We start from the raw sequence: 222,009 nt of genomic DNA on the forward strand, positions 1-222,009 counted from the left end.
CCGAATTGCTTGACGACCATAGAGCGTTGGAACCACCTGATCCCTTCCCGAACTCAGTAGTGAAACGACGCATCGCCGATGGTAGTGTGGGGTTTCCCCATGTGAGAGTAGGTCATCGTCAAGCTCCTATCCCCAAACCCCCATCCGCGTAAGCGGGTGGGGGTTTGGCTTTTGTGCGCAAGAAAATATTCAGCAATCCAGTCCGACGCATGCGGTTGACCGCCGCTTGCGTTAGGCTTGCGCCTGCTGTTCGCCATGTTGTTGAACTAGCGTGATAGCGGGCGCTGACCTTGCTGCTGCCGCAAGGAAGCCTTCGGACCCGCTCTGAGGAATGGAGTTTTCCTGCATGACCGAGCTGAACACCGCGAAGACCCGGCGTACCACCAATTGGTCCGCTATCTGGGTGCTGCCCCTGATTGCCTTGCTGATTGGCGGCTGGCTGGCCTATCGGGCCTACAGTCAGGCCGGCATCGAGATTCAGATTTTCTTCCCTACGGGTGATGGCATTCAGGTCAACAAGACCGAAGTCATCTACAAGGGTATGTCGATCGGCAAGGTCATCGGCATGGAGCTGGACGATCACGGTAAAGAGCGCGGTGTGCGCGTCACCGTCGAGATGGACAAGCGTGTAGAGCAGCATCTGCGCAGCAATACGCGCTTCTGGCTGGTCAAGCCCAGCGTCTCGCTGGCCGGTATTACCGGTCTGGAAACACTGGTGTCGGGTAACTACATCACCGCTAGCCCCGGCGATGGCGAGCCGACTCGCAAGTTCGTCGCACTCGGTGAACAGCCACCGTTGGCCGATACGGTGCCCGGCCTGCACCTGACCCTGAAGGCCGACCGCCTGGCGTCGATCAACCGTGACAGCCCGGTGTTCTACAAGCAAATCCAGGTCGGCCGGGTGAAGAGCTACAAGCTCGCGGAGGACCAGAGCACGGTCGAGATTCAGGTATTCATCCAGCCCGAGTTCGCCAGTCTGGTGCGCAAGCACACGCGTTTCTGGAACGCCAGCGGCGTGACCATCGATGCCGGCCTCTCGGGGGTTAAGGTGCGTACCGAGTCCCTGTCGAGCATAGTCGCAGGCGGTATCGCCTTTGCTACCCCGGAACATCGCAAGGATAGCCCGCCCACCGATCCGGCCATTCCCTTCCGCTTGTACGAGGACTTCGATGCGGCCCAGGCCGGCATCAAGGTCACCCTCAAGCTACAGGACTTCGAGGGTATCGAGGCCGGGCGCACGCCCGTGATGTACAAGGGTATCCAGGTCGGCTCGGTGAAGGCCATCAAGGTTGATGAGAACCTGGCTTCTGCTTCGCTCGACCTGACTCTGGATCCCAAAGCCGAGGATTACCTGACCGAGGACGCCGAGTTCTGGATGGTCAAACCTTCCATTTCCCTGGCCGGCATTACCGGTCTGGAGGCACTGGTCAAGGGCAACTATATCGCGGTCAAGCCCGGTGACCGGACCAAGCCGGTGGTGCGCGACTTCGTCGCCCGGCCCAAGGCGCCGCCGCTGGACATCGATGCGCCCGGTCTGCACCTGGTGCTGTTCGCCGACACCCTGGGCTCGCTGGAGGTCGGCAGTCCGATCCTCTATCGCCAGGTCAAGGTCGGTACCATCCAGAGCTTCCAGTTCTCCCGCGACCGCAAGCGCGTGGTCCTTGGCGCTCATATCGAGCCAACCTACGCCAACCTGGTTAACAGCTCCACGCGCTTCTGGAATGCCAGCGGGGTGACGCTCAAGGGCGGCATCTCCTCCGGCATTGAGGTCAAGAGCGAGTCGCTGCAGAGTCTGTTGGCCGGCGGCGTGACCTTCGAGACGCCGGACATGAAGGCGCCGGTGAACCGCAAGATCCAGCGCTTCACGCTGCACGGCGATCGCGACGCTGCACTGCAGGAAGGCGTGGCGATTCAGATCAAGGCGCCCACTGGTGATGGCCTGAACCCTGGCACTCCGGTGCGCTTCAAGGGCATCGAAGTCGGCAAGGTGGAAAGCGTGGAACTGACCGACGATCTGCAGGCTGTGCTGCTCAATGCGCGCATCACCAAGGCAGTCGGGCGCGTGGCTTCCGTTGGGAGCGAGTTCTGGGTGGTCAAGCCCGAGCTGGGCCTGGTGCGTACTGCCAACCTGGAGACTCTGGTCAGCGGCCAGTACATCGAGGTGCTACCAGCGGCCAAGGTGGGCAAGCCGCAGAACTATTTCGAGGTGCGTAAGCAAGCGCCTACCGCCGAGACGCGCGAGGAAGGGCTGCGCCTGATCCTCAGCACGGCGCGCCGTGGTTCGATCAAACCCGGCGTGGTGCTCAGCTACCGCGAAGTTCCGGTAGGCAAGGTCACTCACTTCGAACTGGGCCCGACCTCCGACCGAGTGCTGATCCATGTGCTGATCGAGCCACGCTACGCCCCCTTGGTGCGTACTGGCAGTCGCTTCTGGAATGCCAGCGGCATAGGTGTGGACGCCGGTCTGTTCAAGGGCGTGAAGGTGCGTACCGAGTCGCTTGAGGCGCTGCTGGAAGGCGGTATCGCCTTCGCCACGCCGGACAACGCGGTGATGGGCGGCCCGGCCAAACCCGGCCAGACCTTTGCCCTCAACGACGAGGTCAACGAGGAGTGGCTGAAATGGGCGCCGAAGATCGCTCTGGAGAAATAGGCGGATTCAGCTTGGGTTAAGTCGGCCTGGTTATCTTTACTCCCGTCGAAACCAATCACTCCCGACGGAGAAACGAGATGAACAAGCTGACTGCCCTTTTCGCCATTACCGCCCTCGCCACCACCGCCGGCATCGCCCAGGCCCGTGACCTGGGCCCGGACGAAGCGCTCAAGCTGCGCGACGCCGGCACCATCCAGAGCTTCGACAAGCTCAACGCCGCCGCCCTGACCAAGCACCAGGGTGGCCAGGTCACCGAGACCGAGCTGGAAGAGGAATACGGCCGCTACATCTACCAGGTGGAAGTCCGCGACGCCCAGGGCGTTAAGTGGGACATGGAACTGGATGCCACCAACGGCCAGATCCTCCAGGACCACCAGGACGACTGATCCACTCCCAAGAAAAAGGGCCGCATGAGCGGCCCTTTTCGTTTGCGCGTGAAGATCAGGCCGGCTCGGCCTGTTCCTCCTGCACCTTGGCCGTCTCGCGGCGCTTGATGTACTTCCAGTCCGCCTCATCGATGTAGATGCCGTTCGGCCCGCTGCCACCTTCCAGGTCGATGGCCACAGTGGCCGACACCTGCGGCTTCACCGAGGCGAGGATCGGCACGAAGCCCAGCTGCAGGCTGGTCTCGATCAGCGCCTGCTGGTTGCGCTCGTCGATGTCCGCCGCCTCGTCGAGGTAGTAGGGCAGGCGCACCTTGCCGGCCTGCTCGCGGTCCATCAGGTGCAGCAACAGGTACATGTTGGTCAGCGCCTTGATGGTCATCGTGGTGCCGTTGGAGGCGGCGCCGTCGATGTCGGTATGCATCACCGGCTGGCCGCCGACCTTGGTGATCTCGAAGGCCAGTTCGAACAGGTCCTTGAGGCCCAACTGGTTGTGGTTGGCCGCCACCAGGCGCGCCAGGTACTCCTTGGCTTCCTCGTTCTTCGCGTCCTGATCGCCGCTCTGCTGCAGATCGAACACCGACAGGGTCTCTCCTTCCTCGTACTGGCCGGCGCTGTGGATGATCTGGTCGATGTGCTTGAGCGCGTCCTTGTTTGGCGCCAGCACGATGCGGAAGCTCTCCAGGTTGGACACCTGGCGCTTGTTGATCTCGCGGTTGAACAGGGCCAGCTGATGTTCCAGGTTGTCGTAGTCGCTGCGGATATTGCGCAGGGTGCGGGCGATATCGGTGACCGCCGCGCGGCGCGCCTTGGCCAGCGTGAGTGCCTCGTCCTGGCGGTGCGCATAGGCGTTGACCAGCAAATGCAGACGCCGCTCGACGTCGTCCTCGCTGTCGAACTTGGCAACGCCTTTGAGGCGCACCTGGGCGTACAGCGCCTCGATCTGCCCGTCGATGCGCTGCAGCGCCTGCCAGCTGTCCTGATAGTCGTTGAGCAGCGGCTGCAGGTTGTCCAGCGAGTCGTCGACCGGGTCCATGAACGGCGTGCCGAACGGCAGGTCGGCCGGCAGCAGCTGGCGGCGGCGCAGGGCGTCTTCCAGGGTGCGCTGCTTGGCTTCCAGGTCGGCCAGTTGCCGGCCCACCAGCTGCAGCTTGGCGGAGAGCTGCTGCACGCGCTCGGTGAAGGCATCGGCGGCGCGCTTGAGTTCGTCCTGTGCGGCTTCCAGCTGCTCCAGCTGTTCCAGCTTGCTGGCGTCCTCGGCGGACAGGGTTTGGCAGCGGCGAAAGTCTTCCAGCGCCTTCTGTGCGTCCAGCACGGCCTGGTACAGCTGCTCGGCCTGGGCCTTGCTCGCGGCGCGGTCGTTGGCCACCGCCTGCTGGGTCTTCAGTTGCTTGAGCTCGCGCTCCAGACGATCGCGCTGGTCGCGCAGGGCCGCACGGTCGGCCAGGGCCTGCAGGGCCGGTGGCTCGATGTGCGAGAGGTCAATGGACAGGCCGGGCACTTCGAAGTGGTCGCCTTTGAAGCGATCCAGTACGGCCTCGACCGCCTTGACCCAGTCATCGCCCTCGGCCTGGATGCCTTTCTCGCCCAGCGGCAGGCTGAACAGCTGGCCGTTGAACAGGCGCATCAGGCGATCCACATCGGCCTGGCTGAACTCCTCGCGCAGGCGCGAATAGCTGTTGTTGTCGGCGTGGTCGAGCTGCTGCTTGACCGACTTCAGGCGTTTCTCCAGATCGCGCAGGCGCTCGTCCAGATCCTCGGCGGAGAACTGCCGCGACTGCGCCAGGGCACCGGCCAGTTCGTCGTGGGCGTCCTTGGCGGCGAGCAGCTGGGCTTCCAGCACCTTCACATCGTCGACCAGGGCGAAGCGGTTCTTCAGCACCGCCAGCTCGCCCATCCAGCGCTGGATCTCGCTGATCTCGCGCTCCAGGCGCATCAGCTCCTGGGTGCCCCCGCGCTGTTCGTGCTGCAGGCCGTCCTGCTCGGCGCGGTAGTGCTCGTGCTGGGTCAGCAGCTCGTCACGGCGCGCGCCGGCGTAGTCCTGCCAGGTGCCGAGCAGGTTATCCAGCAGCGGCGACAGACGATGCAGCTTGCCGCGCAGTATTTCGCGCTGGGCCACGCCAGCGGACAACGCCTCGATCAGCGGGCCGGCGGTTACCAGGGCCTGGTAGTCCTGCTCCATGCGGCGCACATCGCGGAAGGCTTCTTCGGTGGCGGCGATGTAGTCGACGCTGCCCGAGCGCAGGCTGTGCTCGAAGGCATCGAGGAACAGCTGCTTGAGCTTGGCCGCAGTGATCTCGCGCATATGCAGCAGGTTGATGAACAGCGCGCGGAAGGTCTTCAGGCTCTGCTCGCTGGTGGAGCGCAGCGGGATCAGGGTCAGGTCCAGCGGGATCGAGGTATGCCCGCCGACCAGCAGGCGGCGCAGCTCTTCCGGCTTCAGCTCGTAGGCGACGATGCCGGCCTGGCCGAGGTTGTTGAACAGCTCGCGCTGGCGCAGGCAGGTGCCGTTGCTCTGGTAATGCTGCAGGTCCAGCTCGCCTTGGTAGGCGAAGAACTGGTGGCCGAAGCCGCCGCCCGGGCCGCGTCCGGCCACGCCGATCACATGGGGGCCGTGGGGCAGGGACACTTCGACGAGGATGTAGCTGGTGTCGCTGGCGAAGTAGAACTTGCGCGAGGCTTCCAGGCTGTACTTGCCGAAGCTCATGTCGGACATGCGCGCGAGGATCGGGAACTGCAGGGCGTTGATCGACGCCGATTTACCCAGGTTGTTGGCGCCGTATACCGACAGCGGGTTTTCCAGCGGGAACAGGCCGAGGCTGTAGCCGGCGGTGTTCAGCAGGGCGAAGCGGCGGATGCCGTAGCGTTCCTGGCTCATGCGTCGATCTCCTGGGCTTCACGTTCTTCGGCCATGGCGCGGGCCAGGGCGTCTTCTTCGCTTTCCTCTACAGCCACGTCAGCGACGGGTTCGATGATCACGATGTCCTCCTCGCTGTCATCGGCAACCAGCACCGGCGTCGGCAGCGGCAGAGCGCTGTGCAGGCTGGCAGCCAGGTCGCGGTCCTGCTGCACGGCCAGGCACACGTCGAGGAAGCGGTGCATCGGTGCGAGGAAGCGGTACACGCCGTTGTCCTCGCTGGCGAAGCCGAGTTGGATCAGGCGGCGCATGACCTTCTCTTCCAGCTCGTCCTGGGTGGTGACTTCGGCCTGCAGGAACAGGTCCTTGTACTTCTCCAGCAGCGGCGGCAGCTCGTCGCGGCCGAGGCTGCCGCCGTCGAGCACGGCCAGCGGGTCGCGGCCCTGGTCGGCGAGGTGCTCGACCAGGATGAAGGTGAACAGCGCCAGGCGCTGGGCGGTCTTGTTGACCTGGGCGCCCATCTGCTCGGGGACGAAGTAGTAGAAGCCGCGGGTGTCGCAGGTCAGCTCGTAGCCGAGCGACTTGAACAGCGCGCGGTACTGGTCCTGCAGGTTGGACAGCTGGGTATACAGCTCAGGGTCGCGGCGGCTGATGTGGTAGCCCTTGAACAGCTCGCGGAAGATCGGCGCCAGCTGGGTCAGTTCTTTCAGGTCGATATTCATGCGGTGGTGGTCCCGGCCGGCTTGATCAGGGCGTAGGAGCTCAGGCTGACCTGATGCTCGCGGGTGAGGTAGTCGCGGCGCTCGAGGCGCTCACGCTGGAAGCGGCTGTCGCGTGACAGGCGCGAGAACCAGTAGAGCAATTCGTCGGTGGCGCCGTTGGGCTCCTGGTCCAGCAGCCAACCCATCAGGTCCGGCAGCGGCAGGGCCTGCTCGCAGCGCTCGATCATCTCGCGGGCGGTGCGTGGCGCGCGTTGCGGCTCGCCCTTGCGCGTGCCGCTGGCCTTGGGGAATTGCGACGGCTTGGGCTCGAAGCGGGCGAGGGCGTAGACGTACGCCTCGACCTGCGAGGCGGTGCCGAGGAAGGTGCTCTGCGGGCGGCTGTGCAGCGGCAAGGATGCCTGCGGCACGGCGTCCAGGCCCTTCTTGCGGATCGCCGCCAGGGCCAGCGCCGCACCACGGGTCACGGCGTTGTGCCGGCGCGCTTCTTCGCGCAGCGGCAGCAGCAGCTCGCGGGCCTTGCGCAGGGTCAGCTGGGCAGTGGTCTGCATTTCCAGGATGCGCGCATGGGTGCGCAGCAGCAGGTCGTCGTCGACCAGCTGGCCGAGGCGCTGCTGTTCGCCGAGCAGCTTGAGCAGCGCCTGTTCGACACGGCGCACGCCCTGTTCGAAGGCGCCATCTGCGGCGACCAGCTGGATCATCGGCTCGACGTATTCGTCCCAGGTCGCCAGTACTTCGGCGTAGCGCTGGCGCAGCGGAATCTGTCGGTCGCTGGTCTTGGCCCTTTCGGCCACGCCGATCAGCGCCTGCTCGTCGTTGCCGAGCTTTTTCAATACATCGCGCACGCGCATGTCGAGCAGGCGCAGCTGGCGCGCCAGGTCGTTGCCGTCACGGACTTCGAAGGCGTCCTGGATATAGCCGGCTAGGCGCTCCAAGTGGCGCAAGTAGGCTTCGATCTCTAGGCACAGGCCGAGGCGGTGCTCGCGGCGCAGGTAGGCGAGGAAGTCGTGGATCTGCGCGTTCAGCTCGAAGCGGTTGGGGCTCTTGGCCACCGGCACCAGGATATCCAGGCGGATCCACTGGTCGAGCAGGGCGGTGATGTCGGCAGGGCTGCCCTCGGGCAGTTGCGCACCGAGCTGGTTGCGCAGCTCGATCAGGCTCAGGGTGCCGGCATCGAAGCGCTCGCACAGCGGTTCGAGCAGCGTCCAGTGCTCGGCGAGGGCGCGCAAGACGCGCTTGGGGTCAATCATTGGGGCATCCGTTCGCTGGCTGCTTTCTTATAAAGCGCGGAATTGTACTGCAAAGGTGCGCAGCTGGCCGTCACGCCCATCGGCCTTTTCCCGGGGGCCGATTCAGGCCACAATTCGTGCCTGATTCCGCCTTGTCTGGAAGCCTCTCTTGATCGAAGAAGTCCGCCGCCGTGCCTATCTGACCGCCATGCAGGTGGCCAGCTGGCTGCCGCGCGTGGGGCTGCCGTTCGCCGCGCCGTCGCGCGCCGAGCTGCTGCAGCCGCAGCCCGAGCCGGAAGTCGCATCCGCCGCGCCCGTGGTGCCCGTGGCAGCGCCGGTGGTCGAGGCCAAGGCGCCGGTCGAGCCGCAGCGCCCGGTCATCGAAGTACCGCGCCCCTCGGCCGCGTCCAAGGTATTCGCCAAGCCGGAGGCCAAGGCCGAGCCGGAAGAGGCGCCGGTCGCCGAGGTCAAGCCGGTGGTACCGCCACCACGCTTCGCCCTGCAGCTGCTGCGCGCCGGCGACTGCGCCCTGCTGGTCGAGCTGGCCACGGGCGAGCCCTTCCAAAGCCGCGACCCTTCCTATCTATTGCTCAAGGACCTGCTGCGCGCCGCCGGCCTGCCGGACGCCCCGCAGCAGGTTGGCGACGGCTCGCCGATCCGCTGGCCGCTGCTGTCGCGCGGCAACCTCGATCAGGGCCCCGAAGCCGCTCGCGATTACGTCCAGGGCGTGCTCGCCGGCCAGCTGGAAAGCCAGCCCTGCAGCTGCCTGTGGCTGATCGGCCTGCCGGCCGTGCGCTTCGCTGGCGAGGCGGACGAGGAGGCCTACAACCGCGAGCTGCAGGTCGAAGGCCTGGGCGCCGCCTGGGCGCTGCCGAGCCTGGAGCTGCTGATGGACGAGCCGCAGCGCAAGGCTGAGCTGTGGCGCGCCATGCGCCGGCTGATGCCGCGCTGGAAAGCCTCGGCATGAGCGGCGCCATCAGCTTCCGCCCGATGACCGAGGCGGACCTGGACCGCGTGCTGCAGATCGAGAACGCCGCCTTCAGCCACCCGTGGAACCGCAACCTGTTCGCCGATGGCCTGAAGTCCTACGACTGCTGGGTGATGTTCGACGGCGACGAACAGGTCGGCCACGGCATCATCCAGGTGATCATCGACGAGGCGCACCTGCTCAACATCACCGTGCGCCCGCAGAGTCAGGGCCGGGGCCTCGGTCTGCTGCTGCTGGAACACCTGATGCGCCGGGCGATGCAGCTCAAGGCCGGCGAATGCTTCCTCGAAGTGCGCGCCAGCAACCAGGGCGCCTACCGCCTGTACGAGCGCTACGGCTTCAATGAGGTCGGCCGGCGCCGCGATTACTACCCGGCCGCCGGCGGCCGCGAAGACGCCTTGGTAATGGCCTGCACCCTGATCGACTAGTGCTTGCTGCGGCGGGCGACAAGGACCACGACATGAGCGACCTGCAGCACCTGTTCGACAACAACGCGCGCTGGGCCGAAGCGGTCAACGAGAAGGACCCGGAGTTCTTCGCCAAGCTGGCCAAGCAGCAGACTCCCGAGTTCCTCTGGATCGGCTGTTCGGACGCCCGGGTGCCGGCCAACGAGATCGTCGGCCTGCTGCCTGGCGATATCTTCGTCCACCGCAACGTCGCCAACGTGGTGCTGCACACCGACCTCAACTGCCTGTCGGTGATCCAGTACGCGGTCGACGTGCTGCGGGTCAAACACATCCTGGTCACCGGCCACTACGGCTGCGGCGGCGTGCGCGCGGCCATGCAGGACCGCCAGTTCGGCCTGATCGACGGCTGGCTGCGCTCGATCCGCGACCTCTACTACGAGCAGCGCGAGCACTTCGCCACGATCGAGAACGAAGAAGACAAGGTCGACCGCCTGTGCGAGCTCAACGTCATCCACCAGGTGGCCAACGTCAGCCACACCACCATCGTGCAGAACGCCTGGCATCGCGGCCAGGAGCTGTCGGTGCACGGCTGCATCTACGGCATCAAGGATGGCCGCTGGAAGAACCTCAACGTCACCGTCAGCGGCCTGGAACAACTGCCGCCGCAGTACCGCCTGCGCCCGTTCGGCCAGTCCTGAGGTGCCACGCGCGCAACTGCTGGCCTGGCTCGGGTTGGCCCTGGCCAGCCTGTTCTGGGCCGGTAACTCGCTGGTAGCGCGGGCCTTCACTGGCGCCATCCCGCCATTCTCCCTGGCGTTCTGGCGCTGGGCCGTGGCCCTGATGATCCTCCTGCCGCTGGTCGGCCCCTCGCTCTGGCAGCATCGCCAGACGCTGCGCAACTCCGGCTGGCGCCTGTGGTTCGCCGCGCTGCTGGCCATCACCCTGTACAACGTCCTGCTCTACACGGCGGCGCTGAGTACTGCGGCGATCAACCTGAGCCTGGTCAGCACCTGCCTGCCGCTGGCCACTTTTATTGGCGCGGGCCTGCTGCTGGGGGAATGGCCGGCGCGGCGCGCCTGGGTCGGCCTGGGATTGGCGCTGGTCGGCCTGCTGTGGCTGATCGCCCAGGGCAACTGGCAGGTGCTGGCCAGCCTGTCCTTCGCCAAGGGTGACCTGCTGATGGTGCTGGCCACCCTCGACTGGGCGTTGTACTCGCTGTTGCTGCGCCGCTGGAGCGCGCATTTCCAGCTGCCGCCCTTCACCCTGCTCGGCGCCCTGGTACTGATCGGTTTGCTGATGCTGGCGCCGTTCTATGCCTGGGAACTCTGGCAGGGGGCGCAATTCGAACCCAGCCTGCCCAACCTCGCCGCCATCGGCTACACCGCGCTGTTCGCCTCGGTGCTGGGCTACCAGTTATGGAACATCGGCCTGCGCGAACTGGGCGCCGCGCGCACGGCCATGAGCAACTACCTGATGCCGGTATTCACCGCCATCCTCGGCTGGGTGCTATTGGGTGAAAGCCTGCAGACCTACCACTGGGTAGGCGGCGCGCTGATCGTCAGCGGCCTGCTGCTGGCCGGGCGCGGGCAGAGCCGCTAGGCGCTCAAGGCGCGGTGATCTGCAGCCCACTCAGGGCCAGCTTGACGAACAACCACCAGCCAGCGGCGCTCAGTACGCCCAGCACCGAGTAGCCGACCACGATGCCCAGGGCGATCTGCTTCCACAGCCCGGCGTAGTTCTGGCTGGGCGTACTGGAGCGGTGCAGCGGCACGTCGCGCTCGGCGCGGATGTTCTCGAAGTTGTCTCTCATGGTGGTGTCCGGGTGTGGGCAAATGCTGGAGTGGTGGCTCAGGCCAATAGAGCAGCCGAATGCGTAGGGGCTATGTAGTCACTCGTCAAGGTGCCTATTGTAGGATGCTGGATTCTACCGCCGCTGGGAGGTGAGTAATGGGGCGAGAAGCAATTCCCGCAGAGATTAGGCGAGCTGTATTGGTCGAGGCTGGGCATCGATGTGCAATACCTAGGTGCGGTGAGACAGAGCTAGATGTCCACCATATTGTTCCTTGGGAAACGTGCCAAAAGCATGAGTATTCTAATCTTATAGCCTTGTGTGTGATATGCCACCGTCGAGCACATAAAGGAGATATAGATCGGAAATCATTATTTCAATATAAGGCCGCTTTGGCATCGAATGCCGGCCCAATGGCAAGAATAGGCTTTGACTCTCCTGTGATAGAGATTCGCAGAAGAATATCTGAGGTGTCCGAGGGGTATAAGTTCGAATTTGATTTCCCAGATTTCCCGGGCCCTGCCCAGAGAGTGGTTTCCAAGAACATTGAAGCATGGGGGAATGAATTATTAGTTCACTTTCGTTCAAGTAGTTTTTTGGAGGATGAGGCTGAGGCAGATTTAGTCGGTGGCGATGTGGAGGCACTTTCTCGCTTGCCGCATCGGCTTACAGGAGGCTATAGAGTTGTTCGAAACGATTCTGGTGTAATTAGCCTCGAATACAAGCTGCACTATTTTTACAGCGGAGCCGCGCATGGTGGAATAGAAACCCGTGTTCAGAATTTTTTGGTGAACCCTTTTCGTCCAATTACTGTTATTGATCTCTTGGCTGATGGAAAATCTATTGAGGATCTGGCCGGCCTTATTCGAGGAAAGCTTCGTGCCACTGGCTACTATGACGAAGAGTGGATGATGGGAGGAACAAAACCTACGGAGGAAAACTATTCGCGATTCTTGATTTGTAATTATGGTATTGAGTTTGTTTTTGAAGAGTATCAGATAGCCTCTTATGCTGACGGCCGGCAAAGTTTGTTTTTGGATTTCTATCAGTTAAAAGAAGTTTGTGATGTTGATCTGCTTGATAGGCTTCAAGATCATGATAATTATGATTGGTAGTGAGGTCGTCAAGGGTCTCGATGAGATAAGCGGTAGTCTGTTCATGAAGTGCACTGCTGTTGCCACTGAGATTCTGAGCTTGCGTTAGTTTATTAAGTCTTTGATCTTGGCTCTTAGGTAATGTTGTGCAGCAGTGACGCACACCTTCGGCAGCCACTACATGATGGCGGGATGCAGCATTCTTGGTTTGCAGCGCATTCTGGGGCACTCCTCAATCGCGATAACTATGCGCTACGCACACTTTTCATCGGATTATTTGGAATCGGCGCTTAGATTGTCTCCACTTCAACAAGCCAGATGCCGGGTTACTTGAAGATCCGGTTGGGGTTCTCTAGCGGGCGGTGTTCTTTGTCAGTGCCCGTAAATGATGAGCGGTACTGGATGTGCTGAACGATATATCCAAAGTGCCATTCGCGGACATAGAGGATATAAGAACCACGGCTGGGGAATTTCGAGAACTCCTCAGGCGTTACGCATATATGATTCGAGAACGCGGGTTTGAGCAGGGGACCGCCCATCCGCTGCTTACATCCTTTCCGTTTAGGAGGCAGTTTCTCGAGCGTTTCGACCCGGGTCCGATCAGTGCCGATGATGAAAGTCGCGATGTAGGGAAGGCCGCTCACTGTGGCGGGCATTATGAATATGTAGCTGATGAACGGAGCGACAAGCCAGTGTGCAAGCTTCTTAATAAATGACTTGTTTGGGGCTCGATAGATCTGCCGCCAGAAGAACCAGACAACGGGAATCGAAGCTAGGAAGGTAAAGGCTTTGCTGAATAGGGACCAGCCACTGGTAGGAATGAAGTCAGCCCATATGCCAACCAAGGCTAGGGCTAAGACGATTACCAGACTAGCTGCTTTGGGCTGCATCCAGCTTCATCCTTGAGTTGCCTTGGGTTTCAGCGGTTTAGGGGGGTAGATGGGGCGTATCTATTGGCCAGAAACGACAAAGGGCTAGCTTTCGCTAACCCTTCGTTTTGTATGGTGGCTACACCGGGACTTGAACCTGGGACATCAGCATTATGAATGCTGCGCTCTAACCGACTGAGCTATGTAGCCGAGTGGCGCGCATTATTCTCTTGTCGGCTTGGGCTGTCAACCCCGTTTGGCGGACAAATTGATTCGTTATCAAGCGCTTAGGCTCGACGGGGGAGGGCGCTTGGCGGATGTGAAAAGCCCCGCGATTGCGGGGCTTTTGAGGGGCTTAGACGTTGAAGCGGAAGTGCATCACGTCGCCGTCCTTGACGATGTATTCCTTGCCTTCCAGGCGCCATTTGCCGGCTTCCTTGGCACCGCCCTCACCCTTGAACTGGATGAAGTCGTCGTAGGCCACCACTTCGGCGCGGATGAAGCCTTTCTCGAAGTCGGTGTGGATCACGGCGGCGGCCTGCGGGGCGGTGGCGCCGATGCGTACGGTCCAGGCGCGGACTTCCTTCACGCCAGCGGTGAAGTAGGTCTGCAGGTTGAGCAGGTCGTAGCCGGCGCGGATAACGCGGTTCAGGCCCGGCTCTTCCATGCCCATGGACTCGAGGAACATCTGCTTCTCTTCGTCTTCGTCCAGCTCGGCGATCTCGGCCTCGATCTTGTTGCACACCGGCACCACGACGGCGCCTTCTTCCTCGGCGATGGCGCGGACCACGTCGAGGTGCGGGTTGTTGTCGAAGCCGTCTTCGGCGACGTTGGCGATGTACATCACCGGCTTGCTGGTGAGCAGGTGGAAGCCGCGGATGACCAGCTTCTCGTCGGCGCTCATGTTCTTCATCAGGCTGCGCGCGGGCTTGCCTTCGCTGAAGTGGGGGATGAGCTTCTCGAGGATGGCTTTCTGCGCCAGGGCTTCCTTGTCGCCGCCCTTGGCGTTGCGGGCGACCTTCTGCAGTTGCTTCTCGCAGCTGTCGAGGTCGGCGAAGATCAGTTCGAGGTCGATGATCTCGATGTCGCGTTTAGGATCGACGCTGTTGGCGACGTGGATGACGTTTTCATCCTCGAAGCAGCGCACCACGTGGGCGATGGCGTCGGTCTCGCGGATGTTGGCGAGGAACTTGTTGCCCAGGCCTTCACCTTTGGAGGCGCCCGCCACCAGGCCGGCGATGTCGACGAACTCCATGGTGGTGGGGATCACGCGCTCGGGCTTGACGATAGCGGCCAGGGCGTCCAGGCGGCTGTCAGGCATGGGCACGATGCCGCTGTTCGGCTCGATGGTGCAGAAGGGGAAGTTCTCCGCGGCAATACCGGATTTGGTGAGGGCGTTGAACAGGGTGGACTTGCCGACGTTGGGCAGGCCGACGATGCCGCAGTTGAATCCCATGGTGTATCCCTCGCGGAGATGAAGTCGTAAAAAGGGTCAGGCTTTCTGGCTGTGCAGCTTTTGCATGGCCTTGGTCCAGTCGCCGGCAAGCATTTCTGGCAGCACGTCGAGGGCGAAGTCGACGCTCTTGTCCAGCAGCTCCTGCTCGCTACGCGGCGCGCGGCCGAGGACGAAGCCGGAGACCAGGCTGGCGTGGCCAGGATGGCCGATGCCGAGGCGCAGACGGTAGAAGCCGTTCTGATTGCCGAGCTGGGCGATGATGTCGCGCAGGCCGTTGTGCCCGCCGTGGCCGCCGCCGAGTTTGAGTTTGGCGACGCCGGGAGGCATGTCGAGTTCGTCGTGGGCCACCAGGATGGCGTCCGGGCTGATCCGGAAGAAATTCGCCAGCGCCGCCACGGACTGGCCACTGCGGTTCATGAAGGTGGTGGGGATGAGCAGACGAACGTCGCGACCCTGATGGCTGAATTTGCCCACCAGGCCGAAATACTTTTTGTCGAGGCTCAGGCTGACGCGTTGCTTGTCGGCCAGGCGCTCAACGAAAAGGGCCCCTGCGTTATGCCGGGTCTGGTCGTATTCGGGGCCTGGATTTCCCAGGCCGACGATCAGTTGAATGGCAGTCACGTCAGGGGCCCTTTTACAGGAGGAGCAGCGTGAGTGATTACTCGGCGCTGTCGTCCTTCACGCGGGAAGCGTGAATGTTGGCAACTGCCAGGTCGTTGCCGTGGGCCAGGGCCACCAGCTCGACGCCTTTCGGCAGTTTGATGTCGGACAGGTGAACGATCTGACCGACTTCCACTTTAGCCAGGTCGACTTCGATGAATTCCGGCAGGTCTTGCGGCTGGCAGGAAACTTCGACTTCGGAGATGGTGTGGGACACTTCGCCGCCTTGCTGCTTCACGCCAACCGAGCTGGCTTCGTTGACGAAGTGCAGGGGAACGTGGGCGCTCAGCTTCTGGCCGGCAACGACGCGAACGAAGTCAGCGTGCATTACGTAGCCTTTGGCCGGGTGACGTTGCAGGGCCTTGATCACGACGTTTTCGGCAGCGCCGTCAACGGTCAGGGCCAGTACGTGGCTGAAGGCAGCTTCGTTTTCCAGCAGCTTGGCCAGTTCTTTGGCCAGCAGGCTGATGGATTGGGCCGGCTTCTCGCCACCGTAGATCACGGCAGGAACCAGGTTTTCGTTACGACGCAGGCGGCGGCTCGCACCTTTCCCCAGGTCGGAACGCACATTGGCATTCAGGGCAAATTCAGTCATTACAGTTCTCCAAATAAACCAAACCGTCCGAAGCGCTTGCGACCAGCGTGCGGACGGTTGGGCAAAAAGCCCCGCACGCGGCGGGGCACTTGTCGCCAGGGAGGTTCCGCTTAGCGGAACATCGCGCTGATCGATTCTTCGTTGCTGATGCGGCGAACCGCTTCGGCGATAACCGGGGCCATGTCCAGCTGACGGATGCGTGGGCAGGCCTGAGCCGCGGCGGACAGCGGGATGGTGTTGGTCACCACCAGTGCGTCCAGCACGGAATTTTCCAGATTCTCGATGGCGCGGCCCGACAGCACCGGGTGGGTGGCGTAGGCGTAGACCTTCGAGGCGCCGTGCTCTTTCAGCGCCTTGGCGGCGTGGCAGAGGGTGCCGGCGGTGTCGACCATGTCGTCGACCAGCACGCAGGTGCGGCCTTCGACATCGCCAATGATGTGCATGACTTCGGACTGGTTGGCCTTCTCACGACGCTTGTCGATGATGGCCAGGTCGACGCCCAGGCTCTTGGCCACGGCGCGAGCGCGGACGACGCCGCCGATGTCCGGGGAGACGATCATCAGGTTCTCGAAGCGCTGATCCTGGATGTCATCGGTCAGTACTGGCGAGCCGTAGATGTTGTCCACGGGGATGTCAAAGAAGCCCTGGATCTGGTCGGCGTGCAGGTCGACGGTCAGAACGCGGTCGATGCCGACCACGGTCAGCATGTCGGCCACGACCTTGGCGCTGATTGCCACGCGGGCGGAGCGCGGACGGCGGTCCTGGCGGGCATAGCCGAAGTAGGGGATCACGGCAGTGATACGAGTCGCCGAGGAGCGGCGGAAGGCGTCAGCCATCACTACCAGTTCCATCAGGTTGTCGTTGGTCGGCGCGCAAGTCGGCTGGATGATGAAGACATCCTTGCCGCGCACGTTCTCGTTGATCTCGGCGCTGATTTCGCCGTCGGAGAACTTGCCTACGGATGCATCGCCCAGGGGGATATGCAGCTGACGCACGATGCGACGAGCCAGATCGGGGTTGGAGTTCCCCGTGAAGACCATCATCTTGGACACGCGCAGTACCTGCCTGTGGTTCCGATGAAAAAAGCTGTTCAAAAAGACCGGCTTTCTGAACAGCTTTCGAGAGTATGGCAGGGGCGGCTGGATTCGAACCAACGCATGGCAGGATCAAAACCTGCTGCCTTACCGCTTGGCGACGCCCCTAAAGTGTTTATCGAATGCTGGGAGGTTATGGCAGGGGCGGCTGGATTCGAACCAACGCATGGCAGGATCAAAACCTGCTGCCTTACCGCTTGGCGACGCCCCTGTATCGGATAACCGACTGTCCCGCATTCACTTCCGAGTTGCCGTTTCGAGCTTGCGATGCAACGGAGACCGATTGCAGCCGCGAGCAACAAAGCTCGGCAGGGTGGCCGGAAGTTGGCGCGAGACTTTATCAGCATCGGCCTGGTTTGGGAAGCTCCCAAACACGCAAGCTCCGGTTCCGGTCATCTTCGCAGCAACAAATTTGTTGAGCGTTTTCAGGGCGTTACGCACTTCGGGGTAACGCTTCTCGACAACCGGTTGGCAGTCGTTACGACCGCCCCCCTCGGGAAGGCTGCGAACTGTAATGGCGGGGGTATCACGTGTCAACTCGGAGTCGGCAAAAACCTCGGCCGTGCTGATGCTCACCTGGGGGATGGCGACCAGGAACCACGGCTCGTCCAATTCCACCGGTTGCAGCTGCTCGCCGACGCCTTCGGCGAAGGCCGCACGACCGCGCACGAACACCGGCACGTCGGCGCCAAGACTCAGGCCCAGGGCGGCCAGGCGATCCTCGTCCCAGCCCAGCTGCCACAGGTGATCGAGGCCGAGCAGGGTGGTGGCGGCATCCGAGCTGCCGCCGCCTATACCGCCGCCCATGGGCAGGCGCTTGTCCAGCCAGATATCGGCGCCGAGGGCGGTGCCGCTCTCGGCTTGCAGCTTGCGTGCGGCGCGCACGATCAGATTGCTGTCGTGGGGGACGCCGGCGACCTCGGTGTGCAGGCGTATTTCGCCGTCCTGACGCAGGGCGAAGCCCAGCTCGTCCCCGTGGTCGAGGAACTGGAACAGCGTCTGCAGCAGGTGATAGCCGTCGGCGCGGCGGCCGAGGATGTGCAGCATCAAGTTGAGCTTGGCCGGGGCGGGTAGGATCAGTTCGGCGTGGGTGGGGATGGCTTGGATTGTCATATGCAGAGCTGGAATGCCGAGTGGGTATGTCCCCTCTCCCGTTTACGGGAGAGGGGTAGGGGAGAGGGTTCTTGGGGCAGCCCCCTCTCCCTGGCCCTCTCCCCGAGGGGAGAGGGAATAATCGGTGCGAGCTGGCGCTTACTGGCCCAGCTGGCGCGGCTGCCAGTCCTTGATCACCAGGGTGATGTCGAGGTCGGTGCCGTGCAGCTTGATGCGTTCGGGCAGGCGATAGCCGTTCTGCTCGACGTAGCTCAGGTACTGCAGCTGCCAGCCGTCCTGCTCCAGGCTGGCCAGGTGACTGTCGGTATCGAGGGTAACGCGGCTCTTGCTGTCCGGCGCCGGCAGGCCACGTACCCACCAGAACAGGTGGGAGACCGGCAGACGCCAGCCCAGCTGCTCCTCCAGCAGAGCCTCGGGGGATTCGGCCTGGTAGCGGCCCTGGTTGGCCACTTCCAGCAGCACGTCGCCCTCGCGTCCGGTCAGGCGCGCGGCACCGCGGCCGAGGGGGCCGGACAGGCGAATGTCGTAGTAGTCCTGGCGCTGTAGCCAGAACAGGGTGCCGCTGCCGGAATCCTTGGGCGCACGGATGCCGACCTTGCCGCTGATTTGCCAGCCATCCAGGGCGGCGACCTTGGCCTTGTGCGCCTGCCACTGCTGCGGGTCGCCCTGGCCCTCGACGGACTCGCGGCTGGTGAGGCCGGCGCAGCCGGCGAGCAAGGTGATCAGGCTGAAAGCGAGGGCGTGGCGAAACATGGGTCAGAGCTTCTCGGAACCGGTCAGGCGCTGGATGGTGGAGCGCAGGATGGGACTGTCGGGCTGGGCTTCGAGAGCGCCGGCCCAGACCTTGCGGGCCTCGCGCTGCTTGCCCTGGGCCCACAGCACTTCGCCCAGGTGGGCGGCGACTTCGTGGTCGGGGAACTTGGCCAGGGCCGCGCGCAGGTGGCGCTCGGCTTCCTCCAGGTTGCCCATGCGGTAGTTGACCCAGCCCAGGCTATCGAGGGTGGCGGGGTCTTCCGGGTTGAGCTTGTGCGCCTGCTCGATCAGGGCGCGGGCCTCGTCGTAGCGGGTGGTGCGGTCGGCCAGGGTGTAGCCGAGGGCGTTGAGCGCCGTGGCGTTGTCCGGCTCGCGCTCGATGATGTTGCGCAGGTCGCGCTCCAGGCCCGGCAGGTCGCCGCGTTTCTCGGCGAGCATGGCGCGGGTGTAGAGCAGGTTGGTGTCGCCGGGGAACTGCTCCAGGGCCTGGCCGATCACCTTCCACGACTCTTCCAGGCGCTGGCGGTTGGCCAGGGCCTCGGACTCGATCAGGTACAGCTGGATCGCGTAGTCCGGCTGGGATTCGCGGCTGCGCGCCAGGCGGCTGCTGGCTTCGTCGGCACGCTGGCCGTCGAAGAGGATCTCGGTCTGGCGCACCTGGGCCGGCAGGAAATCGTCGCCGGGGCCGACCAGGGCGTATTCGATCAGCGCGCTTTCCTTGTCGCCGCGTTGCTCGTAGATGCGCCCCAGGTTGAAGTGGGCGGCATCGACATGGGCGTTGCGCGCCACCAGTTCTTCCAGGTAGACCGCGGCCTCGTCCCAGGCTTCGGCTTCCAGGCAGACCAGGGCCAGCGAGTAGCGCAGGTCATCGTCATCGGGGAAGCGCTGAACCAGGCCGGAGAACTCGCTCTTGGCCTCGTCCAGGCGCTGCAGCTCGACCAGCTGACGGGCATAGGCCAGGCGCACGCGCTTGTCTTCCGGGTGGCGTTCGATGCCGTTTTCCAGCAGCGGCAGCGCTTCCTCGCCACGGTCCAGACCCTGCAGCAGGCGGGCGCGCAGCAGCAGTGGAGGAATCTCTTCCTCGCTGGCGGCATGGCCTTCGAGCAGCTCCAGGGCTTCCTCGGCGCGGCCGTCCTGGTGCAGCAGCAGGGCCTTGCCGAACAGCAGCTGGCCGTTCTCCGGGTATTTCTGCAGCAGGCGGTCGAAGCTCTGCAGCAGGCCGGCGCGGGTGTCCGGGTCGGTCTCGGCGGCGGACAGGGCTAGGAAGTCGAAGTGGGTGTCGCCCTGGCCCTGCAGGACCTTCTCCATATATTGCATGGCGTCGTCGTAGCGACCGGCGCGGGCCAGCTGCACGGCGGCGGCGCGCTGGGCATTGAGGCTGTCCGGGGCGGACTTGGACCAGATCAGCGCGCTGTCCAGCGCGGCCTGCTCGGCGCCCAGATACTCGGCGATGCGGAAGGAGCGCTCGGCCACGCCCGGGTCCTGGGTGGCATTGGCCTGCTGCACGTAGTTGCCGAGGGCGATGTCGAAGCGATTACGCTGGCCGGCCAGTTCGGCGGAGAGCAGCGCGTACAGTGTCTCCTCGCTGAACGAGGCGTACTGCTTGGGTTCGGCTGGGGCCTTGCTGTCCGCTGCGTCCTCGACCGGCGGGGTGCCGTCCGGCGTGGGTGCCAGGGTCTGGCAGCCAGCGAGCAGGAGGGAGGCGGTGAGCAACGCGAGGGATTTGTTCATAGATAAAGCTGCGGTCCGTGGCGTGGCTGCATCATGACACAAGCGACGGCGGCAAGCCCACCGCGCCGCGCGGGTTTGCCGAGCGGGTCAATTTGTCGCGCCAGTTGTTCTCCCATGGGCGACGTAGGACAATCGCCCGCTATCCAGAATTCCCTTAGCGACCCTGCATGGCCTTCCTCGCCCTCGGCATCAACCACAAGACCGCCTCGGTGGACGTCCGCGAACGCGTGGCCTTCACCCCCGAGCAGCTGGTCGAGGCGTTGCAGCAGCTGTGTCGCGTCACACCGAGCCGCGAGGCGGCGATCCTCTCCACCTGCAACCGCAGCGAGCTGTACCTGGAGCAGGACCAGCTGTCCGCCGACGAGGTGCTGCGCTGGCTGGCCGACTACCACCGCCTGAGCCTCGACGAGCTGCGCGCCTGCGCCTATGTGCACCACGACAACGACGCGGTGCGGCACATGATGCGTGTGGCCTCGGGGCTGGACTCCATGGTCCTCGGCGAACCGCAGATTCTCGGCCAGATGAAATCCGCCTACGCCGTGGCGCGCGAGGCCGGCACCGTCGGCCCGCTGCTCGGTCGCCTGTTCCAGGCCACGTTCAGCACCGCCAAGACCGTGCGCACCGACACCGCCATCGGCGAGAACCCGGTGTCGGTGGCCTTCGCCGCCGTCAGCCTGGCCAAGCAGATCTTCGCCGACCTGCACCGCAGCCAGGCCCTGCTGATCGGCGCCGGCGAGACCATCAGCCTGGTCGCCCGCCATCTGCATGACCAGGGCGTGAAGCGCATCGTGGTCGCCAACCGTACTCTGGAGCGCGCCAGTCAGTTGGCCGAGCAGTTCGGCGCGCACGCCGTGCTGCTGGCGGACATTCCCCAGGAGCTGGCCAACAGCGACATCGTTATCAGCTCCACCGCCAGCCAGCTGCCGATCCTCGGCAAGGGTGCCGTGGAGCGCGCGCTGAAGCAGCGCAAGCACAAGCCGATCTTCATGGTCGACATCGCCGTGCCGCGCGATATCGAGCCGGAAGTGGGCGAGCTGGACGACGTCTATCTCTATACCGTCGACGACCTGCACGAAGTCATCGAGGAAAACCTCAAGAGCCGCCAGGGCGCCGCCCAGGCCGCCGAAGAGCTGGTGTCCTGCGGTGCCGATGAATTCATGCAGCGCCTACGTGAGTTGGCCGCGGTGGACGTGCTCAAGGCCTATCGCCAACAGGCCGAACGCCTGCGCGACGAGGAGCTGAGCAAGGCCCAGCGTCTGCTCGCCAACGGCGGCAGCGCCGAAGAGGCTCTGGCCCAGCTGGCCCGCGGCCTGACCAACAAGCTGCTGCACGCACCCAGCGTGCAGCTGAAGAAAATCTCCGCCGATGGCCGCTTCGAAGCGCTGGCCGTGGCCCAGGAACTGTTTGCCCTCGAAGAGGGCCCGAGCAAGACATGAAAGCCTCCCTGCTGAAGAAACTCGACATCCTCCACGACCGCTTCGAGGAGCTCACCGCGCTGCTCGGCGACGCCGAGGTGATCAGCGACCAGACGCGCTTCCGCGCCTACTCCAAGGAGTACGCCGAGGTCGAGCCGGTGACCGCCGCCTACCGCGAACTGCGCAAGACCCAGGACGACCTGGAGGGCGCCCAGGCGCTGCTCAAGGACGGCGATCCGGAAATGCGCGAGATGGCCGAGGAGGAAGTGGCCCAGGCGAAGGAGGCGCTGGTCGAGCTGGAAGATCGCCTGCAGCGCATGCTGCTGCCCAAGGACCCAAACGACGGCCGCAACGTGTTCTTGGAAATCCGCGCCGGCACCGGCGGCGACGAGGCGGCGATCTTCTCCGGCGACCTGTTCCGCATGTACTCGCGCTACGCCGAGCGCCAGGGCTGGCGGGTCGAGATCCTCTCCGAGAGCATCGGCGAGCACGGTGGCTATAAAGAAGTCATCAGCCGCGTGGAAGGCGACAACGTCTACGCCAAGCTCAAGTTCGAGTCCGGCGCCCACCGCGTGCAGCGCGTGCCGGAAACCGAGTCCCAGGGCCGCATCCACACCTCGGCCTGCACCGTTGCCGTGCTGCCGGAGCCGGACGAGCAGATGGCCATCGAGATCAACCCGGCCGACCTGCGCGTGGACACCTACCGCGCCTCCGGTGCCGGCGGCCAGCACGTGAACAAGACCGACTCGGCTATCCGCATCACCCATATTCCGTCCGGCATGGTGGTCGAGTGTCAGGAAGAGCGCTCGCAGCACAAGAACCGCGCCAAGGCCATGGCCTGGCTGGCGGCCAAGCTGCAGGACCAGCAGGACGCCGCCGCGCACAAGGAGATCTCCGACACGCGCAAGCTGCTGGTAGGCTCCGGCGATCGCTCCGAGCGCATCCGCACCTATAACTTCCCCCAGGGCCGCGTCACCGATCACCGCATCAACCTGACCCTGTACTCGCTGAACGAAGTGATCGGCGGCGCGGTGGAGCAGGTTATCGAGCCGCTGCTGCAGGAATACCAGGCCGACCAGCTGGCGGCCCTGGGCGATTGATTTCACCTCTCTCCCGCCGGGAGAGGGGGTGGGGGTGAGGGGCTTTCAGGTTGCTCCGAGTGGCCTGCAACTCCCTTACCCCAGCCCTCTCCCAAGGGGAGAGGGAGCCACAGGCATAGGACCTCGTGCATGGCCTCCATCCAATCCCTGCTCGATAGCGCGACGCTGCCGGACTCGCCGACGGCGCGGCTGGATGCCGAGCTGTTGCTGGCCGCTGCTCTGGGCAAGCCGCGCAGCTACCTGCGCACCTGGCCCGAGCATGAGCCGGGCGCCGAGCAGCTGAGTGCCTTTGCCACCATGCTCGAACGCCGCCGCGCGGGCGAGCCGGTGGCCTATATCCTCGGCCACCAGGGCTTCTGGAGCCTGGATCTGGAAGTCGCGCCGCACACCCTGATTCCCCGCCCCGATACCGAGCTGCTGGTGGAGACTGCCCTGCAGCTGGCACCGGCCGCGCCGCGGCGCGTGCTCGACCTGGGCACCGGCACTGGCGCCATCGCACTGGCCCTGGCCAGCGAACGCGGCGGCTGGAGAGTGACCGGGGTGGACCGTATCGCCGAGGCCGTAGAGCTGGCTGAGCGCAATCGCCAGCGGCTCAAATTGACCAATGCCGGCTTCCGCCTGAGCAGCTGGTTCGACGCCCTGGCCGGCGAACGCTTCGACCTGATCGTCAGCAATCCACCTTACATTGCGACGGCGGACCGCCATCTGGACGAGGGCGATGTGCGCTTCGAACCGATGAGCGCACTAGTGGCCGGCGCCGACGGCCTGGACGATATTCGCCAGATCATCGACCAGGCGCCGCGGCATCTCGAAGCCGGTGGCTGGTTGCTGCTGGAGCACGGCTACGATCAGGCCGAGGCGGTGCGCGGGCTGCTGAGTGCGGCAGGCTTCGCTGCCGTGGAAAGCCGCCGCGATCTCGGCGGCCACGAACGTATTTCCCTGGGGCAGTGGACAGCATGAGCCTGGAACTCACCGACGACGAGCTGCTGCGCTACAGCCGGCAGATATTGCTGCCGCAGATCGACGTGGCCGGGCAGCTCAAGCTGAAACAGAGCCGTGTACTGATCATCGGCCTCGGTGGCCTCGGCTCACCGGTGGCTCTGTACCTGGCCGCCGCCGGTATTGGCGAGTTGCACCTGGCCGATTTCGATACGGTCGACCTGACCAATCTGCAGCGGCAGATCATTCACGACAGCACACAGGTCGGCGTGACCAAGGTCGACTCGGCCATGACTCGTCTGGCCGCCATCAATGCGCAGATCAGGCTGGTGCCGCATCGCGCGGCGCTGGACGAGGATTCCCTGGCCGCCGCCGTGGCAGCGGTGGACCTGGTGCTGGACTGCTCCGACAACTTCACCACCCGCGAGGCCGTCAACGCCGCCTGCGTGGCCGCCGGCAAGCCGCTGGTGTCCGGCGCGGCGATTCGCCTGGAGGGCCAGCTCGCGGTGTTCGACCCACGCGAGGCGGCCAGCCCCTGCTACCACTGCCTGTACGGCCATGGCAGCGAGGCCGAACTGACCTGCAGCGAGGCCGGCGTGGTCGGCCCGTTGGTGGGCCTGGTGGGCAGCCTGCAGGCGCTGGAGGCACTCAAGCTGCTGGTCGGTTTCGGCGAACCGCTGGTGGGGCGTCTGCTGCTGATCGACGCCCTCGGTTCGCGCTTCCGTGAGCTGCGAGTCAAGCGCGATCCCGAGTGCTTGGTCTGTGGAGCGCGCGCATGAGCCAGGCGCCCATCGGTGTGTTCGACTCCGGCGTCGGCGGCCTCTCAGTGCTGCGCGAGATCCGCGCACGCCTGCCTGACGAGTCGCTGTTGTATGTGGCCGACAGCGGTCATGTGCCCTACGGCGAGAAGACCCCGGAATTCATTCGCGAGCGCAGCCAGAAGATCGCCGAGTTCCTCCTGGGGCAGGGTGCCAAGGCGCTGGTGCTGGCCTGCAATACGGCGACTGCCGCCGCGGTGGCCGACCTGCGTGAGCGCTATCCGGAGTTGCCCATCGTCGGCATGGAGCCGGCGGTGAAGCCGGCGGCTGCCGCCACCCGCAGCGGGGTGGTCGGCGTGCTGGCCACCACCGGCACCCTGAAGAGCGCGAAGTTCGCCGCGCTGCTCGATCGCTTCGCCAGCGACGTGCGGGTGATCACCCAGCCCTGCCCGGGGCTGGTCGAGCAGATCGAGGCCGGCGAACTGGATGCCCCGCGCACTCGCGAGCTGCTGCGTGGCTGGGTCGAACCGCTGCTGGCCGAGGGCTGCGACACGCTGATTCTCGGCTGCACCCACTATCCCTTTATCAAGCCGCTGCTGCGTGAGCTGGTGCCGGAATCGATCAGCCTGGTGGACACCGGTGCGGCGGTGGCGCGCCACCTGCAATCGCTGCTCGACCAGCGCGGCCTGCGCGCCACAGGGCCGGCCCAGGGCATCCGCCTGTGGAGCAGTGGCGACGCCGTGGCGATGCAGTCGGTGATGCCGAAATTATTGTTGGAACTCGCAGCGGTAGAGGCGCTCCCTGTGTGATAGGGATGAATGCTTTTTGAGCGGGGTTATACCTTTCTCTAATAAGAATTTTTCCTATACTGCGAGACGATAAAAAACTCCCACCTCCATCGCTACAGGATGTTGTGTATGAAGAAGATACTTTCCCTGGCCGCAGCAGCAGCCCTCGGTCTGAGCAGCCTGACCGCCCAGGCCGTCGACTTCACCGCCGCCATCGGCCAGAGCGGCGACTCCACCATGGTCTATCGCCTGGGCGCCCAGTGGGACTGGGATAAAAGCTGGTGGCAGAGCAATGTCGGTCGCCTGACCGGCTACTGGGACGCCGGCTATACCTTCTGGGAAGGTGACGAAACCTCCAGCAACCACAGCCTGTCCTTCGCTCCGGTATTCGTTTACGAATTCGCCGGCGAGACGGTGAAGCCTTACGTCGAGGCCGGTATCGGTGTCGCGGCCTTCGCCAATACCGAGCTGGAAGACAACGACCTGGGCTCCTCCTTCCAGTTCGAAGACCGCATCGGCCTCGGCCTGCGCTTCTCCGGCCAGGAAGTCGGTATCCGTGCGATCCACTACTCCAACGCCGGCATCAAGCAGCCCAATGACGGTGTCGAGGCGTATACCCTGCATTACCGCACCAGCTTCTAAGTGCTGGGCGCAAAAAAGCCGGGCCTGGTGCCCGGCTTTTTCATGCCCGTTCGCTAGCGGTAGATGCCGTTCATGCCGCCGCGCTCGTCACGGCATTCCGGCGAGCCCATCTCGAACTCGCGGCAGATCAGCGGGCGCACCTCGTAGATGGTGCAGCGCATGCTGTCGCGGTCCAGCGCCGCGCACCAGCCATCGTCCAAACGGCGCATCACTTCGCCACCCCAGTCATCGGTGGCGATGAAGCGCTGCGGCACGCCGGTGTCGGTGATCAGCATCACTTCCAGCTGGCAGCAGCAGGCGGCGCAGTTGCTGCAGCTGATGTCGGCGGCGGGAAGCTGGAGATGGGGGATGGTACTCATGGCGCGCAGTGTACGGCAGGTCGCCGTGGGTGGCTCGCCTGACCGACCGGCGTGCCTCAGGTCGGGCTCGGTCTGCCCATCATCCGGTGCGCCAGCGGCATCACCCCGGCCCAGATCGCGCCGAGCAGGAGCAGCGTCGGCCACAGCCCCAGCGGCAGCTCGACGCCGGCCAGCCGTGCGCCGCCGAGATAGGACAGCGGCGCGCCCAGGGCGCCGAGCAGACTACCCAGCCACCAGGGGCGAGCGGTCCAAGCCAGGCTGTGCCTGAGGGTGCTGGCAAACAGCGCCCAGAGCAAAGCCAGCCAGGCGGGCAGCAGGAGGCTTTCGCCGGCGAAGTCGAACACGCCGAGGTTGAGCAGGACGCTGTCCAGGGCGCAGCCGAACAGCGTGACGGCGAGCAGTCCGCGCCACTCGCCGGGGTGAGCCAGCAGGCGCAGATGCACGGCCAGGCAGAGCGCGGCGAGCGACAGTAGCCAGGGCTGCTGGGCACCGAACACGCAGGCCAGCCAGCCGAGCTGGAACAGCAGGGCGTTGAGCAGCAGCGAGTGGGTTGGACGCATGCAATTGGGCCGAAAGTTCGAGTGGTCTAGAGGGTCCTCACTCCAGCCCCTCTCCCAAGGGGTGAGGGGAGAGGCTCAGGCGCTGAAGCGGCCGAGCAGCGGCGCCGGGCGCGCGGCTTCCTTGGCCAGCAGCAGCTGGGCGGTGCCGATGCTGCGTTCGAGGAAGCCGCCCTCGCAGTAGCACAGGTAGAACTCCCACAGCCGGTAGAAGTATTCGTCGTAGCCCAGCTGCTCCAGCTGGTGGCGGGCGCGGCGCAGGTTGTCGTGCCACAGGCGCAGGGTGCGCGCGTAGTGCAGGCCGAAGTCCTCCATGTGGTGCAGGTTCATGTCCGTTTCCTCTGTCACCACCTGCAACAGCTTGTGCACCGAGGGCAGGGCGCCGCCGGGGAAGATGTAGCGCTGGATGAAGTCCACCGAGCGGCACGCCTGCTCGTAGCGCTGGTCACGGATGGTGATGCTCTGCAGCAGCATCAGCCCGTCGGCCTTGAGCAGGCGGCTGCACTGGCGGAAATAGTCGGGCAGGTAACGATGGCCGACGGCCTCGACCATCTCGATGGACACCAGCTTGTCGTACTGACCCTCGAGGTCGCGATAGTCCTCCAGCAGCAGGGTGACGCGCTGCTGCAGCCCCTGTTCCTCGATGCGCTGGCGGGTGTAGTCGTACTGTTCGCGCGACAGGGTGGTGGTGGTCACCCGGCAGCCGTAGTGGGTGGCGGCGTAGATGGCCATGCTGCCCCAGCCGGTTCCGATCTCCAGCAGATGGTCCTCGGGGCGCAGGGCGAGCTTCTGGCAGATGCGCTCGAGCTTGTTCAGCTGGGCCTGTTCCAGGCTGTCGTCGGCAGCCTCGAACATGGCCGCGGAGTACATCATGGTCGGGTCGAGCATCTGCTCGAACAGCTGATTGCCGAGGTCGTAGTGGGCGGCGATATTGCGGCGCGAGCCCGCGCGGGTGTTGCGATTCAGCCAGTGCAAACCCTGCATCAGCGGGCGGCCGAAGAGCAGCGCCAGGCCACGCTCCATGCCGTCCAGCACATCGAGGTTGGCGACGAACAGGCGGATCACCGCGGTCAGGTCCGGGCTGCTCCAGTAGCCGTGGATATAGGCCTCGCCCGAGCCGATCGAGCCATTGCCGGCCACCAGCGCCCACAGCGCCGGATCGAGCACCTCGATCTCCGCGTGCAGGCTGGCGCCGTCCCGGCCGAACTCCAGGCGTTCGCCATTCTCCAGCACGCTGAGCCGGCCGTGGCGCAGCTGGCCGAGCTGGCGCAGTACCAGGCGGCGCAGCAGCCCGGCGCCCAGGCCGTTGCCGCTGCGTACGCTGCTCTTGGCGGATATCAGGTCAGGACTTTTCATGGCGGGGCTCCAGTAAGGCGGTGGGGCGCTCGTCATCTGCGGCGCGGTGGTCGAACAGCGGCATGCGCTTGAGCAGCAGGCGCAGGGCCTGCCAATAGATGGCCAGCAGGGTCTTGGCCGTCATCCAGGGAAAACTCAGCAGGTGGCGGTGCAGGCTGGCGCGGCTCAGCTCGATGCGGCCCAGGCCGAGGCCGGCCTCGAACAGTCGGTCCGCGCCTTGCCAGTCCTCCATGTGGATGCGCAGGTGCTCGCCGGGCGGGGCGAAGCGCATGCGGTATTCCACATCGCGGGGCAGGAAGGGCGAGACATGGAAGGCCTTGGCCACCCGTTGCCGCGACTCGCCCTCGGCATGTGCCGGCAGCACGTAGTGATAGCGCTGGCGCCAGGGCGTGTTGCTCACTTCGCAGAGGATCGCCGCCAGGCGGCCGTCCGCCTCGAAGCAGTAGAAGAAGCTGGCCGGGTTGAAGGCCAGGCCCCAGCTGCGCGGCTGGGTCAGCAGGCAGATGCGGCCCTGCGGCGCATGGCCCAGGGCCTGTGCGACGCATTGGCGAACCGCCTGCTGCAGCGCCAGGCCGGTGCCGGTGAGGTGCGGCAGGTAATCACTCTCGCGAAACGCAAAGGGCGCCCAGCGCGAGCGGCCGGCCAGGGGCGAGAGCGCGAGCACTTCGTCTTGCTCAGCCAGGTCCAGGTAGAGCATGCCCATGCGATAGCGGAAGCCATGGCCGCGCGGCAGGTGCCGGCGGTGGCTGACCCAGCCCTGGTAGAGCGCGCTGTTCACAGGTGCTCACCGAAGGCTTCGGCCACGCGCAACGCGCTGGCGACGCCGTCTTCATGGAAACCGTTGGCCCAGTAGGCACCGCAGAAGTAGCTGTGGTGCACGCCGTGCAGTTCGCGCCAGCGTTCCTGGGCGCGCAGGCCGGCCAGGCTGTATTGCGGATGGGCGTAGCGGTAGCGCCCGAGGATCTGCGCCGGGTCGATGGCGGCGGTCTGGTTGAGGCTGACGCAGAAGGTCCGCGGCGCCTCGATGCCCTGCAGGATGTTCATGTTGTAGGTCACCGCCGCCGGCTGTTCGGCGGGGCCGCCCAGGCGGTAGTTCCAGCTGGCCCAGGCCAGCTGGCGGCGTGGCAACAGGCGGGTGTCGGTGTGCAGCACCACCTCGTTGTCGGCGTAGCGCAGTGCGCCGAGGATGGCGCGCTCGGCCAGGGTCGGCGAGGCCAGCAGGTCCAGGGCCTGGTCGCTGTGGCAGGCGAACACGATGCGGTCGAAGCGTTCCACCCCCGCCGGGCTGTGCACGGTGACGCCCTCGGCGTCGCGCTGCACGCGCTGCACCGGGCAGTTCAGGCGGATGTGCTCGGCGAAGCCGCTAGTCAGTGGTTCCACGTAGCTGCGCGAGCCGCCTTGGATGACCCGCCATTGGGGCCGTTGGCTGACCGACAGCAGGCCGTGGTTCTTGCAGAAGCGCACGAAGAACTGCAGGGGAAAGCCGAGCATGTCCTGCAGTGACATGGACCAGATGGCCGCGCCCATCGGCACGATGTAGTGCTGGATGAAGCGCTGGCCGTAACCGCGCTGCCGCAGGTACTCACCCAGCGTGGTGTCGCCGGCGATGCGGCTCGCGGCCAGGTCGGCCAGGGCTTCGCGATTGAAGCGCAGGATGTCGCGCAACATGCCCCAGAACGGCGGGCTGAGCAGGTTGCGGCGGCGGGCGAAGAGGCTGTTGAGGTTGTTGCCGTTGTATTCGTCGCCGCTCACCGGGTCGTGCACCGAGAAGCTCATCTCGGTAGGTTGCGAGGCAACCCCCAGCTTGTCCATGAGGCGGATGAAGTTGGGGTAGGTCCAGTCGTTGAACACGATGAAGCCGGTGTCGATGGCGTAGCTGCGCCCCTCCACCTGCACGTCGACCGTATGGGTATGGCCGCCGATCCAGTCGCCCGCCTCGAACACGGTGACCTCGTGCTGGCGCTGCAGCAGGTAGGCGCAGGTGAGGCCGGAAATACCACCGCCGACGATGGCAACTTTCATACGGATTCCTTGCGGGCGAGGCGACGGCCGAGGGCCAGGCGCAGGCGGGCGGGTAGGTGGGCGAGCAGGCGCAGGACGCCGATGAACAGGCCGGGGAAGGCGAGCTCCAGCGGGCGCCGCTCGAGGCGCGCGGCGATATGCCGAGCGGCGCGCTCGACCGGCCACAACATGGGCATGGGGAAGTCGTTGCGGCGGGTCAGCGGCGTATCGACGAAGCCGGGACTGACCAGGGTGATGTCGATCTCCGGCAGGTCCAGGCGCAGGGATTCGGCCAGGTAGCGCAGCGCGGCCTTGGACGCGCCATAGGCCCCGGCACGCGGCAGGGCCAGGTGCGTCACCGAGCTGCCCATCAGCACCAGGTGCGGAGCCTGGCCCAGGCGCAGCAGCGGCAGGGCGGCCTCGATGCAGTAGGCGGCGGACAGCAGGTTGCCGCGCACCACCCGCTCGACCAGGGCGGCCTCGAAATGCTGGGCGTCGATGTACTCGCAAGTACCGGCGTTGAGTATCACCTGGTCCAGGGCGCCCCAGCGCTGGGCGATGCGTTCGCCGATCAGGCGTACCTGGTTGGCGTCGCCGAGGTCACCGGGCACCAGCAGCACCTGCTGCGGGTAACGCTGGGCGATCGCTCCGAGTGCCTCGGCGTTGCGGGCGCTCAGGGCCAGGCGTTCGCCGCGCTGCAGCAGCAGTTCGGCCAGCGCCGCGCCGATGCCGCTGCTGGCACCGGTGAGCCAGATGCGCCGGCTCATGCCAGCCTCCGCTTGAGCCAGGCGATGACCCCGCCCATGAGCGGCAAGTGCTCATAGAGCAGCGCGCCGGCGTCGAAATAGTCGCGGTGCTGGTAGACCTTGTCCCACCACAGCAGGTGCGAGCAGCCCTCCACGGCGATCGGTACGCCGCCGCGCAGGCGCGGGTGACGGAAGGTCATGGTCCAGCGCAGGTAACCCTCGCCGTCGGCGACCTGGTCGAAGCCGTGGAACTCGAAGTGCAATTCCTGCACGTTGGCGTACAGCTCGGCGAAGTAGGCCCGCAGCGCGGGCAGGCCACGTACCTCGTGCAGCGGGTCGCGGAACAGGATGTCGTCGCTGTACAGCTCGCCGAGCCGCTGCAGATTACCGGCATCCAGGGCGGCGAAGCGCTGGGCGAAGTTACGCAGGAAGTCACTCATGGCCGCTCGCCTTCTTGGGTAGGTCGCGGAACGCGTTGAGGGCGCGCTCGCGGGAGGCGCCGAGATCGACCAGCGGCGCCGGATAGCCGGGTACGCCGAACAGCCCGCCACGAGCGGAGGGATCGTGGATGTCGTGCTTGTCCAGCTCCGCCAGCTCCGGCAGCCAGCGGCGAATGAAGCGGCCGTCCGGGTCGAACTTCTGCGACTGGCTGACCGGGTTGAAGATGCGGAAGTAGGGCGCCGCGTCGGTGCCGGTGGAGGCGCTCCACTGCCAGCCACCGTTGTTGGCGGCCAGGTCGCCGTCGATCAGGTGGCGCATGAACCAGCGCTCGCCCTCGCGCCAGTCGATCAGCAGGTTCTTGGTCAGGAACATCGCCACCACCATGCGCAGGCGGTTGTGCATCCAGCCGGTGGCCAGCAGCTGGCGCATGGCGGCGTCGACCAGCGGGATGCCGGTGCGGCCCTGCTGCCAGGCGGCCAGCTCGTCGGGGGCGTGACGCCAGCGCAGTGCCTCGGTCTCCGTGCGGAAGGCGCGATGGCGGGAGACGCGGGGATAGCCGACCAGGATGTGCTTGTAGAACTCGCGCCAGAGCAGCTCGTTGATCCAGGTGACGGCGCCGGGGTTGCCGGTCTCGAACTCGCCCTGGTTGCTGCGCAGGGCGGCATGCAGGCACTGGCGCGGCGAGATCGCGCCGCAGGCCAGGTAGGGCGACATCTGGCTGGTGCCGTCCACGCCGGGGATGTCGCGGCGCTGCTGGTACCCGCTCAGCAGCTCGTCGGCGAACAGGGCCAGGCGCTCACGTGCGGCTTCCTCGCCGGCCGGCCAGTACTCGCGCAGGCTGGCTTCCGGGGTGGCGAAGCCTTCGATCGCGCCGGGAATGGCATCGCTGGCGATCTCCAGCGGTTGCTGCGGTGCAGGCATTGGCACCAGTGCCGGCAGGGCGCTGTGCAGGCGCTGGTAGCAGACCTTACGGAACTGACTGAACACCTGGAAGTAGCCGCCGGACTGGGTCAGCACGCTGCCGGGGCGGAAGAACAGCTGGTCCAGCCAGTGGTGGAAGGCCATGCCATGGCGACGCAGCTCGCGCTCCACCGCCTGGTCGCGGACCTGCTCGTGGATGCCGTATTCCTCGTTGACCCACACCCCAGCGATGTCGTGTTCGCGGCACAGCTCGGCCAGCACGGCGGGAGCGTCGCGCCAGCGTGGCGCCACGCGGATCAGCAACGGCACGTTGAGCGCGGCCAGGCGTGGCTGCAGCTCGGCCAGGTTGCGCAGCCAGAAGTCGACCTTGCACGGCGCGTCGTCATGCTCGCGCCACTGCTCGGGGCTGATCAGGTACACGGCCAGGGTCGGGCCGGCGGCCATGGCGGCGGCCAGCGCGCTGTTGTCGGCTACGCGCAGGTCGCTGCGCAGCCACATCAGCTGGCGCATGGCGCGTCCTCCAGCAGGCCCAGTTCGCGCAGGCGCTGCTCGGCCAGCAGCGGATCGGCGGCCAGATGTAGGCCATGCAGCTCCTCGGCATGGATGGTGGCGGCCGGGCCGGCCAGCAGCACGGGGATGGCGCAGGCCTCGAGCAGGCGCGGCAGCTGGTGGCGCAGCGGTGCGGCCAGGGCCTGGCTGGAGTACAGCAGCAGGGCGCGCGGGGCGATATGGTCCACCGCCTGCACCAGTTCGCTGGTCGGCACCGCCCAGTCCAGCACCTGCACCGGGCAGCCGGCGCTGTTGATCAGCCAGGCGCACAGCCACAGGCCGGGCTCCAGGTACAGGCCGGACTGGCTGGCCAGCAGCAGCGGCGCGCCGTTGTACTGGCGGTTGTCGTGGTACAGGCGCGCACCGAGCTTGCTACGCAGCCAGGAGTGGAAGAACACTTGCTCCAGCTGGGCGCCGAACGGCAGGTCGCGCCAGCGCCGGTCCAGCTCGGCCAGCAGCGGCAGGAGCAACTGGCGGCACAGGATCTGCGGCGGGTACAGCGACTGGGCGCGGTTGAAGGCCTCGTCCAGGCTGCGTTCGGCCTGGCGCGCCACGCTGTTGAGCATGGCCTGGCGCAGTTCGTCCCACACGCCGTTGCTGAGGGTTTCCGGCGGTGTGCTCTGCTCCAGCAGCTCCTTGACCTGGCCGACGGCGACGCCGCGGTTGAGCCAGGTCAGCACCTGCTGGATGCGCTGCACCTGCTCGGGCGCATACAGGCGATGCCCCTTGGGCGTGCGGAAGGGCACCACCAGGCCGTAGCGCCGCTCCCAGGCGCGCAGGGTCACCGGGTTGACCCCGGTGGCGCGCGCCACGTCGCGGATCGGCAGGTAACCCAGGGCCAGGGCGCTGGGGTAGTCGACGGGGGTGTCGCTCAAATCGCATTCCTCAGGCTGAGATCGTCCGGGTACGGCTGCAGGTAGTCCTGGTTGGCCACGTAGGCATCCGGATGACGATTGAAGTGGTGGCGCAGCAGGGTCAGCGGCACCACCAGCGGTATCACCCCGGTGCGGTACTGCTCGATCAGCCGCTGCAGCTCGGTGCGCTCGGCATCGCCGAGGTGCTGCTTGAGATGACCGCTGAGGTGCTGCAGCACATTGCTATGGGTGCCGCGGGTGGCCGGGCGGCTGAGCGCGTCCATCAGCTGACGGAAGTAGCGCGGCGCCAGGTCGACCAGATCCTGGTTCGAGAGGTTGCTGAGCAGCCGGCCGAGGGCCTTCTGCTGCTGCGGGTGGGTCGCCATCAGCAGGTACTTGTGGCGGGCATGGAAGTCGAGCAGGCCCTGTTGGCTCAAGCCGCCGGCGAGCAGGCGCTGCCAGCGGCCGTAGACGAACACCCGGTTGAGGAAGTTCTCGCGCAGCACCGGGTCGTGCAGGCGGCCTTCGTCTTCCAGCGGCAGCTCGGGGCGCTGCTGGTGCAGGCTGGCGGCGAACACGCCGCGGGTGGTGGCCTCGGCCAGGTGGCCGTTGTCACGGTACAGCTTGACCCGGTGCAGACCGCAGGACGGCGACTTGTGCATCAGCACGAAGCCACTGATGTCATCCAGCTCGCGGGCGACGCGGGCGCCCTGGTCGCGCAGCTCGGCGGTCAGGTCGCGACCATGTTCCTGGGGAACCAGCGCGCGGGGTGCATCGGCATCGCCAACCAGGCGGATGGCCGGGCGCGGGGTGCCCAGGCCGATTGCCACTTCCGGGCAGACCGGGACCAGTTCGAAGTGTTCAGTCAGGACCTCGGTGCACAAGGCGGAGCGCTTGTGGCCGCCGTTGTAGCGCACCCGCTCGCCGAGCAGGCAGGCGCTGATGCCGAGCTTGAGACGATCACCCATGCGCACCTCCCATTGAAAACTTGTACAAGGACTATGTGTTGTACAAGTAAACACTGGAATGCATGGTTGTACAAATAAATTGATTTGTACAAGTTTTTGCAAGGGGCGCGAGTAAGGCCTGGAAGGCAGCGCAGCGCTGGCCACCCTAAGAGCGTGGATGCGTGTTTAGTACCCCGGTCGGATCAGGCGGCGCGCTGAGGAGCTGAAGCGGTAGGGCGGCCAGGATGGCTCAGGGGTAGCCGAGCAGCGCCTTGATCTGTGCCAGGTTGGCCTCGACCCAGCTACGGTCGATCGGCCCCCACTCGCGGATCAGGTAGTGGCCGGCATTGTTGCGTTCGCCGTCGTGCTGGACGAAGTCGCAGAGGATATCCAGCTCGGCCAGGGCCGCCAGGGTGTCCTGGGCGGTGCGCCGGGGCATGCCGGTGGCGGCCATCAGGGCCGGCACGCTGGTGGCACCGCCGCTGTCGATCAGCCAGGCCACGTACAGGCGGCGATAGAAGCTGGTCTTGGTCTTGCTCACGTCCACGGGTTTGCTCCTTGGCTCAGCGGGCCTGACGTGCGGCGCGGCGGCGCAGCACGCGGTGGCGGCTGGAGAAGAACAGCTGCAGGAAGGCGCGCACGATGAAGTCTGGCAGCAGCGGGTCGACCGTCAGCTGATCGACCACGCGGGTGCCGCCGTCCAGCGGCTGCAGGGTGCGTTCATGGCGCCACAGGCGCATGCCGGTCATCGGTGACTGTTCGACGAAACCCTTGCCGGGCTTGAGCGTCAGCAGGGTCAGCTTCGAGGTGCCCAGCGGCAGCAAGCCGAACAGCCACAGCTGGCTGGTGAACAGCGGCGTGCCGGGCTGCACCTGCACGTCCTGCAGGTTACGCAGGCCGAGGGGGATGCTCATCCACAGCCAGGGCCGCATCTCCTGGCGCAGGCTGTGGACCTCGGTGATCCAGCCCCAGGCGATCTCGGGCGTGATTGGCAGGGTCGATTCGAAACGTAACTGGATCATCGGCTTTCCTTGGCCAGAAAAAGGCCCGCATGTGCGGGCCTCTTCGTCTTACAGGTTGGCGATCTTCTCGCGCTGCTCGACCAGCTTGGCCAGCGCCTGTTCGGCTTCGGCCAGCTTGGCGCGCTCCTTGTCGAGCACTTCGGCCGGCGCCTTGGCGACGAAGCCTTCGTTGCTCAGCTTGCCGCCGACGCGCTGCACTTCGCCTTGCAGGCGCTGGATTTCCTTGTCCAGGCGCGCCAGTTCGGCGTCCTTATCGATCAGCCCGGCCATCGGCACCAGCACCTGCATCTCGCCGACCAGGGTGGTGGCGGACATCGGCGCTTCCTCACCGGCGGCCAGCACGCGGACCGATTCCAGCTTGGCCAGCTTGTTCAGCAGCGGCTCGAAGTCGGCCAGGCGGCGCAGGTCTTCGGTCCCGGCGTTGGCGACGATGATATCGATGCGCTTGGCCATGGAGATCTTCATCTCGCCACGGATCTGCCGTACGCCGAGCATCAGTTGTTTGACCCACTCGATGTCGCCTTCGGCGGCAGCATCGATGCGGCTCTCGTTAGCCACCGGCCAGGCCTGCAGCATGATGGTCTCGCCGGTGATGCCGGCCTGGCCCTTGATGCGCTGCCAGATTTCTTCGGTGATGAAGGGCATGAACGGGTGGGCCAGGCGCAGGATCACTTCCAGCACGCGCACCAGGGTACGGCGGGTGCCGCGCTGGCGCTCGACTGGCGCGTTCTCGTCCCACAGCACCGGCTTGACCAGCTCCAGGTACCAGGCGCAGTACTCGTCCCAGATGAACTCGTAGAGGGCCTGGGCGGCCATGTCGAAGCGGAAGGCGTCGAGGTGGCGGGTCACGTCCTGCTCGCAGCGCTGCAGGGCGGAGATGATCCAGCGATCCACCGGCGACAGGTCCACTGCTTCGCCGTTGATGCCGGTGTCCTGGCCATCGGTGTTCTCGATGACGAAGTTGGCGGCGTTCCACAGCTTGTTGCAGAAGTTGCGGTAACCCTCGACGCGGCCCATGTCGAACTTGATGTCACGACCGGTGGAGGCCAGCGCCAGGTTGGTGAAGCGCAGGGCGTCGGTACCGTAGGCGGCGATGCCTTCGGGGAACTCGGCGCGGGTCTGCTTGGCGATTTTCTCGGCCAGCTTGGGCTGCATCATGCCGCTGGTGCGTTTCTCCAGCAGGGCGTCCAGCTCGATGCCGTCGACGATGTCCAGCGGGTCGAGCACGTTGCCCTTGGACTTGGACATCTTCTGGCCCTGGCCATCGCGCACCAGGCCGTGCACGTACACGGTCTTGAACGGGATCTGCCCGGTCAGGTGGGTGGACAGCATGATCATCCGGGCGACCCAGAAGAAGATGATGTCGAAGCCGGTGACCAGCACGTCGGTGGGGTGGAAGGTCTTGAGGAAGTCGGTCTGCTGCGGCCAGCCGAGGGTGGAGAAGGTCCACAGGCCGGAGCTGAACCAGGTGTCCAGCACGTCTTCGTCCTGGCGCAGGTTGGCGTCGCCGAGGTTGTGCTTGGCGCGGACTTCCGCCTCGTCGCGGCCGACGTAGACGTTGCCGGCATCGTCGTACCAGGCCGGGATGCGGTGCCCCCACCACAGCTGGCGGCTGATGCACCAGTCCTGGATGTCACGCATCCAGCTGAAGTACATGTTTTCGTACTGCTTGGGCACGAACTGGATCTCGCCGCTCTCGACCACGGCGATGGCTTTCTCGGCCAGCGGCTTGGTGGAGACGTACCACTGGTCGGTCAGCCAGGGCTCGATGACGGTACCGGAGCGGTCGCCCTTCGGCACTTTCAAAGCGTGGTCGTCGATCTTCTCCAGCAGGCCGGCGGCTTCAAACGCAGCGACTATCTGCTTACGGGCGACGAAGCGGTCGAGGCCGGCATATTCGGCCGGCAGAGTGCCGTCGATCTCGGCGTTGACGCTGCCGTCGATGTTGAACACCTGGGCCTTGGCCAGTACGGCGGCGTTCTTGTCGAATATGTTGAGCAGCGGCAGATTGTGGCGCTTGCCGACTTCGTAGTCGTTGAAGTCGTGGGCCGGGGTGATCTTCACGCAGCCGGTGCCGAACTCGGGGTCGCAGTAGTCGTCGGCGATGATCGGGATACGGCGGCCCACCAGCGGCAGCTCGACGAAGGTGCCGATCAGCGCCTTGTAGCGCTCGTCTTCCGGGTGCACGGCCACGGCGCTGTCGCCGAGCATGGTTTCCGGGCGGGTGGTGGCGACGATCAGGTAATCCTTGCCGTCGGCAGTCTTGTTGCCGTCGGCCAGCGGGTAGCGCAGGTTCCACAGGTGTCCCTTCTCGTCGTGGTTTTCCACTTCGAGGTCGGAGATGGCGGTGTGGAACTTGGTGTCCCAGTTGACCAGGCGCTTGCCGCGGTAGATCAGGCCGTCCTGGTGCAGGCGCACGAAGGCCTCTTTAACGGCTTCGGACAGGCCTTCGTCCATGGTGAAACGCTCGCGCGACCAGTCCACCGAGGAGCCCAGGCGACGGATCTGCCGGGTGATGGTGCCGCCGGACTGCTCCTTCCACTCCCAGACCTTCTCCAGGAACTTCTCGCGGCCCAGGTCGTGGCGACCGATGCCGTCGGCGGCCAGCTGGCGCTCGACCACCATCTGCGTGGCGATGCCCGCGTGGTCGGTGCCCGGCTGCCACAGGGTGTTGCGGCCCTGCATGCGGCGGAAGCGGATCAGGCAGTCCATGATCGAATTGTTGAAGCCATGGCCCATGTGCAGGCTGCCGGTGACGTTCGGCGGCGGGATCATGATGGTGTAGGGCTCGCCGGAACCTTGCGGGGCGAAGTAGTTGTTCGCCTCCCAGTTCTCGTACAGGGCGGTTTCGATGGCGTGGGGCTGGTAGGTCTTGTCCATGGGTGCGGCGGGACCGTATTGGCAACTGAGCGGGAAAGCCGCGAAGTATAACGGCTGGCACCCACCCGGGGCCACTGGCCGCCGGCTGGCGTCCAGAACAGGGCGGTGCTAGGGCTTGGGCTGCTTGATCAGGCGGTCCAGGCGGGCATCGAGACGGCGTTTGAGCTCGGCCTCGATCTGCGGCACGAAGTCGTCGATCACGTCCTGCAGGATCAGCTGGGCGGCAGCGCGCAGCTCGGCATCCAGGCGGTTCTGGATCAGGCCGCTGTGCGCCAGGCTGGCGCTGGCTTGGGGCTGTGGCGGTGTCGCTCTGGGCGTCGCCGCGGCGGTAGGGGCAGCGGGCGCCGGGGCGATGGCCGGCTGTACCGGGTAGGACAGCGGCACGCTGGCAACCGGAGTGGCAGGTATCGCTGGTGCAGGGGCTGACGCGGGAGTGCTCGGGCTGGGCTCGATGATTTCCGACAGCAGCGGAATCTGCAGATCGTCGTCCAGGGTTTCGGTCAGCAGCGGCGGCTCCAGCTGCTCCTTTTCCAGCAACTGGCGGATGGCTTCCAGATCGTCCAGCAGGAGATCGGACTTGGGCGGTTTGGAGCTGTCCATGGACGTTGCGAGCAAGGAGAGGTGGGCGGGGTGGCAGATTCTACGCCGAGTCTAGGCCTATTTCGACCTCGGTGACCTTCAGAGTTCCACGCGTTGCGGGTCGTGGCCCAGCTGGCGGTACTGGCGGAAGCTGTCGCGGCATTGGGCGAGCAGCGCCGGTTCCTGGTTGACGATCTCGATCACCCGGCTGAACTGGGCCAGGTGCGGCGACAGCTGCGGATGCAGATTGAGCAATACGCCGCCGGCCTGGCTCGGCGCCTGGTCGAGGCCGATCACCACCGGGGCCTGCGAATCTTCCTCGTGCAGGTTGTGGGGGATGAACGACTCCGGGCGGAAGCTCCATAGCAACTGGTCCAGGGCGGCGCACTGGGCTTCGTCGGCGCCGCGCAGGAATACCGGCAGGCCGGCCTTCCAGGCCTTGCTCGCCAGCTGGCAGGCCGCGCGCAGGCGGCCTTCCGGCGTGGCGGAGGAGAGGACGTAGAACTCGACCTTCACTTGACCCTGTCCAGCAGATATTGGGTCAGCAGGGGTACCGGGCGGCCGGTGGCGCCCTTGTCCTTGCCACCGCTGATCCAGGCAGTGCCGGCGATGTCCAGGTGCGCCCAGTGGTAGCTCTTGGCGAAGCGCGACAGGAAGCAGCCTGCGGTGATGGTGCCGGCCTTCGGTCCGCCGATGTTGGCGATGTCGGCGAACGGGCTGTCCAGCTGCTCCTGGTACTCGTCGTACAGCGGCAGTTGCCAGGCGCGGTCGTCGGCGCTCTCTCCGGCCTTGAGGATCTGCTTCACCAGCGCATCGTTGTTGCCCATCAGGCCGGAAACATTGGCGCCGAGGGCGACCACGCAGGCGCCGGTGAGGGTGGCGATGTCGATCACCGCCTGCGGCTTGAAGCGCTCGGCGTAGGTGAGGGTATCGCACAGCACCAGGCGGCCTTCGGCGTCGGTGTTGAGGATCTCGACGGTCTGCCCGCTCATGGTGGTGACGATGTCACCCGGGCGGGTGGCGCGGCCGCTCGGCATGTTTTCGGCGCAGGCCAGCAGGCACACCAGGTTGATCGGCAGCTGCAGTTCCAGTACGCCGCGCAGGGTGCCGAGCACGCTGGCGGCACCGCACATGTCGTACTTCATCTCGTCCATGCCGGCGGCCGGCTTGATGCTGATGCCGCCGGTGTCGAAGGTGATGCCCTTGCCGACCAGGGCGAAGGGTTGTTCGTCCTTCTTGCCGCCGGTGTAGTGCAGCACGATCATCCGCGGCGGCTGCTCGCTGCCCTGGGCCACGGCGAGGAAGGCGCCGGCGCCGAGCTCCTTGAGCTTCTTCTCGTCGAGGATGTCGACCTTGAGGTTCTTGTGCGCCTTGGCCAGGGCCTTGGCCTCTTCGGCCAGGTAGCTGGGGTGGCACAGGTTCGGCGGCAGGTTGCCGAGGTTCTTGGTGAAGGCCATGCCGCTGGCGATGGCCTGGGCGTGCAGGCTGCCGCGCTCGGCGTCGGCCAGGCCGGCCTTGTCGACCAGCAGGGTGATTTTCTTCAGCGCCCGGGCTTCCGCCTTCTTGCTCTTGAACTGGTCGAACACGTAGCCGCCATCGGCAAGGGTCTCCACCAGCAGACGGGCCTTGCCGTAGGCATCGCGGCCCTTGACCTTGAGCTCGTCGAGGGCCAGTACCGCGTCCGTGCCGGCAAGGTTCTTCAGCGCGCCATGGGCGGCTGCAACCAACTTGCGGAACTGGCGGTCGGATAGCTCGCCCTTGCCGCTGCCGACCAGCAGCACGCGCTCGGCCTTGAGGCCCGGCAGGCTGTGCAGGAGCAGGGTCTGGCCCTGCTTGCCGGCGATGTCGCCACGCTTCAACACGGTGGAAATGGCGCCGCTGCTTGCCTCGTCCACGGCCTTGGCCGCGACGCCGAGCTTGCGGCCCTCACCGAGGGCGACCACCAGGGTGGCGGTCTTCAGGGTTTCCGGGCGGGTGCTTTTGACGAGGAATTCCATGGTGAGCTGTCCCCAAGACAAAGAGTCGGGTTTGCAGGATAATGCCGGCTATTTTTTCGAGGCCTGCTGCTGCGGGCCGTGTAACCGAGTGCGGCTAGTGTGAGCGTTGCCGCCTGAGCCTGACAACCCTGGAGCGTCCGGTTTGATCGTCTTCCGTTATCTGTCCCGCGAAGTGCTGATGACCCTCAGCGCGGTGAGTGCCGTGCTGCTGGTGATCATCATGAGCGGGCGCTTCATCAAGTACCTCGCCCAGGCCGCACAGGGAGTGCTGGACCCGGGCGTACTGTTCCTGATCATGGGCTATCGCATGCCCGGCTTCCTCCAGCTGATCCTACCGCTGGGCCTGTTCCTCGGCATCCTCCTGGCCTACGGACGTCTGTACCTGGACAGCGAGATGACCGTGCTGTCCGCCACTGGCATGAGCAACCGCCGCCTGCTCGGCTACAGCATGGCGCCGGCCGCCATCGTCGCCGTGCTGGTGGCCTGGCTGAGCCTGGGCCTGGCGCCGCAGGGTGTGGCCGAAGTGGCGAAGATCTTCAACCAGCAGGACGCCATGACCGAGTTCGACACCCTGGTGCCGGGGCGCTTCCAGGCCATGAAGGATGGCTCGCGGGTGACCTACACCGAAGGCCTGTCCGAGGACCGCGGCCAGCTGGCCGGCGTGTTCACTACGGAGAAGCGGGCGCGCAGCAAATCCGAAGGCGAGAAGAAGGAAAGCGCCATCACCCTGCTGGTGGCGGAGAAAGGCCGTCAGGTGATCCAGGCGGACGGCAGCCGCTACCTGATCCTGGAAAACGGCTACCGCTATGACGGCAACCCCGGCCAGGCCGATTACCGCGCCACCAAGTACGAAACCCACGGCGTGCTGCTGGCCAAGCCCAGCGTCAGCGCCGAGATCGGCGAGCGCGAGGCGATTCCGACCCGCGAGCTGATCGGCAGCGACGAGCCGCGCCACCAGGCAGAACTGCAATGGCGCCTGTCGATTCCGCTGCTGGTATTCATCGTCACCCTGCTGGCGGTGCCGCTGGCCCGGGTCAACCCGCGCCAGGGCCGCTTCCTCAAACTGCTGCCGGCGATCCTGCTGTACATGGCCTACCTGGCGCTGCTGATCGGCGCCCGCGGCCAGCTGGACAAGGGCAAGATTCCCATGGAACTGGGGCTGTGGTGGGTGCACGCGCTGTTCCTGCTGATCGGCGCCGCGCTGTTCCTCTGGCAACCGATGAAACTCAAGCTGGCCAGTCGCCGTGCAGTGAAGGAGATGGCCCATGCATAAGCTCGACCGCTACATCGGCACCAGTGTCTTCCTCGCCATCCTCTCGGTGCTCGGCATCATCGTCGGCCTGGCCCTGCTGTTCGCCTTCGTCGACGAACTGGGCGACCTCAGCGATAGCTACGGCACCCTCGAAGCCCTGATCTACGTGCTGCTGACCCTGCCGCGCCGGGCCTACGAGATGCTGCCGATGGCAGCGCTGATCGGCTGCCTGATCGGCCTCGGCAGCCTGGCCAGCAACAGTGAGCTGACCATCATGCGCGCCGCCGGTGTATCGGTCGGGCGCATCGTCTGGGCAGTGATGAAACCCATGCTGGTGCTGATGCTGGCCGGCGTGCTGGTCGGTGAGTATCTGGCGCCCTGGAGCGAGAACCTGGCCCAGGCCCACCGCTCCCTGGCCCAGGGCGGCGGCGAGGCGCAGAGCTCCAAGCACGGCCTGTGGCACCGCCAGGGCCAGGAGTACGTGCACATCAACGCCGTGCAGCCCAACGGCAAACTGGTCGGCGTGACCCGCTACCAGTTCGACGAGCAGCGCAAGCTGCAGTCCGCCAGCTTTGCCCGTCGCGCCCAGTACCAGGGCGACCACTGGATGCTAGAGGACGTGAAGACCACCGTCTTCCACGACAAGAGCACCGAGGTGCAGAAAGCCGACAGCCTGCGCTGGGACATCGAGCTCAACCCGCAGCTGCTCGGCACCGTGGTGCTGGAGCCCGAGGCCCTGTCGGTCAGTGGCCTGTGGCGGTACATCCATTATTTGGCCGAGCAGGGCCTGAACAACGGCAGCTACTGGCTGGCGTTCTGGACCAAGGTGCTGCAGCCGCTGGTGACCGCCGCGCTGGTGCTGATGGCGATCTCCTTCATCTTCGGCCCGCTGCGCTCGGTGACCCTCGGCCAGCGCGTGTTCACCGGCGTGCTGGTGGGCTTCGTGTTCCGCATCGGCCAGGACCTGCTTGGCCCGTCCAGCCTGGTGTTCGGCTTCTCGCCGCTGCTGGCGGTGGCGGTGCCGGCGGCCATTTGCGCCGTGGCCGGGGTGTTCCTGTTGCGCCGCGCTGCCTGATTCGTCGACGCAAACAAAAAGGCCGGGCATTTGCCCGGCCTTTTTCGTTCTACTGATCGAGCTGCTCGTTCATGTCCTGCAGCTTCTTCTCGTTCTGCGCATTGACCTGATCGATTTGCTGCTTGATCTGTTCTATCTGCTGCTGGGCCTGCTGCGCCTTGTCCGCCTGCAGCTTGGCGGTGTTGGCGGTAGCCGCGCCGCCATCGCAGGCGGCGAGGATGAACAGGCTGAGCAGTAGCAGGGCGTGGCGCATGGCGGTCTCCATCGGGTAGATGAGCCACCTTAGCGGTTTGCCGGTCGCCCTGCAGCGACCGCCTTCACCAGTGGTCTAGCCGTAACGACGCGCGGCCTCGATGGCCAGACCGCTGCCGATGCTGCCGAAGCTGTTGCCCTCGGTGACGCGGGCGTTGGGCAGCAAGGCGGCGACGCTCTGGCGCAGGGCCGGCACCGAGCTGGAGCCGCCGGTGAAGAAGATGGTGTCGACCGCCGCGTGGTCGATGCCGGCGCGCTGCAGCAGCTCGTCGACACCCTCGCGGATGCGTACCAGCAGGCCGTCGATGGCCTGGTCGAACAGCGGGCGGTCGAGCAGCACCTGCAGATCGGCCTCGATGCGCGCCAGGTCGATGCGGTACTCGGGCTGTTCGGTCAGGGTGATCTTCGCCTCTTCCACCTGCATGGCCAGCCAGTGGCCGGCGCGCTGCTCGGTGAGACGCAGCAGGCGGTCGATGCCGGTCGGGTCGACGATGTCGTAGCGCATGCTCTTCAGCGCCAGCTGGGCCTTCTGCGCGTAGGCCGCATTGATGGTGTGCCAGGTGGCCAGGTTGAGGTGGTGGCTGGTGGGCATCAGCGCGTCGCTCTTCATCCGGCTGCCGTAGCCGAACAACGGCATCACCCCGTCCAGGCTCAGCTGCTTGTCGAAGTCGGTACCGCCGATATGCACGCCTCCGGTGGCCAGGATGTCGTCCTGGCGCTGGTCCAGATGGCGCCGCTCCGGGGCCAGGCGCACCAGGGAGAAGTCTGAGGTACCGCCGCCGATGTCGACGATCAGCACCAGCTCCTCGCGCTGGATGCTGCGCTCGTAGTCGAAGGCCGCGGCGATCGGTTCGAACTGGAACGACACGTCCTTGAAGCCCAGCTTGTGCGCCACCGCCAGCAAGGTGTTGGCGGCCTCGGCGTCGGCTTGCGGATCATCGTCGACGAAGAACACCGGGCGGCCCAGCACCACCTGCTCGAACTCGCGGCCGGCCTGGGCTTCGGCACGGCGCTTGAGCTCGCCGATAAAGAAGCCGAGCAGATCGCGGAACGGCAGGGCGCTGCCGAGCACGGTGGTCTCGCTCTTCAGCAGCTTGGAGCCGAGCAGGCTCTTCAGCGCGCGCATCAGGCGGCCTTCGTAGCCTTCCAGGTATTCGTCCAAGGCCTGGCGGCCATACACCGGGCGGCGCTCCTCGGTGTTGAAGAAGATCACCGAGGGCAGGGTGATCTTGCCGTCCTCCAGCTCCAGCAAGGGCTCCACGCCGGGACGCCACCAGCCGACGGTGGAGTTGGAGGTGCCGAAGTCGATGCCCAGGGCATTGGCGGGGGAGGCGTGGTTCATGGCGCGGTGTTCCGGAAAAACGGCCGCGCATTCTATGCGAGCGCGTCGCCCTGTGCATGCCACAGGTCGGCTGATAGTTCGGCGGGGTGCTAGATTGCACAGAGGCGGCCCTGGCCGCTGCCCCCATTGCCATGGAAGCGCCATCGATGTCTGCCGTGCCCCGCCGTAGCCTGCTGGCGTGTCTGTTGCTGCTGTCGTCGCCGCCGGCGCTGGCGGACTGCATCGGCATGGTCACCAGTGCTGGCGGCCAGTCGTTCTGGCAGCAGGTGCGCGAAGGCGCGGCGCAGGCGGCCGACGAGCAGGGCGTGCGCCTGCATTCTCGCGGGCCCGCCCGCGATGCCGATGCCGGGGTGCAGCTGCGCCTGATCGACAAGGTGCTGAGCAGCCAGTGCCGGGTGCTGATCATCGCGCCCAGCGGGCCGGAGATCGCCGTCCACCTGCAGGCGCTCAAGCGCAAGGGCATCGACAGCCTGTACATCGACCGCGATCTGGGCGGCGACGCGGTGGTCGCCGCCATCGCCACCGACAACTTCAGTGCCGGACTGCAGGCCGGCCGACAGATGGCGCGTCTGCTGGATGGCAAGGGGCGGGTCGCGTTGCTGCGCTTCAATGCCCAGGTGCAGTCCACCAGCGAGCGTGAGCGCGGTTTCCTGCAGGGTGCGCGCGAGGGTGGCCTGCAGATTGCGCTGGAGCGTTACCTGCCGCTGGGCGACGAGCCGGCACTGGCGCGTCTGGCCCGTGAGCTACGCGAGCTGGATGGGTTGTTCACACCCAGCGAGGGCACCACCCAGGAGGTGCTCGGCGCCCTGCGCCGGCTCAAGTCGTCGGGCAAGTTGGTGCATATCGGCTTCGATGCCAGCCCGCTGCTGGTGGAGGCGCTGCGCCAGGGCGAGCTCAGCGCGCTAATGGTCCAGCAGCCGCGGCAGATCGGCTACCAGAGTGTGTTGCGCGCCCAGCGCCTGCTGCGTGGCGAGCGTGATGGGCCGCGTGAGGTGAAGCTGGCGGCTGTGTATGTTGATCGCCACAACCTGGACGAGATTGCCATCCAGAGTCTGCTGAAACCCTGATCCCGCGTGTGCCTTGGGCTAGTCTCAAGGTCGTTGGGGAGGGAGTTCGTCGATGCGTGCGTGGCTGTTCGCCTGGCTGGTTCTCGGCCTGCTGCCCGGTTGGGCGGCGGGTGATTTGCGCCTGCTGACCGAAGAAGCCCCGCCGACCAGCTTTATGCGCGATGGCCAGCCCGACGGCTATGCGGTGGAGGTGGTGCACGAGCTGATCCGCCGTACCGGCAGCAGCGCCAGCGTCGAGCTGTTGCCCTGGACCCGCGCCTATCACCTGGCCAAGAGCGAGGCGGACACCGGTCTGTTCTCGGTGGTACGCACGGTGGAGCGGGAGTCGTCGTTCCAGTGGGTCGGCCCGATCCTGCGCGGCTCCACCCGCTTCTACTCGCTGAAGGCCAGTGGGTTGCAGATCGACAGCCTGGAACAGGCGGCCCATGCCGGCACCCTGGCGCTGCCCAAGCAGTGGTACACCTACGAGAGCCTGGAGCGCATGGGCTTCACCAACCTGTACGGCGTGCCGAGCGCCAAGCAGATGGTGACCATGCTCAAGCACGGCCGGGTCAAACTGATCGCCACCGAGGACCTGACCCTGCGCGAGGAGCTGGCCAGCGGCGGCCTGACCCCCGAGGAGGTGCAGGGCCATCTGGCGTTCATGAAGTCCGACTACTACATCGCCTTCTCGCCGCGCACTTCGCCGAACCTGGTGATGCAGTGGCAGCGCCAGCTCGACGGCATGCGCCAGGATGGCAGCCTGGATGCCATTCGCCAGCGCTGGCTGCCCCAGGCCACCGCGCCCTGAGGTGCTACTCGCGATGCTCGCTGCCGAGGAAGGTCAGCGAGCTGAAGAAGCCGAGTTCGTCGATGTCCGCGTCGCCCTTGACCGGCAGGTACAGCGACGCGGCGATCACGTTCAGCCCCTCGTTGCGCAACTTCACCTCGGCATAGCCATTGGCATCGGTGGTGGCGCTGACTTCGTGGGGCATGCCGCGGTAGTCGCCGATCAGTTTCACGTCCTTGGCCGGCTGGCCGTCGACCAGTACCCGCACGCGCAGCTTGTTGCCCGGCCCGACGCCCAGGGGGTCGACTTGCGGCACGATGGCCAGGCGCAGCTGCTTCAGGTCCGGCAGGCTGGCCCCGGCCTGGTGGATGGCCAGGCTGTACTTGTAGGTGTGCAGCGAGTGGGTCGAGTTCGGCACCTGGCGGCGGCCCTGGTTGACCCATTGCTTGTCCGGGGTCTGCGACCAGGTGCCGTTGTCCAGCGCCACGGCCAGCACCGCCGGGGCGCGCAGCGGCTGCAGGCGGGCGTGGTCATCCAGGCGCTGGATGCCGACCGGGATCATCTTGCCGGCGCCGGAATAGGCCCAGGCGCCACTGATTTTTTGCGCCTTGAAGGCGTCGTCCTGAGCACCGTGGCCGTATATCACTTCGTGATTGCCACGGCGCTGTTCGGTCCACAGGCCGTGGGCGGTGGCCTGGCCGCAGACGAGCAGACCGGCAAGCAGGAGGGAGAAAGCAGTACGCATCGGTGAAGTCCTTGTGATCAGAGGTTGAGGCTCAGGCTGAAGCTGAGGTTGCGGGGTTCGCCGGGCAGTACCCAGACGCTGTTGTAGGAGCGCTCGTAGTATTTGCGGTCGAAGAGGTTGTTGAGGTTCACGCCCAGGGTCAGGTCCTCGCTGGCCTTGTAGTGGGCGAGCAGGTCCAGGGTCTGGTAGTCCGCCAGGCGGAAGTCGCTGCCGGCCTGGCCGGAGCGTTCGCCGACATGGTTGAAGGCCGCGCCGATATCCGAGCCGCGCAGGGCGCCGTCCTGGAATTCGTACACGGCCAGCAGACTGCCGGCGTGGCGCGGGATGCCGAGCAGGTCGCTGCCGGCCGGGACGGCGGCGTCGCCCTTGGTCACTTCGGCGTCGATATAGGCGTAGGCGCCAATCACCCGTACGGCATTGCTGAGCTGGCCGCTGAACTGCAGGTCCAGCCCACGGCTGCGCGCCTTGCCGGCGGCCACGCTGTCGCCGAGGGCGTCGGTAGTGACCACGTTCTCCTTGTCGATATGGAACAGCGCGATGGTGCCGCCCAGGCGGCCGTCGAGCAGGTCGAGCTTGAGGCCGGTCTCGTAGCCGAGGCCCTTCTCCGGCTTGTACACCTGGCCCTGGCTGCCGATGGCGTTGGGCTTGAACGAGGTGCCGGCGTTGGCGAATACACCCACCTCCGGGGTGAGCTGGTAGACCAGGCCGGCACGCGGGGTGGCGACATCTTTCTCCTGCTGGTTGCTGACGCCCGTGGCGCGGTTCAGCGAGGTCTGTTCCACGCGCTCCAGGCGCACGCCAATCAGGCCGCGCAGGCGCTCGGTGAAGGCAATCTGGTCCTGCAGGTTGAGGGCGTAGCTCTCGGTGTGTTCGTGGAAGTCGTTGGGCCTGGTGATCGGTGGCTTGGGCGCGCCATACACCGGCTTGTAAATATCCAGGCCGTAGCTGGCCAGGGTATCGCTCTGCGGGTACTTCTGGCTGTTGCGGTAGTTCTCGTACTCCAGGCCGATCAGGCTCTGGTGCTGCCAGCCGCCCAGCTCGAAGCTGCCGTGCAGCTCGGCCTGGGTGATGCTGTCGTTCCACTCGAAGTCGCGCTGGCGGTAGAAGCGGGTGATGGTGTCGCCGACCAGTTTCTGCGGCTCCGAACTGTCGCCATTCAGGGTGCCCTGGGTGTAGTGGTTGGCCAGGCGCAGTTTCCAGTCCTCGTTGAGGTAGCGCTCCAGCGCCAGGTCCAGGGTCTGGTTGTCGTTGCGGATATCGCCGTCGTTGGGCTCGCCGAGGAAGGTGGCGCGCTGCACCGAGCCCAGCTCGCCATTCACCGCCGGGATGCCGCGGTCGAACACCGACTCGGTGCGGGAAAACTCGGCGTCGAGCATCAACTGAGTGTCTTGATCCAGCTGCCAACTCAGCGAAGGCGTGACCACCTGGCGGCGATTGCCGACGTGGTCGCGGAAGCTGCCGTTGTCTTCCACCGCCAGGTTGATGCGCGACAGCAGAGTGCCGTCCTCGTTGAGCGGGGTGTTGGCGTCCAGGCTGCTGCGGTAGCGATCCCAGCTGCCGGCACTCAGGTTGAGAGTGCTGAACGCCTCGGCCTGCGGGCGCTTGCTGATGATATTGACCAGGCCGCCCGGGTCTCCGCGGCCGTAGAGGCTGGCGGACGGCCCCTTGAGCACCTCAACGCGTTCGATGGCGGAGGCATCCGGCGAACTGTAGCTGCCGCGGTTGATGGCGAAGCCGTTGCGGTACAGCTCGCCGGTAGTGAATCCGCGCACGCTGTAGTTGAGGAAGGTCAGACCGCCGAAGTTGTTCTGCCGCGACACGCCGCCGGCAAAGTCCAGGGCGCGGTCGATGCGCGTGGTGTTGAGGTCTTGCAGCACCTGGGCCGGCACCACGTCGATGCTCTGCGGCGTGTCGTGGATATCCACATCGCTGCGCGTGGCCGTGGCGGAGCGGGTGGCGCGGTAACCCGCGACTGGGCTGGTGGCATCCTCGTAGTGGCTGTCGGTGATGGTCAGGCTTTCCAGTTGGACCGGTTCTTTCGCCCAGACCGCGCTGCTGAATAGGATGGTTGATATTCCCATTAGCCCGAATTTGAACAGATTTTCCATGTCATTTCCTTATATAGATGAAATAACATAACAAAATAGATTCGAAGGAATCCACCCCTTGTCGGAAGGTACGGTCTATCGCAAGGCTGCGATTGCGCCACTGAAAGGCGAGCGCAAGACTGATCTGGCAACTTCGCTTGGCGGGACACTTGGCTGGTTTTGTAGTTTTACTACATAATTGGTCGATCCAAATGACAACGAATCGGCAGTAGCGGCTCTCATGCACAGAACCTCGCATCACGACCTTCGCGCGCAGTTCCGCGCGTTACTCGACTCGAGTGCCTGCTATCACACGGCTTCGGTGTTCGATCCCATGTCTGCGCGGATCGCCGCCGACCTCGGTTTCGAGGTGGGCATCCTGGGTGGCTCTGTAGCTTCACTACAAGTTCTTGCTGCGCCGGACTTCGCCCTGATCACGCTCAGCGAGTTCGTCGAACAGGCCTCGCGCATCGGTCGCGTGGCGCGTCTGCCGGTCATCGCCGACGCCGACCACGGCTACGGCAACGCGCTCAACGTGATGCGCACGGTGGTGGAGCTGGAGCGCGCCGGCATCGCCGCGTTGACCATCGAGGACACCCTGCTGCCGGCCCAGTTCGGCCGCAAGTCCACCGACCTGATCGGCGTCGACGAGGGCGTCGGCAAGATCCGCGCGGCGCTGGAGGCGCGGGTTGATCCGGACCTGGCGATCATCGCCCGCACCAACGCCGGCGTGCTCGAGGTGGACGAAGTGATCCGCCGCACCCAGGCCTACCAGCAGGCCGGTGCCGATGGCATCTGCATGGTCGGCATCCGCGATTTCGAGCACCTGGAGCAGATCGCCGAGAATCTCAGCGTGCCGCTGATGCTGGTCAGCTATGGAAACCCGTCTCTGCGCGACGATGCCCGCCTGGCCAGCCTTGGCGTGCGCATCGTGGTCGACGGCCACGCGGCCTACTTCGCCGCGATCAAGGCTACCTACGACTGCCTGCGCGAGCAGCGCGGCATCGCCGCCAGCGACCTCAATGCCACCGAGCTGACGCACAAATACACCCAGCCCGAGGACTACATCGTCTGGGCGCGCGAGTACATGAACGTCAAGGAGTAGCGGTTGCCTGCTGCACCAGGCGCTGCAGCGAACCGTCCTGGCGCATGTCCCGTAGTACCTGGTTGAAGCGCTGCAGCAGCTCGCGTTGGTCGGCCTGCTTGGCGAACACCAGGAAGGTGGGGTTGATGCTCAGCGGCTGGGGCAGGGCGGTCAGGTGCTCCATGCCGGGCAACTGCAACAGCCGTTGTCCGGCCAGTTCTATCACCACCACGGCATCCAGCCGGCCGGATGCCAGTTTGCGCAGGTTGGCCTCGTCCGAGCTGCCTTCCTGGGCGAGGATTCGCCCTTCCCGTACCGCCTGGTCGAAGGCGCCGGTATAGCTCCAGCCGCGAATAACCCCGATGCGTTTGCCATGCAGGTCGCTGATCTGGTCGAAGGCCAACGGCTTGTCCTGCTGCACGTAGAGCAGCAGGCGTTCTTCGAAGATCGGCTCGGAGTAGTCGAACAGCTTGATCCGCTCGGCGTTGCGATAGATGCCGGCGATGCCTACTTCTCCAGCGGCGCCCCTGAGCAGCGCACGCTTCCACGGCATGGGCTGAATCAGCAGCGGTTCGCCGAGGCGGGCGAAGATCGCCTGCAGCATCTGCGGATAGAGCCCCTGCGGCTGCTCCTCATGCTGATACATGAACGGCGGGTTGGCATTGTCGATGGCAACCAGTGTCTCCGCCCGCGCCAGCAGGGCAGCGCAACTGAGCAGCAGGATCGTCAGCGGGCGTAGGCAGGACATCGGCAGAATTCCCTCTCGACTGCCGCAAGCATAGTCAGCCGGTGGCCCCGGCGCTGCGCTTGCATTCGTGCCTCGGCGGGCGCATATCTGCCAGCAAGACAGATTTCCGGAGGTGCTTCATGGCCGGCGGATGGACCAACGACAGCGCGGTGCAGGAGCAGATCGACAGCAGCATCGAGGATGCCGTCGCCCGGGCGCGCAGCCAGCTGCCCAGGGGGGAGAGCCTGCATCACTGCGAAGAATGCGACGCCCCCATCCCCGAGGCCCGCCGCCAGGCGGTGCCCGGCGTGCGCCTATGCGTGAAGTGCCAGGCGGAGCACGACCGGGAGCAGGCGGCGTTCAGCGGTTACAACAGGCGTGGCAGCAAGGACAGCCAACTGCGCTGATCACGGGTTGATCGAGTAACCACGGGCGCTCATGCAGTTCATATAGGTCTGGCTGGAGCCGCTCTGGGCGGTCTGCTCGTTGCGCCTGTCCTCACGGCGATCGCGGCGCTGTCGGGAGCCGCCGACCACCACACCGGCGGCGGCCGCCTCGCGGGCCTGGTTCTGTCGATATTCCTGCTTCACATCGTCGTCGACGCGGTCGTAGGCCTCCTCGTGGCGCTGGCCGCGCACCTCGGCGGCGGCGGCACCGGCGGCCGCGCCCACGGCAGCACCGCGCAGGCGCTCGCCACCGCCGGAAGAGCTCGAGGACGAGGAGGCGCTGCTGGCGGCCTGGCTCTGGCAGGCGGAGACATCGCTCTGGATCTGCTGTTGGCTCTGGCCATTGAGCGGGATCAGGGTTTCGGCGCCGGCCGTCGTGGTCAGCAGCGAGCAGGCAAGCAGGGCAGTGCGGGCGGATGTGAGCATGGCAACCTCCATGAGCGCAGCGGTGTATTCACTCTAGCCCCGTAGCCGATCGGCGCCGGGTCAGCGGACGGTCGGCGCTGGTTGGCGGAAATGGTTTTGGCAAAATAGTTAGCCGGCTCATTATTAGGTTGTTTTGATCTTGCACGAGCATTCCCGCCCCGGTCTGGGCATTGCGCTGATCCTCGCCGCCGGTCTGCTGCTGTCCAGCCAGGATGCCCTGGCCAAGACCCTCACCGCTTCCTATCCGCTGTTGCTGGTGGTGTGCCTGCGTTACCTGGCGCAGAACCTGCTGATGCTGGTGGTGTTCGCTCCGCGCATGGGGCTGGACCTGGTGCGCACCCGCCGGCCACTGCTGCAGCTGGCGCGTGGCCTGAGCCTGGTAGGGGTGACCTTGCTGTTCTACTGCGGATTGCGCTACATCCCGCTGGGCGAGGCAACGGCGGTGATCTTCCTAGCGCCGCTGGTGGTCGTGGTGCTGTCGGTGCTCTGGCTGAAGGAGGCGGTCAGTCGCGGGGTATGGCTGGCGGTGGGCGGCGGCCTGCTCGGGGTGCTGCTGATCGTGCGTCCCGGCGGCGAGCTATTCACTCCGGCGAGCCTGCTGCCCCTGGCCGCTGCGTTCTGCTTCGGCCTATACCAGCTGCTCACTCGCCGGCTCAGCGCTACCGATGCCCCAGCCACCAGCAACTTCCTCACTGCGCTGGTGGGCACCCTGGGAACCGGCCTGCTGCTGCCCTGGACCTGGCAGACACCGGCACCGATGGACGTGCTGCTGATGGCGGCACTCGGTGGCCTGGCGATGACCGGACACATGCTGCTGACCCATGCCTACCGCTTCGCCAGCGCCGCCAGCCTGGCGCCCTTCACCTATGGGCAGATCCTGATTGCCGCGTTGATCGGCGCGCTGGTGTTCGATCACTTGCCCGATGCCTGGGCCGTGCTCGGCATGGCCGTGATCATCCTCAGTGGCGCGGCGCTGGCCTGGAGCCAGCGGCGCTCCTGAATCGCAGGGCTCAGAACAGGAAGTAGCGCTGCGCCATCGGCAGCACCTCGGCCGGCTCGCACCAGAGCAGCTGGCCGTCGGCCTTTACCTGGTAGTTCTGCGGGTCGACCTCGATGCTCGGCAGGTAGTCGTTGTGGATCAAGTCGGCCTTGGTCACCGAGCGGCAGCCCTTGACCACGCCGATCTGCTTCTGCAAACCGAGTTTTTCCGGCACACCGGCTTCCATCGCCGCCTGGCTGATGAAGGTCAGGCTGGTGGCGTGCAGCATGCCGGCGTAGCTGCCGAACATGGGACGGTAGTGCACCGGCTGCGGCGTCGGGATCGAGGCGTTGGCGTCGCCCATCAGGCTGGCGGCGATGGCACCGCCCTTGAGGATCAGCGTCGGCTTCACCCCGAAGAACGCTGGGCGCCACAGCACCAGGTCGGCGAACTTGCCCACTTCGATGGAGCCGACCTCGTGGCTGATGCCGTGGGTGATCGCCGGGTTGATGGTGTACTTGGCGATGTAGCGCTTGACCCGGAAGTTGTCGTTGCCCGGACCGTCGCCGGGCAGGGCGCCGCGCTGCTGCTTCATCTTGTCGGCGGTCTGCCAGGTGCGGGTGATCACCTCGCCAACGCGGCCCATGGCCTGGCTGTCCGAGCTGATCATGGAGAACGCGCCGAGGTCATGCAGGATGTCTTCGGCAGCGATGGTCTCGCGGCGAATACGTGATTCGGCGAAGGCCACGTCCTCGGCGATGCTCGGGTCGAGGTGGTGGCAGACCATGAGCATGTCCAGGTGTTCGTCGATGGTATTGCGGGTGAACGGCCGGGTCGGGTTGGTCGAACTGGGCAGCACGTTGGGGAAGCCGCAGGCCTTGATGATGTCCGGCGCGTGGCCGCCACCGGCGCCCTCGGTGTGGTAGGTGTGGATGGTGCGGTTCTTGAACGCGCCGAGGGTGGTTTCGACGAAGCCGGATTCGTTGAGGGTGTCGGTGTGGATCGCCACCTGGATGTCGTACTGGTCGGCGACGGAGAGGCAGTTGTCGATCGCCGCCGGCGTGGTGCCCCAGTCCTCGTGCAGCTTCAGACCAATAGCGCCAGCTTTCACCTGCTCGATCAGCGGTTCGGGTAGCGAGACGTTGCCCTTGCCGGTGAAGCCGATGTTCATCGGGAAGGCGTCGGCGGCCTTGAGCATCATCGCCATGTGCCAGGGCCCCGGGGTGACGGTGGTGGCGAAGGTGCCGGTGGCCGGGCCCGTGCCGCCGCCGATCATGGTGGTGGTGCCGCTCATCAGGGCTTCTTCGATCTGCTGCGGGCAGATGAAGTGGATATGGGTGTCGATGCCGCCGGCGGTGAGGATCATGCCTTCGCCTGCGATGACTTCGGTGGCGCCGCCGATGGCGATGGTCACATCGGGCTGGATGTCCGGATTGCCGGCCTTGCCGATGGCGGCGATGCGTCCGCCCTTCAGACCGACATCCGCCTTGATGATGCCCCAGTGGTCGATGATCAGCGCGTTGGTGATCACAGTGTCGACCACGTCCTTGGCGCAGAGTTGGCTCTGGCCCATGCCGTCGCGGATGACCTTGCCGCCGCCGAACTTCACCTCGTCGCCGTAGGTGGTGAAGTCCTTCTCCACCTCGACCCACAGGTTGGTATCGGCCAGGCGCACCTTGTCGCCGACGGTGGGGCCGAACATGTCGGCGTAGGCTTGGCGGGAAATCTTCATCACAGCGCTCCCATGATGCGTCCGGCAAAGCCGAACACACGGCGGTCGCCGGCCAGCTCGACCAGTTCCACCTCGCGCGACTGGCCCGGCTCGAAGCGCACGGCGGTGCCGGCGGCAATATTCAGGCGCATGCCCCGCGTGGCCGCGCGGTCGAAGGTCAGCGCGTCGTTTGTTTCGAAGAAGTGGAAGTGCGAGCCGACCTGGATCGGCCGGTCGCCGCTGTTGGCCACGGTCACGCGCAGGGTGCGGCGGCCGACGTTGAGTTCGATCTCGCCATCCTGGATCTGGTATTCGCCTGGGATCATGGTGCGCTGCGCTCCGGGGTGAGGATCAGTTGCATGAAGGTCAGGTCCATCCAGCGGCCGAACTTGCGGCCCACCTGCGGCATCTGCCCAGTGGTGACGAAGCCGAGGCGTTCGTGCAGGCGGATCGAGGCGGCGTTGCCGCTCTCGATGGCGGCGACCATCACGTGCTTGCCGCAGGCCTTGGCACGTTCGATCAGCGCCGCCATCAGTAGCGGGCCGAGGCCATTGCCGCGCTGGTCGGCGCGTACGTAGACCGAGTGCTCGACGGTGTTGCAGAAGCCATCGAAGGGACGCCAGTCGCCGTACGAGGCGTAGCCGACCACCTCGCCGGCGGCGTTCTCCGCCACCAGTACCGGGTAGCCCTGCTGGGCGCGACTAGCGAGCCAGGCCTGGCGGTTGGCCAGGTCGACCACGTTGTCCATCCAGATCGCGGTGGTGTTGAGTACCGCGTCGTTGAAGATGTCACGCAGGGCGGGCAGGTCGGCCTCGGCTGCGTCGCGAATGATCATTCTTCTTCAGTCTCCAGGAAGTCGTTCAAGGTCGTAGCGAGCGCAGCATGAGCAAGCGCAGTAGACATTGGACGATTTCCTCAGGCAATCGGCTGGTGGACGGTCACCAGCTTGGTGCCGTCGGGGAAAGTAGCTTCGATCTGGATCTCCGGAATCATCTCCGGTACACCTTCCATCACCTGTTCGCGGCTCAGCAGAGTGGTGCCGTAGTGCATCAGCTCGGCCACCGTGCGGCCGTCGCGCGCGCCTTCCAGCAGGGCGGCAGAGATCAGCGCCATGGCTTCCGGGTAGTTGAGCTTCACGCCACGCGCCAGACGGCGCTCGGCGACCAGGCCGGCGGTGAAGATCAGCAGCTTGTCCTTTTCGCGGGGTGAAAGATCCATCAGGTACTCCAGATTCTCGGAGGCACGGCCTCGCGGCCGAGCAGGGCAGGGCGCAACAGGCGCCAGAGTTCGATCAGCCAGGCGCGGGCGTGCAGCGCCTCGCCGGCCAGGCAGCGGGCCACGACCAGGCCCGGCAGTTGAGTCAGGTCACCACGCACCGTCTGGCCGGCCGGGCAGGGTAGCTCGCGGCAGCGTTCCAGCAGTTCGCCATCGATCTCACCGCTGACCAGCAGGGTAGCGAACACCGGCTGGCGATCCAGGCCGATGGGAGAGTCGAGCAGGCCATCGCCGCCGATCACTCGCTGGCGTTCGTGCCACAGCGGCTGGCCGTCGCGGCGGACATCCAGGGCGGACTGGAAGTGGCCGGTGGCGAAGCGCTCACCGGCCGCCGGACGGCCGAGGGCGACGATGTCCCAGTAGCACAGGCGTGCATCGCCGTTGAGTTCGATGCGGGTGCTCAGTTCCGCCTGGGCGCCGGAGTAGACGATGGTTTCCTGCGGCAGCCATTCCAGGGTGGCGCCGGGCGCCACGCGCAGCTCCACCTGCTGCCGAGCCGGACAGGTGGCGCGGTACCACTTGGCGGCGCCGGGGCTGGTCAGCTGGGCCCAGGCCTGTTCGCCAACGCTGGCGCTGATATTCAGGCTGTCGCCACCGGCAATACCCGCCGGCGGGTGGACGATGATGTGCTGGCACACCTGCGGGCCCTCGGCATGCAGGTGCTTCTGCACCCGCAGCGGGCCGAGATAGCGTCGCAGCACGGGGCGCGTCCACTCCTGTTGGCGGGCGTAGGCCAGCTCCAGCTCGGCGTGCCACGCGGGGGTGAAAAGCGCGGGTTGAACGGCGGTCATGCGGTGGTTCCAGGCAGACTGGACGAGGCGGCAGTGTAGCGTGGCGGCATAGGTTCAGGCCGTACTCGTCTGCAGCCATTGCCGCGGGCTGGTGTCGAACCAGCGGCGGAAGGCACGGGAGAAGGCGCTGGTCTCGGAGTAGCCGAGCAGCGGCGCCAGTTCGCTGACCGGCAGGCGCCGGCGCAGGTAGTGCAGGGCCAGTTCGCGGCGCACCTGGTCGATCAGCGCAGAAAAGCACAGGTTCTGTTCGCGCAGGCGCCGCTGCAATGCTGCCGGGGTCAGGCCGAGGTGCGCGGCGATCTGCTCAAGCGCCGGCTCGCCCAGCGGCAGCGCGTCGCGCACCAGGCCGCGCGCCTGGTCGACCAGGCATTGCTGGTGTTGCTGGCCGCCGAGGCGGGCGATGGCGTCTTGCACCAGCATCAGCAGCACCGGGTCGCGCTCGGGCATCAGCTGGCCGGCGAGGTCGCGCTTGGGAATCAGCAGGGCGTTGCAGGGCTGGGCGAACAGCACCGGCGCATCGAACGCCTGCTGGTGCTCGCGCCAGCCTTCCGGCCGCGCGTGCTCGAACAGCACCGCGCGCGGCGCCCAGGTCGGGCCCAGCACATGACGCACCAGGTTCAGCGCCATGCCCATGGTCAGCTCGGCGTCCTGGCGCTTGTCGAGGATCGCCGGGTGGCGCACCTGGTAGTCGAAGCGGTAGCACTCGCCGATATCCACCAGGCGGATCAGCGTGTCGTGCTGGTGATAGGGGAAGGCACGAGCGAAGTTCTGCAGCGCCTGCTCCAGGCTGTCCGAGCACAGCCCGACATAGCCGAGCAGGCCGAGGGCGCGCGGCTGGAACTGCTGGCCGTAGCGCAGGCCGAAGTTGTCGCAGCCCGATTGCGTGGCCGCTTCCTCCAGCACCTTGCAGTAGTTGCTCAGGCTTAGGCTCAGCGTCGGGTGCAGCAGCAGGTCGGGATCAATGCCGGCCACGCCGAAGACCCGCTCGGCATCGCCACCCTGCATACCGATGAAGCGATCCAGTCCGCTGGCGGCGGCCGACAGCACGCCGAGATTGCTCGGGGCATCGGTCATGGCCAGCGGATGAGGAATGTTCAGGGACATGGACGGGCGCGCTAGGGTGATGAGAAGGGGATTAGCAATAGTCGTGCCCCGCGCTGCGAAGGCTCTGGACTGGCCAAGCCATTTTCATCTCGGTAGTTGTCTGCATCGCCTTGGGGCGCGTTCGCGCCGAAATGCACCCATGTGGCGCAAAAGCCCGGCGCAGAGCGGTCTGCAGGCCTGGTGACGACTTGACTCTGCAGCCGTGCGCGGACTTTGCAAGGTCAAGTCTCGGCCGGGGTTGGCTGGATATCCTCGCCAAGCGATCGACGTCTGACGTGGCTCTCACATCGAGGAATTGGCAATGACAACAACGACACTGAAACCGACGCTCGGCACCCTGCACCTGTGGGGCATCGCCGTGGGTCTGGTGATTTCCGGGGAATATTTTGGCTGGAGCTATGGCTGGGGCGTGGCGGGTACGCTGGGCTTCCTGGTCACCACGCTGATGGTGGCGGCGATGTACAGCTGCTTCATCTTCAGCTTCACCGAGCTGACCACTGCAATACCGCATGCGGGTGGGCCCTTCGCCTACAGCCGTCGTGCCTTCGGCCCCACCGGCGGGATGATCGCCGGCATGGCCACCCTGATCGAATTCGTCTTTGCTCCGCCGGCCATCGCCATGGCCATCGGTGCCTACCTCAACGTGCAGTTCCCCGGGCTTGACCCGAAGCTGGCGGCGGTCGGTGCCTACCTCATCTTCATGACTCTCAACATCCTCGGCGTCAGCATCGCCGCCACCTTCGAGCTGGTGGTCACCGTGCTGGCGGTCGCCGAGCTGCTGGTGTTCATGGGTGTGGTCGCGCCGGGCTTCAGCTTCAGCAACTTCGTGCTCAACGGCTGGGCCGGTAGCGACGTGTTCGGCATGCCGGCCATCGCCGGTATCTTCGCCGCGATTCCGTTCGCCATCTGGTTCTTCCTCGCCATCGAGGGGGCAGCCATGGCAGCCGAGGAAGCCAAGGACCCGAAACGTACCATTCCGCGCGCCTATATCGCCGGCATCCTGACCCTGGTGTTCCTGGCCATGGGTGTGATGGTGATGGCCGGTGGCGTGGGCGACTGGAAGGCCCTGTCCGGCATCAACGACCCTCTGCCGCAGGCGATGAAGGCCGTGGTCGGCGAGAACTCCGGCTGGCTGCACATGCTGGTGTGGATCGGCCTGTTCGGCCTGGTGGCCAGCTTCCACGGCATCATCCTCGGCTACTCCCGGCAGTTCTTCGCCCTGGCTCGCGCAGGCTACCTGCCGCCGGCCCTGGCCAAGCTGTCGCGCTTCCACACCCCGCACCGCGCCATCATCGCCGGTGGCCTGGTCGGCATCGCGGCGATCTACAGCGACGGCCTGATCGCCCTGCAGGGCATGAGCCTGACTGCGGCGATGATCACCATGAGCGTGTTCGGCGCCATCGTTATGTACATCATGAGCATGCTCAGCCTGTTTAAGCTGCGTAAGAGCGAGCCGAACCTGGAGCGCACCTTCAAGGCACCGGGCTACCCGGTGGTGCCGGGCATCGCCCTGGTCCTGGCGCTGGTGTGCCTGGCCGCGATGATCTGGTTCAACGGCACCATCGCGCTGCTGTTCCTCGGCCTGATGAGCATCGGCATGGTGTACTTCCTGCTGACCGGCGCCCAGCGCGACGCCGTGCCGGCCGACGTTCTGCTGCAACCGTAATGGCTTCACGCCCGCCGGCAACGGCGGGCGCTTGTTCAGGAGTACTCCATGGCCACATTCGCCCATACCGTCGGCCATCACACCTGGCGCTTCGACAGCCTGCGCGAGGTCATGGCCAAGGCCAGTCCGGCGCGTTCCGGCGACTACCTGGCCGGCGTGGCCGCCAGCAGCGATGCCGAGCGTGTCGCCGCACAAATGGCGTTGGCCAATATCCCGCTCAGGCATTTTCTGAGCGAGGCACTGATTCCCTACGAAGACGACGAGATCACCCGGCTGATCATCGACACGCATGACGCGGCGGCCTTCGCCCCGGTCGCTCATCTCACTGTCGGCGGCTTCCGCGACTGGCTGCTCGGCGAGCGCGCAGACGAGGCCAGCCTGCGTGCCCTGGCGCCGGGGCTGACGCCGGAGATGGTGGCGGCGGTGTCGAAAATCATGCGCGTGCAGGACCTGATCCTGGTGGCGCAGAAGATCCGCGTGGTCACTCGTTTTCGCAACACCATGGGCCTGCGCGGACGCATGTCGACGCGCCTGCAGCCCAACCATCCGACCGACGATCCGTCCGGCATCGCCGCCAGCATTCTCGACGGCCTGCTCTACGGCAACGGCGACGCCATGTTCGGCATCAACCCGGCCACCGATAGCCTGGGCGCGCTCACCGACCTGCTGAAGATGCTCGACGCGATCATCCAGCGCTACGAGATCCCCACCCAGGCCTGCGTGCTGACCCACGTCACCAGCTCCATCGCCGCCATCGAGCGCGGCGCGCCGGTGGACCTGGTGTTCCAGTCCATCGCCGGCACCGAGGCGGCCAACGCCGGCTTCGGCATCACCCTGCAGGTGCTGCAGGAGGGTTACGAGGCCGGGCTGTCGCAGAAGCGCGGCACCCTGGGCGACAACCTGATGTACTTCGAGACCGGCCAGGGCAGCGCGCTGTCGGCCAACGCCCACCACGGCGTCGACCAGCAGACCTGCGAGGTGCGCGCCTATGCGGTGGCGCGCCACTACAAGCCGTTTCTGGTCAATACCGTGGTCGGCTTCATCGGCCCCGAGTACCTGTACAACGGCAAGCAGATCATCCGCGCCGGGCTGGAGGACCACCTCTGCGGCAAGCTGCTCGGCGTGCCGATGGGCTGCGACATCTGCTACACCAACCATGCCGAGGCCGACCAGGACGACATGGACACCCTGCTGACCCTGCTCGGTACGGCCGGCATCAACTTCATCATGGGCATCCCCGGCTCCGACGACGTGATGCTCAACTACCAGACCACCTCATTCCACGACGCGCTCTACGCGCGTCAGGTGCTTGGCCTCAAGCCCGCGCCGGAGTTCGAGGCGTGGCTGGAGCGCATGGAAATCCTCTCCCAGCGCGATGGCCAGGTACGCCTCGGCGGCGGCTTGCCGCCGGCCTTCCGCCAGGCACTGGCGCAACTGGGCTAGAACAGCTCGCGGGTTGCACTCGCCCTACGATGTTTAGGGCGGGGGCAACCCGCGGGAGCGACACAAGGAAACAAGCGGTGAAAGACGACAAGCCACTGAGCGGTGCCATCGACAACCCCTGGCAGGAACTGCGCCGCCTGACCCCGGCGCGAGTCGCCCTGGGCCGTGCCGGCACCAGCCTGCCCACGGCGGCGCAGCTGGATTTCCAGTTCGCCCATGCCCAGGCGCGCGACGCCGTGCACCTGCCGTTGCATGCCGAGGCGCTGGCCGAGGACCTGGCCAGCCAGGGGCTGCCGGTGCTGCAGCTGCACAGCGCGGCCAGCGACCGGCATACCTACCTGCAGCGCCCCGACCTGGGGCGACGCCTGGACGCTGCTTCGGCGCAGCGCCTGCGCGACCACCGCGCCGAGCACCCGCAGGGCTACGACCTGGCCATTGTCATCGCCGACGGCCTGTCGGCTTTGGCCATCGAGCGACATGCCACGCCTTTCCTCGCCCGCCTGCGCGAGCAGATGAGCGGCGATGACTGGTCGCTGGCGCCGCTCTGCGTGGTGCGCCAGGGGCGGGTGGCGGTGGCCGACGAGGTGGCCGAGCTGCTCGGCGCGAAGATGGTGGTGATCCTGATCGGCGAGCGTCCGGGGCTGAGTTCGCCGGACAGCCTCGGCCTGTATTTCACCTACGCGCCGAAAGTCGGCCTCACCGATGCCTTTCGCAACTGCATCTCCAACGTACGCCTGGAGGGGATGAGCTACGGTGTGGCCGCGCACAAGCTTCTGTACCTGATGCGCGAGGCCTGCCGGCGCAAGCTGTCTGGCGTCAGCCTCAAAGACGAGGCCGAGCTGCCAGTCCTGGAAGGCGAGCAGCCGACGCGGCTGAATTTTCTGGTGGATTCGCTGCAGTAGGAGCGGGCGCGACGCACCCGCCTGCCTCAGATTGCCACCAGCCCGCGCACGCCGTCGGCCTCCATGGTTTCGCCACGGCCCTGCTGGACGATCTCGCCGCGGCTCATCACGAGGTACTGGTCGGCCAGCTCGGCGGCGAAGTCATAGAACTGCTCGACCAGCAGGATGGCCATATCGCCGCGTTCCGCGAGTTTTCTGATGACCACGCCGATCTCCTTGATCACCGAGGGCTGGATACCCTCGGTGGGCTCGTCGAGGATCAGCAGGCGCGGCTTGCTGGCCAGCGCGCGGCCGATGGCCAACTGTTGCTGCTGGCCGCCGGAGAGGTCGCCGCCACGGCGCTGCTTCATCTCGCGCAGCACCGGGAACAGCTCGTAGATGAACTCGGGGACGGTCTTCGCCTCGCTGGCGCCGAAACGGGAGAGGCCCATCAGCAGGTTCTCTTCCACGGTCAGGCGCGGGAAGATCTCGCGGCCCTGCGGGACGTAGGCGATGCCGGCGTGCACGCGCTGATGCGGCTTGTGACCGTTGATGGTCTGGCCCTCCCAGGCGATGCTGCCTTCCTTGGCCGGGATCAGGCCCATCAGGCATTTCAGCAATGTGGTCTTGCCCACGCCGTTGCGGCCGAGCAGGCAGGTGACTTCGCCAACCTTGGCCTCGAAGGACAGGCCGCGCAGGATGTGGCTGCCGCCGTAGTACTGGTGGAGTTTGTCGACTTGCAGCATGGTTCAGCGCCCCAGATAGACTTCGATAACCCGTTCGTTGGCCTGCACTTCTTCCAGTGAGCCCTCGGCCAGCACGCTGCCCTGGTGCAGCACGGTGACATGGTCGGCGATGGTGCCGACGAAGCCCATGTCGTGCTCGACCACCATCAGCGAGTGCTTGCGCGCCAGCGACTTGAACAGCTCGGCGGTGAACTCAGTCTCGGCGTCGGTCATGCCGGCCACCGGCTCGTCGAGCAGCAGCAGTTGCGGGTCCTGGACCAGCAGCATGCCGATCTCGAGGAACTGCTTCTGGCCGTGCGACAGCAGCCCGGCCGGGCGATGGCGCGAGCCTTCCAGGCGAATGGTGGTCAACACTTCCTCGATACGCTCCTTCTGCGCGCCGGAGAGGCGGGCGCGCAGGCTGGCCCATACCGATTTGTCGGTCTTCAGTGCCAGCTCCAGGTTCTCGAACACACTCAGCGCCTCGAACACCGTGGGCTTCTGGAACTTGCGGCCGATGCCGGCCTGGGCGATCTCGACCTCGCTCATCTGAGTCAGGTCGAGGGTCTCGCCGAAGTAGGCGTGGCCATTGTCCGGGCGGGTCTTGCCGGTGATCACGTCCATCATGGTGGTCTTGCCGGCGCCATTGGGGCCGATGATGCAGCGCAGTTCGCCGACACCGATGTACAGGTTGAGGTCGGTGATGGCGCGGAAGCCGTCGAAGCTGACGTTGATGCCTTCCAGAGTAAGGATGGTGCCATGGCGCACATCCAGGCCCTTGGCCGCGGCGCTGCCGAGGCCGACCGCATCGCGGCCGCTGCCGGCCGGGTCGAAGGCGGGTTCGAGCATGAATTCGGGTACCGGAGCGGCTCTCATTGGTCCTTCTCCTTGCGCAGCAGTCCTATGACCCCTTTGGGCAGGAACAGGGTGATGACGATGAATAGCGCGCCCAGGGCGAACAGCCAGTATTCAGGGAAGGCCACGGTGAACCAGCTCTTCATGCCGTTGACCAGGCCGGCGCCGAGCAGTGGGCCGATCAGCGTGCCGCGACCGCCGAGGGCGACCCAGATGGCGGCCTCGATGGAGTTGGTCGGCGACATCTCGCTGGGGTTGATGATGCCCACTTGCGGCACGTACAGCGCGCCAGCCAGGCCGCACAGAACGGCGGAGAGCACCCAGATAAACAGCTTGTAGCCGCGCGGATCGTAGCCGCAGAACATCAGGCGGTTCTCCGCGTCGCGCAGGGCGGTGAGCACCCGGCCGAACTTGCTGCGCGCCAGGGCGAAGCCCAGCGCCAGGCTGCCGGCCAGCAGCAGCACGGTGCAGAAGAACAGAAAGGCGCGGGTGCCCGGCGCGGTGATGTCGAAGCCGAGTATCGTCCTGAAATTGGTGAAGCCGTTATTGCCGCCAAACCCCGTTTCATTACGGAAGAACAGCAGCATGCCGGCGAAGGTCAGCGCCTGGGTCATGATCGAGAAGTACACGCCCTTGATCCGCGAGCGGAAGGCGAAGAAGCCGAACACCAGGGCCAGCAGGCCGGGCGCCAGCACCACCAGGCACAGGGCCCAGAGGAAGTTGCTGGTGCCGTACCAGTACCAGGGCAATTCGGTCCAGGCGAGGAAGCTCATGAACGCCGGCAGGCCATCCCCCGCGCTTTGACGCATGAGATACATGCCCATGGCGTAGCCGCCGAGGGCGAAGAACAGGCCGTGGCCCAGCGAGAGCATGCCGGCGTAGCCCCAGACCAGATCCAGCGCCAACGCGACGATGGCGTAGCAGAGGATCTTGCCGACTAGGGTCAGGCCATAGGCCGAGACGTGCAGGGCGTTGTCCGCCGGCAGCAGGTGCAGCAGCGGCATGGCCAGCAGCACCAGCAGGATCAGGCCGCCGACGGTTAGAGAAGCCTTCGGGCCGATGGCGTTGCTCGCCCGTGCGAGAAGCGTTTGATTGAGTGGCATGGTCATCAGTCGATCACCCGTCCCTTGAGAGCGAAGAGGCCTTGCGGACGTTTCTGGATAAACAGAATGATCAGCGCGAGGATCAGGATCTTGCCGAGCACGGCGCCGATCTGCGGCTCCAGCAGCTTGTTGGCGATGCCGAGGCCGAAGGCCGCCAACACGCTACCGGCCAGTTGGCCGACGCCGCCGAGCACCACTACCAGGAAGGAGTCGATGATGTAGCTCTGGCCCAGGTCCGGGCCGACGTTGCCGATCTGCGACAGGGCCACACCGCCGAGGCCGGCGATTCCGGAGCCGAGGCCGAAGGCGAGCATGTCCACCTGGCCGGTGGGTACGCCGCAGCAGGCGGCCATATTGCGGTTCTGCGTCACGGCGCGGACGTTGAGGCCCAGGCGGGTCTTGTTCAGCAGCAGCCAGGTCAAGGCAACCACAAAGAGCGCGAAGCCGATGATCACCATGCGGCTATACGGCAGCACCAGATTGGGCAGCACTTGCACGCCGCCGGACAGCCAGCCGGGGTTCGCGACCTCGACGTTCTGCGCGCCGAAGATCACCCGCACGGCCTGGATCAGAATCAGGCTGATGCCCCAGGTCGCCAGCAGGGTTTCCAGCGGGCGGCCGTAGAGATGACGGATCACCGTGCGCTCCAGCGCCATGCCGATGGCGGCGGTGACGAAGAAGGCCACGGGCAGGGCGGCCAGCGGGTAGAGGGCGAGGTAGCCGGGGGCGAACTTCTGGAAGGCGATCTGCACCATGTAGGTGGTGTAGGCGCCAAGCATCAGCATCTCGCCGTGGGCCATGTTGATCACCCCGAGCAGGCCGAAGGTGATGGCCAGACCCAGGGCGGCCAGCAGCAGGATCGAGCCGAGGCTCAGACCGCTGAAGGCCTGGCCGAGCAGCTCGCCGACCAGCAGGCGGCGCTTGACCTGGGCCAGGCTGGTCTCGGCGGCGGTGCGGACTGCGGCGTCGTTTTCCACGCCTTCGGCCAGCAGGCCTTCCAGACGGGTACGGGCCAGCGGGTCGCCGCTTTCGCCGAGCAGGCGCACGGCTTTCAGGCGGATCTGCGGGTCGGTGTCGACCAGTTGCAGGTTGGCCAGGGCCAGGGCCAGGGCGGCGCGCACGCCTTCGTCCTGTTCGCCGGCGACGCGGGCGTTGAGCAGTTCCAGCTGGGCCGGCTTGGCGCTCCTCTGCAGCTGTTGGGCGGCGGCCAGGCGCGTGGCTGCATCGTCGGCGAGCAGTTGCTGGCTGGCCTGCACGTTGGCCAGCAGGCCGCGCAGGCGGTTGTTCAGGCGCAGCTTCTTCGGCGTGCCTTCGGCGATGGCAGTTGCTTCGGCGGCTTGCCAGCTGCCGTCAACTTCATAGAAGGCGGCCTTGTTTGCGTCGACGCCGACGCGGCCCTGCTGCAGGGCGTCGAGCAGCGGCTGGCGAGTGGCATCGGGTTGTGCGGCCCAGCTCTCGAGGAGCTTGGCCTGCTTGGCCGGGTTGGCGGCGACGAAGTCGCTGGCATCGCCGGCATGAGCGGTCAGTGGCAACAGCAGCGCCAGTGACAGCAGGATTCGGGTAAGGGCAGTGGGCATGTTGGAACAGTCCTTCGAGTGGAGCCGTGGCCCGGAGTGCATCCAGGCTACGAACACCCTCTCCCTGTGCGGGCCACCCCGGCCCCTCTTCCGTGAGCGGGAAAGGGGAGGGAACGCCCCGGCGTTGCTAAGGTGTAGCAAGCAACGCCAGACCGTTCCCTCTCCCACTGGTGGGAGAGGGCTAGGGAGAGGGGCTTTGCTTAGTTGGACTTCACCGCGTAGTCCGGCTTCTTGTCGTTGCCGGGGATGAAGGGGCTCCACGGCTGGGCGCGCAGTGGGCCTTCGGTCTGCCAGACGATGGAGAACTGACCGTCTTCCTGGACTTCGCCGATCATCACCGGCTTGTGCAGGTGGTGGTTGGTCTTGTCCATGGTCAGGGTGTAGCCGCTCGGCGCGGCGAAGGTCTGGCCGGCCAGGGCATCGCGCACCTTGTCGACGTCGGTGGTGCCGGCCTTTTCCACGGCCTGGGCCCACATGTTGATGCCGACGTAGGTGGCTTCCATCGGGTCGTTGGTCACTGCGGTCTGGTAGTTCGGCAGGTTCTTGGCCTTGGCGTAGGCCTTCCACTTGTCGACGAAGGCGCTGTTGACCGAGTTGTCCACCGACTGGAAGTAGTTCCAGGCAGCCAGTTGGCCTACCAGCGGCTTGGTGTCGATGCCGCGCAGTTCTTCCTCGCCGACCGAGAAGGCCACCACCGGGATGTCGGTGGCTTCGATGCCCTGGTTGGCCAGTTCCTTGTAGAACGGCACGTTGGAGTCGCCGTTGACGGTGGAGATCACCGCAGTCTTGCCGCCGGCGGAGAACTTCTTGATGTTGGCGACAATGGTTTGATAGTCGCTATGACCGAAGGGGGTGTAGACCTCTTCGATGTCCTTGTCGGCCACGCCCTTGCTGTGCAGGAAGCTGCGCAGGATCTTGTTGGTGGTACGCGGGTAGACGTAGTCGGTGCCCAGCAGGAAGTAGCGCTTGGCGCCGCCGCCGTCTTCGCTCATCAGGTATTCCACGGCCGGGATGGCCTGCTGGTTTGGCGCCGCGCCGGTGTAGAACACGTTCGGCGACATCTCTTCGCCCTCGTACTGCACCGGGTAGAACAGCAGGCCGTTGAGCTCCTCGAACACCGGCAGCACGGACTTGCGCGAGACCGAGGTCCAGCAGCCGAAGACCACGTCGACCTTGTCCTGGGTCAGCAGCTGGCGCGCCTTCTCGGCGAACAGCGGCCAGTTGGAGGCCGGGTCGACCACCACCGCTTCCAGTTGCTTGCCATTGACGCCACCCTTGGCGTTGATCTCGTCGATGGTCATCAGCGCCATGTCTTTCAGCGAGGTCTCGGAGATCGCCATGGTGCCGGACAGCGAGTGCAGGATGCCGACCTTGATGGTCTCGGCGGCCTGTACGGTCCAGGTCATGCCCATGGCGGCGATGGAAGCGGAAAGAGTGAAGGCCTTGATCAGGCTGCGACGTTGCATAGTGCGATCTCCATTCACGAACTTGAGTGTTGAACTGCTGGGTTGTTGTTATCCGTTGTGGCAGTGGAACCAAGGTCATCGCCCTCACCCCGCGTCGCCGGCACCTTCTGTCGAGCGCTGTGCAACATGTGCAGGGTGATCTTGCGCACTTCCGCCTTGCTCTCCTCGATATGGGTCCTGAGCAATAGCTGTGCCTCTTCGCAACGGCGCGCGAGGATCGCGCCAAGAATCCGTCCGTGTTCGTCGTAGGTGGCGGCAATCCGTGGCGTCTGGGTGAAGTCCAGGCGCCTTAGAATGCGGATCTTCTCGGTGACCTCCAGGTGCACGCGTGCCATCTCGCGATTGCCGCCGGCCTCCACCAGCTGGCAATGAAACTGTTCATCGAGCAGGGAAACCGCCCTGCCGTCCCGCAGGCGCTGCTCGGGTTGCACCAACCAGGTGCAACTGAGTTGTTGCAGTGCGGGGCTCGGCTCGACTTCGGGGCGCCGGCACAGGCGCGCCACCGCCTCCAGTTCGAGCAGGATGCGCAGGTCGTAGAGCTCCTCGAACTGCTCGAAATCCAGCGGGCTGACCTGCCAGCCGCTGCGGAAGTGCACTTGCACCTGGCCCTCGCGCTGCAGGCGGTACAGCGCCTGGCGCACCGGCGTGCGGCTGGCCGCCATGCGCTCGGCCACCTCGCCCTCGCTGAAGCGATCGCCCGGCAGCAGGCGGAACTCGAAGATGTCCTCCTTGAGCTGCCGGTAGATGGCGTCGGCCAGACTGGGTGGCGCTGCGCGCTTGGGCATGGACTCAGCCCTTGAGGCTGGCGATGAAGGCGCGCCAGCCGCCGAAGCTGGTGATATCCCGCGCCCCTTCGAGCGCGTAGGGCTCGCAGATGAATCCCTTGACCCAGCGCCCGTCGGCCAGCTGCAGGTTGCCGATGCCCAGTGGCGGCGGGATCTCGGCGACGAATTCGCCGAAGCGCGCCTGCGGCACATCCCATAGCTCGACGATGATCTCGGCGCCGTCCTGGGCGACGCGCGCCAGGCCCGGCTTGGGCGGCACGGTGCCAGGCAGGGCATACAGCCGGTAGCTGGCGGCGCTGGTGGTCTGCTCGACCAGCACCGCGTCGCGGGTGAGCAGCTGGAAGTTCAGCGGCATGCCGGTGAGGTGCGCGCCGACCACAGCGACCCGCACGCTGCCCGGCGCCTGGCCGATGCTCGGCTGGGCGGGCAGGGCGCGTTGGGTGGCGCCCAGCGGCAAGGCGAGGAACTGCTGCCAGCGCTGGCCGAACGCGGCCAGAGCCTGATCGTGCCAGGCGGGGGCGAGCAGGGTGATGCCGGCGGGCAGGCCATCGGCGCGGAAGCCGGCAGGCAGGGCCAGGGCGGCGAGATCGGCGAGGTTGGTGAAGTTGGTGTAGGTGCCGAACTGGCTGTTGAACAGCACCGGTTCGGCTGTCATCTCGGCGAGGGTGCGGATGGTCGGCGAGGTCGGCACCACCAGCGCGTCGAATCCGGCCAGGGTCTCGTTGATCTTGCGCGCCAGCTCGGCGCGGATGTACTCGGCCTTGTAGGCGTCGCAGGCGCTGTATTTCTCGCCATTCTCGACGATGCCGCGCACCACCGGGTTGATGTGCGCCGCGTCGACGTCTTCCAGCGCCACCGTGCGCTCGGCGACCCAGGAGCCGTAGTAGAGCTGCTCGGCCAGTTGCCGGAAGGGCGTGAAGTCGATCTCCACCAGTTCGGCGCCCAGCTCGCGCAGCTTGCCCAGGGCCTGCTCGAACACGGCCTGGTTCTGCACATCGCCGAAGAACTCGGGCGTGGCCGGTACGGCCAGGTGCGGCTTGGCCGGCATGCCGGCCTTGGCGCTGTTGGGGTTCTTGCGGCTGTAGGCATCGCTGGCATCGAAGCCACCTGCGAGGCTAGCTACGACCTGGGCATCGGCCACGGTCAGGGCGAACACTGAGATGCAGTCCAGCGTACGGCAGGCCGGCACCAGGCCGCGGGTGGACAGCCAGCCCTTGGTCGGCTTGAGCCCGACGATATTGTTGAAGCCGGCCGGCACGCGTCCGGAGCCGGCGGTGTCGGTACCCAGGGCGAAGGCCACCAGACCGCGCGCGACCACGCTGGCGGAACCGGAACTGGAGCCACCGCTGACGTACTCCGCATCGAAGCTGTTGGGCACCGCGCCATAGGGCGAGCGGGTGCCGACCAGGCCGGTGGCGAACTGGTCGAGGTTGGTCTTGCCGATCAGGATGGCGCCGGCGGCTCGCAGTTTGGCAACCACCGTGGCGTCGTTCTCGGCCGTATAGGCGAACTCGGGGCAGGCGGCGGTGGTTGGCCAGCCGGCGGCGTCGATGTTGTCCTTGATGGCGAAGGGCACGCCATACAGCGGCAGCTTGCTCAGGTCACCGGAGGCTTCGGCCAGGTGTTCGGCCAGGGCGTCGAGCTGGGCCTGCAGCTGAGCCGGGGTAGCCAGGGCGATCCAGGCCGGATCGTCGCTCTTCAGTTGCGCGAGCAGTTCAGCGAGCACGCTTGGTTGCAGGTTCTCGCGGCGATAGGCCTGCTGCCATTCGCCGAGGGTCCAGCCGAATCCGGGATGGGACATCTTTCTAGATTCCTTCTTGTATCCAAGTTGGAATTCCCAGAGCAGATGTTGTGCCAGTTCTATAACTGATTGTTTTGTAAGCTATTTATCTCCAGTGCGCGCGTGCAAAGAGCCGCCGCCGCCCCGTTTGGGGGCCGACGGGCCGGGGTGGTGCGCTAGGAGGGGGCGGGAGTCAGGGGGCGAGGTAGCCGCGCACGCCGGTGAAGATGATCTGCGCGGCCAGGGCGCAGACGAACAGGCCCATCAGGCGGCTGAGAATCTGCAGGCCCTGCTGGCCGAGTAGGCGCTCGACCTTGTCGGAGAGATACAGCACCAGGCCGACGGTGGCGCTGGCAATGGCGATGGCGATGATGGCGGACAGCTTGTCGTCCCACTCCGGCTGGCTGATGCCCATCACCAGCAGCGCACCGATGGTGCCGGGACCGACGGTGAGCGGAATTGTCAGCGGCACGATGGTGACGTCCTGCTGCACGTTGTCGGCCTGCACCGCCGACTTGCCTTGGGCCATGCCCAGGGCGGAGATGAACAGCACGCTACCGGCGCCGATGCGGAAGGCGTCGGCGGTGATGCCGAAGATCTCGAAGATGGTCTGGCCGAACAGGTAGAGCAGCACGCTGGACACCAGGGTGCCGAGTGCCACCTTCCAGGCCAGCCTCTTGCGCTCCTTGGCGCTGTAGCCCGGGGTCAGGCTGATGAAGCAGGACAGCACGAAGAACGGGCTGTAGAGGACCAGCATCTTCAGATAGACGGTGAACAGCAGCGACAGCATGGACAGGGCTCTTCAGGGGCAGACGGGCACAGCATAGAAGGCGATGGTCGACCACCGCCAGCCTATCAGGAGGGCAGGGCGTCGCGCTGGCGGCGTTCGCGTTCGCCCACCCAGTGGGCGATCAGGTCACGCAGTTGCGACATCTCCACCGGCTTGGACATGTGACCGTCCATGCCGACCTGGCGCGCGCGCTCCTTGTGCTCGGCGAGGATGTGCGCGGTCAGTGCCACCACCGGCGTGCGCTCGCGCTGCTCGCGCTGCTCCCAGGCGCGCAGCTGCTCGGTGGCGGAGAAGCCATCGAGCACCGGCATCTCGCAATCCATCAGCACCAGGTCGTACTGCTGCTCCTGCATGGCGCGCAGGGCTTCCTCGCCGTTGCTGGCGGTATCAGGGCGCAGGTTGAGCTTGCTCAGCATGCCGCGGATGACCTTGGTGGAAATGCTGTTGTCCTCGGCGACCAGAATGCGGAAGTCTTCGGGCACCTGCAGCGGCCCGCTGTCGACCTGCAGCTGTTGCGGCGCGCCGGCCTGGCGCTGGGCCAGCTCGTCGGCCAGGGTGGTCTTCAGCGTGTAACCGGCCACCGGCTTGGCCAGGATGCGCTTGATCCCGGCGTTGCGCGCGATGATCTTGCTCGGCGCGTTGCTGATGCCGGTGAGCATGATCAGCAGGATGTCATGGTTGAGGTTGGGGTCTTCCTTGATCTTGGCGGCCAGTTGCATGCCGGTCATGCCGGGCATTTCCTGGTCCAGCAGCACCGCATCGAAGAACTCGCGAAGGTGCGCCTTGGTACGCAGCAGGGCCAGGGCCTCCTTGCCGGACGCCACGGCGCTGACCTGCAGACCCCAGGCCGTGCACTGCTGCTGCAGCACCTTGCGGCAGGTCTCGTTGTCGTCCACCACCAGCAGGCGCGCGCCCTGCAGCGGGCCGTCGAGATCGGCGGTGGGTTGTTCCAGGCGTTGCGGGTCGAGCGGCAGGGTCAGCCACAGGGTGCTGCCGGCGCTGCCGCCGCTCTGCACGCCGAACTCGCCTTCCATCAGGCGCACCAACTGGCGCGCGATGATCAGGCCCAGGCGGCCGCCGAGCTTGCTGGCGCTGAGGAAGTCGCTGCTGTGCAGCTGGGTGTTGAGCAACGCGTCGCGCTCGCTCGGCTCCAGCGGACGGCCGCTGTCCTGCACGGCGATGCGCAGGCGTGGTTCCTTGGCTTCGCTGTCCAGCGCCACCACCAGCAGGATCTCGCCCTCGTCGGTCTGGCGGAAGGCGTTGTCCAGCAGGCTCATGAGAATCTGCCGCAGGCGCGTCGGGTCGCCGCTGATTACGCGCGGCACCTGCGGCTGGGTGAAGCTGATCAGCTCGACCTTCTGCTGCTCGGCCTTGGCGCGGAAGATGTCCAGGCAGTCGTCGATCAGCGCATTGAGGTCGAACTGCACGTCGTCCAGCTCGATCTGCCCGGACTCCAGCTTGGAGATGTCGAGAATCTCGTTGATCAGGGTCAGCAGCTCGTTGCCGGAGCTGTGGATGGTCTGCACGTAGTCGCGCTGCTTGGCCGACAGCGGAGTGCCGAGCAGCAGCTCGGTCATGCCCAGCACGCCGTTCATGGGGGTGCGGATCTCGTGGCTCATCTTGGCCAGGAACTCGGCCTTGGCCTTCAGCTCGGCGCTGGTGGCGGCCTCGCTGGTGCGGCGGAACAGGGTGTCGCTCTGAATCTGCCGCTGGCGCTCGGACAGCGCGATGCTGAGCACCAGGCCGGCGACCATGGCCACGCTGAACAGGCTCAGCACCAGCCAGCCGGGGTTGAGCTGGTCGAAGCCGAACAGCACCGGGCCGAGGGTGGCGAAGCCGATATCGAAGATCAGCATGCCGGCGAAGATCAGGCGCGCCGGGCGATAGCCGCCGCGCCAGTGCACGAAGGCCACGGCCGGCACGGTCAGCGCTACCAGCACCACCAGGCCGTAGACCAACCAGCTGTGCCAGAACAGGCCGCTGAAACCGATCATGGCGGCGGCCGCGGCGAGCACGGCGAATTCCAGGTGCAGCACGTGACGCAGCGCGCTGCGCTCGGCTGGGCTGCCGCTGAAGAAGAAGCGGGTGTAGCCGAGGATGCACAGGGCGGCGGTCAGCGCCGCCAGGTCGGCGATCAGCGACTGGTTGTAGCTCTGCTCCGGCAGCAGCACTGCCAGCAGGCCGATATTGGCGGTGGCGCACAGGGCCAGGGCGACGTGCATGCCGGCCAGCCACAAGTTGCTGGCGGTCGGCGAGTAGGCCATGCGCAGCAGGTTGAACAGGGCCAGCAGCAGCAGGCCGCCGAGCAGGGCGCCGAACAGGTAGGCCGGCTTCTCTTGGGCGACCAGCTGGGTCTCGTCGATCACCTTGAACCACATCATCAGCGCGTGGTTGGAGGTCATGCGCAGGTAGGCGACCCGCGGCTGGTTGTCGTTGGGCAGGCTGAACAGGTAGGCCCGCGACGGCAGCGGCCGCGAGCTGAGGGTCAGGGCCTCGCCGGTGCGCAGCTGCTGCTCCAGTACGCCATCCTTGACTAGGTAGAAGTCCAGGTGCTGCACGCGCGGAGCGAACAGCCACAGCCAGTGCGGAGCGGAGAGGGCGGTGGTGTCGACTTTCAGCCAGATGGCCTGGGGCGAAGCGGGGAGGGTGAAGGCGAGGCGGTCGAGGGGCTGGAAGCGCGAGCTCTGGGCCTGGACCTCGTCGAAGGTCAGCTGGGCCGACTTGTCGAGCAGGATCGACCAGCTTTCCTCGGCCGTCGGCGCAGCCGTGGCCATAGCCGGCAGACCCAGGAGCAGGCTGACGATAAGTCCTGTGGCGATCCAGAGCCGATGCACGGCGGAGTCCCTTCTTCGATAGATTTCCGGATTATAGCTATGGGTAATACACAAAAGGCAGTCGTGGCGGCGGCCTTAGTGGGAGCTTTACCGCATCTTTACCCTGTAACCCGTCCCGAATCGGCAATCGAGACGGTCTTGCCCGGGGCGTTCGCGCACGGCGCAGGCGCCTACCACAGATTTGCCGGACATTAGACTAAGGTCTAATGCCGCTCATGCAACGCCCGACTAGCCTTCCTGGTCAGAACAATCACAAGAAAAGACGTCCGGGTAAAGGGCGATCCTCGCTCTCTGCCGACTGGCGTCGGGAGGCACCCCCATGAGCGTAGCAACGGCAGACGCCGGCCAGGCACAGGCCGGACCCATGACCGCCGAGGAGCGAAAAGTCATTTTCGCCTCATCCCTCGGCACCGTCTTCGAGTGGTACGACTTCTACCTGTACGGTTCTCTCTCGGCGATCATCGCGGCGCAGTTCTTCTCCGGGGTAAACCCGACCGCGGCCTTTATCTTCGCCCTCATGGCCTTTGCCGCCGGTTTCGCGGTACGGCCGTTCGGCGCGATCTTCTTCGGGCGCCTGGGCGACCTGGTCGGGCGCAAGTACACCTTCCTCATCACCATCATGATCATGGGCCTGTCGACCTTCATCGTCGGCATCCTGCCCTCGTATGCCAGTTGGGGCATCGCGGCGCCGATCATCCTCATTGTCCTGCGGCTGTTCCAGGGCCTGGCCCTGGGTGGCGAGTACGGTGGCGCGGCGACCTACGTGGCCGAGCATGCACCACACGGGCGGCGCGGCTTCTATACATCGTGGATCCAGACCACCGCCACGCTGGGCCTGTTCCTCTCGCTGCTGGTGATCCTTGGCACCCGCACCTGGCTGGGCGAGGAAGCGTTCGCCGCCTGGGGCTGGCGCATCCCGTTCCTGCTGTCGATCCTGCTGCTGGCCATCTCGGTGTGGATTCGCCTGACCCTCAGCGAGAGCCCGGCCTTCAAGAAGATGAAGGAGGAGGGCAAGACCTCCAAGGCGCCGCTGACCGAGGCCTTCGGCCGCTGGGAGAATGCCAAGGTGGCGCTGGTCGCCCTGTTCGGCGGCACCGCCGGCCAGGCGGTGGTCTGGTACACGGGGCAGTTCTACGCGCTGTTCTTCCTGACCCAGACGCTCAAGGTGGAGGCCGCCACGGCGAATATCCTGATCGCCCTGTCGCTGCTGATCGGCACGCCGTTCTTCATCGTGTTCGGCTGGCTGTCGGACAAGATCGGGCGCAAGCCGATCATCCTCGGCGGCTGCCTGATTGCGGCGCTGACCTACTTCCCGCTGTTCGGTCTGATCACTCACTACGCCAACCCGGCGCTGGAGCAGGCCCAGGTCTCGGCGCCAGTGACAGTGGTGGCCGACCCCAACGAATGCTCGTTCCAGTTCAACCCGGTGGGCACCTCGAAGTTCGTCACCTCGTGCGACATCGCCAAGGGCTTCCTGGCGCGCAACTCGGTGAACTACGCCAACGAGGAAGCGCCGGCTGGCACCCCGGCAAGCATCCGTATCGGCGAGCAGACCATCGCTTCGTTCTCCGGCGCCGGCATGCCGGCCGATCAGTTCAAGGCGCAGTCCGATGCCTTCAACGCCAAGATGACCGAGGTTATCCGCAGCGCCGGCTACCCGGCCAAGGCCGATCCGGCGCAGATCAACACGCCGATGCTTGTGCTGCTGCTCACCGTGCTGGTGCTGTTCGTGACCATGGTCTATGGCCCCATCGCCGCGCTGCTGGTGGAGCTGTTCCCGACGCGCATCCGCTACACGGCGATGTCGCTGCCGTACCACATCGGCAATGGCTGGTTCGGTGGCTTCCTGCCGACCACCGCCTTCGCCATGGTCGCCGCCACCGGCAACATCTACTACGGGCTGTGGTACCCGATCGTGGTAGCGGTGATGACCTTCGTCATCGGCCTGTTCCTGATGCCGGAGACCAAGGATCGCGACCTGCGCAACTGGCACTGATCGCCACGCAGAAACGAAAAGGCCCCGCAGTGCGGGGCCTTTTTCCATCGGCTGAAATCAGCCTTCGCCGTTCTCGCGGGCAATGGCGCGGTAGCCGATGTCGGTGCGGTAGAAACTGCCGTTCCAGCGGATCTGCTCGGCCAGGCGATAGGCCTGCTGCTGGGCGTCGGACACGCTCTTGCCGATGGCGGTGGCGCACAGTACGCGGCCGCCGGCGGTGACGATTTCACCGGCTGCGTTCAGCGCGGTACCGGCGTGGAACACCTTGCCGTCGATCTTGGCAGCGGCGTCCAGGCCTTCGATCACATCGCCCTTGGCATAGTCGGCCGGGTAACCGCCGGCGGCGATCACCACGCCCACGGTCGGACGCGGGTCCCAGGTGGCTTCGACCTTGTCCAGCGCCTTGGCCAGGGCGGCCTCGACCAGCAGCACCAGGGAGCTTTCCAGACGGACCATGATCGGCTGGGTTTCCGGGTCGCCGAAGCGGCAGTTGAACTCGATGACTTTCGGCTTGCCGGCCTTGTCGATCATCAGCCCGGCGTAGAGGAAGCCGGTGTAGACGTTACCTTCGCTGGCCATGCCGCGCACGGTCGGATAGATCACTTCGTCCATCACGCGCTGGTGCACGTCGGCGGTGACCACCGGGGCCGGCGAGTAGGCGCCCATGCCGCCGGTGTTCGGGCCGGTGTCGGCGTCGCCTACACGCTTGTGGTCCTGGCTGGTGGCCATCGGCAGCACGTTCTCGCCGTCGACCATGACGATGAAGCTGGCTTCTTCGCCGTCGAGGAACTCCTCGATCACCACACGCGCGCCGGCATCGCCGAAGGCGTTGCCCGACAGCATGTCGCGCACGGCCTCTTCTGCCTCTTCCAGGGTCATGGCGACGATCACGCCCTTGCCGGCCGCCAGGCCGTCGGCCTTGACCACGATCGGCGCGCCCTTCTCACGCAGGTAGGCCAGGGCCGGCTCGACTTCGGTGAAGTTCTGGTAGTCGGCAGTGGGGATCGCGTGGCGGGCGAGGAAGTCCTTGGTGAAGGCCTTGGAGCCTTCCAGCTGAGCTGCGGCGGCGGTGGGGCCGAAGATGTCCAGCTTGCGGGCGCGGAACAGATCGACCACGCCTTTCACCAGCGGCGCTTCCGGGCCGACGATGGTCAGCTGCACGTTCTTCTCGGCGAAGTCGGCCAACTGCTCGATGGCCAGCACGTCGATGGCGACGTTCTCGCACTTGGCTTCGGTGGCGGTGCCGGCGTTGCCCGGGGCGACGAAGACCTTCTCGACGCGCTTGTCCTGTGCCACTTTCCAGGCCAGGGCGTGCTCGCGGCCGCCGCTGCCGATGATCAATACGTTCATGTTGCTCTCCCAGTGGAGGCGGGCCTTGAGCCCGTTTGGTGGATAAGCAAAGCGTTATCCACCCTACGAAAACTTGCTTCTAGCGTTCTATCGGGCCGCGATGAAGCTGGTGGATGCTAGGCGCGGATGGCTTCGATAAGCGCAGTTGCCGACTGGCAATGAGCATTAGCGAAGTCGTCCGCAACAACGCAGACGCCTGCTTCAGCGCGGCCGTGCCACTTAGTGGCGGAAGTGGCGCATGCCGGTGAATACCATGGCGATGCTGGCTTCGTCGGCTGCGGCGATGACTTCGGCATCGCGCATCGAACCGCCCGGCTGAATCACTGCGGTGATGCCGACCTTGGCCGCATTGTCCAGGCCATCGCGGAACGGGAAGAAGGCGTCGGAGGCCATCACCGAACCGGCAACCTGCAAGCCGGCGTGCTCGGCCTTGATCGCGGCGATGCGCGCGGAGTTGACGCGGCTCATCTGGCCGGCGCCGACGCCGATGGTCTGGCGGCCCTTGGCATAGACGATGGCGTTGGATTTGACGAATTTGGCCACTTTCCAGGCGAAGATCAGGTCATGGATTTCCTGCTCGCTCGGCGCGCGCTTGGTCACGATTTTCAGGTCATCGGCGGTGATCATGCCGATGTCGCGGCTCTGCACCAGCAGACCACCGTTGACGCGCTTGAAGTCCCAGCCGGCGCTACGTTCGGCCGGCCACTCGCCGCACTCGAGCAGGCGCACGTTGGCCTTGGCGGCAACCACGTCGCGGGCTGCCTGGGAGATTTTCGGGGCGATGATCACTTCGACGAACTGACGATCGACAATGGCTTTCGCGGTCTCGCCGTCCAGCTCGCGGTTGAAGGCGATGATGCCGCCGAAGGCAGACTCGGTGTCGGTGGCGTAGGCCAGATCGTAGGCCTTGCGGATGCCGCCTTCGGCGTCGGTGGCCACGGCCACGCCGCACGGGTTGGCGTGCTTGACGATGACGCAGGCTGGCTTGACGAAGCTCTTCACGCATTCCAGCGCGGCGTCGGTGTCGGCCACGTTGTTGAACGACAGTTCCTTGCCCTGCAGCTGGATGGCGGTGGCGACGCTGGCTTCGCCTTTCTGCGCTTCCACGTAGAACGCCGCGCTCTGGTGCGGGTTCTCGCCATAGCGCATTTCCTGGGCCTTGATGAACTGGCTGTTGAAGGTGCGCGGGAAGGAACCGCGCTCTTCGGTCGACAGGGTGTCGCGGCTCTGGTCGATGGTGCCCAGGTAGTTGGCGATCATGCCGTCGTAGGCAGCGGTGTGCTCGAAGGCCTTGAGGGCCAGGTCGAAGCGCTGGGCGTAGCTCAGGCCGCCGGCTTTCAGCGACTCGACGATGCCGGCGTAGTCGCTGGCGTTGACCACGATGGCCACGTCTTTGTGGTTCTTCGCGGCGGAGCGGACCATGGTCGGGCCGCCGATGTCGATGTTCTCGATGGCGTCGGCCAGGTCACAGCCCGGCTTGGCCACGGTGGCGGCGAAGGGGTAGAGGTTGACCGCGACCAGGTCGATCGGCTTGATGCCGTGCTGCTCCATCACGTCGCCGTCGAGGGCGCGACGGCCGAGGATGCCGCCGTGGATCTTCGGGTGCAGGGTCTTGACGCGACCGTCCATCATTTCCGGGAAGCCGGTGTAGTCGGCGACTTCCACGGCCGCGACGCCGTTGTCCTTGAGCAGCTTGTAGGTGCCGCCGGTGGAGAGGATTTCCACGCCCAGGCTGACGAGCTCGCGGGCGAACTCGAGGATGCCGGTCTTGTCGGAGACGCTGATCAGGGCGCGGCGAACGGGGAGGCGGGTGGTCTGGTCGGTCATTGCAAAGTCCATCGGAGCTGGAGATTCAGTAAAAAAGGCGACCCCTTTTTGTATGGGGGCCGCCCTTTTCCATGTATTCGAGGCTTACAGCAGATCGTATTGCTTGAGCTTCTTGCGCAGGGTGCCGCGGTTCAGGCCGAGCAGCTCGGAGGCCTTGGTCTGGTTGCCCTTGACGTAGTTCATCACGGTTTCCAGCAGCGGCGCTTCGACCTCGGTCAGGACCAGATTGTAGACGTCGGTGACGTCGGCCCCCTCGAGATGGGCGAAGTAGTTGTGCAGTGCCTTCTCCACGCTGTCGCGCAGGGTCTGGCCCTGCTCGAACGGAGTGTTCAGGTGCTGCTTCAGGTTGGCGTTGTCGCTCACGGGTACTGCCCCATCAAAAACTGATTGCTCAAAAAAAGGCTCGGTCATCCTCGTCATGCGGCCACCCCTTCTCCTTTATTGTTCTGCTCGGCGAAGAACTGCCGAGCGGCGGTGTACTGCGCGTCCGTACTTTCCAGACGATTGAACTCGGCGCGGAACTCGCGGGCGCCGGGTAGCGTTGCCAGGTACCAGCCAACGTGCTTGCGGGCGATGCGTACGCCCATCAGGTCGCCATAGAAGGCGTGCAGCGCGGCCAGGTGTTCCAGCAGGATTCGTTCTACTTCGTACAGCGTTGGCGCCGGCAGCTCCTTGCCGGTCGCCAGGTAGTGGGCGATCTCGCGGAAGATCCACGGCCGCCCTTGCGCCGCACGACCGATCAGCAGGGCGTCGGCGCCAGTGGCGTCGAGCACTGCCCGGGCCTTGTGCGGCGAATCGATGTCGCCATTGGCGAATACCGGAATCGATACCGCCTGCTTGATCGCGGCGATGGTGTCGTACTCGGCCTCGCCGGTGTACAGGTCGGCGCGGGTGCGGCCATGCACGGCGAGGGCGGCGATGCCGGCCTGCTCGGCGATCTTGGCCACGGTGATGCCGTTCTTGTTGGCGCGATCCCAGCCGGTGCGGATCTTCAGGGTCACCGGCACGTCGACGGCGCTGACCACGGCGTTGAGGATCGCCGTCACCAATTCTTCATCTTTCATCAACGCCGAACCGGCGGCCTTGTTGCAGACCTTCTTGGCCGGGCAGCCCATGTTGATGTCGATGATCTGCGCGCCCATCTCCACATTGCGACGAGCGGCCTCGGCCAGCATCTCGGGATCGCCACCGGCGATCTGCACCGAGCGCGGCTCGGGATCACCGGTATGGATCATGCGCAGGCTGGACTTGCGGCTATTCCACAGGCGCACGTCGCTGGTGACCATTTCCGAGACCACCAGCCCGGCGCCGAGGCGCCGACACAGCTGCCGGAACGGCTGATCGGTGACGCCCGCCATGGGGGCGAGGATCAGCTGATTGGGCAGTGTGTAAGGGCCGATGCGTACCACCGACATGGTCATCCCTGTTGTCTCGAGGGTCGTTTCGGGCAATGGCGTAGCCTGCCAAAGTGCGGAACGGCGATCGGGGGAGTGCGAAAAAGGGAGGGCATGATACCCGCTCTCGATGACCGGATAAAGGCTGTTTTGAACAAATTATGAGCAGCCATCGGGTTATCGCCGTTGGCTAGGTGGAGTGGCGCAAACGCCGGTAATCCGGCGTTTTTGGCCTATTCCGGGGAGTGGAAGCTGAGGCTGTAGTTGACCGCCTTGGCGCCCGGGTCCTTGATCTCCAGGGAGATATGGATCGGCGTCTGCGGTGGCATCTCGTCCTGGCCGGCCAGCTCGCCGCTGAGGTACTCGCTGGGGCGGAAGCGGCTGCTGGCGATCAGCTGGCCGTTGAGGTCGGCAAAGCGCAGTTCTAGCAGCGGGAACGGCTGGGCGAACTGGGCGCGGTTGTAGAGGATGGCGTCGACCATCAGCGCATCCATGTACTGCGGGTGGCTGCGCACCACCAGGTTGGTGCTGCGCACCTGGGCGATATCGACCTTGGACGGCAGGCTGCAGCTGATTTCCGGACAGATGGTCTCGAACCAGGGGCGGTACTGGTCCTGGCGGGCCAGCTCCTCGAAGTGGTAGATCACGTACTGGGTGGCCAGTGCGCCGGCGGCGATCAGGTTCAGTAGACCCCAGCCGATCCAGCGGCCCCAGGGCTTCTTCGGTTGCTGCCAGTCCAGCTGCAGCGGATCGTCGTTCAGGTCCAGCAGTCCGTTGTCGCGAAGCGCCGGTTCGCTGCGCGCGGGCTTGGCGGGCTGCTCCGCGGCGATGCCGTAGTCGCCGTCGCCGATTTCCTCGGCGTCCTCGTCGGCGCTGAGATCGCCCAGGGACGGCTCGTCGCGGTCGCTCTGCGGCTCCTCGATCGGCTTCGTCTTGCGTGGCGCTTCGACCTTGGCGGCTGGTGCCGGTGCTGGCGCGGGGATCTGCTCCGGTCGCGGCTCGGGTCTGGGCTCCGGCTGGTATTGCGGCTCGGCCAGCGGCTCCACGCGTGGGCGCGCCATCTGCATGGCTTCCGGCTTGCGCGGCGGCTCGTCCTTGATCAGCGATTCGGCCCAGCTCTCATCGTGACGGTTGTCTTCTTCCTCGCCATGCAGCAGGTGCTCGTTGTTCGGCGTGGCGTTGCCCATCGCCAGGAACTCGCGGGACAGCTGCATCTCCTGCTCTTCCAGCTTGGCCAGTTCCTCGTCCAGATCGAGGCTGTCCAGGTCCAGGTCGTCGTGGATCCACAGGGTGTCGACGGATTTCTTTTCCGCTGCCGCTGCCGCTGCCGCTGCCGGTGCCGGACTCGGCTTGGCCGGGGCGGGAGCGGGTGCCGGCGGTATGGCGGCAGGCTGGCTGGGCGTGATCGGCGCGGCAACAGGCGCCGGGCGCGGCTGCGCGGCACTGGATTGTTCAACGGGGGCGGCCGGCCTGGCGGGGGCGGGCGGTGGCGTCGTCGCAGCGGACGCCGGCGTAGTCGGCTTGCTGACTCGATTCTGGTCGACCAGCAGTTGCTGGGCGGCATTGAACACGCGCATGCAGGCCCCGCAGCGCACGGCGCCATGGGCTGCGCCCAGCTGCGCACGACTGATGCGGAAGCTGGTACGGCAGTGGGGGCATTGAGTGACGAAACTGTCGGTCATGCGGCGGTCCGTGCGAAACAGGGCGCTAGTTTACCCAAGCAAGGGCCTGGGAATACAAGCGCTGCTAGCGCTTCACCCCGCTGATGCGTACCCAGCCGTCCTTGATCGCGGTCGGGTCGAGCTCGAAGGCGCCTTCGTAGGCGGCGCGTACTTCCTCGGCCTGCTCGGCGAGGATACCGGACAGCGCCAGGCGGCCGCCGGCCTGGACCAGGCTGGTGATCTGCGGCGCCAGCGACACCAGCGGGCCGGCCAGGATGTTGGCCACCACCACTTCGGCTGGCTGTTGCGGCATGTCGGCCGGCAGGTAGACCGGAAAACGCGCCGGGTCGATGCCGTTGCGCCCGGCGTTGTCGCGCGATGCCTCCAGGGCCTGCGGGTCGATATCGGTGCCGATGGCCCGGGGTGCGCCGAGCAGCAGGGCGGCGATGGCCAGGATGCCGGAGCCGCAGCCAAAGTCGATCACTGTGCAGTTCGCCAGGTCCTGGCCGTCCAGCCATTCCAGGCACAGCGCGGTGGTCGGGTGGGTGCCGGTACCGAAGGCCAGGCCCGGGTCGAGCAGCAGGTTGACCGCCTCCGGCTCCGGCGCGGCGTGCCAGCTCGGCACGATCCACAGGCGCTGGCCGAAGCGCATGGGCTGGAAGTTGTCCATCCAGCTGCGCTCCCAGTCCTGGTCGGCGATGTGTTCGATCTCGTGGGCCGGCAACTCGCCGCCAGTGAGCAACTGCAGGTGCGCGACCAGGTTGACCGGGTCGGTGTCGGCCTCGAACAGGGCCAGCAGATGGGTGTTGGACCACAGGGGGGTGGTGCCCAGGTCCGGCTCGAAGATCGGCTGATCCTCGGCGTCCATGAAGGTTACCGACACGGCGCCGACGCCGAGCAGGGCGTCCTCGTAGGTCTCCGCCTGTTCCGGGGTGATGGCGAGACGGACTTGTAACCAGGGCATGGCGAACCTCGTGTGCGGTGTTGCGTGGGCGCGCAGCTTACTTGAGGGGCTCGGCCGCCGCCACCGCGGACGCCGACCGGAAAGCACACGGGCCGCCCGTAGGCAGCCCGTGCGTTGAAGCGAGGAGGGACTCAGTGCTTGTCCATGCCCAGCTTCTTCTCCAGATAGTGGATGTTCACGCCACCCTTGGCGAAACCCTTGTCGCGGGTCAGGTCGCGGTGCAGCGGGATGTTGGTCTTGATGCCGTCCACAACCAGTTCGTCCAGGGCATTGCGCATGCGCGCCATGGCTTCGCTGCGGTCCTTGCCGTAGGTGATCAGCTTGCCGATCAGCGAGTCGTAGTTCGGCGGTACCGAGTAGCCGCTGTACAGGTGCGAGTCGACCCGCACGCCGTTGCCGCCCGGGGCGTGGTAGTGCTTGACCTTGCCGGGGCAGGGCATGAAGTTGTCCGGGTCCTCGGCGTTGATCCGGCACTCCAGGGCGTGACCGCGGATGACCACGTCGCTCTGCTTGATCGACAGCTTGTTGCCGGCGGCGATGCTGAGCATCTCCTTGACGATGTCGATACCGGTGACCATCTCGGTGACCGGGTGCTCGACCTGCACGCGGGTGTTCATCTCGATGAAGTAGAAGCGGCCGTCTTCGTAGAGGAACTCGAAGGTGCCGGCACCGCGGTAGCCGATCTCGACACAGGCGTCGACGCAGCGTTGCAGCACTTCGGCGCGGGCCTTCTCATCGATGCCCGGGGCTGGCGCTTCTTCCAGGACCTTCTGGTGGCGGCGCTGCAGGGAGCAGTCGCGGTCGCCCAGGTGGATGGCGTTGCCCTGGCCGTCGGACAGGACCTGGACTTCCACGTGACGCGGATTGCCGAGGAACTTCTCCAGATAGACCATCGAGTTGCCGAAGGCGGCGCCCGCTTCGGTGCGGGTCAGCTTGGCCGATTTGATCAGGTCTTCTTCCTTGTGCACCACGCGCATGCCGCGACCACCGCCGCCGCCGGCGGCCTTGATGATCACCGGGTAACCGACCTCACGGGCGATCTTCAGTGCGGTTTCTTCGTCTTCCGGCAGCGGGCCTTCGGAGCCCGGTACCACGGGCACGCCGGACTTGATCATGGCGTTCTTGGCCGAGACCTTGTCGCCCATCAGGCGGATCACGTCACCGGTCGGGCCGATGAAGGCGAAGCCGGATTTTTCCACCTGCTCGGCGAAGTCGGCGTTTTCCGCGAGGAAGCCGTAGCCGGGGTGGATCGCGGTGGCGCCGGTGACTTCGGCGGCGGCGATGATCGCCGGGATGTTCAGGTAGGACTTGGCGCCGGGCGCCGGGCCGATGCACACGGTCTCGTCGGCCAGGCCCAGGTGCATCAGCTCACGGTCGGCGGTGGAGTAGACGGCCACCGTCTTGATGCCCAGCTCCTTGCAGGCGCGCAGGATGCGCAGGGCGATTTCGCCACGGTTGGCGATCAGGACTTTTTCCAGCTGCATCGCAGGCTCCCCGCGCATCAAACGATGGTGAACAGGGGCTGGTCGTATTCCACCGGCTGGCCGTTATCCACCAGGATGGACTCGATCACGCCGCTGGCTTCGGCCTCGATGTGGTTCATCATCTTCATCGCTTCGACGATGCACAGGATGTCGCCCTTCTTCACGCTCTGGCCCACTTCGGCGAAGTTGGCCGAGGTCGGCGAGGCGGCGCGGTAGAAGGTGCCGACCATCGGCGAACGCACCACGTGGCCGTTCAGCTTGGCGGCGGCCGGAGCGGCGTCAGCGGCGGCCGGAGCAGCAGCGGCGACCGGAGCGGCGACCGGGGCCGGGGCGGCCGCGTATACCGGCTGCGGGGCGTAGGCCGGCTGCTTGCTGTGACGGCTGATGCGCACGGACTCTTCGCCCTCGCGGATCTCCAGCTCGTCGATACCGGACTCTTCCAGCAGCTCGATCAGTTTTTTGACTTTACGGATATCCATAGTTTTGCAACTCCCAAGGGTGAGGTCAGGGGCGTTCTAATTGTTCCAGGGCAGCCTCCAGGGCCAGGCGATAGCCGCTGGCGCCGAGGCCGCAGATCACTCCCACCGCTACGTCGGAAAAGTAGGAGTGATGGCGGAAGGGTTCGCGCTTGTGCACGTTGGACAGGTGCACTTCGATGAATGGGATGCTCACCGCCAGCAGCGCGTCACGTAATGCGACGCTGGTATGCGTGAAAGCCGCCGGATTGATGAGGATAAAGTCGACTCCTTCACCTTTCGCCGCATGTACGCGGTCGATCAGTTCGTACTCGGCGTTGCTCTGCAGGTACATCAGGTGGTGGCCGGCGGCGCGGGCGCGCTGCTCCAGATCCTGGTTGATCTGCGCCAGGGTGGTGGCGCCGTAGACGCCGGGCTCGCGGGTGCCCAGCAGATTGAGATTGGGGCCGTGCAGCACCAGGAGAGTGGCCATGGGCGCTTCCTTGTTGTTCTGACCGTGGATTGGCCGGGACTATGCCGAAAGCGCTGCGGGCTGTCCAGTTGCCGGGAGTAGTCGGCAAGATGGACGAAATTTACGGCAGAAATATGACGTCGTCAGTTCTGGCGGGAGGCGGCGCGGGTCAGGCGGTCGGCGAAGTCGGCGGCGCTGATTTCACCTACGACACGCAGATCCGCCCATTCGTCACCGTTTTCACCGAAGAACAGGATCGCGGGCGGGCCGAACAGCTGGTAACGGTCGAGCAGGGCGCGCTGGTCCTCGCGGCTCTCGGTGATGTCGAAGCGAATCAACCGGTAGCTGCCCAGCTGCGCGGTCACCGCCGGCGCCGTCAGCACCTCGCGCTCGATCACCTTGCAGCTGATGCACCAGTCGGCGTACCAGTCCAGCAGCAACGGCTGGCCGGCGCTCTTTGCAGCGGCCAGGGCGGCGTCCAGCTCGGCCGGGGTGGTAACGGTCTGCCATTCGCTCTGTGGTGCGGTCGGTGCAGTGAGCGCCGGGCTGGCTTCGGCGCGGCCTAGCGGGCGCAGCGGATCGCTCTCGCCCTGCAGGGCGCCGACCCAGGCGACCAGGGCATAGACTAGCAGGGGCAGGCCGAGCAACTGGGCGAGTTTCTGGTGGTGAGTCTTGGGCGTCAGCTCCAGCACGCCCAGCCACAGGGCGATGCCGGCAGCCAGCAGGCCCCACAGCGCCAGGGCGATCGGGCCAGGCACCACGCGCTCCAGCAGCCATACGGCGACCGCCATCAGCAGGGCGCCGAAGGCATTGCGCACGCTGACCATCCACGGGCCGGACTTCGGCAGCAGGGCGCCGCCGCCAACGGCGAACAGAACCAGTGGCGCGCCCATGCCCAGGCCCAGGGCGAGCAGCTTGAGGCCGCCGCCGAGGGCGTCGCCACTGGCGCTGATATACAGCAGGGCGCCGGCCAGCGGTGCCGATACGCAGGGTGAGACCAGCAGGCTGGAGAGCACGCCGAGGGCGGCGGCGCTGAGCACGGTGCCGCCGTTCAGACGCTGGCTCAGCCGTTGCAGCGGGCCGTCGATGGCGGCGGGCAGGCGCAGTTCGAGGAAGCCCAGGCTGGCGGCGCCGAACAGGGCGAAGAAGATGGCGAAGGGCACCAGTACCCAGGGCGACTGCAGGCGCGCCTGCAGGTTGAGTTCGGCGCCGAACAGGCCCATCAGCGCGCCGAGAATGGCGAAGCTGATCGCCATCGGCAGCACGTAGGCCAGCGACAGCACCAGGCTGCGCGCACCGCCGGGCTGACCGCGCAGGACCACGCCGGTGAGGATCGGCAGCATCGGCAGCACGCAGGGGGTGAAGGTCAGGGCCAGGCCGCCGAGGAAGAACAGCGCCAGCTCCTTCCAGGTCCAGCCGCTTTGCGTCGGCGCAACGCTCGGTGCATCGGTGGGCTTGGCGGTCGGCGCGGCGCCCATGCCGTCGACCTCGATGCGCTCGTTCTCCGGCGGGTAGCACAGGCCCTTGTCGGCGCAGCCCTGGTAGCTGACGTGCACGGTGAAAGGCAGGTCGATGGGGTTGTCGATCGGCAGCGTGACGTCGGTGATGCCGTAGTACACCTCGACATCGCCGAAGTATTCGTCGTGCTTGGGCTCGCCGGCCGGCAGCACGGCCTCGCCCTTGGCCAGGTCCCTGGGCTCGATGCGGAACTGGAAACGGTGGCGGTAGAGGTAGTAGCCCTCGGCGTTGACGAAGCGCAGCTTCACCGATTTGGCGTCGCTGCTCACCAGGCTCAGGCGGAAGGCCTCGCGCACCGGCAGGAAGTCGCCGCTGTTGTTCAGTGGCGCGTCGTCGATCACGCCGCGCGGGGCGGGATCGTCGAACAGGCCGGCCAGGGCGGGCAGGGTGAACAGCAGCAGGAACAGGGGCAGCAGACGGCGCATGGCGGGCTCGCACGAGAGACGTGGCGGCATCATACCCAAGTCGGCCGAGCGACCCTAGGCGACGCAACGGCGCAGTGCGTGAGCGGATATTGCTGGTGGATGGTCGGCTACACGCGGAAGGCCTGGACTGCGGTATGCAGGCGCCCACCCAGCTGCAGCAGCTGTTCGCCCTGGGCACGGCCCTCGTCGATGCGGGTGAGGTTGTCGCCTCCCAGGTGGTGAATACGTTCGCTGCGGTCGCGGATCTCGCTGGCCGCGCCACCCTGCTGGGCGGTGGCCTCGGCGATGCGTTCGGCCATGCTGGCGATGGTGCGGATGGCCACCACCACTTCGTCCAGCGCGCCGTCGGCCTGCTCGGCCTGGCCGGCGGTGGCTTCGGCATGTTCGACCTGGGCGCGCATCGCGCTGACCGACTGCTGTGCGGCCTGCTGCAGGCGCGCGATCAACTGCTGAATCTCCTCGGTGGCGCCGCCGGTGCGCTGGGCCAGCGAGCGCACTTCCTCGGCCACCACGGCGAAGCCGCGGCCCATCTCGCCGGCGCGAGCCGCCTCGATGGCGGCATTCAGCGCGAGCAGGTTGGTCTGTTCGGCCACGCCGCGGATCACCGTGAGCACCGAGCCGATGGTGGCCGTCTCGGCCGCCAGCTGTTCGATGGACTGGGCATTGCCCTGCACCTCGCCGACCAGCCCGTGCAGGCCGTTGAGGCTCTGTTCGATCACCCGCTGGCCCTGCTCCACGGCGCGGCTGGCGGAGCGGCTGGCTTCGGCGGCCTGGCTGGCGTCGTCGGCGACGCGGGCGATGGTGCCCTCCAGTTCGCCAAGAGCATCGCGGATCTGCGCGGTGTCGGCCAGCTGGCGCTCGGCGCCGCCATGCAGGCCCTGGCTCAGCTCGGCCAGGGTGCGGCTGCTGCCGGCCACTTCGCCAGCGTGCTGGTGGATGGTGCCGACCAACTCCACCAGATAACGGCGCAGGTGATTCAGCGAGTCCTCGATATCGCGCATCTCGCGGGTACGTGCCTGCAGCTGGATGTCCGCGGCGAAATCGCCGGCGGCCCAGGTCGACAGGGCCGGTGCCAGGCGGCTGAGCACGTTGCCCAGGCGTCGCTGGATCTGGTCCAGGCCGAGGGCGATCAGCAGGATCAGGCCGATCACCAGGCCCTGGATCAGCCTCGCCTCGCCCTGGATGCGGCTGTGTTCGGCGCGTACCAGCGGTTCGAGGCCGGCCAGGGCCTGCTGCAGTTGCTCGATTCGGGTGGCGCTGGCGCTGGCCAGTTCGCTGCGCTGCTGAATCAGTGCGCGGGTGCGCGCCAGTTCGGCCGGGTAGCGTTTGACCAGGCTGGCGAAATCGCGCTTGAGGGCGATGCCCTGATCTTCCGCCTGTTGCTGGTCGGCGTCGCCGGCCAGGCCGAGCAGGTCGGCGAAGCTGTTGCCGGTATCTGCGCTGGCAGCCACGCCGAGCAGCGGCAGGGCGTCCAGCGCACTGGCCTGCTGCGTGAGGGCGCCCAGTTCGCGCTCCACGTCGCCGGCCAGTTCGCTGCGGCTGCTGCTCACCAGCTTGCCGCGGGCATGGCCCAGACGTGTCAGGTGTTGCGCCGCCGCGAACAGCGGCTGGGCATAGCTGGCAGCCTGCGGATTGCCGCTGTCGGCGGCGTAGCGGGCCAACTGGTCGAGGGCGCCGCCCATCTCCCGCTCGGCCTGCAGCAGCAGGCCCTGCGGATCACCCGCCAGCTTGCCGGCGGCGAGCAGGTCGCTGGAGGCGAAACGGTTAAGCTCTTCCAGGCTGGGGCGCAGGGTGTCGGCCAGTTCGCTCGGCAGCTCGCTCAGCTGCGCTTCCAGCTCGGCGATGGCCTGGATCGCCTGGCTGTGGCGTACGGCGTCGCCGCTGGCCAGGTAGGCCTGCACGTTGGCGGCGATCTGCTGCTGGAACTGCTGGGACAGGTTGAGGTAGCGCTGCATCAGCAGGTAGGGCTGCTCCAGCGCCCGTTCCGACCACCAGAGCGTGCCGCCCAGGGCCAGGCAGGCGGTGATCAGGAGGGTGGTGGAGAGGTTGGTGAGCTGCTTGAGGCGCATGTTCGGACACCGGAAAACTACTGAGGCGGTGTCCGCAGGTTATTGCGGTTTGGTTACGGCTTTATGACGCTGTGACGTGGTTCACGTCGGCTCGCCCAGGTAGATCTCGACCCGGTTACGGCCGCCGCGCTTGGCCACGTAGAGCGCCTCGTCGGCCTGCTTGGACAGGCTGTTGCTGTCCATGCCCTCGGTCAGTTCGGCGATGCCGCAGCTGAAGGTGCAGCTCAGGTCGTGGGGCTGGGCCGGGTAGTGGATCTCGGCGAAGCGCCTGCGGATTTCGTCCAGCACCTTGGCCGCGGTGGCCGCATCGGTATCCGTCAGGACCACGGCGAATTCCTCGCCGCCGTAACGGCCGATATGGTCGGTCTTGCGCAGGCGCTGCTTGAGGAACAGCGCCAGGCTCTTGATCACCCGGTCGCCCATGGGGTGGCCGAAGGTGTCGTTGACCTTCTTGAAGTGGTCGATGTCGAGCATGGCGAAGGTCAGCGGCTGGCCGTCGCGACGGGCGCGGAATCGTGCGTCTTCCAGCAGCTGCAGGGTATGGGTGTGGTTGTACAGCCCGGTGAGGCTGTCGCGCACCATGCGCGCCTTGAGGTTGCGCGCCCGCGCTGCACGGTTGCGCACTGTGGCGATCAGGTGGCGCGGTTTGATCGGCTTGGTCAGGAAGTCGTCGCCGCCCTCGCTCATGGCGTCGAGCTGCTTGTCCAGGTCGTCCTCGGCGGACAGGTAGATGATCGGCACGCTGACGTAGCGGTCGTTGTGGCGAATCACCTTGGCCAACTCGGTGCCGCTGCAGTCGGGCATGTACATGTCGAGGATGATCAGGTCCGGCTGGAACTCGGCCAGCTCGGCCATGGCCTGGATCGGCTCGGTCAGGGTGCGGGTGACGATGCCGGCGCTGTTCAGCACGCGCTCGGTATGGGTGGCCTGGGCACGCGAGTCGTCGACGATCAACACCTTGTACGGGTCGTAGTGGACCACGTTGGTGAGGATCTCGATGCGCTCGATCAGGCCGGAGGCATCCAGGCTGCCGGTGAAGAACTCCTGGCCGCCGGCGCGTACCGCGGCCAAACGGGTCGGGGTGTCGACGTCATCGTGACTGAAGAACAGCAGCGGCAGCTTGTGCTCCAGGCCTTCCTGCGCCTCGCCGGCCAGGACCATGCCCTGGCCGGGGCCGGCGAAGTCCACTTCCATCAGGATGGCGGCCGGATGGCGCTCGGCCATGGCCGCGCGGAAGGCTTCCGCGCTGGCCAGTGGCTGGGCGTACAGACCGAAGAATTCCAGTTGCTGGGCCAGGCGCTCGGCGCGGTCCTGGTCCTGCAGGGCCAGGTAGACCGGCTTGCGCAGCGGCGGCAGGAAGGTCTGCTCGTACTGGTCGCCATGGCGCAGGCCGGTGCGCGACAGGCGCTGCATCAGTTGGTTGAGTTCGGTGATCAGTTGGCTGGTCAGGCGACCACGGTTGGCCTCGACCGCTTCCAGGCATTGGACGATAGAGCGGGCCAGCTGCACGTGCACGTCCTGCTCGAAACGCTCGGCATAGCGCAGCAGGCCAAGATTGGTCTCGGCCAGTTCGGACATCACGGCGGCGCCCCATTCTTCCTGCTGCAAGCGCTGCCACACTTCGAGTACCTGACGCGCCTGGTGGATCACGCGTTTGGCGAAGTGCAGCTTGAGCCGATCGCGGCTGGGGTCTTCTTGCTCGTTCATGACTCGCATCTGATCGTTATTCAGCCTTGTGGGCTGGATGATGGCGTGATGCTACCACTGGTGATATCCCTGGGAACAACCATCGGTCATTTGGCGTCAATTTTCCAACATTTGGCCGAATCAGCGGCAACAAGTCCATTCTGTCACTGCTCCGACCCTGAGCTTCACTTATAGTGCAGAACAACGATCGGCCGCGGATAAGGTCGGATCAAGCGAAGACGCAATCAAGGATCAAGATCATGCTGGACTGGAAGAATCGCGCAGGCGAGCTGCGTGGCAACGTCGATGACAAGGCCGATGGCGTGCGCAGCTATGCGGCGGGTGGTTGGCTGGGCAAGACCGTTGGCACCCTGCTGGGCCTATACCTGCTGGGCGCCATGCTGGTGGGCTGGTACTGGAGCCAGGAGCCGGAGCTGTTCCCCGTGCAGCAGCATGCCCAGGCGGCGGCCGAGCAGGCCCAGCGCAAGCTGGTCAGCGGTTACACCACGGTGGAGACCCTCAAGCAGGTGTCCGAGACTCTGCTGAGCAAGCCCGGCGGCTACCTGTCCAACGATATCGCCCCGCCCGGTCTGTGGCTGGACAACATGCCGGCCTGGGAATACGGCGTACTGGTGCAGGTGCGCGACCTGTCGCGGGCCATGCGCAAGGACTTCGCCCGCTCCCAGTCGCAGTCCACCGAGGACCCGAACCTGGCCAAGGCCGAGCCGCGCTTCAACTTCGATAACAAGAGCTGGGCGCTGCCGGCCTCCGAGGCCGAGTACACCGAGGGCATCAAGTCGCTGGACCGTTACCTGGCGGCCCTGGCCGACCCGGGTCAACCCAAGGCGCAGTTCTATGCCCGTGCCGACAACCTCAACAACTGGCTGGGCGATGTGGCCACCCGCCTGGGTTCGCTGTCCCAGCGCCTGTCGGCCAGTGTCGGCCGGGTGCGCCTGAATACCGATGTGGAGCCGAACCAGCCGATTCCAGAGGGGCAGATCGTGCCGGTGCGCGAGGAAGAGGTGAAGACGCCCTGGCTGCAGATCGACAACGTGTTCTACGAGGCCCGTGGTCAGGCCTGGGCACTGTCGCACATGCTGCGCGCCATCGAGGTGGACTTCGCCGACGTGCTGGCGAAGAAGAACGCCACCGTCAGCGTGCGCCAGATCATCCGCGAGCTGGAGGCCGCCCAGGAGCCGCTGTGGAGCCCGATGATCCTCAACGGCAGCGGCTACGGCGTGCTGGCCAACCACTCGCTGGTGATGGCCAACTACATCTCCCGCGCCAACGCCGCGATCATCGACCTGCGGACCCTGCTGAGCCAGGGCTGATGGCCAGTGCCGAACGCGAGGCGGCCCATCGTGCCGCCTCCGATGCCGAGCAGGTTGTCTGGGTCGACGAGCAGGATCAGCTGCTCGGCGGCCTGCCCCGTGCCGAGCTGCGTGAGCGTGGCCTGATCGGCCGCGGCACCTTCATCCTGCTGTTCAATTCCCGCGGCGAGCTGTGCGTGCACCGGCGCACCCTGAGCAAGGCCATCTACCCGGGCTACTGGGACGTGGCGGCCGGCGGCATGGTGGGCGAGGGCGAGAGTTACGCCGAGTCCGCCGCCCGCGAGCTGGCCGAGGAACTGGGCATAGTTGGCGTGGCGCTGCGTGAACACGGGCGTTTCTACTTCGCCGAGCCGGGCAATCGCCTGTGGGGCGCGGTGTTCTCGGCTGTGTCCGATGCGCCGCTGGTGCTGCAGCCAGAGGAGGTGTTGGAGGCTCACTTCATCGCGCCGAGCCAGGCCCTGAGCGATGCGCTGGAAAAGCCCTACTGTCCGGATTCGCTGCAGGCGCTGCGGCTCTACTTGGCGATGCAGGGATGACTCCCTCTCCTGGGGAGAGCGGAGGGTGAAACCCGCGCAGGGCGCGGATTTGTGCAGTATTTCCGTGCGTGGCGTGCGCAATGCCGCACGAGGTCGCCAATCCGTCGATCAATGGCGCAATTTCGCACTTAGCACGCACGGCTTTTGCCCTTACACTGCGCCACCTTCAAAGCCAGGCGCCATGCCTGGTTGCGCTGCCCCTGCCTGAGTGGGGCCCCGCGGCTGACCCGTTCAGCCAGTCGCTATCCTGACCCCTACGAGGAAAAGCCGGTGGTCAAGAAAGCTTCGTCGTTCTCCGCCCTGAGCGGTCTCGTCTATTCCACTGATGGCGGTCGGCATTGCCCCGATTGCGGCCAGCCGGTGGATGCCTGCATTTGCAAGAAGAGCGTCATCCCCGAAGGTGATGGCATCGCCCGCGTGCGTCGCGAGACCAAGGGCCGCGGCGGCAAGACCGTGACTACCATTACCGGCGTGCCGCTGGCCGAGGCCGAGCTGAAGGAGCTGGCCAGTGCGCTGAAGAAGCGCTGTGGCTGCGGCGGCGGGCTGAAGGACGGCGTCATCGAAATCCAGGGCGACATGGTCGAGCTGCTGCTCGAAGAACTGGTCAAGCGCGGTTTCAAGGCCAAGAAGTCCGGCGGCTGACGCGCCACTTCCTAAACTTCCAGGCAGGAGGGGCAGTCCACTCTCCTGCAATCGTCATATCCATACCCTTATATCTGCTGCCGGGCGGCAGCTCTTTATCTGCCTCACAGGAGACCTCGATGGCCGCAAGACGCACACGCAAAGACGACGGTAGCCAATGGACAGTTGCGGACAGCCGCAGCGTCTACGGTATTCGCCATTGGGGCGCCGGCTTCTTCTCGATCAACGATGCCGGTCGCGTCGAAGTGCGTCCCAACGGCCCGCAAAGCGCGCCGATCGACCTCTACGCCCAGCTCGACGGCCTGCGTGAGAGCGGCCTGTCGCTGCCGCTGCTGGTGCGTTTCCCGGACATCCTGCAGTCACGCGTGCGCCAGCTGACCAGCGCCTTCGACGCGGCCATCGAGCGCCTCGAATACGGCAGCCGCTACACCGCCCTGTACCCGATCAAGGTCAACCAGCAGGAAGCGGTGGTGGAGAACATCATCGCCACCCAGGACGTCTCCATCGGCCTGGAGGCCGGCTCCAAGCCCGAGCTGATGGCCGTGCTGGCGCTGGCACCGAAGGGCGGCACCATCGTCTGCAACGGCTACAAGGACCGCGAGTTCATTCGCCTGGCGCTGATGGGGCAAAAGCTCGGTCACAACGTGTTCATCGTGATCGAGAAGGAATCCGAGGTGCAGTTCGTCATCGAGGAGGCGGCCAAGATCAAGGTCACTCCACAGGTCGGCCTGCGCGTGCGCCTGTCCTCGCTGGCGTCCTCCAAGTGGGCCGATACCGGCGGCGAGAAGTCCAAGTTCGGCCTGTCCGCCGCGCAGATACTCTCGGTGGTCGAGCGCCTCAAGGAGGCCAAGCTGGACCAGGGCATTCGCCTGCTGCACTTCCACATGGGGTCGCAGATCGCCAACCTGGCCGACTACCGCAAGGGCTTCCGCGAGGCCATCCGCTACTACGGCGAATTGCGTGCCCTCGGCCTGCCGGTGGATCACATCGACGTCGGCGGTGGCCTGGGCGTGGACTACGACGGTACCCACTCGCGCAATGCCAGCTCGATCAACTACGACATGGAGGACTACGCCGCCACCGTGGTCGACATGCTCAAGGAGTTCTGCGACCGCCAGGACATCCCCCATCCGCACATCTTCTCCGAGAGCGGCCGCGCCATGACCGCCCACCACGCCGTGCTGGTGGTGCAGGTGACCGACGTGGAGCGCCACAACGACGACGTACCGCAGATCGATGCGTCCGTCGAGCAGCCCGAAGTGCTGCAGGTGCTGATCGAACTGCTCGAGGACAGCGATCCGGAGATGGTCGCCGAGACATACTGGCGCGCTACCCACTACATCGAGGAAGTGGCCGCGCAGTACTCTGCCGGCAAGCTGAGCCTGTCGCAGAAGGCCCTGGCCGAGCAGTGCTACTTCGCCATCTGCCGCCGCCTGCACAACCAGCTCAAGGCGCGCCAGCGCTCGCACCGCGCGGTGCTCGACGAGCTCAACGACAAGCTGGCCGACAAGTACATCTGCAATTTCTCGGTGTTCCAGAGCCTGCCGGACACCTGGGCCATCGGCCAGATCCTGCCGATCCTGCCGCTAACCCGCCTGGATGAGGAGCCGCTGCGCCGCGCCGTGCTGCAGGACCTGACCTGCGACTCGGACGGCAAGATCAAGCAGTACGTCGACGAACAGTCGATCGAGACCAGCCTGCCGGTGCATGAAGTGCGCGAGGGTGAGGACTACGTGCTCGGCGTGTTCCTGGTCGGTGCGTACCAGGAGATCCTCGGCGATATGCACAACCTGTTCGGTGACACCGACTCGGTGAACATCTACCAGCACCCGGACGGCAGCGTGTACCACACCGGTATCGAGACCCACGACACCATCGAGGACATGCTGCGCTACGTGCACCTGTCGCCCGAGGAGCTGATGACCTACTACCGCGACAAGGTGGCCAGCGCCAAGCTCACCGCCAATGAGCGTTCGCAGTACCTGGATGCGTTGCGCCTGGGTCTGACGCGCTCGTCCTACCTGGCCACCTGAGAAGGCTGCTGCGCGTCGGCCAGGCTGTGTTGAAATCGGGTTCGGGCTGCTCATTTACAGCTCGTAAACTCCGCGCCCTCACCCGATTTCGCCTTGCCTGGCTCTAGCTCGCGAGCCTTCTTCACCCATGAAAAAGCCCGGCAATCGCAGGGCTTTTTTTCTGCGCGTGCGTTTTAGCTGACGAAGAAACCCACTCCGCGTGCCATCAGACTGGCCAGGAAGGGCAGGCAGACCAGGAGCAGCAGCTCCAGGCGGATCACCATGATGGTGCGCTTGGCCTGGGCCGGGGTGATGGTCGGCGCCTTGCCGGCCAGCAGGTCGTTGCGCCAGTTGAAGAAGGTCAGAGTCGGCAGGATCGACAGCAGGCCGACCAGGATGAACAGGCTGACCTTGGCGTGGAACACCCAGTTGTGCAGGTAGTAGTCCAGGCCCTTGCCGAACCAGATCATCCGCGCCAGCCCGGTGAGCAGGACCACGCCGGCGGTGGCGCCGTAGATCATGTCGATGCGCAGCAGCCTGCGCGCCGTGGCCACGTCCAGATCGGGTTTAAACAGGACGTGCTCGCAGGTGAGCAGGGAGAACAGCACGAAGATCGACAGGTAGTGCAGGCTGGCGGCGATGGCGTCGGCCATGGGAACTCCTCAGAAGGTTGGTTCGGCGTGGACCGTTCTGTTGCGGCCCTGTTTCTTGGCAAGGTACAGGGCCTGATCGGCGCGCTCCAGCAGGTCGCCCTGGTTTTCCCCGGATTGCAGCAGCGCGGTGCCCAGGCTGATGGTGACCGGCAGCGGCTTGGCGGCTACCGTCATCGGCGTGTCGCCGACCGCCTTGCGCATGCGCTCGGCGATATGGCCCAGCTCCCCGGCGTCGTGCACCGAGACCAGGGCGATGAACTCCTCGCCGCCCAGGCGCACCAGCAGGTCATCCGGGCGCAGCGCCGCGCCCATGCGCCGCGAGCTTTCCCACAGCACCTGGTCGCCGCCGGCGTGGCCGAACTGGTCGTTGACCTGCTTGAAGTGGTCGAGGTCGCCGTAGATCACGCCCAGGCGCAGGCCCGCGCTGGTGGCGCCGGCCAGTTCGCGGGAGAAGAACTGGTTGAGCGCGGCGCGGTTCCACAGCTGGGTCAGCGGGTCGATCAGCGCCTTGCGCTGCTCGCGGTCCACCGCCTCGCGCAGCTTGTGCGCCTGCTGGCTGACGCTGCGTAGCTGCAGGTAGCCTTCCACCAGGGTGGCCAGGTCGCGCAGGCGCAAGCGTTCCTGTTGGTTCAGGCTGCGCGGCTGCGGGTGCAGCATGCACAGGGTGCCGATCGGCTGGTTGTCGCTGCTGTACAGCGGCTGGCCGGCATAGAAGCGGATGAAGGGCGGCCCGATGACCACCGGGTTGTCGGCGAAGCGCGGGTCGAGGTGCGCGTCTTCCACCACCAGCGGGCTGCGCGCCGCCACGGCGTGGCCGCAGAAGGAGATGTCGCGCGGGGTCTCCGCCACGTCCAGGCCGATGCGCGCCTTGAACCACTGGCGGTCGCGGTCGATCAGGCTGATCAGCACCGTCTCCACCTCGAACAGCTCGCGGGTCAGGCGCACCAAAGTGTCCAGGTACAGCTCGGCCGGCGTATCGACCACATTCAGATTGTCCAGCGCGCGCTGGCGCAGGTCTTCGTCGGCAGGGCAGGGGGCAGGCAACATATCCGTCTCCGCTCAGTAATTCGCGCCGAACCAGGCGTCTTGTCGGCGCAGCTGCCAGGCCTGGATGGCCAGGGTCAGACCGCGCATCAGCATGAAGCATAGAAAAGCCAGCCACAGTCCGTGGTTGCCTAGGCCCTGCAACAGCCAGCCGAGCAGCAGACCCAGGGCCACGCTGACCAGCATCGCATTGCGCATCTCGCGGGCTCGTGTCGCGCCGATGAACAAGCCGTCGAGCAGATAGCTCCACACCGCGATCAACGGCAGCAGCGCCAGGTACGGCAGGTAAGGGTAGGCGGCGCTGCGCACTTCGGCGATGTCGCTCTGCAGGTCGATGAACAGCCGCCCGCCGAGCAGGAACAGCACGGCGAACAGCAGGCTGCCGAGCAGCGACCAGCCGCCGGCCACCACCAGCGAGCGGCGTAGGGTGAGGCGATCATTGGCGCCGATGGCATGCCCGCAGAGGGCTTCCACCGCGTGGGCCAAACCGTCCAGGGCGAAGGCGGCGACCAGCAGGCCGTTGAGCAGCAGGGCATTGGCCGCCACCGTTGCATCGCCCAGGCGGGCGCCCTGCACGGTGATGAGGAAGAACACCAGGTGCAGGGCTAGAGTGCGGATCAGGATGTCGCGGTTCACCGCCAGCAGCGCCTGCCAGCCATGCCACTGGCGCAGGGCATCGAGCGACATCTGCCCCGGATGGCGACCGAGGGTGCGCCAGGCCAATGCCAGGCCGAGCAGGGCACCGCACCACTCGGCGACCACCGAGGCTCGCGCCGAGCCGAGCACGCCCCAGTCCAGGCCGAGGACGAACCACAGGTTGAGCGCGACGTTGAGCAGGTTGGTGGTCAGCATCACCGCCAGCGCGCCGCGGGCGTTCTGTGTACCGAGCAGCCAGCCGACCAGTGCGGAGCAGGCCAGGGTCGCCGGCAGGCCGAACAGACGGGCGTGGAAGAAGTCGCGGGTCAGCGCATCCAGCTCGGCCGAGGGGCGCATCAGCTGCAGCGCCAGGTCGCTCAGCGGAATCGCCAGTACGCCGATCAGCACGGCTATGGCCGCTGCCAGGGCCAGGCTCTGCAGCAGCACCAGGCGCAGCGCGCCGCCATCGCCACGGCCGACCGCCTGGGCGGCGAAGCCGGTAGCGCTCATGCGCAGGATGCCGAACACGCCGACCAGCATGGCGTACAGGCTGCCACCCACCACCACTGCGCCGAGCTGCTGGGTATGCGGCAGATGGCCGATCACCGCCGCATCCACCAGCGCCACCAGCGGCACCGAGAGATTGGACAGGATCATCGGCGCGGCCAGCGCCCAGACCCGGCGATGGGTTGGTGCGTGACGCCAGGCGTCGAGCAGTGCGGACATGGATCTCCCCGGCAAAGGCCGAAATCTAGAGTGGGCAGCCATAGCGCCAGCGAGACTATGCAGCGGCCTGGATAGCAGCAAGCGTTGCATGCGTCGGCGCTGCGCCGATAGCGGCGCGGCTAGACTGATGTTACCGGTGCCACAGTAGTCGAGGTGGATCATGCACATGGCCGCAACCCTGGCCCGCAGCCTGAAGCGGGCCGACTGTCATTTCGATCTGGTCGAGCACGAGCATTCCGCGACCAGCCTGGAGTCGGCGCGCAAGGCCGGCATTCCCGCCACGCGCATGGCCAAGCCGGTGATCCTCGACGACCGTCGCGGCCATTACCTGATGGCCGTGTTGCCGGCCAACCGCCAGCTCGACCTGGGCAAGGTGCGCAGCGGTCCCTGGCGCTGGCAACTGACCAGCGAGCAGAGCCTCGGCAGCCTGTTCAAGGATTGCGAACGCGGTGCCATTCCGGCCCTGGGCGAGGCCTACGGCATGGGCATGCTGATCGACCCGCTGCTGGCGCGGCAGGCCGATATCTACCTGGAAGCCGGCGATCACCAGAACCTGGTGCGCCTGCCGATCGAGGAGTTCTTCCGCCTGGCACCCAATGCCCGGCTATGTGAACTGAGCGCCTGAGCCGGCACGCCCGCTCTGTCTGCCTGCGCCGGGCCGGCGCGACTCCGTGCTGCGCTGCAGGCGGCGCCGTTCCTGCGCTGCGGCACTTTCTCCAGGTCCTGCCGTTTGGTCTATCGTGCAAATTGCGACCATCCCCCGGTGCCATTCAAGGGCAGCCGTAAATCGGTCGATATAGCCAGCTACACGGGCTGCGGTCGGGCCTCAGGCACTGTTCGAAGTCGAGGAGCGGAAAATGGGGTTCTGGCGCAGCAGCATCCAGTGGCAGTTAATCCTCAGCATGGGCGCGGCGCTGATGATCAGCGTGCTGATCGTTATCGTCATCTACTCCGGGGTGGCCAACCGACAGATTGAACGCTACCTGGTCAACGGTGAGCTGCCGGCGCGGGTCGAGGCGGTGCGCAACGACCTGGAGCGGGTGCTGGGCGAGCCTCTCACCGCCGCCCGCGGCATTGCCGGCAACAGCCTGGTCAGCGATTGGCTCGCCGCCGGCGAAGACCCTGCGCAGCTGGACGCCATGGTGCGCTACCTGAAGCAGGAGCAGGGCGCCAACAAGGCCCTCACCACCTTCCTGGTGGCCGTGGAATCCGGTCACTACTACACCGGCGACGGCCTGGATCGCACTCTCGCCCGGGCGCCGGAGAACGCCTGGTTCTATGACTTCGTCGACAGCGGCAAGCCGCGCTCACTGGACGTCGATATCGACAAGACCACGGCGGTGCCGACCCTGTTCATCAACCAGCGCATCGAGGTCGGCGGCCGTACCCTCGGCGTGGGTGGCTTGGGCCTGAGCCTCAGTGCGATGTCCGACCTGGTCCGTGGCTTCCACCAGGGCGAGGCGGGCCGCGTCTATCTGGTGGACGCCGGCGGCCGGGTCAAGGTGCACCCGGATGCGCAGGTCAGCGACCAGCGCAGCCTCAGCGAGCTGGTCGGCACCGAGGCGGCCCAGACCCTGGTCGGCAAGGCCGGTCAGGTCCAGCGTTTCGAGCGTGATGGCGAAGCCTTCCTGGCCATGGCGATGCCGCTGCAGTCGCTGGACTGGCAGCTGGTGGCAGAGCTGCCGGAGCAGCAGGTGTACGGCGAGGCGCGCCAGGCGTTGCTGGTAACCGCGCTGATCGGCGCCGGCGTGGCGCTGCTCTGTTTGGGCCTGGTGGTATTGCTGGCCCGCGGTCTGGTGCGACCGATCCGCCGGGTGACCCAGGCGCTGGTGGAAATCGGTGGTGGCGGTGGCGACCTGACCCGTCGCCTGGATGAGTCGCGGGCCGACGAGCTGGGTGACCTGGCCCGCGGCTTCAACCGCTTCCTCGAAGGTCAGCGCCTGCTGATCGGCGAGGTGTTGGCCACCAGCGACAAGCTGCGCGAATCGGTCTCCCAGGTGGCACGGGTGGTGGAGAACACCGCCCTGCGTTCCGGCCAGCAGCAGGACATGACCGACCTGGTGGCCACCGCGGTGCACGAGATGGGCCTGACCGTGCAGGAGATCGCCCGTAACGCCGGCTCGGCCGCGGAGGTCTCGCAGAAGGCGCGCGACGAGGCCGCCAGCGCCCGCAGCGAGGTGAGCGGCTCGATCGCACATATCCAGAGGATGTCCGGGGAGATCGGCACGGCGGCCGGGGCGGTCGGCGAGCTGGCCACCCAGGTGGCGTCCATCGACCAGGTGCTGGCGGTGATTCGTGGCATCGCCGAGCAGACCAACCTGCTGGCGCTCAACGCTGCCATCGAGGCCGCCCGTGCCGGCGAGCAGGGCCGTGGCTTTGCCGTGGTGGCCGACGAGGTGCGCACCCTGGCCAGCCGCACGCAGAACTCCACCGACGAAATCCAGCAGATGATCTTGCGCCTCAAGCAGGGCGCCGAGGCAGCGGTCAGTTCCATGCAGGCCGGCCAGCAGGCCACCGGCACCGGCGTCGAGGCCAGCCAGAGCACCGGCCGCGCGCTGGAGTCGATTGCCGGCCAGGTCGAGCGCCTCAGCGACATGAACCACCAGGTGGCGACGGCGACCGAGGAACAGAGCTCGGTCACCGAGGAAATCAACCGCAACGTGCAGGGCATCGCCGACCTGGCCCACTCCACCGCCAGCGAGGTCGCCTCCTGCCGAGACAACTGTCAGGCGCTACAGAATCTGGCCCAGGCCCTCAGCGCACAAGTGGGACGCTTTCGCCTGTAAGAGCGCCGGCGCTCGGCTATAGTGCTGGGCCTCAGATATCTGTGCGAGGCCCGCCATGCAGTACAAAGGATTGTTTCTGGCACTCGCGCTCAGCCTGCTGAGCGCCTGCGATTCTTCCACCCCCGATACCCCAGCGCTGCCCCAGCCCGGCACACCGGCCGCCCCGCAGGACGCCGCCCGCCCGGCGGTGGACAAGGCCGAGCTGAGCAAGCGCTATGCCGGCCGCGAGCTGAGCGTGGCGGACGCCTCGGAAGTCCAGCTGGACGGTGCCAGCACCCTGTCGGTGAGCTTCAGCGTGCCGCTGGACCCGGAGCAGGACTTCGCCGCCAAGCTGCACCTGGTGGACAAGAAGAGTGGCAAGGTCGACGGCGCCTGGGAGCTGTCCGACAACCTGATGGAGCTGCGCCTGCGCCATCTGGAGCCGCAGCGCAGCCTGGTGCTGTCGGTCGACCGCGGCCTGCGCGCGATCAACGGCAGCGAACTGGCCGCCGAGTACAACGCCACCATCGACACCCGCGACCTACAACCCACCGTCGGCTTCGCCAGCCGCGGCTCGCTGTTGCCGACCCGCCTGGCCGAGGGCCTGCCGGTGATCACGCTGAACGTCGACAAGGTCAACGTCGAGTTCTTCCGCATCAAGCAGGAATCGCTGCCCAACTTCCTCGCCCAGTGGGGGCGCAGCTCCAACCTGGACACTTGGCAGTCGCGCGAGCTGCTGCCCATGGCCGAGCTGGTCTACAGCGGCCGCTTCGACCTCAACCCGGCGCGCAACACCCGCGAGACCCTGCTGCTGCCGATCGCCGGCCTGGAGCCGTTCAAGCAGCCCGGCGTGTACCTGGCGGTGATGCGCCAGGCCGGCACCTACAACTATTCGCAGCCGGCGAGCCTGTTCACCCTCAGCGATATCGGCCTGTCCGTACACCGTTACCACGGCCGCCTGGACGCCTTCGCCCAGGCCCTGGAAGGTGGCAAGGCGCTGGCCGATGTTGAGATCGAACTGCTCGGCGGCAACGGCCAGGTGCTGGCCAGCGCCAAGACCGACGGCGCCGGCCATGCCGAACTGCCGCTGCCGGACAAGGCCGCCGTGGTACTGGCCCGCCAGGGCGAGCAGACCAGTCTGCTCAACCTCGGCAGCCCGGCACTGGACCTGGCCGAGTTCGACATCGCCGGCGCGGTGGCTAACCCGCTGCAGTTCTTCGTATTCGGCCCGCGCGACCTGTATCGCCCGGGCGAGCTGGTGCTGCTCAACGCCCTGCTTCGCGACGCTGATGGCCGCGCGGTGAAGCCCCAACCGGTCAACGTGGAAGTGCGCCGGCCGGACGAGCAGGTCAGCCGCAAGTTCGTCTGGGAACCCGGTGCGGGCGGCCTGTACCAGTACAAGCTGCAGCTGGCCGGCGAGGCCCCGACCGGGCGCTGGCAGCTGCTGTTCGACTTCGGTGGCGGTCGCCAGCAGATCTATGAATTCCTCGTCGAGGACTTCCTCCCCGAACGCCTGGCCCTGGAGCTAAAAGGCAGTGACAGCCCGATCAAGCCGAGCGACGAGGCGCGCTTCCAGGTCGAGGGCCGCTACCTTTATGGCGCGCCGGCTTCCGGCAATCGCCTCACCGGCCAGGTCTACGTGCGTCCGTTGCGCGAAGCGGTCAAGGCGCTGCCCGGCTACCAGTTCGGCTCGGTCACCGAGGAGGAACTGAGCCAGGACCTGGAGCTGGAAGAAACCACCCTGGACGCCCAGGGCAAGGCCTCGGTCGGCGTGGAAAACCGCTGGGCCGAGGCCAAGTCGCCGCTTCAGCTCATCCTCCAGGCCAGCCTGCAGGAATCCGGCGGTCGCCCAATCACCCGGCGTCTGGTGCAGCCGGTGTGGCCGGCCGAGCGCCTGCCGGGGCTGCGTGGCCTGTTCGACGGCGAGAATGTGGATGGTGACGGCCTGGCCGAATTCGAAGTGCTGCTGGCCGACCCGGCCGGCAACAAGCTGGCCAGCGACAACCTGCAGGTGCGCCTGATTCGCGAGCGCCGCGACTATTACTGGAGCTTCTCGGAGAGCGAGGGCTGGAACTACCACTACAACGAGAAGTTCCTCAACCTGGGCGAGGAGGGCATCAAGGTCGCCGCCGGTGGCACAGCCAAGGTCAGCTTCCCGGTGGAGTGGGGCCCGTATCGCGTCGAAGTGACCGACCCCGAGACCGACATCACCAGCAGCCTGCGCTTCTGGGCCGGATACTCCTGGCAGGACAACACTGAAGGCGGTGCCGTACGCCCGGACCAGGTCAAGCTGGCCCTGGACAAGCCCGCCTATGGCGCCGGCGACACGGCCAAGGTCACCGTCACGCCGCCGTCCGGTGGCAGCGGCTACCTGATGGTCGAGTCCAGCGACGGCCCGCTGTGGTGGGAAGAGATCGAGGTGCCCGCCGAGGGCAAGAGCTTCGATATCCCCCTGGCCAAGGACTGGGCGCGGCATGACCTGTACGTCAGCGCCCTGGTCATCCGCCCCGGCGAGCGCAAGGCCAATGCCACGCCAAAGCGCGCCGTGGGCCTGCTGCACCTGCCCTTCGACCGCGCGCCACGCCAGCTGCAAGTCAGCCTGACCGCGCCGGAGAAGATGCGTCCGCAGCAGCCGCTGAAGGTCAAGGTGCAGGCGAAAAACGCCGACGGCAGCGTGCCGCAGAAGGTCAACGTGCTGGTGGCGGCGGTGGACGTCGGCATCCTCAATATCACCGAATACAAAACCCCTGATCCCTTCGCCGAGCTGTTCGGCCGCAAGGCCTATGGCGTCGACCAGCTCGACGTCTACGGCCAACTGATCGAGGCCGGCCAGGGTCGTCTGGCCAAACTGGCCTTCGGTGGCGACGCGGCGCTGGCCAAGGGCGGCAAGCGCCCGGACACCAGCGTCACCATCGTCGCGTTGCAGAGCGTGCCGATCGAGCTGAATGCCCAGGGCGAAGGCGATGTCAGCCTGGACATTCCCGACTTCAATGGCGAGCTGCGCCTGATGGCCCAGGCCTGGACCGACGAGGTCTATGGCATGGGCGAGGGCAAGACGGTGGTCGCCGCACCGCTGGTGGCCGAATTGTCGGCGCCGCGCTTCCTCGCCGGTGGTGACGAGACCAGCGTGGCCCTGGACCTGACCAACCTGTCCGGCGCTGCACAGAAACTCGAGGTGCAGATCGAGGCCGAAGGCCAGCTCAGCCTGGCGGACCCCGCCGGCTACAGCGCGCCACTGGCCCTCGACCAGGCCCAGCGCCACACCCTGCGTATTCCGGTGCGTGCCGCCGGCGGTTACGGCACCGGCGTGCTGCGGGTCAAGGTCGACGGCCTGAGCCTGCCGGGCGAGAACCTGCCGGCCTTCAGCCGCGAGTGGCGCATCGGCGTGCGTTCGGCCTGGCCGGCGCAGCAGAAGCACCTGCGTAGCGTGCTGCAGGGCGACAGCTGGCAACTGCCGGCCGGCACCCTGGCAGCCTTCGAGCCGGCCGGGCGCGAGGCGCTGCTCAGCGTTTCCAGCCGTCCGCCGCTGAACCTGGCCGAGCAGATCCAGGCGCTGAAAGCCTATCCCTATGGCTGCCTGGAGCAGACCACCAGTGGCCTGTATCCGTCGCTCTACGCGGACGGTGCGACGCTGAAGAAGCTCGGCCTGGAGGGCGAGCCGGAAGAGCAGCGGCGCAACTCCATCGAGATTGGCATCGAGCGCCTGCTCGGCATGCAGCGCTACAACGGCAGCTTCGGCCTGTGGGGTTCGGACAGCGACGAGGAGTTCTGGCTGACCGCCTACGTCACCGACTTCCTCCTGCGCGCCCGTGAGCAGGGCTTCGCCGTGCCGCCGGAGGCGCTGGAAAAGGCCAACGAGCGCCTGCTGCGCTACCTGCAGGATCGCCAGCTGGTCGACGCCGGCTACAGCGACAACCTCGACCACACTCGCTTCGCCGTGCAGGCCTACGCCGGCCTGGTGCTGGCGCGCAGTCAGCAGGCGCCGCTGGGCAGCCTGCGCGCACTGTACGACCGCCGCGCCGACGCCAAGTCCGGTCTGCCGCTGGTGCAGCTGGCCGTGGCCCTGCAGAAGATGGGCGACAAACCGCGCGCCGACGAGGCTCTGGCCCTCGGCCTGGGACTCGGTCGCCAGCGCCAGGAGTGGCTGGCCGACTACGGCAGCCCGCTGCGCGACCAGGCGCTGATCTACGCCCTGCTGGAGGAGAACGACCTGGCCGCCAGCAGCCGTGACCAATTGCTGTTCAGCCTGGCCGAGGAGCGTGCGTTGCAGACGTACCTGTCGACCCAGGAGCGCAACGCCCTGTTCCTCGCTGGCCGCGGCCTGATCAAGACTCCGGAGAAGAGCTGGAATGCCGTGCTCGAAGCCGGCGGCCAGGTGCGCGAGCTGAGCAACGGCCAGCCGGCGGTGAAACTGGATGGCGCCAGCCTGAGCGAGCCGCTGAGCCTGAGCACCGGCTTCGCCGACAAGCTCTACCAGCAGCTGACCATCTCCGGTTACCCGACCTCGGCACCGGCGGCGCGCGGCAACAACCTCAGCATCGAGCGCGGCTTCTACGGCCTGGACGGTCGCCCGCTGGACCTGAACGACCTGGCCAGCGGCCAGTTGGTGCTGGTGCACTTGGCGGTGCGCGCCGAGGAGCGGGTGCCCGACGCTCTGGTGGTGGACCTGCTGCCGGCCGGCCTGGAGCTGGAGAATCAGAACCTGGCGCACAGCGCCGCCAGCCTGGACGACGCCAGCAGCGCGGTGAAGGAATGGCAGAAGTCGATGCAGAACGCCGCGATCAAGCACCAGGAGTTCCGCGACGACCGCTTCGTCGCGGCCCTGGACGTGAACGGCTACGACACCACCCACCTGCTGTACCTGGCTCGCGCCGTCACCCCCGGCACCTACCGGGTGCCGCCGCCCCAGGTCGAGTCGATGTATCGCCCGGCGTGGAACGCGGTGGGCGCTGCGCCGGCGCAGCTGGTGGTGCGCGAGCGCTGAGTGGAAGGCGGCCCTGGCATGATGTGCCGGGGCTGCCAGCCCAGTGGGCTCAGCCGATCAGCAGGCTCAACACCCAGAGCGCCAGCAGCAGAACGATCAGGCCCCAGATGATCGAGCCGCGCAGGAAGGCGCGTATCGCGCTGAACAGCAACAGCAGGCCGAGGATCAGCACCAGGATGCTGATCCAGTTCGGGTCCATGCCCAGTGAGCGGGACAGCCCGTCGATGAAGTTGGCCCCGGCCTGACCGATCATGCGGAAGAAGCCGGTTAGGGCCTCGACCAGGACACGAATGAAGTTGCCCAGTATCTCGCCCAGTCGCTCGAAGAAGCTCTCGGTTGCCATCGATCCTTCCTTACACTCTGCCGGTGATCCTCAAGCTTGGGCTGCACGGGCCCGAGACGAGTTCCCCCCGTTGCGTCCGAACCCATCCATGGCGAAGTCTCAGAGCCGATGAACATGTCATCCCTTCAGCGCCTCTGGCGGCTCCTGCGCCGGCCCTGGCTGGGGCTTCCGCTCGCCTTGCTGCTGGTGTTGTGGACGGCCGACCGGCTGTTTCCCCTGCCGCTGCCCGAGGACGGTCTGGCCCGCGTGGTGCTGGCCGAGGACGGCACGCCGCTGTGGCGCTTCGCCGATGCCGACGGCGTGTGGCGCTACCCGGTGGCGCCAAACGAGGTCTCGCCCTATTACCTTGAGGCGCTGCTGACCTACGAGGACCGCTGGTTCTACCGCCACCCCGGGGTCAATCCGCTGGCCCTGGGCCGCGCCGCCTGGCAGAACCTCACCGGCGGGCGCGTGCTGTCCGGCGGCAGCACCTTGTCGATGCAGGTGGCGCGCCTGCTCGACCCGCACGAGCGGACCCTGGGCGGCAAGTTCAAGCAGCTGTGGCGCACCCTGCAGCTGGAGTGGCACCTGTCCAAGGACGAGATCCTCGCGCTGTACCTGAACCGCGCCCCCTTCGGTGGCACCCTGCAGGGCGTGGCGGCGGCCAGCTGGGCCTACCTGGGCAAGTCACCGAGCCAGCTGACCCGCGCCGAGGCGGCTCTGCTCGCCGTGCTTCCGCAGGCGCCCAGCAGGCTGCGCCCGGACCGTCATCCCGAACGCGCCCAGGCCGCACGAGACAAGGTGCTGCGGCGCTTGGTGCAGTTCCAGGAATGGCCGCAGACGGCGGTGGACGAGGCGCTGCAGGAGCCGGTGCTGCTGGCGCCGCGTCGCGAGCCCGACCTGGCGCCGCTGCTGGCGCGGAGGCTGAACGTGGCGGGCAGCCCGCCGCTGATCCGCACCACGCTCGACGCCAACTTGCAGCGGCGCCTGGAGGACCTGCTGCTGGGCTGGCGCGCGCGCCTGCCGGAACGCACCTCGGCCGCCATCCTGGTGGTGGACAGCGAGAGCATGGCGGTGCGCGCCTACCTGGGTTCGCTGGATGTCGGCGACGAGCGCCGCTTCGGCCATGTCGACATGATCCGCGCCCAGCGCTCGCCCGGCTCCACTCTTAAGCCGTTCCTCTATGGTCTGGCCATGGACGCCGGGCTGATCCACTCCGAATCGCTGTTGCAGGACGTGCCGCGCCGTTATGGCGACTACCGCCCTGGCAACTTCGCTGCCGGTTTCATCGGCCCGGTGTCGGCCAGCGAGGCGCTGGCCACCTCGCTCAACCTGCCTGCCGTGCAGCTGCTGGAGGCCTACGGCCCGAAGCGCTTTGCCGGTGAGCTGCGCGGCGCTGGGGTGCCGCTGGCGCTGCCGGCCGGCGCCGAGCCGAACCTGGCGCTGATCCTCGGCGGCGCCGGCAGCCGCCTGGAGGAGTTAGTGGCCGGCTACAGCGCCTTCGCCCGCAATGGCCTGGCCGCGCGCCCGCGGCTGCAGCCGCAGGACGCGCTGCATGAACGGCGCCTGCTGTCGCCGGGCTCGGCCTGGATAGTGCGGCGCATCCTCGCCGGGCAGGCGCGGCCGGACCGCGACCCGCGGGCCGAACTGGTGCAGCGCCCGGTACTGGCCTGGAAGACCGGCACCAGCTATGGCTTCCGCGACGCCTGGGCCATCGGCGTCGGCCCGCGCCATCTGATCGGGGTGTGGATCGGCCGGCCGGACGGCACGCCGGTGCCCGGCCAGTTCGGCCTGGCTTCGGCCGCGCCGCTGCTGTTGCAGGTGCACGATCTGCTGGTCAATCGCGACCACCAGCGCGGCCTGGTGCCGCCGGTGCAGGAGGTGCCGGCGAGCCTCGGCGTAGCGGCGATCTGCTGGCCGCTGGGCCAGGAGCTGGCGCGCAGCGATGCCAACTGCCGACGCCAGCGCTTCGCCTGGACCCTGGACGGCACCACGCCGCCGACCCTGCAGGCGTCCGACCAGCCGTTGGGGCTGGGCCTGAGCCAGCGTGTCTGGCTGGATGGGGAGGGCCGCCAGGTGGCGGCCAGCTGTGCGGGCGCGCGCGAAACCCAGATCGCCTTGTGGCCGGCGCCACTGGAGCCCTGGCTGCCACGCCGCGAACGGCGTGCTGCAAGGTTACCTGCCGCGTCGACCGAGTGCCCGCCGGCATCGCCGTTGCCGGCGGCGCCATTGTCCATCGTCGGGGTGCGCGAAGGCGATCGCCTGCGGCGTCCGGCCAGCAGCGCCGGACCATTGCAGCTCAAGCTCTCGGCCCTGGGTGGCAATGGCACGCGCTGGTGGTTCCTCAACGGCGTGCCGGTGGGTGAGAGCCAGCCGGGCGAGAGCATCGAGCAGAAATTGGCGGCGGCCGGGCTGTATCAGCTCAGCCTGCTCGATCAAAGCGGGGCGACGGCGCGGGTGGAGTTCCAGGTCGGCGAATAGGCTCAGGAGAGGGCCAGCGCCATGCGGTCGCGGCCCTCGGCCTTGGCCCGGTAGAGGGCATCGTCGACGCGCTTGAAGAAGGCCTCGGCGCTCTCGTCCAGCTGCGCGTCCAGGCAGCCCACGCCGAGGCTGGTGGTCAGCGGCAGGCGCTGGCCGTGCAGCTCGAAACCGCGGGTGGCCAGTTCGACGCGGAAGTGCTCGGCCAACTGGCAGGCTTCGTCGAGCGGGGTGCCCGGCATCAGCACGCCGAACTCCTCGCCACCCAGGCGTAGCAGGGCGTCGCTGTCGCGGCGAAACACCTGGCGCATGCGTTCGGCGAAGTCGCTGAGGCAGGCGTCGCCGCTGCTGTGTCCGTACTCGTCGTTGATGCGCTTGAAGAAGTCGATATCCAGCAGCACCAGCGACAGCGGCGTGCCCTGGCGGCGGGCGCTGGCGACCATGGCCGGGAACAGGCCGTTGAACTGCAGGCGGTTGCCCAGTTGGGTCAGGCTGTCAGTGCGACTGAGCTGCTCGTAGCGCTCGCGCTGGTCGACCAGTTGCTGCTCCATGGTCAGGGTCGCGTGGTATTCGCGATGGCTGCGGTTGAGCGCCAGCAGCAGGTAGCTGAGGTAGAAGGCGAGGGTCACCGCTAGGGCTTCCTGGTTCGGCCATTGCCAGGCCAGCACGGCGAGGCCCGGTGCGTACAGCAGCAGGATGGCGATCACGCAGCGCTGCTTGCGCATGGGGAAGTTGAAGGCCATGGCGGTGCTGAAGGCCACGGTGCTGAGGGTGGCGATCAGCCGCGACGGCTCGAACTCGGGGCGCAGCAGGGCCCAGGCGTGTGCCAGGCCCCAGCCCAGGCTGGTGAGCAGGATCAGCGCCCAGTGGCGGTCGATCCACTGGCGCAGGCATCCGTCGTTCTCGTGGGTGGGCAAACGATGCAGCCAGCGCAGCACCATCATCAGGGCGAAGAACGCGGTACCGACGAGGCCCAGCACCAGCATGGCCTTGGGCGCGGCGCTGAAGCTCCAGGTCAGCACCCAGGCGAGCAGGTAGTAGATGCCGCCCAGACGTGTGCGGACGCGGGTGTCCTGGCTTTCACGGAGAAGGACGAAGGAGCTGCTGCGGGGGAACTGCGCGTCGGGGGCCATGTGCTGCTGTGATCACAAATTCGGCATATCAGCAGCATAGCGTTGCCACGTGAGCATGGAAAGCAATGTGCCAGCATTCCGTCGTCAACCGCGACGAATGAGCCAGATCCCTCCGACGATCAGTGCCAGGCCGGCGGCCTTGCCCGCCGTGATCGGTGCCTCGCGAAAGCCCACCCAGCCATTGTGGTCGAGCACCAGGGCCATGCCCAGCTGGCCGGCCAGCACCAGCACCATGAACAGTAGGGCGCCGATGCGCGGCCCGGCGAAGGCCGCCGTGGCGATGAAGAAGGCGCCGAGCAGGCCGCCGCTCCAGTGCCACCAGGTCAGGCCCTTGAAGGCGGACAGGCCGGCTACTTCGCGCTGGGACAGCACGATGATCAATAAGGCCAGCGTGCCGACCAGGAACGAAACCAGGGCGGCGGCCATCACGCTGGACAGATGTTTGGCCAGTTGGCCATTGATGCCGGCCTGCAGCGGCATCACGGCGCCGGCGAGCAGGGGCAGGGCGAGTAGCCACCAATTGGGCATGGCGGTCTCCGGGAAAAGGGGGCGGGTATTATGCGCTTTGCTGTCCTGTTGGTCAGCTTCTAAGGTGCTTCACGAACTGCAGCAGCGCTACCCGCTGCTCGCCGCGCTGGCGTTGCTCCAGGCCGGTCAGGCGATAGCCCAGGCGTCCATACAGCAACAGGCCGGCGGCATTGTCATTGAAGCAGGAGACCTTGAGTTCGCGGGCAGCGAAATCGCGCAGGGCGAGCTGTTCCATCACGCCGACCAGATAGCTGGCCACGCCTCGGCCGCGGGCCCAGGGCGCGACCATCAGGTTGCCCAGGGCGCAATAGTCGCCGGGAAAGCTCTGATAGAAGTTGGCGAAGCCGGCCGGCTGCCCGTCGAGCAATACCAGGGTGCTGCCCTGGCGTTCGGCGCAGGCCGCTGCCAGTTGCTCGCGGGTCAGCGGCCAGTGGGCGCGGGGAAAGGCGAAGAACAACTCGTCGGCGTTGCGCACGAAGCGCACCACCTGATCGAGGTCAGCATCAGTTGTCGGGCGATGGTCGAACTGCTGGCCATTCATTGCGGCGGGTACTGCCCCAGCACCTGGGCCACCGTGGTGCGGATGGCCGCCTCGCGCTCGCTCGGGTTCGGCGGCGACTGGCGCATGACCTGCTCGGCGCTGCCGCGCCAGACCAGCTTGCCGTCCCTGCCGTCGAACAGGTCGACCTGTATGGTGGCCACCTTGTAGTCCACGGTGCGGGTCTCGGTGTAGCCCGGGCCGCCCCATCCACCTCCCCAATAGCCGCCCCAGTAGCCGCCGTAATTGGTGCTGACCTGATCCTGGCGCTCGTCGACGATCAGCCAGGCCTGCACCTTGAGATCGCCACTGCTGCCGGCCTGGGCCGGGCGCAGGCCGCGCTGGTCGAGCTGCTCGCCGACGGCGCTGCGGATACGCTGCTCGGTGAGGTCGCTCTTGATTCGCGGATCGTCCGGCTGGTACTGCAGGGCCGGTTCCTGCCAGCTCCAGCTGCGGTAGGCGGCGAAGTCGCGGCTGGCATCGAAATCGCGCTCGACACGGGCGCTCTGGCAGGCCGCGAGAAGCAGCAGGGCCGGTATCAGCAACAGACGCGGGGACATGATCGAAACCTCCGGGGTAGAGCCTCTATCGAACTCCAAGTGGCGACATACGGCAAGCCCGGCATCACTCCGGGGGGTAGGCGCCGAGGGCGTCTGCCACCGCGCGGCGCAGGGCGTCGGCGCGCTCGCTCTGGCTGCCCTCGCTGCGCGCCTCGGCGCTGCCGTTCCACACCGGCTCGCCGCTGGCGCCGTCGAACAGTTCGATCTGCACCACCGCCACTTCCACCTCGTAGGTGCGTACCAGCGGCACGCTGCCGTACATGCCGTAGTGATCGCCATAGGGGCCGTGGCCGTGATAACTGCCGTAGTCGTCGCGCACCTGATACTGGCGACGCTCCAGGCTCAGGTAGGCGCTCACCTGCAGATCGGCGGCCTTGCCGGCGCGTACCGGACGCAGGCCGCGCTGGTCCAGGCCGCCGCCGATTGCCTCGGCCACCAGCGCGCCGTCGGCCCACGCGCTGCCGGCCGGTTGCTGACGCCAGCTCCAGTCGCGGTAGCGGCCATAGTCGCGCGGCGCGGCCGGGTAGGCGCTGCGGTCGAAATGGTTGGCCGCATTGGCGGGCGCCGCTGGCAGCGGGTTGCCGCCGGCGACGTAGGGGTTGTCGCTCTGGCAGGCGGCGAGCAGCAGGAGCAGTGGCAGGAGGAGTGGGGCGCGCATTTAGGTCTCCGTGCTTGGTCGCAGGGATAGTGTAGGAGCGAGCTCTGCTCGCGAAGCCGGCAACTCCGAGCATTCGCGAGCAGGGCTCGCTCCTACAAGGGCCGGCATACCCAGTGCAGGTAGCGGCCGAGGCCGGCGAAGCCGGGGTGGCGGCGGTGCGCCAGCTCCATCTCCAGCAGGTCGGCCAGTTCGGCCTTGGCCTGGAATTCGCTCGGCATGTAGTCGTGGAACACGCGTACGCCACTCTGGCTTTCGACCCGCCAGTGGCCGGCGAGTTGCGCCGCCAGTTCGCGTGGGTCGAGCGGCTTCTGCGGCGTCAGACTCTGGCCCTCGCCAGCGAAGCGTTCCTTGCGCAGCTTGCGGAAGTGACCCTTGAGCAGGTTGCGGTAGACCAGCGCGTCCTTGTTGTAGAAGGCCAGCGACAGCCAGCCGCCTGGGGCGACCAGTTGGTGCAGCACTGGCAAGATGGCGTGGGGCTCGGCCAGCCATTCCAGTACCGCATGGCACAGCACCAGGTCGTAGGGTTCGGTGAGCTGGCCGAGCAGGTCCTGCCAGGGCGCCTGGATGAACTGCGCCTCCACTCCCGCCTCGGCAAAGCGCTGGCGAGCGCCTTCGAGCATCGGCTCGGCAGGTTCGGCCAGGGTCACGCTGTGACCGCGCTGGGCCAGCCACAGGCTCATGTGGCCGAGGCCGGCGCCGACGTCGAGCACGCGTAGCGGGCGCTCCGGCAGCGCTTCCTTGAGGTCGGCCTGCAGCACGGCCAGGCGGATGGCGCCCTTGGCGCCGCCGTAGATCTTCTCGGCGAAGCGGGTCGCCAGCTCGTCGAAGTGGCGGTCGGTCATTGGAAGCGCCTCTCGCTGTCGGCCAGCTTGGCGCGCACCGCCTGCTCCATGTCGATGCCCAGCTCGGCGCACAGCAGCAGGAGGTAGAGGACGATATCGCCGACCTCCTGGCCGGCATGTTCCAGCTGCTCGGCGGAGAGCTGGCGGGCCTGGTCTTCGGAGAGCCATTGGAAGATTTCCACCAGCTCGGCCATCTCCACGCTGGCGGCCATGGCCAGGTTCTTCGGGCTGTGGAAACGGCGCCAGTCGTTGTGGTCGCGAATGGCGTGCAGGCGGCGGGTGAGTTCGGCGATGTCCATGGGCTCTCCTTCAGGCCGCATAGCTTCGGCCCGAAGCAGCCGCCCCGCAAGCCCGTTACTCGCTGGTGGCGCCTTCCTTGTCCAGCAGCGCCTGCTTGCGCGGCACGCCCCAGCGGTAGCCGGTAAGCGCACCGCTGGCGCCGATCACCCGGTGGCAGGGCACCAGCAGGCCCAGCGGATTGCTGGCGCAGGCGCGGGCCACCGCGCGGGCATGACTGCCGAGCTGCTCGGCCAGCTCGCCATAACGCCGCGTCTGCCCCGGTGGAATGCCGCGCAGCGCCTGCCACACCTGTTGCTGGAAGGCGGTGCCGCGCATGTCCAGCGGCAGGCTGGCGGCGCGGCTCGGCTCCTCGACCTGGGCCACCACCTCGCGCAGCCAGTCGCGCAGGCCGCGCTGGTCGCGACGCAGTTCGGCGGCGGCGAAGCGCTGTTGCAGCTCAGTCTCCAGCTCCAGTTCGTCGTCGCCGAACAGCAGGGCGCAGACGCCCTTGTCGGTGGTGGCGAGCAGCAGCAGGCCGAGCGGGCATAGGGTGATGGCGTAGCGCAGCACTTCGCCGGCGCCTTTCTGCCGACGCTGTGCCGGGCTCAGACCGGCAGGCTGCTCGTACAGCGCGCGGGTGCCGGAATAGCCGGCATCCAGCGCCGCCTGCAGCACCGAGCCGGACTGCGGCAGCACGGCCTCCAGGCGCTGGCGGCGGTGGGCATCGAACCAGGCCCGCGGGGTCAGCCCGGTGCGGGCCTTGAAGGCGCGCGCCAGGTGCGAGGCGGACAGGCCGATGCGCGCCGCCAGCTGCTCCAGCGTCGGCGGCGTGTCGCAGCTTTCCAGCAGGCGGCAGGCGGCGATCACCAGCTCGTCCAGCTGCTCGGCGCTGCTCTTGCCGGTCGGCGAACAGCGCTTGCATGGACGGAAGCCGGCGGCCTCGGCGCTGGCCGCATCGCTGTGGAAGCTGACGTTGTCGCGCCGTGGTCGGCGCGCCGGGCAGCTGGGGCGGCAATAGATGCCGGTGCTCTTCACGGCGAAGAAGAAGCGCCCGTCCTGGCCGGCGTCGCGGTCGCACACGGCCTGCCAGCAATGGTCTTGGTCGAGCATGGCGGTCTCCCGGTCCTCGAATCTGTATGGGCCGATTGTCGATCCGTGCGCTGGCGCTGCCAATCCGCATCTGACTTTCAAAGCCTATGCTCAGAGCGCATTCGCCCGCCAAGGATCACTCCATGCCGCGTCTCTGTTGCCTGCTCCTGCTCTGCCTGTTACCGCTGGCCGCGCCTGCCGCGCTGCAGCTGGACGAGGCCGATCGCGCCTGGCTGCGCGAGCACCCGGTGCTGCGGGTGGGCATCGAGCGCAGTGGCTGGCCGCCCTTCGACGTGATCGACGAGCAGGGCGTCCATCGCGGGCTCAGCGGCGATTACCTGGCCCTGCTGGCCCAGCGCCTCGGCGTGCGCCTGGAGCCGGTGCTGCTGGACGACTGGAACGCGGCGCTGGCCGCTCTGCGCGAAGGTCGCGTCGACCTGCTGCCGTCGGTGGCGCGCACGCCAGAGCGCGAGACGACCATGGCCTTCAGCGAGTCCTACCTGGTCAGCAGCAGCCTGATCTTCACTCGCGAGGAAGTGAGTGTGCAGCGTATCGGTGGCCTGGCCGGCAAGCAGGTGGCCATCGAGCGCGGCTATGTGCTGCAGCAGGCGCTGCGCGAGGCGGTGCCGGATGTACGGCTCATCGAGGTGCGCGACACCGAGGCGGCGCTGCGCGCCGTGTCCTCCGGGCGTGCCGATGCCTATGTCGGCGACATGATCGTCGCCAGCTACCTGATCCGCGAACTCAACCTGACCAACCTGGAGCTGCGCGGCGAGACCGGCCTGTCCACCAGTGAATTCCGCTTCGCCACCCACCGCGCCAACCCGCAGCTGATCGCCCTGCTGGACAAGGCCCTGGCCAGCCTCAGCGATGCGGAGCAGGAGGCGATCAAGGAGCGCTGGTTGCCACCGCTGACCGCGTTCAACCTGCGCCGCCTGCTGCAGGTGGGCTGGCCCTACCTGCTCGGCCTGGTCGCGCTGATCGCCTTCGTGCTGGTGTGGAACCGCCGCCTGGCGGTGCAGATCGCCGAGCGCCAGCGCGCCGAGGCCGAGGCCCAGCGCCAGCGCAGCACGCTGCTGGCGCTGATCAACGCGATTCCCGATCCGATCTGGTTCAAGGACGCCAAGGGCCGCTACATGGGCATCAACCAGGCCTGCGCCGAGCTGTTCGGCAAGAGCCACGACGAGGTGGTTGGTCGCCGCGACGCGGAGCTGTTGCCGCAGGGCTGGGCCAAGGCCCGCGCCGAGCACGACCGCACGGCGCTGAACTGGCCGCACCCGTTCGAGAGCGAGGGCCAGGTCACCTATCCCGATGGGCGCCAGGTGGTGTTCGACACCCTGCGCACCACCTTCCATGACGACCAGGGCAAGCTGCTCGGCCTGGTCGGCGTCAGCCGCGACATCACCGTGCGCAAGCAGACCGAGGCCGAGCTGGCCAAGGCCAAGGAGCTGGCCGAGGAGGCGGCGCGGCTGAAGTCGGACTTCCTGGCCAACATGAGCCACGAGATCCGCACGCCGATGAACGCCATCATCGGCATGTCACACCTGGCCATGAAGACCGATCTCAATCCGCGCCAGCGCGACTACCTGAGCAAGATCCAGCAGGCCGGCCAGCACCTGCTGGGGATCATCAACGACATCCTCGACTTCTCCAAGATCGAGGCCGGCAAGCTGACCATCGAGCGCATAGAGTTCGACCTGCAGCAGGTCCTGGAGAACCTCGCCGGGCTGATCGGCGACAAGGTCGGCGGCAAGGGGCTGGAGCTGGTGTTCAACCTCGATCCCGAGCTGCCCCAGCACCTGGTGGGCGATCCGCTGCGCCTGGGGCAGATCCTGATCAACTATGCCAACAACGCGGTGAAGTTCACCGAGCAGGGCGAGGTGGAAGTGATCCTGCGCGCCGAGCAGCGCAGCGCCGACTCGCTGCTGCTGTACCTGGGCGTGCGCGACACCGGAATCGGCCTGACCGCCGAGCAGCGCGGTCGCCTGTTCGAGTCGTTCCAGCAGGCCGACACCTCCACCACCCGCAAGTACGGTGGCACCGGCCTCGGCCTGGCCATCTGCAAGAGCCTGGCGGAGGCCATGGGCGGGCATGTCGGGGTGGAGAGCGAGGCCGGCCGCGGCAGCCTGTTCTGGTGCCGGGTGCCCCTGGGCATTGCCGTCGAGCAGGGCCCGCGGCTGCTGGCCCAGGCCGACCTGCGCGGCCGCCGGGTGCTGGTGGTGGACGACAACGACAGCGCGCGCCAGGTACTCAGCGGCATGCTCGAGAGCATGAGCTTCCGCGTCGATGCGGTGGGCTCCGGCAGGCTGGCCCTGCAGCGGGTCCAGGAGGCCGTGCTGCGTCGCGATCCCTATGAGCTGCTGGTGCTGGACTGGCAGATGCCGGGCATGGACGGCCTTGAGCTGGCGCGCAAGGTCGCCGAGCTTGGCCTGCAACCGCCGCCGCACCTGCTGATGGCCACCGCCTTCGGTCGCGAGGAAGTGCTGCTGGGCGCCGAGCGCGCCGGCATCGAGGACGTGCTGCTCAAGCCGCTCAATCCTTCGCTGCTGTTCGATGCGGTGATCCGCAGCCTGGGCGGCGCGGGCATGGCTCAGGGGTTCGCCCGCCTGCCGGTGGGCGAGGTGGTGCCGGACTTCAGCGGCCAGCGCGTGCTGCTGGTGGAGGACAACGAGCTGAACCGCGAGGTGGCCTGTGGTCTGCTGCAGGAGAGCGGCCTGCAGATCGAGCAGGCCGAGCACGGGCAGATTGCCATCGAGCTGCTGCGTGCCAGCCCGGACGGCTACTACGCCCTGGTGCTGATGGACATGCAGATGCCGGTGCTGGACGGCATCGCCACCACCCAGGCGCTGCGCCGCGAGCCGCGCTTCGCCACGCTGCCGATCGTGGCGATGACCGCCAATGCCATGCCCGCAGACCGCGAACGCTGCCTGGCGGCGGGGATGAATGACCACCTGGGCAAGCCGATCGAGCCCGCCGAGCTGTGGGTCACCCTGGGGCGCTGGTTGCGTGCTAGTGAAAAGCCGGTGGCGGCCGTGGCCCAGGCGGGGCTGCCGGACTGGCGGCTGCCGGGCGTGGACCTGGCCAGCGGCCTGCGCCGGGTGCTAGGCAAGCCGGAGCTGTACCGCCGTCTGCTGGACAAGTTCGCCGCCAGCCAGGCCGACTGCGCCGCGCGCCTGCGCCAGGCCCTGGCGGCCGGCGAGCAGCAGAGTGCCGAGCGCGAGGCCCATAGCCTCAAGGGCCTGGCCGGCAACCTCGGCGCCTTGGATCTGGCGACCCAGGCTGCGGCCATCGAGAGCGCGATCAAGGATGCCCGCCACGACGAGCTGGACGCCCAGCTCGGTGAACTGGAGCGCAGCCTGGCGGTGCTGGTGGCGGCCATCACGGCGCTGCAGCCAGCCCAAGTGGGCAGTACCGATCCGCAGCAGCTGGCGCCGCTGTGTCACCAGTTGCTGCGCCTGTTCGAGGAGGACGATCCGCGCGCCGGAAAACTCTTCGACGAACAGGCCGAACTGCTGCGCAGCGCCTTTAATGATGAATACGCACCGCTGGCCGCGGCGGTGCACGGCTTCGATTTCGAACGGGCCTTGGTGCTGTTGCGTCAGGTGGCACAACAACACGGGATCGCTCTCAAAGGGGAAGGATGATGGTGGACATGCTCGATCGGCCCGACCAGCCGTTGATACTGCTGGTGGACGACACGCCGGAAAACCTGGAGCTGATGAGCGAGCTGCTGGCCGACAGCTATCGCATCAAGGTCGCCAACAACGGCCTCAAGGCCCTGCGCATCGCCGCCGGCAGCCAGCAGCCGGACCTGATCCTGCTCGATATCATGATGCCGGAGATGGATGGCTACGAGGTCTGCCGCCTGCTCAAGATGAACCCGGCCACGGCGGATATCCCGGTGGTGTTCCTCACCGCCAAGACCGAGGTGGCGGACGAGCAGCAGGGCTTCGACCTGGGCGCGGTGGACTACATCACCAAGCCGATCAGCCCGCCCATCGTCCTTGCCCGCGTGCACGCCCAGCTGCAGCTCAAGGCCAGCGCGGATTTCCTGCGCGACAAGAGCGAGTACCTGGAGCTGGAAGTACGCCGGCGCACCCGCGACATGCAGCGCCTGCAGGAGGTGACCATCGAGGCCATGGCCAGCCTGGCGGCGATGCGCGACAACCCCAACGGCAAGCACCTGTCGCGGGTCGAGCCCTACATGGTCGCCCTGGCCAAGGCGCTGGCCTACCAGCAGCCGGCGCTGGCCGATGAGTTGAACGCCGAGCGCATCGCCCAGCTGGGCAAGTCGGCGCTGTTGCATGGCATCGGCAAGCTGGTGTTGCCGGATCGTATCCTGCTCAGTCCGGTGCCGCTGCAGGGCGACGATCTGCAGTTGCTGCACCGGCATGCGGTGGCGGGGCGAGATGCGCTGCTGGCGGCCGAGGCCAAGCTGGGCAGGGTGCCGGACTTCCTGCGCGATGCCCGCGACATCGTCTACAGCCAGCACGAGAACTGGGATGGCAGCGGCTATCCGCAGGGCCTGCGCGGCGAGCAGATTCCCCTGGCCGCACGCCTGATGGCATTGGTCGGCGACTACGAGGAGATGACCAGCCATCATCCCTATCGCCAGTCGCTCAGCCATGCCGAGGCGCAGCAGCGCATCGGCGCTGCCAGTGGCACGCGCTTCGATCCGTCGGTGGTGCTGGCCTTTATCGAGGCCGAGGACGAGTTCGCCGCCATCGCCCAGCGCCTGGCCGACGATGCGGCGGCCATCCATGGCGAGCTGCAGCGCCTGGACGAGTCGCTGGGGGAAAGCATCGAGCTGACCCTGCCGCCGAGCTGAGTTCGCTCACTGTCACGGGGCGGGTGCGATCCGCGCGGCGCTTGCCCCGCCCCGTTTCCTGGCGTCAGGCGTTGGCCTGCCAGTCCAGGCTCAGCGCTTCCTGCCAGGCGAAGCGCTCGAAGTGGCTGGCCACCACGCCCTGCAGTTTTTCCAGATCGGCGCTGCTGGCGCTTTCCACGCGCAGGGTCAGGCCCTGGGCGTCGGCCTGCAGCATGCTCAGGCCGAAGGCGAACTCGATGCGTCCCTGCTGCTCGTCGAAGCTGACCGGCAGCTTGTGCGCGAAGTGCTTGCACAGGCGGCTGATATAGCGCGCCGGGGTGTCGGTCACGACGTGGGCCGAGGCGGTAAAGGTACTCATGCGATCTCCGGGGTGAGATTGCCCGCGCTTGCAGACGCGGGCGGGATGTCTGATCAGTAGGCGACGGTGAAACGCTGGCGGATATGTTGCGGCTGCTCGGCTTCATCGAGCAGGGCCACGGCCAGGTCGGCCACCGAGATATGCGCCGGGGCGTCGCCATCCATCAGCAGCTGTTCGCCGCCGATGCGGAACTGACCGGTGCGCGGGCCCGGCTGCAGCAAGGCGGCGGGGGAGAGGAAGGTCCACTGCAATTCCTGCTCGTCGCGCAGCAGATTCAGGGCCTGGCGCGCGCCCTCGGCGCCTTCCTTGTATTCGGCGGGGAAGTCCGGCGTATCGATCAGTTGTTGACCCGGTGCCACATACAGGCTGCCGGCGCCGCCGACCACCAGCAGGCGTTCGACTCCCGCGGCCTTGGTCGCGCTGGTGATGGCGCGGCTGCCGGCAATGAACTGCTCGCGGATATCGGCCAGGCCCCAGCCGGGGTTGAAGGCGCTGAGCACCAGGTCGTGGCCGCGCAGCTGCTCGGCCAGGGCGGCAACGTCATGCACGTTGGCCTGTCGTGCGTCGAGGTTGGCGTGCTGCGCCAGCTTCTGCGGATTACGCACCAGGGCGGTAACCTGGTGGCCGCGGTTCAGGGCTTCTTCCAGCAGGGCGGTGCCGACATAGCCGGTGGCGCCGATCAGGGCGATTTTCATGGGGTGATCCTTGGTGGGTTGCGATGGGTGAATAATCGCAGCTGGATAAATCTGAGAAAAAGCGGCTTAAATACCTTGAATAATTAAGCAGGACTTAATAATGGAGCAGCTAAAACGCATGGCCCTGTTCGCCACCGTGGTGGAGAAGGGCTCCATGGTGGCCGCCGCCGAGGCGCTGGGCATGAGCGCCTCGGCGGTCAGCCAGCAGATCGGCAAGCTGGAGCAGAGCACCCAGGTCAGCCTGCTGCACCGCACCACCCGCAAGCTGACCCTGACCGAGGCCGGGGCCCAGCTGTACCAGAGCTGCCGGCAGATCGTGGCGCTGGCCGAGCAGGCCGAGCAGCGCCTGGCCGAGTTGCGTGATGCCCCGGTGGGCGAGCTGCGCATCGCCGCGCCGGTGGGTTTTTCCGGACGAATGATCACCGAGGCCCTGGCGCCGTTGCTCAGTGCCCATCCGGGCCTGAACCTGCGGCTGTTCTTCCAGGACGAGCAGATCGACCTAATCGAGCAGCGCATCGACCTGGCCATCCGTGTCGGCGCCCAGGAGGACTCCAGCCTGGTGGCGCGCCATCTCGGCGACTGGCGCATGTTGCTGTGCGTGGCGCCGGCCTATCTGGCGCGCTGCGGGGCGGTGCTCGGGCCGGAGCAGCTGGTCGGCCTGGACTGGCTGAGCCTGAACCACGAGCGCGCCCAGCAGCTCACCCTGCACGGTCCCGGCGGCGCCCAGCAGCGCCTGCGCATCGAGAGCCGGGTGGCCTGCAACAACATCCTGTCGGTGCGGCATTTCTGTCTGGCGGGCATGGGCGTGTCGCTGCAGCCGGAGCCGGAGATTCGCGCCGAGCTGGCCAGCGGCGCGCTGCTGGTGCTGCTGCCGGAGTGGCAGCCGGCGCCGGTCGGCATCTATATCGTCACCCCGCGCCGCGATGCCCAGCCGGCCAAGGTGCGCTATGCCATCGAGGCGCTGCGCCGGACCCTGTCGGTCGGTCACTAACTGGGCGGCGACGGCGGATTGCCGTATAAGGGCGGGATTGTTTCCCGTGGAGGCCCGATCAGTTCGATGAAAACCCCGAAACGCCTGGAGCCCTTGCTCGAAGATGGTCTGATCGACGAGGTGGTGCGCCCGCTGATGAGCGGTAAGGAAGCCTCGGTCTATGTCGTGCGTTGTGCTGGCGAGCTGCGCTGCGCCAAAGTGTACAAGGAGGCCAACAAGCGCGGCTTCCGCCAGGCCGCCGAGTACCAGGAGGGACGCAAGACGCGCAACAGCCGTGATGCCCGGGCCATGGCCAAGGGCAGCAAGTACGGGCGCAAGGAGCAGGAGGAGGCCTGGCAGAACGCCGAGGTGTCCGCGCTGTTCCGCCTGGCCAATGCCGGCGTGCGGGTGCCCAAGCCCTACGACTACCAGGACGGCGTGCTGCTGATGGAGATGGTCGACGACGGCTACGGCGATGCCGCGCCGCGCCTGAACGACGTCGACCTGCTGCCCGAGGACGCCCGCGAGTTCCACGCCTTCATGATCGGCGAGATCGTCAAAATGCTCTGCGCCGGCCTGGTCCACGGTGACCTCTCGGAATTCAACGTGCTGCTCGATCCGCTCGGTCCGGTGATCATCGACCTGCCTCAGGCGGTGGATGCAGCGGCCAACAACCATGCTTTCAGCATGCTCGAGCGCGACGTGCGCAACATGGCCGAGTACTTCGGTCAGTTCGCTCCGGAACTGCTCGATACCCGCTACGCCAAGGAAATGTGGGCGCTCTACGAGGACGGCAAGCTGACCCCGGAGAGCCAGTTAACCGGCCAGTTCGTCGAGCCGGAGGAAGAAGCGGACGTGGATGCGGTGATGCGCGAGATCAAGGCCGCCATGGCCGAGCAGGCTCGCCGCGAGGCCGCCCGCAACGCCGAGGACGCGCCGCGCGACGAGCCGCCACCACCGCCCTGGATGCAGTGACCAGCGACCTGTCTGGTCGCGAAAGCAGGGAACTGTATCGGGCGGGTGCGGTGCGGCGCTGCTAGGGTGGCGGCAGACATTCCGGAGCCTCGCTCATGCCGCTGCCGCACATCCTCCTGGCCCTGCTGGTCACCCTGATCTGGGGTGTCAACTTCGTCGTCATCAAGGTCGGTCTGCAGGACTTCCCGCCGCTGCTGTTCTGCGCCCTGCGCTTCGCCCTGGCGGCGCTGCCGCTGCTGTTCCTGCGCGGGCCGCTGCCGGCGCCCTGGTGGCGCATCGTGCAGATCGGCGTGCTGCTCGGGGTGATCAAGTTCGGCCTGCTGTTCGTCGGCATGCACCTGGGCATGCCGGCGGGCCTCTCGTCGCTGGTGCTGCAGAGCCAGGTGTTCTTCACCGTGCTGATCGCCGCGCTGGTGCTGGGTGAGCGGCCCAGCATTCGCGCCTTGGCCGGGTTGGTTCTGGCAGCCGGCGGTCTGGTGCTGATCGGCCTGCAGCGGCCCCTGGGCGACAGCCTGCTGGGCTTCGTGCTGGTGGTCGTGGCGGCGCTGGCCTGGGCCTTCTCCAATATCGCCACCAAGCGCTCGGGCGCCAGCGACATGCTGCGTCTGATCTGCTGGGTCAGCCTGGTGCCGGTGCTGCCGCTGCTCGGGCTGTCCTACCTGTTCGAGGGGCCGCAGGCGATGGGCGCGGCGCTGGGCGAACTGAGCTGGCGCGGCGTCGGCGCGCTGCTGTACATCGCCTTCCTAGCCACCACGGTGGGCTTCGCCATCTGGAGCTTCCTGCTGCGCCGCTACCCGGCCAGCCAGGTCACGCCGTTCGCCCTGGCGGTACCGGTGTCGGGGCTGCTGGCCGGCTGGCTGCTGCTGGGCGAGGCGCTCACGCCGCTCGGCTGGCTGGCCTGTGCCCTGGTGTTCGGTGGCCTGGCGATCAATGTGCTGCCGGCAGGCTGGTTCCGTCGAGGTAGTCCCGCACCAGCCGGCTGAGCCAGTCCATGAACACCTGCACGCGCTTCGACAGGTTGCGCCGGTGCGGGTACAGCAGCGACACCGGCATGGGCGCGGCGCGGTACTCGGGGAGTATCTCCACCAGCCGGCCGCTGGCCAGGTGCCCGCGAATACCGGCCAGCGGCACCTGGATGATGCCGAGCCCGGCCAGGCAGGCCTGGGTGTAGGCGTCGGTGCTGTTCACCGTCAGCGCGCCGGGCATCTCCATGCAGCGCGGCGCGCCCTGTTCGACGAACTCCCAGCCGATCGGCTTCATGCCCAGCGTCGGTACGTAGTGCACCAGGCGATGCGCGGCCAGATCGGCGAGGCTGCGCGGCATGCCGAAGCGCTCAAGGTAGTCCGGGCTGGCGCAGTTGATCTGCTCCATCAGGCCCAGTGGGCGGGCGATCAGCGCGGCGTCCACCAAGCTACCAATGCGCACCACGCAGTCGAAGCCTTCGCGGATCAGGTCGACCTTGTGGTCGGTGCAGCTCAGTTCCAGCTCCAGGTGCGGGTGCTCGGCGAGAAAGGCGGGCAGGTGCGGCAGCACCAGATCGCGAGCCAGGGCCTGGCCCATGTCCACCCGCAGGCGACCGCGCAGCTGGCCGGCGTCTAGCTGGAACATCGCGGCGATCTCGTCGGCGTCGGCCAGTAGGTCCTTGCAGCGTTCGTAGCAGGCCTGGCCGTCCTGGGTCAGCTGCACGCGCCTCGTCGTGCGGTGCAGCAGGCGAGCGCCAAGCTGGTTCTCCAGCTGTTGCACCTGCAGCGAGATGCTGGCCTTGGGCTGGCCGAGGCTCTCGGCGGCGCGGGTGAAGCTGGCCAGTTCGGCGACCCGCACGAAGGCGGGCATGGCGTTGAGTCGATCCATGGCGGTTCACTGTTATCGATTTGTGGACAGTCTAACCATAGGTGGCTGATTTATCCGTTTATCGTCGATCAATAGTCTGTGTCTCGTCCGCCACTCACTTCGACGAGGTACACAACATGAGCAAGATCACTCTCATCACCGGCGCCAGCCGCGGCCTGGGCAAGAACGCCGCCCTGCACCTGGCGCGCCATGGTCATGACCTGATCCTTACCTACCACAGCAACCAGAGCGAAGCCGATGCCGTGGTGGCCGAGATTCGCGCCCTGGGGCGCCAGGCCGTGGCCCTGCAGCTGGACGTGGGCCGCAGCGCCAGCTTTGCCGACTTCGCCGAGCGGGTACGCCTGGCGCTCAGCCTGACCTGGCAGCGCGACAGTTTCGATGCACTGGTGAACAACGCCGGCATCGGCATCCATGCGCCCTTCGCCGAGACCAGCGAGGAGCAGTTCGATCAGTTGATGAACATCCACCTCAAGGGCACCTTCTTCCTTACCCAGCGGTTGCTGCCGCTGCTGGCCGACGGTGGGCGCATCCTCAACGTCTCTACGGGGCTGGCGCGTTTCTCCCTGCCGGGTTACGCCGCCTACGCGGCCATGAAGGGTGGCATCGAAGTGCTGACCCGCTACCTGGCCAAGGAACTGGGCGGTCGCGGCATTCGCGCCAACACCATTGCCCCCGGTGCCATCGAGACCGACTTCGGCGGGGGCGTGGTGCGTGACAACCGCGAGCTCAACGCCGTCATCGCCGGGCAGACCGCGCTGGGCCGGGTCGGCCTGCCGGACGATATCGGCAATGCCATCGGCATGCTGCTGTCGGAGGAGGCCGGCTGGATCAATGCGCAGCGCGTGGAGGTGTCTGGCGGCATGTTCGTCTGACGCTTTGCAGGCAGGATTGTGTCCCGCTCCGGGGGCGCAATCCTGGCACCGGAGAAGCTCGTGCAAGGCCTTATCCACAGTGATTTTCGTTAGCGCTTGAATTCACTGCAGCCCAATAGCCATGCGGCTTTGCGCTAATGCGAATCGCTCCGCCGAGAGCGACATTTTGTTGCTTGACCATTGTGCGCGCAGGGTCGAAGCTGCCTACCTGAGCGATCTTTTTTAGCAAGGAAACGAGTCATGCAAGGCGCGACCGAAGTCGTCGATTATCTGAAGGATCTGCTGCGTGGCGAGCTGGCTGCGCGCGACCAGTATTTCCTGCATTCGCGGATGTACCAGGACTGGGGCTTCGAGAAGCTCTATGAGCGGATCAACCACGAGATGGAGGAGGAGACCCAGCACGCCGACGCCCTGCTGCAGCGCATTCTGTTCCTCGAAGCCACACCGGACATGACGCCCAAGGCGATCCACCCCGGTGCCACCGTGCCGGACATGCTGAAGAGCGATCTGGCCCTGGAGTACGAAGTGCGCGAGGCCCTGGCCAAGGGCATCGAACTGTGCGAGAAGCACGGCGACTACATGAGTCGCGACATCCTGGTGCTGCAACTCAATGACACCGAGGAAGACCACGCCTACTGGCTCGAGCAGCAGCTCGGCCTGATCGGTCGTGTGGGCCTGCAGAACTATCTGCAATCGCAAGCCTGATTCCAGGCCGTACGAAAAAGGGAGCCTCGGCTCCCTTTTTTCATGCCTCGAAATTGCAGATGAACTCTCGAGGAGTTGAGGCCAGGGCCGCCTATGGCCATCCCTCTCTGCTTCTCAATCTGACTTAGTCGCTCTCTGAACCTACGGTCTGGGTACCTCCATGCCTTTAACCAGGCAGGCAGCGTGGCTGTTTGCCACTAGCAGAGCGAAATCTCATTTGCAACTCTTTCGCAATAAGATGAGTTTGTTTATGATGATAATTATTATCACCAACACTATTATAAACAGCTCGGAAGTATCTCCATGTCCCTGACTACCCTGCGTCACCAAGACGCTGCTGTTGTGCGCTCGTCCATGGCCCTGCGTCCGCTGGCTCTGGCGGTGCACATGCTGGCTGCCGGTACTGCCATCATTGCTCTGCCCGTATACGCGGAGCAGGCCAAGGCTGCAGAGCCGGTTACTCTGGATGCCGCAGCCATTACCGGTGCGGCCGACAGCCAACTCGACGACGTCACCGAGGGTACTCAGTCCTATACCACTGGCTCCGCGAGCACTGCCACGCCGCTGAAAATGTCCCTGCGCGAGACTCCGCAATCGGTCACCGTGGTCACCCAGCAGCGTATGGAAGACCAGGACCTGCAGACCATCACCGACGTGGTCAATAACACCACCGGTATCTCGATGAACCGCTACGAGACCAGCCGCGGCCAGATCAACGCCCGTGGCTTCGAGCTCAACTCGCTGATGATCGACGGCGTCCCTACCATCTGGGAGCAGCCGTGGAGTTCGGGAGAGATCTTCGGCAGCCTGGCCATGTACGACCGCGTCGAAGTGGTACGCGGCGCCAACGGTCTGATGACCGGTGCCGGCGATCCCTCCGCGTCCCTCAACATGGTACGCAAGCGCGCCAGCAGCACTGAGCTGAAGGGCTCGGTGGAGGCCAGCGCAGGTACGTGGGACACCTACGGCACCCTGGGCGACGTATCCATGGCGCTGAACGAGGAGGGTACCGTGCGCGCCCGCCTGGTCGGCGAGACCAACCAAGGCGATAGCTGGATCGACATGAACTCGAACCAGCGCCAGACCTATTACGGCACCATGGACATCGACCTGACCCCCGATACCACCCTGTGGTTCGGCCTGAGCCGCCAGGAGAACAAGACCGACTCGCCCATGTGGGGCGGTCTGCCGGTCTGGTATGCCGATGGCAGCCGCACCCACTGGAGCCGTTCCAAGACCACCTCCGCCGACTGGAGCAAGTGGGACAGCACCTACGAGACCTATTTCGTCAATCTTGACCATACCTTCGCCAACGATTGGCAGGTCAATCTCAGCTACAACCGTGGCGAACGCAAGGCCGACTCCTCCCTGCTGTACCTCTCCGGCAACCCCGGCAAGAACGGCTCCAGCGGCATGTACTCGTTCCCGGCGACCTACAAGACCGAGACCACCCAGGACGACTACAGTCTCCGCTTCAGCGGCCCGTTCGCCCTGTTGGGGCGCGATCATGACCTGGCCTTCGGTTATATCCACAGTGATCAGGACTTCGATGCCGACCAAGTTCCGGCCTTGACCGGCATGGGTGGCATCCCGAACTTCGACGACTACAACGGCGACTTCCCCGAGCCGGTTTGGGGCGCACGCACCGACTATGGTTCGTCGGAGCTCGAGCAGCGCGGTGCCTATGCGGCGACCCGTCTGAACGTGACGGATGATCTCAAAGTGATCCTGGGTGCACGCCAGACCGACTATGAAAAGAATGGTGAAGAGTCGGGCACCGAGAGCCGTCTGGAGGACCGTGAGGTAACTCCGTACGCTGGTGTGGTGTATGACCTGACGCAGAACCTGTCGGCCTACGCCAGCTACACCAACATCTTCCTGCCCCAGGCCAGGCGCGATGCCAGCGGCCAGCAGCTCGACCCGATCATCGGCGACAGCTCGGAGCTGGGTCTGAAGGGCGAGTGGTTCGATGGCCGCCTCAATGCATCGGCCGCTGTATTCGGCATCAAGCAGAACAACCTTGGCGTAGCCACCGGTGACCGCTTCCCGGGCACTTTCGAGAACATCTATGAAGCGGCCGATGTCGAGAGCAAAGGTTTCGAGCTCGAGGTCTCGGGTGAACTGGCGTCCGGTTGGAATGTGTCTGCCGGCTACACCCAGTTCCGCGTCGAGGATGAGGGTGGCCATGACGCCAACACGCTCTACCCGACCAAGCTGCTGCGTACCTTCACCACCTACCGCGTGCCGGGCATCCTCGGTGACAAGCTGACCATCGGTGGCGGCGTGAACTGGCAGGACGCCATCTACACCTACGCCACCAATCCGGCCGGCAATCGCGAGAAGATCGAGCAGGACGCCTACGCCCTGGTCAACCTGATGGCGCGCTATGAGATCACCGAGAACCTCTCGGCTCAGCTGAACGCCAACAACGTGACCGACGAGAAGTACTTCGACGTGTTTGATGCCTACGGCGCACTGACCTACGGTGCTCCGCGCAGCCTGACCGCCTCCGCAAAGTACAGCTTCTAAGAAGCACCAGATGCGTTGGCAGGCGAGTCCTGCCACTGCACACAGCAAAACGCCGGCCCACAAGGCCGGCGTTTTGCTTTCTGGCGATTCGTTGTGTCCGTGACTGGCCTGGCCAGTAGAGGGCCAATCAATGCCTGCGTGTTTTGCCGCACTCTTGAGACATACAGCCGGACTCCAGGTCCTTGAGAATCGGGCAGTCCGGCCGATGATCGCCCTGGCAGTGCTGCACCAGCTCGCCGAGCGTGTCGCGCAGGGCGGTGAGTTCGGCGATCTTGCGGTTCAGCTCCTCGACATGGGCCAGAGCCAGGGCCCTGACGTCGGCGCTGGCGCGGTCGCGGTCCTGCCACAGGGTCAGTAGCTTGCCGACTTCTTCCAGCGAGAAGCCCAGGTCGCGGGAGCGCTTGATGAAGGCCAGCACATGCAGGTCCTGCGCGCCGTACAGGCGATAGCCGCTGTCCGAACGGCCAGCCGGCTTGAGTAGGCCGATGGACTCGTAGTAGCGGATCATCTTGGCGCTGAGCCCGCTCTGTTTGGCTGCCTGGCCAATATTCATGGGCGTTTCTCCAGTTCGGGCTTCCAGGTATTGAGCAGCAAGGCGTTGCTCACCACGCTGACGCTGGACAGGGCCATGGCGGCGCCGGCCAGCATCGGGTTGAGCAGGCCGAAGGCGGCCAGCGGGATGCCCACCAGGTTGTAGACGAAGGCCCAGAACAGGTTCTGCTGGATCTTGTTCCAGGTGCGTCGGCTGATGGCCAGTGCCGCCGGTACCAGGCGTGGGTCGCCGCGCATCAGAGTGATGCCGGCGGCGTGCATGGCCACGTCGGTGCCGCCACCCATGGCGATGCCGACATCGGCGGCGGCCAGGGCCGGGGCGTCATTGATGCCGTCACCGACCATGGCCACTACAGCGCCGCTGTTTTTCAGCTCGGCGACATGGGCGGCCTTGTCGGCCGGCAGCACCTGGGCATGGACCCGGTCGATGCCCAGCGCGCGACCCACGGCCCCGGCGCTGCCGGCATTGTCGCCGCTGATCAGATGGCTCTCGATATGGCGCTCACGCAGCGCGGCGATGGTGTCGGCGGCTCCCTCCTTGAGGCTGTCGCCGAAGGCCATCAGCCCCAGCACCCTGGGGGGCGCGCTCTGCTCGATCAACCAGGACAGGGTGCGACCTTCGGTCTCCCAATCGCTGGCCTGGTGCTGCAGTTGGCTGCTCAGGCCCAGCTCGTCGAACAGACGCTGGTTGCCCAGGACCAGCTCGCGTCCTTCGATCACGCCGCGAATACCCCGACCCGACAATGCCTGGCTTGCGGATAGCGCTGGCAGGGCGATGTCCTGTTCCGCGGCGGCCTGCAGCACGGCATGCGCCAGTGGATGTTCGCTGCCCTGTTGCAGGGCGCCGGCCAGGCGCAACAGCTCGCTTTCCTCGATACCCGCCGTGGCCAGGTGGACGATGCGCGGTTGTCCGGAAGTGAGGGTGCCGGTCTTGTCGAACGCCACCACCGTGACCTTGTGGGCCAGCTCCAGGGCTTCGGCATCCTTGATCAGGATGCCGTGGCGCGCGGCCACGCCGGTGCCGGCCATGATCGCCGCCGGGGTGGCCAGGCCGAGGGCGCAGGGGCAGGCGATCACCAGTACCGCCACTGCGTTGATCAGTGCCTGCTCCACGCCGGCGCCGACCAGCAGCCAGCCGCCAAGGGTGGCGAGGGCGATCAGCAGCACGACCGGGACGAACACCGCGCTCACCCGGTCCACCAGTTTCTGGATCGGCGCCTTGGCTGCCTGGGCGTCCTCCACCAGACGGATGATCCGCGCCAGCACCGTTTCGCCACCGAGTGCCGAGGTGCGCACGACGAGACGTCCTTCGCCATTGATGGCGCCACCGGTGATCTGGTCGCCCGGCGCCTTGGCCACGGGCAGGCTCTCGCCGCTGATCAGCGCTTCGTCGGCCTGGCTGTGGCCTTCCAGCACTTCACCATCCACCGGGAAGCGTTCGCCGGGGCGCACCACGACAAGGTCGCCCAGGCGCAGGGCGGTGATCGCCACGTCCTCTTCGCGACTATCGACCAGGCGAGTGGCGCGCTCCGGGCGCAAGGCTTCGAGTGCGCGAATGGCTGCGCTGGTCTGGCGCTTGGCGCGGCTCTCCAAGTACTTGCCGAGCAGCACCAGGGCGATGACCACGGCCGAGGCTTCGAAATACAGGTGCGGCGCGTGATGCCCAGCCGTGGCCCACAGATACAGGCTGAGGCCGTAGCCGGCGCTGGTGCCGAGGGCGACCAGCAGGTCCATATTGCCGCTGCCGGCGCGCACGGCCTTCCAGGCGGCGACATAGAAGCGCGCGCCAAGTACGAACTGCACCGGCGTGGCCAGGGCGAATTGCGCCCAGGCCGGCAGCATCCAGTGCAGCCCGGCCCATTCGGCGAACATCGGCACCAGCAGTGGAGCGGCCAGCAGCAGGGCGGCGATCACAGCCCAGCGTTCGCGGCGCAGGGCGGCCTGCGGATCGACCCTGGCCGATTCGCTGAGCAGGGACGCCGAATAGCCGGCCTGCTCCACCGCGGCGATCAACGCGGCCAGGTCCGTGCCGTCCAGCAGCTCGACGCGGGCGCGCTCGCTGGCCAGGTTGACGCTGACGTTGCTGACGCCGGGCACCTTGCCCAGGGCTCGCTCGATGCGCCCGGCGCAGCTGGCGCAGGTCATGCCGCCGAGCTGCAGTTCCAGGCTCTGTTGTGGCACCGAATAGCCGGCGTGCTCGACGGCGGCTAGCAGTTCGCCCAGGCGTTCGCGCGGCGCGGTGATCCGCGCCCGCTCACTGGCCAGGTTGACCTGACTCTGCTGCACCTCCGGCACCTGGGCGAGCGCGCGCTCGACGCGGCCGGCGCAACTGGCGCAGGTCATGCCACGGATGGGAAGGTCGAAAGTCTGCAGGGTAGACATGGGGCGACTCCAAAGAATTCGCCCCTAGAATCAACCTTGACCTTGGGTCAAGGTCAAGCGCCGGCTCGCGTATCAGTAGTTGAGCGGTGCCGGAATCAGCTGCAGGCCCAGGGAGTCCATGGCGATGCGGTACTTGCTCACCTCGCCGGCGGTGACCCGCAGGGTCTGGTGGCGCAGTTGCTCGAAGCGCGGCTGGCAGTCACCGCCGCCGAGCTGGCCGAGGCGCACCAGCACCTCACCCGGAGGCAGGTTGAGGGTGATCGACTGGCCCTGATACAGGCGCGCGGTCAGGTTGCCCTGCAGGTACAGGCCGATCTCGCAGGGGGTGGAGACTTCCAGGCGCTCGCGGGACACGGTGAGCACGCCGTAGTCGATCGGCGTAGGCAGGGTCATCGGCGCCAGCGGGACGGTGGCGGGCAGAGGCGGGACCTGGACTGGCATCGCGGCCGACTCAGCCGTGGGTTCGGGCACCGACTCGTCGGCCAGGGCCGGCAGGCTGAGCAACAAGAGCAGGGCGATGGGCAGGCGCATGGCGAATCCCTCCAGAGGCTCCGTGCAGCTTGGGCCAGGCTGGCGGGGACTACAAGTCGCGAGGCCTTGACCTTGCCCTGATGGCAAGCTCGATGCTGGTCTCGTCAGCAATTCAATGAGGGGAATGTTATGCAGGTTCTGAAAGTGTCGGGCATGAGCTGTGGTCACTGCGTGCGCGCCATCACCCGTGCGGTGCAGGCCGGCGATCCGGCGGCGGAGGTTCAGGTCGACCTGGCTGCCGGCGAGGTGCGGGTGGCCAGCCGCCTGAGCCTGGAGCAATTGCTGGCGGTGGTGCGCGAGGAGGGTTACGCGGCCGAGGCGGCCTGATCCGTCAGGCCGGCGGATTCCACTCGCGCAGCAGGCCGCGCAGCTGCGCATCGATCAGCGCTGGCGTGTCCGACAGCGGATCGAACAGCTGCGGGTCGCGGGTCCAGTCGGTGAACAGGCCGATGATCTGCGCGTGCAGCGCCCGCGCGGCCAGGCGCGGAGACATGCCCGGCAGCAGGCGCTCGCGGCAGGCCGGGCGGGCAAACAGCTGCTCGACCAGGCCGATGAACTGGTTGATGAAGGCGTTGTGCCGCTGCTCGGCCTCGCGCAGTTCATCGGTGAACTCGCAGCGGTGCAGCAGGATGGTGAAGATGCGCCGTCGCTGCTCGTCGCGGGCCAGGTTGGCGATTGCCTCGATGCACAGGTCGCGCAGCGACAGCAGCGGGTCCGCGCCGCCGCAGCCGCTGAGGCGCTCGGTCAGCTGCTCCGGCGGCAGGCGCACCTGGCTGAGCATTTCATGAAACAGATGGGCCTTATTTTCGAAGTGCCAGTACACCGCGCCACGGGTCACCCCAGCGGCGCGGGCGATCTGTTCCAGGGTGCTGTGGGCCACGCCCTTTTCCAGAAACAGCTGCTCGGCCGCCGCCATGATGGCGACGCGAGTCTGCTCGGCTTGCTCTTTGGTTCGGCGCATGGCGGGTAGGCGGAATCCGTCTAGGCTCTTGTTCTGGGGAACTCAGTGTAATGAATTCTGTGCCGCTGTTCAGTTTACAGACGAAGATGTATGTAACTAGCATGGCACTCCTTCGGGGCCTTGCCCACTTCAAGACGTCATGGAGATGACCATGCTTGCTCGCTCGCTTCCGTTCGCATTCCCAACGCTTGCCCTGAGCATGCTGTTCAGTCCGTGGCTGCATGCCGCCGAGCAGGGCCAGCAAATGCCGCCGCCGGAGGTGGTGGTGGAGGAAGCCAAGGTCGAATCGCTGCCGCTGCAGTTCGAATACCCGGCGCGCACCGCCGGCTTCCGTGAAGTGCAGGTACGTGCCCAGGTCAGCGGCATCCTGCAGGAGCGCACCTATCAGGAGGGCAGTCAGGTCAAGCAGGGGCAGATCCTCTTCCGCATCGACCCACGCCCGTACCAGGCTGCCCTGTCCCGCGCCAAGGGCTCGCTGGCCCAGGAACAGGCGCGCTACCGGCAGACCGAGCGCGATCTCAAGCGCATCCGTGAGCTGCAGAAGAAGGGCTTCGCCAGCGAGAGCGAGCTGGACAATGCGGTGTCCAACTTCGAACAGAGCAAGGCCAATATCGAGGCGGCCAAGGCCGAGGTGCAGTCCAAGCAGATCGACCTCGACTACACCACGGTGGAGGCGCCGATCTCCGGTATCACCAGCAAGGAAACCGTGTCCGAAGGCAGCCTGATGGTGGCCGGCGACCCGAACGCCAGCCTGCTGACCCAGATCACCCAGCTCGACCCCCTCTACGTCAACTTCGCCGCTCCCGATCGCGAGGTGTCCGCCGTGCGCAGCGGCCTGCAGAGTGGCAGCCTGGTGCGCGAGGGTGGCCAGCAGATGAGCGTGGAGATCAAGTTCGGCGACGGCACCAGCTACCCGGTGGAAGGCAAGGTCGACTTCACCGACAGCCTGATCGACCGCAGCACCGGCACTGTCAGTGCCCGTGCGGTGGTGGCCAACCCGAACCTGGCGCTGATGCCAGGCCAGTTCGTGCGCGTGGTGGTTAAGGGCATCAACAAGCCCAACGCGATCACGGTGCCGGAGCGGGCGCTGTCCCAGGGGCCGAACGGCACCTTCGTCTATGTGGTGGATGACCAGGGTATGGCGCGCATTCGCCCGATCGGCACGGCGCACACCGCCAATGGCCGCTGGGTGGTGGAGAGCGGTATCGAAGCCGGCGACAAGGTGATAGTCGAGGGCCTGCCCAAGGTTCACCCCAACGCGCCCGTCAAGGTGGTCGACGCCGCCCCTGCCAAGCAGTAAGGAGTCAGGCCCGTGATTTCCAGGTTCTTTATCGATCGACCGATCTTCGCGGCGGTGATTTCCATCGTCATCATCCTCGCCGGTCTCGCGGCCATGCGTGCGCTGCCGGTGGCCCAGTACCCCGAGATTCTGCCGCCGCAGGTATCGGTGACGGCGGCCTACCCGGGTGCCAGCTCGCAGGTCATCGCCGAGACCGTGGCCGCGCCGCTGGAGCAGGAAATCAACGGCGTCGAGGGCATGATCTACCAGCTGTCCAACTCCGACAGCAACGGCGCCATGAGCCTGACCGTGTACTTCGACGTCGGCACCGACCCGGACCAGGCCACCATCGACGTCAACAACCGGGTGCAGGCCGCGCTGGCCAAGCTGCCCGAGGAAGTGCGCCGGCAGGGCGTGAAGGTGGAGAAGAAGTCCTCCGACATCCTGCAGGTGGTGACCCTGTTCTCGCCGGACGATTCGCGCGACCCGATCTTCATCAGCAACTACGCGCTGATCAACGTAATCGACGAGCTCAAGCGCATCCATGGCGTCGGTGACGCCAGCCAGTTCGGCTCCAAGGACTACTCCATGCGCATCTGGCTGCGCCCGGACAAGCTGGCACAGTACGACCTGACGCCAAGCGACGTGGTCAGCGCCATCCAGGAACAGAACTCGCAGTTCGCCGCCGGCAGCTTCGGCAAGGAACCGCTCAGCAACCCGCAGGACTTCACCTACACGGTGAGCACCAAGGGTCGCTTCACCACGCCGGAAGAGTTCGAGCAGGTGATCCTGCGTACCGACGCCACCGGCGCCAGCCTGTTGCTCAGCGATGTGGCGCGCGTCGAGCTGGGCGCCCAGGACTACTCCCTGGTCACCAGCCTCAACGGCAAGAAGAACGCGGCCTTCGGTATCTACCTGCAGCCCGGCGCCAACGCCCTGGATACCGCCGAGGCGGTGCGCACCACCATGGAACGCCTGGCCAAGCGCTTCCCCGAAGGCATCGCCTACAAGATTCCCTACGACACCACCAAGTTCGTCGAGGTCTCCATCGAGGAGGTGATCCACACCTTCATCGAGGCCCTGGTGCTGGTGATGCTGGTGGTGTTCATCTTCCTGCAGAACTGGCGGGCCACGCTGATCCCGGTGCTGGCAATTCCGGTGTCGCTGATCGGCACCTTCGCCGGCATGTACATGCTCGGCTTCTCGATCAACCTGCTGACCCTGTTCGGCATGGTGCTGGCCATCGGCATCGTGGTGGACGACGCCATCGTGGTGCTGGAGAACGTCGAACGGGTGATGCGCACCGAGAAGCTCAGCCCGCGTGACGCGGCGATCAAGGCCATGGAGGAGGTGACGGGACCGATCGTCGCCATCGTCCTGGTGCTGTGCGCCGTATTCATCCCGGTCGGCTTCCTCGGCGGCCTGGCGGGGCAGATGTACAAGCAGTTCGCGATCACCATCGCGGTGTCGGTGGTGATCTCGGGGATCGTCGCCTTGACCCTGTCGCCGGCGCTCTGCGCCCTGATCCTCAAGCCCGAGCACAAGGAGCCGGCAGCGCCGTTCCGCTGGTTCAACAACGCCTTCGAGCGCTTCACCAACGGCTATACCGCTGGCGTGCGCTTTTTCCTCAAGCGCTCGCTGATCGGCGTGGCGCTATTCGGCGGCATGATCGCCATCATGGTCGTGCTGTTCGGCCGGGTGCCGGGCTCGCTGGTGCCGGACGAAGACCAGGGCTATGTGATCAACGCCTACTTCCTCCCGCCGGCGGCCTCGCTGAGCCGCACCGACCAGGTCACCAGCGCGGTCAGCGAGGAGCTGATGCAGCACCCGGCGGTGGAGGACGTGGTGACCTTCGCCGGCTTCGACGTGCTCACCTTCGGTACCCGCAGCAACGCCGGGGTGTCGTTCATTCCCCTGAAGGACTGGAAGGAGCGCACCACAGAGGAACTGGATGCGCGCAACCTGCCGCAGCAGTTCATGGGCATGGGCGCCAAGCAGAAGGACGCCCTGGTGATGACCTTCAACCCGCCGCCCATCAGCGGCATGAGTACTACCGGCGGTTTCGAGGCCTATATCCAGGATCGCAGCGGCGGCTCCATCGATGAGCTCAGTGCGGTGGTGCAGAAGTTCATCGCCGCCGCGTCCAAGCGTCCGGAGCTGGCGGGGGTCAACAGCACCTTCCATGCCGACGTGCCGCAGTACTTCGTCGACCTCGACCGCACCAAGGCGCGTGCTCTGGGCGTGGCGATCAACGATGTGTTCACCGCCATGCAGGCGACCTTCGGCAGCTACTACGTCAACGACTTCAACCTGTATGGGCGCACCTGGCAGGTCAGCCTGCAGTCCGAGGCGGATTTCCGTCGCAATCCGGAAGACCTTAACCAGGTGTATGTGCGCTCCAGTGGCGGCGACCTGATTCCGCTGGCCTCGCTGGTGCGCGTGCAGCGCATCCTCGGGCCGGACTCCTACGCGCGCTTCAACGTCTACCCGGCGGCCAAGCTGCTCGGCGGGCCGGCGCCGGGCTACAGCTCCGGTCAGGCACTGGAGGCCATGCAGGAAGTGGCCGACGAGGTGCTCGGCGAGCAGTACAACCTGGCCTGGATCGGCTCTGCCTTCCAGGAACTGGCGACCCATGGCTCGGGCAGTACCGCGTTCATCTTCGGCCTGATCCTGGTATTCCTGATCCTGGCCGCCCAGTACGAACGCTGGACGCTGCCGATGGCCGTGGTCACCGCCGTGCCCTTCGCGGTGTTCGGCGCGATCCTGGCGATCTGGATGCGTGGCCTGGCCAATGACGTGTACTTCCAGGTCGGCCTGGTGACCCTGATCGGCTTGGCGGCGAAGAACGCCATTCTGATCATCGAGTTCGCCGTGCTGTGCCGCGAGGAGCAGAAGATGGGCATCTTCGAGGCGGCGATGGAGGCGGCCAAGCTGCGCTTCCGGCCGATCGTGATGACCTCGCTGGCCTTCATCCTCGGTTGCGTGCCGCTGGCCATCAGCACCGGCGCCGGTTCGGCCAGCCGCCACTCGATCGGTACCGGGGTAATCGGCGGCATGCTCGCCGCCACCCTGCTGGCGACTTTCCTGATTCCGATGTTCTACCTGCTGGTAGAGTCGCTGGCGGACAAACTGGACAAACGCAAGTCCAAGCACAAGGCGGTAGAGCAGCACTGACCTGCCGCTGCGGGGGCGCGTACCCCGCCGGCCTTCTTCCGGGCGCCCCACGGGGCGCCTTTCGTTTTCCGGGCAGTACCACGTTGTGGAGAACCGATGAATTTTCGCATCCTGCTGATACTGGGCACGCTCAGCGCCTTCGGGCCCATGGCCATCGATTTCTATCTGCCCAGCTTCCCGACTCTGGCGCGGGTGTTCGGCACCGATGTCGACCATGTGCAGATGTCGTTGGCCTCCTATTTCGCCGGCACCGCCCTGGGCCAGCTGATCTATGGACCGCTGGCTGATCGCTTCGGCCGGCGCAAGCCGCTGCTGGCCGGGCTGGTGCTGTTCACCCTGGCCTCGCTGGCCTGTGCCCTGGCGCAGAGCCTGGAGTGGCTGATCGTCGCGCGCTTCGTCCAGGCCCTGGGCGGCTGCGCCGGCATGGTCATCTCGCGGGCGGTGGTGCGTGACCTGTGCGACCCGCTGGCCTCGGCCAAGGTGTTCTCCAAGCTGATGCTGGTGATGGGTGTGGCGCCGATCCTTGCGCCGCTGGGCGGTGGCGTGCTGCTGCAGCTGTTCGGCTGGCAGTCGATCTTCCTCGGCCTGGTGCTGTTCAGCGCCCTGTGCCTGGCGGCGGTTCTGCTGTGGCTGCCGGAGACCCGCTCGGCGCAGTTCCCCATCCAGCCCCTGAGCGGTGCGGCGGGACGCTACCTGATGCTGCTGCGTGATCGCCTGCTGATCGGTTACGGGCTGACCGGCGGGGTGGCCATGGCCGGCATGTTCGCCTACATCTCCGGCTCGCCGTTCGTGTTCATCGACCTCTACGGCGTGCCTGCCGAGCACTACGGCTGGCTGTTCGGCGCCAATGCCGCCGGCTTCATCCTCAGCGCCCAGCTCAACGGCTGGCTGCTGCGCCACCATGGCCCCGGCTATTGGCTCAAGCGCACGATATGGATCTACTGCGCCGCGACCCTGGCACTGCTGGTGGTGGCCATGGCTCGGCCGGCGGAGCTGTGGCCATTGCTGATCCCGCTGTTCATCACCACCGCCAGCCTGTCCTGCGTGCTGCCCAATGCCACCGCCTGCGCCATGGCCGGGCAGGGCGCCCATGCCGGCAGCGCCTCGGCGCTGATCGGCTCGTTGCAGTTCACCGTGGCAGCAGGCGCGTCGGGGCTGGTGGGCGCGCTGCACGACGGCAGCGCGCGGCCGATGGCGCTGGTCATCGCCGTGTGCGGCATCATCACCGTGATCCTGGGGCTGCTCACCGCGCGGCATGCGCGGCGCCACTCGCTGGAGTTCTGAGCGGCGGCCAGCTCAGCTGGCGCTGCGCACCTCGGCGAGGCCGCGCCAGGGTAGTGGGTGAGGGGCGTTGAGGCGGGCCTGCAGCACGCGGACGAAGTCGCGGGCCTCGGCCTCGCTGCGGAAACTGACGCCATGCTGGTCCAGGCTGACCTGCCAGCGGGCGCCTTCGGCGGTCGTTACCTGACGAATCTGGATGTTCATCGCAGACCTCCACGAGGACGTTGAGGCTGCAGTGTAGACCCGTGCCGTTGCGATTCCCTGACCTGGGTCAACCGACCGACTGATGGTCGCTGCGCAGCCAGTGCGCCAGTTGCACGGCGCTCAGCGGGCGGCTGAACAGGTAGCCCTGGCACTGTTCGCAACCCAGCTGGCGCAGGGCCTGCAGCTGCTCGGTGGTCTCCACGCCCTCGGCCAGCACGCAGAGCTTGAGGTTGCGCGCCAGGCCGACAATGGTGGCGACGATTTCCAGGTTGGCCTGGTCCTCCGGCACGCCGCGCATGAAGCTCTGGTCGATCTTCAGCTTGTCCAGCGGGAAGCGCCGCAGGTAGGCCAGCGACGAGTAGCCGGTGCCGAAGTCGTCGATCGCCAGCTTCAGCCCCAGCTCCTTGAGCGCGGCCAGGGTCGCCTGGGCCTGCTCGACGTTCTCGATCAGCGCACCCTCGGTGATCTCCAGCTCCAGATGCTCGGCCGGCAGGCCGCTGTCATGCAGGGCCTCGCGCACCTGTTGCTGCAGGTCGGCCTGGCGGAACTGGCGGGGCGACAGGTTGACCGCCAGGGTGTGCAGGTCCAGGCCCTGCTGGCGCCAGAACTGCATCTGCCGGCAGGCCTCGCGCAGCACCCAGTTGCCGATGGGCACGATCAGCCCGGTTTCCTCGGCCAGGGGGATGAACTGCGCCGGGGAGATCATGCCGGCGCTGCTGTTCCAGCGCAGCAGCGCCTCCACCCCGACCGGGTGGCCATCGTGGCCGCGCACCAGCGGCTGGTAGTGGAGGATGAATTCGTTGCGCTTGAGCGCCTGGCGCAGCTGGCCCTCCAGGGTCAGGCGCGTGTGCGCCTGGTGGGTCAGGCCCTGGGTGTAGAAGCGGAAGGTATTGCGGCCTTCCTGCTTGGCCTGGTGCAGGGCGCTGTCGGCGTTGCGCAGCAGGTCGTCGCTGTTCTGCCCGTCGTCCGGATAGAGGCTGATGCCGATGCTGGCGCCCAGGTAGGCCTCGCGGCCGTTGCCCAGCGGCAGCGGACGGTCCAGCAGCTCGATCAGGGTACGGGCGATACCGGCCGCCTCCTCGGGGCGCTGCAGGTTCTCCAGCACCACGAGGAACTCGTCGCTGCTCAGCCGCGCGAGGGTGTCCTCGTTGCGCAGACGCTGCTGCAGGCGGCGCGCCACGGCCACCAGCAGCTCGTCGCCGACCTTGTGGCCGAGGCTCTCATTGATGGTCTTGAAGTTGTCCAGGTCGAAGTACAGCACCGCGACCCGCTCCTGATGGCGCTGGGCGTGCTCCAGGGCGTGGCCGAGACGCTCCATGGCGTACAGGCGGTTGGGTAGGTCGGTGAGGGTGTCGAAGTGCGCCAGGTGGGCCAGGCGCTCCTGGCTGTCGCGGTACTGGCTGAGGTCGGTGAAGGTCAGCACGTACTGCGGCTGCTGCGGGTCGCAGTCGCGCACCCGGCTGACGGTGAGCCAGAAGGGGAAGCGCGAGCCATCCTGGCGCCGGCTGTTCATCTCGCCCTGCCAGTGCCCGCTGTCCTGCACCTTGCGCCACAGGGTGCGGTAGCGCGCCCGCTCCATGCTGTTGCCCGGCAGCAGCGGCAGGCGCTGGCCGAGGGCGTCCTCGGGGCTGAGGCCGGTGATGGTGCTGAAGGCCGGGTTGCTGGTGAGGATGCGCCGCCGCGCGTCGACTATTACCACCGCCTCCTGGGTACTCTCGAACACGGTAGCGGCCTGGTGCAGGGCGCGCTCCTGCTGCTTGCGCACGCCGATGTCCTCGACCACCGAGATGAAGTAGTGCGGCTCGCCGTTGGTGTGGCGCACCAGGGTGGCGCTGAGGTGGGCCCAGAGCACCTTGCCGTCGCGGCGCAGGTAGCGTTTCTCCAGGGTCAGCCGCGGGATCTCGCCGGCCAGCAGCTGGCCGGTCAGGCCCATGTCCTTGTCCAGGTCGTCGGGGTGGGTGATGTCCTGGAAGGTCAGCGCGAGCAGCTCCTCGCGGCCGTAGTCGAGCATCTGGCACAGGCGCTGGTTGACCCGCAGCCAGCGGCCGTCCGGCGCCAGGTGGGCGATGCCGACGGCCGCCTGCTCGAAGGTGGCACGGAAGCGCAGCTCGCTCTGCAGGCGCTCGGCATCGCGCTGTTGCTGGCGCACGGCGAGGCCGGCCAGGCGGGTGAACTCGGTGACCAGCTCGATATCCTCGCGGGCCGGCCGCGCCGGGCGCCGGTAGTAGATGCCGAATACGCCGAGCACCTGGTTCTGGTCATTCTTGAACGGCAGCGACCAGCAGGCACGCAACCCGGCCAGCTGCGCCGGATCGCGGAACTCGACCCAGTTGGGATGACTGCGGATGTCCTCGACTATGGTCAGCTCGCCGCTGGCGGCGGCGTGGCCGCAGCTGCCCAGGTCGAGCTGCGCCGGCATGCCGTCCACCGTGTCGGCGTAGCTGGCCGGCAGGCTGGGCGCGGCCAGCACGCGCAGCACGCCATCGTCCAGGCGCAGGATCGACACCAGCATCTCCGGGCTGATGCGCTCCAGGCGCAGGGCCATGTCGCTCAGGCTCTCCTGCAGCGGGCGCTGCGCCAGCATGCGGTCGAGCACGGCGTTGCGTGCCTCTTGCAGCGCCTGGGTGTGGCGCCGCTCGTGGATGTCGCTGAGGCTGCCGCGCAGGCCCAGACCGTGTTGTGGGCCGGCGGCCAGGCGCAGCGATACCCAGTGCGGGCGGCCATCGGCGTCGCGCAGGCGCAGTTCGCCGAGCCAGCTGCTCTGCTGGTGCGCGACGACGGCGGCGATGTGCAGCCCGGCTTCCTCGCGCTGGCCGTCGTCGATGAAGTCCAGCAGCGGGCGGCCAATGCTCTCGCGGATGCTGTAGCCGGTGATGGTCTGCCAGGCCGGGTTGACGAAGGTCAGCCGACCGCCGCTGTCGGTGAGGAAGATCGCCTCATGCAGTTGCTCCACCAGCTCGCGGTAGCGCGCCTCGCTGGCTTCCAGTTCCTGGTGGGCGCTCTTCTGCTGGCCCAGGTCGATGTCGACGCAGTACAGCTCCACCTGGTTGCGCGTGTTGCGCAGGATCAGGTGGCTGGAATAGACGTGCACCTCGCTGCCATCGCGGTGCTGCAGGGTCAGTTCGGCGGCGGGAATGGCCGGGCCACCGATCATCCAGGCCTGGATGTCGCTCACCACCTGGCTGCGCATCGGCGGCGGAATGATCAGGTCCTCCAGGCGCCGGCCCATGGCGTCGGCCACGTCGTAGCCGTACAGCTGGGTGCTGGCCTGGTTCCAGAAGATCACCCGGCGCTCGCGGTCGTAGCCCTGCACGGCGATGCGCGGGGTCTGCTCGAACAACTGACGGAAGCGCTGCTCGCTCTCGCGCAGGGCCAGCTCGTCACGCTTCTGTCCGCTGACGTTCTGCACGCTGCCGTGGGCGCCGCCATCGGCATGACTACCGCGCAGCATCAGCCACACCGGCGCATCGCTGTTGGGGCGGTTCAGGCGTACGTTGATCAGCAGCGGTTCACCATCGTCGAGCAGCGCCTGCAGGGCGCGCTGGGCGGCGTTGCGGTCGGCGGGGTAGAGCCAGCTCAGCAGATCGTCCAGGCTGCTGCGGGCATCGGTCTCGGGGCGTTCGAGCAGCTGCAGGGCTTCGCTGGACCAGTGCAGGCGGCCGCCACTGTATTCCCAGGTGCCGAGGCCGGCTTCGCCCTGGACCTGGCGCAGCTTGCGTGCGTGCTCGCGCAGATCGCGCTCCAGCTGCTGCTGGGCGTTCTGCTCGTGGCGGCACAACAACAGGATCAGCAGGCCGCTGAGGCCGACGAAAATCAGGCCCTTGGCAGTCTGCAATCCGGCCTGGGTGGCGGCGTCCAGTTCCAGCGTCTGCAGCAGCAGATCACCGAGGACGATCCAGGCAACACTGAACAGGAGGTAGATGCCGGCCACGCGCATTGGCCGGTTGATCCTGGGCTGCATCCTGAACCCTCAGCAGTCGCGGCTAAGAAGGCCCGGACCACCGCTGAAGGTCCGAGTCCACTGCAGTCTAGCCGCTTCGCCGCGAGCTGCCGCCTGGCGTCCGTTCGCTACGCTGGCGGGCGTGCTTCAGAAGCCTTCGAGCACGATCTTGCCGCGCGCCTTGCCGCTCTCCAGCAGCGCGTGGGCGCGGCGCAGGTTGGCGGCGTTGATGTTGCCGAAGTGCTCGCCGAGGGTGGTCTTCAGCACGCCGTCGTCGATCAGCTGGCTGACCCGGTTGAGCAGGCGATGCTGCTCGACCATGTCGTCGGTCTGGAACAGCGAGCGGGTGTACATGAACTCCCAGTGCAGCGACAGGCTCTTGCGCTTGAGCTTGACCACGTCGAGCTGCGCCGGGTCGTCGATCAGCGCCAGCTTGCCCTGGGGTGCCAGGGCCTCGATCAGTTGGTCGAGGTGCTGGTCGGTGTGGGTCAGGCTGGCGACCATGCTGACCTGCTCGATGCCCAGCGCCTTGAGTTGTGGCAGCAGCGGCTGGCCGTGGTCGATGACGTGGTGGGCGCCCAGTTCGCGCACCCAGTCCTGGGTCTCGGCGCGCGAGGCGGTGCCGATCACGGTCAGGCCGGTGAGCTGGCGGGCCAGCTGTACCAGGATCGAACCCACGCCGCCGGCGGCGCCGATCACCAGCAGGCTGTCACGGCTGTCGCCCTTGCCTTCGCGCACGCCGAGGCGCTCGAACAGCAGTTCCCAGGCGGTGATGGCGGTCAGCGGCAGGGCCGCGGCGCGGGCGAAATCCAGCGAGCCGGGCATGCGCCCGACGATGCGTTCGTCCACCACGTGCAGCTCGCTGTTGGCTCCGGCGCGGTCGATGGCGCCGGCGTAGAACACCCGGTCGCCGGGGCGGAACTGCTTGACCTCGTTACCCACCGCCACCACCACGCCGGCCACGTCCCAGCCCAGCACCTTGGCCTGGCCCGCCTCGGGCGAGACGTTGCGGCGGATCTTGGTATCCACCGGGTTGACCGAGATGGCCCGCACATCCACCAGCAGGTCGCGCGGGCCGGGCGTTGGCGCCGGCAGCTCGACGTCGAGCAGGGCCTCGGCGTGGTCGATGGGTTGGGACTGGTAGTAGGCAATGGCTTTCATGCGGCGTGATCCTCGAAGGGGCGCGATGGCGAAGTCGATGTTCCAGCTTAGTCGGCGTACCGGCTGGCGTTGTGCGCATGTTCGGTTAATTGTCTGGCGAGAAAAACCGGGCTGCCATAGAGTCTCTTTCAATTCTATTTTGAAAATGGAGCCGCACCATGCTGCGCTTCGATGATCTCGCCCTGTTCGTGCGTACTGCCGAGCTGGGCAGCCTGTCCGCCGCCGCCCGTGAACTCAACTGTTCGCCGGCGGTGGCCAGCGCCGCGCTCAAGCGCCTGGAGGCGCAGCTGCAGGCGCGCCTTTTACTGCGCTCCACCCGCAGTCTGCGCCTGACCGCCGAGGGCGAGCAGTACCTGGTCCACGCCCGCGCCGCGTTGCTCAGTCTGGAGAGCGGGCGCCAGCAGCTGGCCGGGGTCAAGGCCGAGATCAGCGGCGTGCTGCAGATCGCCGCGCCGTCCGACTTCGGCCGCAACGCGCTGCTGCCCTGGCTCGACCAGTTCCAGGCCGAGCGCCCGCAGCTGTCGCTGCGCCTGCTGCTCAGCGACCGCAATGCCGACCTGTTCCGCCAGCCGGTGGACATCGCCCTGCGCTATGGCGAGCCGGAGGATTCCAGCCTGGTGGCGCTGTCGGTGGCGCCGGACAACCGCCGCGTGCTGTGCGGTGCGCCGGATTACTTCGCCCGCCACGGCAAGCCGCGCACGCCTGCGGAGCTGCACCGGCACAACTGCCTGCTGTACATGCTCGGCGGCCGTGTGCACGAGCGCTGGAGCTTCGCGGCTGGCAAGCAGCGCGAGGCGCTGACGGTGAGCGGCAACCGGGTCAGCGACGATGCCGACGTGGTACGGCGCTGGGCCGTGGCGGGGCAGGGGCTGGTGTACAAGTCCTGGCTGGACGTGGCCGGTGACGTGCAGGCCGGGCGTCTGGAGGTGGCGCTGGGCGACTGGCAGGGCGAGCCGACCCCGCTGAACCTGATCTGCGCCCATCGTGACCAGCTCAGTGGCCCGGTGCGTCTGCTACGCGAATTTCTCCAGCAACGCTGTGCAACACTGTCGCAGCGCGCACCCTGGCGCGCCAGCGCCTAATATGTGCGGCGTCGGCCTGGCCGGCGCCCTGTCATCCCAACAAAAAGGAAACTACCTATGCGCAAACTGCTGCTGCTCTCCCTCGCCCTTGCCAGCCCGCTGGCCCTCGCCGGCCCGCAGTGCACCACCGCCGACAAGGCCCAATGGCAGGATCAGGCCAAGTTCCAGGAAGACCTCAAGGCCCAGGGCTACGAGATCAAGAAGTTCAAGGTCACCAGTGGCAACTGCTACGAGATCTACGGCTGGAACAAGGACAAGCAGAAGGTCGAGATCTACTTCGACCCGGTGTCCGGCAACGCGGTAAAGACCGAGATCGAGGACTGATCGGTGAGCCGGGAAACCCTGCCGCTATGGGACCCCCTGGTGCGCCTGTGCCACTGGTCCCTGGCCGGCGCCTTCATCGCCAACTACTGGTTCACCGAGGAGGGCGATGACTGGCACCGCTGGCTCGGCTACTACGCGGTGGCCTGGCTGGCGGTGCGTCTGGTGTGGGGTTTCACCGGCCCGACCGCGGCGCGCTGGGCCGACTTCTGGCCGACCCCGACGCGCCTGCGTGAGCACTGCGCGGCGCTGATCCAGCGGCGCCCCTATCACCGCCTCGGCCATTCGCCGATTGGCGCGCTGGTGATGGTGCTGATGATGCTGATGCTGCTCGGCCTGGGCGTGACCGGCTTCCTGATGGAGGAGGTGGATTACTTCTGGGGCGAGGACCTGCCGCTGCAGATTCATGATTTCTTCGCCAACGCCTTGCTGGCGCTGGTCTGCGTGCACTTGCTGGCGGCGCTGGTGGAGAGCCTGCGCCTGCGCGAGAACCTGCCGCTGTCGATGCTGACCGGGCGGCGCCGCCGGCTGTAAACCGGCGGCTTCTGGCTCAGCCGCGTGCCGGCGGAGTCAGGCCGCAGCCCTTGAGGATGATGCGCTCGAGGTTGTCGGCGGCTTCCTCGAAGTCGGCCTTCTTCATGCTGCTCTTGCCGGTGAACAGGCAGATCTGGCTGGCGAAGTCGGCGTAGTGCTGGGTGCTACCCCACAGCAGGAAGATCAGGTGCACCGGGTCGATCGGGTCCATCTTGCCGGCGTCGATCCAGGCCTGGAACACACCAGCGCGCTGGCGGAACCACTCGCGGTAGTCCTGGGTGTAGTGAGCGGTGAGGTACTGGCCGCCGCTGATCACTTCCATGGCGAAGATGCGCGAGGCCAGCGGCTGGGTACGCGAATACTCTATCTTGGCGCGGATGTAGCGGCTCAGTGCCTGGGCCGGATCGTCGTTCACCGTCAGGCCGTTGAAGGTGGCGTCCCACTGGTCGAGGATGTTGTTCAGTACGGCGATGTACAGGCCCAGTTTGCTGCTGAAGTAGTAGTGCAGGTTGGCCTTGGGCAGCCCCACCGCCTGGGCGATGCTGTTCATGCTGGTGCCCTTGTAGCCGTGGCGGGCGAACTCCACTTCGGCGGCGGAAATGATGGCGTTTTCGTTCTTCTGGCGGATGCGGCCGGCGGGTTTGCCGGTGCCGGTAGCAGGGGCGGGGGCTGCGGGCATCGAGAGGGGTCCGTACTGATGATCGGTTTTGTGTGCGAACAGATACCGCAGGGCGGGTCACGAAACAACCCTCAGGCGTCAAAAACGTGTGTTGTTCAGACGAAGCCTGCATTTGGCTCGGTAAAACCCCCTAAAAGGCGCCAGAAAAGCGTCATTTTGGTGCGTTTTACAGCTGCTGGAAAAATGGCGATGGCCTAGTGGTACGGGCGTTCCAGCTGTTTCGTCAGGTGTCGACGCCGCTCGTGGCATGATCGGTCGAGACATGGATGCACCAACCGGCGCTGCTGCGCGCCAGGTTGTAGGATTCGCGCCAGGCGCCGATCACTTCGCCGCCGCCATCCAGCAGTTCCCAGCTAAGGCTCGCCAGCACGGCTGCACAGCCGAGCGGCGTGATCTCCAGACTATGGAAGCGACAGCTGCGGCAGCCCTGGGCGAAGTAGTCATCGACTATGCCCTGGAAGTAATCGCCGATGTCAGTGGCCGTAGTGAACAGACGAGGTTCGCCGGCCGCATTCAGCGCCAGATAGGGCGCGCCATAGCGCCGGGCGATCAGCGCACCGTCGAATTCGGCGAAGGCCGCGACGAAGTTCTCGAAGAAGCGCCGTATCTCGTCCTGCAGTGCATCCATCGCGTTTGCTCCTTGGTGGTTTCAGCTGGTGCCGGCCAGCGCCTCGAGGAAGGTTTCCAGTACCAGCTGCGGCCGGCGACCCTTGCGGGTCACCGACGCCATGGTCAGGTCGTAGAAGCGCGTGCTTGGCTTGAGCACGCGCAGGCGGCCCTGCTGCACCCACTGCTGGGCGTAGTGGTCCGGCAGGTAGCCGATGTAGCGTCCGGTGAGCAGGAGGAAGGCCATGCCCTCGCGGTCCGAGGCGCTGGCCGTGCAGTTGAGCACCTGGTACTGGCTCTGGATCTCCGGCGGCAGGCGGAAGGTCGGGGCGATGGCGTCCTGGGCATTCAGGCGGGTGTCGGACAGCTGGTTGTCGTCCACATAGAACAGGGGATGACCCACGGCGCAGTACAGCTGCGAGCGCTCGCCATATAGAGGCTGATACTCCAGGCCGGACAGCGCATGGCTCTGCGGCACCACGCCCACGTGCAGGCTGCCGTCGAGCACGCCCTGTTCCACTTCGCTCGGTGGCGTCATGCGGATCTGGATGCGCACCTCCGGGCCCAGCTCCTTCAGACGCGCCAGGGCGTGGGTGATGCGCATGTGCGGCACGGTCACCAAGTTGTCGGTGAGGCCGATATGCAGCTCGCCGCGCAGCTCGCGGTGCAGGCCGTTGACGTTGTTGCGGAAGCTCTCCAGCGCGCCGAACAGCTGCAGCGAAGACTGATAGACCTCGCGGCCTTCCTCGGTCAGGGCGAAGCCGGCGCGGCCGCGCTGGCACAGGCGCAGGCCCAGGCGCTGCTCCAGGTCGCTCATCTGCTGGCTGATGGCCGAACGGCCGATGCCCAGCACGCTCTCGGCAGCGGAGAAGCCGCCGCACTCGACCACGCTGCGGAACAGGCGCAGCAGGCGGATCTCGAAGTCGCTGACCTGGGCCAGCGGATCTGTACGGCGATTGCTCATTGTTTAGTATTCGCTGAACTTAAAGTACGAAGATTTGGATTTTCGTGACTTTATGCCCGTGGCACCTTGCATGGCAACAAGACCACAGTGCCGCTCTGGAGAGCCACGATGAACATGCCGCAGACTGCCACCCCGTCCCTGGCCAGCCAGCTCAAGCTGGACGCCCACTGGATGCCCTTCTCCGCCAACCGCAACTTCAAGCGCGACCCGCGCCTGATCGTGGCCGCCGAAGGCAACATCCTCATCGACGACCAGGGCCGCCGCGTGTTCGACAGCCTCTCCGGCCTGTGGACCTGTGGCGCCGGCCACAGCCGCAAGGAAATCCAGGAGGCCGTGGCCAAGCAGCTCGGCACCCTCGACTACTCGCCGGGCTTCCAGTACGGCCACGCCCTGTCCTTCAAGCTGGCCGAGAAGATCGCCGACCTGCTACCGGGCGAGCTCAACCACGTGTTCTTCACCGGCTCCGGCTCCGAGTGCGCCGACACCGCGGTGAAGATGGCCAAGGCCTACTGGCGCCTGAAAGGCCAGCCGAGCAAGACCAAGTTCATCGGCCGCGCCCGTGGCTACCACGGGGTGAACATCGCCGGCACCGCCCTGGGCGGCATCGGCGGCAACCGCAAGATGTACGGCCAACTGATGGACGCCGACCACCTGCCGCACACCCTGCAGCCGGGCCTGGCCTTCACCAGGGGCATGGTCGAGACCGGCGGCGTGGAGCTGGCCGACGAGCTGCTCAAGCTGATCGAGCTGCACGACGCCTCCAACATCGCCGCCGTCATCGTCGAGCCGCTGTCCGGCTCCGCCGGCGCCATCATCCCGCCCAAGGGCTATCTGGAGCGCCTGCGCGAGATCTGCACCCAGCACAACATCCTGCTGATCTTCGACGAAGTGATCACCGGCTTCGGCCGCATGGGCAAGTGGAGCGGCGCGGAATACTTCGGCGTCACCCCGGACATCATCAACGCCGCCAAGCAGATCACCAACGGTGCCATTCCGCTGGGCGCGGTAGTGGCCTCGAAAGAGATCTACGACACCTTCATGCACCAGGCCATCCCCGAGCACATGATCGAGTTCACCCACGGCTACACCTACTCGGCCCACCCGGTCGCCTGCGCCGCCGGCCTGGCCACCCTGGAGCTGCTGGAGAAGGACAACCTGATCCAGCAGTCCGCCGAGCTGGCGCCGCACTTCGAGAACGTCCTGCACGGCCTCAAGGGCAGCAAGCACGTGGTCGACATCCGCAACTGCGGCCTGGTCGGCGCCCTGCAACTGGCGCCGCGCGACGGCGACCCGACCATCCGTCCGTTCGAGGCCGGCATGGCCCTGTGGAAGGCCGGCTTCTACGTGCGCTTCGGCGGCGACTGCCTGCAGTTCGGGCCGACCTTCAACACCAAGCCGGCAGAGCTGGACCGCCTGTTCAACGCCGTCGGCGACGTACTGAACAAGCTCGACTGATGGGCCGGCCCAAGGCGGTGCCCACCGTGCAGGTGGAAAACGACCGAGTCATCGTCACCGAGTGGCGCTTCGCCCCCGGTGCCGAGACCGGCGCCCATCGCCACGGCTACGACTACGTGGTGACGCCGATGACCGACGGTGTACTGCTGCTGGAAACCCCGCAAGGCGAGCGTCACGCGCCCCTGGTGGCCGGCCAGTCGTACTTCCGCCAGGCCGGCGTTGAGCACAACGTGGTCAACGCCAGCGACCACGAAGTGGTCTTCGTCGAAACCGAAATCAAATGATTCGCGGCGGCTGCGCCCAGCGCGGCCGCCTCACAGAACACCAATGAGGAAACACCCATGAGCACCGTCGCCCACTTCATCAATGGCGAAATCGTTCTGCGCAACGGCCGTACCGCCCAGGTCTTCAACCCGTCCATCGGCGAGCCGGTGCGTCAGGTCGAGCTGGCCGACCGCGCCACCATTCAGGCCGCCATCGACGCCGCCAAGGCCGCCTTCCCGGCCTGGCGCAACACCCCGCCGGCCAAGCGCGCCCAGGTCATGTTCCGCTTCAAGGTCCTGCTCGAGGAGCACAAGGACAAGATCGCCGCGATGATCAGCGAGGAGCACGGCAAGACCCTGGAAGACGCCGTCGGCGAACTGCAGCGCGGCATCGAGAACGTCGAATATGCCTGTGGCGCCCCCGAGCTGCTGAAAGGCGAATACAACCGCAACGCCGGCCCGAACATCGACAGCTGGAGCGACTTCCAGCCGCTGGGCGTGGTCGCCGGGATCACCCCGTTCAACTTCCCGGCCATGGTGCCGCTGTGGATGTACCCGCTGGCCATCGTCTGCGGCAACTGCTTCATCCTCAAGCCGTCCGAGCGCGACCCGAGCTCCACCCTGTTCATCGCCCAGCTGCTGCACGAAGCCGGCCTGCCCAAGGGCGTGATCGGCGTGATCAACGGCGACAAGGAAGCGGTGGACGCGCTGATCGAAGCGCCGGAAGTCAAAGCCATCAGCTTCGTTGGCTCCACGCCGATCGCCGAATACATCTACACCGAGGCCAACCGTCGCGGTAAGCGCGTCCAAGCCCTGGGCGGCGCCAAGAACCACGCCGTGGTCCTGCCGGACGCCGACATCGACAACACCGTCAACGCCCTGATGGGCGCGGCCTACGGCTCCTGCGGCGAGCGCTGCATGGCCATCTCCGTGGTGGTGGCCGTGGGTGACCAGGTCGCCGACACCCTGGTGGCCAAGCTGACCCCGAAGATCCAGGCGCTGAAGATCGGTGCCGGCACTTCCTGCGGCCTGGACATGGGCCCGCTGGTCACCGGCGCGGCGCGTGACAAGGTCAAGGGCTACATCGACGCCGGCGTGGCCCAGGGCGCCAAGCTGGTGGTGGACGGCCGCGGCCTGTCCGTGGCGGGCAACGAGGCCGGCTTCTTCGTCGGCGGCACCCTGTTCGACAACGTCACCCGCGAGATGAGCATCTATCAGGAAGAGATCTTCGGCCCGGTGCTGTGCATCGTCCGCGTCGGCAGCCTGGAAGACGCCATGCAGCTGATCAACGACCACGAATACGGCAACGGCACCTGCATCTTCACCCGCGACGGTGAAGCGGCCCGCCTGTTCTGCGACGAGATCGAAGTCGGCATGGTCGGCGTCAACGTGCCGCTGCCGGTGCCGGTGGCCTACCACAGCTTCGGCGGCTGGAAGCGCTCGCTGTTCGGCGACCTGCACGCCTACGGCCCGGACGGCGTGCGCTTCTATACCAAGCGCAAGACCATCACCCAGCGCTGGCCGCAGCGCGCCAGCCACGAGGCGGCGCAGTTCGCCTTCCCGAGCAACGGTTAAGCGCTAACCAGGGCTGGTCTTCGGACCGGCTCTTTTTTTGCCGCCCGGCTGGCAGCAGTGGCCGGACAGCGCGTTTTGCTCCCTCTCCCGTTCACGGGAGAGGGTTGGGGAGAGGGGCAGTCCAACAACGCCCTCTCCTCCAGCCCCTCTCCCACCAGTGGGAGAGGGGAGTAACCCTGCCGCGCGGGCGCGGCATTGGTGCGGTAACCCGCCGGCGTCCTGCCGGCGGGAAGCGGCACCCCTTGGGTGAGCGGGTTCACGGTTGTTCGTGGCCCGGTAACCCGCTGTCCCAAGGGCAGCCCACTTCAAACTCAAAATGAAGAGGACACCCTTGCAATGAACAAACCCATGATTGGCCTTCCCCTGTGTCGCTGGCAGCTGACCGATCGCGACATCGGCTGGTTTCATCTGGTGGGCGAGAAATACATCCAGTCCGTCACCGGCTTCGGCGCCTTCCCGCTGATGATCCCGGCCTTCGGCGACGACCTGGACATGGAGACCGTGCTCGACAGCGTCTCCGGCATCATGTTCGGCGGCTCCCTGTCCAACGTGCACCCCAGCTTCTACGGCGACGACCATCCCGGTCTGGGCCTGGCCGACAAACCCCGCGACGCCACCGTGCTGCGCTTGATGCGCGCCTGCATCGACCGCGGCATTCCCTTCCTCGGCATCTGCCGCGGCGTACAGGAACTCAACGTGCTGTACGGCGGCACCCTGCACCGCGAGGTGCACAACGTACCGGGTCGCCTCGACCACCGCGAAGTGAAGGACGTACCGGACAACGTGGCCTACGGCCCGATCCACAAGGTCGCCCTGACCGAGGGTGGCGTGCTGCACAAGCTGCTCGGCGAGCGTGAGATCAGCGTCAACTCGTTGCATGGGCAGGGCATCGATCGGCTGGGTGAGGGGCTACAGGTCGAGGCCGTTTGTGAGGACGGGCAGATCGAGGCGGTCAGCGTGATTGGCGCCAAGGCGTTCGCGGTCGGCGTGCAGTGGCATCCGGAGTATCGCTATTGGGAGAAGGCGGATTACAACGCACTGATTGGGGCGTTCCATGAGGCGGCGAGGGAGTATCAGGCGAAAAGAATTGGAGTAATAGACAGAGTTGCTTGAGGAAATGCTGCCCTTGATTTAAGCGTTGAAGCGAGAAGGCTCATCGGGTGGTGAGCCTTCTGTTTTATAAATTGTTTACGCAGCCACCAATGAGAGAGTTTATCGGGCTTGCCTTAGAGAAGTAGCCCATTAGATAGTTCTTTGATTGCTTTGTATCTTCTCTCATTCCTATTGCTGATGCCCAGGCCAACCATCCACTTGAACCGTTCTTTAGATGGGACTCACGCCATTCAGGCATCCCGAATCGTTTCTCTGGGATCTCAAGTACTTTCGCCTTAGATATGTTTGTGGCGTTTTTGTGCTCGTAAAGTAGTGCAAGAAGCTGCCCGCCTAAAGGCGTATTCAGTAAATGTTTTTCAGTTATTTTGGCAATCCAGAATAGCTGGTATTCATTTAGGTAGTCGGCGGCTATAAGGAGCTCTTTTAAAGACTCGGAAAGCTCTTCATGGTTTTCTATTGTTTCGCATTTGTGATAGATCTTTTTTGATAAATGGGGATATCTATATATGAATTGCGAAATCTTTTTGGGGAAGTCTGATGTGTGCTCGTGAATGCAGTCAATTATTAGCGCGGCTTCTCTGTCTGTAGCTTCGTCCTCGTTTGCTAGATCGATTAGGTACTCTATTTCTTCTGTCGATAGTTCCCTTGCTATGTTTATATATTCTCCTTCCCCTATTCCTGATCCGGTGCCTATATAAACTTTTTCCATTATGGTTTTTTTGATGCTGTCGATTTCTGTGTGTATAGATGTTTCTTCTTCAGCGAATAAGGTTGTTTTATCGGAGTTCAGATTTAGGGATTTCTGCCCTAGAGATTTCTGGATGGTCTGAAAGTCTTTTATAAGTGTGTCTTTGGAGTCTGAGAAGATCATGAAGTCATCCATGAATCTAATCATCTGTTCGCATTTTATTAATTCGGAATTGTCGATGTATGAAAGGAAGTGACTTCCAAGCATTTTGGATGGGTATAGTCCGTGGGGGAGGAAGTCGATAGAAAATCCAGCATTTATTTCTCGCATAAATTGACCGAATAAGCCGATTTCATATTGATTAGGCTTTTGGGCTGCGAACCAATTAGTGATGTCGTGGTGATAAATTGAGTTAAAGAAAGCGGAGATATCAAATTTGATATGGTATTTATATTTTTCTTTTAGTGCGTTGGATTGTTCTGAGAATTCTTTATAGCTGTCGTGGATGGGGATGGGTTTTCCTTCTGAAAATCTATATCCAAAATTTTCTCGTTTTGGATTTTTGCTTTTTTTAAAGATTGTGCGATTTTCGTAGGCCATCCTGTACATATAGAATTCAGCTACAGGATCGAGTTTCATTGTTCTTCTTAAATGGTATTTTGATTTTGATGCGTAGACGGTTTCTTGGGGGAGAAAGCTGTGCTCTTTGTTTTCAGGATTGGCGATCTTTGTGATGTATTCAGAAATTTCCTTGGGCGCTTTTCCAATCATTACTCGGCATGTTTCCATTGGGAATAACGTGCCTTCATAGTCTGTTAGGTAGAATTCTTTGACTTTTTCATGATCTGTCATACTTTCTCCGGATAATTCCATGCGCCAGGGAGGTAGTTAGCTAATTCTCTCAATAGATATCTATTAGTGAGTATGGCTGGTGAGTCCTTTGTAATGTGCTGCGCGGGTTTCACCCGCCCTACGGCGAGGCGTACCGACCACGCCGAGTGCCCTGAAACGCGAAGCTGTCATGCGCGGAAACTCCCCGTCAGCAGGCCGAGCGTAGGTGTTGCGTAGGGGGACGAGCCGCATGGATGCGGCGAGAGGCTTAAAGGGCCATGGATGGCCCTTGTAAGCCGGCCCCCGGAGCGGCACCGGAGGGAGGGGAGTCGAGCGCAGCGAGACCCGGATGCCGGGGTGTGTTTCTTTGCTTACTCTTCTTTGCACAAGCAAAGAAAGTAAGTCGCCCAGCAGGGCGAAACCATGCTGCCAAGCGCCTTCAGTAATGAGCCAGCGCAGAGACGTATTCACTTGGCCAACTTGCGATTGCGTGCGTAAAGCGACTTACCGCCAGTAGCGGTAACACCGCGCTCCTGCAGTTCGAAGCGAGTGTTATGTGCCTTGATCAGATCACTCAGCTTCTTGTGGCCATACATCCGCGCGTCGAAGTCCGAGCGCAGCTTGTTGATATTCAGACCCAGCGCGCCAAGGTGACACCAGCCATCCTCATCTGAGTTGTCGTCTATCACCTTGGCAATGAAGTCCACCGGCACCTTCTGCGGCTTCACCTTGGCAGGCTCAGCTGGCTTGGCTTCGGTACTGACAGCCGGCGCTGAAGTGCTTGGCGCTTTGGCTGCGGAAACTTCTACCTCGGCAGGATCGGCGTCGTTACGCAGCAACTCGGTATAGATGAACTTGTCGCACGCCGACACGAACGGCTTCGGCGTCTTCTGCTCACCAAACCCGATCACCTCCAGCCCTTCCTCCCGCAACCGCGCGGCAAGCCGGGTGAAGTCGCTATCGCTGGAGACCAGACAAAACCCATCGAAACGCCGCGTATAGAGCAGGTCCATCGCATCGATGATCAGCGAACTGTCGGTGGCGTTCTTGCCCTTGGTGTAGGCGAACTGCTGGATGGGTTGAATGGAGTAATCCAGAAGCACCTGCTTCCAGCCGCCCAGGTTGGGCAGAGTCCAATCACCGTAGATGCGCTTGACGCTGGCCAGCCCGTACTTGGCGATTTCCTCGAACAGCCCTTCGACGATGGCAGCCGAGGCGTTGTCCGCATCGATCAGTACGGCGAGGTGCTTTTGCTGGCGGGGTGCCGGGGCTTTGCTGGCCATGAACGCATCCTTGCAAGTCGATGCTCCCGACCTTACTGCGAATGCTGGCCCAACGCCATAGCTGACAACCCGGCCAGCAAATGCCCCTCAATTCACCCAGCGCGCCTGCTTCACCACCATATGCAGAAACCCATTATCGCTAGGTGCGCGATAAGCCCCGATGGCGCCCAGGTGCTTGGCCATCACCGCCGTCATCTCCCAGCCATCGACCGGCTCCGCCGCCCAGGTCGCGCTGGCCAGCTTGAGCAGGCCGAGCGAGTCGCCCAGGTCGCGCACGGCCCGTGAACCCGTGCGCACCGGCTCCAGCAGCGAGTCATTGGCCCAGGCCCACATCCAGGTGTTGGAGCGGCTGGAAAAGCTGCCGACGAAATCGATATCGCATTCCACCACCGGCTTGCCGCCGTTGGAGAACGCCAGCGTGGCGTTCTCCTGGTACCAGTCCCAGCGTTCGTACTCACCGATGCCGTAGGTTTCCATAAAGCTGGCCTGCCGCGCCTGCAGGTACTCGAAGCTGTCGCTGATCAGCTCGACCAGGGCGTCCTCGTCCTGCTGCCAGTTGCGTTCGCGGATATCGCAGTAGCAACCGGCGCAGACCATCTTGATATCGGCGAAGGCCTCGGAGCGGTCGTTCCATTCGCCTTCCTGCTCCAGAACGGCGTCGCACTGGTCGCACCAGGCGTCCGGATAGGCGTCGTCGGGGTGTTCCGGGTCGTAGCCGACATTGAACCCCTGGTTCTCGCCGGCGGGCAGGTGCTGGCAGACGAACGTGGCGGGGCTCTTTCCGTGTTCGCCACATTCAACGGATAGCTCTTCGTCGCTCATGTTTCTGTCCTTGTGAGAGGGGAGTGGCGCGCCGCGGCACCAGGGGGCCGCCACAGCAAAGGTAGGCCTTGGGCGCGGGTGGTCAAATATGCTTCAGCAGGCTGCGCTCGGGCTCCTTCGGGTTGTAATACACCCGCACCCGCTGCCCCACCGGGTACTCGGCCAGCTCCTGCTGGGCATGCTCTTCCGAGCTGTATTGGTTCGGCCGGATACGCAGGTGCTTACCGCTGTAGCTGACCCCATCCACGCTGTACGCATACTGCACCCGTACCTCGTACTCGTAGCGGCTGCCGTGCCAGCCTTTCTCCGACGAGGTCTTGTAACTGCTGGTGATGCGCGACTCGGTGATCACGCCCTCGGCGGTCGGCCATTCCCGCGAGTCGCCCATCTCCAGCGCCTGCTGGATGCCGGCGTACATCACCACGCCGAACACCAGAACATAAAACAGGTTCTTCAGGGTGAGCATGGGCATCCATCCATGGGTGGCGGGGAGGCGAACCTAGCTCATTCGGGCCATGAAAAGAAGAAGCCCCGCATGAGCGGGGCTTCTGTTTACCAGCGATGGCCGTGATGGTGGTGATGGTGACGACGGTGGTGCTTGCGCCAGTGCTTGTGGTGGTAGCGCGGCTCCGCCACGTAGTACACCGGGGCCGGGTAGTAGACCGGGCGGGGCTCGTAGTACACCGGGCGCGGCTCGTAGTAGACCACCGGTTCCGGCTCGTAGACCCGTACCGGCCGCTGGCTGGCCAGCACGCCGCCAATGATGGCGCCGGCCGCAACACCAATGGCCACATCGCCGCCGTCTGCTGCTTGGGCCTGCTGCCCGCCGGCGAAAAGCAGGCTGGCTATCAGACCAGTGATGATGGGGATACGCGAAAACATGGTCGAAGCTCCTGTGGGAAACCGGTCGTCCGGTTACAGCTTTCGACTGCGCTTCGTTCCCCGCATTGCATGGGGCAATGTAAATCCTGTGTAAAACAGGGGCCGCCTTTACCGTCGGTCGGGCGCGGCGGCCCCAAGGATCGCGGGGTGGGGTGGGATGGCCCCGCGATGTACTCAGGCCTGCTTGTGCTTGGACATGTCGACGCTCATGTCAGTGTCGCCGTCGCAGCCGAACAGCTTCAGGTTGGGGAAGTGGCCGTTCAGCGCCGCCTTGAGATTGCGCGCGAAGGCCAGGCCGTTGCAGACATCCAGGTACAGGTTGCCGCTCCAGGTGCTGGGGGCCAGCTGCTTGAGCAGGCCGGCAAGCTTGTCCACGGTGAGATCGATGAAGCTGTCGTCCGACTCGCCGATGCTGTGCGAGGAGCCGTGGGCGGTGATGATCAGGATGTCGTCACCGCCCAGACGGCCCAGCGTTTGTGGCAGGGCGGCGACGCGGCAGCCACTGTAGCGGTAATCAGCCTTGAAGGCCTTGGCGGCGGAACTGACTTCGCTGTCGTTGCGGCACCAGCAGAGCAGGGTGATGGCCATGGTAGTTCTCCTCTAGATTGGCCCCGGGGGGTGGGGTAGGCCGATCCTAGAAAGCCGATGGAGTTGGATTAATCGGGAAGGCATTCCCAGTGGAGGCGTGGCGCACGGTCGCCCTGGCGTTTTTGCGCTTTACTGCTAGCCGAGGGTTCGTGGGAGAGCGGGGGCAATCCGATGACGAAGCTGGTCTGCGCCATGGCGGCGCTGCTGTTGGCGTTCGGCCTGGGCGGCTGCTCCGGCCGCCTGGCGCACGAGTCCATCGTCAGCAAGAGCAGCGAGCCCCAGGCCGGCGAGTTCCTGCAGAGCGACGTGGACCGCATGGCGACCCTAGCCATGCGCGACAACCTCAACAGCCTGTACCAACTGATGAGCAAGCTGTACCAGCGCAACCCGCAGGAATGGCGCAAGACCGGCCTGGCCACGCGGGCCGAGGCGGAGCAGGCGATCCACCAGGCCATCGAGCAGAACCAGCCGTTGCCGCAGCTGAAGGGGCGGCGCGACGTGGCGGCGCTGAGTTATTCGCTGGGGCCGGACTTCCAGGGCGACCGGGTCGGCGCTTTCATCTATGCCCTGGGCAGCATGCTGGTGACCGCCCATGGCGGGCGCACCGAGTTCTACCTGACCGACTCCTTCGACGCCCAGTTCATCCACAACGCCGCGCGCAATATCGAGAAGGCCGCCTGGATGCTCGCCCAGCGCCGCGACGCCAAGGGCCGGCCGCTGCTGCTGTCCAACGAGGGCAGCAACCTCAGCTACGCGGTGGAGTTCGGCAAGATGACCGCGCGCCTGGACCTGCTCACCCATGTGCTGGAGGAACGCTACCGGCGGCTCGGGGTGAATTACGCGCAGAGCCTGCTGTTCCTGAATTTTCTGCCGGTGCAGTAGTTAGGCGCGCGGGCCTTCGAGATACTCGGGCGCCCCATCTTGCACCGGAGCCTGCTGTGAAAATCGATTGGTTGCGCGATCACCCCGTGCATTGCGACACGGTTGCCGCCTGGCTGCACCGCCAGTTTCCCTATGAGTTCGCCGAGCAACCGCTGGCCGCCTGGCAGGCGGAGTTCCGTGCCGGCCAGGGCAATGGCGACTGGCGGATGCTGATCGCGCTACAGGAGGGTGAAGTGCTTGGCTGTGCCGGTCTGGCACGCGATGACTTGCCCCAGCGCCCCGAGCTGGGGCCGTGGCTGGCGTGCGTCTATGTGTTGCCCGAGATGCGCGGTCAGGGCATGGCAGAGCGCCTGATCGAAAGTATCTATGTGGCGGCCCGCGAGCGCGGTTACCACTGCCTTTACCTGCATACCCATGATCGCGCCGATTACTACGCGAAGCGTGGCTGGCAGTGGCTGGAGCGCTTCCAGGCCTGGGGTGGCGAACATCAGCTGATGGTACGTCAGCTGTAGACGGCCCCGCCTATTCCTCCCACTTGCGCAATATCCTCTCCAGCTCCCCGCTGGCCCGCACCCGCTCCAGAGCCCCGCCAAACTGCTTGGCGCGTTGGCTGTCGCCTTTGGCAAAGGCCACATAGCGGGGCATTTCCACGAGGGGAGTGGGCAGCAGGCGCACGCTGCTGTGGGCCCGTTGTTCCTGGATGAAATAGAGCAGCTGGGTGCGGTCGCCGACGATGATGTCGATGCGCCCGGCCAGCAGCATGGACACCAGTTGCCGTGGGTTCTGCGCGCTGGTATCGCGGCGCAGGTCGGCCTTGTCGAAGTTGGACTCGTAGGCGTAGCCGCGGACCTGGCCGATGACGAACGGGGTGAAGTCGTCCAGGGTCTTCCAGTCCTGGAGGCGGATCTTGTGGCTGGTCATGAACACGGTGGAGCCGGTGCGGATCGGCCCGGCCAGTTCGTACTGGGCCTTGCGCTCGGGCGTGCCGGCGAACTGGAAGGCCATCTCCGCCTCGTTGCGCTCGAGCATGCGTTTGACCCGTTCCCAGGGATACAGGCGCAGGCTATAGGTGACGCCGGCTTCTTTCATCACCGCCTCGACCAGGTCCACATCGACCCCGCGTGGGGTGTCGTCTTCCTGGGTGACGAAGCTGTAGGGAGCGAACTGTTCGTCGCCGACCACCCGCCAGGTTTCGGCGGACAGCAGCGGGCTGAATAGCAGGAGAAGGATGAGCGAAAGGCTGCGCATGCTGGCCTCCCTTGGGCGCTGCGGGCCGCGTTGCGCGCCCCGCTCATCTCAGCCTAGTCGACCCCGGCTCCGGGGGAAGGATTTGCCTCTGCGCCACTGCCCGCGCAACGCGCATCGTGCAGCTGTCGCCGGCACGGGGCCGGCGCAACACGGAAGGAGGTCATCATGCCCACACTCAGCAAAGACGATATCGAGAAACTCAAGGAGGCCGGTTGGGTCGAGCACTATTCCGGGCTGCCGGCCGACCTGTACTTTTCCGGCCGCGGCGCCCATGAGCCGTGGAGCGACAAGCCGCACCTGCACCTGAACTATGCAATGGGCGGCAGCCTGCAGTCGCTGACCTGGAAGAACGTTCAGGGCATCAATACCTACCTGTTCCAGGGCGGCGAGTGGTTCGCCTTCGACACGGTGCCCGAGACGCTGAAGCCCCAGGCCGAATGGCTGAAGACCAACCTCAAGTGATGCCAGGCCCGGCCTTGCGCCGGGCCTTTTCCTCACACCTTGCGCACGAACTCGGACTTGAGCTTCATCGGGCCGATGCCGTCGATCTTGCAGTCGATGTCGTGGTCGCCGTCGCACAGGCGGATGTTCTTCACCTTGGTGCCGACCTTGACCACCAGCGAGGTGCCCTTGACCTTGAGGTCCTTGATCACGGTGATGCTGTCGCCGTCCTGTAGCGGGTTGCCGACCGAGTCCTTGATCACGCGCTCACCGTCGTCGGCTTCCGGCGCTGCATCGGCCGACCACTCGTGGGCGCACTCCGGGCATACCAGCTGGCTGCCGTCCTCGTAGGTGTATTCGGAGCCGCAGTGCGGGCAGGGTGGCAGGGTGCTCATGGCGGTACCTCGGTCGGAGCGGAAAAGGCCGCAGATTGTATAGGGCTTTTACCTGGCAGGCGATTGGTCGAACCGATGGCGCTGCCCGGCCGTCCCACCTTGCAGGGAGAGCATGAGATGCGGAGGAGCCATGCCATTCATCGACCTGCGCGGCGTGTCCTGGTGGACCATCGTCCGCAAAACCGCCACCGACTTCATCGACGACGAACTGCCCACCTACGCCTCGGCGCTGGCGTTCCAGCTGTTCTTCTCACTGTTTCCCTTCCTGCTGTTCCTCATCGCCCTGATCGGCGTGCTGGACGCCCAGCCGATCTTCGACTGGCTGCACCAGCAGGCCGAACTGGTGCTGCCGCAGGATGCGCTGGGGCTGGTCGACCCGGTGATTGCTCAGCTGCAGACCCAGCAGGTCGGGCTGTTCTCCATCGGTATCCTGCTGGCCCTGTGGACCTCATCGGCGGCGGTGCGCTCGACCATGGCGGCGATGAACCGCGCCTACGGCGTGGAAGACGGGCGCCCGGCCTGGAAGCTGGTGCCGCTGTCGCTGCTCTACACCGTGGCCATCGCCGCCGCTTTGCTGCTGGCCGCGGCACTGATGGTGCTCGGGCCGCAGGCGATGAACTGGCTGGCCATGCAGGTAGGCCTGGAGGAAACGGTGGTGCTGCTCTGGGCCTGGCTGCGCTGGCCGCTGGCGGTACTGATGCTGGTGCTGGTGGTGGCCGCGGTGTATTACCTGGCGCCGGACGTGAAGCAGGAATTCCGCTTCATCACCCCCGGCTCGATCCTGGCGGTGGTGGTATGGATCGTCGCCTCGCTGGGCTTTGGCTACTACGCGCAGAACTTCGCCGACTACAACGCCACCTACGGCAGCATCGGCGCCATCATCGTGTTCCTGCTGTACCTGTACATCTCATCGGCGGTGCTGCTGCTCGGCGCCGAGCTCAACGCGGTGATCGAACATCTCGCCCACGAGGGCAAGGAGCCAGGGCAGAAACAGGCGGAATAGCGCTACGGCTGGCTGGCCGGTGGCTGCGGCCAGTTCAGGGTGCCGGCGTCGCTGAAGCGGGCCGTACCCAGCAGTCCGCCGCCCAGCTTGCCGCTCAGCTCATAGGGCAGGTCGCGCCCGTTCTGGTAGCCCGCGGCCGCCCAGGCCTGACGCATGACCGAGAATGCGGAAATGCTCACCGGCACCCGTAGCAGCGCCTCGCCATAACGCGGCACCTGCCCCGCCTGATCACTCACCCCGCTGGCCAGCGGCTGGCCGTTGACGTCCAGCTCCAGGGCCACGCCGTCGTAGTCGATGGGATTGTCGTTGGGGTTCTGCACCCGCAGCACCACGGCGAAGCGCACCTCCATGCCCTGCGCCGGCAGTGGCTCCATCCCGACCAGATCGATCCGCAGCGGGTCGCGCGGCGCGAGCGAGGCGCAGCTGGTCACGGCGAGGATCAGCAGCAGGGCATGGATCAAGCGTTGGTGCATGAGGAGCGTCTCGCGTCAGTGGATGGTTACCGAAGCTTCTCGCTGTAGACGTATGGCGTTATCGAAGCGTTCCGCCACCCTGAGAGGCGAGGGACTTCGTGGAGACTGCGGCGAGTTCTGGCTGCAGAGGCCGCTCCGTCGGCACTTGGCTCGACGGAGGGTCAGAGAGTAGCGGGGTTGCTGGCATTGCTCAGGCGGCGGGCCTGCTTGAGGTAGAGGGTGAGTTCGCGGGCCGGCAGCGGTTTGCTGTACAGGTAGCCCTGACCCTCGTTACAGCCCTGGGCGATGATGTAGGCCTCCTGCTCAGCGGTCTCCACGCCCTCGGCGATGACCTGCATGCCCAGGCTCTTGCCCAGCTGGATGATGGCGCGAACGATGGTGGCGTCGTCTTCGTCGTCCAGCAGGTCCTGCACGAAGCTCTTGTCGATCTTCATCTTATCCAGCGGCAGGCTCTTCAGGTAGCTCAGCGAGGAGTAGCCGGTACCAAAGTCGTCGATGGCGATCAAGGCACCTGCGCGGCGCAGGCTGAGCAGGTGCTGGGCGGCGGTGCTGATGTCTTCCATCAGGCCGGTTTCGGTGACTTCCAGCTCCAGGCTGCGCGGCGGCAGGCGGTAGACCTGCAGCAGGTTGCTGACCATGCGCGGCAGTTCGGCGTGGTGCAGCTGCACGGTGGACAGGTTGACCGCCATGCGCAGGTCGCTGAAGCCCTGGTCGTGCCATTCGCGCAGCTGGCGGCAGGCCTGGTCCAGCACCCATTCGCCGATGGCGATGATGGTGCCGTTCTGCTCGGCCAGCGGGATGAACAGGTCTGGCGGGACGAAGCCGTGTTGCGGGTGCTGCCAGCGGATCAGCGCTTCGACGCCGACCACGTGGTGGTCGCGGTAGTCGACCTGCGGCTGGAAAACCAGGTGCATCTCGTTGCGGCTGAGCGCCTCGCGCAGTTCCTTCTCCAGCTCGCGGCGGCGACGCATCTCGCTGTCGACGCTGGCGATGTAGAACTGGTAGCGGTTGCGCGAACGGCTCTTGGCCAGGGTCATGGTCTGTTCGGCTTTCTGCAGCAGCTTCTCGGTACTGTCGCCGTCTTCCGGGAACAGGGTGATGCCGATGGTGGCGCGCAGGCGTACTTCCTGCTGTTCCAGAGCGAAGGGGGTATCCAGGCTGTCGAGGATGCTCTGGGCCAGCTCGGCGGCCTCGTACGGCTGCTCGATGTCGGCCTGGACCAGGGCGAACTGGTCGCCACCCAGGCGGGCCAGGGCGCCGAGGCGGCCGCTGTGGCTGCGCAGGCGGTCGGACAGGGCCAGCAGCAGCTGGTCGCCGGTCTGGTAGCTGAACTGTTCGTTGATGCCCTTGAAGTCGTCGAGGCCGACGCACAGCACGGCCACGCGGCGCTGCAAGCGGCCGGCATCGTCGAGGATCTGGTCGAGCTGCTGCTGCAGCTGCTGGCGGTTGGGCAGGCCGGTGAGGAAATCATACTGCGACATGCGCAGCAGGCTGTTTTCCGCCTCGCGGCGCAGGTGGGTGTTGCGCTCGATGGATTCCAGCAACTGGTTGGCGGTATTGATCCACAGCCCCAGTTCGTTCTTCTCGTTGCCGCGCAGCATCGGCAGCTTGTGCTCGCTGGGGCGGTCCGGATTGATGTGGGTGAGGTGCTCGATGATCTTCGACAGCGGCTTGGTCAGCAGCCAGTGGTAGACCATGTACAGCACCAGGGCCATGGCCAGGGCGCGCAGCACGCCGGAAACGAAGATGATCACCGAGGTGGTGATGAAGTTCTCACCGTAGCTGGCGGTGTCCAGGGTGATGGTCAGGTCGCCGTAGTACTCGGTGTACGGGCCCTTGCCGACCAGCTGGGTGGTGAAGGTCTGTTCCTTGCCGAGGATGGGGTCGGTGATCCAGCGGCTGGTGGAGGGGGTCAGCTCGCGGGAGCGTTCGGCGAGCATGGGTTCGTTCGGGTGGCCGATGGCGGCGTAGCGCACGGCTTCATGCTGGAACAGGCCCTCGATGACCTGCATGCCCATCTCGCGGTCGAGGCTGTAGACGGCCTGGGTGGACGGGTCGCGGAACATGCCGAGGATGCGCTGGGCGTCGTTGGCCACGGCCTGGCGGGTCTTGTAGATGTCGAAGACGATCTGCCCGCAGCTCAGCACTACCCCGACCACCAATGCCGACATCAGGACAACACGCAGCAGTTTCAGTGACAGGCTGTTTCTCAGATCCAGCTTCAAATGCGTATTCCTTGTTCGCCGCCGGAGGCTCATGACCGTTGTGAGTATTGGCAAATGCGCGTGAGCCGTCAAAGGGCCATTACGTCATATCCCATATTTTTCGGGCCTGCACCGGCGAGACGATGGCCGGCGATGGGCGATGCGAATCATTCGCCATCAACTACGGGCATGGCGTTTGAGCGCACGCCGAACCCGCCAACGAAAAAGCCCGGCTAGAAGCCGGGCTTTTCGTGAACGCTGGATGCGACTCAGGCGGCGAAGTTCTTCGCCACGAAGTCCCAGTTGACCAGGTTCCAGAACGCCTCGACGTACTTCGGACGCAGGTTGCGGTAGTCGATGTAGTAGGCGTGTTCCCACACGTCGCAGGTCAGCAGCGGGGTGTCGCCGCTGGTCAGCGGGCAGCCGGCGCCGATGGTGCTGGCCAGGGCCAGGGAGCCGTCGGCCTTCTTCACCAGCCAGCCCCAACCGGAACCGAAGGTGCCGATGGAGACCTTGCTGAACTCTTCCTTGAACTTGTCGAAGGAGCCGAAGGTGGCGTTGATGGCGTCAGCCAGGGCGCCGGTCGGCTGGCCACCGCCGTTGGGCGACAGGCAGTTCCAGTAGAAGGTGTGGTTCCAGATCTGCGCGGCGTTGTTGAACACGCCACCGGAGGAAGTCTTGATGATCTCTTCCAGGCTCTTGCCTTCGAACTCGGTGCCCGGCACCAGGTTGTTCAGGTTCACCACGTAGGCGTTGTGGTGCTTGCCGTGATGGTATTCCAGGGTCTCGGCGGACAGGTGCGGCTCGAGGGCGTTTTTCTCATACGGCAGCGGCGGCAATTCGAAAGCCATGGTCTATCTCCTCATCATCAGGTCGGGATATGTGCGACTAGCGCAGGCCGTTCACGGGGCGGCCGGAATACGGGCGGCGACGAGTTTGTACTCTTTAATGTGCCGCGAGGCCGGGATCATAGCACCCGACCCAGGCCATATCCACGCAGCAACTGTGTGGGAAAGCCGATGCCAGGGGCTTCGCCGGCTCTTGCCTGGGACCGTCGGCCGGGCGGGAAGTGCGGGCGATCAGGCCAGTTTCATCAGCGCCACGCCGGCGGCGATCACGCAGCAGGCGATCAGGCGCAATGCCGGCATCGACTCCTTGAGGAACAGCCAGCCGATCAGCAGGGCGAACAGCACGCTGGTTTCGCGCAGGGCCGAGACCATGGCCACCGGTGCCTGGGTGGTGGCCCAGATCACCAGGCTGTAGGCCAGCATCGACATGGCGCCACCCGCCAGGCCGCCGCGCCAATGCGGCCCCAGTTGCAGGAAGATGCCTGGCCCGCGCCGCCCTGCGATGACCACGGCCGCTACCACGCCATTGACCGCGAACAGCCAGAGGGCATAGGCGATGGCATCGCCATTGGTGCGCGCGCCGAGGGCGTCGGACAGGGTGTAGCCGGCGATGCAGGCCGCCGTGGCCAGGGCATTGAGCACCAGCGGGCCGCTGGGTGCACCACCGGCATGGCCGCCGCGCCAGGCCATCAGCCAGATGCCGCCGACCAGCACCAGCAGGCCCGCCCATTGCCCCGCGTGCAGCGCATCCCCGGCCAGCAGCGCCAGCAGGGCGACCAGCAGCGGCGAGCTGCCGCGGGCGATCGGATAGGCCTGGGACAGGTCGCCGTGCTGGTAGGCGCGCGCGAGGAAGATGTTGTAGCCGATATGCAGCAGTGCGGAGAGGGCGATGTAGGGCCAGGCGTCGGTCAACGGCAGATTGAAGAAGGGCAACGTCAGCAGGGCGATGCAACCAGCCCCGATCTGAATCAGCGAGGCGGTGAGGAAGCGGTCGAGGCCGATCTTCAGCAGGGCGTTCCAGCCCGCGTGCAGCACTGCAGCGGCCATCACCACGGCAAACACCGTCGTATCCAAGAGCGCTCTCCAGAGCCCGGGTTTGAGCGCCGCAGCATAGCGCTGCGACGCCCTGCGGTCATGCGCCGGGCGCGTGGAATACCAGCTGCCAGGCCACAGCGAACATCATCGCCGCCACCGCCAGGTCGAGTAGGCGCCAGGTGGCCGGGCGTGCCAGCGAGGGAGCGAGCCAGGCGGCGCCTAGGGCCAGGGTGAAGAACCACAGCAGCGAGGCACTGGCTGCGCCCAGGGCGTAGGCGCCGGGGACCGGTTGCTGGGCGCCGAGGGAGCCGATCAGCAGCACGGTATCCAGGTACACATGCGGGTTGAGCAGGGTCACCGCCAGGGCCGCCAGCAGCACCGCGCGGCGCGAGCGCGGGCCGCTGTCCTGCTGCAGCAGGGCCTGCGGACTGAGTGCGCGGCGCAACGCCTGGACGCCCAGCCAGAGCAGGAAGGCCGCGCCGCCCCAACGCGCCACGGCGAGCAGCAGCGGACTCTTCGCCAGCACCGCGGCCAGGCCGAACACGCCGGCGGCGACCAGCACCGCATCGCACAGCACGCACAGCGCGGCCACCGGCAGGTGGTGCTCGCGGCGCAGGCTCTGGGCTAGGACGAAGGCGTTCTGCGCGCCGATGGCGACGATCAGCCCTGCCGCCACCAGCAGGCCGTTGAGGTAGCTCTGCCACATCCTCAGCGGCTCTCCGCGGCCAGCCGCTGCAGTGTTGCCATAGCGCGCTCGGCGTCGGCCTGGGCGACGAACAAGTGGTCGTGGTGGTAGCCGGCGATCACGTTGCAGCTTATGCCTTCCCTGGCCAGCGCGGTGGCGAAGGCGGCGGTGAGGCCGACGGCGGCCAGCGAGGAGTGCACCTGCAGAGTGATCCAGGCGGCCACGTAGTCGTAGGCCAGGTTGAAGCGATCCGCCTCGGCGCGCGGCAGGATCAGGGTGGTGCCTTCCGCTTCGCGGAAGCTGCCGACGGCGACGTCTTCATGCAGCACGGTCGGGCCGGCCACGGAGCAGAACACGAACTCGCCCGGGTTGAGGTGCGGCGACAGGGTGGCGAGCAGGGTGCTCAGGGAAGTTTCGCCGGTCATGGCGGAGTCCTTGTGAGGGTTGCGATGCTGGCCAGTCTGGGGAGATCGGCTGTATAAGAAAAACAAATCATGCTGATCTCTCATTAGGAAAACTGATGTTCGACTACAAGCTGCTGGCGGCGCTCGCTGCCGTGGTGGAGCAGGGCGGCTTCGAGCGTGCCGCGCAGCTGCTCGGCCTGTCGCAATCGGCGGTGTCGCAGCGGATCAAGCTGCTCGAGGCGCGGGTCGGCCAGCCGGTACTGTTGCGCGCCGCGCCGCCGGCGCCCACCGAGATCGGCCGGCGCCTGCTCAACCATGTGCAGCAGGTGCGCCTGCTTGAACGCGATCTGCAGGGTCAGGTGCCGGCTCTGGACGAGGGTGGCAGCGCCGAGCGCCTGCGCATCGCGCTGAACGCCGACAGCCTGGCGACCTGGTGGGCGCCGCTGATGGGCGACTTCTGCGCCGAGCACCGCCTGCTGCTGGACCTGGTGGTGGAGGACCAGGACGTCGGCCTCAAGCGCATGCGTGCCGGCGAGGTGGCCGGTTGCCTGTGCGCGGCCGAGCGCCCGGTGGCCGGTGCCCGCGCCCTGGCGCTGGGGGCCATGCGCTATCGCGCGCTGGCCAGCCCAGCCTTTATCGCGCGGCATTTTCCCCAAGGCGTGGACCTGCAGCGCCTGGGGCAGGTGCCGGCCATCGTCTTCGGCCCGGACGATCTGCTGCAGCACCGCTACCTGGCGGGGCTGGGCATCGGAGGTGGTTTCACTCACCACCTGTGCCCGTCGTCCGAGGGCTTCGTGCGCCTGACCAGCGCCGGCTTCGGCTGGGGGCTGGTTCCCGAGCTGCAGGTGCAGCGCGAGCTGGCGACGGGGGTGCTGGTCGAGCTGCTGCCGGGGCGGCCGCTGGATGTGCCGTTGTATTGGCACCATTGGCGCAATGGCGGCGAGTTGCTGAATCAGCTGACTCGCCATCTGGAACGTGGTGTGGGTGAGTGGCTGGTTTGAGGGGGGCGGATGGCTCGTCGCAGGCAGTGCACCGAGATGCTGCGGTGGGCTGTTCGCTGCGCTCCTGAGCCCACCCTATGAGCATGCCTGAGCCTTAGAGCTGGAACTGCGCCACCAGCTGTTCCTGGCTGCCGGCCACCTTGCGCAGGTGTTCGCCGCAGTCGCGGGTGTGGGCGGCGGTGCGGCGGTTTTCGCCGGTCATGTCGTTGAGACGGTGCATGTGCTGGTTGACCTCCTGGGTGGTGGCCGCCTGCTGTTCGGCCGCGGCGGCGATCTGGAAGGCCAGGGCGTGCACGCCCTGCAGCGAGTCGTCCAGGTGACCGAGGGAGCCGAGCACGGCCTGGGTTTCCACCTCCAGGGCGCGGGCCTGTTCGCTGGAGCCCTGCATGCGCGCCTGGGCCTCGCCGGACGACTCGCCGAGGGCGGCAACAATCGTGACGATCTCCTCGGTGGCGCTGCGGGTACGCAGGGCCAGGTTGCGTACCTCATCGGCGACCACGGCGAAGCCACGGCCCTGCTCCCCGGCTCGTGCTGCCTCGATGGCGGCGTTGAGCGCGAGCAGGTTGGTCTGCTCGGCGATGGCGCGGATCACCTCCAGCACCGAGCCGATCTGCTGGCTATCGCTGGCCAGGGTCTGCACCACCTGATCGGCGCCGCGCAGGCCGGCGAGCAGCTGGTCCTGCTGGCCGATCATGCGCTGCAGGCTGCCCTGCACGGTAACGAAGGCATCGCGCGCGGCGGCGCTGCCGTCGGCACTCTGGCTGGCGTTGCTGGCGATTTCCTGCACGGTGGCGGCCATCTGGTCGACGGCGCTGACCACCAGCTCCAGCGCTTCCTGCTGCTGATCCAGGCTGCTGCTGGTGCGGCCGGCGGCGCCGAGGATATCGCCGCTGGCATCGCCTACCGCCTGGCTGGCCTGGCGCAGACGCTCGACCACCTGGCGCCAGGCGTTCGCCATCTCGTGCAGGGCTTGCATCAGGCCGCTGTGTTCGCCGCCATCGGCGCTCAGGCGCAGCTCGCCGGCAGCCAGGCGCCTGGCCAGCTCGGCCATGCTGCGCGGCTCGCCGCCCAGCGGGCGCATCACGCTGCGGCTGACCAGCCAGGTGGCCAGGGCCACGCCGGCGATGGTCAGCAGCACCAGTACCACTACTTGCCACATCAGCGTGCGCACGGCGGCGAAGGCCTGCTCCTGATCCATCTCCGCCACCAGCGCCCAGCGCCGGCCATCCAGCTGCAGCGGGACGAAGGCCTTGAGCACCGGCTGGCCGTTCAACCCGGGCTCGGCCAGGCGACCCTGCTCGCCGGCCAGGGCCTTGCCGATGGCGGCACCGGGCAGCTGCTCGCCTTGCCGGCCATCGCGTGCCACCTGGTGTTCGGCGAAGCGTACCGAGTCGGAGCGCAAGCGGCCGTCGGGGCCGACCAGATAGGTCTCGCCGGTTTCGCCCAGGCCCTGGCGGGCCTGCATCACCCGGTTCAGTTCGGCCAGCGGTAGCTCGAGCACCAGCAGCAGTTGCAGCTCGCCTTCTTCGACGATGGGCGCGGCGAGAAACTGGCTGGGTTCGCCGCCGGGCGTGCTCACCGCCAGGTCGCCGATCTCCGCCTGGCCACTGTCCAGCGCGCTGCGCACGAGTCGGCCGAGCGGGGTGTCGCGCCAGGTGGCATCTCCGAGCTTCTGCTGGTAGTCGGCGCCGCGCTGCAGGCTGAACAGCACATAGCCTTCACGCGACACCAGCTTGAGCTCGCGATAGCCAAAGGTCTCGATGAAGTTCTGGAAGATCGGCCGGTCATAGTTGGCGGTGCTGAGCAGGGCGGTTTCATCCAGCCCGGCGTAGCTGGTGCCCAGGTTGCTGGCCAGGGCGGCGAGCTGGTTGTGGCGCGCCTGCCAGCTGTCCTGCAGTTGCTGCTGTTTGATATTCGCTACAGCTTCCAGGCCGTTGAGTGCCTGTTCGCGCAGTGCCTGGCTGGCCTGCTGGTAGACCGTGAAGGCCATCGCCAACACTGGGATTAGACCGATCAGCAGAAAACTGATGGCAAGTTTCAGGCGCAACGGCATGTCGGATGACTCCGCGTGTAGATGGGTGGCAGAGGGTTGAAATCGTCAAATATTTTGCAATAAGCGTGCAAATTACTTAACGGGTCGTCAAAAAAAAATTGAGCAATGGGCCTGCAAGGTCGCTGTTGTGGCCGCCTGGGCAACAGCCAGCTCGTGTGGCGGCTGCTAGAGTCGGTGGCATAACAAGATCGGGGGCGGTGCAGATGAAGATTCTGGTAACGGGTGCGAGTGGCTTCATTGGGGGGCGTTTCGCCCGTTTTGCCCTGGAACAGGGCCTCGGCGTGCGGGTCAACGGGCGGCGACCGGAAGGCGTAGCGCACCTGACCAAGCGTGGCGCCGAGTTCGTCCAGGGCGACCTGTCCGACCCGGACCTGGCGCACAAGCTGTGTCGCGACGTGGAGATGGTGGTGCACTGCGCCGGCTCGGTCGGCACCTGGGGCACCCGCGAGCACTTCCACCAGGGCAACGTGGTGCTGACCCAGAACGTCATCGAGGGCTGCCTGGGGCAGAAGGTGCGGCGCTTGGTGCATCTGTCCTCGCCATCGGTGTACTTCGATGGCAAGGCCCATGTCGGGTTGCGCGAAGAGCAGGTGCCGAGGAAGTTCGTCGACTACTACGGCGCCACCAAGTACCTGGCCGAGCAGAAGGTGTTCGAGGCCCAGGAATTCGGCCTGGAGGTGATCGCCCTGCGTCCGCGCTTCGTCACCGGCGCCGGCGACACCAGCATCTTCCCGCGGCTGATCGAGATGCAGCGCAAGGGCCGTCTGTTTGTCATCGGCAACGGCCTGAACAAGGTCGACTTCACCAGCATGCAGAATCTCAACGACGCCCTGTTCAGCAGCCTGCTGGCGGCGGGGCCGGCGCTGGGCAAGGTGTACAATATCAGCAATGGCGCGCCGGTGCCGCTGTGGGACGTGGTCAACTTCGTGCTGCGCCAGTTCGACCTGCCGCCGGTGACCAAGCACATGCCGTTCGGCTTGGCCTACGCCGCCGCGACCCTCAACGAAAATATCTGCAAGCTGCTGCCGGGCCGCCCGGAGCCGGCGCTGTTCCGCCTCGGCGTGGCGGTGATGGGGCGCGACTTCTCTCTCGATATCAGCCGCGCCCGCCAATACCTGGAATACGAGCCGCAGGTGCCGATCTGGACCGCGCTGGAGGAGTTCTGCAACTGGTGGAAGGTGCAGGGGCGATAAGCTCCATCCGGTTTATTCCCGCCTGTCAGCCCCGGCCACGGCGGCCGACCTATACTGGCCTGTAAAGCCAGCGAAGGAAGTCCGCCATGTTCACCATGATGGAAAGCGCCAGGCTCGAAGCGCTGCATCTCGCCCATGATCCTGCCACCGGCCTCAAGGCCATCATCGCCATCCACAACACCCGGTTCGGCCCCGCCCTGGGTGGCTGCCGCTACCTGGCCTACCCCGACGACGACAGCGCCATTCGTGACGCCACGCGCCTGGCCCAGGGCATGAGCTACAAGGCTGCTCTGGCAGGCCTGGAACAGGGCGGCGGCAAGGCGGTGATCATCCGCCCACCGCACGTGGACAGCCGCGGCGCGCTGTTCGAGGCCTTCGGCCGCATGATCGACTCGCTGGGCGGCCGCTACATCACCGCGGTGGACAGCGGCACCTCCAGCGCGGACATGGACTGCATCGCCCAGCAGACCAACCACGTCACCAGCACCACCTCCGCCGGCGACCCCTCGCCGCACACTGCCATGGGTGTGTACGCCGGCATCCGCGCCACCGCCCTGGCGCGTCTCGGTAGCGACGATCTGCAGGGCCTGCGCGTGGCGGTGCAAGGGCTGGGCAATGTCGGCTACGCCCTGGCCGAGCAGCTCGCCGCGGATGGGGTGGAGCTGTTCGTCAGCGACCTCGACCCCGGTCGTGTGCAACTGGCGGTGGAGCAGCTCGGTGCTCGCCCGGTGAGCAGCGAGGAGCTGTTCTCCACGCCCTGCGACATCCTCTCGCCCTGCGGCCTGGGTGGCGTGCTCAACAGCCAGACGGTGAGCGAGCTGCACTGCGCGGCGGTGGCCGGCGCGGCCAACAACCAGCTGGCCAACGCCGCGGTCGCCGACGAGCTGGAGGCGCGCGGCATCCTCTACGCGCCGGACTATGTGATCAACTCCGGTGGGTTGATCTACGTGGCGCTCAAGCACCGCGGCGAGGAGCTGCCGGCGATCACCGCTCACCTGGCGAAGATCGGCCGGCGCCTGACCGAGATCTATGCCCACGCCCAGGCCGACAAGCGCTCGCCGGCGCGGGTCGCCGACGCACTGGCCGAGCGCCTGCTGTACGGCTGAGCCCGCCATCGGCGACGAGCCGGCGCGCTTTTTCAATACGCTGGATGCGGTCTAACGTTGCTTTTCAAAATCAGAGGAGACGCAGCATGCAGCGATTTACCGGTGGTTGCCTGTGCGGCAACGTCCGTCTCGTGGCGTGGGGGCAGCCGTACCGGGTCGGCCTCTGCCATTGCCTGGACTGTCGCAAGCACCATGGCGCGCTGTTCCACGCCTCGGCGATCTTTCCCCAGGAGGCGGTGGCGGTCGAGGGCGAAACCCACCACTACGCCGGGCGGCATTTCTGTCCCCGCTGCGGTTCCTCGGTGTTCGCCCACACTGCCGATGAAGTCGAAGTGAACCTGGGCGCCCTGGATGCGCCCGACCAGCTGCGGCCGACCTACGAGAGCTGGATCGTCAGGCGCGAGGCCTGGTTGCCGGCGTTTCCGCTGAGCCGGCGCTACGAGCAGGACCGCGATCCCACGAGCCGCTTCGAGGAGTAGCGCAGGCCAGGACGTGCCGGTTCGCCGGGCACGTCTTAGGCTGCGCTAGCGCCGAGCATCAGGCTCCGTCCGCCTCGGTCAGCCGGGTTGGCTGCACGTTGCTCGGCTGACGGAACACCAGCACCAGGCCGAGCAGGATGGCCAGCATGCCGGCCAGGCTCAGGCCGCTCATGGCGTTGCCGAGGAACAGGTAATCCATCGCCGCCGTCACCCCCGGCACCAGGTAGAACAGACTGGTGACGTTGACCAGGTTGCCGGCGCGGATCAGCCGGTACAGCAGCAGCTGCGCCACCACCGAGATGACGATGGCCAGCCACAGCAGCGGGCCGAGGAAGTCCAGCGACCACTCGAACTCGAAACGCTGGAACGGCAGCAGCGCTGCGCAGGCCAGCAGGCTCACCGCGTACTGCAGCGGCAGTGCCTGCAATGGCGACTGGCTGAGGCCCTTCTGGGCGATGGCCCCGAGGGTCATGCACAGCAGGGCGCCGAGGGCGTAGCCGGTGCCCGCGGCGGAAAAGCGCGCCAGGCCGATGCTCTGCCACACCACCAGCACCAGGCCGAACAGGGCCACGCCCAGGCCGACCAGGCGCAGGGCGGCGAAGCGCCGTTCCAGCAGCATCAGGGTAAGGATCGGCTGCACGCCGAGCACCGTGGCCAGCACGCCGGGCGTGATGCCCTGGTCCAGTGCCAGCAGATAGCAGATGGAGTAGCCGCCGATCATCAGCAGGCCTGTGCCGGCCGTGCGCAGGCGCTGGCCGCGAGCGGGCAGGCAGGAACGCACGACGGCGCCGATCAGCAGCAGAACGCCGAGGGCGAGGACGAAGCGCAGGGTCAGGAAGGCGAAGGCCGAGGCGTGGTCCAGGCCCAGGCGGGAGAAGATCGCGCCGCTGCTCCAGAGCAGGACGAACAGCGTGGTGGAGGCGCAGGCGCCCCAGAAGGTCTTGTCGAAACGCATGAATAATCACCTGTCAAAAGCCGCCGGCCAGGCGCGCAGAAGCGCGGGCGGAGCGGAAAACCGGAAAAGGGTTTGAGCGATCGACCGACGGCGACGAGCCGCGGGCGATCAGGCGCTGGCGGGCGGCGGCGGTGGCGTGCCGGCCCGGCGTGCGCGGGGAGGGGCGACAGGTGGTGGCGCACACGGATGCTCGCCGTGCAGGGCGGCGAGGCTGGAGCAGGTGAGCGCGAGATGATTCATGGAGGGCATCCGTTGAGGGATGTGCCGACACTAACCCCGAGTTGGCCGATCGGTCAATCTGCGGCGCTTTCGGGCTGGCGCGCGACGCGGGCTTGCGCTATTTCTGCCCCTCCATTCGACGAGGCTGCCATGAAGGAAGAGCACTGGCAGGGCGCGCTCTGGCTCGGCCCCGATTACTGCCTGCTGGTCGAGGGGCAGGCGCATTGCGCGCGGGCCTTGCTGGTGCCGTCGCAGCAGGAGCATGCCTTCGAACTGGCCGGCCAGCCGTTGCTGGCGCTGTATGCCGAGCCGCTGGCGTTCTCCCTCGAGCAGTTGCAGGCACTGGCCGCCACGGCGCCGGCCGAGTTGCCCGCCCTGGTCGAGCGGGTGCGGCAGTTGCCGCGCCTGCCGCTGGATGCGCGGGTACGTGAGGCACTGGGCGCGGTGGATGAGCAACTGACCGAACGCATCAGCGCCCAGGACCTGGCGCAGCGCGTGTGCCTGTCACTCAGCCAGCTGGAGCGCCTGTTCGCCGAGCAGGTAGGCCTGTCAGTGCGGCGGCTGGTGCGCTGGCGGCGTTTGCGCCTGGCCCTGGGCGTGGCGCTGGAAGGCCGCACGCTCACCGACGCGGCGCATGCCGCCGGCTTCGCGGACTCGGCGCACCTGTCACGCACCGTGCGCGAGCTGTTCGGCATCCGCGCCGACCGCAGCCTGCGCCATCTGCAGCTACGGCTGCTGGATTGAACGCAGCGCCGGCGGCGTTTCCGGGATGGCGCTGGTAGAGGCCCGTGCACGGAAGGGTTCGCACAGCTGCGCCAGGTAGGCGCGCGGGTAGTCCGGGCGGTCGCCGATGCCGACATCGGCGTCGCTCAGCCGGTAGTCCTCGCGATAGAAGGCGGTGCCCAGCAGGCGATCCCAGAAGCTGAAGAACAGCGCGAAATTGACGTCGCCAGCGCGCCCGTAGCGGATGTGGTGGAAGCGGTGCAGCGGCGCCCAGGCGAACAGGTGGCGCAGCGGACCGATGCGCATGTCGACGTTGCTGTGCTGCAACAGCAGCTGCACGGCGACGGCAAAGGCCAGCAGGGCGGCGACCTGCAGCGGCAGGCCGAGCAGGATCAGCGGCAACACGCCGGCGCCGGCCTCCAGCAACTGGTGCAGCGGGTGCTTCATCAGGCCATTGAAGCCATACAGGCGCGGCACGCTGTGGTGCACCGCGTGCAGGCGCCAGAGCAGGGCGCTGCGGTGGCTGAGCCAGTGCATCAGGGTGACGCCGAGATCGGCGGCCAGTATGGCCAGCGCCAGCTGCAGCCACAGCGGCCAGTACACGGGCCATAGCGGCGGCGCCGGCCATAGCCCGGCGAGGAGGGGAATGATGGCGAGGCTGGCGATGTTCAGCGACTCGTTGACCAGCGCATGCAGCAGGTCGCTCGGACCATCGGCATGGGGCTCATTCCAGCTGTGCTGGTAATGCAGCAGGCGTTCGGCCAGGTGCGAGACGAGGACGGCGCCGAGCAGCAGCGCCGGCAGCCAAGCAGGTGATAGGTCGCGATAGCCGACCAGCCAGGTGGCCAGGCCGATCAGGCCGAAGAAGAACAGCGGGGCATAGAGGATGCTGAGCAGGGGACGCATGGCGCTCTCCGAAAAGGACGGGAGCGCCCAGCATCGTCAACCGCCCTGGCGGGCGGCTTGAACAAACGGCGCGTCAGGCGTCGGCGGAGGCCGCGTCCAGCTCGGCGAGGGCGTCCGGCTGGTTCTTGAAGGCCTTGGCGAAGGTGTCGCGGTTCTTCGCCATGAAGATGCCCAGCTCCTCCACCTGTTCCTCGTTCAGCGACGGCACGGCCTTGTGCAGGGCGCTGGACAGGGCCTCGGCCAGCTCCAGCATCTTGTCGTAGCGATCGGCTTCGGACTTATCCATGAACAGACGCTCCGGATCGCGACTGCTGCGGTACACCACTTCGACGGCCATTCATCACCTCATTCCCATAAGCTAGATGGTTGATATGTATGCATATACAGTATTTGATTCGCCACCTGCGGCGCAAGCCCGCCGCGTGGCCCTCATCCTGCATAGCTGCTGTCATCCAACTGGTCCAGCATGGACCCGTTCAGTCGAAGGAGTGCGCTGGTGAGTCTCAAGCGAATCGATGCCCTGCGGGGCGACATGCATGACCTGGCCCAGTCCCTGGGCAACCTGCTGGTGGAGAGCTTCCACTACCTGGCGCTGTTCGCCATTGGCGGCATCACCGCCTGGGCCTCGGTGGTGGCGTTTCTCGGCATGTTGGAGAAGGGCCACATCACGGTGGACGATATTCTGCTGCTGTTCATCTACCTCGAGCTGGGTGCCATGGTCGGCATCTACTTCAAGACCAACCACATGCCGGTGCGCTTCCTGATCTACGTGGCGATCACCGCGCTGACCCGCCTGCTGATCTCCGACGTGTCGCACCACCATCGCCCGGACATGGGCGTGGTCTATGTCTCCGGTGCCATTCTGCTGCTGGCCATGGCCATTCTGGTGGTGCGCTTCGCCTCGTCGCGCTTCCCTTCGGTGCAGGCACCGGCGCGCATCGGGCGCGAGTCAGAGGAAAGCTGATTCGCTTTCAATTGCGAATATTTATCAATAAAATGCTGGGCCAATTTGTCCCGATGGTCAGCACCGCTCCGCGGTAGGACTGGCCACGCCCCTCGACGAGTCGACCGTGAGCAAGAATTCCACCCTGTCGCCCTGGAGCGTCGCCTCGCGCGTGCTGGCCGCGCTGGTCGGGGGCTATGCCCTGGCCTATGGCTTCGCCGCCTTCCTTTCCGTCTACCTGCCGCTGGCGCGACCGGACCGCGTGTCCTTCGCCGGCATGCTCAGCTTCGCCGTGTGGACGGCGGCGGCGATCTACGTGTTCGCCGCCGGTAGCGCCACCCGCGCCTGGCTGTGGCTGGCCGGCCTGACCCTGGTGATGGGCCTGGCGGCGTTCCTGCCGAGCGAGCTGGGAGTGCGCCCATGAGTCTGCGTCAATCCATGGCCGGACTGCACACCTGGGGCGGCCTGCTGCCCAGCTGGCTGCTCTACGTGATCATCCTGGCGGGCACCATCGCCTGTTTCGACAAGGAGCTGGAGCGCTGGATGCGCCCGGCCCTGCACCAGGGCGCCGAGTCCAGCATGAGCGCCGACCAGGTGCGCGACTGGATGCAGCGCCACACCGAAGGCCAGAAACTGCACGCCTTTTGGATGCATGGCCCGAGCGAGCGCGAGCCGTACTGGCGCTTGGGCTGGGAAGTGGACGGCAGCGAGCAGCGGCACAACCACCTCTTCTCCCGGGCCGGCGGCGAGCCGCTGCCGGAGACAGTCGGCGGCGACTTCTTCTTTCGCCTGCACTACACCCTGCATGCCGGCATGGTCGGCGTGTACATCGTCGGTCTGGCCGGCATGTTCATGCTGGTGGCGCTGGTGTCCGGGGTGATCATCCACCGCCGCATCTTCAAGGACTTCTTCACCCTGCGCCCCAATGCCAACGGCCAGCGTGCCTGGCTGGATGCGCACAACCTGTTCGGCGTGGTCGGCTTTCCCTTCCACCTGATCCTGGCCTACACCGGGGTGGTGATCTTCGTCTCCAGCTACATGCCTGCCGGCCTGCAGGTGGCCTACAAGAACGACATCGAGCACTTCTTCAGCGAGGTGGCCGGTGCCTACCACCGCGAGGAGATGCACCAGCCGGCACAGCCGCCGTTGTCGTTGAATACTCTGATCGACCAGGCCGAGCAGCACTGGGGCGGCAGCCCGGCCGGCTGGATCAGCGTGCACCATCCGGACGACGCTTCGGCGGTGGTCGACATCAGCGAGCAAAGTCACCAGTCGCGCATTGGCCGGCCGCTGTCCGGGCTGACCTTTGACGCCGCCAGCGGCGAGCTGCTGCACGAGCAGAAGGCGCCGGCCGGCTATACCACCTACACCTGGCTGGCCGGCCTGCACATGGTGCAGTTCGGTGGCACGCTGATGCGCGGCTTGTACTTCCTCCTCGGCCTGGCCGGCTGTGCCCTGCTGATCGGTGGGGTGAAGGTCTGGGTGGCCAAGCGCGAGGCGCGCGGCGGGGCCGGCATCGGCATAGTGCGCGCCCTCAACGGCGCGGTATTCGCCGGTTTGCCGCTGGCCAGCCTGGCCCTGTTGTGGGGCAATCGCCTGATCCCGGCCGGGCTGGCCGAGCGCGCCAGCGCGGAGGCCTGGGTGTTCGTCGGCGCCTGGCTGCTGGTAGCTCTGTGGGCCGTACTCGGCCTGCGCCAGCCGCGTCGCCTGCTCAGCCAGCAACTGGCCTTGGGCGCGCTGCTGGCCCTGGGCTTGCCGCTGCTCAACGGGCTGACCACCGAGCATGGCCACCTGCTGTCCACCGTTGCGCGCGGAGACTGGGAGCTGGCCGGCATCGACCTGTTCCTGATCGTCGGCGGCCTGCTCAGCGCCCTGTGCGCCTGGCGCTTTGCCCAGCCCGCCATGGTCAAGGTGCCGCGCGCGCGTCGGGTGCTGGTCGAGGAGGCCGTCTGATGTTGCTGCTCGCCTTCGCCCTGAGTTACCTGGCCATGACCGCTCTGAGCCTGGCCATGAGCCGTCATCACCATCTGCTGTTCCAGGGCGCGCTGAGCCCGGCGCGCCAGCGCCTGCTGCGTGTCCTCGCGCTGCCTGCATTGGTCGGTGGCCTGAGCCTCTGCTGGCTGGCCCAGGGTGGCGAGATCGGCGCAGTGTTCTGGCTGTGCCAGCTGATGCTCGCCGGCCTGCTGCTGGTGGCCTTGCTGGCCTGGCGCCAGCGCTGGGTGCTGCCCCTGGCGGCGGTTCTGCCGCTGGCCGGTGGGGTGATCGCGCTGGTCTGAACGCCTGATTGCGCAGCCAGGCCCTAGCGCGCCGCGCGCATCAGCCCCGGCGCAGCGCCGAAGGCTTCGCGGAAGCGGTTGCTGAAGTGACTGGCGCTGGCAAAACCGCAGGCCAGGGCGATCTCGCCCAGGGCCAGGTGGCCGTGCTGCAACAGCTCGCGGGCGCGCAGCAGGCGGCGTTGCAGCACGTAACGGTGTGGCGGCAGGCCGAAGCTGGCGCGGAACATCCGCGCGAAGTGGTACTCGGACAGCGCCGCCAGCTGGGCCAGCTCGCCCAGTGACAGCGCCTGGTCCAGGTGTTGCTCGATATAGTCCACCAGGCGCCGACGCAGGTGCGGCGCCAGGCCGCCCTTGAGCTTCAGACCCTGGCGCAGGCCCACCTGGCTCAGCAGCAGGTGGCTGATCATCTCGTGGGCCAGGCTGCTGGCCAGCAGCCGTTCACCCGGCTCGTCCCAGTTCAGGCTCACCAGTTGGCGGAATTGCACGGCCAGCCGTGGATCTTCGAGGAAGGTGCTCTCGCGCAGCTGCAGTTCGCGCGGCTCGCGGTCGAGCAGGGTGACGGCGCTGGCGGCGAAGCGCTGCGGGCTGACGTAGAGGTGGGCCAGGCGAATGTCGCCGTTGATCACCCAGGACGACTCGTGGCCGGCCGGCAATACGCACAGCTTGTCCGGCGCACCCTTGCTGCCCGGGCGTTCGCGGCGGAAGGTGCCGGTGCCGCCGGCCAGGTAGCAGGACAGGGTGTGGTGGTCCGGGCCTTGGTAGTCGCGGGCGTCGTGATGGTTGGTCCACAGCGCCGCGGCCAGTTCGTCGCCCAGCTCGGCGCCACGCAGCAGCCGCGCGTTGGGCGAGCTGCTGAGCGACTGGAACACCAGGTTCTGTTCGAGGCTGGCCATCGGGCTGCGGGCGGTTGCAGAAGATACTGCCATCCTACTCCCACGGCGCCGCGCCGCCAGCGGCGGACGACAGATAAGCGCAAGTTTGTGCAAGCGGCGATGGTGGGCAGGGAGGAGACTGCTCGGATCAATGGAGCCTTGTCATGAACCTGTCGCTGTACCTGCTCACCGTCCTGATCTGGGGCACCACCTGGATCGCCCTCAAGCTGCAGCTGGGCGAGGTGGCCATTCCGGCGTCCATCGCCTACCGCTTCGCCCTGGCGGCCAGTGTGCTGTTCGCCATGCTGTTGCTCAGCCGCCGCCTGCAGCGCCTCGACCGGCGCGGCCAGCTGCTGTGTATGGCCCAGGGCCTGTGCCTGTTCTGCCTCAACTTCATGTGCTTCTACACCGCCAGCCAGTGGATCCCCAGCGGCCTGGTGGCGGTGATCTTCTCCACGGCGACCCTGTGGAATGCGTTGAACGCGCGGATATTCATGGGCCGGCGGGTCGCCGCCAACGTGCTGGCCGGTGGCGCGCTGGGCCTGCTCGGTCTGGGCCTGCTGTTCTGGCCGGAGCTGTCGCACCACCAGGCCAGCCGCGAAACCCTGCTCGGCATCGGCTTGGCCGTACTCGGCACCCTGTGTTTCTCCGCCGGCAACCTGCTCTCCAGCCTGCAGCAGCAGGCCGGACTGAAGCCACTGACCACCAATGCCTGGGGCATGTTCTACGGTGCGCTGCTGCTGGTCGGCTATTGCGTGGTCGCCGGCGTGCCGTTCACCTTCGAGGCCAACACCCGCTACATCGGCTCGCTGCTGTACCTGGCGATTCCCGGCTCGGTGATCGGCTTCACCGCCTACCTGACCCTGGTCGGGCGCATGGGGCCCGAGCGCGCGGCCTACTGCACCGTGCTGTTCCCGGTGGTGGCGCTAAATATCTCGGTATTCGTCGAGGGCTACCAGTGGACGGCGCCGGCGCTGTTCGGCCTGCTGCTGGTGATGCTCGGCAACGTGCTGGTGTTCCGCCAGCCCAAGCCGGCGCTCGCGGCTGAGCCGGGGAGAGCCTAGTCCGGCCAGTGCCAGGCCGGCTCGTCGAGCATGCCCTGGCCCTGGATGGCGGTCTGCCCCAGGCTCTTGTCGAGAACGATGGAATTGCACTCCGGGTGTTCTTCCAGCGCGGCGATCAGCCGGCGCGCGTGGGACACCACCCACACCTGGGTGTGCCTGGAGGCTTCGATGATCAGGCGACCCAGGGCCGGCAGCAGGTCCGGGTGCAGGCTGGTCTCGGGCTCGTTGAGCACCATCAGCGAGGGCGGCCGGGGCGTGAGCAGGGCGGCTACCAGCAGCAGATAGCGCAGGGTGCCGTCGGACAGCTCTGCGGCCGATAGCGGGCGCAGCAGGCCTTCCTGGCGCAACGCCACGCTGAAGCGCCCGCCGGGCTGGAAGTCGATGCTCAGCTCGGAGCCGGGGAAGGCGTCGGCGATGGCCTGTTCCAAGGCCTGACGGTCGCCGATCTCGCGGATGGTCTGCAGGGCGGCGGCCAGGTCGCGGCCGTCGTGATGCAGCACCGGGGTACGGGTGCCCAACTGCGGCTGGCGCGCCGGGGCATCGGCGTCGGTGCGGAAGTGGTCGTAGAAACGCCAGCGACGAATGGTTTCGCGCAACTGGAACACCTCCGGGCAGCCCGGATCGTTGCCGATCTGGTCGAACAGGCTGTCGTAGCTCGGCAGGTGCTGGGCCAGCACCTGCCAGCTGCGGCCTTCGCGCTGACGGACCAGCGGGCCCTCGCGATCCACCAGCAACGAGGCGGGGCGATAGCAGGGCCCGGCCCAGATGCACTCGCGCTTTATCTCCGGGTCCAGGGCGAAGGCCGAGTGAGAGGGCTGTGGCAGGCCCAGGGAGATGGCGTAGCCGAAGTCCTCGCCGGCAAAGCCCAGGCGCAGGCGCACCACCTCGCTGCGCGGACCGCCCTGGATCGGCACCTCGCCATTCTTCATGCGGCGGCTGATCTTTTCCGGACCGGCCCATAGCGTCGACTCCAGCCCGCCATCACGCGCCAGCGCATTGACCACCCCGCCGCGCGCCGTCTCGGCCAGCAGGCGCAGGGCCTTGTACAGGTTGGACTTACCGCTGCCGTTGGCGCCGGTGATCAGGTTGAGGCGGCCGAGCGGCATCACCAGATTGTTGATGGAGCGGTAGTTGCCGACGGCGAGGGTGTGCAGCATGGGAGTCGTCCTGACGAGTGCGCGGCCTATGCTAGCGCGACCCGCGCCTCGATGCGCAGCGGACCCTGCAGCTCGCGTGCGGCATAGCTGACCAGTTGCAGTTCGCGTACCGCCAGGGTCAGCGGCGAGCAGTCGCGCAGGGGCTCGGCACGCTCGCGCCAGCGGTCGGCGCTAACGGCTTGCCGGTAGATGCCGACGGTAAGGTGCGGCACATAGGCGACCTGGCGGATCTCCGAGGAGAGGGGAGAAAGCACCTGGCGCAGCTGGTCGAGCTGCCCATCGTCCTTTACGCCGAGGAAGGCGGCGCTGGCAAAGCTGTTCAGGCCACCGAGCTGCAGTTCGAAGGGCGCTACGTTCAAGCCTGCGAGAGCGCTGTGCTGGGCCTGCAGAACGGCAGTGCCGATGTCGTCGTCATGGTATGGCTGGGCACAGGGGAAGCCGCAGATGAACAGGCTGATATGCGCCTGGCGCCCTTGCACGGGATGCAGCCAGTCGCCGAGCAACCGGCGAGCCTCGTGCAGGCGCTGGAGCACCGCTGGGCAGTCCACCGGAATCGACCAGAGTGCGTAGCGCGGGCGGCCGCTATGCCACTCCGGGTATTCGTCGCGCAGGCTGGGGAGCAGAGTGGGCGTGGCTTGTAGCGGGTCTGACAGCAACATGTGGGAACCAGGGCGTAGCGCAGCGGGTCAAGAAGATAACAATACCAACAGGAGTCGCCGTCATGCGTACCCACCCGTTCAAGCGTTATCTCGCTGCCGTTCTCGCTGCCCTCAATCTGCTGATGTTCGCCCAGGTGCCGTTGGCCAATGCGGCAATGCTCGGCACGCCCGAGGTGCTGCAAGAGCAACGCCAGCAGGTCGACCGCGAGCAGCTGCGAGCGATGCTGGATGACCAGCAGGTGCAGCAGAAACTGCAGGAGATGGGCGTGGATCGTGCCCAGGTCGAGAAGCGCATCGATAGCCTGACGCCGGCCGAGCTGGCCCAGTTCAACCAGCAGCTGTCCGAGGAGCCGGCAGGTGCCGGTGTGGTCGGGATCATCGTGCTGTTCCTGGTGATCTTCATCATCACCGACATGCTCTGCGCCACCGATATCTTCAGCTTCGTGAAATGCCTGCGCTGAGGTGGGGGCCTCTGGCCCTCGCTGTGCTGATGCTGACCGGCTGTGCCGGCCAGCAGCTGCAGTTGTCGGCCAGCAGCGAGCGCTTGCCCGCGCGGGTCGAACTCGCCGACACCCCGTTCTTCCCCCAGGATGACTACCAGTGCGGCCCGGCGGCCCTGGCCACCGTGCTGGTGCAGCGCGGCGTAGAGACCTCGCCCGAGGCGCTGCTGCCGAGCGTTTACCTGCCGGCGCGCAAGGGCAGCCTGAAGGTCGAGCTGATTGCCAGCGCGCGCCAGCACGGCCAACTCGTCTACCCGCTGCAGCCGAAGCTGGACGCCGTTCTCGCGCAACTGGCGGCTGGCAACCCGGTGCTGGTGATGCAGAACCTGGGGCTGGACTGGTACCCGCAATGGCACTTCGCGGTGGCCGTTGGCTACGACCGCGAGCGTCAGGAGCTGGTCCTGCGCTCGGCGCGAACCAAGCGCTGGACCACCGATTTCACCGATTTCGACCGCACCTGGGCGCGCGCAGGGCGCTGGGCCGTGCTGACTCTGCCGCCGGATCGCCTACCGGCGGAGCCGCAGCTGACCTCCTGGATGCAGGCGGCCAGCGACCTGGAGCAGACCGGCCAGCGCGAAGCCGCCGCGACGGCCTATCGGACGGCGCTGCGACAGTGGCCCGAAGAGCCGCTGCCTGGCTTCGCCATGGCCAATCTGCTGTATGCATCGGGCGACCGAGCTGGCGCCGAACGGCAGTTGCGTGACAGCTTGAGCCGCCGCGGTGATTTCGCCGCCGGCTGGTTCAACCTGTCGGAGATGCTCAACGAGCGTGGCTGCGTGTCCCAGGCCAGCGCGGCCAGAGCCTGCGCGCGTCGCCTGGCGCCGGATGACCGGCGCCTTGGCGCGCCGCTGTCGGCAGCCGGCAACGCAGCGGGTGAATGCCAGGCCTTGCCCGATTGCGCAGTCCGTTAGCCCGGGCGCGTGCGGGAAATGTGCAGCACCAGCAGCAGGGCCGCCGGGTAAACGAGGTAGTGGAAGAAGAACAGCAGCAGGCCCATGTCGCCGGGTTCGTCCTTCAGCCACATCAGGCCGAGGATCACCAGGTAGAGCAGGCCCAGCTGCAAGCTGTAGAGCGCCACCAGCAGCCAGCGCTCGACCGCTTGCGGCCGGCGCCCCTCGATCCAGGCAAAGGCGGTGCACAGGGCCCAGGCACTGAGCAGTGCCGCCAGCAGCGTGGCGGGCATGCCGCCGATCTTCAGCGGAACGCGTAATAAGACGTTGAACAGGAACGCCGCCGCCGTCGCACCCAGGACGTAGCGGTAGAGCGGGAAGCGGCGCGGCATGGCAGTCACAGCCGGGTATTCAGGCCGAAGCGCTTGCTCAGCATGCGGTCCATCAGCTTGCGCGGCAGCAGGCGATTGATCAGCGGCAGGCTGCGGCTGCCGTTGCCGATGCGCAGCAGGGCCGGACGCTTGGCCTGGCGCACGGCGGCCAGCAGGATGGCGGCGAACTCCGCGGCTGGCGTCGGCTTCTCCTGCGAGGCATTGGCGCGGGCGCGGATGCCCTCGCGCACCGGCCACCAGGGCGACTGTTCGTTGACCAGCTGCTCGGCGCTGTGGCTGGCGTTGGCGCCGAAGCTGGACTCGATAGCCCCTGGTTGCACTTCCATTACCTGCACGCCGAACGGCGCCAGCTCCAGGCGCAGGGCGCCGGAGAGCGCATGCACCGCAGCCTTGGAGGCGCAGTAGGCGCCGGCGAACGGAGTGATCAGCACGCTGGAAATGCTGCCGATATTGACCACCAGGCCACGACTGGCGCGCAGCAGCGGGAAACAGGCGCGGGTCAGCTCGACCAGGCTGAATACGTTGGTCTCGAACTGCTGGCGCATACCTTCGGCGCCGCCGTCGAGCAGCGGGCCCATGGCGCCGTAGCCGGCATTGTTGATCAGCACGTCGAGGCGCCCGGCCTCGCTCTGCACGCGCTCGACGGCGCGCTGAACGGCCACGGCGTCATTGACGTCCAGCGCCACCGCGACGAAGCCAGCGGCGGTCAGGCCGGCGAGATCCTGGGGTTTGCGGGCGCAGGCCCAGACCTGGTAGCCAGCGGCCTTGAAGGCCTCAGCCAGGGCGCGGCCGATGCCGCTGGAGCAACCGGTGATCAGGACTACGGGCTGGGTCATGGGCACTCCTTGTCTCGCGAGGAAGGGGAGGCCCGATCATAACCACTCCCGGCGCCGGCGTACTGGCCCAGCCGGCCAGATCAGTCCTCTGAATGATCGCGCAGGAACACCAGGCTGTCCGGTTTGGACTGCTCGGCGCTGTAGCGGTAACCCTGGTAGTCGAAGGCCTTGAGCTGCTGGGGATCGCGGATGCGCTCTTTGATCACGTAGCGCGCCATCAGGCCGCGGGCCTTCTTGGCGTAGAAGCTGATGATCTTGTACTGGCCGTTCTTCAGGTCCTTGAACTCGGTGTCGATGACCCGAGCGTTCAGTGCCTTGCGCTTGACCGCTCCAAAGTACTCGTTGGAGGCCAGGTTGAGCAGGATGTCGTCGCCCTGCGCGGCCAGCGCCTCGTTGAGCCAGCCGCTGATGCGCTCGCCCCAGAAGTCGTAGAGGTTGTTGCCGCGGGCATTGGCCAGCTTGGTGCCCATCTCCAGGCGGTACGGCTGCATCAGGTCCAGCGGGCGCAGCACGCCGTACAGGCCGGAGAGCATGCGCAGGTGGTTTTGGGCGAAGTCGAAGTCGGCCTCGCAGAAGTCCTCGGCCTGCAGGCCGGTGTACACATCGCCCTTGAACGCCAGCAGCGCCTGCTTGGCGTTGGACGGATTGAACGGCCGCTGCCAGCTGCCATAGCGCGCCACGTTGAGCGCCGACAGCTTGTCCGACAGATGCATCAGCTCGCCGATCTGCTGCGGGCTCATCTCGCGCAGCTGGCCGATCAGCTCCTGGGCATGGTCCAGGTGCTCGGGCTGGGTAAAGCGGCCAATGGGCGGCGGGGTGTCGTAGTCCAGGGTCTTGGCGGGGGAAATCACCAACAGCATCGAGTGGCTCTCCAGTAAGCGAGGCGCGATTCTAGGCTGGATGGCGTCCACAGCTCTACCTATGAGAGCGATTGACGAGACGGGCAGGAGCGCATCTGCCGGGCTGTGCCGAGCGAGAGAGGTAGACCAAGAGAACTGAAGCGAAGCGGCGTTGTGAAGGCTTTGCCGCAGGGAGGACTTCCGACTTTAACGGTGCACTTGCGCCTCGCCAAGCGTTATTCGTCGCGCTGTAAAAAAAGCTTCCGGCCGAAGAAAAAGTTCTTTTTTCTGTCATCCAGATTGGGGTATTAAAAAAGCAGACCGCCGAACCCTGCAGCACAGGTGGCGGCCCTCGGCCATCACCTTTGCTCGCGTATCCCGCTCCGTTCGGGAGGTGGGCGGTCCTCCGCGACGGAGCTGTAGAGGCTCTGTCGTCCAGGCCCCTCGATAAGGTGACCGAGTATGGATGATCACGGACGCACCCGCTCCACCCAGCCCACCCTCTACGTCCTCGACACCAACGTCCTGATCCACGATCCCAACGCGCTGCTGAATTTCCAGGAACACCACGTCGCCATCCCCATGACCGTGCTGGAGGAGCTGGACAAGCTCAAGACCGGCAAGCACACGGTGGCCGCCGAATGCCGCCAGGCCATCCGCCTGATCGACCAGGTACTCGGTGATGCGATTCCCGAGGACGTCGAGAAGGGCGTCCCCATCCAGCGCGGCAAGAGCGGGCCGAAGGGCAGCCTGTCGATCCTCATGAGCAAGCGTGCCGAGCCCATCACCTGGCTGCCGGAAAACCTCAACGACAACAAGATCATCAACCAGTTGGTGGACCTGCGCAGCAGCAATCCGGGCATGCGCGTGGTGCTGGTGACCAAGGACATCAACATGCGCCTGAAGGCGCGTGCCTGTGGCATCTCCGCCGAGGACTACCATACCGACCAGCTGGTCGACGACGTGTCCCTGCTGTCACGCGGTTACCACAACATGAGCGGCTCGTTCTGGGATCGCGTGAGCAAGGTCGAGACCCGCCAAGGCCATGGCCGTACCTGGCACCAGGTGCAGCTCACCGACAACCTGCCGGCCGTGCATATCAACGAGTTCATCATCGACGAGCAGGGCTTCGTCGGCTGGGTCAAGGGCATCGAGGGCAGCACCCTGACCATTCTCGACCTGCATCAGGAGCCGCTGCTGCACCAGGAGGCCTGGGGCCTCAAGCCGCGGGACATCTACCAGTCGCTGGCGTTGTTCGCCCTGCTCGATCCGGATATCCACCTGGTCAACCTGTCCGGCGCCGCCGGCTCGGGCAAGACCATCCTGGCGCTGGCCGCGGCCATCGAGCAGACCATGGTCAGCAAGCGCTACCGCCGCATCATCGCCACCCGCAGCGTGCAGGGCCTGGACGAGGACATCGGCTTCCTGCCCGGCACCGAGGCGGAGAAGATGGAGCCCTGGCTCGGCGCCATCACCGACAACCTGGAGGCACTGCATTCGGATGACGAAAGCACCCACGGCAGCGTCGACTACATCCTGCAGAAGGTGCCGCTGCAATTTAAGTCGCTCAACTACATCCGCGGGCGCAGCTTCCAGCACAGCCTGATCCTGATCGACGAGTGCCAGAACCTCACCCCGCACCAGATGAAGACCATCATCACCCGTGCCGGTACGGGCTCCAAGGTGATCTGCCTGGGCAACCTGGCGCAGATCGACACGCCTTACCTGTCCGCCACCAGCTCCGGCCTGACCTACCTCACCGAGCGCTTCAAGGACTTCGAGCACGGTGTGCACATCACCCTGCAAGGGGTGCCGCGCTCGGTGCTGGCCGAGTACGCCGAAGCGCACATGTAACCGATGCAGCCGCACGCTCTTCCGACCGGAGGAGCGTGCGGGCGCGCGCGCTCTGTGGCGGCGGCGTTACAATGGCCGCATCTATCCCGGAGCCAGACCGTGCTGACCCATCTCGATTCCCAAGGCCGCGCCAACATGGTGGACGTCACCGACAAGGCGGTGACCTCCCGCGAGGCCGTGGCCGAAGCCCGTGTGCGCATGCTGCCCGCGACCCTGGCGATGATCGCCGACGGCAGCCATCCCAAGGGCGACGTGTTCGCCGTGGCGCGCATCGCCGGTATCCAGGCGGCGAAGAAGACCCACGAGCTGATTCCGCTGTGCCACCCGCTGCTGCTGACCAGCGTCAAGGTCGAGCTGGAAGCCGAGGGTATCGACTGCGTGCGCATCGTCGCGCGCTGCAAGCTGGCAGGGCAGACCGGCGTGGAGATGGAGGCGCTGACCGCCGCCAGCGTCGCCGCGCTGACCATCTACGACATGTGCAAGGCCGTGGACCGCGGCATCTGCATCGAGGCCGTACGCCTGCTGGAGAAGTCCGGCGGCAAGAGCGGCGATTACCATCTGGACTATCACGAGGCAGGGAGCCTGACATGATCCGCGTACAGTATTTCGCCCGCTACCGAGAGGTGCTGGGCATCGAGGGCGAGCAGCTGCAGCGTGCCGCGCTGAGCAACCTGGAACAGCTGCGCGAGCATCTGCAGAGCCGTGGCGGCGTGTGGCAGGTGCTGGCCGAGCAGAACCTGATGTGCGCGCGTAATCAGGAGCTCTGTGGCCTGGAGACCGAAATCGCCGACGGTGACGAGATCGCGTTCTTCCCCACGGTCACAGGCGGTTGAGATGAGCGTCCGGATACAGGTCGAGGCCTTCGATCCGGGCGTCGAGCTCAATGCGCTGCACGCCGCCAACCTTGGCATCGGTGCGGTAGCCACCTTCGTCGGCTACGTGCGCGACTACAACGATGGCCAGGACGTGCGCGGCATGTTCCTCGAACATTACCCGGGCATGACCGAGAAGGCCCTGGCCGGCATCGTCAGCGAGGCCGAGCAGCGCTGGCCGTTGCTGCGCGTGGAGGTGCTGCACCGGGTCGGCCAATTGCAGCCGGGCGAGCCCATCGTTTTCGTCGGCACCGCCAGCGCCCACCGCCAGGCGGCGTTCGACGCCTGCAACTTCATCATGGATTACCTGAAGACCCGCGCGCCGTTCTGGAAGAAGGAAGACACCCCGGACGGAGCGCGCTGGGTGGAAGGACGCTGCAGCGATCAGCAGGCGGCGCAGCGCTGGTCCAAACCCTGAAAATCAGATGAGCACCGCTGCCTTTCACCATGATCGGCGGTAGGCGAACGGCTGTTGACGATTTGTACATAAAAGTCCAGTATGGATTTATAAGTACAAAATAGCGGTTCGTCGATCATGCTCCAGCGCCAGCTATTCCTCTCTCCTCGCTCGTTCCGGTTCGCGCCGGCGGCCCTTTCTTCTGCCCAGCCATTTGCCAACCTGCCCGCCTCGCGGTGGGCGCATCCGGGAGTCACACCATGAAGAAACTCGCACTGCTGGGCGGCCTCGCCCTGAGCCTGATGGCCTCCAACCTGTTCGCCGCCGACAGGCCCCTGCGTCTGGGCATCGAGGCTGCCTATCCGCCCTTCGCCTTCAAGCAGGCTGACGGCTCGATTGCCGGCTTCGACGTGGACATCGGCGTCGCGCTCTGCGCCCAGATGAAGGTCGAATGTCAGTGGGTGGAGCAGGAGTTCGACGGCCTGATCCCGTCGCTCAAGGTGAAGAAGGTCGACGCCGTGCTGTCGTCCATGACCATTACCGACGAACGCCGCAAGTCGGTGGATTTCACCGGCAAGTACTACTACAGCCCGGCGCGCCTGACGATGAAGCAAGGCAGCGTGGTCAGTGACGATTTCAGCAGCCTCAGCGGCAAGCGCATCGCCGTGCAGCGCGCCACCACCACCGACCGTTTCGCCACCGAGGTGCTGGCGCCCAAGGGCGTGGAAGTGGTGCGCTACAGCTCGCAGAACGAGATCTACCTGGACCTGGTTTCCGGCCGTGTCGACGGCACCCTGGCCGACGCCATCCCGGTCGATGAGGGCTTCCTCAAGACTCCGCAGGGCAAGGGCTTCGCCTTCGTCGGTCCGGCCTTCACCGACCCTGCCTACTTCGGCGAGGGCGCCGGCATTGCCGTGCGCAAGGGCGACAAGGCGCTGTTGGACAAGCTGAATGCGGCCATCGCCGGCATCCGTGCCAGCGGCGAATATCAGAAGATCCAGGCCAAATACTTCAGCTTCGATATCTACGGCGACTGAGGCGAGGCGGAGCTGACACCGTTCAGCTCTGCAGCAGGCGTTCCAGCTCGCGCTCGCCGCTGGCGCTGAATGCGACCACCCGCGAGGCCGGGTCGCGTTTGGCCCAGCCCAACTGCAACAGGCGTTGCAGCAGCTGCGCGCCCAAGGCGCCGCCGAGGTGATGGCGGCGCTCGCTCCAGTCCAGGCAGGGGCGGCACAGGTGGCGCCGCCGTCCTGCAGCGGCCTCCACATCGATTTCCAGTGCGCCGAACCAATTCTTGCCGGCCTCGGTCAGGCGCAGCTCCTCGCCGCTTTCCTCGATGCAGCAGCGTCTCGTAGGCCTTCACGCCCAATTCCCCGGCCAGGTGGTCGTAGCACACCCGCGCCTTGCGTAGTGCCGGCTCGCGCGGGCTGGAGCGCACGCGTACGGCGCCGGCGCGGAAGGCCACGCCCATCAATGCTTCGAGCAGGCGGGCGACGTCGGCGTCGGCCAGGCGGAAGTAGCGGTGGCGCCCCTGGGCCACGCCGGCGATCAGGCCGGCGTCGAGCAACTTGGCCAGGTGCGCGCTCATGGTCGGTTTGCTGACCCCGGCGAGGTTGGCCAGTTCGGTGGCGGTGAGGGCGCGGTCGGCCATCAGTGCGGTGAGCACTTCGGCGCGGGCGTGGTCGCCGATCAGCGCGGCGATGCGGGCAATGTTGGGTCCGTCTTTCATGGTTCGATCCTAGTCGAACCATCGGGTGGCGACAAAGCGTTAGCGTGGCCCCATCAACCGAGGAGGACGTGCCATGCCCATCACCTGTTTCATCCGCTACCAGATAGACCCTTTCCAGCGCGAAGCCTTCCGCGAGTACGCGGAGAACTGGGGGCGCATCATCCCGCGCTGTGGTGGTCACCTGCTCGGCTACTTCCTGCCGCACGAAGGCAGTAACGACATCGCCTGGGGCCTGATCGCCTTTCCCAGTCTGGCCGCCTACGAGGCCTACCGCGCCCGGCTGAAGAGCGACGCCGAGGGCCGCGCCAACTTTGCCCTGGCCCAGGACAAGCGCTTCATCCTGCGCGAGGAACGCAGTTTCCTCGAGGTGGTGGAGGGGACGCTGGGCGTGGAGCCGCAGTCGTGATCGCGGTGATCTTTGAGGTGCAGCCGGCCGCGGGCCGGCGCGACACCTACCTGGGGCTGGCCGCCGACCTGCGCGAGCAGCTGCAGGCCATCGACGGCTTCCTTTCCATCGAGCGCTTCGAGAGTCTCAGCCAGCCTGGCAAGTTGCTGTCGCTGTCGTTCTGGCGCGACGAGGCAGCCGTGCGCCAGTGGCGCAATACCGAGGAGCATCGCCAGGCGCAGCTGGCCGGTCGTGGCGGAGTATTCGCCGACTACCGATTGCGCGTGGCCGAGGTGCTTCGCGACTACTGCCTGCATCAGCGCGAACAGGCGCCGGTCGATTCGCGAGCGATGCACGACGCCTGAATTTTGCCCGCCGCCGCAGGCGCAGCCGCTGCGCTCCACCTAGTATGAGGAGGGGCTGATAGGGAAGGGGGCGACCATGGCGGCGACAGGCAAGAAAATGGGGCTGACGGGGCTGACCACCCTGGTGGCGGTGAACATGATGGGCTCGGGCATCATCATGCTGCCATCGAGCATGGCCCAGCTGGGGGCGGTGTCGTTGCTCTCCTGGATCATCACGGCGATAGGCTCGATGGCCATCGCCTACTGCTTCTCGCAGTGCGGCATCTACTGCACGCGGCCCGGCGGCATGTCGGCCTACACCGAGGAGGCCCATGGCAAGTCGGCGTTCTTTCTCTGTTCCTACCTGTACTTCCTGTCGCTGGCGATCGGCAATGTGGCCATCGCCATCTCGGCGGTGGGCTACCTGACACCATTCCTTCCCTGGTTGGGCAGCGGCGCGATCCCGCTGTTCGTCGGCAGTGTCGGCCTGATCTGGCTGACCTCGCTGGCCAACTTCGGCGGGCCCAAGGTCACCGGGCAGATCGGCTCGGTGACGGTATGGGGGGTGATCATCCCGGTAGCCGGGCTGTCGGTGATCGGCTGGTTCTGGTTCGATCCCGATATTTTCCGCCAGGCCTGGAACCCCAACGGCATCGCCACCAGCGACGCCATTGCGCAGAGCATTCCGCTGACCCTGTGGGCCTTCCTCGGCATGGAGTCGGCGGCGCAGAACTCCGATGCGGTGGAGAACCCCCAGCGCAACGTGCCGCTGGCCTGCCTGCTGGGCACCCTCGGCGCGGCGGTGGTCTATGTGCTGTCCACCTCGGTGATCATGGGCATAGTGCCGAACGCCGAGCTGGCCAACTCCAGCGCACCGTTTGCCTTCGTCTACGCGAAGATGTTCAACGGCTGGGTCGGCGACATCATCATGGCCCTGGCGGTGATGGCCTGTGTCGGCTCGCTGCTGGGTTGGCAGTTCACCCTGGCGCAGACCGCCAAGGTGACTGCTGAGCAGGGCATGTTCCCGCGCCTGTTTGCCCGGGTCACTCTGCTCGGCGCGCCGCTGCTCGGCCTGATCGCCAATGCCGTGCTGCAGACCGGCATGGCGGTGTCGACCATCTCGCCGAACGCCTCGGAGCAGTTCAGCAAGTTGGTCAACCTGGCGGCGGTGACCAACATCATTCCGTACATCACCGCGCTCTCCGCGCTGCTGATCATCATGCAGAAGGCCGGCGTGGCGCGGGGCATCCAGTACCGCAACATGGTCGCCCTGGCGCTGGCCATGGCCTACAGCTTCTACGCCCTGTATGCCTCGGGTACCGAGGCGGTGTTCGGCGGCATGATCGTCACCGCGGTGGGTTACCTGCTGTTCGGTTACATCGCCGATCGCATGCTGGAACAGCGCATGGCGCTGAAGGAGCAGACGCCATGAAGCGCGCAGCCTGGATGCTGATGGCGTTGCTGCTGGCACAGCCGCTGGCGGCGCAGACGCTGGAGCGGATCCGTAGCAGCAACAGCCTCAATCTCGGCTACCTGGCCGACCTGGCGCCATTTTCCTCGCAGCAGGGCGAGCGGCCGGGGGGCTATGGCATTGAGCTGTGCCAGCGGGTGGCCGAACGGGTCGAGCGCGAGCTCGGCCTCGCAGGGCTGCAAGTGCACTATCGGTTGCTGGCGCGTGACCAAGTGCTGACTGCGCTGCAGGCGGGAGAAGTCGACCTGCTGTGCAGCGGTCTGGTGGAGACCCTGGCGCGGCGCGAACTGTTGAACTTCTCGCTGCCGATCTATCCGGCCGGGCGTGGTGTGGTGGTGCGCAGCGACGCTTCGCCCAGCTTGGTGGCGTCGCTCAACGGCCAGGCCCAGCGTAGCGGCCCGCAGTGGCGCGCCACCATCAATCGCGGCCTGACCCGCCAGCGCTTCGCGGTCATCGGCGACAGCGTCACCGAGCGCTGGGTGCGCGACAAGCTGCGCCTGTATGGCGTGCAGGCCAGTGTGGTGCCGGTTGCCAGCTATGCCGAGGGCGTGGCTGTGGTGGCGCAGGGCAAGGCCGACGCCTTCTTCGCCGATCGCGTGGTGCTGCAGAACCAGGTGGCGCTCAGTCGTGCGGCCGGCGATCTGCAGGTACTGGATCGGCTGTTCGAGCTGGAGTCACTGTCGCTGGTCATGGCGCGTGGCGACGATGACTTCCGCCTGCTGGTGGATCGCGAGTTGAGCCAGGTATACCGCAGCGGCGAGATCGAGCCGTTGTACCGCAGGTACTTCGGCGAGCCGAGCGCGCAGGTGCGGCTGTTGTTCCAGGCGTACTCGCGGCCCTGAGGGCTCAGGCCTCGCCCTTGATCTCCTTGAGGTGCTTGTACACCGTGGCGCGGCCCATGTTGAGCACATTGGCCACGTAGTTGGCCGCGCTCTTGCCCTTGAACGCGCCCTCGGCGTGCAGGGCCTCGACCAGCTCGCGCTTGTGTTCGCGGCTGAGGCGGGCGAGGCCGAGCTGGCGTTGCTGCAGCCAGCCATGCAGGAAGGTGTTGATGCGCTCCTGCCAGTCGTCGCGGAACAGCGCGTCGGGCTGTGGGATCACCTTGCTGGCGGAGAGGAACAGGTCGAGCGCCTGCTTGGCCGTCTCGAACAGTGAGATATTCAGGTTCAGGCACAGCACGGCGATCGGCGTGCCCCGGCCGTCGCGCAGCACGGTGCTGACCGAGCGGATCTTCTGTCCATCCCAGTTGAGCTTCTCGTAGGGGCCGATATTGCGCTCGTCGACTTCGCCGCTGAGCATGTCTTCCAGGGCTGCATCGTCGCCGACCGCGCGCTTGGACAGGTTGTTGGCGATATGGTCGATCTTCTGCGTGCGCAGGTCGTGCAGCACCACCTCGGCATGGGGGAAGAACAGGGTGGCGATCGCATCGGCGATGGCGCGGAAATTGTCCAGGTCGGCGGCGGGTGTCGGCTTCATGCAAGGGCTCCGGTTCTGCGCCCCGCATGACGGGGCGCAGCGAGTGTGCCGTAACTCATCCCAGTCGGGAAGGCGAGAGCATCTGCATGGTCAGGCCGAACTCAGCGAAGCGCGTCGGCAGCGGTAGGCGACGGATCAGCGCGGCGCAGGCCTCGCCCATTGCCGCGCTGGTCTGGATGCCATAGCCGCCCTGGGCGGCGACCCAGAAGAAGCCCTCGGCGTGGACGTCGTAGCCGCCGACCAGATCGCCATCGGCGACGAAGCTGCGCAGGCCGGCCCAGGTGTGCGCCGGACGGCGCACGCTCATGCTGGTGTGCTCTTCGATCTGGTACAGGCCCATGGCGATGTCCAGCTCTTCCGGCTGCACGTCGTGAGGCTCCACCGGATCGGCGTTGGCCGGCGAGCCGAGCAGCTGGCCGGCATCCGGCTTGAAGTAGAAGGCCTCGTGCAGGTCCACCAGGCAGGGCCAGGCGTGGCAGTCCACACCCTCCGGCGCCGGGAAGGTGAAGGCGGCGCGCCGCTTGGGCACCAGGCCGATAGGGGCGACCCCGGCCAGCCGTGCGATCTGGTCGCACCAGCCGCCGGCGGCGTTGATCAGCACGCGGCAGCTGTACAACTGCTGGCCGCAGCGCACCTGCCAGCCGTCCTCGACCTTGCCGATGCTGCTGACCTCGCGGTTGCAGTGGATTTCCCCGCCCTGCTGGCGGATGCCGCGCAGGAAGCCCTGGTGCAGGGCGTCGGTGTCGATATCGGCAGCGCTGGGGTCGAGCATGGCGCCATGCACCTTGTCGCGACGCAGCACCGGGACCAGGGCGCAGGCCTCGTCGGCGCTGAGCAGGCGCATGTCCGCCACGCTGGCCTTGCCGCTGTCGAACTGGCGCTGCAGCTCCTCAGCGTCGCCACTGAAGTCCACCACCATCTCACCGCGCGGGCTGAGCAGCGGATGTTCGCTGAAGCCGGCCGGCGGCGCATCGAAGAAGGCGCGGCTGGCGGCGGTCAGCGCGCGTACCTGGGGAGTGCCGTAGGCCAGGGTGTAGAGCGCGGCGGAGCGCCCGGTGCTGTGATAGCCGGGCTGGCTCTCGCGCTCCAGCAGGATGGTCTTGCCGTGCGGCGCGAGGAAGTAGCCGGTCGAGGCGCCGGCGATGCCGGCACCGATGATCAGGAACTCGCTGTCGATCACCGCGCTCATTGGCCTTGATCCCGCAGCTGGTACAGGGCGTTGGCCAGGGCCATGTCTTCCAGGCCCAGGCCGATGGAGCGGAAGAACACCGGGCGCTGGTAGTCCGGCTTGGGCGCCAGGCCGCTGAGCAGCTCGGGCAGGTCGCCGCGGATGCTGCTGCGGTTCCAGCCGGTTTCCGCCGCCAAGAGCATCTCGCCGGCCGCACTGGGGGTGGTGGCGCGGTAGTCGCAATACACGTCCATGCCGGCCAGGCTGGCCGGCGGCACCTCGTGGGCGCGTGGCGCATTGGTGCTGATCGAGGTGACCAGTACGTTGCGGCCGAGGCTCAGCGGATCGAACACCGGGCTGGCCGAGGAGGTGCACAGCAGGATCACCTCGGCACCGGCCACCGCCGCTGCCTGGCTGTCGCACAGCTGCAGGCGGCTATTCAGGGCCTGCAGCTCGGCGCGTTCGGCGCCGCTGCGGCTGGCCAGGCTCGGCGAGTACAGGCGGATGCTCTGCCACTCGCGCAGGCCTTTCACGTAGTGCAGGTGGGCGCGTGCCACCGCGCCGCTGCCGATGATCGCCAGGTGACGGGCGCCGGCCGGTGCCAGCTCGTCGACCGCCAGGGCGGTGGTGGCGGCGGTGCGCGCGGTGGTCAGGCTGTGGGCGTCGCACAGCAGCAGCGGCTGGCCGCTGCGCATCGACATTAGCAGGGTCCAGGCGGTGACTACCGCGCCCTGCGGGCCGGGAATGTAGGGCGAGGTCTTGACCCCATAGACGCCAGCCTCGGCCAGCACACCCAGGTAGTTGATGAAGTCGCCGCCCGTGGGGAACTCCACCAGTTGCTGCGCCGGTTGCACGGCCTGGCCGGCGGCCAGGCTGCGGAACATGTCGCGCAGGGCTGCGGGCACGTCGATGCGGGCGAGCAGGCGTTCGGCTTCGGCCTGGTGGATTACATAAGGAGTCGGGCTGGACATGGGAAGAGGCACTCCGCTGGACTTGAATTAAACTTATTTGTCCATGTTGGACTTTTAAGTATTTTCCGGCAAGGCCGTTGGTCTGCGGATGACGCTTCCCTGCATGCTTGCGTCGCAGTGCAGCTCACCGCTGCCGCTCTGCAGCGGTGAGCGCGGCCGTGGTCAGCGCCGCAGGGCGGGCAGGAAGTCCAGCAAGGCTGCCGGCAGCCGGGTGCGCAAACCATCGGTCAGCTGCTCGCGGTGCTTCTGGTAGAGCAGCCCAAGGCCGATCACGCCCAGGCCGATCAGCGTCAGCACGATGGGGAACAGCAGCGAGTCGGCGAACACCTCGTGGGACAGGTAACCCAGGTAGCCAGCCACGCCCAGCGCGCCGAACACCATGAACAGCGGGCGGCGCAGCAGCACGGCGATCGCCATCAGGCCGAGGTTGATCAGGCAGTACAGCGCCTTGCCCCATTCGCTGCCGCTGTCGGAAAGGCTCAGTCCGCCCCAGAACGCCGCGAGTCCGGCCAGGTAGCCCCAGAAGGCGTAGTCCTTGCGGGTGCGGCCGTCGACCACGAAGCACATCAGCAGCAGGCCGAGGCCGAACCACAGCGACACGTCGCGGCGCTGCTCCCAGTTGAAGCTGTCGCCGTGGATCAGTTCGCTGAGGTCCATGGACATGAACCACAGCGCGATCGCCATCGGCATGACGATGAACGGGAAGGGCAGCAGGCGCAGCATCAGTAGCCCGGCGACCACGGTGGCGGCTTCCATCGCCAGCCAGCCGCCCTGCACGTAGACGTAGTAGTCCTGGTAATCGCCCTGGTAGTCATCCAGTGGCCACAGGCCGGTCAGGCGCTCGAAGGCGAACACCGCCAGCGGCACCAGGCTCACCGCCACCGCGCCGAGCAGGCCGCCGGGGATCTGCTGGCCGCGGCGCCACAGCCTCAGGCCGCAAGCAGTGAGCAGGCCGATATAGGACAGGGCGATCAGCAGCAGGGCCGCATCGCCGACGCGCATCCAGGCTTCGCTCATCAGCCAACCCATGGCGCCCATGATCAGCAGTGCGCCGAAGTAGTAGGCGATGTGGGCCAGCTGGAAGCTGGCGTGCTGTTCCGGCTGCTGGCGCAGGAAGGTTAGCAGGCGCTCATCCTGGCCGGGCTGGAGGACGCCGGCGCTGACGGCGCGGGCGAGGTCGTGGGCATCGATCTTGAGGGGCATGCAGGCTTCCTTTCTGCGCAGGATGTTGGATTCAGATGGCGCGGCTGGCGCGCAGCTCGGCGATCTGTGCGGTGCTGTAGCCGAGGCGGCTCAGCACCGCCTCGTTGTGCTCGCCCAGGGCCGGGCCGGTCCATTCCACGCTGCCCGGGGTCTCGCTCAGCTTGGGCACGATGCCGGGCATCTTGAACGGCTTGCCGTCCGGCAGCTTGGCCGCGAGGAACATCTCGCGGGCGAGGAACTGCGGGTCCTTGAACATGTCTTCGGCGGAATAGATGCGGCTGGCCGGCACTTCGGCGCGTACCAGGGTGGCTTCTACCTCGGCCAGCGGCAGACTGGCGGCCCAGCGGTCGATCACCCCGTAGAGTTCATCGCGGCGCGCATCGCGCCCCGCGTTGTCGGCCAGGGTCGGGTCGTCGGCCAGATCGCTGCGGCCGATGGCGCGCATGAAACGCTGGAAGATCGCATCGCCGTTGGCGCCGATCTGGATGTGCTTGCCGTCGGCGCAGGTGTGGATGGAGGAGGGCGTGATGCCGGGCATGATGTTGCCGGTGCGCTCGCGGATGAAACCGAACACGTCGAACTCCGGGACCATGCTTTCCATCATGGCGAAGATCGCCTCGTACAGTGCCACGTCGACCACCTGGCCGCTGCCGCCGTTGACCTCGCGGTGCCGCAGGGCCATCAGGGCGCCGATCACTCCCCATAGCGCGGCGATGGAGTCGCCGATGCTGATGCCGGTGCGCACTGGTGGACGATCCTCGAAACCAGTGATGTAGCGCAGCCCGCCCATCGACTCCCCCACCGCGCCGAAGCCCGGCTGGTCCTGCATCGGCCCGGTCTGGCCGAAGCCGGACAGGCGAACCATCACCAGTTTCGGATTGAGCGCATGCAGCACGTCCCAGCCGAGGCCGAGTTTTTCCAGCACGCCGGGGCGGAAGTTCTCGATCAGGATGTCGGCTTCGCTCAGCAACTTCTTCAGCACCTCGCGGCCGGCCTCGTGTTTGAGGTTGAGGGTGATCGACTGCTTGTTGCGCGCCTGCACGAACCACCACAGCGAGGTGCCCTCGTACAGCTTGCGCCACTTGCGCAGGGGATCGCCGCCATCCGGTGACTCGACCTTGATCACCTCGGCGCCGAACTCGGCGCAGATGCGCGAGGCGAAGGGGCCGGCGATCAGAGTGCCGAGCTCGATCACTTTCAGGCCGGCGAGGGGTTTGCTGGGGATCATCGTGGCTCCAAGGCGTTCTGGCAGAGCGCTTAGCCTATGCGATTGCACGGCGGCTGTACCCAATATGCGGTTAAATCGCCGGCTGGCTAGTCAGGGAGGGATGTTCATGTGGCTTGCTGAGATGAAGACGCGCCTGCAGCTTCTATTGAGCATTGCCGGGCTTATGCTGGCGTTGCAGGTCGGCAACAGCCTGAGCGGCAATGCCTTAAATCTATGGGGCGTGTTGCCACGGCACGTCGACAGCCTGCCCGGCATTCTGATAGCGCCCTGGCTGCACGCCGGCTGGTGGCACCTGCTCAACAACCTGCCGGGGCTGTTGTTGCTGGGCTGGCTGGCACTGCTCGGTTCGCTGCGCCAGTTCCTCGCTGCCAGCGCCTTCATCATCGTCGGCAGCGGCCTGCTGGTCTGGCTGTTCGCCCGGCCGGGCATGCACCTGGGGGCCAGTGGCTGGGTGTTCGGCCTGTGGGGCCTGTTGCTGGCGCGCGCCTGGTTCGAACGCAGCCTTGGCAGCCTGCTGATCGCCCTGCTGGTGCTGTTCTACTACGGCGGCTGGTGGATCGGGCTGTTGCCGAGCCAGGGTATCTCCTTCGAATACCACCTGTTCGGTGCCCTGTGCGGCGTGCTGTTCGCGGCGTTGAACCATCGATCAGCCGAACGGCAGGCTTAGGGTCGGGGCGATGCATGTCCCTTTCGGGTAGACTTGCCGCCTTTCCCGCCAGCCAAGAAGCCCGCCCATGGCCCTGCAAGCCACGCCCTACAAAGTCGAACTCAACCTCACCGACATCGACCGCAACGTCTACGAGAACCTGCGCTTCACCGTGGCCAAGCATCCCTCGGAGACCGAGGAGCGGCTGTGCGTGCGGCTGATCGCCTATGCGCTGTGGTACCACGAGCAGCTGGCCTTCGGTCGCGGCCTGTCCGACGTCGACGAGCCGGCGCTGTGGGAGAAGAGCCTGGACGACCGCGTGCTGCACTGGATCGAGGTTGGTCAGCCGGACGCCGAGCGCATCACCTGGTGCTCGCGCCGTACCGAGCGCTTCAGCCTGGTGGCCTACGGCAACCTGCGGGTGTGGCAGAACAAGGTGCTCGACAGCGTGCGCAGCCTGAAGAACATCAATGTGGTCGGCGTGGACCAGGAGGCCCTGGAGAACCTGGCCCGCGACCTTCCGCGTTCGGTGAGCTGGAGCGTGATGATCAGCGACGGTCTGCTCTACGTCACCGACGAGCGCGGCCAGCATGAGATTCCCCTGGAGTGGCTGCACGGCGAGCGTTGATCTCCACACCCCTCCCGCAATAGAAGACCTGGATTTCCATGCGCATCGACCTTCGCCCCATGCCCGCCACGCTACCCGATCTGGGTGAGCTGCCGCCGCTGCTGACCCGCCTGTACGCCTCCCGCGGTGTGCAATCCGCCGCCGAGCTCGACAAGGGCCTGGCGCGGTTGATTCCGTACCAGCAGCTGAAGGGCATGGACGGCTCGGTAGAGCTGCTGGTGCAGGCATTGGAGCAACGCCAGCGCATCCTGATCGTCGGCGACTTCGATGCCGACGGCGCCACCGCCAGCTCGGTCGGCGTGCTTGGCCTGCGCATGCTCGGTGCGGCGCATGTCGACTACCTGGTACCTAACCGTTTCGAATACGGCTACGGCCTGACGCCGGAAATCGTCGCCGTGGCCCTGCAGCGTCAACCCGACCTGCTGCTGACCGTGGACAACGGCATCTCCAGCGTCGAGGGCGTGGCCGCGGCCAAGGCCGCCGGACTCAGGGTGCTGGTCACAGACCACCACCTACCGGGGCCGGAGCTGCCGGCGGCGGACGCCATCGTCAATCCCAACCAGCCGGGTTGCGAGTTCCCGAGCAAGTCCCTGGCCGGGGTCGGGGTGATGTTCTACGTGCTGCTGGCCCTGCGCGCCAAGCTGAGGGAGATCGGCTGGTTTGCTCGCAGCGGTATGGCCGAACCCAACCTGGGCGAGCTGCTCGACCTGGTGGCCCTCGGCAGTGTGGCCGACGTGGTACCGCTGGACGCCAACAACCGAATCTTGGTTCATCAGGGCTTGGCGCGCATCCGCGCCGGCCGTGCGCGGCCGGGGCTGCGGGCGATCCTCGAAGTGGCTGGGCGGCAGCACGGGCGCATCAGCTCCACCGACCTCGGCTTTATCCTCGGTCCACGCCTGAATGCCGCCGGGCGCCTGGATGACATGAGTCTGGGCATCGAGTGCCTGCTGTGCGACGACGAGGCACTGGTGCGCGACATGGCCCAGCAGCTCGACGATCTGAACAAGGACCGCAAGGCCATCGAGCAGGGCATGCAGCGCGAGGCGCTGGCCCAGCTCAAGGACATGAGCGTCGAGGACATGCCGTTCGGCCTTTGCCTGTTCGAGGCCTACTGGCACCAGGGCGTGATCGGCATCCTCGCCTCGCGCCTGAAGGAGCGTTACCACCGCCCGGCCATCGCCTTCGCCGATGCCGGTGACGGCCTGCTCAAGGGCTCGGCCCGTTCGGTACCAGGCCTGCATATCCGCGATGCGCTGGACGCGGTCGCGGCCAGGCATCCGGGGCTGATCAGCAAGTTCGGCGGGCACGCGATGGCGGCCGGCCTGTCGCTGCCGCAAGAAAATTACGGTGCCTTCGCCGCCGCCTTCGATGCCGAGGTGCGCCGCCAGCTGAGCGAGGACGACCTCACCGGCCGCCTGCTGTCCGATGGCCAACTGGGCGTCGAGGAGTTCCATCTGGAGCTGGCCAAGTCCCTGCGCCACGCCGGGCCCTGGGGGCAGCACTTCCCCGAACCGCTGTTCCACGGCCTGTTCCAGATCGTCAATCAGCGGGTGGTGGGCGAGAAGCACCTCAAGCTGGTGCTGAAGACCGAATGCGGCGGCCAGACCCTGGATGGCATCGCCTTCAACGTCGACCGCGACACCTGGCCCAACCCCAACGTGCGTTGGGTGGAGCTGGCGTACAAGCTGGACGTCAACGAGTACCAGGGCCGCGAAAGCGTGCAATTGCTGGTAACGCATCTGGCTCCGCGTTGAGCTGATCGGATGAGTGGCGTTGACGCTGCCGGGGTGGGCTTCTAAAGGTTAATGCGCCGCTACGACGCGGCGCTGGAGCGGAAGCCGGGCGTTATCCGCGATAACGTCTTCCCATGGGGGTTCCGCCATGCGTCATGTCCCGTTCGCGCTTGCCTGCGCATCTGTTCTTGCTCTTGCCGACTCCGCACTGGCCCATGATTTTCGGGTCAACCGTTTCGATGATCAGTTCGATGGCGTCTGCGATGCCCACTGCTCGCTGCGTGACGCGGTCCGCGCGCACAACCAGACGGGCCAGGGGCCCAACCGCATTCTGCTGCCGGCGGGCACGCTCCAGCTGTCCCTGCCGCCGGAGTATGGGGAGGAGGGAGAGGTCTACGACGAGGATGAGAATCTCAATGGCGACCTCGATGTGCTTGCCGGCAGTGTCACTTTGGTGGGGACCGGGCGAGACGGCAGCATCATCGACGGTGGCGGCATCGATCGCCTGTTCGAGGTTGCCGCCGGTGCCGTGCTGTATGTCGATGACCTTACTCTACGCAACGGCTTCACCTCGACCCACGGCGGTGCCATCGAGAACCGCGGCCAGCTCATCGTTCGGCGCAGCCGCCTGGCCGACAACCTGATCTCCTATCAGTGGGACGGCCAGCACTACGGCGGCGCGATTTACAACGAAGGCACGCTGGTGGTCTACGACAGCCTCTTCCAGCACAACGTCATCAACATCAATGACAGCGGTAGCGCCCAGGGTGGTGCGCTGTTCAACGCCGGCCGGATGCAGGTGCGCGATAGCCTGTTTGAGAACAACGTGGTGGACACCGATGACGTCACTGGCTTCGGCGCGGCGGTGTTCAATACCGGTGAGGCCAGCATGGCCCGCGTGGCGATTCTGGGCAGCAGGGGCGACGGCCCGGGCACCGCAGTGCGCAACGATGGCAACGGCGTGCTGACCCTGTCCAACGCCACTGTCACGGGAAGCGGCAGCCAGGAGTCCGAGACGGATGCGGCGGTGTCCAACGGCTCTGACCACTGGGCCTACCCCGGTAGCCCGCGCCTCAAGCTGCTGAATGTCACCATCGCCGGCAATGGGCAGGTGGGGTTGTACAACGACGGCTTCCTCGAGCTGCGCAACAGCGTGATCGTCGACAACCCGCAGAACAATTGCATCAACTACGGAACCATCGTGCGTTCCACGGGCCTGCTGCTCGGTAGCGATTCGGGCAACTGCTCGGCGGACCTGTATGTCGACGAGCAGGCCATCTACGGCAGGGTTCTCTATGCACTTGGGGACAACGGTGCGGGTTTGCCCACCTTCAGTCTGCCGCCGGTCAGCCCGGCGCTGGATGCCGGTGTCGGTCTTTGCCCGCAGGTCGACCAGCGCGGCTACCCGCGGCCGCAGGATGGCGATGGAGATGGAGTGGTCGGATGTGACCTGGGCGCATATGAGCGCGGCTCGAAGGTTCGCTGAGCGCTCAGGCTCGGGGCCAGGGCGGGCTGGCCCTGACGCAGCTCAAGGTGCTGCCGCTGTAAGGCCTGCCGTTCGGCCTGCGCATTCGAGGCGGACTGGCACTAGCGGGGTCGGCATTCTCGCCTCGCCTCAAGGTGCGTTACCTCCGCCGGCCCTCGCCTCCGCCTCCGCCTTGGCCAACGCATGCAACTGCTTGTGGCGCACTTGGCGCCGCGCTGAGGCCTGGCGGATAAGCGGTCTTGACTGGGGGGCTGCGCCCTCCTAAGAAGTTATCCGTCGCCATGTGCGACATGTCTGCGGAAGCTGGGCGTTGTCCGCGAATAACGTCCCGTATCTGGAGACTCCGCGATGCGCTACTCCATATCCGCGCTTGCCTGTGCGTCTGTTCTTGCCCTTTCCGATGTTGTCCTGGCCCAGGATCTGAAGGTCAATCGCCTCAACGATGAGTTCGACGGTAGCTGCGATAGCCATTGTTCGTTGCGTGATGCGGTCATGGCCAGCAATCTGCTGGGGGGGGACAACCGCATCCTCTTGCCCGTCGGCATCTACACCCTGGCGTTGCCCCCAGATTACGGCGAGGAGGGCGAGGTGTACGACGAGGACCTGAACCTCAATGGCGATCTCGATGTGCTTTCCGGATCTCTGACCCTGGTGGGTGCCGGCCAGCGCGACAGCATCGTCGACGGTGGCGCGCTCGACCGTCTATTCGAGGTTGAGGCGGGTGCTGCTCTGACGGTGTCGAAACTCACGCTGCGCAATGGGCGGACTTCCGAGGACGGCGGGGCGATCGAAAACCGTGGCCAGCTGACCGTGCGCCACAGCTTGTTGACCCAGAATAGCTGCCAATACGCATGGGGTGGTGAGCAGAGCGGAGGGGCAATCTTCAGCAGCGGTCGACTCGAGGTGTATGCCAGCCAATTCGAAGGCAACTATGTGTTAACGGGAGATAGCGGTGGAGCTTTTGGCGGAGCCATATTCAGCTCTGGCACGCTCAAGGTGCGAGACACGCTGTTTGTCGACAATGGTGTGAGTACCGACGACGTGACCGGCATCGGCGGGGCTTTGTTCAATACCGGCGCGGCTAGCGTGATACGGGCTTCCTTCGTCAGCAACAGTGGCGATGGCCAGGGCGCGGCGATACGTAACGATGGCGACGGCTCGCTGACGCTAGCCAATGTCACCGTGGCGAAGACGCCCTTCGCTGGGATGGAGAGCTTTGCCGCCATTGCCAACGGGAGCGACTATCCCATGTATCCGGGTACTCCTTCCCTGACGCTGATCCACGCGACCGTTGCGGATAATCTATCCGTTGGGGTGCACAACCAGGGCAGCCTGACCGTGCGCAACAGCCTGTTTATCGATAATAGAGAGGGCAACTGCGCCAACGCGGGAAGTCTAATCTCTCGCGGACTGCTGTCGGGCGCCGATTCCAGCAACTGCCCTGCGAGTGTTTATGTCGATGATCAGAGCATCTACGGCAAGGTGCTCTATGCACTGGCCGATAACAACGCCGGTTTGCCGACCTTCAGCCTGCCTCCCACCAGTCCGGCGCTGGACGCGGGTGTCGGCGCATGCCCGATCGTAGATCAGCGCGGCTACCCGCGGCCGCAGGATGGCGATGGAGATGGAGTGGTCGGATGTGACCTGGGCGCCTACGAGCGCGGCTCGAAGGTTCGCTGAGCGTGCAGATCCACGGCCAGGGAGGGCTGGCTGGCGCCGCGCTGAGGCCTGGCGGATCAGCGGTCTTGACTGGGTGCCTGCGCACCCCTATGAAGTTATCCGTCGCCCATGTGCGACAGGTCTGCGGAAGCTGGGCGTTGTCCGCGAATAACGTCCCGTATCTGGAGACTCCGCCATGCGCTACTCCATATCCGCGCTTGCCTGCGCGTCTGTTTTTGCCCTTTCCGATGTTGTCCTGGCCCAGGATCTGAAGGTCAATCGCTTCAACGATGAGTTCGACGGTATCTGCGATAGCCATTGTTCGTTGCGCGATGCCGTCAGCGTGAACAACCAGCTTGGTGGCGCCAACCGCATCGTGCTGCGGGCTGGTACCTACCAGCTCTCCTTGCCACCGGAATATGGTGTGGACGGTGACGTCTATGACGAGGATCAGAACGTCAATGGTGATCTCGACGTGATCATCGGCAATCTGACCGTGGTGGGTGTCGCTCGGCAGGACACCATCATCGACGGCGGGAGCATGGACAGGTTGTTCGAGGTGGAAGCCGGCGCGGCGCTGGATGTGCAGGATGTGACGTTGCGCAACGGCTATACCACATCGAATGGCGGCGGTATCGAGAACCGCGGCCATGTCGTGCTGCGTCGCAGTCTGCTGACGGGGCTGCGTATCTGGTACTTGTGGTTCGCCGAGCACCGCGGTGGAGCGATATACAACCAGGGCACGCTAGAGCTCTACAACAGCATTTTGGATGGCAACGGCATCGCCAACTATGATCTTGGCCGCGCTGAGGGCGGTGCCCTGTTCAATGCCGGCACATTGAGCGTGCGTGACACCCTGTTCCGTGGCAATTCGGTCATCAGCTCCAACAGCACCAGCGCGGGGGCGACCCTGTTCAATACGGGTGAAGCCAGCCTGGCGCGGGTGGCCATTCTGGATAGCCGGGCCGATGGCGACGAAGGAGTCGCGGTACGCAATGCGGTCTATGGCGTACTGACGATGTCCAATGCCACGGTAGCGACCAGCAGTTCGAGGTACGGGTTTTATTCTGCAGTCGCCAACGGCAATGCCACCGATCTTCTGTATTACTCCCCGCGCATGAAGTTGTTGCACGTCACCATTGCCGATAACGCGGCGGTGGGGCTGCATAACCGAGGTCTGTTGGACGTGCGCAACAGCGTGATGGTCGACAACCAGTTCGGCAATTGCATCAACGACGCAACCGTCCAGCGGGCGAGCGGGCTGCTGCTCGGTCTCGATTCGGGCAATTGCCCCGCAGCTGTTCATGTCGATGATCAGAGCATCTACGGCAAGGTGCTCTATGCACTGACTGATAACAGCGTCGGTTTGCCGACCTTCGGCCTGCCTCCCGCCAGCCCGGCGCTTGATGCGGGTGTCGGCGCCTGCCCGACCGTGGATCAGCGCGGCTACCCGCGGCCGCGCGATGGCAACGGCGATGGCCTGGCCGTTTGTGATCTGGGCGCCTACGAGCGAGGCGCCGCGCGCTAGATGGAGTGTGGGTCGCTGGCCGACAAGCCTTCGGCCAGCGCCCGCGCGCTGACATCCTGCCAGCGCGACAGCAGCTGCGGTGACTGCTTGGACTGCCGCTGCGGCGCGCTGCCGAGGAAGATGCCGTGGTTGTTGAAGGCGTAGACCGGCAGCAGGTCGCGGCGCTCGCGGGCCGGCAGGATCTGCGTCTGAAGGTTGTCGAGAATCAGCGGCTCGGCGCGCTCGTCGGCGTAGTAGGCCAGCACCATGTGTGCGCGCTTCAGCTCCAGGGATTTGACGAAGGTCAGGCGCAGCTTGGCGCTGGGCACACCCAGCTGGATCAGGCCGAAGTACTTGGCGATGGCGATGTCCTCGCAGTCGCCGCGACCCAGGCCGAGGGTCTCGCGTGGCGTGGCCCAGTAGTCGGCTTCGCCCCACACCTCCAGATCCTCGCCATGCAGCACGCTGCGGTTGACGAAGCGGTTGACCTGTTCCAGCACAAGCTTCTCGTCGCCACTGGCGGGCCGCTCCAGCAACTGTTGCCAGGCCTGCAGGCGATTGCTGCTGATCGCCTCGGCCAGTGCCGAGGGATGGACGTTGCCGGCGTTGCTCGGTGTGCCCCCCAGGCCGACCAATAGCCCCAAGACGCCGAGCAGGACTCGGCGCGGAATGGAGCGAATGGGCGAGGGCAGGGACATGGGGCGGCTGCTCCGACCGCCGGATTGGCGGGATTCGGGCGATCCTGAGAGATCACCGGGACGGCCGATGTGACGGCCAACACCCTTTGCGGCTGCGCTTGGCCCCTTCTATGCGAATCCATGCGCTGGTTCACGCTCCGCTTGCGTGGGCCCGCTGGGCGCTCCGCAATATCCCGAAGCACTGCGTCACTTCCGCCTGCGGATCATGTGGCTAGAATCGGGTCTCTTCCATGGATCGGTTAACCCTGAAGGAGGGCTCAGATGAATACTCGTGGACTGCTCGACCAACTGCTCAAATCCGGCCAGGACCTGCTGCAGCAGAAGTCCGGCTCATCGTCGTCCGGCGGGCTGGGCGGGTTGCTCGGCGGCATTGCCGGTGGCGCGAGTGGCGGCGGCAAGGGCGGTAGCGGCGACTTAAGCACCCTGCTCAAGGGCGCCGGCGGCGGCGCATTGGCGGCTGGCGCCCTGGGCCTGCTACTGGGCAACAAGAGCGCACGCAAGCTGGGCGGCAAGGCACTGACCTATGGTGGCCTGGCGGCGCTCGGCGTGATCGCCTACAAGGCCTACGGCAACTGGCAGGCCCAGCAACAGGGCACTGCGCAGCCGCGCGTCGAGCCGCAGACCGTCGACCGTCTGCCGGCGCCCCAGGCCGAGCTGCACAGCCAGGCCATCCTCAAGGCGCTGGTGGCAGCGGCCAAGGCCGATGGCCATGTGGACGCCAAGGAGCGTCAGCTGATCGAAGAGCAGATCGGCGCGCTGTCCAACGACCCCGAACTGATGCGCTGGCTGGACGCCGAGCTGAACAAACCGCTCGATCCGGGCGAGGTGGCGCGCGCCGCCACTACCCCGGAGATGGCCGCGGAGATGTACATCGCCAGCGTGCTGATGGTGGACGAGGAGCACTTCATGGAGCGCGCCTATCTGGAGGAGCTAGCTCGTCAGCTCAAGCTGGAACCGTCGCTCAAGGCCGAACTGGAAGCCCAGGTGCGCCAGGAGCTGGTGATCAACTGAGGCTCACGCGGGGTTCCGGGTCGTGTCCTGGAACTCCGCGCGGTTGCGCCCGGCGTGCTTGGCGCGATACAGCGCCTGGTCGGCCAGCTCCAGCACGCTCTCCAGCTCAGGATTGTCCAGCGGCCACAGGGCGCCGCCGATGCTGCAGCCGATCCTGACTTCCTGTTCGTCGATCCGCACCGGTTGCTGCAGGCCGTGCAGCACGCGCTCGGCCACGTGACGAATGCGCGCCTGCGCTTCCTCTTCCTGCACCCGTAGCACCAGCACGAACTCGTCGCCGCCCAGGCGCGCCACCAGGTCGCCGTCGCGCACGCAGCCGCGCAGGCGTATGGCCACGTGTTTGAGCAGCTGGTCGCCGGCGGCGTGGCCGAGCTGGTCGTTGACCGGCTTGAAACCGTCCAGGTCGAGATAGAGCAGGGCCAGGCCGCCTTCGCGCTGCTTGGCCAGCATGAGGAATTTCTCCAGCGCGGCGCGGTTGGCCAGGCCGGTCAGCGGGTCGCTGTAGGCCTTGTTCTCCATCAGGCCCAGGGCGTTCTGCTGGTGGGTCAGGCTCTCCACCAGGTGGCGGATCGACTGGCTGAGCACGGCGATCTCACGGGGGCTGTCGAGATCTGGGATCACGGCGATCTGCCCGGCGCTGAGGCTGTCGGCGGCCTCGGCGATCTGGCGCAGCGGGCGGGTGAAGTAGCCGGTCAGCAGCCAGCCAATGGCAGCGAACAGCAGCGCCAGGCCGACGCCCCACAGCACGATGTTTTGGCTTAGCGCCCGAGCCGGCGCGTAGGCCTCGTCCAGCGATTGCCGAGCCACCACGATCCAGCCGAGGCCGGCGTAATCCTGGTAGCCCTGGCTGGCGGCGAAACCGGTGACATAGTCCTGGCCGTCTGGCCAGCGTTGCACGGACCACTGGCCATCCTCGGCGAGCGGGCGTTCAAGGGCATTCAGCGGCAGGCGCTGGCCGATCATTGCCCTGGGGCCGAGCAGCACCGTGTGGTCGCGGCCGAGGATCAGGAATTCCACGTTGCGCCGCTGCTGGATGGGTTCGACCAGCGAGCGGCGCACCTCGTCCGCCCAGGCCCAGGACAGATGGGTCGCCAGCACCCCGGCCAGTTTGTCGTTCGGGCCGTACACCGGCAGGCTGATGTCGACGAACTTCATCGGTTCGCCGCTCGGGTTGGGCAGTAGCTTGGCCAGCAGCACGGCCTCGTGCACGTCGCCGATGAACAGACCGCGGTAACCCTGGATATACACCGGGCGCTGGGCCAGGCTGGCGCCCTGAAGGATGCCGCCGCTGGAGGCCAGCACGGTGCCTTTGGGGTCCGTGAAACCGATCCAGGCGATGCTGGGAATCTCCTGCTTGAGGCGGTCGAGCAGCTCACGGATCTGCCCGGCGTCGTCCGGCTGGCGCAGCACATTCAGGCTGCCGAGCACCTGCAGGTAGGCGGCGCGGCTGGCCATGTCGCGGTCCAGGCGGTCGATCATTTGCAGCGACACTTCTACCAGATCACTGCCGACTTCTTCACGGATGCGCTGGCTCGAGTCGTTGCCGATCAGGGTGCCGAGCAGCCAGCTGAGCAGGGTCACCAGCAGGGCGATGAGCAGGGCGATATGGCTGCGCAGACTGAAGGCTGGGCGCATGAACGGCGACTCCGAATGCGTGACGGTGGCGGTTCGCCTTGGCGCGTGCCATAGCGGGGTGTCGGGCCTTCCTTCGGTGGAGTTCAGGCCGCTCGGCGAGCATTCCACATAAAGCCCACGCAATCTTCAAACTTTTCACACTCTGCGCTCGCAGCATCCCGCCATCAGCAATCGTGAGCGGGAGGTGGATATGTTGCCGGGAATAGGTGGGCGTGCCCTGCGGGCGGCTTTGGGGCTGGTGCTGTTGGGCTGCTCGACGCTGGTGGCGGCGCAGCAGGATCAGGGCGAAAGCCCTTACTTCGCGGTGGAGGGCGGCGACGGCGTGGTGGACGCCCTGCCGTTGAAATCCACCGATGTGCAGGTGCGCATCCTCGGCGTGATGGCCGATGTGCGTGTGGTGCAGCGCTATCGTAACGAAGGCCAGCAGGCGCTGGAGGCGCGCTATGTGTTCCCCGGCTCGACCCGCGCGGCCGTGTATGGCATGACCGTGCACCTGGGCGAGCGCGAGCTGCGCGCGCAGATCCGCGAGAAGCAGAAGGCCAAGGTGGAGTACCAGCAGGCCAAGAGCGCCGGCAAGACCGCGGCGCTGCTGGAGCAGCAGCGCGAGAATGTGTTCCAGATGCAGGTGGCCAACATCCTGCCGGGCGATGAGGTCGATGTGGAACTGCGCTACACCGAGCTGCTGTTGCCGGAGGAGGGCGTCTATCGCTTCGTCTTCCCCACGGTGGTCGGTCCGCGCTACAACGGCAAGCCGGGCAGCGCGAGCCACAAGGTCGAGCCCTGGATCGCCACCGCCCATCTGGGTGAAGGCGTGCCATCGAGTACCGGCTTCAGCCTCGCCATCGACCTGATGGCGCCGACGCCGCTGACGGACGTCGCCTCGCCCAGCCACCCGCTGCAGCGTGAACAGGTGGAGGCCAACCGGCTGCGCCTGAGCCTGGGTGATGATGGCCGGCCGGCGAACAACCGCGACTTCGTGCTCGACTATCGCCTGTCCGGCGCCGACTTCCAGAGTGGCGTGCTGCTCAGCGAAGGCGCGGAGGAGAATTTCTTCCTCGCGCTGGTGGCGCCACCCAAGCAGGCGCCGAGCAGCCTGATCGTGCCGCGCGAGTACATCTTCGTGGTGGATATTTCCGGCTCCATGCACGGCTTCCCGCTGGATACCGCCAAGCAGCTGCTGCGCAAGCTGATCGGCGGCCTGCGCCCGGCCGACAGCTTCAACGTCCTGCTGTTCTCCGGCAGCAGTAGCATGCTGGCGCCGCAGTCGCAGCCAGCCACCGAGGACAATATCGAGACGGCGCTGGCGCTGCTCGACACGCAGATGGGCTCCGGTGGCACCGAGCTGTTGCCGGCGCTGCGCCAGGCCCTGGCGATACCGGTGGATGCCGAACGTTCGCGCAGCTTCGTGGTGGTCACCGATGGTTTCGTGGCGGTGGAGCGCGAGGCCTTCCGGCTGGTGCGCGAGAACCTGGACAAGGCCAACCTGTTCGCCTTCGGCATCGGCAGTTCGGTCAATCGTCAGTTGATCGAGGGGCTGGCCCGTGCCGGTCAGGGCGAGCCGTTCGTGGTGCTGGACCCCGAGTCGGCGCAGCAGGAGGCCGAGCGCTTGCGGCGGATGATTGATGCACCGCTGCTGGCCAGCCCGAAGCTGACCTTCGAAGGCCTGGATGTGTACGACGTGGAGCCGGCGCTGCTGCCCGACCTGTTCGCCGAGCGCCCGTTGGCGGTGTTCGGCAAGTGGCGCGGTCCGGCGCAGGGTCGCCTGCAGGTGGAGGGGCACGGCAGCCAGGGGCCCTTCCACGCCGAGGTGCCGATAGACGCAGCCGAGGTACGCAAGGACAGCCAGGCGCTGACCCACCTGTGGGCGCGCCGCCGGGTGGCCACGCTGGTGGACCAGGAAACCCTGGAGGGTGGCTACGAGCACAGCCAGGCGATTCTCGATCTCGGCCTCAAGTACGGGTTGCTGACGCCTTACACCTCGTTCGTCGCGGTGGATGAGGAAGTACGTAATCCGCAGCCGGGCGAGGCGGCCAAGGTCCAGCAGCCGTTGCCGCTGCCCCAGGGGGTGAGCAACCAGGCGATCGGTGCGCTGGTGCCGAGCACGCCGGAGCCGACTGCCTGGGCCATGCTGCTGATCGGCGCGCTGGGCATGTTCTGGGCAAGCTGGCGCCGTAGCCATGCTGGTTGAGAAGGTACTGCGTCGCCTGCCAGGTTGGCTCTGGCTTGTGCTGGCTAGCAGCGCACTGTGGCCGCTGTGGCTGTGGAGCGCGCGGCGCCTGAGCGATGGCTCGGATGACCCCTACGGCATCGTCGCACTGGGCGCGCTGCTGCTGGTGCTGTGGCGCGAGCGCGCGGGCTTTCTCGATACACCGCGCGTGGGCTGGCTGTTGGCGGCGGTTGTGCTGGCCGCCGTGGCGGTGCTCAGCCAGGACCTGTGGCCGCCGCTGCCCCGCGCGGCGCTGGGCGTATTGGCGGTGCTCTGCGTGGCCATGGCTCTGCGCGGTGCGGGCCAACCGCGGCTGGCCTGGTTCGGTCTGGGGCTGCTGGCGCTGCCGCTGTTGTCCTCGCTGCAGTTCTACCTGGGCTATCCGCTGCGCGTGCTCACCGCCGAGGCCAGCGTCTGGATACTGCGCGGCGGCGGGCTGGTGGCTTCGCGCCAGGGCAGCGCGCTGGAGGTGGGCGGGCAACTGGTGATGGTCGATGCCCCGTGCTCCGGTATCCAGATGGCCTGGGTCGCCTATTTCACGGCCTTCGCCACTGCCGCCTGGTTGCGCCTGCCGGACCGCCTGCTGCTGCGCAGGATTCCGCTGTTCGGCGCGCTGGTGATGGTCGGCAATATCCTGCGCAACAGCCTGCTGGTGCTGCAGGAGACCGGCCGCCTGGGTTGGCCGGGCTGGATGCACGAGGGCATCGGCCTGCTGGTGTTCGTCGCGGTCTGCGCGCTGGTGCTGCGGATCGTCGCCGCCGGCGTGTGGCAACCGACGCCGATACCGGCGCGTGCGCCGGTAGTCGCCGCAGCGGGCCTCTGGCAGGTGTCGTTGGTGCTGGTGTTTCTCGGTCTGGGCGGCTGGCCGCTGTTGCAGGGGCAGGCGCAGCCGGCGCAGCCGCTGGTTCGCTCGCACGAATGGCCGCTGCACTTTGCCGGTCGCCAGTTGCGCCCGTTGGCGCTGTCGCCGGTGGAGCTGCAGTTCGCCGCCCAATTTCCTGGTGCCATCGGCCGTTTCAGCGATGGCGAACGGATCGTCAGCCTGCGCCATGTCACCCGGCCGACGCGCAAGCTGCATCCGGCGGCGGACTGTTTTCGCGGGCTCGGCTATCGCATCGGTGCGCAGGCGCTGGAGCGGCGTACCGATGTTTCCGGTGTGCAGCGCTGCTTCGTCGCCGAGGGGCCGGGCGGCCCGCTGCGGGTTTGCGAGTACATCGAGGATGCCGCCGGCACCAGCTTCAGCGACCACTCGGCCTGGTACTGGAGTGCGCTGGCCGGCGAGTCGCGCGGGCCCTGGCTGGCGGTGACCACGGCGCAACCGCTGCCCTGATAGACTCCGGCCAGTCCAGCGGGAGGGCGGATATGGCAAGGCGAACGACACTGAGCGCGATGGTGCTGGCATTGATCGGCCAGGCCGTGCAGGCCGACGATCTGCTGCTCGCTCAGCGCGCGTTGCTGCTGGACGACAGCCGCCTGCCGCGCGAGGCGGCGCTGGATCGTCTGCAGCAGGTGCGTTTCGCCTTCCGCGAGAAGCAGGCGCAGGAGGGCGACTGGCCGCTCTGGTCGCGGGCCTACGGCATCGATGGTGCGTGGGATGGCGGGCTGGAGCGCGATGGCGAGGGGCTGCTGCTGGGCCTGGATCGGCCGCTGGGCGGGCAGTGGATCGGCGGAGTGCTGGCCGGGGTGTCCCGAACCCGCCTGGAGGATGATGCCGGCCATGCCGACAGCGACAGCACGCACCTGGGCCTGTACGCCGCCACCCGTATCTACAACCAGCTGGGCTTCAAGCTCGGCGCGCTGCAGGGCTGGCACGAGCTGGAACGGGGCGAGCGGGCGCGCAGCTGGCAGCTGTTCGGCGAGAGCAGCCTGGCCCTGGATTTCCGCGACTTCACCCTGGAGCCCTTCGCCGGCCTGGCTTACGTGCGGCTGGATGCGCCGAACCAGCGTGCGCAGGGCGTATCTCTGCCCGGCGCGGACGAGGAGAGCGGCTATCTCACCCTCGGCTGGCGCCTGGCCGCGGCCTGGTACGTGCAGCAGCGCAAGTGGGTCGGTCGTGCCAGCCTGGCGCTGCGCCAGGACCTGGGCAGCGACCAACTGACCAGTCGCGCCTGGAGCGAGGAGGGCGACGCCCTGCGCCTGCAGGGCCGCGAGTTCGAACGCAGCACCCTGCGCCTGGACCTGAGCCTGGATCACGAGCTGAGCGAGCGCTGCTATCTCGGCCTCACCTACGCCGGCCACTACGCCGAGGATGCCCGCGACAGCGCCCTGGCGGCGCGGCTGAGTGTGAAATTCTGAGGGGCGCCCACACACGACCTGCTGCGCGTCGGCCAAGCGGGAGCGAAAGCTCTCTCAGACTGCTCATTTACCGCTTGTAAACTGCGCTTCTTCGCTCACTTTCGCCCCCGTTTTCCTCTAGCTCGCTAGATCGTGAGCGGGCGCGGCCCGCCGGTCAGTGCGCGGGCTGCCAGGGCGCGGCGAGTCGGGTATACTCGCCGGCTTTTCAGAAACTTTGCGGTCGCGGCCCCTGCCGTGCCCGGTCGAGCCAGGCGCAACGCCGCTCCGACGGGCCCGAGCCGGCCGTTCTGCGCCTTTGCCCGAGAGTGCTGCCCACCATGGAAATCAATCCGATCCTCAACAGCATCAAGGACCTGTCCGAGCGGACCCTGTCGATTCGGGGGTATCTTTGACTACGATCAGAAGCATGATCGCCTGGTCGAAGTAAACCGCGAGCTGGAAGACGCCAGCGTCTGGAACAAGCCCGAATACGCACAGAGCCTGGGCCGCGAGCGCGCCATGCTGGCGCAGATCGTCGAAACTATCGATGACCTCACCGGCAGCCTGGCCGATTCCAGGGATCTGCTGGAAATGGCCGCCGAAGAGAACGACGAAGGCGCGGTGAACGATATCGTTGCCGAGGTCGATCGCCTGCGCGAAATCCTCGAGAAGCTGGAATTCCGCCGCATGTTCAGTGGCGAAATGGACCCGAACAACGCCTACCTCGACATCCAGGCCGGCTCCGGCGGTACCGAAGCGCAGGACTGGGCCAATATCCTGCTGCGCATGTACCTGCGCTGGGCCGACAAGCGCGGCTTCGACGCCACCATCATCGAGCTGTCCGAAGGCGAAGTCGCCGGCATCAAGGGCGCCACCGTGCACGTCAAGGGCGAGTACGCCTTCGGCTGGCTGCGTACCGAGATCGGCGTGCACCGCCTGGTGCGCAAGAGCCCGTTCGACTCCGGCGCCCGTCGCCACACCTCGTTCTCGGCGGTGTTCGTGTCGCCCGAGATCGACGACAAGGTCGAGATCGAGATCAACCCGTCCGACCTGCGCATCGACACCTACCGCTCCTCCGGTGCCGGTGGTCAGCACGTGAACACCACCGACTCGGCGGTGCGTATCACCCACGTACCGACCAACACCGTGGTGGCCTGCCAGAACGAGCGCTCCCAGCACGCGAACAAGGACACCGCCATGAAGATGCTGCGGGCCAAGTTGTACGAGCTGGAGATGATGAAGCGCAACGCCGCCTCCCAGGCCCTGGAAGACTCCAAGTCGGATATCGGCTGGGGCCACCAGATCCGCTCCTACGTGCTGGATGACTCGCGGATCAAGGATCTGCGTACCGGGGTCGAGCGTAGCGACTGCCAGAAGGTCCTCGATGGCGACCTCGATCAGTACCTCGAGGCCAGCCTCAAGCAAGGCCTGTAATACCTTTCGATTCCGCCCTCGCGCCGAGGGCGGCAACGACACCGTGACGGAAATGACGACGACATGAGCGACCAACAACTCGACCAGAACGCCTCTTCTCAAGACGATGGGCAACAGGAAGAAAACAAGCTGATTGCCCAGCGCAAAGAGAAGCTTGCCGCCATCCGTGAGCAGGGCAACGCCTTCCCCAACGACTTCCGCCGCGACAACTACTGCGCCGACCTGCAGAAACAGTACGCGGAAAAGACCAAGGAAGAGCTGGAAGCCGCTGCCATTCCGGTCAAGGTTGCCGGCCGCATCATGCTCAACCGTGGCTCGTTCATGGTGATCCAGGATATGACCGGGCGCATCCAGGTCTACGTCAACCGCAAGACCCTGTCGGAAGACACCCTGGCCGCTGTGAAAACCTGGGACATGGGTGACATCATCTCCGCCGAAGGCACCCTGGCCCGTTCCGGCAAGGGCGACCTGTACGTCGAGATGACCGACGTGCGCCTGCTGACCAAATCCCTGCGCCCGCTGCCGGACAAGCACCATGGCCTGTCCGACACCGAGCAACGCTACCGTCAGCGCTACGTCGACCTGATCGTCAACGAGGACGTGCGCCAGACCTTCCGCGTGCGTTCCCAGGTGATCGCCCACATTCGCAGCTTCCTGATGAAACGCGACTTCCTCGAAGTCGAAACGCCGATGCTGCAGACCATCCCCGGCGGCGCCGCGGCCAAGCCGTTCGAGACCCACCACAACGCCCTGGATATGCAGATGTTCCTGCGCATCGCTCCGGAGCTGTACCTCAAGCGCCTGGTGGTCGGTGGCTTCGAGAAGGTCTTCGAGATCAACCGCAACTTCCGTAACGAAGGCGTTTCGACCCGGCACAACCCCGAGTTCACCATGCTCGAGTTCTACCAGGCCTATGCCGACTACGAAGACAACATGGACCTGACCGAGGAGCTGTTCCGCGAGCTGGCCATGGCGGTGCTCGGCACCACCGACGTGCCCTACGGCGACAAGGTGTTCCACTTCGGCGAGCCGTTCGTGCGCCTGTCGGTGTTCGATTCGATCCTCAAGTACAACCCGGACATCACCGCCGCCGACCTCAACGACATCGACCGCGCCCGCGAGATCGCCAAGAAGGCCGGCGCCAAGGTGCTCGGCTTCGAAGGCCTGGGCAAGCTGCAGGTGATGATTTTCGAGGAGCTGGTCGAGCACAAGCTGGAGCAGCCGCACTTCATCACCCGCTACCCGTTCGAAGTCTCGCCGCTGGCCCGTCGCAGCGACGACGACCAGAGCGTCACCGACCGCTTCGAGTTGTTCATCGGTGGTCGCGAGATCGCCAACGCCTACTCCGAACTGAATGACGCTGAAGACCAGGCCGCGCGCTTCATGCAGCAGGTGGCCGACAAGGACGCCGGTGACGACGAAGCCATGCACTACGACGCCGACTTCGTCCGCGCTCTGGAATACGGCATGCCGCCCACCGCCGGTGAGGGTATCGGGATTGACCGGCTGGTAATGCTGCTGACCAATTCGCCATCTATCCGCGATGTGATCCTGTTCCCGCATATGCGGCCGCAGGCTTGATCGGAGGCCCTGGAACGGGCACCGTCGAGGCGAGGGTGGCACTTGGCCATCCAGCTGTTTGAAACTCAGGGGTCTACCGTCGCGGCAGGCCCCTGTTTTTTATCTTCAGTCAGTGCGAGGAACCATCAGCAGTGAACCTCAGCTCCGCCTCGGAATGCCCGGTCAGACTGGCCGGCGACCTAGCCGAATCCGTGCAGTATCGCGGCCGCAAGGCCAGTCGTCAGGGCAGTGAACAACGCCGCCTGAGTATTCTCGATGCGGCATTGCGCATCATCGTTCGCGAGGGGCTGCGCGGCGTGCGCCATCGCGCGGTGGCTGCCGAGGCCGGGGTGCCGCTGTCGGCCACCACCTACTACTTCAACGACATCCAGGACCTGATCGCCGACAGCTTCGCGCTGTTCGTCAAGCGCAGCTCGGCCAGCCTGGCGGCGCTGTGGGCCGGGGTGGACGAGGACTTCCGCCGCATCGCCGCGGCCATCGAGCAGGACCCGGGCGCCCGTCGCGAAATGGTCAGCCATTTCATCGACCTGGCCGTGGCCCATGTCCAGGCCAAGATGCGCGACCATGACGACGAGCTGCTGGTGGAGCTGGCCTTCCGCCAGGAGGCGCTGACCAACGCCGATCTGCGCCCGTTGTTCCTCGCCCACCAGAGCCTGCGTTTCCGTTTCGCCGAGCGTGCGGTGCGGGCCATGGGTTCCACGGCGCCGTTCGAGGACGCGCAGGTGTTGACTACGCTGGTTTTGCGGATGGAATATCATGCCATTGTCGACGGGGTGGAAGACTTCGATCTAGAGGCCCAGCGCGCCGTTCTCCAGCGCTTCCTGGACCTGCTGATCGGGCCTTGAGTCCCAGCCCCGCCTTGGCGGGGCTTTTCGTTTGCGGCAACCGATCAAATCTCACAAGGAGTGCATGATGAAAGCCTGGCGCGTGGCCCTAGCCACCCTGAGTTGCCTGCTGTTGAGCGGTTGCCTGGTGACCTTCAAGGACCCGATTCCAGCCAACGAGGCAGCGCCCATGCCGCTGCTCGGCGACTGGGAGCGCAAGGATGAGTGGGGCGACCAGCAGTACCTGAGCATCGCCCGCTCCGGCTCCAACGTGTATAGCGCCAAGGCCTGGGGCGAGGGCGCCGAGGATCAGGTGGCCGAGGAGTACGGCTTCACCGTGGCCCATCATGGCCGCCGCTGGTACATGTCCGCCGGTTTGCCCAAGCGTCTGGGTGCCAACTTCGCCATCGCCGGTTTCGAGCTGACTACCGGCAACGAGCTGGTGATCTACAACCTCGACGTTGAGCGGATCCTCCAGGAGATGGAGGGGGGCACCCTGCAGGGCCAGCCGGTGGAGACTCCCGAGGGCGAGGCGGTACTGATCACCACCCCGCTGGACAAGGTGTTCAGCTACCTCGATGACCAGGCCAACGCCGACGTCTTCGTCGAAGTGGCGCGCTACCAGCGCAGTGCCGAGTAAGGGGCTGGCATGAGCCGACGCAAGTCGCAGGACGATTACCATAGCATTATCCGCGCCCTTTCCGGGCGCCTGGTTGAGGCGCAGACACCGATCCGCGTGCTCGATGCGATCAAGTGGGACGACAGCATCCGCCAGGGCTTCCTCAAGGCCAAGGGGCGTGAGCTGCCGGCAGTGGACCGGGCCTACTACGAGAGCCGCCCGCTGGCCTTCGACTCGACGGCGAAGAAGCTGGAATTCCAGAACATCGAGCGCGACATCACCCGCCAGCTCGGCCAGTTCAATCCGGTCGGGCAGATCATGCGGCGCATGTGCAAGGAATACCGCATGGTGATCCGCATGCTCGAGGCGCGCGGCACCGCCGACTTCGGCCTGATTTCCCAGGAGCTGTACGGCGCCGCCTCGGACGCCTTCCACGCCGGCGACCCGACCCTGGCCGACCTTGGCGTGATGCTCTCCGGCTACCTGAACAACATCGCTGCTCGTGGTGATCTGGTCGACGAGGCCAAGACGCTGACTGCCAAGGACGCCGTGAGCATCCTGCAGGAGCGCCTGGCCAAGGTATTCGGTGACGACACCATTCGCGTGTTCGAGTCCGACGGCATAGTCGCCGACGCGGCCGCCGGCGCCGACTACATCAAGGTGCGCGCCGATGCCCTGTTCAACGAGCGCGACGTGCGCGCGCTGGAAGTGCACGAGGGCATGGTCCACGTCGGCACCACGCTCAACGGCCTCAACCAGCCGGTGTGCACCTTCCTGGCCAAGGGCCCGCCTTCGTCGACCGTGACCCAGGAAGGCCTGGCCATCCTCATGGAAGTGATCGCCTTTGCTTCCTATCCGTATCGCCTGCGCAAGCTGACCAACCGCACCCGCGCCATCCACATGGCGGAGGAGGGCGCCGATTTCCTGCAGGTCTACGAGTTCTATCGCGAGCAGGGCTTCACCCTGGAGGAAAGCTACGGCAACGCCAGCCGCGCCTTCCGCGGCTCGACCCCGGACGGCCTGCCGTTCACCAAGGACCTGTCCTACCTCAAGGGCTTCATCCTGATCTACAACTACATCCAGCTCGCCGTGCGCAAAGGCAAGCTGGAGCAGATCCCGCTGCTGTTCTGCGGCAAGACTACCTTGGAAGACATGCGCACCCTGCGCCAACTGGTGGACGAAGGCCTGGTGGCACCGCCCAAGTACCTGCCGCCGCAGTTCCGCGATCTCAACGCCCTGGCGGCCTGGATGTGTTTCTCCAACTTCCTGAACCATCTGAGCCTTGATCGCATCGAAGCGGACTACGCCAATATCCTCTGAAGCTACTGCGCTCGGCCATGTGTTGTTGAAGAACGGCCCGGAAATGCCCATTTACGCTCGGTAAACTCCGCTTTTCGTGCCGCTCTTCGCCTAGCCTGACCTTCGCTCGCTACGCTTCACCCGATAGATACCTCTTAGGGAGCTCTCATGCCCAGTCACAAGCTCGACTACGAAATCCTCGGCGCTTCGGCGCAGACCGTGGAGATCATCCTCGACCCGGGCGAGACGGTGATCGCCGAGGCCGGGGTGATGAACTACATGACCGAGGGCATCCGCTTCGAGACGCGCATTGGTGATGGCTCGGCGAGCGGCGTGCTGGGCAAGCTGTGGGGCGTCGGCAAGCGCCTGCTCACCGGCGAATCGCTGTTCATGACCCACTTCAGCAACCAGGGCAAAGGCCAGCACCGGGTCGGCTTCGCCGCGCCTTATCCGGGCACCGTGGTGCCCATCGACCTGAGCCAGGTCGGTGGCAGGCTGATCTGCCAGAAGGATGCCTTCCTCTGCGCCGCCTATGGCACCGAGATCGGCATCAGCTTCAACAAACGCATTGGCGCCGGCTTCTTCGGCGGCGAGGGCTTCATCCTGCAGAAGCTGGAAGGCGACGGCCTGGCCTTCGTACACGCCGGTGGCACGGTGATCCGCAAGGAGCTGAACAACGAGACCCTGCGCCTGGACACCGGCTGCCTGGTGGCCTTTACCAGCG

Annotated in this window: 209 protein-coding genes, 3 tRNA genes, 1 rRNA gene and 4 pseudogenes (1 of these 217 only partly in view); 95 read left to right on the plus strand and 122 right to left on the minus strand. The window is 66.2% G+C overall.

All coding sequences use genetic code 11. The features are described from left to right. Positions 1-8: 8 nt before the first annotated feature. The 3 genes from rrf (at position 9) to IB232_RS00015 (ending at position 3,036) form a co-directional block, all read left to right on the plus strand. A 5S ribosomal RNA gene (gene rrf / locus IB232_RS00005) occupies positions 9-124 on the plus strand. Between the two features lie 222 nt (positions 125-346). Further along, positions 347-2,650: a PqiB family protein gene (locus IB232_RS00010; protein ID WP_192396528.1), complete on the plus strand. Its 2,304-nt coding sequence runs from the start codon at positions 347-349 to the stop codon at positions 2,648-2,650. A 77-nt stretch (positions 2,651-2,727) separates the two neighbouring features. Beyond that, entirely contained in the window at positions 2,728-3,036 is a 309-nt protein-coding gene (locus IB232_RS00015) for a PepSY domain-containing protein (protein ID WP_192396529.1), read from the plus strand. Positions 3,037-3,091: 55 nt separating this feature from the next. Here IB232_RS00015 and mksF read toward each other — a convergent pair whose 3' ends face one another. The 3 genes from mksF to mksB are packed head-to-tail and all read right to left on the minus strand — an operon-like array spanning position 3,092 to position 7,859. After that, positions 3,092-5,911, minus strand: a complete 2,820-nt coding sequence (gene mksF, locus IB232_RS00020) for an Mks condensin complex protein MksF (RefSeq protein WP_192396530.1) — start codon at positions 5,909-5,911, stop codon at positions 3,092-3,094. Beyond that, positions 5,908-6,612 (minus strand): Mks condensin complex protein MksE, encoded by a 705-nt coding sequence (gene mksE / locus IB232_RS00025; RefSeq protein ID WP_192396531.1) that lies wholly within the window; start codon positions 6,610-6,612, stop codon positions 5,908-5,910. The genes mksF and mksE overlap by 4 nt, the downstream gene beginning before the upstream one ends. Beyond that, on the minus strand, positions 6,609-7,859 hold the full coding sequence (mksB, locus tag IB232_RS00030; protein WP_192396532.1) for an Mks condensin complex protein MksB: 1,251 nt from the start codon (positions 7,857-7,859) through the stop codon (positions 6,609-6,611). The genes mksE and mksB overlap by 4 nt, the downstream gene beginning before the upstream one ends. A gap of 148 nt (positions 7,860-8,007) precedes the next feature. On the opposite strand from mksB, the gene IB232_RS00035 reads away from it, so the two are divergent. From IB232_RS00035 to IB232_RS00050, 4 genes are read left to right on the plus strand one after another with little or no spacing between them, the layout of a single operon-like run. After that, positions 8,008-8,805, plus strand: a complete 798-nt coding sequence (locus IB232_RS00035; RefSeq protein WP_192396533.1) for an energy transducer TonB — start codon at positions 8,008-8,010, stop codon at positions 8,803-8,805. Next, positions 8,802-9,254: a ribosomal protein S18-alanine N-acetyltransferase gene (gene rimI, locus IB232_RS00040; RefSeq protein WP_192396534.1), complete on the plus strand. Its 453-nt coding sequence runs from the start codon at positions 8,802-8,804 to the stop codon at positions 9,252-9,254. The genes IB232_RS00035 and rimI overlap by 4 nt, the downstream gene beginning before the upstream one ends. A gap of 32 nt (positions 9,255-9,286) precedes the next feature. Beyond that, positions 9,287-9,931, plus strand: a complete 645-nt coding sequence (gene can, locus IB232_RS00045) for a carbonate dehydratase (RefSeq protein WP_192396535.1) — start codon at positions 9,287-9,289, stop codon at positions 9,929-9,931. A gap of 1 nt (position 9,932) precedes the next feature. Next, positions 9,933-10,832, plus strand: a complete 900-nt coding sequence (locus IB232_RS00050) for a DMT family transporter (RefSeq protein WP_318652214.1) — start codon at positions 9,933-9,935, stop codon at positions 10,830-10,832. Between the two features lie 4 nt (positions 10,833-10,836). Here IB232_RS00050 and IB232_RS00055 read toward each other — a convergent pair whose 3' ends face one another. Further along, positions 10,837-11,043: a hypothetical protein gene (locus tag IB232_RS00055; RefSeq protein WP_192396537.1), complete on the minus strand. Its 207-nt coding sequence runs from the start codon at positions 11,041-11,043 to the stop codon at positions 10,837-10,839. A gap of 137 nt (positions 11,044-11,180) precedes the next feature. Here IB232_RS00055 and IB232_RS23820 point away from each other — a divergent pair. From IB232_RS23820 to IB232_RS00065, 3 genes and pseudogenes are all read left to right on the plus strand, one after another. Continuing rightward, positions 11,181-11,360 (plus strand): annotated as a pseudogene (locus IB232_RS23820) (HNH endonuclease); the annotation flags it as partial. Positions 11,361-11,492: 132 nt separating this feature from the next. Continuing rightward, positions 11,493-12,137, plus strand: coding sequence for a DUF3298 and DUF4163 domain-containing protein (locus IB232_RS00060; protein WP_263863917.1), 645 nt, complete (start codon positions 11,493-11,495; stop codon positions 12,135-12,137). A gap of 139 nt (positions 12,138-12,276) precedes the next feature. Next, positions 12,277-12,450 (plus strand): annotated as a pseudogene (locus IB232_RS00065) (tyrosine-type recombinase/integrase); the annotation flags it as partial. Here IB232_RS00065 and IB232_RS00070 read toward each other — a convergent pair. The 11 genes from IB232_RS00070 to IB232_RS00120 form a co-directional block, all read right to left on the minus strand. Then, positions 12,443-13,006, minus strand: a complete 564-nt coding sequence (locus IB232_RS00070) for a hypothetical protein (RefSeq protein ID WP_192396539.1) — start codon at positions 13,004-13,006, stop codon at positions 12,443-12,445. The pseudogene IB232_RS00065 and the gene IB232_RS00070 overlap by 8 nt on opposite strands. A gap of 112 nt (positions 13,007-13,118) precedes the next feature. Then, a tRNA-Met gene (locus tag IB232_RS00075) sits at positions 13,119-13,195 on the minus strand. Between the two features lie 145 nt (positions 13,196-13,340). Beyond that, a complete protein-coding gene (ychF, locus tag IB232_RS00080) occupies positions 13,341-14,441 on the minus strand; it encodes a redox-regulated ATPase YchF (protein ID WP_192396540.1) in 1,101 nt (366 codons plus the stop codon). Between the two features lie 36 nt (positions 14,442-14,477). Further along, positions 14,478-15,062: an aminoacyl-tRNA hydrolase gene (pth, locus tag IB232_RS00085; RefSeq protein WP_192396541.1), complete on the minus strand. Its 585-nt coding sequence runs from the start codon at positions 15,060-15,062 to the stop codon at positions 14,478-14,480. Positions 15,063-15,099: 37 nt separating this feature from the next. Beyond that, entirely contained in the window at positions 15,100-15,696 is a 597-nt protein-coding gene (locus tag IB232_RS00090) for a 50S ribosomal protein L25/general stress protein Ctc (protein ID WP_192396542.1), read from the minus strand. A gap of 110 nt (positions 15,697-15,806) precedes the next feature. Beyond that, positions 15,807-16,748 (minus strand): ribose-phosphate pyrophosphokinase, encoded by a 942-nt coding sequence (locus IB232_RS00095; RefSeq protein ID WP_110681408.1) that lies wholly within the window; start codon positions 16,746-16,748, stop codon positions 15,807-15,809. A gap of 75 nt (positions 16,749-16,823) precedes the next feature. Next, a tRNA-Gln gene (locus tag IB232_RS00100) sits at positions 16,824-16,898 on the minus strand. A gap of 28 nt (positions 16,899-16,926) precedes the next feature. After that, positions 16,927-17,001, minus strand: a tRNA-Gln gene (locus IB232_RS00105). A gap of 26 nt (positions 17,002-17,027) precedes the next feature. After that, the gene (ispE, locus tag IB232_RS00110; protein ID WP_192396543.1) at positions 17,028-17,903 is read right to left on the minus strand and encodes a 4-(cytidine 5'-diphospho)-2-C-methyl-D-erythritol kinase; all 876 of its coding nucleotides are present in this window, start codon (positions 17,901-17,903) and stop codon (positions 17,028-17,030) included. A gap of 138 nt (positions 17,904-18,041) precedes the next feature. After that, positions 18,042-18,656 (minus strand): lipoprotein insertase outer membrane protein LolB, encoded by a 615-nt coding sequence (lolB, locus tag IB232_RS00115; protein ID WP_192396544.1) that lies wholly within the window; start codon positions 18,654-18,656, stop codon positions 18,042-18,044. A gap of 3 nt (positions 18,657-18,659) precedes the next feature. After that, positions 18,660-20,387 (minus strand): tetratricopeptide repeat protein, encoded by a 1,728-nt coding sequence (locus IB232_RS00120; RefSeq protein ID WP_192396545.1) that lies wholly within the window; start codon positions 20,385-20,387, stop codon positions 18,660-18,662. 167 nt (positions 20,388-20,554) lie between these two features. Here IB232_RS00120 and hemA point away from each other — a divergent pair, with 167 nt between their 5' ends. From hemA to IB232_RS00150, 6 genes are all read left to right on the plus strand, one after another. Beyond that, entirely contained in the window at positions 20,555-21,823 is a 1,269-nt protein-coding gene (gene hemA / locus IB232_RS00125; protein WP_192396546.1) for a glutamyl-tRNA reductase, read from the plus strand. Beyond that, complete coding sequence (prfA, locus tag IB232_RS00130) at positions 21,820-22,902, plus strand: peptide chain release factor 1 (RefSeq protein WP_192396547.1); 1,083 nt, start codon at positions 21,820-21,822, stop codon at positions 22,900-22,902. The genes hemA and prfA overlap by 4 nt, the downstream gene beginning before the upstream one ends. Positions 22,903-23,031: 129 nt before the next feature. Continuing rightward, positions 23,032-23,862 carry a peptide chain release factor N(5)-glutamine methyltransferase gene (prmC, locus tag IB232_RS00135; protein ID WP_192396548.1) on the plus strand — a complete coding sequence of 277 codons (831 nt, stop codon included), beginning with the start codon at positions 23,032-23,034 and terminating at the stop codon, positions 23,860-23,862. Next, complete coding sequence (locus IB232_RS00140; RefSeq protein ID WP_192396549.1) at positions 23,859-24,620, plus strand: molybdopterin-synthase adenylyltransferase MoeB; 762 nt, start codon at positions 23,859-23,861, stop codon at positions 24,618-24,620. The genes prmC and IB232_RS00140 overlap by 4 nt, the downstream gene beginning before the upstream one ends. After that, positions 24,617-25,408 carry a glutamate racemase gene (murI, locus tag IB232_RS00145; RefSeq protein ID WP_192396550.1) on the plus strand — a complete coding sequence of 264 codons (792 nt, stop codon included), beginning with the start codon at positions 24,617-24,619 and terminating at the stop codon, positions 25,406-25,408. Before IB232_RS00140 ends, murI begins: the two co-directional genes overlap by 4 nt. Before the next feature lie 108 nt (positions 25,409-25,516). Then, positions 25,517-26,029, plus strand: coding sequence for an acyloxyacyl hydrolase (locus IB232_RS00150; protein WP_192396551.1), 513 nt, complete (start codon positions 25,517-25,519; stop codon positions 26,027-26,029). Between the two features lie 53 nt (positions 26,030-26,082). On the opposite strand, the gene IB232_RS00155 is transcribed toward IB232_RS00150, so the two are convergent. The 16 genes from IB232_RS00155 to IB232_RS00230 all read right to left on the minus strand — a co-directional run bounded on the left by IB232_RS00155 (position 26,083) and on the right by IB232_RS00230 (position 41,238). Continuing rightward, positions 26,083-26,388 (minus strand): YkgJ family cysteine cluster protein, encoded by a 306-nt coding sequence (locus IB232_RS00155; RefSeq protein WP_192396552.1) that lies wholly within the window; start codon positions 26,386-26,388, stop codon positions 26,083-26,085. 56 nt (positions 26,389-26,444) lie between these two features. Continuing rightward, positions 26,445-26,948 carry a DUF2878 domain-containing protein gene (locus tag IB232_RS00160; RefSeq protein ID WP_192396553.1) on the minus strand — a complete coding sequence of 168 codons (504 nt, stop codon included), beginning with the start codon at positions 26,946-26,948 and terminating at the stop codon, positions 26,445-26,447. Between the two features lie 75 nt (positions 26,949-27,023). Continuing rightward, positions 27,024-28,301 carry an SAM-dependent methyltransferase gene (locus IB232_RS00165; protein ID WP_192396554.1) on the minus strand — a complete coding sequence of 426 codons (1,278 nt, stop codon included), beginning with the start codon at positions 28,299-28,301 and terminating at the stop codon, positions 27,024-27,026. Beyond that, on the minus strand, positions 28,288-29,079 hold the full coding sequence (locus IB232_RS00170; RefSeq protein WP_192396555.1) for a DUF1365 domain-containing protein: 792 nt from the start codon (positions 29,077-29,079) through the stop codon (positions 28,288-28,290). The genes IB232_RS00165 and IB232_RS00170 overlap by 14 nt, the downstream gene beginning before the upstream one ends. After that, the gene (locus tag IB232_RS00175; RefSeq protein WP_192396556.1) at positions 29,076-30,323 is read right to left on the minus strand and encodes an NAD(P)/FAD-dependent oxidoreductase; all 1,248 of its coding nucleotides are present in this window, start codon (positions 30,321-30,323) and stop codon (positions 29,076-29,078) included. Before IB232_RS00175 ends, IB232_RS00170 begins: the two co-directional genes overlap by 4 nt. After that, the gene (locus tag IB232_RS00180) at positions 30,320-31,069 is read right to left on the minus strand and encodes an SDR family NAD(P)-dependent oxidoreductase (protein ID WP_192396557.1); all 750 of its coding nucleotides are present in this window, start codon (positions 31,067-31,069) and stop codon (positions 30,320-30,322) included. Before IB232_RS00180 ends, IB232_RS00175 begins: the two co-directional genes overlap by 4 nt. Further along, a complete protein-coding gene (locus tag IB232_RS00185) occupies positions 31,066-31,488 on the minus strand; it encodes a nuclear transport factor 2 family protein (RefSeq protein ID WP_192396558.1) in 423 nt (140 codons plus the stop codon). Before IB232_RS00185 ends, IB232_RS00180 begins: the two co-directional genes overlap by 4 nt. Continuing rightward, a complete protein-coding gene (gene phrB, locus IB232_RS00190) occupies positions 31,481-32,920 on the minus strand; it encodes a deoxyribodipyrimidine photo-lyase (protein ID WP_192396559.1) in 1,440 nt (479 codons plus the stop codon). Before phrB ends, IB232_RS00185 begins: the two co-directional genes overlap by 8 nt. Beyond that, complete coding sequence (locus IB232_RS00195) at positions 32,908-33,834, minus strand: MerR family transcriptional regulator (protein WP_192396560.1); 927 nt, start codon at positions 33,832-33,834, stop codon at positions 32,908-32,910. Before IB232_RS00195 ends, phrB begins: the two co-directional genes overlap by 13 nt. After that, positions 33,831-34,781: a YbgA family protein gene (locus IB232_RS00200; protein WP_192396561.1), complete on the minus strand. Its 951-nt coding sequence runs from the start codon at positions 34,779-34,781 to the stop codon at positions 33,831-33,833. Before IB232_RS00200 ends, IB232_RS00195 begins: the two co-directional genes overlap by 4 nt. Before the next feature lie 229 nt (positions 34,782-35,010). Beyond that, on the minus strand, positions 35,011-35,307 hold the full coding sequence (locus tag IB232_RS00205; protein ID WP_192396562.1) for a winged helix-turn-helix domain-containing protein: 297 nt from the start codon (positions 35,305-35,307) through the stop codon (positions 35,011-35,013). Positions 35,308-35,323: 16 nt separating this feature from the next. Beyond that, complete coding sequence (locus tag IB232_RS00210; RefSeq protein WP_192396563.1) at positions 35,324-35,782, minus strand: hypothetical protein; 459 nt, start codon at positions 35,780-35,782, stop codon at positions 35,324-35,326. A gap of 48 nt (positions 35,783-35,830) precedes the next feature. Continuing rightward, a complete protein-coding gene (locus tag IB232_RS00215) occupies positions 35,831-38,662 on the minus strand; it encodes a valine--tRNA ligase (RefSeq protein WP_192396564.1) in 2,832 nt (943 codons plus the stop codon). Between the two features lie 108 nt (positions 38,663-38,770). Further along, on the minus strand, positions 38,771-39,262 hold the full coding sequence (locus tag IB232_RS00220) for a DNA polymerase III subunit chi (RefSeq protein ID WP_192396565.1): 492 nt from the start codon (positions 39,260-39,262) through the stop codon (positions 38,771-38,773). Between the two features lie 78 nt (positions 39,263-39,340). Further along, positions 39,341-39,757 (minus strand): DNA polymerase III subunit chi, encoded by a 417-nt coding sequence (locus IB232_RS00225; RefSeq protein WP_192396566.1) that lies wholly within the window; start codon positions 39,755-39,757, stop codon positions 39,341-39,343. Then, a complete protein-coding gene (locus IB232_RS00230) occupies positions 39,754-41,238 on the minus strand; it encodes a leucyl aminopeptidase (protein ID WP_192396567.1) in 1,485 nt (494 codons plus the stop codon). The genes IB232_RS00225 and IB232_RS00230 overlap by 4 nt, the downstream gene beginning before the upstream one ends. Positions 41,239-41,380: 142 nt before the next feature. On the opposite strand from IB232_RS00230, the gene lptF reads away from it, so the two are divergent. Both lptF and lptG read left to right on the plus strand, forming a co-directional pair. Beyond that, the gene (gene lptF, locus IB232_RS00235; RefSeq protein WP_192396568.1) at positions 41,381-42,511 is read left to right on the plus strand and encodes an LPS export ABC transporter permease LptF; all 1,131 of its coding nucleotides are present in this window, start codon (positions 41,381-41,383) and stop codon (positions 42,509-42,511) included. Next, complete coding sequence (gene lptG, locus IB232_RS00240) at positions 42,504-43,565, plus strand: LPS export ABC transporter permease LptG (protein WP_192396569.1); 1,062 nt, start codon at positions 42,504-42,506, stop codon at positions 43,563-43,565. Before lptF ends, lptG begins: the two co-directional genes overlap by 8 nt. 49 nt (positions 43,566-43,614) lie before the next feature. Here the strand turns inward: lptG and IB232_RS00245 are convergent, their stop codons facing one another. Together IB232_RS00245 and IB232_RS00250 are read right to left on the minus strand one after the other, a co-directional pair. Then, positions 43,615-43,818: a hypothetical protein gene (locus tag IB232_RS00245; RefSeq protein ID WP_225592065.1), complete on the minus strand. Its 204-nt coding sequence runs from the start codon at positions 43,816-43,818 to the stop codon at positions 43,615-43,617. Between the two features lie 75 nt (positions 43,819-43,893). Beyond that, complete coding sequence (locus IB232_RS00250; RefSeq protein WP_192396571.1) at positions 43,894-45,159, minus strand: Hsp70 family protein; 1,266 nt, start codon at positions 45,157-45,159, stop codon at positions 43,894-43,896. A 146-nt stretch (positions 45,160-45,305) separates the two neighbouring features. Between IB232_RS00250 and IB232_RS00255 the strand changes: the two genes are divergently transcribed. After that, positions 45,306-46,226 (plus strand): substrate-binding domain-containing protein, encoded by a 921-nt coding sequence (locus IB232_RS00255; RefSeq protein WP_192396572.1) that lies wholly within the window; start codon positions 45,306-45,308, stop codon positions 46,224-46,226. A gap of 52 nt (positions 46,227-46,278) precedes the next feature. Continuing rightward, complete coding sequence (locus IB232_RS00260) at positions 46,279-47,016, plus strand: substrate-binding periplasmic protein (RefSeq protein WP_192396573.1); 738 nt, start codon at positions 46,279-46,281, stop codon at positions 47,014-47,016. A gap of 4 nt (positions 47,017-47,020) precedes the next feature. Here the strand turns inward: IB232_RS00260 and IB232_RS00265 are convergent, their stop codons facing one another. Next, a complete protein-coding gene (locus IB232_RS00265; protein ID WP_192396574.1) occupies positions 47,021-47,740 on the minus strand; it encodes a DUF4198 domain-containing protein in 720 nt (239 codons plus the stop codon). Positions 47,741-47,757: 17 nt separating this feature from the next. Beyond that, on the minus strand, positions 47,758-49,848 hold the full coding sequence (locus IB232_RS00270) for a TonB-dependent siderophore receptor (RefSeq protein WP_192396575.1): 2,091 nt from the start codon (positions 49,846-49,848) through the stop codon (positions 47,758-47,760). Between the two features lie 220 nt (positions 49,849-50,068). Between IB232_RS00270 and IB232_RS00275 the strand changes: the two genes are divergently transcribed. Beyond that, positions 50,069-50,932 (plus strand): isocitrate lyase/PEP mutase family protein, encoded by an 864-nt coding sequence (locus IB232_RS00275; protein WP_192396576.1) that lies wholly within the window; start codon positions 50,069-50,071, stop codon positions 50,930-50,932. Here IB232_RS00275 and IB232_RS00280 read toward each other — a convergent pair. Next, positions 50,922-51,659 carry a substrate-binding periplasmic protein gene (locus IB232_RS00280; RefSeq protein ID WP_192396577.1) on the minus strand — a complete coding sequence of 246 codons (738 nt, stop codon included), beginning with the start codon at positions 51,657-51,659 and terminating at the stop codon, positions 50,922-50,924. The genes IB232_RS00275 and IB232_RS00280 overlap by 11 nt on opposite strands. Before the next feature lie 119 nt (positions 51,660-51,778). Between IB232_RS00280 and IB232_RS00285 the strand changes: the two genes are divergently transcribed. Next, positions 51,779-52,045 (plus strand): DksA/TraR family C4-type zinc finger protein, encoded by a 267-nt coding sequence (locus tag IB232_RS00285; protein ID WP_137974096.1) that lies wholly within the window; start codon positions 51,779-51,781, stop codon positions 52,043-52,045. Here the strand turns inward: IB232_RS00285 and IB232_RS00290 are convergent, their stop codons facing one another. Next, positions 52,046-52,510, minus strand: a complete 465-nt coding sequence (locus IB232_RS00290) for a YMGG-like glycine zipper-containing protein (protein WP_192396578.1) — start codon at positions 52,508-52,510, stop codon at positions 52,046-52,048. Between the two features lie 139 nt (positions 52,511-52,649). Here IB232_RS00290 and IB232_RS00295 point away from each other — a divergent pair, with 139 nt between their 5' ends. Next, the gene (locus IB232_RS00295; RefSeq protein ID WP_192396579.1) at positions 52,650-53,510 is read left to right on the plus strand and encodes a DMT family transporter; all 861 of its coding nucleotides are present in this window, start codon (positions 52,650-52,652) and stop codon (positions 53,508-53,510) included. Positions 53,511-53,520: 10 nt separating this feature from the next. Here IB232_RS00295 and ureC read toward each other — a convergent pair whose 3' ends face one another. The 6 genes from ureC to IB232_RS00325 all read right to left on the minus strand — a co-directional run bounded on the left by ureC (position 53,521) and on the right by IB232_RS00325 (position 58,370). Further along, entirely contained in the window at positions 53,521-55,221 is a 1,701-nt protein-coding gene (ureC, locus tag IB232_RS00300) for an urease subunit alpha (RefSeq protein WP_192396580.1), read from the minus strand. Beyond that, entirely contained in the window at positions 55,221-55,526 is a 306-nt protein-coding gene (locus tag IB232_RS00305) for an urease subunit beta (protein ID WP_192396581.1), read from the minus strand. The genes ureC and IB232_RS00305 overlap by 1 nt, the downstream gene beginning before the upstream one ends. Then, a complete protein-coding gene (locus IB232_RS00310) occupies positions 55,523-56,035 on the minus strand; it encodes a GNAT family N-acetyltransferase (protein WP_192396582.1) in 513 nt (170 codons plus the stop codon). Before IB232_RS00310 ends, IB232_RS00305 begins: the two co-directional genes overlap by 4 nt. A gap of 80 nt (positions 56,036-56,115) precedes the next feature. After that, positions 56,116-56,418 (minus strand): urease subunit gamma, encoded by a 303-nt coding sequence (gene ureA, locus IB232_RS00315; RefSeq protein ID WP_187804619.1) that lies wholly within the window; start codon positions 56,416-56,418, stop codon positions 56,116-56,118. Further along, positions 56,418-57,266 (minus strand): urease accessory protein UreD, encoded by an 849-nt coding sequence (locus IB232_RS00320; protein WP_192396583.1) that lies wholly within the window; start codon positions 57,264-57,266, stop codon positions 56,418-56,420. Before IB232_RS00320 ends, ureA begins: the two co-directional genes overlap by 1 nt. A 54-nt stretch (positions 57,267-57,320) precedes the next feature. Then, complete coding sequence (locus tag IB232_RS00325; RefSeq protein ID WP_192396584.1) at positions 57,321-58,370, minus strand: AraC family transcriptional regulator; 1,050 nt, start codon at positions 58,368-58,370, stop codon at positions 57,321-57,323. Between the two features lie 301 nt (positions 58,371-58,671). Between IB232_RS00325 and eat the strand changes: the two genes are divergently transcribed. The 3 genes from eat (at position 58,672) to eutC (ending at position 62,381) form a co-directional block, all read left to right on the plus strand. After that, entirely contained in the window at positions 58,672-60,036 is a 1,365-nt protein-coding gene (eat, locus tag IB232_RS00330) for an ethanolamine permease (protein ID WP_192396585.1), read from the plus strand. Positions 60,037-60,084: 48 nt separating this feature from the next. Continuing rightward, on the plus strand, positions 60,085-61,479 hold the full coding sequence (locus IB232_RS00335; protein WP_192396586.1) for an ethanolamine ammonia-lyase subunit EutB: 1,395 nt from the start codon (positions 60,085-60,087) through the stop codon (positions 61,477-61,479). A gap of 77 nt (positions 61,480-61,556) precedes the next feature. Beyond that, positions 61,557-62,381 (plus strand): ethanolamine ammonia-lyase subunit EutC, encoded by an 825-nt coding sequence (gene eutC / locus IB232_RS00340; RefSeq protein ID WP_318652215.1) that lies wholly within the window; start codon positions 61,557-61,559, stop codon positions 62,379-62,381. Between the two features lie 26 nt (positions 62,382-62,407). On the opposite strand, the gene urtE is transcribed toward eutC, so the two are convergent. From urtE to IB232_RS00385, 9 genes are all read right to left on the minus strand, one after another. Continuing rightward, the gene (gene urtE, locus IB232_RS00345; protein ID WP_192396588.1) at positions 62,408-63,106 is read right to left on the minus strand and encodes an urea ABC transporter ATP-binding subunit UrtE; all 699 of its coding nucleotides are present in this window, start codon (positions 63,104-63,106) and stop codon (positions 62,408-62,410) included. 3 nt (positions 63,107-63,109) lie between these two features. Further along, positions 63,110-63,961: an urea ABC transporter ATP-binding protein UrtD gene (urtD, locus tag IB232_RS00350; protein ID WP_192396589.1), complete on the minus strand. Its 852-nt coding sequence runs from the start codon at positions 63,959-63,961 to the stop codon at positions 63,110-63,112. Further along, positions 63,958-65,049 (minus strand): urea ABC transporter permease subunit UrtC, encoded by a 1,092-nt coding sequence (gene urtC / locus IB232_RS00355; protein WP_192396590.1) that lies wholly within the window; start codon positions 65,047-65,049, stop codon positions 63,958-63,960. Before urtC ends, urtD begins: the two co-directional genes overlap by 4 nt. Further along, a complete protein-coding gene (urtB, locus tag IB232_RS00360; protein ID WP_192396591.1) occupies positions 65,049-66,620 on the minus strand; it encodes an urea ABC transporter permease subunit UrtB in 1,572 nt (523 codons plus the stop codon). Before urtB ends, urtC begins: the two co-directional genes overlap by 1 nt. A gap of 200 nt (positions 66,621-66,820) precedes the next feature. After that, positions 66,821-68,086: an urea ABC transporter substrate-binding protein gene (urtA, locus tag IB232_RS00365; protein WP_192396592.1), complete on the minus strand. Its 1,266-nt coding sequence runs from the start codon at positions 68,084-68,086 to the stop codon at positions 66,821-66,823. Positions 68,087-68,100: 14 nt separating this feature from the next. Further along, the gene (locus tag IB232_RS00370) at positions 68,101-68,871 is read right to left on the minus strand and encodes a GntR family transcriptional regulator (RefSeq protein WP_192396593.1); all 771 of its coding nucleotides are present in this window, start codon (positions 68,869-68,871) and stop codon (positions 68,101-68,103) included. A gap of 4 nt (positions 68,872-68,875) precedes the next feature. After that, positions 68,876-70,672, minus strand: a complete 1,797-nt coding sequence (gene atzF, locus IB232_RS00375; RefSeq protein ID WP_192396594.1) for an allophanate hydrolase — start codon at positions 70,670-70,672, stop codon at positions 68,876-68,878. A gap of 172 nt (positions 70,673-70,844) precedes the next feature. After that, a complete protein-coding gene (locus tag IB232_RS00380; protein WP_412547705.1) occupies positions 70,845-71,438 on the minus strand; it encodes a MarC family protein in 594 nt (197 codons plus the stop codon). Between the two features lie 68 nt (positions 71,439-71,506). Continuing rightward, entirely contained in the window at positions 71,507-74,275 is a 2,769-nt protein-coding gene (locus tag IB232_RS00385; RefSeq protein ID WP_192396596.1) for a hybrid sensor histidine kinase/response regulator, read from the minus strand. Positions 74,276-74,594: 319 nt separating this feature from the next. On the opposite strand from IB232_RS00385, the gene IB232_RS00390 reads away from it, so the two are divergent. After that, the gene (locus tag IB232_RS00390) at positions 74,595-76,271 is read left to right on the plus strand and encodes an MFS transporter (protein WP_225592066.1); all 1,677 of its coding nucleotides are present in this window, start codon (positions 74,595-74,597) and stop codon (positions 76,269-76,271) included. A 57-nt stretch (positions 76,272-76,328) separates the two neighbouring features. Here IB232_RS00390 and purD read toward each other — a convergent pair whose 3' ends face one another. From purD to IB232_RS00450, 12 genes are all read right to left on the minus strand, one after another. Continuing rightward, entirely contained in the window at positions 76,329-77,621 is a 1,293-nt protein-coding gene (gene purD, locus IB232_RS00395) for a phosphoribosylamine--glycine ligase (RefSeq protein ID WP_192396597.1), read from the minus strand. A 219-nt stretch (positions 77,622-77,840) separates the two neighbouring features. Further along, the gene (purH, locus tag IB232_RS00400) at positions 77,841-79,448 is read right to left on the minus strand and encodes a bifunctional phosphoribosylaminoimidazolecarboxamide formyltransferase/IMP cyclohydrolase (protein ID WP_192396598.1); all 1,608 of its coding nucleotides are present in this window, start codon (positions 79,446-79,448) and stop codon (positions 77,841-77,843) included. A gap of 84 nt (positions 79,449-79,532) precedes the next feature. Further along, positions 79,533-79,868 (minus strand): DNA-binding transcriptional regulator Fis, encoded by a 336-nt coding sequence (gene fis / locus IB232_RS00405; RefSeq protein WP_043307105.1) that lies wholly within the window; start codon positions 79,866-79,868, stop codon positions 79,533-79,535. Next, on the minus strand, positions 79,865-80,863 hold the full coding sequence (gene dusB, locus IB232_RS00410) for a tRNA dihydrouridine synthase DusB (protein WP_192396599.1): 999 nt from the start codon (positions 80,861-80,863) through the stop codon (positions 79,865-79,867). Before dusB ends, fis begins: the two co-directional genes overlap by 4 nt. A gap of 212 nt (positions 80,864-81,075) precedes the next feature. Next, the gene (locus tag IB232_RS00415; protein WP_192396600.1) at positions 81,076-82,524 is read right to left on the minus strand and encodes a DUF3426 domain-containing protein; all 1,449 of its coding nucleotides are present in this window, start codon (positions 82,522-82,524) and stop codon (positions 81,076-81,078) included. Between the two features lie 64 nt (positions 82,525-82,588). Beyond that, positions 82,589-83,467, minus strand: a complete 879-nt coding sequence (prmA, locus tag IB232_RS00420) for a 50S ribosomal protein L11 methyltransferase (RefSeq protein WP_192396601.1) — start codon at positions 83,465-83,467, stop codon at positions 82,589-82,591. A gap of 131 nt (positions 83,468-83,598) precedes the next feature. Next, entirely contained in the window at positions 83,599-84,951 is a 1,353-nt protein-coding gene (gene accC, locus IB232_RS00425; protein WP_192396602.1) for an acetyl-CoA carboxylase biotin carboxylase subunit, read from the minus strand. Positions 84,952-84,968: 17 nt separating this feature from the next. Next, positions 84,969-85,430: an acetyl-CoA carboxylase biotin carboxyl carrier protein gene (gene accB / locus IB232_RS00430; protein WP_192396603.1), complete on the minus strand. Its 462-nt coding sequence runs from the start codon at positions 85,428-85,430 to the stop codon at positions 84,969-84,971. Between the two features lie 25 nt (positions 85,431-85,455). Then, positions 85,456-85,899, minus strand: coding sequence for a type II 3-dehydroquinate dehydratase (gene aroQ / locus IB232_RS00435; protein WP_192396604.1), 444 nt, complete (start codon positions 85,897-85,899; stop codon positions 85,456-85,458). Between the two features lie 122 nt (positions 85,900-86,021). Beyond that, complete coding sequence (gene dsbD / locus IB232_RS00440) at positions 86,022-87,821, minus strand: protein-disulfide reductase DsbD (protein ID WP_192396605.1); 1,800 nt, start codon at positions 87,819-87,821, stop codon at positions 86,022-86,024. A gap of 107 nt (positions 87,822-87,928) precedes the next feature. Further along, entirely contained in the window at positions 87,929-89,890 is a 1,962-nt protein-coding gene (locus IB232_RS00445; protein WP_192396606.1) for a methyl-accepting chemotaxis protein, read from the minus strand. Positions 89,891-89,971: 81 nt separating this feature from the next. Next, on the minus strand, positions 89,972-91,606 hold the full coding sequence (locus IB232_RS00450) for a diguanylate cyclase (protein ID WP_192396607.1): 1,635 nt from the start codon (positions 91,604-91,606) through the stop codon (positions 89,972-89,974). 230 nt (positions 91,607-91,836) lie between these two features. Between IB232_RS00450 and IB232_RS00455 the strand changes: the two genes are divergently transcribed. The 4 genes from IB232_RS00455 (at position 91,837) to speA (ending at position 96,118) form a co-directional block, all read left to right on the plus strand. Next, positions 91,837-92,907, plus strand: coding sequence for a DUF2333 family protein (locus tag IB232_RS00455; RefSeq protein WP_192396608.1), 1,071 nt, complete (start codon positions 91,837-91,839; stop codon positions 92,905-92,907). After that, positions 92,907-93,443: an NUDIX hydrolase gene (locus IB232_RS00460; RefSeq protein ID WP_192396609.1), complete on the plus strand. Its 537-nt coding sequence runs from the start codon at positions 92,907-92,909 to the stop codon at positions 93,441-93,443. Before IB232_RS00455 ends, IB232_RS00460 begins: the two co-directional genes overlap by 1 nt. Before the next feature lie 270 nt (positions 93,444-93,713). After that, positions 93,714-94,085, plus strand: coding sequence for a translation initiation factor Sui1 (locus IB232_RS00465; RefSeq protein ID WP_192396610.1), 372 nt, complete (start codon positions 93,714-93,716; stop codon positions 94,083-94,085). A gap of 119 nt (positions 94,086-94,204) precedes the next feature. Further along, entirely contained in the window at positions 94,205-96,118 is a 1,914-nt protein-coding gene (gene speA / locus IB232_RS00470; RefSeq protein WP_192396611.1) for an arginine decarboxylase, read from the plus strand. Positions 96,119-96,291: 173 nt separating this feature from the next. On the opposite strand, the gene IB232_RS00475 is transcribed toward speA, so the two are convergent. The 3 genes from IB232_RS00475 to IB232_RS00485 are packed head-to-tail and all read right to left on the minus strand — an operon-like array spanning position 96,292 to position 99,156. Continuing rightward, complete coding sequence (locus IB232_RS00475; protein ID WP_192396612.1) at positions 96,292-96,750, minus strand: DUF2214 family protein; 459 nt, start codon at positions 96,748-96,750, stop codon at positions 96,292-96,294. 9 nt (positions 96,751-96,759) lie between these two features. Next, positions 96,760-97,797, minus strand: a complete 1,038-nt coding sequence (locus tag IB232_RS00480; protein WP_192396613.1) for a sensor domain-containing diguanylate cyclase — start codon at positions 97,795-97,797, stop codon at positions 96,760-96,762. A gap of 12 nt (positions 97,798-97,809) precedes the next feature. After that, entirely contained in the window at positions 97,810-99,156 is a 1,347-nt protein-coding gene (locus tag IB232_RS00485) for an MATE family efflux transporter (RefSeq protein WP_192396614.1), read from the minus strand. 160 nt (positions 99,157-99,316) lie between these two features. Here IB232_RS00485 and IB232_RS00490 point away from each other — a divergent pair, with 160 nt between their 5' ends. From IB232_RS00490 to IB232_RS00500, 3 genes are all read left to right on the plus strand, one after another. Then, complete coding sequence (locus IB232_RS00490; RefSeq protein WP_192396615.1) at positions 99,317-99,781, plus strand: aminoacyl-tRNA deacylase; 465 nt, start codon at positions 99,317-99,319, stop codon at positions 99,779-99,781. Positions 99,782-100,013: 232 nt separating this feature from the next. Beyond that, on the plus strand, positions 100,014-101,942 hold the full coding sequence (locus IB232_RS00495; RefSeq protein ID WP_192396616.1) for a methyl-accepting chemotaxis protein: 1,929 nt from the start codon (positions 100,014-100,016) through the stop codon (positions 101,940-101,942). Positions 101,943-101,997: 55 nt separating this feature from the next. Continuing rightward, positions 101,998-106,905: an alpha-2-macroglobulin family protein gene (locus tag IB232_RS00500; protein ID WP_192396617.1), complete on the plus strand. Its 4,908-nt coding sequence runs from the start codon at positions 101,998-102,000 to the stop codon at positions 106,903-106,905. Between the two features lie 49 nt (positions 106,906-106,954). On the opposite strand, the gene IB232_RS00505 is transcribed toward IB232_RS00500, so the two are convergent. Continuing rightward, a complete protein-coding gene (locus IB232_RS00505; protein WP_192396618.1) occupies positions 106,955-107,248 on the minus strand; it encodes a hypothetical protein in 294 nt (97 codons plus the stop codon). 108 nt (positions 107,249-107,356) lie between these two features. Here IB232_RS00505 and pbpC point away from each other — a divergent pair, with 108 nt between their 5' ends. After that, positions 107,357-109,708: a peptidoglycan glycosyltransferase PbpC gene (pbpC, locus tag IB232_RS00510; RefSeq protein WP_192396619.1), complete on the plus strand. Its 2,352-nt coding sequence runs from the start codon at positions 107,357-107,359 to the stop codon at positions 109,706-109,708. Positions 109,709-109,710: 2 nt separating this feature from the next. Here pbpC and IB232_RS00515 read toward each other — a convergent pair whose 3' ends face one another. The 8 genes from IB232_RS00515 to ada all read right to left on the minus strand — a co-directional run bounded on the left by IB232_RS00515 (position 109,711) and on the right by ada (position 115,353). After that, positions 109,711-110,838 carry a GGDEF domain-containing protein gene (locus tag IB232_RS00515; RefSeq protein ID WP_192396620.1) on the minus strand — a complete coding sequence of 376 codons (1,128 nt, stop codon included), beginning with the start codon at positions 110,836-110,838 and terminating at the stop codon, positions 109,711-109,713. A gap of 84 nt (positions 110,839-110,922) precedes the next feature. Further along, positions 110,923-111,366, minus strand: a complete 444-nt coding sequence (locus IB232_RS00520) for a DMT family transporter (protein WP_137974143.1) — start codon at positions 111,364-111,366, stop codon at positions 110,923-110,925. Positions 111,367-111,418: 52 nt separating this feature from the next. Then, positions 111,419-111,907 (minus strand): GNAT family N-acetyltransferase, encoded by a 489-nt coding sequence (locus IB232_RS00525; RefSeq protein WP_192396621.1) that lies wholly within the window; start codon positions 111,905-111,907, stop codon positions 111,419-111,421. Then, on the minus strand, positions 111,904-112,464 hold the full coding sequence (locus tag IB232_RS00530; RefSeq protein ID WP_192396622.1) for a DUF4136 domain-containing protein: 561 nt from the start codon (positions 112,462-112,464) through the stop codon (positions 111,904-111,906). The genes IB232_RS00525 and IB232_RS00530 overlap by 4 nt, the downstream gene beginning before the upstream one ends. Positions 112,465-112,528: 64 nt before the next feature. Continuing rightward, the gene (locus IB232_RS00535; protein ID WP_192396623.1) at positions 112,529-113,122 is read right to left on the minus strand and encodes a DUF4136 domain-containing protein; all 594 of its coding nucleotides are present in this window, start codon (positions 113,120-113,122) and stop codon (positions 112,529-112,531) included. Between the two features lie 92 nt (positions 113,123-113,214). Beyond that, the gene (locus tag IB232_RS00540; RefSeq protein ID WP_192396624.1) at positions 113,215-113,964 is read right to left on the minus strand and encodes a methyltransferase domain-containing protein; all 750 of its coding nucleotides are present in this window, start codon (positions 113,962-113,964) and stop codon (positions 113,215-113,217) included. Next, positions 113,961-114,263 (minus strand): nucleotide pyrophosphohydrolase, encoded by a 303-nt coding sequence (locus tag IB232_RS00545; protein ID WP_192396625.1) that lies wholly within the window; start codon positions 114,261-114,263, stop codon positions 113,961-113,963. The genes IB232_RS00540 and IB232_RS00545 overlap by 4 nt, the downstream gene beginning before the upstream one ends. Positions 114,264-114,318: 55 nt before the next feature. Continuing rightward, positions 114,319-115,353 (minus strand): bifunctional DNA-binding transcriptional regulator/O6-methylguanine-DNA methyltransferase Ada, encoded by a 1,035-nt coding sequence (ada, locus tag IB232_RS00550; RefSeq protein WP_192396626.1) that lies wholly within the window; start codon positions 115,351-115,353, stop codon positions 114,319-114,321. 122 nt (positions 115,354-115,475) lie between these two features. Here ada and IB232_RS00555 point away from each other — a divergent pair, with 122 nt between their 5' ends. Both IB232_RS00555 and IB232_RS00560 read left to right on the plus strand, forming a co-directional pair. Next, on the plus strand, positions 115,476-118,976 hold the full coding sequence (locus tag IB232_RS00555) for a response regulator (protein ID WP_192396627.1): 3,501 nt from the start codon (positions 115,476-115,478) through the stop codon (positions 118,974-118,976). Further along, positions 118,976-120,160, plus strand: a complete 1,185-nt coding sequence (locus IB232_RS00560; protein WP_192396628.1) for an HD domain-containing phosphohydrolase — start codon at positions 118,976-118,978, stop codon at positions 120,158-120,160. The genes IB232_RS00555 and IB232_RS00560 overlap by 1 nt, the downstream gene beginning before the upstream one ends. Before the next feature lie 64 nt (positions 120,161-120,224). Here the strand turns inward: IB232_RS00560 and IB232_RS00565 are convergent, their stop codons facing one another. Together IB232_RS00565 and IB232_RS00570 are read right to left on the minus strand one after the other, a co-directional pair. Next, the gene (locus tag IB232_RS00565; RefSeq protein WP_192396629.1) at positions 120,225-120,518 is read right to left on the minus strand and encodes a DUF2218 domain-containing protein; all 294 of its coding nucleotides are present in this window, start codon (positions 120,516-120,518) and stop codon (positions 120,225-120,227) included. A 53-nt stretch (positions 120,519-120,571) separates the two neighbouring features. Next, a complete protein-coding gene (locus tag IB232_RS00570; protein WP_192396630.1) occupies positions 120,572-121,213 on the minus strand; it encodes an NAD(P)-dependent oxidoreductase in 642 nt (213 codons plus the stop codon). Between the two features lie 100 nt (positions 121,214-121,313). On the opposite strand from IB232_RS00570, the gene IB232_RS00575 reads away from it, so the two are divergent. The 3 genes from IB232_RS00575 to IB232_RS00585 all read left to right on the plus strand — a co-directional run bounded on the left by IB232_RS00575 (position 121,314) and on the right by IB232_RS00585 (position 124,141). Then, entirely contained in the window at positions 121,314-122,204 is an 891-nt protein-coding gene (locus tag IB232_RS00575; RefSeq protein ID WP_192396631.1) for a LysR family transcriptional regulator, read from the plus strand. A 66-nt stretch (positions 122,205-122,270) separates the two neighbouring features. Further along, a complete protein-coding gene (locus IB232_RS00580) occupies positions 122,271-123,158 on the plus strand; it encodes a PA4780 family RIO1-like protein kinase (protein ID WP_192396632.1) in 888 nt (295 codons plus the stop codon). 95 nt (positions 123,159-123,253) lie between these two features. Further along, positions 123,254-124,141 carry an EamA family transporter gene (locus IB232_RS00585; RefSeq protein WP_192396633.1) on the plus strand — a complete coding sequence of 296 codons (888 nt, stop codon included), beginning with the start codon at positions 123,254-123,256 and terminating at the stop codon, positions 124,139-124,141. Here the strand turns inward: IB232_RS00585 and IB232_RS00590 are convergent. Beyond that, a complete protein-coding gene (locus IB232_RS00590; protein ID WP_192396634.1) occupies positions 124,086-125,009 on the minus strand; it encodes a LysR family transcriptional regulator in 924 nt (307 codons plus the stop codon). The genes IB232_RS00585 and IB232_RS00590 overlap by 56 nt on opposite strands. A gap of 116 nt (positions 125,010-125,125) precedes the next feature. Here IB232_RS00590 and IB232_RS00595 point away from each other — a divergent pair, with 116 nt between their 5' ends. The 3 genes from IB232_RS00595 to IB232_RS00605 all read left to right on the plus strand — a co-directional run bounded on the left by IB232_RS00595 (position 125,126) and on the right by IB232_RS00605 (position 129,115). Continuing rightward, positions 125,126-125,881: an SDR family NAD(P)-dependent oxidoreductase gene (locus tag IB232_RS00595; RefSeq protein ID WP_192396635.1), complete on the plus strand. Its 756-nt coding sequence runs from the start codon at positions 125,126-125,128 to the stop codon at positions 125,879-125,881. A 240-nt stretch (positions 125,882-126,121) separates the two neighbouring features. Beyond that, positions 126,122-126,586 (plus strand): bacterioferritin, encoded by a 465-nt coding sequence (bfr, locus tag IB232_RS00600; protein WP_192396636.1) that lies wholly within the window; start codon positions 126,122-126,124, stop codon positions 126,584-126,586. A gap of 303 nt (positions 126,587-126,889) precedes the next feature. Further along, positions 126,890-129,115 carry a TonB-dependent siderophore receptor gene (locus IB232_RS00605; protein ID WP_192396637.1) on the plus strand — a complete coding sequence of 742 codons (2,226 nt, stop codon included), beginning with the start codon at positions 126,890-126,892 and terminating at the stop codon, positions 129,113-129,115. Between the two features lie 127 nt (positions 129,116-129,242). On the opposite strand, the gene cueR is transcribed toward IB232_RS00605, so the two are convergent. The 3 genes from cueR to IB232_RS00620 form a co-directional block, all read right to left on the minus strand. Further along, entirely contained in the window at positions 129,243-129,668 is a 426-nt protein-coding gene (gene cueR / locus IB232_RS00610; protein ID WP_192396638.1) for a Cu(I)-responsive transcriptional regulator, read from the minus strand. Next, on the minus strand, positions 129,665-132,049 hold the full coding sequence (locus tag IB232_RS00615; RefSeq protein WP_192396639.1) for a heavy metal translocating P-type ATPase: 2,385 nt from the start codon (positions 132,047-132,049) through the stop codon (positions 129,665-129,667). Before IB232_RS00615 ends, cueR begins: the two co-directional genes overlap by 4 nt. A gap of 72 nt (positions 132,050-132,121) precedes the next feature. Then, entirely contained in the window at positions 132,122-132,490 is a 369-nt protein-coding gene (locus IB232_RS00620; RefSeq protein WP_192397246.1) for a hypothetical protein, read from the minus strand. Between the two features lie 219 nt (positions 132,491-132,709). Between IB232_RS00620 and IB232_RS00625 the strand changes: the two genes are divergently transcribed. Continuing rightward, the gene (locus tag IB232_RS00625; RefSeq protein ID WP_192396640.1) at positions 132,710-132,907 is read left to right on the plus strand and encodes a heavy-metal-associated domain-containing protein; all 198 of its coding nucleotides are present in this window, start codon (positions 132,710-132,712) and stop codon (positions 132,905-132,907) included. A gap of 4 nt (positions 132,908-132,911) precedes the next feature. Here the strand turns inward: IB232_RS00625 and IB232_RS00630 are convergent, their stop codons facing one another. Then, positions 132,912-133,541, minus strand: a complete 630-nt coding sequence (locus tag IB232_RS00630) for a TetR family transcriptional regulator (RefSeq protein ID WP_192396641.1) — start codon at positions 133,539-133,541, stop codon at positions 132,912-132,914. Positions 133,542-133,740: 199 nt separating this feature from the next. Here IB232_RS00630 and IB232_RS00635 point away from each other — a divergent pair, with 199 nt between their 5' ends. From IB232_RS00635 to IB232_RS00645, 3 genes are all read left to right on the plus strand, one after another. Further along, positions 133,741-134,841, plus strand: a complete 1,101-nt coding sequence (locus IB232_RS00635; protein WP_192396642.1) for an efflux RND transporter periplasmic adaptor subunit — start codon at positions 133,741-133,743, stop codon at positions 134,839-134,841. A gap of 12 nt (positions 134,842-134,853) precedes the next feature. Further along, a complete protein-coding gene (locus IB232_RS00640) occupies positions 134,854-137,994 on the plus strand; it encodes an efflux RND transporter permease subunit (protein WP_318652216.1) in 3,141 nt (1,046 codons plus the stop codon). Positions 137,995-138,090: 96 nt separating this feature from the next. After that, positions 138,091-139,278: a multidrug effflux MFS transporter gene (locus IB232_RS00645; protein WP_192396643.1), complete on the plus strand. Its 1,188-nt coding sequence runs from the start codon at positions 138,091-138,093 to the stop codon at positions 139,276-139,278. A 12-nt stretch (positions 139,279-139,290) separates the two neighbouring features. On the opposite strand, the gene IB232_RS00650 is transcribed toward IB232_RS00645, so the two are convergent. The 3 genes from IB232_RS00650 to IB232_RS00660 all read right to left on the minus strand — a co-directional run bounded on the left by IB232_RS00650 (position 139,291) and on the right by IB232_RS00660 (position 144,580). After that, entirely contained in the window at positions 139,291-139,479 is a 189-nt protein-coding gene (locus IB232_RS00650; protein ID WP_192396644.1) for a hypothetical protein, read from the minus strand. A gap of 67 nt (positions 139,480-139,546) precedes the next feature. Beyond that, positions 139,547-143,440, minus strand: coding sequence for a PAS domain S-box protein (locus IB232_RS00655; RefSeq protein WP_192396645.1), 3,894 nt, complete (start codon positions 143,438-143,440; stop codon positions 139,547-139,549). A gap of 126 nt (positions 143,441-143,566) precedes the next feature. Beyond that, positions 143,567-144,580: a zinc-binding alcohol dehydrogenase family protein gene (locus tag IB232_RS00660; RefSeq protein WP_192396646.1), complete on the minus strand. Its 1,014-nt coding sequence runs from the start codon at positions 144,578-144,580 to the stop codon at positions 143,567-143,569. 158 nt (positions 144,581-144,738) lie between these two features. On the opposite strand from IB232_RS00660, the gene IB232_RS00665 reads away from it, so the two are divergent. From IB232_RS00665 to IB232_RS00675, 3 genes are read left to right on the plus strand one after another with little or no spacing between them, the layout of a single operon-like run. Then, positions 144,739-145,662 carry a LysR family transcriptional regulator gene (locus IB232_RS00665; protein ID WP_192396647.1) on the plus strand — a complete coding sequence of 308 codons (924 nt, stop codon included), beginning with the start codon at positions 144,739-144,741 and terminating at the stop codon, positions 145,660-145,662. 57 nt (positions 145,663-145,719) lie between these two features. Then, on the plus strand, positions 145,720-145,986 hold the full coding sequence (locus tag IB232_RS00670; protein WP_192396648.1) for a PepSY domain-containing protein: 267 nt from the start codon (positions 145,720-145,722) through the stop codon (positions 145,984-145,986). 3 nt (positions 145,987-145,989) lie between these two features. Further along, complete coding sequence (locus IB232_RS00675) at positions 145,990-146,517, plus strand: cytochrome b/b6 domain-containing protein (RefSeq protein ID WP_192396649.1); 528 nt, start codon at positions 145,990-145,992, stop codon at positions 146,515-146,517. Positions 146,518-146,533: 16 nt separating this feature from the next. Here IB232_RS00675 and IB232_RS00680 read toward each other — a convergent pair whose 3' ends face one another. From IB232_RS00680 to IB232_RS00690, 3 genes are all read right to left on the minus strand, one after another. Continuing rightward, positions 146,534-147,196, minus strand: a complete 663-nt coding sequence (locus IB232_RS00680; RefSeq protein WP_192396650.1) for a TetR/AcrR family transcriptional regulator — start codon at positions 147,194-147,196, stop codon at positions 146,534-146,536. Between the two features lie 223 nt (positions 147,197-147,419). After that, on the minus strand, positions 147,420-147,824 hold the full coding sequence (locus IB232_RS00685; protein WP_192396651.1) for a hypothetical protein: 405 nt from the start codon (positions 147,822-147,824) through the stop codon (positions 147,420-147,422). A gap of 21 nt (positions 147,825-147,845) precedes the next feature. Then, positions 147,846-148,766 carry a LysR family transcriptional regulator gene (locus IB232_RS00690; protein ID WP_192396652.1) on the minus strand — a complete coding sequence of 307 codons (921 nt, stop codon included), beginning with the start codon at positions 148,764-148,766 and terminating at the stop codon, positions 147,846-147,848. Between the two features lie 108 nt (positions 148,767-148,874). Between IB232_RS00690 and IB232_RS00695 the strand changes: the two genes are divergently transcribed. From IB232_RS00695 to IB232_RS00710, 4 genes are all read left to right on the plus strand, one after another. Then, positions 148,875-150,221: an aspartate aminotransferase family protein gene (locus IB232_RS00695; protein WP_192396653.1), complete on the plus strand. Its 1,347-nt coding sequence runs from the start codon at positions 148,875-148,877 to the stop codon at positions 150,219-150,221. Beyond that, on the plus strand, positions 150,218-150,505 hold the full coding sequence (locus IB232_RS00700) for a cupin domain-containing protein (RefSeq protein ID WP_192397248.1): 288 nt from the start codon (positions 150,218-150,220) through the stop codon (positions 150,503-150,505). Before IB232_RS00695 ends, IB232_RS00700 begins: the two co-directional genes overlap by 4 nt. A 57-nt stretch (positions 150,506-150,562) precedes the next feature. Beyond that, the gene (locus tag IB232_RS00705) at positions 150,563-152,059 is read left to right on the plus strand and encodes a CoA-acylating methylmalonate-semialdehyde dehydrogenase (RefSeq protein ID WP_137974177.1); all 1,497 of its coding nucleotides are present in this window, start codon (positions 150,563-150,565) and stop codon (positions 152,057-152,059) included. Positions 152,060-152,407: 348 nt separating this feature from the next. Beyond that, positions 152,408-153,172 (plus strand): gamma-glutamyl-gamma-aminobutyrate hydrolase family protein, encoded by a 765-nt coding sequence (locus IB232_RS00710; RefSeq protein WP_225592070.1) that lies wholly within the window; start codon positions 152,408-152,410, stop codon positions 153,170-153,172. A 64-nt stretch (positions 153,173-153,236) separates the two neighbouring features. Here the strand turns inward: IB232_RS00710 and drt5 are convergent, their stop codons facing one another. From drt5 to IB232_RS00740, 6 genes are all read right to left on the minus strand, one after another. Then, positions 153,237-154,712: an antiviral reverse transcriptase Drt5 gene (gene drt5, locus IB232_RS00715; RefSeq protein ID WP_192396655.1), complete on the minus strand. Its 1,476-nt coding sequence runs from the start codon at positions 154,710-154,712 to the stop codon at positions 153,237-153,239. Between the two features lie 446 nt (positions 154,713-155,158). Then, positions 155,159-155,974: an NYN domain-containing protein gene (locus tag IB232_RS00720; RefSeq protein WP_192396656.1), complete on the minus strand. Its 816-nt coding sequence runs from the start codon at positions 155,972-155,974 to the stop codon at positions 155,159-155,161. A gap of 87 nt (positions 155,975-156,061) precedes the next feature. Then, on the minus strand, positions 156,062-156,796 hold the full coding sequence (locus tag IB232_RS00725; protein WP_192396657.1) for a DUF6882 domain-containing protein: 735 nt from the start codon (positions 156,794-156,796) through the stop codon (positions 156,062-156,064). A gap of 82 nt (positions 156,797-156,878) precedes the next feature. Further along, complete coding sequence (locus tag IB232_RS00730; protein WP_192396658.1) at positions 156,879-157,262, minus strand: DUF3592 domain-containing protein; 384 nt, start codon at positions 157,260-157,262, stop codon at positions 156,879-156,881. 86 nt (positions 157,263-157,348) lie between these two features. Beyond that, positions 157,349-157,678 (minus strand): hypothetical protein, encoded by a 330-nt coding sequence (locus tag IB232_RS00735; RefSeq protein WP_192396659.1) that lies wholly within the window; start codon positions 157,676-157,678, stop codon positions 157,349-157,351. A 174-nt stretch (positions 157,679-157,852) separates the two neighbouring features. Further along, entirely contained in the window at positions 157,853-158,266 is a 414-nt protein-coding gene (locus IB232_RS00740) for a hypothetical protein (protein WP_192396660.1), read from the minus strand. 192 nt (positions 158,267-158,458) lie between these two features. Here IB232_RS00740 and IB232_RS00745 point away from each other — a divergent pair, with 192 nt between their 5' ends. Then, positions 158,459-159,148 (plus strand): hypothetical protein, encoded by a 690-nt coding sequence (locus IB232_RS00745; protein ID WP_192397249.1) that lies wholly within the window; start codon positions 158,459-158,461, stop codon positions 159,146-159,148. A gap of 56 nt (positions 159,149-159,204) precedes the next feature. Beyond that, positions 159,205-159,660 carry a GNAT family N-acetyltransferase gene (locus IB232_RS00750; protein WP_192396661.1) on the plus strand — a complete coding sequence of 152 codons (456 nt, stop codon included), beginning with the start codon at positions 159,205-159,207 and terminating at the stop codon, positions 159,658-159,660. Positions 159,661-159,670: 10 nt separating this feature from the next. Here the strand turns inward: IB232_RS00750 and IB232_RS00755 are convergent, their stop codons facing one another. Continuing rightward, the gene (locus IB232_RS00755) at positions 159,671-160,396 is read right to left on the minus strand and encodes a substrate-binding periplasmic protein (protein WP_192396662.1); all 726 of its coding nucleotides are present in this window, start codon (positions 160,394-160,396) and stop codon (positions 159,671-159,673) included. 165 nt (positions 160,397-160,561) lie between these two features. Between IB232_RS00755 and IB232_RS00760 the strand changes: the two genes are divergently transcribed. After that, positions 160,562-160,858 (plus strand): hypothetical protein, encoded by a 297-nt coding sequence (locus tag IB232_RS00760; protein ID WP_192396663.1) that lies wholly within the window; start codon positions 160,562-160,564, stop codon positions 160,856-160,858. 32 nt (positions 160,859-160,890) lie between these two features. Here the strand turns inward: IB232_RS00760 and IB232_RS00765 are convergent, their stop codons facing one another. Beyond that, on the minus strand, positions 160,891-161,232 hold the full coding sequence (locus IB232_RS00765) for a zinc ribbon domain-containing protein YjdM (RefSeq protein WP_192396664.1): 342 nt from the start codon (positions 161,230-161,232) through the stop codon (positions 160,891-160,893). Between the two features lie 130 nt (positions 161,233-161,362). On the opposite strand from IB232_RS00765, the gene IB232_RS00770 reads away from it, so the two are divergent. After that, positions 161,363-162,235, plus strand: a complete 873-nt coding sequence (locus IB232_RS00770) for a YihY/virulence factor BrkB family protein (RefSeq protein ID WP_192396665.1) — start codon at positions 161,363-161,365, stop codon at positions 162,233-162,235. Positions 162,236-162,237: 2 nt separating this feature from the next. Here the strand turns inward: IB232_RS00770 and IB232_RS00775 are convergent, their stop codons facing one another. The 6 genes from IB232_RS00775 to IB232_RS00800 all read right to left on the minus strand — a co-directional run bounded on the left by IB232_RS00775 (position 162,238) and on the right by IB232_RS00800 (position 167,905). Continuing rightward, on the minus strand, positions 162,238-162,708 hold the full coding sequence (locus IB232_RS00775; protein WP_192396666.1) for an LEA type 2 family protein: 471 nt from the start codon (positions 162,706-162,708) through the stop codon (positions 162,238-162,240). A gap of 161 nt (positions 162,709-162,869) precedes the next feature. Then, entirely contained in the window at positions 162,870-164,933 is a 2,064-nt protein-coding gene (locus IB232_RS00780; RefSeq protein ID WP_192396667.1) for a putative bifunctional diguanylate cyclase/phosphodiesterase, read from the minus strand. A gap of 248 nt (positions 164,934-165,181) precedes the next feature. After that, entirely contained in the window at positions 165,182-165,763 is a 582-nt protein-coding gene (sodB, locus tag IB232_RS00785; protein ID WP_137974193.1) for a superoxide dismutase [Fe], read from the minus strand. A gap of 228 nt (positions 165,764-165,991) precedes the next feature. Continuing rightward, a complete protein-coding gene (locus IB232_RS00790; protein ID WP_192396668.1) occupies positions 165,992-166,834 on the minus strand; it encodes an EamA family transporter in 843 nt (280 codons plus the stop codon). A 58-nt stretch (positions 166,835-166,892) separates the two neighbouring features. Beyond that, on the minus strand, positions 166,893-167,501 hold the full coding sequence (locus IB232_RS00795) for a LysE/ArgO family amino acid transporter (RefSeq protein WP_192396669.1): 609 nt from the start codon (positions 167,499-167,501) through the stop codon (positions 166,893-166,895). Positions 167,502-167,503: 2 nt separating this feature from the next. Beyond that, a complete protein-coding gene (locus IB232_RS00800) occupies positions 167,504-167,905 on the minus strand; it encodes an ACT domain-containing protein (protein WP_192396670.1) in 402 nt (133 codons plus the stop codon). A gap of 95 nt (positions 167,906-168,000) precedes the next feature. On the opposite strand from IB232_RS00800, the gene IB232_RS00805 reads away from it, so the two are divergent. Next, positions 168,001-168,885 carry a LysR family transcriptional regulator ArgP gene (locus IB232_RS00805; RefSeq protein WP_192396671.1) on the plus strand — a complete coding sequence of 295 codons (885 nt, stop codon included), beginning with the start codon at positions 168,001-168,003 and terminating at the stop codon, positions 168,883-168,885. Between the two features lie 94 nt (positions 168,886-168,979). On the opposite strand, the pseudogene IB232_RS23825 reads toward IB232_RS00805, so the two are convergent. Further along, a pseudogene (locus tag IB232_RS23825) lies at positions 168,980-169,510 on the minus strand (methyl-accepting chemotaxis protein); the annotation flags it as partial. 588 nt (positions 169,511-170,098) lie between these two features. Continuing rightward, positions 170,099-170,938, minus strand: a pseudogene (locus IB232_RS23830) (cache domain-containing protein); the annotation flags it as partial. Between the two features lie 203 nt (positions 170,939-171,141). On the opposite strand from IB232_RS23830, the gene IB232_RS00815 reads away from it, so the two are divergent. From IB232_RS00815 to IB232_RS00825, 3 genes are all read left to right on the plus strand, one after another. Beyond that, entirely contained in the window at positions 171,142-172,131 is a 990-nt protein-coding gene (locus IB232_RS00815) for an NAD-dependent epimerase/dehydratase family protein (protein ID WP_192396673.1), read from the plus strand. An 86-nt stretch (positions 172,132-172,217) separates the two neighbouring features. Further along, positions 172,218-173,237, plus strand: coding sequence for a Leu/Phe/Val dehydrogenase (locus IB232_RS00820; RefSeq protein ID WP_192396674.1), 1,020 nt, complete (start codon positions 172,218-172,220; stop codon positions 173,235-173,237). Positions 173,238-173,323: 86 nt separating this feature from the next. Beyond that, positions 173,324-173,716, plus strand: coding sequence for a GFA family protein (locus tag IB232_RS00825; RefSeq protein ID WP_192396675.1), 393 nt, complete (start codon positions 173,324-173,326; stop codon positions 173,714-173,716). 58 nt (positions 173,717-173,774) lie between these two features. Here IB232_RS00825 and IB232_RS00830 read toward each other — a convergent pair whose 3' ends face one another. Then, positions 173,775-174,671: a DMT family transporter gene (locus tag IB232_RS00830; RefSeq protein WP_192396676.1), complete on the minus strand. Its 897-nt coding sequence runs from the start codon at positions 174,669-174,671 to the stop codon at positions 173,775-173,777. Between the two features lie 369 nt (positions 174,672-175,040). Here IB232_RS00830 and IB232_RS00835 point away from each other — a divergent pair, with 369 nt between their 5' ends. Continuing rightward, complete coding sequence (locus IB232_RS00835) at positions 175,041-175,634, plus strand: helix-turn-helix domain-containing protein (RefSeq protein ID WP_192396677.1); 594 nt, start codon at positions 175,041-175,043, stop codon at positions 175,632-175,634. Here IB232_RS00835 and IB232_RS00840 read toward each other — a convergent pair. Then, entirely contained in the window at positions 175,617-176,519 is a 903-nt protein-coding gene (locus IB232_RS00840) for a sterol desaturase family protein (RefSeq protein ID WP_192396678.1), read from the minus strand. The genes IB232_RS00835 and IB232_RS00840 overlap by 18 nt on opposite strands. Before the next feature lie 73 nt (positions 176,520-176,592). Further along, a complete protein-coding gene (locus IB232_RS00845; protein ID WP_192396679.1) occupies positions 176,593-176,856 on the minus strand; it encodes a YebG family protein in 264 nt (87 codons plus the stop codon). Between the two features lie 195 nt (positions 176,857-177,051). On the opposite strand from IB232_RS00845, the gene IB232_RS00850 reads away from it, so the two are divergent. The 4 genes from IB232_RS00850 to IB232_RS00865 all read left to right on the plus strand — a co-directional run bounded on the left by IB232_RS00850 (position 177,052) and on the right by IB232_RS00865 (position 179,738). Beyond that, a complete protein-coding gene (locus IB232_RS00850; RefSeq protein WP_225592104.1) occupies positions 177,052-177,483 on the plus strand; it encodes a phosphate-starvation-inducible PsiE family protein in 432 nt (143 codons plus the stop codon). A gap of 106 nt (positions 177,484-177,589) precedes the next feature. Then, a complete protein-coding gene (locus tag IB232_RS00855; RefSeq protein WP_192396681.1) occupies positions 177,590-177,886 on the plus strand; it encodes a DUF3649 domain-containing protein in 297 nt (98 codons plus the stop codon). Then, complete coding sequence (locus tag IB232_RS00860; RefSeq protein ID WP_192396682.1) at positions 177,883-179,415, plus strand: PepSY-associated TM helix domain-containing protein; 1,533 nt, start codon at positions 177,883-177,885, stop codon at positions 179,413-179,415. Before IB232_RS00855 ends, IB232_RS00860 begins: the two co-directional genes overlap by 4 nt. Next, on the plus strand, positions 179,415-179,738 hold the full coding sequence (locus IB232_RS00865; protein WP_192396683.1) for a DUF3325 domain-containing protein: 324 nt from the start codon (positions 179,415-179,417) through the stop codon (positions 179,736-179,738). Before IB232_RS00860 ends, IB232_RS00865 begins: the two co-directional genes overlap by 1 nt. Before the next feature lie 23 nt (positions 179,739-179,761). Here the strand turns inward: IB232_RS00865 and IB232_RS00870 are convergent, their stop codons facing one another. After that, positions 179,762-180,631, minus strand: coding sequence for a helix-turn-helix domain-containing protein (locus IB232_RS00870; protein ID WP_192397250.1), 870 nt, complete (start codon positions 180,629-180,631; stop codon positions 179,762-179,764). A 143-nt stretch (positions 180,632-180,774) separates the two neighbouring features. Here IB232_RS00870 and IB232_RS00875 point away from each other — a divergent pair, with 143 nt between their 5' ends. Beyond that, complete coding sequence (locus IB232_RS00875; RefSeq protein WP_192396684.1) at positions 180,775-181,674, plus strand: DMT family transporter; 900 nt, start codon at positions 180,775-180,777, stop codon at positions 181,672-181,674. Here the strand turns inward: IB232_RS00875 and IB232_RS00880 are convergent. Together IB232_RS00880 and IB232_RS00885 are read right to left on the minus strand one after the other, a co-directional pair. Next, positions 181,671-182,831, minus strand: coding sequence for an AAA family ATPase (locus IB232_RS00880; RefSeq protein WP_192396685.1), 1,161 nt, complete (start codon positions 182,829-182,831; stop codon positions 181,671-181,673). The genes IB232_RS00875 and IB232_RS00880 overlap by 4 nt on opposite strands. A 26-nt stretch (positions 182,832-182,857) precedes the next feature. Continuing rightward, on the minus strand, positions 182,858-183,490 hold the full coding sequence (locus IB232_RS00885; protein WP_192396686.1) for a 2'-5' RNA ligase family protein: 633 nt from the start codon (positions 183,488-183,490) through the stop codon (positions 182,858-182,860). A gap of 62 nt (positions 183,491-183,552) precedes the next feature. Here IB232_RS00885 and IB232_RS00890 point away from each other — a divergent pair, with 62 nt between their 5' ends. Together IB232_RS00890 and IB232_RS00895 are read left to right on the plus strand one after the other, a co-directional pair. Further along, positions 183,553-183,951, plus strand: a complete 399-nt coding sequence (locus tag IB232_RS00890; protein WP_192396687.1) for a PA2779 family protein — start codon at positions 183,553-183,555, stop codon at positions 183,949-183,951. A 29-nt stretch (positions 183,952-183,980) separates the two neighbouring features. After that, entirely contained in the window at positions 183,981-184,901 is a 921-nt protein-coding gene (locus IB232_RS00895) for a PA2778 family cysteine peptidase (protein ID WP_225592107.1), read from the plus strand. On the opposite strand, the gene IB232_RS00900 is transcribed toward IB232_RS00895, so the two are convergent. From IB232_RS00900 to yaaA, 3 genes are all read right to left on the minus strand, one after another. Then, a complete protein-coding gene (locus tag IB232_RS00900; RefSeq protein WP_192396689.1) occupies positions 184,898-185,272 on the minus strand; it encodes a hypothetical protein in 375 nt (124 codons plus the stop codon). The genes IB232_RS00895 and IB232_RS00900 overlap by 4 nt on opposite strands. Positions 185,273-185,277: 5 nt before the next feature. Continuing rightward, on the minus strand, positions 185,278-186,108 hold the full coding sequence (locus IB232_RS00905; protein WP_192396690.1) for an SDR family oxidoreductase: 831 nt from the start codon (positions 186,106-186,108) through the stop codon (positions 185,278-185,280). Positions 186,109-186,188: 80 nt separating this feature from the next. Further along, positions 186,189-186,968 (minus strand): peroxide stress protein YaaA, encoded by a 780-nt coding sequence (gene yaaA, locus IB232_RS00910; protein ID WP_192396691.1) that lies wholly within the window; start codon positions 186,966-186,968, stop codon positions 186,189-186,191. Positions 186,969-187,409: 441 nt separating this feature from the next. Here yaaA and IB232_RS00915 point away from each other — a divergent pair, with 441 nt between their 5' ends. The 5 genes from IB232_RS00915 (at position 187,410) to IB232_RS00935 (ending at position 191,107) form a co-directional block, all read left to right on the plus strand. Further along, on the plus strand, positions 187,410-188,801 hold the full coding sequence (locus IB232_RS00915; RefSeq protein WP_137974218.1) for a PhoH family protein: 1,392 nt from the start codon (positions 187,410-187,412) through the stop codon (positions 188,799-188,801). Positions 188,802-188,900: 99 nt separating this feature from the next. Further along, a complete protein-coding gene (gene moaC, locus IB232_RS00920) occupies positions 188,901-189,392 on the plus strand; it encodes a cyclic pyranopterin monophosphate synthase MoaC (protein WP_192396692.1) in 492 nt (163 codons plus the stop codon). After that, a complete protein-coding gene (locus IB232_RS00925) occupies positions 189,389-189,634 on the plus strand; it encodes a MoaD/ThiS family protein (protein WP_192396693.1) in 246 nt (81 codons plus the stop codon). The genes moaC and IB232_RS00925 overlap by 4 nt, the downstream gene beginning before the upstream one ends. Position 189,635: 1 nt before the next feature. After that, positions 189,636-190,091 carry a molybdopterin synthase catalytic subunit MoaE gene (gene moaE, locus IB232_RS00930; protein WP_192396694.1) on the plus strand — a complete coding sequence of 152 codons (456 nt, stop codon included), beginning with the start codon at positions 189,636-189,638 and terminating at the stop codon, positions 190,089-190,091. A 239-nt stretch (positions 190,092-190,330) separates the two neighbouring features. Beyond that, entirely contained in the window at positions 190,331-191,107 is a 777-nt protein-coding gene (locus IB232_RS00935; protein ID WP_192396695.1) for an ABC transporter substrate-binding protein, read from the plus strand. On the opposite strand, the gene IB232_RS00940 is transcribed toward IB232_RS00935, so the two are convergent. Beyond that, entirely contained in the window at positions 191,095-191,799 is a 705-nt protein-coding gene (locus IB232_RS00940) for an ArsR/SmtB family transcription factor (protein ID WP_225592072.1), read from the minus strand. The two genes, IB232_RS00935 and IB232_RS00940, sit on opposite strands and share 13 nt — an antisense overlap. Positions 191,800-191,872: 73 nt before the next feature. Between IB232_RS00940 and IB232_RS00945 the strand changes: the two genes are divergently transcribed. From IB232_RS00945 to IB232_RS00960, 4 genes are all read left to right on the plus strand, one after another. Then, positions 191,873-192,205: an NIPSNAP family protein gene (locus IB232_RS00945; RefSeq protein ID WP_192396696.1), complete on the plus strand. Its 333-nt coding sequence runs from the start codon at positions 191,873-191,875 to the stop codon at positions 192,203-192,205. Beyond that, complete coding sequence (locus IB232_RS00950) at positions 192,202-192,549, plus strand: antibiotic biosynthesis monooxygenase family protein (protein ID WP_192396697.1); 348 nt, start codon at positions 192,202-192,204, stop codon at positions 192,547-192,549. Before IB232_RS00945 ends, IB232_RS00950 begins: the two co-directional genes overlap by 4 nt. Before the next feature lie 76 nt (positions 192,550-192,625). Next, the gene (gene potE, locus IB232_RS00955; RefSeq protein ID WP_192396698.1) at positions 192,626-193,960 is read left to right on the plus strand and encodes a putrescine-ornithine antiporter; all 1,335 of its coding nucleotides are present in this window, start codon (positions 192,626-192,628) and stop codon (positions 193,958-193,960) included. After that, a complete protein-coding gene (locus IB232_RS00960) occupies positions 193,957-194,841 on the plus strand; it encodes an amino acid ABC transporter substrate-binding protein (protein WP_192396699.1) in 885 nt (294 codons plus the stop codon). Before potE ends, IB232_RS00960 begins: the two co-directional genes overlap by 4 nt. A 4-nt stretch (positions 194,842-194,845) precedes the next feature. On the opposite strand, the gene IB232_RS00965 is transcribed toward IB232_RS00960, so the two are convergent. The 5 genes from IB232_RS00965 to IB232_RS00985 all read right to left on the minus strand — a co-directional run bounded on the left by IB232_RS00965 (position 194,846) and on the right by IB232_RS00985 (position 200,045). Then, entirely contained in the window at positions 194,846-195,475 is a 630-nt protein-coding gene (locus IB232_RS00965) for a transcriptional regulator (protein WP_192396700.1), read from the minus strand. A 55-nt stretch (positions 195,476-195,530) separates the two neighbouring features. Next, positions 195,531-196,664 (minus strand): NAD(P)/FAD-dependent oxidoreductase, encoded by a 1,134-nt coding sequence (locus IB232_RS00970; protein WP_225592073.1) that lies wholly within the window; start codon positions 196,662-196,664, stop codon positions 195,531-195,533. Then, positions 196,661-197,614: an ornithine cyclodeaminase family protein gene (locus IB232_RS00975; RefSeq protein ID WP_192396701.1), complete on the minus strand. Its 954-nt coding sequence runs from the start codon at positions 197,612-197,614 to the stop codon at positions 196,661-196,663. Before IB232_RS00975 ends, IB232_RS00970 begins: the two co-directional genes overlap by 4 nt. Positions 197,615-197,776: 162 nt before the next feature. After that, positions 197,777-198,817 carry a DUF2157 domain-containing protein gene (locus IB232_RS00980; RefSeq protein WP_192396702.1) on the minus strand — a complete coding sequence of 347 codons (1,041 nt, stop codon included), beginning with the start codon at positions 198,815-198,817 and terminating at the stop codon, positions 197,777-197,779. Positions 198,818-198,848: 31 nt separating this feature from the next. Further along, positions 198,849-200,045, minus strand: coding sequence for a CaiB/BaiF CoA transferase family protein (locus tag IB232_RS00985; RefSeq protein ID WP_192396703.1), 1,197 nt, complete (start codon positions 200,043-200,045; stop codon positions 198,849-198,851). Between the two features lie 100 nt (positions 200,046-200,145). On the opposite strand from IB232_RS00985, the gene IB232_RS00990 reads away from it, so the two are divergent. From IB232_RS00990 to IB232_RS01015, 6 genes are all read left to right on the plus strand, one after another. Continuing rightward, the gene (locus IB232_RS00990; protein ID WP_412547702.1) at positions 200,146-200,712 is read left to right on the plus strand and encodes a rhomboid family intramembrane serine protease; all 567 of its coding nucleotides are present in this window, start codon (positions 200,146-200,148) and stop codon (positions 200,710-200,712) included. Positions 200,713-200,779: 67 nt separating this feature from the next. Beyond that, a complete protein-coding gene (locus IB232_RS00995) occupies positions 200,780-201,319 on the plus strand; it encodes a YaeQ family protein (RefSeq protein WP_192396705.1) in 540 nt (179 codons plus the stop codon). A 38-nt stretch (positions 201,320-201,357) separates the two neighbouring features. Next, positions 201,358-203,073, plus strand: coding sequence for a single-stranded-DNA-specific exonuclease RecJ (gene recJ, locus IB232_RS01000; protein WP_192396706.1), 1,716 nt, complete (start codon positions 201,358-201,360; stop codon positions 203,071-203,073). Between the two features lie 127 nt (positions 203,074-203,200). Continuing rightward, positions 203,201-204,538 carry a choice-of-anchor Q domain-containing protein gene (locus IB232_RS01005; RefSeq protein ID WP_192396707.1) on the plus strand — a complete coding sequence of 446 codons (1,338 nt, stop codon included), beginning with the start codon at positions 203,201-203,203 and terminating at the stop codon, positions 204,536-204,538. A gap of 348 nt (positions 204,539-204,886) precedes the next feature. Next, a complete protein-coding gene (locus IB232_RS01010) occupies positions 204,887-206,218 on the plus strand; it encodes a choice-of-anchor Q domain-containing protein (protein WP_192396708.1) in 1,332 nt (443 codons plus the stop codon). 175 nt (positions 206,219-206,393) lie between these two features. Next, the gene (locus IB232_RS01015) at positions 206,394-207,725 is read left to right on the plus strand and encodes a choice-of-anchor Q domain-containing protein (RefSeq protein WP_192396709.1); all 1,332 of its coding nucleotides are present in this window, start codon (positions 206,394-206,396) and stop codon (positions 207,723-207,725) included. Here the strand turns inward: IB232_RS01015 and IB232_RS01020 are convergent. After that, complete coding sequence (locus IB232_RS01020) at positions 207,722-208,402, minus strand: transglutaminase-like cysteine peptidase (RefSeq protein WP_192396710.1); 681 nt, start codon at positions 208,400-208,402, stop codon at positions 207,722-207,724. The two genes, IB232_RS01015 and IB232_RS01020, sit on opposite strands and share 4 nt — an antisense overlap. 261 nt (positions 208,403-208,663) lie before the next feature. Between IB232_RS01020 and IB232_RS01025 the strand changes: the two genes are divergently transcribed. After that, positions 208,664-209,413: a tellurite resistance TerB family protein gene (locus tag IB232_RS01025; RefSeq protein ID WP_192396711.1), complete on the plus strand. Its 750-nt coding sequence runs from the start codon at positions 208,664-208,666 to the stop codon at positions 209,411-209,413. 3 nt (positions 209,414-209,416) lie between these two features. Here IB232_RS01025 and IB232_RS01030 read toward each other — a convergent pair whose 3' ends face one another. Continuing rightward, the gene (locus IB232_RS01030) at positions 209,417-211,048 is read right to left on the minus strand and encodes a GGDEF domain-containing protein (RefSeq protein WP_192396712.1); all 1,632 of its coding nucleotides are present in this window, start codon (positions 211,046-211,048) and stop codon (positions 209,417-209,419) included. 190 nt (positions 211,049-211,238) lie between these two features. Between IB232_RS01030 and IB232_RS01035 the strand changes: the two genes are divergently transcribed. The 9 genes from IB232_RS01035 to IB232_RS01075 all read left to right on the plus strand — a co-directional run. After that, on the plus strand, positions 211,239-213,236 hold the full coding sequence (locus IB232_RS01035; protein WP_192396713.1) for a VIT and vWA domain-containing protein: 1,998 nt from the start codon (positions 211,239-211,241) through the stop codon (positions 213,234-213,236). Then, a complete protein-coding gene (gene xrtQ, locus IB232_RS01040; protein ID WP_192396714.1) occupies positions 213,226-214,584 on the plus strand; it encodes an exosortase Q in 1,359 nt (452 codons plus the stop codon). Before IB232_RS01035 ends, xrtQ begins: the two co-directional genes overlap by 11 nt. Positions 214,585-214,616: 32 nt before the next feature. Then, the gene (locus tag IB232_RS01045) at positions 214,617-215,549 is read left to right on the plus strand and encodes an autotransporter domain-containing protein (RefSeq protein WP_192396715.1); all 933 of its coding nucleotides are present in this window, start codon (positions 214,617-214,619) and stop codon (positions 215,547-215,549) included. Positions 215,550-215,866: 317 nt separating this feature from the next. Then, a protein-coding gene (gene prfB, locus IB232_RS01050; RefSeq protein WP_192396716.1) for a peptide chain release factor 2 occupies positions 215,867-216,962 on the plus strand; the annotation gives its coding sequence in 2 pieces (ribosomal slippage) (positions 215,867-215,938 and positions 215,940-216,962; 1,095 coding nt in all). A gap of 63 nt (positions 216,963-217,025) precedes the next feature. Continuing rightward, entirely contained in the window at positions 217,026-218,543 is a 1,518-nt protein-coding gene (gene lysS, locus IB232_RS01055) for a lysine--tRNA ligase (RefSeq protein WP_192396717.1), read from the plus strand. A 131-nt stretch (positions 218,544-218,674) separates the two neighbouring features. Further along, on the plus strand, positions 218,675-219,388 hold the full coding sequence (locus IB232_RS01060) for a TetR/AcrR family transcriptional regulator (RefSeq protein WP_192396718.1): 714 nt from the start codon (positions 218,675-218,677) through the stop codon (positions 219,386-219,388). Between the two features lie 67 nt (positions 219,389-219,455). Continuing rightward, on the plus strand, positions 219,456-220,007 hold the full coding sequence (locus IB232_RS01065; RefSeq protein WP_192396719.1) for a hypothetical protein: 552 nt from the start codon (positions 219,456-219,458) through the stop codon (positions 220,005-220,007). 9 nt (positions 220,008-220,016) lie between these two features. After that, positions 220,017-221,306, plus strand: coding sequence for a flavohemoglobin expression-modulating QEGLA motif protein (locus IB232_RS01070; RefSeq protein ID WP_192396720.1), 1,290 nt, complete (start codon positions 220,017-220,019; stop codon positions 221,304-221,306). Between the two features lie 147 nt (positions 221,307-221,453). Continuing rightward, positions 221,454-222,009 carry the 5' portion of a TIGR00266 family protein gene (locus tag IB232_RS01075; RefSeq protein WP_192396721.1) on the plus strand. 194 nt of this gene lie beyond the right edge of the window, so 556 of the gene's 750 nt are visible here — the first part of the coding sequence; it begins with the start codon at positions 221,454-221,456; its stop codon lies beyond the right edge, outside the window.

It is taken from the genome of Pseudomonas sp. PDM15 (genome assembly GCF_014851565.1).
In the GTDB taxonomy this organism is placed as follows: Bacteria; Pseudomonadota; Gammaproteobacteria; order Pseudomonadales; family Pseudomonadaceae; genus Aquipseudomonas.

Bases quoted from the DNA above. Each gene is read 5' to 3' on its own strand.
- IB232_RS00010 (WP_192396528.1), top strand. From the start codon at position 347: ATGACCGAGCTGAACACCGCGAAGACCCGGCGTACCACCAATTGGTCC.
- IB232_RS00015 (WP_192396529.1), top strand. From the start codon at position 2,728: ATGAACAAGCTGACTGCCCTTTTCGCCATTACCGCCCTCGCCACCACC.
- mksF (WP_192396530.1), bottom strand. From the start codon at position 5,911: ATGAGCCAGGAACGCTACGGCATCCGCCGCTTCGCCCTGCTGAACACC.
- mksE (WP_192396531.1), bottom strand. From the start codon at position 6,612: ATGAATATCGACCTGAAAGAACTGACCCAGCTGGCGCCGATCTTCCGC.
- mksB (WP_192396532.1), bottom strand. From the start codon at position 7,859: ATGATTGACCCCAAGCGCGTCTTGCGCGCCCTCGCCGAGCACTGGACG.
- rimI (WP_192396534.1), top strand. From the start codon at position 8,802: ATGAGCGGCGCCATCAGCTTCCGCCCGATGACCGAGGCGGACCTGGAC.
- can (WP_192396535.1), top strand. From the start codon at position 9,287: ATGAGCGACCTGCAGCACCTGTTCGACAACAACGCGCGCTGGGCCGAA.
- IB232_RS00055 (WP_192396537.1), bottom strand. From the start codon at position 11,043: ATGAGAGACAACTTCGAGAACATCCGCGCCGAGCGCGACGTGCCGCTG.
- IB232_RS00070 (WP_192396539.1), bottom strand. From the start codon at position 13,006: ATGCAGCCCAAAGCAGCTAGTCTGGTAATCGTCTTAGCCCTAGCCTTG.
- ychF (WP_192396540.1), bottom strand. From the start codon at position 14,441: ATGGGATTCAACTGCGGCATCGTCGGCCTGCCCAACGTCGGCAAGTCC.
- IB232_RS00090 (WP_192396542.1), bottom strand. From the start codon at position 15,696: ATGACTGAATTTGCCCTGAATGCCAATGTGCGTTCCGACCTGGGGAAA.
- ispE (WP_192396543.1), bottom strand. From the start codon at position 17,903: ATGACAATCCAAGCCATCCCCACCCACGCCGAACTGATCCTACCCGCC.
- lolB (WP_192396544.1), bottom strand. From the start codon at position 18,656: ATGTTTCGCCACGCCCTCGCTTTCAGCCTGATCACCTTGCTCGCCGGC.
- IB232_RS00120 (WP_192396545.1), bottom strand. From the start codon at position 20,387: ATGAACAAATCCCTCGCGTTGCTCACCGCCTCCCTCCTGCTCGCTGGC.
- hemA (WP_192396546.1), top strand. From the start codon at position 20,555: ATGGCCTTCCTCGCCCTCGGCATCAACCACAAGACCGCCTCGGTGGAC.
- prfA (WP_192396547.1), top strand. From the start codon at position 21,820: ATGAAAGCCTCCCTGCTGAAGAAACTCGACATCCTCCACGACCGCTTC.
- prmC (WP_192396548.1), top strand. From the start codon at position 23,032: ATGGCCTCCATCCAATCCCTGCTCGATAGCGCGACGCTGCCGGACTCG.
- IB232_RS00140 (WP_192396549.1), top strand. From the start codon at position 23,859: ATGAGCCTGGAACTCACCGACGACGAGCTGCTGCGCTACAGCCGGCAG.
- murI (WP_192396550.1), top strand. From the start codon at position 24,617: ATGAGCCAGGCGCCCATCGGTGTGTTCGACTCCGGCGTCGGCGGCCTC.
- IB232_RS00150 (WP_192396551.1), top strand. From the start codon at position 25,517: ATGAAGAAGATACTTTCCCTGGCCGCAGCAGCAGCCCTCGGTCTGAGC.
- IB232_RS00155 (WP_192396552.1), bottom strand. From the start codon at position 26,388: ATGAGTACCATCCCCCATCTCCAGCTTCCCGCCGCCGACATCAGCTGC.
- IB232_RS00160 (WP_192396553.1), bottom strand. From the start codon at position 26,948: ATGCGTCCAACCCACTCGCTGCTGCTCAACGCCCTGCTGTTCCAGCTC.
- IB232_RS00165 (WP_192396554.1), bottom strand. From the start codon at position 28,301: ATGAAAAGTCCTGACCTGATATCCGCCAAGAGCAGCGTACGCAGCGGC.
- IB232_RS00175 (WP_192396556.1), bottom strand. From the start codon at position 30,323: ATGAAAGTTGCCATCGTCGGCGGTGGTATTTCCGGCCTCACCTGCGCC.
- IB232_RS00180 (WP_192396557.1), bottom strand. From the start codon at position 31,069: ATGAGCCGGCGCATCTGGCTCACCGGTGCCAGCAGCGGCATCGGCGCG.
- IB232_RS00185 (WP_192396558.1), bottom strand. From the start codon at position 31,488: ATGAGTGACTTCCTGCGTAACTTCGCCCAGCGCTTCGCCGCCCTGGAT.
- phrB (WP_192396559.1), bottom strand. From the start codon at position 32,920: ATGCGCCAGCTGATGTGGCTGCGCAGCGACCTGCGCGTAGCCGACAAC.
- IB232_RS00200 (WP_192396561.1), bottom strand. From the start codon at position 34,781: ATGGGTGATCGTCTCAAGCTCGGCATCAGCGCCTGCCTGCTCGGCGAG.
- IB232_RS00210 (WP_192396563.1), bottom strand. From the start codon at position 35,782: ATGATCCAGTTACGTTTCGAATCGACCCTGCCAATCACGCCCGAGATC.
- IB232_RS00215 (WP_192396564.1), bottom strand. From the start codon at position 38,662: ATGGACAAGACCTACCAGCCCCACGCCATCGAAACCGCCCTGTACGAG.
- IB232_RS00220 (WP_192396565.1), bottom strand. From the start codon at position 39,262: ATGGACAGCTCCAAACCGCCCAAGTCCGATCTCCTGCTGGACGATCTG.
- IB232_RS00230 (WP_192396567.1), bottom strand. From the start codon at position 41,238: ATGGAATTCCTCGTCAAAAGCACCCGCCCGGAAACCCTGAAGACCGCC.
- lptG (WP_192396569.1), top strand. From the start codon at position 42,504: ATGCATAAGCTCGACCGCTACATCGGCACCAGTGTCTTCCTCGCCATC.
- IB232_RS00245 (WP_225592065.1), bottom strand. From the start codon at position 43,818: ATGCGCCACGCCCTGCTACTGCTCAGCCTGTTCATCCTCGCCGCCTGC.
- IB232_RS00250 (WP_192396571.1), bottom strand. From the start codon at position 45,159: ATGAACCACGCCTCCCCCGCCAATGCCCTGGGCATCGACTTCGGCACC.
- IB232_RS00255 (WP_192396572.1), top strand. From the start codon at position 45,306: ATGTCTGCCGTGCCCCGCCGTAGCCTGCTGGCGTGTCTGTTGCTGCTG.
- IB232_RS00260 (WP_192396573.1), top strand. From the start codon at position 46,279: ATGCGTGCGTGGCTGTTCGCCTGGCTGGTTCTCGGCCTGCTGCCCGGT.
- IB232_RS00265 (WP_192396574.1), bottom strand. From the start codon at position 47,740: ATGCGTACTGCTTTCTCCCTCCTGCTTGCCGGTCTGCTCGTCTGCGGC.
- IB232_RS00270 (WP_192396575.1), bottom strand. From the start codon at position 49,848: ATGGAAAATCTGTTCAAATTCGGGCTAATGGGAATATCAACCATCCTA.
- IB232_RS00275 (WP_192396576.1), top strand. From the start codon at position 50,069: ATGCACAGAACCTCGCATCACGACCTTCGCGCGCAGTTCCGCGCGTTA.
- IB232_RS00280 (WP_192396577.1), bottom strand. From the start codon at position 51,659: ATGTCCTGCCTACGCCCGCTGACGATCCTGCTGCTCAGTTGCGCTGCC.
- IB232_RS00285 (WP_137974096.1), top strand. From the start codon at position 51,779: ATGGCCGGCGGATGGACCAACGACAGCGCGGTGCAGGAGCAGATCGAC.
- IB232_RS00290 (WP_192396578.1), bottom strand. From the start codon at position 52,510: ATGCTCACATCCGCCCGCACTGCCCTGCTTGCCTGCTCGCTGCTGACC.
- ureC (WP_192396580.1), bottom strand. From the start codon at position 55,221: ATGAAGATTTCCCGCCAAGCCTACGCCGACATGTTCGGCCCCACCGTC.
- IB232_RS00305 (WP_192396581.1), bottom strand. From the start codon at position 55,526: ATGATCCCAGGCGAATACCAGATCCAGGATGGCGAGATCGAACTCAAC.
- IB232_RS00310 (WP_192396582.1), bottom strand. From the start codon at position 56,035: ATGATCATTCGCGACGCAGCCGAGGCCGACCTGCCCGCCCTGCGTGAC.
- ureA (WP_187804619.1), bottom strand. From the start codon at position 56,418: ATGGATCTTTCACCCCGCGAAAAGGACAAGCTGCTGATCTTCACCGCC.
- IB232_RS00320 (WP_192396583.1), bottom strand. From the start codon at position 57,266: ATGACCGCCGTTCAACCCGCGCTTTTCACCCCCGCGTGGCACGCCGAG.
- IB232_RS00325 (WP_192396584.1), bottom strand. From the start codon at position 58,370: ATGTCCCTGAACATTCCTCATCCGCTGGCCATGACCGATGCCCCGAGC.
- eat (WP_192396585.1), top strand. From the start codon at position 58,672: ATGACAACAACGACACTGAAACCGACGCTCGGCACCCTGCACCTGTGG.
- IB232_RS00335 (WP_192396586.1), top strand. From the start codon at position 60,085: ATGGCCACATTCGCCCATACCGTCGGCCATCACACCTGGCGCTTCGAC.
- urtE (WP_192396588.1), bottom strand. From the start codon at position 63,106: ATGCTGCAAGTCGACAAACTCCACCAGTACTACGGCGGCAGCCACATC.
- urtD (WP_192396589.1), bottom strand. From the start codon at position 63,961: ATGAGAGCCGCTCCGGTACCCGAATTCATGCTCGAACCCGCCTTCGAC.
- urtC (WP_192396590.1), bottom strand. From the start codon at position 65,049: ATGACCATGCCACTCAATCAAACGCTTCTCGCACGGGCGAGCAACGCC.
- urtB (WP_192396591.1), bottom strand. From the start codon at position 66,620: ATGCCCACTGCCCTTACCCGAATCCTGCTGTCACTGGCGCTGCTGTTG.
- urtA (WP_192396592.1), bottom strand. From the start codon at position 68,086: ATGCAACGTCGCAGCCTGATCAAGGCCTTCACTCTTTCCGCTTCCATC.
- IB232_RS00370 (WP_192396593.1), bottom strand. From the start codon at position 68,871: ATGCCCAAGCGCGCAGCGCCACCCAGTCTGGCCGACGCCATCTACCGG.
- atzF (WP_192396594.1), bottom strand. From the start codon at position 70,672: ATGTCCCATCCCGGATTCGGCTGGACCCTCGGCGAATGGCAGCAGGCC.
- IB232_RS00390 (WP_225592066.1), top strand. From the start codon at position 74,595: ATGAGCGTAGCAACGGCAGACGCCGGCCAGGCACAGGCCGGACCCATG.
- purD (WP_192396597.1), bottom strand. From the start codon at position 77,621: ATGAACGTATTGATCATCGGCAGCGGCGGCCGCGAGCACGCCCTGGCC.
- purH (WP_192396598.1), bottom strand. From the start codon at position 79,448: ATGACCGACCAGACCACCCGCCTCCCCGTTCGCCGCGCCCTGATCAGC.
- fis (WP_043307105.1), bottom strand. From the start codon at position 79,868: ATGACGAGGATGACCGAGCCTTTTTTTGAGCAATCAGTTTTTGATGGG.
- dusB (WP_192396599.1), bottom strand. From the start codon at position 80,863: ATGTCGGTGGTACGCATCGGCCCTTACACACTGCCCAATCAGCTGATC.
- IB232_RS00415 (WP_192396600.1), bottom strand. From the start codon at position 82,524: ATGACCGACAGTTTCGTCACTCAATGCCCCCACTGCCGTACCAGCTTC.
- prmA (WP_192396601.1), bottom strand. From the start codon at position 83,467: ATGCCCTGGTTACAAGTCCGTCTCGCCATCACCCCGGAACAGGCGGAG.
- accC (WP_192396602.1), bottom strand. From the start codon at position 84,951: ATGCAGCTGGAAAAAGTCCTGATCGCCAACCGTGGCGAAATCGCCCTG.
- accB (WP_192396603.1), bottom strand. From the start codon at position 85,430: ATGGATATCCGTAAAGTCAAAAAACTGATCGAGCTGCTGGAAGAGTCC.
- aroQ (WP_192396604.1), bottom strand. From the start codon at position 85,899: ATGGCCACTCTCCTGGTGCTGCACGGCCCCAATCTCAATCTGCTGGGC.
- dsbD (WP_192396605.1), bottom strand. From the start codon at position 87,821: ATGCGCCGTCTGCTGCCCCTGTTCCTGCTGCTGTTCACCCTGCCCGCC.
- IB232_RS00445 (WP_192396606.1), bottom strand. From the start codon at position 89,890: ATGCGCCTCAAGCAGCTCACCAACCTCTCCACCACCCTCCTGATCACC.
- IB232_RS00450 (WP_192396607.1), bottom strand. From the start codon at position 91,606: ATGCGAGTCATGAACGAGCAAGAAGACCCCAGCCGCGATCGGCTCAAG.
- IB232_RS00455 (WP_192396608.1), top strand. From the start codon at position 91,837: ATGCTGGACTGGAAGAATCGCGCAGGCGAGCTGCGTGGCAACGTCGAT.
- IB232_RS00460 (WP_192396609.1), top strand. From the start codon at position 92,907: ATGGCCAGTGCCGAACGCGAGGCGGCCCATCGTGCCGCCTCCGATGCC.
- speA (WP_192396611.1), top strand. From the start codon at position 94,205: ATGGCCGCAAGACGCACACGCAAAGACGACGGTAGCCAATGGACAGTT.
- IB232_RS00475 (WP_192396612.1), bottom strand. From the start codon at position 96,750: ATGGCCGACGCCATCGCCGCCAGCCTGCACTACCTGTCGATCTTCGTG.
- IB232_RS00480 (WP_192396613.1), bottom strand. From the start codon at position 97,797: ATGTTGCCTGCCCCCTGCCCTGCCGACGAAGACCTGCGCCAGCGCGCG.
- IB232_RS00485 (WP_192396614.1), bottom strand. From the start codon at position 99,156: ATGTCCGCACTGCTCGACGCCTGGCGTCACGCACCAACCCATCGCCGG.
- IB232_RS00490 (WP_192396615.1), top strand. From the start codon at position 99,317: ATGCACATGGCCGCAACCCTGGCCCGCAGCCTGAAGCGGGCCGACTGT.
- IB232_RS00495 (WP_192396616.1), top strand. From the start codon at position 100,014: ATGGGGTTCTGGCGCAGCAGCATCCAGTGGCAGTTAATCCTCAGCATG.
- IB232_RS00500 (WP_192396617.1), top strand. From the start codon at position 101,998: ATGCAGTACAAAGGATTGTTTCTGGCACTCGCGCTCAGCCTGCTGAGC.
- IB232_RS00505 (WP_192396618.1), bottom strand. From the start codon at position 107,248: ATGGCAACCGAGAGCTTCTTCGAGCGACTGGGCGAGATACTGGGCAAC.
- pbpC (WP_192396619.1), top strand. From the start codon at position 107,357: ATGAACATGTCATCCCTTCAGCGCCTCTGGCGGCTCCTGCGCCGGCCC.
- IB232_RS00515 (WP_192396620.1), bottom strand. From the start codon at position 110,838: ATGGCCCCCGACGCGCAGTTCCCCCGCAGCAGCTCCTTCGTCCTTCTC.
- IB232_RS00520 (WP_137974143.1), bottom strand. From the start codon at position 111,366: ATGCCCAATTGGTGGCTACTCGCCCTGCCCCTGCTCGCCGGCGCCGTG.
- IB232_RS00525 (WP_192396621.1), bottom strand. From the start codon at position 111,907: ATGAATGGCCAGCAGTTCGACCATCGCCCGACAACTGATGCTGACCTC.
- IB232_RS00530 (WP_192396622.1), bottom strand. From the start codon at position 112,464: ATGTCCCCGCGTCTGTTGCTGATACCGGCCCTGCTGCTTCTCGCGGCC.
- IB232_RS00535 (WP_192396623.1), bottom strand. From the start codon at position 113,122: ATGCGCGCCCCACTCCTCCTGCCACTGCTCCTGCTGCTCGCCGCCTGC.
- IB232_RS00540 (WP_192396624.1), bottom strand. From the start codon at position 113,964: ATGACCGACCGCCACTTCGACGAGCTGGCGACCCGCTTCGCCGAGAAG.
- IB232_RS00545 (WP_192396625.1), bottom strand. From the start codon at position 114,263: ATGGACATCGCCGAACTCACCCGCCGCCTGCACGCCATTCGCGACCAC.
- ada (WP_192396626.1), bottom strand. From the start codon at position 115,353: ATGCTCGACCAAGACCATTGCTGGCAGGCCGTGTGCGACCGCGACGCC.
- IB232_RS00555 (WP_192396627.1), top strand. From the start codon at position 115,476: ATGCCGCGTCTCTGTTGCCTGCTCCTGCTCTGCCTGTTACCGCTGGCC.
- IB232_RS00560 (WP_192396628.1), top strand. From the start codon at position 118,976: ATGGTGGACATGCTCGATCGGCCCGACCAGCCGTTGATACTGCTGGTG.
- IB232_RS00565 (WP_192396629.1), bottom strand. From the start codon at position 120,518: ATGAGTACCTTTACCGCCTCGGCCCACGTCGTGACCGACACCCCGGCG.
- IB232_RS00570 (WP_192396630.1), bottom strand. From the start codon at position 121,213: ATGAAAATCGCCCTGATCGGCGCCACCGGCTATGTCGGCACCGCCCTG.
- IB232_RS00575 (WP_192396631.1), top strand. From the start codon at position 121,314: ATGGAGCAGCTAAAACGCATGGCCCTGTTCGCCACCGTGGTGGAGAAG.
- IB232_RS00580 (WP_192396632.1), top strand. From the start codon at position 122,271: ATGAAAACCCCGAAACGCCTGGAGCCCTTGCTCGAAGATGGTCTGATC.
- IB232_RS00585 (WP_192396633.1), top strand. From the start codon at position 123,254: ATGCCGCTGCCGCACATCCTCCTGGCCCTGCTGGTCACCCTGATCTGG.
- IB232_RS00590 (WP_192396634.1), bottom strand. From the start codon at position 125,009: ATGGATCGACTCAACGCCATGCCCGCCTTCGTGCGGGTCGCCGAACTG.
- IB232_RS00595 (WP_192396635.1), top strand. From the start codon at position 125,126: ATGAGCAAGATCACTCTCATCACCGGCGCCAGCCGCGGCCTGGGCAAG.
- bfr (WP_192396636.1), top strand. From the start codon at position 126,122: ATGCAAGGCGCGACCGAAGTCGTCGATTATCTGAAGGATCTGCTGCGT.
- IB232_RS00605 (WP_192396637.1), top strand. From the start codon at position 126,890: ATGTCCCTGACTACCCTGCGTCACCAAGACGCTGCTGTTGTGCGCTCG.
- cueR (WP_192396638.1), bottom strand. From the start codon at position 129,668: ATGAATATTGGCCAGGCAGCCAAACAGAGCGGGCTCAGCGCCAAGATG.
- IB232_RS00615 (WP_192396639.1), bottom strand. From the start codon at position 132,049: ATGTCTACCCTGCAGACTTTCGACCTTCCCATCCGTGGCATGACCTGC.
- IB232_RS00620 (WP_192397246.1), bottom strand. From the start codon at position 132,490: ATGCCAGTCCAGGTCCCGCCTCTGCCCGCCACCGTCCCGCTGGCGCCG.
- IB232_RS00625 (WP_192396640.1), top strand. From the start codon at position 132,710: ATGCAGGTTCTGAAAGTGTCGGGCATGAGCTGTGGTCACTGCGTGCGC.
- IB232_RS00630 (WP_192396641.1), bottom strand. From the start codon at position 133,541: ATGCGCCGAACCAAAGAGCAAGCCGAGCAGACTCGCGTCGCCATCATG.
- IB232_RS00635 (WP_192396642.1), top strand. From the start codon at position 133,741: ATGCTGTTCAGTCCGTGGCTGCATGCCGCCGAGCAGGGCCAGCAAATG.
- IB232_RS00645 (WP_192396643.1), top strand. From the start codon at position 138,091: ATGAATTTTCGCATCCTGCTGATACTGGGCACGCTCAGCGCCTTCGGG.
- IB232_RS00650 (WP_192396644.1), bottom strand. From the start codon at position 139,479: ATGAACATCCAGATTCGTCAGGTAACGACCGCCGAAGGCGCCCGCTGG.
- IB232_RS00655 (WP_192396645.1), bottom strand. From the start codon at position 143,440: ATGCAGCCCAGGATCAACCGGCCAATGCGCGTGGCCGGCATCTACCTC.
- IB232_RS00660 (WP_192396646.1), bottom strand. From the start codon at position 144,580: ATGAAAGCCATTGCCTACTACCAGTCCCAACCCATCGACCACGCCGAG.
- IB232_RS00665 (WP_192396647.1), top strand. From the start codon at position 144,739: ATGCTGCGCTTCGATGATCTCGCCCTGTTCGTGCGTACTGCCGAGCTG.
- IB232_RS00670 (WP_192396648.1), top strand. From the start codon at position 145,720: ATGCGCAAACTGCTGCTGCTCTCCCTCGCCCTTGCCAGCCCGCTGGCC.
- IB232_RS00680 (WP_192396650.1), bottom strand. From the start codon at position 147,196: ATGCCCGCAGCCCCCGCCCCTGCTACCGGCACCGGCAAACCCGCCGGC.
- IB232_RS00685 (WP_192396651.1), bottom strand. From the start codon at position 147,824: ATGGATGCACTGCAGGACGAGATACGGCGCTTCTTCGAGAACTTCGTC.
- IB232_RS00690 (WP_192396652.1), bottom strand. From the start codon at position 148,766: ATGAGCAATCGCCGTACAGATCCGCTGGCCCAGGTCAGCGACTTCGAG.
- IB232_RS00695 (WP_192396653.1), top strand. From the start codon at position 148,875: ATGAACATGCCGCAGACTGCCACCCCGTCCCTGGCCAGCCAGCTCAAG.
- IB232_RS00705 (WP_137974177.1), top strand. From the start codon at position 150,563: ATGAGCACCGTCGCCCACTTCATCAATGGCGAAATCGTTCTGCGCAAC.
- IB232_RS00710 (WP_225592070.1), top strand. From the start codon at position 152,408: ATGATTGGCCTTCCCCTGTGTCGCTGGCAGCTGACCGATCGCGACATC.
- drt5 (WP_192396655.1), bottom strand. From the start codon at position 154,712: ATGACAGATCATGAAAAAGTCAAAGAATTCTACCTAACAGACTATGAA.
- IB232_RS00720 (WP_192396656.1), bottom strand. From the start codon at position 155,974: ATGGCCAGCAAAGCCCCGGCACCCCGCCAGCAAAAGCACCTCGCCGTA.
- IB232_RS00725 (WP_192396657.1), bottom strand. From the start codon at position 156,796: ATGAGCGACGAAGAGCTATCCGTTGAATGTGGCGAACACGGAAAGAGC.
- IB232_RS00730 (WP_192396658.1), bottom strand. From the start codon at position 157,262: ATGCTCACCCTGAAGAACCTGTTTTATGTTCTGGTGTTCGGCGTGGTG.
- IB232_RS00735 (WP_192396659.1), bottom strand. From the start codon at position 157,678: ATGTTTTCGCGTATCCCCATCATCACTGGTCTGATAGCCAGCCTGCTT.
- IB232_RS00740 (WP_192396660.1), bottom strand. From the start codon at position 158,266: ATGGCCATCACCCTGCTCTGCTGGTGCCGCAACGACAGCGAAGTCAGT.
- IB232_RS00745 (WP_192397249.1), top strand. From the start codon at position 158,459: ATGGCGGCGCTGCTGTTGGCGTTCGGCCTGGGCGGCTGCTCCGGCCGC.
- IB232_RS00755 (WP_192396662.1), bottom strand. From the start codon at position 160,396: ATGCGCAGCCTTTCGCTCATCCTTCTCCTGCTATTCAGCCCGCTGCTG.
- IB232_RS00760 (WP_192396663.1), top strand. From the start codon at position 160,562: ATGCCCACACTCAGCAAAGACGATATCGAGAAACTCAAGGAGGCCGGT.
- IB232_RS00765 (WP_192396664.1), bottom strand. From the start codon at position 161,232: ATGAGCACCCTGCCACCCTGCCCGCACTGCGGCTCCGAATACACCTAC.
- IB232_RS00770 (WP_192396665.1), top strand. From the start codon at position 161,363: ATGCCATTCATCGACCTGCGCGGCGTGTCCTGGTGGACCATCGTCCGC.
- IB232_RS00775 (WP_192396666.1), bottom strand. From the start codon at position 162,708: ATGCACCAACGCTTGATCCATGCCCTGCTGCTGATCCTCGCCGTGACC.
- sodB (WP_137974193.1), bottom strand. From the start codon at position 165,763: ATGGCTTTCGAATTGCCGCCGCTGCCGTATGAGAAAAACGCCCTCGAG.
- IB232_RS00795 (WP_192396669.1), bottom strand. From the start codon at position 167,501: ATGTGGCAGAGCTACCTCAACGGCCTGCTGGTGGCGGCAGGGCTGATC.
- IB232_RS00800 (WP_192396670.1), bottom strand. From the start codon at position 167,905: ATGACCGGCGAAACTTCCCTGAGCACCCTGCTCGCCACCCTGTCGCCG.
- IB232_RS00805 (WP_192396671.1), top strand. From the start codon at position 168,001: ATGTTCGACTACAAGCTGCTGGCGGCGCTCGCTGCCGTGGTGGAGCAG.
- IB232_RS00815 (WP_192396673.1), top strand. From the start codon at position 171,142: ATGAAGATTCTGGTAACGGGTGCGAGTGGCTTCATTGGGGGGCGTTTC.
- IB232_RS00820 (WP_192396674.1), top strand. From the start codon at position 172,218: ATGTTCACCATGATGGAAAGCGCCAGGCTCGAAGCGCTGCATCTCGCC.
- IB232_RS00825 (WP_192396675.1), top strand. From the start codon at position 173,324: ATGCAGCGATTTACCGGTGGTTGCCTGTGCGGCAACGTCCGTCTCGTG.
- IB232_RS00830 (WP_192396676.1), bottom strand. From the start codon at position 174,671: ATGCGTTTCGACAAGACCTTCTGGGGCGCCTGCGCCTCCACCACGCTG.
- IB232_RS00835 (WP_192396677.1), top strand. From the start codon at position 175,041: ATGAAGGAAGAGCACTGGCAGGGCGCGCTCTGGCTCGGCCCCGATTAC.
- IB232_RS00840 (WP_192396678.1), bottom strand. From the start codon at position 176,519: ATGCGTCCCCTGCTCAGCATCCTCTATGCCCCGCTGTTCTTCTTCGGC.
- IB232_RS00845 (WP_192396679.1), bottom strand. From the start codon at position 176,856: ATGGCCGTCGAAGTGGTGTACCGCAGCAGTCGCGATCCGGAGCGTCTG.
- IB232_RS00850 (WP_225592104.1), top strand. From the start codon at position 177,052: ATGCATGACCTGGCCCAGTCCCTGGGCAACCTGCTGGTGGAGAGCTTC.
- IB232_RS00860 (WP_192396682.1), top strand. From the start codon at position 177,883: ATGAGTCTGCGTCAATCCATGGCCGGACTGCACACCTGGGGCGGCCTG.
- IB232_RS00865 (WP_192396683.1), top strand. From the start codon at position 179,415: ATGTTGCTGCTCGCCTTCGCCCTGAGTTACCTGGCCATGACCGCTCTG.
- IB232_RS00870 (WP_192397250.1), bottom strand. From the start codon at position 180,631: ATGGCCAGCCTCGAACAGAACCTGGTGTTCCAGTCGCTCAGCAGCTCG.
- IB232_RS00875 (WP_192396684.1), top strand. From the start codon at position 180,775: ATGAACCTGTCGCTGTACCTGCTCACCGTCCTGATCTGGGGCACCACC.
- IB232_RS00880 (WP_192396685.1), bottom strand. From the start codon at position 182,831: ATGCTGCACACCCTCGCCGTCGGCAACTACCGCTCCATCAACAATCTG.
- IB232_RS00885 (WP_192396686.1), bottom strand. From the start codon at position 183,490: ATGTTGCTGTCAGACCCGCTACAAGCCACGCCCACTCTGCTCCCCAGC.
- IB232_RS00890 (WP_192396687.1), top strand. From the start codon at position 183,553: ATGCGTACCCACCCGTTCAAGCGTTATCTCGCTGCCGTTCTCGCTGCC.
- IB232_RS00895 (WP_225592107.1), top strand. From the start codon at position 183,981: ATGCTGACCGGCTGTGCCGGCCAGCAGCTGCAGTTGTCGGCCAGCAGC.
- IB232_RS00900 (WP_192396689.1), bottom strand. From the start codon at position 185,272: ATGCCGCGCCGCTTCCCGCTCTACCGCTACGTCCTGGGTGCGACGGCG.
- IB232_RS00905 (WP_192396690.1), bottom strand. From the start codon at position 186,108: ATGACCCAGCCCGTAGTCCTGATCACCGGTTGCTCCAGCGGCATCGGC.
- yaaA (WP_192396691.1), bottom strand. From the start codon at position 186,968: ATGCTGTTGGTGATTTCCCCCGCCAAGACCCTGGACTACGACACCCCG.
- IB232_RS00915 (WP_137974218.1), top strand. From the start codon at position 187,410: ATGGATGATCACGGACGCACCCGCTCCACCCAGCCCACCCTCTACGTC.
- IB232_RS00925 (WP_192396693.1), top strand. From the start codon at position 189,389: ATGATCCGCGTACAGTATTTCGCCCGCTACCGAGAGGTGCTGGGCATC.
- moaE (WP_192396694.1), top strand. From the start codon at position 189,636: ATGAGCGTCCGGATACAGGTCGAGGCCTTCGATCCGGGCGTCGAGCTC.
- IB232_RS00935 (WP_192396695.1), top strand. From the start codon at position 190,331: ATGAAGAAACTCGCACTGCTGGGCGGCCTCGCCCTGAGCCTGATGGCC.
- IB232_RS00940 (WP_225592072.1), bottom strand. From the start codon at position 191,799: ATGAAAGACGGACCCAACATTGCCCGCATCGCCGCGCTGATCGGCGAC.
- IB232_RS00945 (WP_192396696.1), top strand. From the start codon at position 191,873: ATGCCCATCACCTGTTTCATCCGCTACCAGATAGACCCTTTCCAGCGC.
- potE (WP_192396698.1), top strand. From the start codon at position 192,626: ATGGCGGCGACAGGCAAGAAAATGGGGCTGACGGGGCTGACCACCCTG.
- IB232_RS00960 (WP_192396699.1), top strand. From the start codon at position 193,957: ATGAAGCGCGCAGCCTGGATGCTGATGGCGTTGCTGCTGGCACAGCCG.
- IB232_RS00965 (WP_192396700.1), bottom strand. From the start codon at position 195,475: ATGAAGCCGACACCCGCCGCCGACCTGGACAATTTCCGCGCCATCGCC.
- IB232_RS00970 (WP_225592073.1), bottom strand. From the start codon at position 196,664: ATGAGCGCGGTGATCGACAGCGAGTTCCTGATCATCGGTGCCGGCATC.
- IB232_RS00975 (WP_192396701.1), bottom strand. From the start codon at position 197,614: ATGTCCAGCCCGACTCCTTATGTAATCCACCAGGCCGAAGCCGAACGC.
- IB232_RS00980 (WP_192396702.1), bottom strand. From the start codon at position 198,817: ATGCCCCTCAAGATCGATGCCCACGACCTCGCCCGCGCCGTCAGCGCC.
- IB232_RS00985 (WP_192396703.1), bottom strand. From the start codon at position 200,045: ATGATCCCCAGCAAACCCCTCGCCGGCCTGAAAGTGATCGAGCTCGGC.
- IB232_RS00990 (WP_412547702.1), top strand. From the start codon at position 200,146: ATGTTCATGTGGCTTGCTGAGATGAAGACGCGCCTGCAGCTTCTATTG.
- IB232_RS00995 (WP_192396705.1), top strand. From the start codon at position 200,780: ATGGCCCTGCAAGCCACGCCCTACAAAGTCGAACTCAACCTCACCGAC.
- recJ (WP_192396706.1), top strand. From the start codon at position 201,358: ATGCGCATCGACCTTCGCCCCATGCCCGCCACGCTACCCGATCTGGGT.
- IB232_RS01005 (WP_192396707.1), top strand. From the start codon at position 203,201: ATGCGTCATGTCCCGTTCGCGCTTGCCTGCGCATCTGTTCTTGCTCTT.
- IB232_RS01010 (WP_192396708.1), top strand. From the start codon at position 204,887: ATGCGCTACTCCATATCCGCGCTTGCCTGTGCGTCTGTTCTTGCCCTT.
- IB232_RS01015 (WP_192396709.1), top strand. From the start codon at position 206,394: ATGCGCTACTCCATATCCGCGCTTGCCTGCGCGTCTGTTTTTGCCCTT.
- IB232_RS01020 (WP_192396710.1), bottom strand. From the start codon at position 208,402: ATGTCCCTGCCCTCGCCCATTCGCTCCATTCCGCGCCGAGTCCTGCTC.
- IB232_RS01025 (WP_192396711.1), top strand. From the start codon at position 208,664: ATGAATACTCGTGGACTGCTCGACCAACTGCTCAAATCCGGCCAGGAC.
- IB232_RS01030 (WP_192396712.1), bottom strand. From the start codon at position 211,048: ATGCGCCCAGCCTTCAGTCTGCGCAGCCATATCGCCCTGCTCATCGCC.
- IB232_RS01035 (WP_192396713.1), top strand. From the start codon at position 211,239: ATGTTGCCGGGAATAGGTGGGCGTGCCCTGCGGGCGGCTTTGGGGCTG.
- xrtQ (WP_192396714.1), top strand. From the start codon at position 213,226: ATGCTGGTTGAGAAGGTACTGCGTCGCCTGCCAGGTTGGCTCTGGCTT.
- IB232_RS01045 (WP_192396715.1), top strand. From the start codon at position 214,617: ATGGCAAGGCGAACGACACTGAGCGCGATGGTGCTGGCATTGATCGGC.
- lysS (WP_192396717.1), top strand. From the start codon at position 217,026: ATGAGCGACCAACAACTCGACCAGAACGCCTCTTCTCAAGACGATGGG.
- IB232_RS01065 (WP_192396719.1), top strand. From the start codon at position 219,456: ATGAAAGCCTGGCGCGTGGCCCTAGCCACCCTGAGTTGCCTGCTGTTG.
- IB232_RS01070 (WP_192396720.1), top strand. From the start codon at position 220,017: ATGAGCCGACGCAAGTCGCAGGACGATTACCATAGCATTATCCGCGCC.